This window comes from Heyndrickxia acidicola (assembly GCF_001636425.1).
GTDB lineage: Bacteria > Bacillota > Bacilli > Bacillales > Bacillaceae_C > Bacillus_AE > Bacillus_AE acidicola.
The window spans coordinates 3317476-3548161 of record NZ_KV440953.1 but is presented as its reverse complement, the minus strand read 5'-3'; the positions used below and the strand labels follow the sequence as shown (position 1 = coordinate 3548161).

General features: G+C 40.7%; 207 protein-coding genes, 15 tRNA genes, 12 rRNA genes, 1 other RNA gene, 2 pseudogenes and 3 other annotated features (1 of these 240 cut by a window edge). Of the genes and pseudogenes, 65 read left to right on the top strand and 172 right to left on the bottom strand.

Annotated elements, in window-relative coordinates; genetic code table 11:
- Nucleotides 1-400: 400 nt before the first annotated feature.
- Entirely contained in the window at nucleotides 401-730 is a 330-nt protein-coding gene (locus A5N88_RS16595) for a hypothetical protein (protein WP_066268017.1), read from the top strand.
- Between the two features lie 1379 nt (nucleotides 731-2109).
- Here the strand turns inward: A5N88_RS16595 and A5N88_RS16590 are convergent.
- The 98 genes from A5N88_RS16590 to spoIIE all read right to left on the bottom strand — a co-directional run bounded on the left by A5N88_RS16590 (nucleotide 2110) and on the right by spoIIE (nucleotide 87430).
- Nucleotides 2110-2826 (bottom strand): hypothetical protein, encoded by a 717-nt coding sequence (locus A5N88_RS16590; protein ID WP_066268015.1) that lies wholly within the window; start codon nucleotides 2824-2826, stop codon nucleotides 2110-2112.
- A gap of 1485 nt (nucleotides 2827-4311) precedes the next feature.
- Nucleotides 4312-4704, bottom strand: a complete 393-nt coding sequence (gene rpsI, locus A5N88_RS16585) for a 30S ribosomal protein S9 (RefSeq protein ID WP_066268013.1) — start codon at nucleotides 4702-4704, stop codon at nucleotides 4312-4314.
- A 21-nt stretch (nucleotides 4705-4725) separates the two neighbouring features.
- Nucleotides 4726-5163 (bottom strand): 50S ribosomal protein L13, encoded by a 438-nt coding sequence (rplM, locus tag A5N88_RS16580; protein ID WP_066268011.1) that lies wholly within the window; start codon nucleotides 5161-5163, stop codon nucleotides 4726-4728.
- 289 nt (nucleotides 5164-5452) lie between these two features.
- The gene (gene truA / locus A5N88_RS16575; RefSeq protein WP_066268009.1) at nucleotides 5453-6220 is read right to left on the bottom strand and encodes a tRNA pseudouridine(38-40) synthase TruA; all 768 of its coding nucleotides are present in this window, start codon (nucleotides 6218-6220) and stop codon (nucleotides 5453-5455) included.
- An 11-nt stretch (nucleotides 6221-6231) separates the two neighbouring features.
- Nucleotides 6232-7029, bottom strand: coding sequence for an energy-coupling factor transporter transmembrane component T family protein (locus A5N88_RS16570; protein ID WP_066268007.1), 798 nt, complete (start codon nucleotides 7027-7029; stop codon nucleotides 6232-6234).
- On the bottom strand, nucleotides 7026-7895 hold the full coding sequence (locus tag A5N88_RS16565) for an energy-coupling factor ABC transporter ATP-binding protein (protein ID WP_066268005.1): 870 nt from the start codon (nucleotides 7893-7895) through the stop codon (nucleotides 7026-7028). The genes A5N88_RS16570 and A5N88_RS16565 overlap by 4 nt, the downstream gene beginning before the upstream one ends.
- Nucleotides 7871-8713: an energy-coupling factor ABC transporter ATP-binding protein gene (locus tag A5N88_RS16560; protein ID WP_066268002.1), complete on the bottom strand. Its 843-nt coding sequence runs from the start codon at nucleotides 8711-8713 to the stop codon at nucleotides 7871-7873. The genes A5N88_RS16565 and A5N88_RS16560 overlap by 25 nt, the downstream gene beginning before the upstream one ends.
- Before the next feature lie 295 nt (nucleotides 8714-9008).
- Nucleotides 9009-9371: a 50S ribosomal protein L17 gene (rplQ, locus tag A5N88_RS16555; RefSeq protein WP_066268000.1), complete on the bottom strand. Its 363-nt coding sequence runs from the start codon at nucleotides 9369-9371 to the stop codon at nucleotides 9009-9011.
- 40 nt (nucleotides 9372-9411) lie between these two features.
- Nucleotides 9412-10356, bottom strand: a complete 945-nt coding sequence (locus A5N88_RS16550; RefSeq protein ID WP_066267998.1) for a DNA-directed RNA polymerase subunit alpha — start codon at nucleotides 10354-10356, stop codon at nucleotides 9412-9414.
- Nucleotides 10357-10526: 170 nt separating this feature from the next.
- Nucleotides 10527-10916 (bottom strand): 30S ribosomal protein S11, encoded by a 390-nt coding sequence (rpsK, locus tag A5N88_RS16545; RefSeq protein ID WP_066267994.1) that lies wholly within the window; start codon nucleotides 10914-10916, stop codon nucleotides 10527-10529.
- 24 nt (nucleotides 10917-10940) lie between these two features.
- A complete protein-coding gene (gene rpsM / locus A5N88_RS16540; protein WP_066267992.1) occupies nucleotides 10941-11306 on the bottom strand; it encodes a 30S ribosomal protein S13 in 366 nt (121 codons plus the stop codon).
- Nucleotides 11307-11329: 23 nt separating this feature from the next.
- Nucleotides 11330-11443, bottom strand: a complete 114-nt coding sequence (rpmJ, locus tag A5N88_RS16535; RefSeq protein ID WP_003156543.1) for a 50S ribosomal protein L36 — start codon at nucleotides 11441-11443, stop codon at nucleotides 11330-11332.
- A 38-nt stretch (nucleotides 11444-11481) separates the two neighbouring features.
- On the bottom strand, nucleotides 11482-11700 hold the full coding sequence (gene infA, locus A5N88_RS16530; protein ID WP_055741079.1) for a translation initiation factor IF-1: 219 nt from the start codon (nucleotides 11698-11700) through the stop codon (nucleotides 11482-11484).
- Nucleotides 11701-11900: 200 nt separating this feature from the next.
- Nucleotides 11901-12647, bottom strand: a complete 747-nt coding sequence (map, locus tag A5N88_RS16525) for a type I methionyl aminopeptidase (RefSeq protein WP_066267990.1) — start codon at nucleotides 12645-12647, stop codon at nucleotides 11901-11903.
- Nucleotides 12644-13297: an adenylate kinase gene (locus A5N88_RS16520; protein WP_066267988.1), complete on the bottom strand. Its 654-nt coding sequence runs from the start codon at nucleotides 13295-13297 to the stop codon at nucleotides 12644-12646. The genes map and A5N88_RS16520 overlap by 4 nt, the downstream gene beginning before the upstream one ends.
- A gap of 68 nt (nucleotides 13298-13365) precedes the next feature.
- Entirely contained in the window at nucleotides 13366-14661 is a 1296-nt protein-coding gene (gene secY, locus A5N88_RS16515; protein ID WP_066267986.1) for a preprotein translocase subunit SecY, read from the bottom strand.
- Nucleotides 14661-15101: a 50S ribosomal protein L15 gene (gene rplO / locus A5N88_RS16510; RefSeq protein WP_066267982.1), complete on the bottom strand. Its 441-nt coding sequence runs from the start codon at nucleotides 15099-15101 to the stop codon at nucleotides 14661-14663. The genes secY and rplO overlap by 1 nt, the downstream gene beginning before the upstream one ends.
- A 34-nt stretch (nucleotides 15102-15135) precedes the next feature.
- Nucleotides 15136-15318: a 50S ribosomal protein L30 gene (gene rpmD, locus A5N88_RS16505; protein WP_066267981.1), complete on the bottom strand. Its 183-nt coding sequence runs from the start codon at nucleotides 15316-15318 to the stop codon at nucleotides 15136-15138.
- A gap of 13 nt (nucleotides 15319-15331) precedes the next feature.
- Entirely contained in the window at nucleotides 15332-15832 is a 501-nt protein-coding gene (rpsE, locus tag A5N88_RS16500) for a 30S ribosomal protein S5 (RefSeq protein WP_066267979.1), read from the bottom strand.
- A gap of 21 nt (nucleotides 15833-15853) precedes the next feature.
- On the bottom strand, nucleotides 15854-16216 hold the full coding sequence (gene rplR / locus A5N88_RS16495) for a 50S ribosomal protein L18 (RefSeq protein WP_066267977.1): 363 nt from the start codon (nucleotides 16214-16216) through the stop codon (nucleotides 15854-15856).
- A 32-nt stretch (nucleotides 16217-16248) separates the two neighbouring features.
- Nucleotides 16249-16785: a 50S ribosomal protein L6 gene (gene rplF / locus A5N88_RS16490; protein WP_066267975.1), complete on the bottom strand. Its 537-nt coding sequence runs from the start codon at nucleotides 16783-16785 to the stop codon at nucleotides 16249-16251.
- Between the two features lie 28 nt (nucleotides 16786-16813).
- Nucleotides 16814-17212 carry a 30S ribosomal protein S8 gene (rpsH, locus tag A5N88_RS16485; protein ID WP_066267974.1) on the bottom strand — a complete coding sequence of 133 codons (399 nt, stop codon included), beginning with the start codon at nucleotides 17210-17212 and terminating at the stop codon, nucleotides 16814-16816.
- Nucleotides 17213-17240: 28 nt separating this feature from the next.
- Nucleotides 17241-17426, bottom strand: coding sequence for a type Z 30S ribosomal protein S14 (locus tag A5N88_RS16480; protein WP_066267973.1), 186 nt, complete (start codon nucleotides 17424-17426; stop codon nucleotides 17241-17243).
- Between the two features lie 15 nt (nucleotides 17427-17441).
- Nucleotides 17442-17981 (bottom strand): 50S ribosomal protein L5, encoded by a 540-nt coding sequence (gene rplE, locus A5N88_RS16475; protein ID WP_066267972.1) that lies wholly within the window; start codon nucleotides 17979-17981, stop codon nucleotides 17442-17444.
- A 26-nt stretch (nucleotides 17982-18007) separates the two neighbouring features.
- Entirely contained in the window at nucleotides 18008-18319 is a 312-nt protein-coding gene (rplX, locus tag A5N88_RS16470) for a 50S ribosomal protein L24 (RefSeq protein ID WP_066267970.1), read from the bottom strand.
- Nucleotides 18320-18356: 37 nt separating this feature from the next.
- Nucleotides 18357-18725 (bottom strand): 50S ribosomal protein L14, encoded by a 369-nt coding sequence (gene rplN, locus A5N88_RS16465; RefSeq protein ID WP_066267969.1) that lies wholly within the window; start codon nucleotides 18723-18725, stop codon nucleotides 18357-18359.
- A gap of 44 nt (nucleotides 18726-18769) precedes the next feature.
- Entirely contained in the window at nucleotides 18770-19033 is a 264-nt protein-coding gene (gene rpsQ / locus A5N88_RS16460; RefSeq protein WP_066267966.1) for a 30S ribosomal protein S17, read from the bottom strand.
- Nucleotides 19034-19051: 18 nt separating this feature from the next.
- Entirely contained in the window at nucleotides 19052-19255 is a 204-nt protein-coding gene (gene rpmC, locus A5N88_RS16455) for a 50S ribosomal protein L29 (RefSeq protein ID WP_003351417.1), read from the bottom strand.
- Nucleotides 19245-19679, bottom strand: coding sequence for a 50S ribosomal protein L16 (rplP, locus tag A5N88_RS16450; protein ID WP_066267964.1), 435 nt, complete (start codon nucleotides 19677-19679; stop codon nucleotides 19245-19247). The genes rpmC and rplP overlap by 11 nt, the downstream gene beginning before the upstream one ends.
- Nucleotides 19680-19681: 2 nt before the next feature.
- Entirely contained in the window at nucleotides 19682-20338 is a 657-nt protein-coding gene (rpsC, locus tag A5N88_RS16445; RefSeq protein ID WP_066267963.1) for a 30S ribosomal protein S3, read from the bottom strand.
- A gap of 3 nt (nucleotides 20339-20341) precedes the next feature.
- Nucleotides 20342-20683, bottom strand: coding sequence for a 50S ribosomal protein L22 (rplV, locus tag A5N88_RS16440; protein WP_066267962.1), 342 nt, complete (start codon nucleotides 20681-20683; stop codon nucleotides 20342-20344).
- Between the two features lie 18 nt (nucleotides 20684-20701).
- Nucleotides 20702-20980 carry a 30S ribosomal protein S19 gene (gene rpsS / locus A5N88_RS16435; protein ID WP_066267959.1) on the bottom strand — a complete coding sequence of 93 codons (279 nt, stop codon included), beginning with the start codon at nucleotides 20978-20980 and terminating at the stop codon, nucleotides 20702-20704.
- A 60-nt stretch (nucleotides 20981-21040) separates the two neighbouring features.
- Complete coding sequence (rplB, locus tag A5N88_RS16430) at nucleotides 21041-21871, bottom strand: 50S ribosomal protein L2 (protein WP_066267956.1); 831 nt, start codon at nucleotides 21869-21871, stop codon at nucleotides 21041-21043.
- Between the two features lie 36 nt (nucleotides 21872-21907).
- Nucleotides 21908-22192 (bottom strand): 50S ribosomal protein L23, encoded by a 285-nt coding sequence (gene rplW / locus A5N88_RS16425; RefSeq protein ID WP_066267953.1) that lies wholly within the window; start codon nucleotides 22190-22192, stop codon nucleotides 21908-21910.
- Nucleotides 22192-22815, bottom strand: a complete 624-nt coding sequence (rplD, locus tag A5N88_RS16420) for a 50S ribosomal protein L4 (RefSeq protein ID WP_066267952.1) — start codon at nucleotides 22813-22815, stop codon at nucleotides 22192-22194. Before rplD ends, rplW begins: the two co-directional genes overlap by 1 nt.
- 28 nt (nucleotides 22816-22843) lie before the next feature.
- The gene (gene rplC / locus A5N88_RS16415; protein WP_066267950.1) at nucleotides 22844-23473 is read right to left on the bottom strand and encodes a 50S ribosomal protein L3; all 630 of its coding nucleotides are present in this window, start codon (nucleotides 23471-23473) and stop codon (nucleotides 22844-22846) included.
- Nucleotides 23474-23506: 33 nt separating this feature from the next.
- The gene (gene rpsJ, locus A5N88_RS16410) at nucleotides 23507-23815 is read right to left on the bottom strand and encodes a 30S ribosomal protein S10 (RefSeq protein WP_003354783.1); all 309 of its coding nucleotides are present in this window, start codon (nucleotides 23813-23815) and stop codon (nucleotides 23507-23509) included.
- A 449-nt stretch (nucleotides 23816-24264) separates the two neighbouring features.
- On the bottom strand, nucleotides 24265-25452 hold the full coding sequence (tuf, locus tag A5N88_RS16405) for an elongation factor Tu (RefSeq protein WP_066267948.1): 1188 nt from the start codon (nucleotides 25450-25452) through the stop codon (nucleotides 24265-24267).
- A 123-nt stretch (nucleotides 25453-25575) separates the two neighbouring features.
- On the bottom strand, nucleotides 25576-27654 hold the full coding sequence (gene fusA, locus A5N88_RS16400; RefSeq protein WP_066267946.1) for an elongation factor G: 2079 nt from the start codon (nucleotides 27652-27654) through the stop codon (nucleotides 25576-25578).
- A gap of 51 nt (nucleotides 27655-27705) precedes the next feature.
- Nucleotides 27706-28176, bottom strand: a complete 471-nt coding sequence (rpsG, locus tag A5N88_RS16395) for a 30S ribosomal protein S7 (protein ID WP_066267944.1) — start codon at nucleotides 28174-28176, stop codon at nucleotides 27706-27708.
- 49 nt (nucleotides 28177-28225) lie between these two features.
- On the bottom strand, nucleotides 28226-28645 hold the full coding sequence (rpsL, locus tag A5N88_RS16390) for a 30S ribosomal protein S12 (RefSeq protein WP_066267942.1): 420 nt from the start codon (nucleotides 28643-28645) through the stop codon (nucleotides 28226-28228).
- Between the two features lie 100 nt (nucleotides 28646-28745).
- On the bottom strand, nucleotides 28746-28994 hold the full coding sequence (locus A5N88_RS16385; protein WP_066267940.1) for a 50S ribosomal protein L7ae-like protein: 249 nt from the start codon (nucleotides 28992-28994) through the stop codon (nucleotides 28746-28748).
- 146 nt (nucleotides 28995-29140) lie between these two features.
- Complete coding sequence (gene rpoC, locus A5N88_RS16380) at nucleotides 29141-32731, bottom strand: DNA-directed RNA polymerase subunit beta' (protein WP_066267938.1); 3591 nt, start codon at nucleotides 32729-32731, stop codon at nucleotides 29141-29143.
- Nucleotides 32732-32880: 149 nt separating this feature from the next.
- Entirely contained in the window at nucleotides 32881-36438 is a 3558-nt protein-coding gene (gene rpoB, locus A5N88_RS16375) for a DNA-directed RNA polymerase subunit beta (RefSeq protein WP_066267936.1), read from the bottom strand.
- A 250-nt stretch (nucleotides 36439-36688) separates the two neighbouring features.
- On the bottom strand, nucleotides 36689-37291 hold the full coding sequence (locus A5N88_RS16370) for a class I SAM-dependent methyltransferase (protein WP_066267935.1): 603 nt from the start codon (nucleotides 37289-37291) through the stop codon (nucleotides 36689-36691).
- A gap of 264 nt (nucleotides 37292-37555) precedes the next feature.
- Nucleotides 37556-37921 carry a 50S ribosomal protein L7/L12 gene (gene rplL, locus A5N88_RS16365; RefSeq protein WP_066267934.1) on the bottom strand — a complete coding sequence of 122 codons (366 nt, stop codon included), beginning with the start codon at nucleotides 37919-37921 and terminating at the stop codon, nucleotides 37556-37558.
- A 62-nt stretch (nucleotides 37922-37983) separates the two neighbouring features.
- The gene (gene rplJ, locus A5N88_RS16360) at nucleotides 37984-38484 is read right to left on the bottom strand and encodes a 50S ribosomal protein L10 (RefSeq protein WP_066267932.1); all 501 of its coding nucleotides are present in this window, start codon (nucleotides 38482-38484) and stop codon (nucleotides 37984-37986) included.
- A 34-nt stretch (nucleotides 38485-38518) separates the two neighbouring features.
- Nucleotides 38519-38664: a sequence feature (ribosomal protein L10 leader region), on the bottom strand.
- Nucleotides 38665-38712: 48 nt separating this feature from the next.
- Complete coding sequence (gene rplA / locus A5N88_RS16355) at nucleotides 38713-39411, bottom strand: 50S ribosomal protein L1 (RefSeq protein WP_066267930.1); 699 nt, start codon at nucleotides 39409-39411, stop codon at nucleotides 38713-38715.
- A 118-nt stretch (nucleotides 39412-39529) separates the two neighbouring features.
- Nucleotides 39530-39955, bottom strand: a complete 426-nt coding sequence (rplK, locus tag A5N88_RS16350) for a 50S ribosomal protein L11 (protein ID WP_066267928.1) — start codon at nucleotides 39953-39955, stop codon at nucleotides 39530-39532.
- Between the two features lie 176 nt (nucleotides 39956-40131).
- Nucleotides 40132-40665, bottom strand: a complete 534-nt coding sequence (gene nusG, locus A5N88_RS16345) for a transcription termination/antitermination protein NusG (protein WP_066267926.1) — start codon at nucleotides 40663-40665, stop codon at nucleotides 40132-40134.
- A 251-nt stretch (nucleotides 40666-40916) separates the two neighbouring features.
- Nucleotides 40917-41105, bottom strand: coding sequence for a preprotein translocase subunit SecE (secE, locus tag A5N88_RS16340; RefSeq protein WP_066267922.1), 189 nt, complete (start codon nucleotides 41103-41105; stop codon nucleotides 40917-40919).
- A gap of 42 nt (nucleotides 41106-41147) precedes the next feature.
- The gene (rpmG, locus tag A5N88_RS24445) at nucleotides 41148-41297 is read right to left on the bottom strand and encodes a 50S ribosomal protein L33 (protein WP_083953177.1); all 150 of its coding nucleotides are present in this window, start codon (nucleotides 41295-41297) and stop codon (nucleotides 41148-41150) included.
- 125 nt (nucleotides 41298-41422) lie between these two features.
- On the bottom strand, nucleotides 41423-42073 hold the full coding sequence (sigH, locus tag A5N88_RS16335) for an RNA polymerase sporulation sigma factor SigH (protein WP_260525566.1): 651 nt from the start codon (nucleotides 42071-42073) through the stop codon (nucleotides 41423-41425).
- Nucleotides 42074-42146: 73 nt separating this feature from the next.
- The gene (locus tag A5N88_RS16330; RefSeq protein ID WP_066267918.1) at nucleotides 42147-42656 is read right to left on the bottom strand and encodes an NYN domain-containing protein; all 510 of its coding nucleotides are present in this window, start codon (nucleotides 42654-42656) and stop codon (nucleotides 42147-42149) included.
- 2 nt (nucleotides 42657-42658) lie between these two features.
- Nucleotides 42659-43408: a 23S rRNA (guanosine(2251)-2'-O)-methyltransferase RlmB gene (rlmB, locus tag A5N88_RS16325; RefSeq protein ID WP_066267917.1), complete on the bottom strand. Its 750-nt coding sequence runs from the start codon at nucleotides 43406-43408 to the stop codon at nucleotides 42659-42661.
- Nucleotides 43405-43827 carry a Mini-ribonuclease 3 gene (locus A5N88_RS16320; RefSeq protein ID WP_066267915.1) on the bottom strand — a complete coding sequence of 141 codons (423 nt, stop codon included), beginning with the start codon at nucleotides 43825-43827 and terminating at the stop codon, nucleotides 43405-43407. The genes rlmB and A5N88_RS16320 overlap by 4 nt, the downstream gene beginning before the upstream one ends.
- 3 nt (nucleotides 43828-43830) lie before the next feature.
- Entirely contained in the window at nucleotides 43831-45228 is a 1398-nt protein-coding gene (cysS, locus tag A5N88_RS16315; protein ID WP_066267914.1) for a cysteine--tRNA ligase, read from the bottom strand.
- Complete coding sequence (gene cysE / locus A5N88_RS16310) at nucleotides 45209-45880, bottom strand: serine O-acetyltransferase (protein WP_066267912.1); 672 nt, start codon at nucleotides 45878-45880, stop codon at nucleotides 45209-45211. Before cysE ends, cysS begins: the two co-directional genes overlap by 20 nt.
- A 364-nt stretch (nucleotides 45881-46244) precedes the next feature.
- Nucleotides 46245-46482 (bottom strand) — a binding site (T-box leader).
- A gap of 62 nt (nucleotides 46483-46544) precedes the next feature.
- Nucleotides 46545-48002, bottom strand: coding sequence for a glutamate--tRNA ligase (gltX, locus tag A5N88_RS16305; protein WP_066267909.1), 1458 nt, complete (start codon nucleotides 48000-48002; stop codon nucleotides 46545-46547).
- A gap of 98 nt (nucleotides 48003-48100) precedes the next feature.
- Nucleotides 48101-48577: a 2-C-methyl-D-erythritol 2,4-cyclodiphosphate synthase gene (gene ispF / locus A5N88_RS16300; RefSeq protein WP_066267907.1), complete on the bottom strand. Its 477-nt coding sequence runs from the start codon at nucleotides 48575-48577 to the stop codon at nucleotides 48101-48103.
- A gap of 25 nt (nucleotides 48578-48602) precedes the next feature.
- Entirely contained in the window at nucleotides 48603-49295 is a 693-nt protein-coding gene (gene ispD / locus A5N88_RS16295) for a 2-C-methyl-D-erythritol 4-phosphate cytidylyltransferase (RefSeq protein ID WP_066267905.1), read from the bottom strand.
- Between the two features lie 133 nt (nucleotides 49296-49428).
- Nucleotides 49429-50526, bottom strand: a complete 1098-nt coding sequence (locus A5N88_RS16290) for a PIN/TRAM domain-containing protein (protein WP_066267903.1) — start codon at nucleotides 50524-50526, stop codon at nucleotides 49429-49431.
- 142 nt (nucleotides 50527-50668) lie between these two features.
- A complete protein-coding gene (gene disA / locus A5N88_RS16285) occupies nucleotides 50669-51742 on the bottom strand; it encodes a DNA integrity scanning diadenylate cyclase DisA (RefSeq protein WP_066267901.1) in 1074 nt (357 codons plus the stop codon).
- A gap of 4 nt (nucleotides 51743-51746) precedes the next feature.
- A complete protein-coding gene (gene radA, locus A5N88_RS16280; RefSeq protein ID WP_066267899.1) occupies nucleotides 51747-53117 on the bottom strand; it encodes a DNA repair protein RadA in 1371 nt (456 codons plus the stop codon).
- A gap of 395 nt (nucleotides 53118-53512) precedes the next feature.
- The gene (clpC, locus tag A5N88_RS16275; protein WP_066267897.1) at nucleotides 53513-55954 is read right to left on the bottom strand and encodes an ATP-dependent protease ATP-binding subunit ClpC; all 2442 of its coding nucleotides are present in this window, start codon (nucleotides 55952-55954) and stop codon (nucleotides 53513-53515) included.
- Nucleotides 55955-55966: 12 nt separating this feature from the next.
- On the bottom strand, nucleotides 55967-57040 hold the full coding sequence (gene mcsB, locus A5N88_RS16270) for a protein-arginine kinase McsB (RefSeq protein ID WP_066267895.1): 1074 nt from the start codon (nucleotides 57038-57040) through the stop codon (nucleotides 55967-55969).
- Nucleotides 57037-57585, bottom strand: coding sequence for a protein-arginine kinase activator protein McsA (gene mcsA, locus A5N88_RS16265; RefSeq protein ID WP_066267893.1), 549 nt, complete (start codon nucleotides 57583-57585; stop codon nucleotides 57037-57039). Before mcsA ends, mcsB begins: the two co-directional genes overlap by 4 nt.
- Before the next feature lie 15 nt (nucleotides 57586-57600).
- Nucleotides 57601-58062, bottom strand: a complete 462-nt coding sequence (locus A5N88_RS16260) for a CtsR family transcriptional regulator (protein WP_066270615.1) — start codon at nucleotides 58060-58062, stop codon at nucleotides 57601-57603.
- Nucleotides 58063-58310: 248 nt separating this feature from the next.
- Nucleotides 58311-58427: ribosomal RNA gene (rrf, locus tag A5N88_RS16255) — 5S ribosomal RNA — on the bottom strand.
- Nucleotides 58428-58495: 68 nt separating this feature from the next.
- Nucleotides 58496-61433, bottom strand: a 23S ribosomal RNA gene (locus tag A5N88_RS16250).
- A 303-nt stretch (nucleotides 61434-61736) separates the two neighbouring features.
- A 16S ribosomal RNA gene (locus tag A5N88_RS16245) occupies nucleotides 61737-63289 on the bottom strand.
- A 99-nt stretch (nucleotides 63290-63388) separates the two neighbouring features.
- Nucleotides 63389-63464 (bottom strand) — tRNA-Ala (locus A5N88_RS16240).
- Between the two features lie 7 nt (nucleotides 63465-63471).
- A tRNA-Pro gene (locus A5N88_RS16235) sits at nucleotides 63472-63548 on the bottom strand.
- 30 nt (nucleotides 63549-63578) lie between these two features.
- Nucleotides 63579-63655: transfer RNA gene (locus A5N88_RS16230), tRNA-Arg, on the bottom strand.
- 35 nt (nucleotides 63656-63690) lie between these two features.
- Nucleotides 63691-63779 (bottom strand) — tRNA-Leu (locus A5N88_RS16225).
- A gap of 9 nt (nucleotides 63780-63788) precedes the next feature.
- Nucleotides 63789-63863 (bottom strand) — tRNA-Gly (locus A5N88_RS16220).
- Nucleotides 63864-63878: 15 nt separating this feature from the next.
- Nucleotides 63879-63960: transfer RNA gene (locus A5N88_RS16215), tRNA-Leu, on the bottom strand.
- A 9-nt stretch (nucleotides 63961-63969) separates the two neighbouring features.
- A tRNA-Lys gene (locus tag A5N88_RS16210) sits at nucleotides 63970-64045 on the bottom strand.
- A 177-nt stretch (nucleotides 64046-64222) separates the two neighbouring features.
- Nucleotides 64223-64298: transfer RNA gene (locus A5N88_RS16205), tRNA-Thr, on the bottom strand.
- Nucleotides 64299-64304: 6 nt separating this feature from the next.
- Nucleotides 64305-64380: transfer RNA gene (locus A5N88_RS16200), tRNA-Val, on the bottom strand.
- Between the two features lie 8 nt (nucleotides 64381-64388).
- Nucleotides 64389-64505 (bottom strand): 5S ribosomal RNA (gene rrf / locus A5N88_RS16195).
- Between the two features lie 74 nt (nucleotides 64506-64579).
- Nucleotides 64580-67517 (bottom strand): 23S ribosomal RNA (locus A5N88_RS16190).
- A gap of 176 nt (nucleotides 67518-67693) precedes the next feature.
- Nucleotides 67694-69246 (bottom strand): 16S ribosomal RNA (locus A5N88_RS16185).
- The 16S, 23S and 5S rRNA genes sit together here with 9 tRNA genes alongside, the layout of an rRNA operon.
- A gap of 513 nt (nucleotides 69247-69759) precedes the next feature.
- On the bottom strand, nucleotides 69760-71244 hold the full coding sequence (gene lysS / locus A5N88_RS16180; RefSeq protein WP_066267891.1) for a lysine--tRNA ligase: 1485 nt from the start codon (nucleotides 71242-71244) through the stop codon (nucleotides 69760-69762).
- A 411-nt stretch (nucleotides 71245-71655) separates the two neighbouring features.
- Nucleotides 71656-72654, bottom strand: coding sequence for a tRNA dihydrouridine synthase DusB (gene dusB / locus A5N88_RS16175; protein WP_066267889.1), 999 nt, complete (start codon nucleotides 72652-72654; stop codon nucleotides 71656-71658).
- A gap of 40 nt (nucleotides 72655-72694) precedes the next feature.
- On the bottom strand, nucleotides 72695-72904 hold the full coding sequence (locus tag A5N88_RS16170; protein WP_066267886.1) for a helix-turn-helix domain-containing protein: 210 nt from the start codon (nucleotides 72902-72904) through the stop codon (nucleotides 72695-72697).
- The gene (gene folK / locus A5N88_RS16165; protein ID WP_066267884.1) at nucleotides 72856-73380 is read right to left on the bottom strand and encodes a 2-amino-4-hydroxy-6-hydroxymethyldihydropteridine diphosphokinase; all 525 of its coding nucleotides are present in this window, start codon (nucleotides 73378-73380) and stop codon (nucleotides 72856-72858) included. Before folK ends, A5N88_RS16170 begins: the two co-directional genes overlap by 49 nt.
- A complete protein-coding gene (gene folB, locus A5N88_RS16160) occupies nucleotides 73373-73741 on the bottom strand; it encodes a dihydroneopterin aldolase (RefSeq protein WP_066267882.1) in 369 nt (122 codons plus the stop codon). The genes folK and folB overlap by 8 nt, the downstream gene beginning before the upstream one ends.
- A complete protein-coding gene (folP, locus tag A5N88_RS16155) occupies nucleotides 73734-74561 on the bottom strand; it encodes a dihydropteroate synthase (protein ID WP_066267880.1) in 828 nt (275 codons plus the stop codon). The genes folB and folP overlap by 8 nt, the downstream gene beginning before the upstream one ends.
- Nucleotides 74562-75074: 513 nt before the next feature.
- Nucleotides 75075-76001 (bottom strand): cysteine synthase A, encoded by a 927-nt coding sequence (gene cysK / locus A5N88_RS16145; protein ID WP_066267876.1) that lies wholly within the window; start codon nucleotides 75999-76001, stop codon nucleotides 75075-75077.
- A 296-nt stretch (nucleotides 76002-76297) separates the two neighbouring features.
- Nucleotides 76298-77176, bottom strand: coding sequence for an Hsp33 family molecular chaperone HslO (gene hslO, locus A5N88_RS16140; RefSeq protein WP_066267875.1), 879 nt, complete (start codon nucleotides 77174-77176; stop codon nucleotides 76298-76300).
- Nucleotides 77157-77957, bottom strand: coding sequence for a type III pantothenate kinase (locus A5N88_RS16135; protein ID WP_066267873.1), 801 nt, complete (start codon nucleotides 77955-77957; stop codon nucleotides 77157-77159). The genes hslO and A5N88_RS16135 overlap by 20 nt, the downstream gene beginning before the upstream one ends.
- 365 nt (nucleotides 77958-78322) lie before the next feature.
- A complete protein-coding gene (gene ftsH / locus A5N88_RS16130; RefSeq protein ID WP_066267871.1) occupies nucleotides 78323-80356 on the bottom strand; it encodes an ATP-dependent zinc metalloprotease FtsH in 2034 nt (677 codons plus the stop codon).
- A gap of 122 nt (nucleotides 80357-80478) precedes the next feature.
- Entirely contained in the window at nucleotides 80479-81024 is a 546-nt protein-coding gene (gene hpt, locus A5N88_RS16125) for a hypoxanthine phosphoribosyltransferase (RefSeq protein ID WP_066267869.1), read from the bottom strand.
- The gene (gene tilS, locus A5N88_RS16120) at nucleotides 81021-82439 is read right to left on the bottom strand and encodes a tRNA lysidine(34) synthetase TilS (RefSeq protein ID WP_066267866.1); all 1419 of its coding nucleotides are present in this window, start codon (nucleotides 82437-82439) and stop codon (nucleotides 81021-81023) included. Before tilS ends, hpt begins: the two co-directional genes overlap by 4 nt.
- Before the next feature lie 382 nt (nucleotides 82440-82821).
- Nucleotides 82822-83832 (bottom strand): serine/threonine protein kinase PrkT, encoded by a 1011-nt coding sequence (gene prkT, locus A5N88_RS16115; protein WP_066267864.1) that lies wholly within the window; start codon nucleotides 83830-83832, stop codon nucleotides 82822-82824.
- Nucleotides 83801-84538 carry a vWA domain-containing protein gene (locus A5N88_RS16110; RefSeq protein WP_066267862.1) on the bottom strand — a complete coding sequence of 246 codons (738 nt, stop codon included), beginning with the start codon at nucleotides 84536-84538 and terminating at the stop codon, nucleotides 83801-83803. The genes prkT and A5N88_RS16110 overlap by 32 nt, the downstream gene beginning before the upstream one ends.
- Before the next feature lie 414 nt (nucleotides 84539-84952).
- Entirely contained in the window at nucleotides 84953-87430 is a 2478-nt protein-coding gene (gene spoIIE, locus A5N88_RS16105; RefSeq protein ID WP_066270613.1) for a stage II sporulation protein E, read from the bottom strand.
- 216 nt (nucleotides 87431-87646) lie between these two features.
- On the opposite strand from spoIIE, the gene A5N88_RS16100 reads away from it, so the two are divergent.
- Both A5N88_RS16100 and A5N88_RS16095 read left to right on the top strand, forming a co-directional pair.
- A tRNA-Met gene (locus A5N88_RS16100) sits at nucleotides 87647-87723 on the top strand.
- A 20-nt stretch (nucleotides 87724-87743) separates the two neighbouring features.
- Nucleotides 87744-87815: transfer RNA gene (locus A5N88_RS16095), tRNA-Glu, on the top strand.
- A gap of 399 nt (nucleotides 87816-88214) precedes the next feature.
- On the opposite strand, the gene A5N88_RS16090 is transcribed toward A5N88_RS16095, so the two are convergent.
- The 26 genes and pseudogenes from A5N88_RS16090 to metG form a co-directional block, all read right to left on the bottom strand.
- On the bottom strand, nucleotides 88215-88658 hold the full coding sequence (locus A5N88_RS16090) for a S1 domain-containing RNA-binding protein (RefSeq protein WP_066267861.1): 444 nt from the start codon (nucleotides 88656-88658) through the stop codon (nucleotides 88215-88217).
- A gap of 73 nt (nucleotides 88659-88731) precedes the next feature.
- Nucleotides 88732-89136 carry an FtsB family cell division protein gene (locus A5N88_RS16085; RefSeq protein ID WP_066267860.1) on the bottom strand — a complete coding sequence of 135 codons (405 nt, stop codon included), beginning with the start codon at nucleotides 89134-89136 and terminating at the stop codon, nucleotides 88732-88734.
- Between the two features lie 48 nt (nucleotides 89137-89184).
- Nucleotides 89185-89826 carry a spore cortex biosynthesis protein YabQ gene (yabQ, locus tag A5N88_RS16080; protein WP_066267859.1) on the bottom strand — a complete coding sequence of 214 codons (642 nt, stop codon included), beginning with the start codon at nucleotides 89824-89826 and terminating at the stop codon, nucleotides 89185-89187.
- Nucleotides 89823-90128, bottom strand: a complete 306-nt coding sequence (yabP, locus tag A5N88_RS16075) for a sporulation protein YabP (RefSeq protein ID WP_066267858.1) — start codon at nucleotides 90126-90128, stop codon at nucleotides 89823-89825. Before yabP ends, yabQ begins: the two co-directional genes overlap by 4 nt.
- Nucleotides 90129-90948: 820 nt before the next feature.
- Nucleotides 90949-91215 (bottom strand): RNA-binding S4 domain-containing protein, encoded by a 267-nt coding sequence (locus A5N88_RS16070; protein ID WP_066270610.1) that lies wholly within the window; start codon nucleotides 91213-91215, stop codon nucleotides 90949-90951.
- Nucleotides 91216-91237: 22 nt separating this feature from the next.
- On the bottom strand, nucleotides 91238-92701 hold the full coding sequence (gene yabN, locus A5N88_RS16065) for a bifunctional methyltransferase/pyrophosphohydrolase YabN (RefSeq protein WP_066267856.1): 1464 nt from the start codon (nucleotides 92699-92701) through the stop codon (nucleotides 91238-91240).
- An 8-nt stretch (nucleotides 92702-92709) separates the two neighbouring features.
- The gene (locus A5N88_RS16060) at nucleotides 92710-94299 is read right to left on the bottom strand and encodes a putative polysaccharide biosynthesis protein (RefSeq protein ID WP_157090698.1); all 1590 of its coding nucleotides are present in this window, start codon (nucleotides 94297-94299) and stop codon (nucleotides 92710-92712) included.
- 560 nt (nucleotides 94300-94859) lie between these two features.
- Complete coding sequence (spoVT, locus tag A5N88_RS16055) at nucleotides 94860-95396, bottom strand: stage V sporulation protein T (protein ID WP_066267853.1); 537 nt, start codon at nucleotides 95394-95396, stop codon at nucleotides 94860-94862.
- Nucleotides 95397-95652: 256 nt separating this feature from the next.
- A complete protein-coding gene (mfd, locus tag A5N88_RS16050; RefSeq protein ID WP_066267850.1) occupies nucleotides 95653-99183 on the bottom strand; it encodes a transcription-repair coupling factor in 3531 nt (1176 codons plus the stop codon).
- Between the two features lie 132 nt (nucleotides 99184-99315).
- A complete protein-coding gene (gene fin, locus A5N88_RS16045; RefSeq protein ID WP_066267846.1) occupies nucleotides 99316-99546 on the bottom strand; it encodes an anti-sigma-F factor Fin in 231 nt (76 codons plus the stop codon).
- A gap of 70 nt (nucleotides 99547-99616) precedes the next feature.
- Nucleotides 99617-100174 (bottom strand): aminoacyl-tRNA hydrolase, encoded by a 558-nt coding sequence (gene pth / locus A5N88_RS16040; protein ID WP_066267844.1) that lies wholly within the window; start codon nucleotides 100172-100174, stop codon nucleotides 99617-99619.
- 658 nt (nucleotides 100175-100832) lie between these two features.
- The gene (locus A5N88_RS16035; RefSeq protein WP_066267842.1) at nucleotides 100833-101477 is read right to left on the bottom strand and encodes a 50S ribosomal protein L25/general stress protein Ctc; all 645 of its coding nucleotides are present in this window, start codon (nucleotides 101475-101477) and stop codon (nucleotides 100833-100835) included.
- Between the two features lie 241 nt (nucleotides 101478-101718).
- The gene (locus A5N88_RS16030) at nucleotides 101719-102675 is read right to left on the bottom strand and encodes a ribose-phosphate diphosphokinase (protein ID WP_066267838.1); all 957 of its coding nucleotides are present in this window, start codon (nucleotides 102673-102675) and stop codon (nucleotides 101719-101721) included.
- Between the two features lie 13 nt (nucleotides 102676-102688).
- Nucleotides 102689-104062, bottom strand: a complete 1374-nt coding sequence (gene glmU, locus A5N88_RS16025) for a bifunctional UDP-N-acetylglucosamine diphosphorylase/glucosamine-1-phosphate N-acetyltransferase GlmU (RefSeq protein ID WP_066267836.1) — start codon at nucleotides 104060-104062, stop codon at nucleotides 102689-102691.
- A 349-nt stretch (nucleotides 104063-104411) separates the two neighbouring features.
- Entirely contained in the window at nucleotides 104412-104708 is a 297-nt protein-coding gene (spoVG, locus tag A5N88_RS16020; protein WP_066267834.1) for a septation regulator SpoVG, read from the bottom strand.
- A gap of 253 nt (nucleotides 104709-104961) precedes the next feature.
- Nucleotides 104962-105336: a RidA family protein gene (locus tag A5N88_RS16015; RefSeq protein ID WP_066267832.1), complete on the bottom strand. Its 375-nt coding sequence runs from the start codon at nucleotides 105334-105336 to the stop codon at nucleotides 104962-104964.
- Nucleotides 105333-106181, bottom strand: a complete 849-nt coding sequence (purR, locus tag A5N88_RS16010; RefSeq protein ID WP_066267831.1) for a pur operon repressor — start codon at nucleotides 106179-106181, stop codon at nucleotides 105333-105335. Before purR ends, A5N88_RS16015 begins: the two co-directional genes overlap by 4 nt.
- 286 nt (nucleotides 106182-106467) lie before the next feature.
- A complete protein-coding gene (gene ispE, locus A5N88_RS16005; RefSeq protein ID WP_066267829.1) occupies nucleotides 106468-107334 on the bottom strand; it encodes a 4-(cytidine 5'-diphospho)-2-C-methyl-D-erythritol kinase in 867 nt (288 codons plus the stop codon).
- A 369-nt stretch (nucleotides 107335-107703) separates the two neighbouring features.
- Nucleotides 107704-107886, bottom strand: coding sequence for a small, acid-soluble spore protein, alpha/beta type (locus A5N88_RS16000; protein WP_066267827.1), 183 nt, complete (start codon nucleotides 107884-107886; stop codon nucleotides 107704-107706).
- 211 nt (nucleotides 107887-108097) lie between these two features.
- Nucleotides 108098-108349: a biofilm formation stimulator Veg gene (gene veg, locus A5N88_RS15995; RefSeq protein WP_066267825.1), complete on the bottom strand. Its 252-nt coding sequence runs from the start codon at nucleotides 108347-108349 to the stop codon at nucleotides 108098-108100.
- A gap of 424 nt (nucleotides 108350-108773) precedes the next feature.
- Complete coding sequence (yabG, locus tag A5N88_RS15990) at nucleotides 108774-109667, bottom strand: sporulation peptidase YabG (protein WP_066267824.1); 894 nt, start codon at nucleotides 109665-109667, stop codon at nucleotides 108774-108776.
- A gap of 247 nt (nucleotides 109668-109914) precedes the next feature.
- Nucleotides 109915-110799 carry a 16S rRNA (adenine(1518)-N(6)/adenine(1519)-N(6))-dimethyltransferase RsmA gene (gene rsmA, locus A5N88_RS15985; RefSeq protein ID WP_066267823.1) on the bottom strand — a complete coding sequence of 295 codons (885 nt, stop codon included), beginning with the start codon at nucleotides 110797-110799 and terminating at the stop codon, nucleotides 109915-109917.
- Nucleotides 110792-111352, bottom strand: coding sequence for a ribonuclease M5 (gene rnmV / locus A5N88_RS15980; protein ID WP_066267821.1), 561 nt, complete (start codon nucleotides 111350-111352; stop codon nucleotides 110792-110794). The genes rsmA and rnmV overlap by 8 nt, the downstream gene beginning before the upstream one ends.
- 482 nt (nucleotides 111353-111834) lie before the next feature.
- Nucleotides 111835-113022, bottom strand: a complete 1188-nt coding sequence (locus A5N88_RS26295) for a G5 and 3D domain-containing protein (RefSeq protein WP_066267819.1) — start codon at nucleotides 113020-113022, stop codon at nucleotides 111835-111837.
- A gap of 127 nt (nucleotides 113023-113149) precedes the next feature.
- The gene (locus A5N88_RS15970; protein WP_066267817.1) at nucleotides 113150-113920 is read right to left on the bottom strand and encodes a TatD family hydrolase; all 771 of its coding nucleotides are present in this window, start codon (nucleotides 113918-113920) and stop codon (nucleotides 113150-113152) included.
- 277 nt (nucleotides 113921-114197) lie between these two features.
- A pseudogene (metG, locus tag A5N88_RS15965) lies at nucleotides 114198-116177 on the bottom strand (methionine--tRNA ligase); the annotation flags it as partial.
- A 493-nt stretch (nucleotides 116178-116670) separates the two neighbouring features.
- Here metG and abrB point away from each other — a divergent pair.
- Complete coding sequence (abrB, locus tag A5N88_RS15960) at nucleotides 116671-116955, top strand: transition state genes transcriptional regulator AbrB (protein WP_066267814.1); 285 nt, start codon at nucleotides 116671-116673, stop codon at nucleotides 116953-116955.
- A gap of 44 nt (nucleotides 116956-116999) precedes the next feature.
- Here abrB and rsmI read toward each other — a convergent pair whose 3' ends face one another.
- From rsmI to tadA, 21 genes are all read right to left on the bottom strand, one after another.
- Nucleotides 117000-117884, bottom strand: a complete 885-nt coding sequence (gene rsmI, locus A5N88_RS15955) for a 16S rRNA (cytidine(1402)-2'-O)-methyltransferase (RefSeq protein WP_198160303.1) — start codon at nucleotides 117882-117884, stop codon at nucleotides 117000-117002.
- A 28-nt stretch (nucleotides 117885-117912) separates the two neighbouring features.
- Complete coding sequence (locus A5N88_RS15950) at nucleotides 117913-118659, bottom strand: tRNA1(Val) (adenine(37)-N6)-methyltransferase (RefSeq protein WP_066267813.1); 747 nt, start codon at nucleotides 118657-118659, stop codon at nucleotides 117913-117915.
- A gap of 277 nt (nucleotides 118660-118936) precedes the next feature.
- Nucleotides 118937-119314, bottom strand: a complete 378-nt coding sequence (gene yabA, locus A5N88_RS15945) for a DNA replication initiation control protein YabA (RefSeq protein ID WP_066267812.1) — start codon at nucleotides 119312-119314, stop codon at nucleotides 118937-118939.
- A 13-nt stretch (nucleotides 119315-119327) separates the two neighbouring features.
- A complete protein-coding gene (locus tag A5N88_RS15940) occupies nucleotides 119328-120155 on the bottom strand; it encodes a PSP1 domain-containing protein (RefSeq protein WP_066267811.1) in 828 nt (275 codons plus the stop codon).
- Complete coding sequence (gene holB, locus A5N88_RS15935; protein ID WP_066267809.1) at nucleotides 120148-121161, bottom strand: DNA polymerase III subunit delta'; 1014 nt, start codon at nucleotides 121159-121161, stop codon at nucleotides 120148-120150. Before holB ends, A5N88_RS15940 begins: the two co-directional genes overlap by 8 nt.
- Before the next feature lie 7 nt (nucleotides 121162-121168).
- A complete protein-coding gene (locus A5N88_RS15930; protein ID WP_066267804.1) occupies nucleotides 121169-121609 on the bottom strand; it encodes a YaaR family protein in 441 nt (146 codons plus the stop codon).
- 11 nt (nucleotides 121610-121620) lie between these two features.
- On the bottom strand, nucleotides 121621-121950 hold the full coding sequence (darA, locus tag A5N88_RS15925; protein ID WP_066267803.1) for a cyclic di-AMP receptor DarA: 330 nt from the start codon (nucleotides 121948-121950) through the stop codon (nucleotides 121621-121623).
- Nucleotides 121947-122078, bottom strand: coding sequence for a hypothetical protein (locus A5N88_RS26190; protein ID WP_260525565.1), 132 nt, complete (start codon nucleotides 122076-122078; stop codon nucleotides 121947-121949). The genes darA and A5N88_RS26190 overlap by 4 nt, the downstream gene beginning before the upstream one ends.
- A gap of 201 nt (nucleotides 122079-122279) precedes the next feature.
- Entirely contained in the window at nucleotides 122280-122924 is a 645-nt protein-coding gene (gene tmk / locus A5N88_RS15920) for a dTMP kinase (protein ID WP_066267802.1), read from the bottom strand.
- Nucleotides 122925-122994: 70 nt separating this feature from the next.
- A complete protein-coding gene (locus A5N88_RS15915) occupies nucleotides 122995-124431 on the bottom strand; it encodes an aminotransferase class I/II-fold pyridoxal phosphate-dependent enzyme (protein WP_066267799.1) in 1437 nt (478 codons plus the stop codon).
- A gap of 750 nt (nucleotides 124432-125181) precedes the next feature.
- Complete coding sequence (locus A5N88_RS15905; protein WP_066267795.1) at nucleotides 125182-125373, bottom strand: sigma factor G inhibitor Gin; 192 nt, start codon at nucleotides 125371-125373, stop codon at nucleotides 125182-125184.
- Nucleotides 125374-125936: 563 nt separating this feature from the next.
- A 5S ribosomal RNA gene (gene rrf / locus A5N88_RS15900) occupies nucleotides 125937-126053 on the bottom strand.
- A gap of 68 nt (nucleotides 126054-126121) precedes the next feature.
- Nucleotides 126122-129059, bottom strand: a 23S ribosomal RNA gene (locus A5N88_RS15895).
- Nucleotides 129060-129362: 303 nt separating this feature from the next.
- Nucleotides 129363-130915 (bottom strand): 16S ribosomal RNA (locus A5N88_RS15890).
- A gap of 297 nt (nucleotides 130916-131212) precedes the next feature.
- On the bottom strand, nucleotides 131213-131482 hold the full coding sequence (locus A5N88_RS15885) for a pro-sigmaK processing inhibitor BofA family protein (RefSeq protein WP_066270607.1): 270 nt from the start codon (nucleotides 131480-131482) through the stop codon (nucleotides 131213-131215).
- Nucleotides 131483-131565: 83 nt separating this feature from the next.
- Nucleotides 131566-131781 carry a YaaL family protein gene (locus A5N88_RS15880; RefSeq protein ID WP_066267793.1) on the bottom strand — a complete coding sequence of 72 codons (216 nt, stop codon included), beginning with the start codon at nucleotides 131779-131781 and terminating at the stop codon, nucleotides 131566-131568.
- Nucleotides 131782-131800: 19 nt separating this feature from the next.
- Nucleotides 131801-132397, bottom strand: a complete 597-nt coding sequence (recR, locus tag A5N88_RS15875) for a recombination mediator RecR (RefSeq protein WP_066267786.1) — start codon at nucleotides 132395-132397, stop codon at nucleotides 131801-131803.
- A 12-nt stretch (nucleotides 132398-132409) separates the two neighbouring features.
- Nucleotides 132410-132727: a YbaB/EbfC family nucleoid-associated protein gene (locus A5N88_RS15870; RefSeq protein ID WP_066267785.1), complete on the bottom strand. Its 318-nt coding sequence runs from the start codon at nucleotides 132725-132727 to the stop codon at nucleotides 132410-132412.
- 20 nt (nucleotides 132728-132747) lie between these two features.
- Nucleotides 132748-134436, bottom strand: a complete 1689-nt coding sequence (dnaX, locus tag A5N88_RS15865) for a DNA polymerase III subunit gamma/tau (protein ID WP_066267784.1) — start codon at nucleotides 134434-134436, stop codon at nucleotides 132748-132750.
- A 547-nt stretch (nucleotides 134437-134983) separates the two neighbouring features.
- Nucleotides 134984-135248, bottom strand: an RNA gene (gene ffs, locus A5N88_RS15860) — signal recognition particle sRNA large type.
- Nucleotides 135249-135350: 102 nt separating this feature from the next.
- Nucleotides 135351-135848, bottom strand: coding sequence for a tRNA adenosine(34) deaminase TadA (gene tadA / locus A5N88_RS15855; RefSeq protein WP_157090697.1), 498 nt, complete (start codon nucleotides 135846-135848; stop codon nucleotides 135351-135353).
- Between the two features lie 218 nt (nucleotides 135849-136066).
- On the opposite strand from tadA, the gene A5N88_RS15850 reads away from it, so the two are divergent.
- From A5N88_RS15850 to A5N88_RS15840, 3 genes are all read left to right on the top strand, one after another.
- Nucleotides 136067-137353: a glycosyl hydrolase family 18 protein gene (locus A5N88_RS15850; RefSeq protein ID WP_066267780.1), complete on the top strand. Its 1287-nt coding sequence runs from the start codon at nucleotides 136067-136069 to the stop codon at nucleotides 137351-137353.
- 170 nt (nucleotides 137354-137523) lie between these two features.
- On the top strand, nucleotides 137524-138183 hold the full coding sequence (locus A5N88_RS15845) for a deoxynucleoside kinase (protein ID WP_066267778.1): 660 nt from the start codon (nucleotides 137524-137526) through the stop codon (nucleotides 138181-138183).
- Nucleotides 138161-138829: a deoxynucleoside kinase gene (locus A5N88_RS15840; protein WP_066267776.1), complete on the top strand. Its 669-nt coding sequence runs from the start codon at nucleotides 138161-138163 to the stop codon at nucleotides 138827-138829. Before A5N88_RS15845 ends, A5N88_RS15840 begins: the two co-directional genes overlap by 23 nt.
- A gap of 231 nt (nucleotides 138830-139060) precedes the next feature.
- Here the strand turns inward: A5N88_RS15840 and A5N88_RS15835 are convergent.
- From A5N88_RS15835 to guaB, 6 genes are all read right to left on the bottom strand, one after another.
- Nucleotides 139061-139153: transfer RNA gene (locus tag A5N88_RS15835), tRNA-Ser, on the bottom strand.
- A 257-nt stretch (nucleotides 139154-139410) separates the two neighbouring features.
- Nucleotides 139411-140691, bottom strand: a complete 1281-nt coding sequence (gene serS, locus A5N88_RS15830) for a serine--tRNA ligase (RefSeq protein WP_066267774.1) — start codon at nucleotides 140689-140691, stop codon at nucleotides 139411-139413.
- Between the two features lie 86 nt (nucleotides 140692-140777).
- Nucleotides 140778-140991: a binding site (T-box leader), on the bottom strand.
- Between the two features lie 43 nt (nucleotides 140992-141034).
- Nucleotides 141035-141628 (bottom strand): pyridoxal 5'-phosphate synthase glutaminase subunit PdxT, encoded by a 594-nt coding sequence (gene pdxT, locus A5N88_RS15825; protein ID WP_066267773.1) that lies wholly within the window; start codon nucleotides 141626-141628, stop codon nucleotides 141035-141037.
- Nucleotides 141629-141640: 12 nt separating this feature from the next.
- On the bottom strand, nucleotides 141641-142522 hold the full coding sequence (gene pdxS, locus A5N88_RS15820; RefSeq protein WP_066267771.1) for a pyridoxal 5'-phosphate synthase lyase subunit PdxS: 882 nt from the start codon (nucleotides 142520-142522) through the stop codon (nucleotides 141641-141643).
- A 135-nt stretch (nucleotides 142523-142657) separates the two neighbouring features.
- Nucleotides 142658-143941 (bottom strand): serine hydrolase, encoded by a 1284-nt coding sequence (locus tag A5N88_RS15815; protein ID WP_083953320.1) that lies wholly within the window; start codon nucleotides 143939-143941, stop codon nucleotides 142658-142660.
- Nucleotides 143942-144313: 372 nt separating this feature from the next.
- Nucleotides 144314-145780 (bottom strand): IMP dehydrogenase, encoded by a 1467-nt coding sequence (gene guaB / locus A5N88_RS15810; protein WP_066267768.1) that lies wholly within the window; start codon nucleotides 145778-145780, stop codon nucleotides 144314-144316.
- Nucleotides 145781-145887: 107 nt separating this feature from the next.
- Between guaB and A5N88_RS15805 the strand changes: the two genes are divergently transcribed.
- On the top strand, nucleotides 145888-146847 hold the full coding sequence (locus tag A5N88_RS15805) for a YaaC family protein (RefSeq protein WP_066267767.1): 960 nt from the start codon (nucleotides 145888-145890) through the stop codon (nucleotides 146845-146847).
- 66 nt (nucleotides 146848-146913) lie between these two features.
- Here the strand turns inward: A5N88_RS15805 and rrf (A5N88_RS15800) are convergent.
- The 11 genes from rrf (A5N88_RS15800) to dnaA form a co-directional block, all read right to left on the bottom strand.
- A 5S ribosomal RNA gene (rrf, locus tag A5N88_RS15800) occupies nucleotides 146914-147030 on the bottom strand.
- Between the two features lie 68 nt (nucleotides 147031-147098).
- A 23S ribosomal RNA gene (locus A5N88_RS15795) occupies nucleotides 147099-150036 on the bottom strand.
- A gap of 303 nt (nucleotides 150037-150339) precedes the next feature.
- Nucleotides 150340-151892: ribosomal RNA gene (locus A5N88_RS15790) — 16S ribosomal RNA — on the bottom strand.
- Between the two features lie 269 nt (nucleotides 151893-152161).
- On the bottom strand, nucleotides 152162-153247 hold the full coding sequence (locus A5N88_RS15785; protein WP_198160301.1) for an HD-GYP domain-containing protein: 1086 nt from the start codon (nucleotides 153245-153247) through the stop codon (nucleotides 152162-152164).
- 297 nt (nucleotides 153248-153544) lie between these two features.
- Nucleotides 153545-156016: a DNA gyrase subunit A gene (gyrA, locus tag A5N88_RS15780; protein ID WP_232317636.1), complete on the bottom strand. Its 2472-nt coding sequence runs from the start codon at nucleotides 156014-156016 to the stop codon at nucleotides 153545-153547.
- Between the two features lie 190 nt (nucleotides 156017-156206).
- The gene (gyrB, locus tag A5N88_RS15775) at nucleotides 156207-158132 is read right to left on the bottom strand and encodes a DNA topoisomerase (ATP-hydrolyzing) subunit B (protein WP_066270603.1); all 1926 of its coding nucleotides are present in this window, start codon (nucleotides 158130-158132) and stop codon (nucleotides 156207-156209) included.
- 107 nt (nucleotides 158133-158239) lie between these two features.
- Nucleotides 158240-158494, bottom strand: coding sequence for an extracellular matrix regulator RemB (remB, locus tag A5N88_RS15770; protein ID WP_066267762.1), 255 nt, complete (start codon nucleotides 158492-158494; stop codon nucleotides 158240-158242).
- An 8-nt stretch (nucleotides 158495-158502) separates the two neighbouring features.
- On the bottom strand, nucleotides 158503-159621 hold the full coding sequence (recF, locus tag A5N88_RS15765; protein ID WP_066267760.1) for a DNA replication/repair protein RecF: 1119 nt from the start codon (nucleotides 159619-159621) through the stop codon (nucleotides 158503-158505).
- Between the two features lie 75 nt (nucleotides 159622-159696).
- Nucleotides 159697-159918, bottom strand: a complete 222-nt coding sequence (yaaA, locus tag A5N88_RS15760; RefSeq protein ID WP_066267759.1) for a S4 domain-containing protein YaaA — start codon at nucleotides 159916-159918, stop codon at nucleotides 159697-159699.
- Nucleotides 159919-160097: 179 nt separating this feature from the next.
- Nucleotides 160098-161237, bottom strand: coding sequence for a DNA polymerase III subunit beta (gene dnaN, locus A5N88_RS15755; protein WP_066267758.1), 1140 nt, complete (start codon nucleotides 161235-161237; stop codon nucleotides 160098-160100).
- 239 nt (nucleotides 161238-161476) lie between these two features.
- A complete protein-coding gene (dnaA, locus tag A5N88_RS15750) occupies nucleotides 161477-162823 on the bottom strand; it encodes a chromosomal replication initiator protein DnaA (protein WP_066267756.1) in 1347 nt (448 codons plus the stop codon).
- 1029 nt (nucleotides 162824-163852) lie between these two features.
- Here dnaA and rpmH point away from each other — a divergent pair.
- From rpmH to A5N88_RS15695, 12 genes are all read left to right on the top strand, one after another.
- Complete coding sequence (gene rpmH / locus A5N88_RS15745; RefSeq protein WP_058005146.1) at nucleotides 163853-163987, top strand: 50S ribosomal protein L34; 135 nt, start codon at nucleotides 163853-163855, stop codon at nucleotides 163985-163987.
- A gap of 404 nt (nucleotides 163988-164391) precedes the next feature.
- Entirely contained in the window at nucleotides 164392-164751 is a 360-nt protein-coding gene (rnpA, locus tag A5N88_RS15740; protein ID WP_066267753.1) for a ribonuclease P protein component, read from the top strand.
- Between the two features lie 76 nt (nucleotides 164752-164827).
- A complete protein-coding gene (gene yidC, locus A5N88_RS15735; RefSeq protein ID WP_412733818.1) occupies nucleotides 164828-165604 on the top strand; it encodes a membrane protein insertase YidC in 777 nt (258 codons plus the stop codon).
- Nucleotides 165601-165987, top strand: coding sequence for a Jag N-terminal domain-containing protein (locus A5N88_RS26410; RefSeq protein ID WP_328006735.1), 387 nt, complete (start codon nucleotides 165601-165603; stop codon nucleotides 165985-165987). The genes yidC and A5N88_RS26410 overlap by 4 nt, the downstream gene beginning before the upstream one ends.
- The gene (locus tag A5N88_RS26405) at nucleotides 165984-166220 is read left to right on the top strand and encodes a R3H domain-containing nucleic acid-binding protein (RefSeq protein WP_328006737.1); all 237 of its coding nucleotides are present in this window, start codon (nucleotides 165984-165986) and stop codon (nucleotides 166218-166220) included. The genes A5N88_RS26410 and A5N88_RS26405 overlap by 4 nt, the downstream gene beginning before the upstream one ends.
- A gap of 373 nt (nucleotides 166221-166593) precedes the next feature.
- Nucleotides 166594-167979 (top strand): tRNA uridine-5-carboxymethylaminomethyl(34) synthesis GTPase MnmE, encoded by a 1386-nt coding sequence (gene mnmE, locus A5N88_RS15725; RefSeq protein ID WP_066267751.1) that lies wholly within the window; start codon nucleotides 166594-166596, stop codon nucleotides 167977-167979.
- Nucleotides 167980-168015: 36 nt separating this feature from the next.
- A complete protein-coding gene (gene mnmG / locus A5N88_RS15720; RefSeq protein WP_066267750.1) occupies nucleotides 168016-169908 on the top strand; it encodes a tRNA uridine-5-carboxymethylaminomethyl(34) synthesis enzyme MnmG in 1893 nt (630 codons plus the stop codon).
- Between the two features lie 27 nt (nucleotides 169909-169935).
- Complete coding sequence (rsmG, locus tag A5N88_RS15715) at nucleotides 169936-170652, top strand: 16S rRNA (guanine(527)-N(7))-methyltransferase RsmG (RefSeq protein WP_066267748.1); 717 nt, start codon at nucleotides 169936-169938, stop codon at nucleotides 170650-170652.
- A 123-nt stretch (nucleotides 170653-170775) separates the two neighbouring features.
- The gene (gene noc / locus A5N88_RS15710; RefSeq protein ID WP_066267746.1) at nucleotides 170776-171660 is read left to right on the top strand and encodes a nucleoid occlusion protein; all 885 of its coding nucleotides are present in this window, start codon (nucleotides 170776-170778) and stop codon (nucleotides 171658-171660) included.
- Between the two features lie 295 nt (nucleotides 171661-171955).
- Nucleotides 171956-172717, top strand: a complete 762-nt coding sequence (locus A5N88_RS15705; protein ID WP_066270598.1) for a ParA family protein — start codon at nucleotides 171956-171958, stop codon at nucleotides 172715-172717.
- On the top strand, nucleotides 172710-173564 hold the full coding sequence (locus A5N88_RS15700; protein WP_066267745.1) for a ParB/RepB/Spo0J family partition protein: 855 nt from the start codon (nucleotides 172710-172712) through the stop codon (nucleotides 173562-173564). The genes A5N88_RS15705 and A5N88_RS15700 overlap by 8 nt, the downstream gene beginning before the upstream one ends.
- A 39-nt stretch (nucleotides 173565-173603) precedes the next feature.
- On the top strand, nucleotides 173604-174311 hold the full coding sequence (locus A5N88_RS15695) for a DUF554 domain-containing protein (RefSeq protein ID WP_066267744.1): 708 nt from the start codon (nucleotides 173604-173606) through the stop codon (nucleotides 174309-174311).
- Between the two features lie 77 nt (nucleotides 174312-174388).
- Here A5N88_RS15695 and yyaC read toward each other — a convergent pair whose 3' ends face one another.
- Nucleotides 174389-175018 carry a spore protease YyaC gene (gene yyaC / locus A5N88_RS15690; protein WP_066267742.1) on the bottom strand — a complete coding sequence of 210 codons (630 nt, stop codon included), beginning with the start codon at nucleotides 175016-175018 and terminating at the stop codon, nucleotides 174389-174391.
- A gap of 321 nt (nucleotides 175019-175339) precedes the next feature.
- Between yyaC and A5N88_RS15685 the strand changes: the two genes are divergently transcribed.
- The 3 genes from A5N88_RS15685 (at nucleotide 175340) to ychF (ending at nucleotide 177859) form a co-directional block, all read left to right on the top strand.
- Nucleotides 175340-176179, top strand: a complete 840-nt coding sequence (locus A5N88_RS15685; RefSeq protein ID WP_083953319.1) for a mechanosensitive ion channel family protein — start codon at nucleotides 175340-175342, stop codon at nucleotides 176177-176179.
- A gap of 2 nt (nucleotides 176180-176181) precedes the next feature.
- On the top strand, nucleotides 176182-176379 hold the full coding sequence (locus A5N88_RS15680) for a DUF951 domain-containing protein (protein ID WP_066267739.1): 198 nt from the start codon (nucleotides 176182-176184) through the stop codon (nucleotides 176377-176379).
- A gap of 379 nt (nucleotides 176380-176758) precedes the next feature.
- Nucleotides 176759-177859 (top strand): redox-regulated ATPase YchF, encoded by a 1101-nt coding sequence (gene ychF, locus A5N88_RS15675; protein WP_066267738.1) that lies wholly within the window; start codon nucleotides 176759-176761, stop codon nucleotides 177857-177859.
- 257 nt (nucleotides 177860-178116) lie between these two features.
- Here ychF and A5N88_RS15670 read toward each other — a convergent pair whose 3' ends face one another.
- A complete protein-coding gene (locus A5N88_RS15670; protein WP_066267737.1) occupies nucleotides 178117-178353 on the bottom strand; it encodes a hypothetical protein in 237 nt (78 codons plus the stop codon).
- Nucleotides 178354-178705: 352 nt separating this feature from the next.
- On the opposite strand from A5N88_RS15670, the gene rpsF reads away from it, so the two are divergent.
- From rpsF to rlmH, 18 genes are all read left to right on the top strand, one after another.
- The gene (gene rpsF / locus A5N88_RS15665) at nucleotides 178706-178996 is read left to right on the top strand and encodes a 30S ribosomal protein S6 (RefSeq protein WP_066267735.1); all 291 of its coding nucleotides are present in this window, start codon (nucleotides 178706-178708) and stop codon (nucleotides 178994-178996) included.
- Between the two features lie 62 nt (nucleotides 178997-179058).
- Nucleotides 179059-179571 (top strand): single-stranded DNA-binding protein, encoded by a 513-nt coding sequence (ssb, locus tag A5N88_RS15660; RefSeq protein WP_066267733.1) that lies wholly within the window; start codon nucleotides 179059-179061, stop codon nucleotides 179569-179571.
- A 19-nt stretch (nucleotides 179572-179590) separates the two neighbouring features.
- On the top strand, nucleotides 179591-179827 hold the full coding sequence (rpsR, locus tag A5N88_RS15655; protein ID WP_066267732.1) for a 30S ribosomal protein S18: 237 nt from the start codon (nucleotides 179591-179593) through the stop codon (nucleotides 179825-179827).
- Nucleotides 179828-180347: 520 nt separating this feature from the next.
- Nucleotides 180348-181289, top strand: coding sequence for a YybS family protein (locus A5N88_RS15650; RefSeq protein ID WP_083953176.1), 942 nt, complete (start codon nucleotides 180348-180350; stop codon nucleotides 181287-181289).
- A gap of 64 nt (nucleotides 181290-181353) precedes the next feature.
- Nucleotides 181354-183327 carry a DHH family phosphoesterase gene (locus tag A5N88_RS15645; protein ID WP_066267729.1) on the top strand — a complete coding sequence of 658 codons (1974 nt, stop codon included), beginning with the start codon at nucleotides 181354-181356 and terminating at the stop codon, nucleotides 183325-183327.
- Nucleotides 183324-183773 (top strand): 50S ribosomal protein L9, encoded by a 450-nt coding sequence (gene rplI / locus A5N88_RS15640; protein WP_066267727.1) that lies wholly within the window; start codon nucleotides 183324-183326, stop codon nucleotides 183771-183773. Before A5N88_RS15645 ends, rplI begins: the two co-directional genes overlap by 4 nt.
- Nucleotides 183774-183912: 139 nt before the next feature.
- Nucleotides 183913-185277, top strand: a complete 1365-nt coding sequence (dnaB, locus tag A5N88_RS15635; protein WP_066267725.1) for a replicative DNA helicase — start codon at nucleotides 183913-183915, stop codon at nucleotides 185275-185277.
- Between the two features lie 522 nt (nucleotides 185278-185799).
- On the top strand, nucleotides 185800-187086 hold the full coding sequence (locus A5N88_RS15630) for an adenylosuccinate synthase (RefSeq protein WP_066267723.1): 1287 nt from the start codon (nucleotides 185800-185802) through the stop codon (nucleotides 187084-187086).
- A 404-nt stretch (nucleotides 187087-187490) separates the two neighbouring features.
- Nucleotides 187491-187566 (top strand) — tRNA-Lys (locus A5N88_RS15625).
- A 15-nt stretch (nucleotides 187567-187581) separates the two neighbouring features.
- Nucleotides 187582-187657, top strand: a tRNA-Asp gene (locus tag A5N88_RS15620).
- Between the two features lie 99 nt (nucleotides 187658-187756).
- Nucleotides 187757-187829: transfer RNA gene (locus A5N88_RS15615), tRNA-Phe, on the top strand.
- 394 nt (nucleotides 187830-188223) lie between these two features.
- A complete protein-coding gene (yycF, locus tag A5N88_RS15610) occupies nucleotides 188224-188934 on the top strand; it encodes a response regulator YycF (protein WP_066267721.1) in 711 nt (236 codons plus the stop codon).
- A 3-nt stretch (nucleotides 188935-188937) separates the two neighbouring features.
- Nucleotides 188938-190758: a cell wall metabolism sensor histidine kinase WalK gene (gene walK, locus A5N88_RS15605; protein ID WP_066267719.1), complete on the top strand. Its 1821-nt coding sequence runs from the start codon at nucleotides 188938-188940 to the stop codon at nucleotides 190756-190758.
- Nucleotides 190755-192089, top strand: coding sequence for a YycH family regulatory protein (locus A5N88_RS15600; protein ID WP_066267717.1), 1335 nt, complete (start codon nucleotides 190755-190757; stop codon nucleotides 192087-192089). The genes walK and A5N88_RS15600 overlap by 4 nt, the downstream gene beginning before the upstream one ends.
- Nucleotides 192076-192897, top strand: a complete 822-nt coding sequence (locus A5N88_RS15595) for a two-component system regulatory protein YycI (RefSeq protein ID WP_066267715.1) — start codon at nucleotides 192076-192078, stop codon at nucleotides 192895-192897. The genes A5N88_RS15600 and A5N88_RS15595 overlap by 14 nt, the downstream gene beginning before the upstream one ends.
- 6 nt (nucleotides 192898-192903) lie before the next feature.
- A complete protein-coding gene (locus A5N88_RS15590; protein ID WP_066267713.1) occupies nucleotides 192904-193698 on the top strand; it encodes an MBL fold metallo-hydrolase in 795 nt (264 codons plus the stop codon).
- Nucleotides 193699-193951: 253 nt separating this feature from the next.
- Nucleotides 193952-195262 carry a S1C family serine protease gene (locus A5N88_RS15585; protein WP_066267711.1) on the top strand — a complete coding sequence of 437 codons (1311 nt, stop codon included), beginning with the start codon at nucleotides 193952-193954 and terminating at the stop codon, nucleotides 195260-195262.
- 691 nt (nucleotides 195263-195953) lie between these two features.
- Nucleotides 195954-196433: a 23S rRNA (pseudouridine(1915)-N(3))-methyltransferase RlmH gene (gene rlmH, locus A5N88_RS15580; RefSeq protein ID WP_066267709.1), complete on the top strand. Its 480-nt coding sequence runs from the start codon at nucleotides 195954-195956 to the stop codon at nucleotides 196431-196433.
- A gap of 568 nt (nucleotides 196434-197001) precedes the next feature.
- On the opposite strand, the gene A5N88_RS15570 is transcribed toward rlmH, so the two are convergent.
- Nucleotides 197002-198030, bottom strand: coding sequence for a zinc-binding alcohol dehydrogenase family protein (locus tag A5N88_RS15570; protein ID WP_066267708.1), 1029 nt, complete (start codon nucleotides 198028-198030; stop codon nucleotides 197002-197004).
- Between the two features lie 130 nt (nucleotides 198031-198160).
- On the opposite strand from A5N88_RS15570, the pseudogene A5N88_RS15565 reads away from it, so the two are divergent.
- A pseudogene (locus A5N88_RS15565) lies at nucleotides 198161-198457 on the top strand (LytTR family transcriptional regulator); the annotation flags it as partial.
- A gap of 202 nt (nucleotides 198458-198659) precedes the next feature.
- Here A5N88_RS15565 and A5N88_RS15560 read toward each other — a convergent pair.
- Complete coding sequence (locus tag A5N88_RS15560) at nucleotides 198660-199049, bottom strand: winged helix-turn-helix transcriptional regulator (RefSeq protein WP_066267706.1); 390 nt, start codon at nucleotides 199047-199049, stop codon at nucleotides 198660-198662.
- Between the two features lie 148 nt (nucleotides 199050-199197).
- On the opposite strand from A5N88_RS15560, the gene A5N88_RS15555 reads away from it, so the two are divergent.
- The 13 genes from A5N88_RS15555 to A5N88_RS15500 all read left to right on the top strand — a co-directional run bounded on the left by A5N88_RS15555 (nucleotide 199198) and on the right by A5N88_RS15500 (nucleotide 210320).
- The gene (locus A5N88_RS15555; protein ID WP_066267705.1) at nucleotides 199198-199716 is read left to right on the top strand and encodes a DJ-1/PfpI family protein; all 519 of its coding nucleotides are present in this window, start codon (nucleotides 199198-199200) and stop codon (nucleotides 199714-199716) included.
- Between the two features lie 148 nt (nucleotides 199717-199864).
- Nucleotides 199865-200044: a hypothetical protein gene (locus A5N88_RS25005; protein WP_157090696.1), complete on the top strand. Its 180-nt coding sequence runs from the start codon at nucleotides 199865-199867 to the stop codon at nucleotides 200042-200044.
- Between the two features lie 75 nt (nucleotides 200045-200119).
- Nucleotides 200120-200557, top strand: a complete 438-nt coding sequence (locus A5N88_RS15550) for a hypothetical protein (protein WP_066267703.1) — start codon at nucleotides 200120-200122, stop codon at nucleotides 200555-200557.
- 17 nt (nucleotides 200558-200574) lie between these two features.
- A complete protein-coding gene (locus A5N88_RS25880; protein WP_232317585.1) occupies nucleotides 200575-200712 on the top strand; it encodes a hypothetical protein in 138 nt (45 codons plus the stop codon).
- A 256-nt stretch (nucleotides 200713-200968) separates the two neighbouring features.
- Nucleotides 200969-201148, top strand: coding sequence for a hypothetical protein (locus A5N88_RS15540; protein ID WP_066267700.1), 180 nt, complete (start codon nucleotides 200969-200971; stop codon nucleotides 201146-201148).
- Nucleotides 201149-201786: 638 nt separating this feature from the next.
- Nucleotides 201787-202233, top strand: coding sequence for an Lrp/AsnC family transcriptional regulator (locus A5N88_RS15535; RefSeq protein WP_066267695.1), 447 nt, complete (start codon nucleotides 201787-201789; stop codon nucleotides 202231-202233).
- Between the two features lie 42 nt (nucleotides 202234-202275).
- Nucleotides 202276-203886 (top strand): gamma-glutamyltransferase family protein, encoded by a 1611-nt coding sequence (locus A5N88_RS15530; RefSeq protein ID WP_066267693.1) that lies wholly within the window; start codon nucleotides 202276-202278, stop codon nucleotides 203884-203886.
- A gap of 184 nt (nucleotides 203887-204070) precedes the next feature.
- Nucleotides 204071-205012 carry an ABC transporter permease gene (locus A5N88_RS15525; protein ID WP_157090695.1) on the top strand — a complete coding sequence of 314 codons (942 nt, stop codon included), beginning with the start codon at nucleotides 204071-204073 and terminating at the stop codon, nucleotides 205010-205012.
- Nucleotides 205013-205031: 19 nt separating this feature from the next.
- Complete coding sequence (locus A5N88_RS15520; protein WP_066267689.1) at nucleotides 205032-205943, top strand: ABC transporter permease; 912 nt, start codon at nucleotides 205032-205034, stop codon at nucleotides 205941-205943.
- A 31-nt stretch (nucleotides 205944-205974) separates the two neighbouring features.
- Nucleotides 205975-207528, top strand: a complete 1554-nt coding sequence (locus A5N88_RS15515) for a glutathione ABC transporter substrate-binding protein (RefSeq protein WP_066267688.1) — start codon at nucleotides 205975-205977, stop codon at nucleotides 207526-207528.
- A 7-nt stretch (nucleotides 207529-207535) separates the two neighbouring features.
- Complete coding sequence (locus A5N88_RS15510) at nucleotides 207536-208552, top strand: ABC transporter ATP-binding protein (protein ID WP_066267687.1); 1017 nt, start codon at nucleotides 207536-207538, stop codon at nucleotides 208550-208552.
- Nucleotides 208509-209489, top strand: a complete 981-nt coding sequence (locus A5N88_RS15505; RefSeq protein ID WP_066267684.1) for an ABC transporter ATP-binding protein — start codon at nucleotides 208509-208511, stop codon at nucleotides 209487-209489. Before A5N88_RS15510 ends, A5N88_RS15505 begins: the two co-directional genes overlap by 44 nt.
- Before the next feature lie 81 nt (nucleotides 209490-209570).
- The gene (locus tag A5N88_RS15500; protein WP_066267682.1) at nucleotides 209571-210320 is read left to right on the top strand and encodes a YoaK family protein; all 750 of its coding nucleotides are present in this window, start codon (nucleotides 209571-209573) and stop codon (nucleotides 210318-210320) included.
- 443 nt (nucleotides 210321-210763) lie between these two features.
- Here A5N88_RS15500 and A5N88_RS15495 read toward each other — a convergent pair whose 3' ends face one another.
- Entirely contained in the window at nucleotides 210764-211954 is a 1191-nt protein-coding gene (locus A5N88_RS15495; RefSeq protein WP_066267680.1) for an MFS transporter, read from the bottom strand.
- Between the two features lie 333 nt (nucleotides 211955-212287).
- Between A5N88_RS15495 and A5N88_RS25000 the strand changes: the two genes are divergently transcribed.
- Nucleotides 212288-212449 carry a hypothetical protein gene (locus A5N88_RS25000; protein WP_157090694.1) on the top strand — a complete coding sequence of 54 codons (162 nt, stop codon included), beginning with the start codon at nucleotides 212288-212290 and terminating at the stop codon, nucleotides 212447-212449.
- 297 nt (nucleotides 212450-212746) lie between these two features.
- Here A5N88_RS25000 and A5N88_RS15490 read toward each other — a convergent pair whose 3' ends face one another.
- Nucleotides 212747-213499, bottom strand: a complete 753-nt coding sequence (locus A5N88_RS15490; RefSeq protein WP_066267677.1) for a LysM peptidoglycan-binding and 3D domain-containing protein — start codon at nucleotides 213497-213499, stop codon at nucleotides 212747-212749.
- Nucleotides 213500-214624: 1125 nt separating this feature from the next.
- On the opposite strand from A5N88_RS15490, the gene A5N88_RS15485 reads away from it, so the two are divergent.
- From A5N88_RS15485 to A5N88_RS15470, 4 genes are all read left to right on the top strand, one after another.
- On the top strand, nucleotides 214625-216817 hold the full coding sequence (locus tag A5N88_RS15485) for a glycosyltransferase family 39 protein (protein ID WP_198160299.1): 2193 nt from the start codon (nucleotides 214625-214627) through the stop codon (nucleotides 216815-216817).
- A 389-nt stretch (nucleotides 216818-217206) separates the two neighbouring features.
- Nucleotides 217207-217773: a biotin transporter BioY gene (locus A5N88_RS15480; RefSeq protein WP_066267674.1), complete on the top strand. Its 567-nt coding sequence runs from the start codon at nucleotides 217207-217209 to the stop codon at nucleotides 217771-217773.
- A 47-nt stretch (nucleotides 217774-217820) separates the two neighbouring features.
- A complete protein-coding gene (locus A5N88_RS15475) occupies nucleotides 217821-219287 on the top strand; it encodes an AMP-binding protein (RefSeq protein WP_066267672.1) in 1467 nt (488 codons plus the stop codon).
- A complete protein-coding gene (locus A5N88_RS15470; RefSeq protein WP_066270593.1) occupies nucleotides 219283-220374 on the top strand; it encodes an acetyl-CoA C-acyltransferase in 1092 nt (363 codons plus the stop codon). The genes A5N88_RS15475 and A5N88_RS15470 overlap by 5 nt, the downstream gene beginning before the upstream one ends.
- Nucleotides 220375-220433: 59 nt before the next feature.
- Here the strand turns inward: A5N88_RS15470 and A5N88_RS15465 are convergent, their stop codons facing one another.
- From A5N88_RS15465 to A5N88_RS15455, 3 genes are all read right to left on the bottom strand, one after another.
- A complete protein-coding gene (locus A5N88_RS15465; protein WP_066267670.1) occupies nucleotides 220434-221972 on the bottom strand; it encodes a peptide MFS transporter in 1539 nt (512 codons plus the stop codon).
- 558 nt (nucleotides 221973-222530) lie between these two features.
- Nucleotides 222531-223574, bottom strand: a complete 1044-nt coding sequence (locus A5N88_RS15460) for a P-loop NTPase family protein (RefSeq protein WP_066267667.1) — start codon at nucleotides 223572-223574, stop codon at nucleotides 222531-222533.
- Nucleotides 223575-223884: 310 nt separating this feature from the next.
- Entirely contained in the window at nucleotides 223885-225078 is a 1194-nt protein-coding gene (locus A5N88_RS15455; RefSeq protein ID WP_066267664.1) for an MFS transporter, read from the bottom strand.
- Nucleotides 225079-225158: 80 nt separating this feature from the next.
- Between A5N88_RS15455 and yeiL the strand changes: the two genes are divergently transcribed.
- Complete coding sequence (yeiL, locus tag A5N88_RS15450) at nucleotides 225159-225830, top strand: transcriptional regulator YeiL (protein WP_066270592.1); 672 nt, start codon at nucleotides 225159-225161, stop codon at nucleotides 225828-225830.
- A gap of 340 nt (nucleotides 225831-226170) precedes the next feature.
- Here the strand turns inward: yeiL and A5N88_RS15440 are convergent, their stop codons facing one another.
- Entirely contained in the window at nucleotides 226171-226350 is a 180-nt protein-coding gene (locus A5N88_RS15440) for a hypothetical protein (RefSeq protein ID WP_066267660.1), read from the bottom strand.
- Nucleotides 226351-227279: 929 nt separating this feature from the next.
- Here A5N88_RS15440 and A5N88_RS15430 point away from each other — a divergent pair.
- The 4 genes in view from A5N88_RS15430 to A5N88_RS15415 are tightly spaced (at most 37 nt apart) and all read left to right on the top strand, a layout consistent with a single transcriptional unit that may run on beyond the window.
- The gene (locus A5N88_RS15430; protein ID WP_066267656.1) at nucleotides 227280-228236 is read left to right on the top strand and encodes an ABC transporter ATP-binding protein; all 957 of its coding nucleotides are present in this window, start codon (nucleotides 227280-227282) and stop codon (nucleotides 228234-228236) included.
- A 15-nt stretch (nucleotides 228237-228251) separates the two neighbouring features.
- Nucleotides 228252-229220 carry an ABC transporter ATP-binding protein gene (locus A5N88_RS15425; protein ID WP_066267654.1) on the top strand — a complete coding sequence of 323 codons (969 nt, stop codon included), beginning with the start codon at nucleotides 228252-228254 and terminating at the stop codon, nucleotides 229218-229220.
- Between the two features lie 21 nt (nucleotides 229221-229241).
- The gene (locus tag A5N88_RS15420) at nucleotides 229242-230147 is read left to right on the top strand and encodes an ABC transporter permease (protein ID WP_066270591.1); all 906 of its coding nucleotides are present in this window, start codon (nucleotides 229242-229244) and stop codon (nucleotides 230145-230147) included.
- 37 nt (nucleotides 230148-230184) lie between these two features.
- Nucleotides 230185-230686: the 5' portion of an ABC transporter permease gene (locus A5N88_RS15415; RefSeq protein ID WP_066267652.1), read on the top strand. 419 nt of this gene lie beyond the right edge of the window; the window shows 502 of its 921 coding nt (coding positions 1-502); the start codon lies at nucleotides 230185-230187; the stop codon falls past the right edge of the window.

The following is a 230686-nucleotide window of genomic DNA, read 5'->3' as shown; positions in this document are numbered from 1 at the left end:
CTTCCCAAACCTATTTTCCTTTATCAGCATAAAAATACCTCACTTATGTGTTCAGGATTTTTTTGTAAGGCCCCTTCCGTAAAATGAACCGAATAATGAATGTTAGAATCACCATAGATCTCCTTTAGTTATTTTAAAAAACTGGTTTAGCCATTAATGAAAAAAAGCCTTCCAGAAAGCCTTATTATGCGAAAGTATATCGGACCCGTTTGTAAATGATATAAAGATTTCATTAAGTTTTCCTATATCTTGAGAAAGAACTCAGCCCTAGATTGCACTTTTTAAAGCAGGATTATTTGTTCAAAACCTTCGTTACCCCCAAAAAAGAAGATATCTTTTGAAATAGTTTATTGAGTACATAAAATAAGGGAACAGAATGGACAGTTAAAGGAGGCTAAAAATGGAGCCATATGTAAAGGATGCTCTGCTTGAATGGAAGGAAGAAATTGAAAACCAAAAAAAAGAGATTGATGAAGAATACAAAAAGGTTAAGCTTGAACTACAGCTTTATTCATTCAAATACGGAATCACCAAACAAGTCATTCAATCAACAATTAATGAAGAAATGATTAATAATATTAAAAGCACTTATCAAAAACCATTTGAAGAGAAATATAACAAGCTTAAGCAGCAGCTAAAGAAGCTGGAAGACAAAAGAAGTGTCTTTAATATGTTTGTAGAAAAAATTGAGAATGCCAGCGAAAAAGAACAGAATCATGATAAAGCGTAGCTCCTGCTGCGTTTTTTTATTTGAAGTTCAAAGAATAAGCTCTCCCTCTCAATAAAAAAGACCCTCAAACTAATAGGTCTGAGCGACTTTAAATGACAAGACACCTTTATTATCTTTATAAAATTTCTTTCCTTTAAAAGTTTATTTCCGTAATTGAATAAAGAATGGGCAGAGTTTGAACTCTATAGTATGTCTGCTTTGTTATCAGTAATCTATAGGGATATTTAAAAGCTTCTAATTTTGTCGATAATGACTCGGAAATTGTAGATATTTCCCGGGAATTATTGAAATTTGAAAAATAATACATCCGAAAACAAATTTACCCACTTATTATCAAAGGTTTTAATTTCTTGAAAATTGCTGCAATAAGGCTAGTTGATTAGGCTTTTGAAATCACTTAAATCAGGCATTGCAATCTCTATTTCATTGACCCATTAATTTCTAGTCCTTTAGCTGTATCGCCTTGCGCTTGACCGTATCGTACAACGCTATATAAGCGATTCTGGATTGAACAATAGCATTGCCATCTGTTGTGAGCCCCATCATCTACTAATAAAGATAACGGTTTGAATTCGTATATCGCCCAGCGATACGATTTCTAGGTAATTAAATTCTTAACAATTGCTGCAATAAGGTTAGTTGGTTGGGCTTTTGGGATCATTTAAATCAGGTATTGCAACCTCTATTTCATTGACCCATTTATTTCTTGGCCTTTAGCTGTATCGCCTAGCGCTTGGCCGTATCGTACAACACTATTTAAGCGATACTGAATTGAACAATAGCATTGCCATCTGTTGTGAGCCCCACCTTCTATTATTAAAGATAACGGCTTCAATTCGTATCGCCCCGCGATACGAGTTCTAAGATATCGGTCCCCAGTATATTAAGGAACATATTCAAATGCTCTTTAGTATCCTCAACTCTCACCTTATCAAACATGCCTTTTTTACTTACTTCGATTAGTGTATTTAGTCTTGATGTGTACTTGCTTAGACCTTCATTGAATTACATTGGGAAATCGTGTGTTTCTGGTAAATCGTTCGGCCCATTGGATATACTGCCAAGTTTTTTACAAAAAAGTTATTTAACCCTAGTAAGAGATGACAGGAGGATTTTACAGTATCCTCAGGTTTCCCTTGTTTTTTAAACATTCATTCTTTCAAAAGTCTTTGATTTGTTGTGAATCAAATATGGCACAATCATTTTATTGAAGTTTGTTGGATTTGCTTTATGGCCAGTCATCGAGTATCTTTTCGTACACTATTCAAAGGTTTGTATATTGAACCTTTTGTTTATTTATTTTTCAGCACAAATAGCAACAAAAGCAATACTCCACAAATCTTTGTACTGTTTAGGAGAAAAATCCTTATAGTAGCATCTTATTTTCTGAATAAGGAGAAAAGCCCTCCCCATTTTTCTTTAGGTTTTTGTATCGCTTCTTCTAACCGTTTATTAAAATCGTTTTGTGTACGCCATTCTATTTTCTGCTCATCCCGCATTTCTTGTATTTCTTGTTGTAATAATTCACTTTTTTGTTTTTCTTGTTGCAGCAATGTTTCGTAATGCACTTTTTGTTGTTCCGTTAATTTTTCAATTTTAGCATTTGTTTTTTGAGCCGAATTCCCAATACTGGAGCTTATAACATGATGTTCTTGCTGCAGGCGAGAAACCTTAGTATTAAGATCAGACATATCGTTCTTCAGCTGGATATTCATTTCGCGTGTGGCTGCAACCTCATTGACCAAAAACATTAGGATTTCTTTTAATTGATTGGGGTCGTGGGGTAAATTTTCATATGTATCGGTTGTATCGGTTATCGTTATCTCTGTTTCGGTGGGTACTTCTAATCTTTCTTTTTGTTGATGCACAAGTTCTTTAGCTGTATCGTCCAGAGGCTTTTCCGTATCGCGTAACGCTATAAGCGCTCCGATGTCAGATTGGACAAAGATACGCCGATCACCATCTTTTAAAAATTCATATCCATTACGCTCTAGGATTTGGCCATACTTTCGAACAGTAGGCGATGCAATCCCTACTTCTTCTGCCACTTCTTTGGTAGAAAATGCTCGTTCATTTGGTTGTATATCGCGTCGCATATCGGACCTCCTTTTCTATTAATATGAAGGTTTTTAGATGAATTGGCAAGTTATATCGCCAAGCGATACGGAATAAAAAATCTGCTTGGATTCTTGAGGAATTAAATTATGGAATCATGGCAAGCTTTTTTATTCAGATTCCCCATTGCCTAACTCCAGATTTTTTTCTGCAAATTAATGATTTCAATTCACTTATGCAACTCTTATGTAAATAATATATAAGTTTCAGCAAACAGTTAATATAAAGAACATAATGGCTCTTCCATCATGATCTCTATGCATAATAAAGACTTTATTTTAGCAGTAATGAAAATAATTTTAAACACAGAAAGAGATATTCCACTCACTTTTTAGCGCAAATCAGCAAAAAAAACGATTAAATTTCAGTTCCAGTATAAATGTGAACAACTTACGAAAAGATGCCACAAAGACTGACAGATTACGGATTTAACCATTGTTCGAAAAGCAAATTAAGATCTGTTAATGAACTCTGTTGTTTTTAGGCTCTTATTCATGTAGAAGCGAATGTTTTACGTGCCTTACAATACATTAGAAGGCTTACCGAAAAGAAAGAACAGCTTCAAACGCCTAAAACAAAAGAATACAAGCGTTTAATCCACTATTATACCCAAACCTCTATCTTATCTATAATATGGCATATAGGTCAAATAGAAGCGAAATTAGCCAGTGTTAATATGAACGATAACATAACAAGGAAAGGAGTATTTTATCATGCCCACGCTTCACTGTTATTTGAAGTCAGGGGCAAGCATAAAAGAAGTATAAGAGTGATTAGGCCACTCTGACATCAAAGGACAACGAATAGATAGACACATATTACAAACCATCTAAAAGAAACATATACACAAAAATTTTAAAGGTACACTGATCCATAATTGTGATCAGGTGTGGCGAATAAGTTTTCCTTACTAAAATTATATATGTTTTGTGGTCACAATGTAGTCAAACAGAGGGAATTATTGCCACCGCCCATAGCCCCTAAACCCTTTCATTACTAAAAAAGTGGCTATAAACCCAAAAGAAGAGTTCTTAGCTTGTGGATTAGATAATGATAATAACTTTGTTTTTACAAGACATGATGAAACACATATTGCGATTAGCATATTTTGATTAAAAGCTAAATATTTTAATGAAAGGCTTTGTTAAAGGACAATGTTGTTTTTTAGCTCATTCGTGTGAAACAACCGTTTCACACGAATGAGCTAAAAAACGAGTAGATATCAACATTTAAATTTAACAGATAAAAGAGGTACAAGTTAGTACGGTTAGGGCACACCGATATTTAAATGACCATGAATATCTACACCCACGTAATAAACACCTTAAAAGAACAAACAGCGGCTAAATTTCAAAAGTATATTGAGCTTTAATTTTGTCATACATGGTCAAAATATGGCTACAAACGACTTTTTAAATCAAAAAAGACCCCCAAACCAAAAGGTCTGAGAGCCTTGAAACGTAAAATTAACGTTTTGAGAACTGAGGTGCACGACGAGCGCCTTTAAGACCGTATTTTTTACGTTCTTTCATACGAGCGTCACGAGTTAATAATCCAGCGCGCTTAAGTGTTCCACGGTATTCAGGATCAGCTTGCAATAACGCACGAGCGATACCGTGACGAATTGCTCCAGCTTGGCCAGTGAAACCGCCGCCGTTAACATTTACTAATACATCATAGTTACCAAGAGTTTCCGTTGCATTTAACGGTTGTTTGATAACTTCGATTAATGCTGCAAATGGAATGTAGTTGTCTACTTCACGATCGTTGATAACGATACGACCGTTACCTGGTACTAAGCGAACACGTGCAACAGAACTTTTACGACGTCCTGTTCCGTAATATTGTACTTGTGCCAAAATAAAACCCTCCCTTATAAATTATCCGCGAAGTTCGTACACTTCTGGTTGTTGTGCTTGGTGTGGATGCTCTGCTCCAGCATATACATGTAATTTCTTGAACTGTTGGCGACCAAGAGAGCCTTTTGGAAGCATGCCTTTGATAGCAAGTTCAAGCATTTTTTCTGGATAGTTTGTACGCATTTCGTTAGCAGTACGAGTTTTAAGACCACCCGCAAATTGTGTATGACGGTAGTAGATCTTATCAGTCAATTTTTTACCTGTTAATTCAATACCAGAAGCATTGATGATGATTACATGGTCACCAGTGTCAACGTGAGGTGTGAATGTAGGTTTATGTTTACCGCGTAAAATAGACGCAACTTCAGTTGCAAGGCGACCTAAAGTCTTGCCTTGTGCATCTACTACATACCATTTACGCTCGATATTATTTGCATTAGCCATATACGTAGTACGCATTCGATACCCTCCTAAAAAATTAAAAATTTCATAAAATCATGTATTTATTCACAATAAGTTTCCGGGGCTTATCGTGGGGTTAAAAACAATACCATAGGTTATAATATCTTTTTATAACGTCAATGTCAAGACAATGTTACACCTGGATTAGTTGTTATGGCAAATTTTTTTATTTCTGCTGTCCTGTTTGTTGAATCTCGCTCTTTAGCAGGCCATTTGGCACTCCTCGCAGCTTCTCAACCAGCAGAGTCTCGCTCCTTACGCCTCGCTTTAACAGATCCTTATTATTTTAAATTACTTCCTCTTCCTCATTACTTGAAGAATAGTATACCTTCCATAAATATAGACCTTCTGCTGGCGCCGTTTTTCCTGCATGGATGCGATTTTTTTGAGAGAGAATCCACCCCATATCACTTGCACTCTTTTTCCCTGTTCCTACCTCAAGCAATGTTCCCATCAAAATGCGGACCATGTTATAAAGAAATCCATTTCCTTTAAAAATGAATTCCAGCTCGTCGTGCTTTTGAATAAGCTCAATGCTGTGTATCGTTCTTACCTTATCTTCTACTTCGGTTTTTGCAGAGCAAAAGCTTGTATAATCATGTGTACCGAGTAAGGATGGAATAGCCGCCTTGATAGCATCTAAATCCAATGCATACGGATAGTGGCATTCATACATGTGCTTGAATGGGCTGCGATAGGAGGATGTATAAATTTTATAGCGATACTCCTTCCCTACAGCAGAAAATCTCGCATGGAAATCAGGGTGAACTTTTTCGGTTTTCTGCAGAGAAATGTCATTCGGCAGCAATCCGTTGAGCGCAGTGGGCCATTTATCCTCCGGTATTTCAAGAGGAGAATCAAAATGTATAACCTGCCCGATGGCATGCACACCCGCGTCGGTTCTGCCTGAAGCTGCGACTTTCACATTAGCTCCTTTATGAAGCTTTTGAAGAGCGGCTTCGAGCTCCCCCTGAACAGTTCGTCCATTTGGCTGTATTTGATAACCGGAAAAACTAGACCCATCATAGGCAATCACACTTTTGTAACGATTCATCGGTAAACCTCTTACTTTCTAAAAAAGATTAATAACACCGTCAGAATCACTAAAATAACGAGAGAAAACGTATCAGAAAACCTCCAGGAAAGCAGACGGTATTTCGTTCTTCCTTCTCCGCCCTGATAACCCCTCGCCTCCATAGCAATGGCCAATTCCTCTGCACGCTTAAAAGAGCTCACAAACAAAGGGATTAACAGTGGAATAATTGCTTGAACCCTTTCTTTTATCGGTCCGCTGGAAAAATCCACTCCTCTTGCCATCTGTGCCTTCATAATCTTTTCGGTCTCGTCCATTAATGTAGGAATAAACCTTAAGGAAATGGACATCATCAGTGCTAATTCATGGATAGGAAGACGAAGCTTCTTAAAAGGATTCAATAAAGATTCCAGGCCGTCTGTCAACGAAATCGGTGTTGTTGTAAGAGTCAGCAAAGAAGTTAAAAATATCAGCAGCATAAACCGGATGGATATAAAGATCCCTTGGCGGACCCCCTCATCATAAATAGAAATAAATTTATAATGAAAAACCACATGCCCTTGCCGTGTAAGGAATAACTGCAGCACAAGGGTAAACAGGATCAGCCATAAGATAGGCTTTAATCCATTAAAAAAGAAGCGGAAGGATATTCCCGATATCAAAATTAAAGCAAGTGTAAATATAATCAGAATACCGTATGTGACAGCATTGTCGGCCAAAAATACAATACAGATATAGAGAAAAACAAAAAGAAGCTTTGCACGGGGATCCAATCGATGAATCATAGAATCACCGGGGATATAACGACCGATAATCAATTTATCCATCATGATAGATCACCTCGCATAGCTGTCATTTTCAGTTCATCTGCTAATTCTTCAATGCTGAGGCACGTTTTCCCAAGCTTCCTTCCAAGCTTTTGTTCTACCATGTATTGAAAATGAACAACATCCGGAACATTTAATCCTAAAGCAACCAGTTCCTTTGCAGAAGAAAAAATCTCCCGTGGCTTACCCTTGCGTTTAATTTGGCCTTGATGCATGATCACAATCTCATCTGCGTAATGTGCAGCATCTTCCATGCTATGTGTCACAAGAACGGTGGACAGACCTTTTTCCTTATGGATACGGTAAAACATATCCATGATTTCCCGTCTTCCACGGGGATCTAAACCAGCAGTCGGTTCATCCAGGACAAGGACTTCCGGCTCCATTGCCAATACCCCGGCAATGGCAACCCTTCTCATTTGTCCTCCAGACAGGTCAAACGGGGATTTGGACAGAACTTCTTCAGGGAGTCCTACCTGATGAATTAATGTCTTTGCCCTTTCAATGGCTTCTTCTTTTGGTACACCATAGTTCATAGGGCCAAAACAAATATCCTTTTCTACTGTTTCTTCAAATAACTGGTGCTCTGGAAACTGGAATACAATGCCTACCTTTTGGCGGATAGGACGTAAATGCTTCTCTTTTCGCTTTGCTTCCACCACACGGTCACCAATTTGGACAGTGCCATTGGTTGGCTTAACTAAAGCATTAAGATGCTGAAGCAAGGTTGACTTTCCTGAACCTGTATGTCCAATGACGGCTAAAAAGGTTCCAGATGGGATCTCAAGGTTAATATCTTGCAGGGCTAATCGTTCAAAAGGTGTATTGGGTTGATATTTGTATTCTACTTGTTTGAGTGTAATGTCCATAATGCATCCACCAATTCATGATCTGTCAAATAAATTGAAGAGAAGCCAAAGCCCCTCACATTTAATGCTTTCGTCATTTTAATAGAAAAAGGAATATCCAGCCCCAATTCAACCAATTCCTTATCCATTTGAAAAATATCCTTTGGAACACCTTCTTTATAAACCTGCCCTTGATTCATCACCACAATCCGGTCAGCTTTAGCTGCCTCTTCAAGATCATGAGTGATGGATATAACCGAGAGTCCTGCTTCTTCTTTCAGTTCTCTAATCGTTTCGAGAACCTCAGCACGCCCAAGAGGATCTAACATAGAAGTGGCTTCATCCAGTATAATCACTTTTGGTTGTAGAGCAATGACACCTGCTATAGCCACTCTTTGCTTTTGCCCTCCGGAAAGATGGTGCGGCTCTTGATCAAGAAAACTGGACATATGAACTTTCTCCAACGATTCTATTACCCGTTTTGCCATAACGGCCTGTGGCACACCGTTGTTTTCCAAACCAAAAGCCACATCATCCTGTACTGTTGTACCGACAAATTGATTATCGGGATTTTGAAATACCATACCAATCCGTTTACGAATATCCCATATCGTCTCTTCTGATAACGGAATGTCATCCACGAAAACAGAGCCTTCTTCCGGGAATTGAAGCCCATTTAAAATTTTTGCCAGCGTGGATTTTCCTGAACCATTATGGCCGACAATCGCTAACCATTCACCTTCATATACTGAAATATTTACATCCTTCAGTGCATATGACTCTTGGTCAGGATAACGAAAAGATATCCCTTTAAGAGAAATTAACGGCTTCACCTTCATGATTCCTCCTCTCATCTATCGAACTCATATCGCTAGTCTCGTCTCTTTTTATCCTATTATGCAGACATAATAAAAAAGCCTGCATCCCTCTCCAGGGCTTTTAAACGTACCCTGATCATCATATCTCTATCGAATATAGAGGCGGAGAGGGATGCAAGGAGCTAGACGGGTCATCTGAAAGTGCCCATCATTACACTCTATAGCTTCATTACATCGTCGTATTCATTTATACAAAAAGGGCATAGAAGCAGTTATCATTCATTTCTAACTGTCCTGCCCTTAATGTGTACAAACGTTAAACTAATTCAATAATTACTACAGGAGCACCGTCACCACGACGAGGTCCAAGTTTCATGATACGAGTGTATCCACCTTGGCGCTCTGCATAACGTGGAGCAATGTCAGCAAATAATTTTTGAACAGCATCTTGATTTGTTTCTGCATTTGCTACCTCGTGGCGGATGTATGCAGAAGCTTGACGGCGGGCATGTAAATCTCCGCGTTTGCCAAGAGTAATCATTTTTTCAACAACTGAACGTAATTCTTTCGCACGAGCTTCAGTTGTTTCGATGCGTTCGTTGATGATTAGATCTGTTGCTAAGTCACGAAGCAACGCTTTACGTTGGGCACTAGTACGTCCTAACTTTCTGTAAGACATGAAGTTTCCCTCCCTTGTTGAAGTAATGTATATATTAATGTCAGTCGTCTTTTCTTAAGCCTAGACCAAGTTCTTCTAACTTAGCTTTAACCTCTTCTAAAGACTTACGACCTAGGTTGCGCACTTTCATCATATCTTCTTCAGTTTTATTAGCTAATTCCTGAACAGTATTGATTCCAGCACGTTTTAAGCAATTGTAAGAACGAACGGAAAGATCTAATTCTTCAATCGTCATTTCAAGAACTTTTTCTTTCTGATCTTCTTCTTTTTCAACCATGATTTCGGCATTTTGAGCTTCATCGGTAAGACCAACGAATATATTTAAATGCTCAGTTAAGATTTTTGCTCCTAGAGAAATAGCTTCCTTAGGTCCAATGCTTCCATCTGTCCAAACATCAAGCGAAAGCTTGTCATAGTTTGTCATTTGGCCAACACGTGTATTCTCAATCTGATAGTTTACACGTTGAACCGGTGTGAAAATGGAGTCAATTGGAATAACCCCAATTGGATGGTCTTCACGTTTATTTTGGTCAGCCGGTGTATAACCGCGGCCTCTCACTGCTGACATACGCATACGGAAGTGTGCGTTTTTACCTAATGTAGCAATATATAAATCAGGGTTTAAGATTTCAACATCACTATCATGGGTAATATCAGCGGCTGTAACGACTCCTTCTCCCTGCACATCAATTTCAAGCGTCTTTTCTTCGTCGGAGTAAATTTTTAAAGCTAGCTTCTTAATGTTAAGAATGATGGACGTAACATCTTCTACGACGCCTTCAATTGTTGAGAATTCATGCATGACACTATCTATTTGAATAGACGTGACAGCTGCACCTGGGAGTGAGGATAATAGGATACGACGTAAGGAGTTACCCAAAGTAGTACCATATCCACGCTCAAGCGGCTCTACGACGAACTTGCCATATTTGGCATCATCGTTGACCTCAACCGTTTCAATTTTTGGTTTTTCAATTTCAATCATTCAAATTTACCCTCCTTCAAAACGTCGAAACCCCGGAGACAAGTCATCATCCACCGAAATTCCTCATGTTAACTTCCCGTTTGTGCACAACAACTGGATTAATCATTTCTGTCAATAAAATACATATCATATCCCATTATAGACAGGGATACAAATTCTATACAGAAAAATTAAACACGACGACGTTTTGGTGGGCGGCATCCATTATGAGGAACAGGTGTAACGTCTTTGATAGCAGTTACTTCTAGTCCTGCAGCTTGAAGTGCACGGATAGCAGCTTCACGGCCTGCACCAGGTCCTTTAACAGTAACTTCAAGAGTTTTCATGCCATGTTCCATAGATGTTTTAGCTGCTGTTTCAGCTGCCATTTGTGCTGCGAATGGAGTAGATTTACGAGAACCTTTAAATCCAAGAGCACCAGCACTAGACCAAGAAATAGCATTACCATGAGAATCTGTGATTGTTACGATTGTATTGTTGAATGTAGAACGAATGTGTGCAATACCTGTTTCAATATTCTTTTTCACACGACGTTTACGAGTTTGTGTTTTACGTGCCATAACTTAATGAACCTCCTTTACTAATTATTTCTTTTTGCCTGCTACAGTTTTACGAGGACCCTTACGAGTACGTGCATTGTTCTTCGTATTTTGTCCACGAACTGGTAAGCCTCTACGGTGGCGAAGACCACGGAAAGATCCAATTTCCATTAAGCGTTTAATGTTAAGAGAGATCTCACGGCGAAGGTCACCTTCAACTTTTAATTTGTCGATGATATCACGGATTTTGTTCAATTCATCTTCTGTAAGGTCGCGAACGCGAGTATCTTCAGAAACGCCTGCCTCTGCAAGTACCTTTTGAGCTGTTTGTTTACCAATACCATAAATATAAGTTAATGAAATCACAATACGTTTGTCACGTGGGATATCAACACCAGCAATACGTGCCATCTATTAGCGCACCTCCTTTAATATTATCCTTGTTTTTGTTTATGTTTTGGGTTTTCACAAATAACCATAACTTTGCCTTTTCTGCGAATAACTTTACATTTCTCACAGATTGGCTTAACTGATGGTCTGACTTTCATCTGATTTACCTCCTTAATAGTACGGAGTGCATATTGGTTTATTTATAACGATACGTAATTCTTCCGCGTGTTAGATCGTACGGAGAAAGTTCAACTGTCACTTTGTCTCCTGGCAAGATACGAATAAAATGCATTCTGATTTTACCTGAAACATGAGCTAACACAGTATGACCATTCTCTAATTCTACCTTAAACATGGCATTTGGCAAAGTTTCACTAACAGTGCCTTCTACCTCGATAACGTCATCTTTCGCCATCGAACCATTCTCCCTTCTAATATCATTTATGGACTCTTATGAAGTGCCCATCAGGTTTATCTTGTAAGAACGCAGGTCTAATGCTGGATATAAAAGATTATGGCCAACGCCCCATATATTTTACACATATGGCAAACAGAATAATTATATCAGTTTTCAACCAATATAACCACCATAAAATATGGTAGAAGGAAAAATACCTACTCTACCGTTAATATCTCATATCCAGTGTCAGTTATTGCGATTGTATGCTCGAAATGCGCACACATCCTGCCATCAACAGTCACTACTGTCCATTGATCCTCCAGTGTACGAACAAAACGGCTACCCGCATTTACCATTGGTTCAATACAGAGCACCATTCCGGGCTGAAGACGTGGGCCTTTATTAGGCGGTCCATAATGAGGTATTATTGGTTCTTCATGTAATTCTTGACCAATCCCATGCCCGGCATACTCGCGAACAATAGAAAAGCCTTTTGTTTCAACAAAACTTTGAATCGCATGAGAGATGTTCGATAAACGCTCACCAGGTTTTGCTTCATTCAACCCCTGGTAGAGAGACTCTTCAGTCACATCTAATAGCTTTCGTTTTTCACTATCTATTGAACCCACAGGATATGTCCAAGCAGAATCACTATGGTATCCAAGATATTTCGCACCAATATCTATTGTAACGATGTCTCCTTCTGCTAACACACGGTCGCCCGGAATTCCATGAACCAACTCATCATTTACTGATATGCAAATCGTGTCACGAAATCCATTATAACCTTTAAAAGAAGGAAATGCATCATGATCAAGTATATATTTTTCAGCAATTACATCCAATTCTCTGGTTGTAATTCCCGGAGCGGTTTGTTGTTTCAATTTTTTATGAGTCAAAGCAACAATCTTACCTGCTGTTCTCATAATCTCAATTTCTTGAGGAGACTTACATTGAATCATGCATGCAAGATCCCAAGCAAATGGTCAATATCAGCAAATACCTTATTAATGGCCTGTTCTCCATCTATATTGCGCAAGTAGCCTTTCGCATTATAGAAATCAAGAAGAGGTTTCGTTTGTTTAATATTGACATTCAAACGATTTTGAACCGTTTCTGCATTATCATCTGCGCGTTGATATAGCTCTCCGCCGCAACGATCACAAACGCCTGGCTTACTAGGAGGATTAAATACAAGATGATACGTCGCACCGCAGCTTTTACATATGCGTCGGCCGGTTAAACGTTCCATTAAGCTATCAAGATCAACCTGAATATTAATGCAGTAATCAATCTTTTTATTTAATCCGTGTAAAATGTCTTCAAGTGCTTCAGCCTGTGCAACAGTTCTTGGGAAACCATCAAGCAAGAAGCCTTTCTGACAGTCCTCTTTGCTTAAGCGTTCCTGGACAATACCGATTGTCACTTCATCAGGTACAAGTTCGCCTTTATCCATAAACGATTTAGCCTTTAGACCAAGCTCTGTTTCGTCTTTCATGGCAGCACGGAACATATCGCCAGTTGAGATATGAGGGATTTTATATTTTTCTACGATTCTTTCGGCTTGAGTACCTTTTCCAGCTCCTGGAAGGCCCATCAATACTAAATTCACTCGTAATCCCCCTAAACTCTGTTAAAGATTTTGGGTATATCAGCTATACCCAAAACCCAACATATTATTTATTTAATAAAGCCTTTATAGTGGCGCTTAACCAGTTGAGATTCCAATTGCTTCATTACTTCAAGCGCTACTCCTATTACTACAAGCAAGCTTGTTCCGCCAATTCTGGCAGACGTCGGCAGGCCTGCAAGCTGAGTGAATAGAACTGGAAGTATAGCAATAACTGCAAGGAAGATTGAACCCACGAATGTTAATCGGTATAGAACGCGATTAAGATATTCATGTGTGTTTTTTCCCGGACGAATGCCCGGAATATATCCGCCTTGCTTTTTAAGGTTCTCTGCAACCTGCTCTGGATTGACTTGAACAAATGCATAAAAATAACTAAATGCGATGATCAAGGCAATATAGATTGCGGCACCAAGAGGCTTCGTATAATCGAAGATCCATTGGATGGTGGATGTTACGTTGTTGGAACCAAAGAACGAAGCAATGGTTTGCGGCGCAAAAACAAACGATACCGCAAAGATTACTGGGATAACTCCTGCAGCATTCACTTTAAGCGGTAAATGTGTCGTTTGGCCTCCAACAGGGCTGCGTCCAGCTTGACGCTGTGCATATTGGATCGGTATTTTCCGCAACGCCTGCTGCACAAAAATAACTCCAACAGTGATCGCTATCACAACAACTAAAATAAGCAAGAGAATGATAAGCTTAATGAAAAGCTGCTGTCCTGCATTTTGAAGCTGCTGCTGATAAATTTGAGTAATTGCATTAGGGATTGCAGCAATTATTCCAGCCATGATAATGATTGAAATACCATTGCCTACTCCTTTTGCCGTGATCTGTTCACCAAGCCACATTAAAAATGCAGTTCCGGCAGTTAAAACCAAAGCAATTGTAATATAAGTGCCAATTCCAGGATTTATAACTAGTTGTCCGCCCGACAGGTTATTAAAGCCGTAAGACATACCAAGAGCTTCGATAAAGCCAAGGATAACAGTGAAATAGCGCGTAAACTGTGCCAGCTTGCGTCTGCCTACTTCACCTTGTTTAGACCACTCTGTAAATTTAGGAATGACATCCATTTGCAAGAGTTGAACAATGATAGATGCAGTGATGTATGGCATGATCCCCATTGCAAAGATAGAGAATCTGCTCATAGCACCACCGCCAAATGTATTGAGAAGTCCGAGCAACCCAGATGATTGACTCGTAGACATCAATACACTTGCATCAACACCCGGAACGGGAATATGTGCGCCAATCCGGAATACAATTAACATTAATAGCGTGAAAAAAATTTTATTTCTTATATCACGTACGCGCATAAAATTGGAGATTGTGCGAAACATTAGATCACCTCAGTTTGTCCGCCAGCAGCTTCGATCGCTTCTTTAGCAGCAGAGGAGAATTTATGAGCTTTAACTGTTAACTTAGTTTCAAGCTTACCATTGCCAAGAATTTTTATTCCTGACTTCTCTTTGCTTACTAATCCTGTTTCGATTAGAAGAGCTGGAGTAACTTCAGTTCCATCTTCAAAACGATTTAATGCTTCAAGATTTACGATTGCATAATCTTTACGATTAATGTTCGTGAAACCGCGTTTTGGTAAACGACGGAATAAAGGAGTTTGTCCCCCTTCAAATCCAAGACGAACGCCACCGCCAGAACGGGCTTTTTGACCTTTATGGCCTTTACCGGCAGTTTTACCGTTACCAGATCCAATACCACGACCTAAACGATTACGCTCTTTACGTGAACCTTGAGCAGGTTTTAATTCATGAAGATTCATTTTGTCGGCACCTCCTTATATAAGTAAGATTTTATTACTGTTCTTTAACTGTTACAAGATGTGATACCTTGTTGATCATGCCGCGAATAGCTGCATTATCAGCTTGCTCAACTGTTTGATTTACTTTTCGCAAACCAAGAGCTTGAACAGTATCGCGCTGATCTTGAGGACGACCGATCAAGCTGCGAGTGAGGGTAATTGCTAATTTGTTCGCCATTATAAGTCCCTCCTTATCCTAACAGTTCTTCTACTGATTTATTACGTAATTTAGCAACATCTTCAGCACGTTTTAATTGCTTAATGCCTTCCATAGTTGCACGAATCATATTGATTGGTGTGTTTGAACCTAGAGATTTAGAGGTAATATCTGCTACACCAGCTAATTCTAGAATCGCACGGACAGGACCGCCGGCGATAACACCTGTACCAGGAGAACCTGGTTTCATTAAGATTTGACCAGCACCGAAGCGTCCAATTACTTGGTGTGGGATTGTTGTACCAACCGTTGGCACTTCAATCAGGTTTTTCTTAGCATCTTCAACCGCTTTACGAATCGCATCAGGTACTTCCTGTGCTTTTCCTGTTCCAAAGCCTACATGGCCATTTCTGTCACCAACTACAACAAGTGCAGAGAAACGGAAACGACGGCCACCTTTAACAACCTTTGCAACACGGTTTACAGTAACAACGCGTTCTTCTAACTCAAGTTTGTTAGCATCTATTTGACGCATCTATTTGTCCCTCCTTTTTTATTAGAATTGTAATCCATTTTCACGAGCTGCATCAGCAAGAGCTTGAATTCGTCCGTGATATAAGTAACCGCCGCGGTCGAATACAACTTCTTTCACGCCTTGTTCTACAGCACGTTTTGCTATTATTTCGCCGACTTTTTTAGCTGCGTCAACATTACTTGTTGATTCAAGATTTACATCTTTATCAAGCGTGGAAGCGCTGGCTAAAGTAATACCCTTTAAATCGTCGATCAACTGAGCATAGATATGCTTATTAGAGCGGTAAACGTTCAAACGCGGACGAGCAGTTGTTCCGCTTAACTTAGAACGTACACGAGCATGTCTTTTTTTGCGCACCTGATTTTTATCTGGCTTAGTGATCATCGAAGTCACTCCTTTCTTCTGACTAGGAAGCTTTATTTACCTGTTTTACCTTCTTTTCTACGTACAAATTCGCCTTCATAACGAATACCTTTGCCTTTGTATGGCTCTGGCGGACGAACGTCACGGATCTTAGCAGCTAGAGCACCAACGCGTTCTTTGCTAATTCCTTTAACGATAATTTTTGTATTAGATGGAACTTCGATTTCAAGACCATTTTCAGCTTCGAATTCAACCGGATGTGAATAACCAACATTCAAAACAAGTTTAGCACCTTGTTTTTGAGCACGGTAACCTACACCGATAAGTTCCAATGATTTTTGGTATCCATTAGATACACCCTCAACCATGTTAGCAAGTAGCGCACGAGTTGTACCATGCAATGCACGGTGTGCTTTTGCTTCAGATGGACGAGATATGTTAATGATATTCTCTTCAACACTGATTGTGATATCCGGGTTAAAGCTGCGAGTAAGCTCACCCTTTGCACCTTTAACAGTGACAGTATTACCATCTAAAGTTACAGTAACTCCAGATGGGATTTCGATAGGCTTTTTACCTACACGTGACATTCCTTTGCACCTCCATTCATAATACGTTTTACCAAACGTATGCTAATACTTCTCCGCCAACTTGTTGGTTGCGCGCTTCTTTGTCTGTTAAGACACCTTGTGATGTAGAAACGATCGCAATACCAAGACCGTTAAGTACCTTAGGTACTTCAGTTGATTTTGCATAAACACGAAGACCTGGTTTACTGATACGCTTAATACCAGTGATAACGCGTTCGTTGTTAGCACCATACTTCAAGAAAATACGGATGATGCCTTGTTTGTTATCTTCAACATATTCTACATCACGAACGAAACCTTCACGTTTTAAGATTTCAGCGATGTCTCTTTTGATTTTAGAAGCAGGAACTTCTAATTTCTCGTGACGTACCATATTTGCATTACGAATACGTGTAAGCAAATCTGCAATTGGATCTGTCATAACCATAATATTAACCTCCTTCCCAATTTCGGGTTTACCAACTAGCTTTCTTAACGCCAGGAATTTGACCTTTATAAGCAAGTTCACGGAAACAAATACGGCAAAGCTTGAATTTACGGATTACTGAATGTGGACGTCCGCAACGTTCACAGCGTGTATAGCCTTGAACTTTAAACTTTGGTTCGCGCTTTTGTTTCACGATCATAGATTTTTTAGCCACGTTCTCGCCTCCCTTTTACTTTTGGAATGGCATTCCGAGTTGTGTTAATAGCTCACGAGCTTCTTCATCAGTTTTAGCAGTAGTTACGATTACGATGTCCATACCGCGGACTTTGCTTACTTTATCATAATCGATTTCAGGGAAGATAAGTTGTTCTCTAACACCTAGTGTGTAGTTTCCACGGCCATCAAAAGATTTTTTTGAGATACCACGGAAGTCACGTACACGTGGAAGAGAAACAGAAATTAACTTATCAAGAAATTCATACATACGTTCACCGCGAAGTGTAACTTTCGCACCGATAGGCATACCTTCACGAAGGCGGAATCCCGCAATAGAGTTTTTCGCTTTTGTAACAACAGGTTTTTGACCAGTAATCAAAGCTAGTTCTTCAACAGCATTGTCAAGAACTTTAGCGTTTTGAACAGCGTCACCTACACCCATGTTGATAACGATTTTTTCGACTTTTGGTACTTGCATTACTGATTTATAGTTAAACTTGCTCACTAGAGCAGGGCTTAATTCTTTTTCAAATTTTTCCTTTAGGCGGTTCATTTAGTGTACCTCCCTTCATCTTGAGACTATTTATCGATTTGTTCACCAGATTTTACTGCTACACGTACTTTTTTGCCATTAACATCTTTGTAACCAACACGAGTAGGCTCGTTTGATTTTGGGTCTAATAGCATAACGTTTGATACGTGAATTGATGCTTCTTTATTAATGATTCCACCTTGTGGATTAACTTGTGAAGGTTTTGAGTGTTTCTTTACGATGTTAACACCTTCAACGATCACACGGTCTTTTTTTGGAAAAGCAGCTAAGACTACGCCAGTCTTGCCTTTGTCTTTGCCAGTAATGACCATTACTTTATCGCCTTTTTTTACATGCATCCTAATCGCACCTCCTTGATTTTCAAATCGTTTTATATTAAAGAACTTCCGGAGCTAAGGATACGATTTTCATGAAATTGTTGTTACGTAGTTCACGTGCAACCGGTCCGAAAATACGTGTTCCACGAGGACTCTTATCGTCACGGATGATTACACATGCGTTTTCATCAAAACGGATATATGAACCATCTGTACGGCGTACTCCACTCTTCGTACGAACGACTACTGCTTTAACAACGTCACTTTTTTTAACAACGCCTCCTGGTGTTGCTTGTTTCACAGTACAAACGATGACATCACCAATATTAGCTGTTTTACGGCCGGAACCGCCTAGTACTTTGATTGTTAAAACTTCTCTAGCACCAGAATTGTCAGCAACTTTTAAACGAGTTTCCTGTTGAATCATTTTTGTTTACCTCCCTTCGGAATAAACACGAATCCGAACTTATATTAGATAATAACAGCTTTTTCTACGATTTCTACAAGACGGAAACGCTTTGTCGCTGATAGCGGACGAGTTTCCATGATGCGTACGATATCGCCAGTTTTAGCTTCATTATTTTCATCATGCGCTTTAAACTTCTTAGAGTATTTCACGCGTTTGCCATAAAGTGAATGTTTTTTATAAGTTTCTACAAGAACCGTAACAGTTTTATCCATTTTATCTGAAACTACACGGCCAGTATAAACTTTACGTTGGTTGCGCTCACTCATTCTGCAAACCTCCTCTCATTATCGATTGTTAACACCGATCTCTCTCTCACGGATCACTGTCTTCATACGAGCAATCGCTTTTCTAACTTCACGAATGCGAGCAGTATTTTCAAGTTGACCAGTTGCGAGCTGGAAACGAAGATTAAACAATTCTTCTTTTAAAGATTTTACTTTTTGTTCTATTTCTGCAGTGGTTAAGTCACGAATTTCATTAGCTTTCACTTGATTCACCACCAATTTCTTCTCGTTTTACAAACTTACACTTAACTGGAAGTTTGTGCATTGCAAGACGTAAAGCTTCACGAGCTACTTCCTCAGAAACACCAGCGATTTCAAACATCACTTTTCCAGGTTTAACTACTGCTACCCAGCCTTCAGGAGCACCTTTACCGGAACCCATCCGCACTTCAAGAGGTTTTGCAGTATATGGCTTGTGAGGGAAGATTTTAATCCAAACTTTACCGCCACGTTTCATGTAACGAGTCATTGCAATACGAGCAGCTTCGATTTGACGGTTAGTGATCCAAGAAGCTTCAAGAGCTTGTAATCCATATTCGCCAAATGATACTTCTGTACCGCCTTTTGCACGACCGCGCATTTTACCACGATGTTCACGACGATATTTCACACGTTTAGGTAATAACATGATTATTTTCCTCCTTCCTCAGATTTTTTCTTCGTAGGAAGAACCTCTCCACGATAAATCCATACTTTAACTCCAAGTTTACCGTATGTTGTGTCAGCTTCTGCATGAGCATAATCGATATCAGCACGAAGTGTATGAAGTGGAACAGTTCCTTCGCTGTAATGTTCAGCACGAGCAATGTCAGCTCCGCCAAGACGTCCAGATACTTGTGTTTTAATTCCTTTTGCTCCTGCGCGCAATGCACGTTGGATTGCTTGCTTTTGGGCACGACGGAAAGATACACGGTTTTCTAATTGACGAGCAATATTTTCAGCAACTAATTTCGCATCAAGATCAGCTTTTTTGATTTCAACGATGTTGATGTGTACGCGTTTGCCAGTTAGTTCGTTAAGGGCTTTACGAAGTGCTTCGACTTCAGTACCACCTTTACCGATTACCATACCAGGCTTCGCTGTACGGATTGTAATATTCACTCTGTTCGCAGCACGTTCAATTTCAACACCAGAAACAGATGCATCAGATAATCTTTTGCTGATGTATTCACGAATTTTGATGTCTTCGTGTAGAAGGTCTGCGTAGTCTTTTTCTGCGTACCATTTTGATTCCCAGTCACGAATCACGCCGATTCGAAGACCTATTGGATGTACTTTTTGACCCACGAATTATCCCTCCTTCTTTTCTGATACTATAATTGTAATGTGGCTAGTACGTTTGTTGATTTGGCTTGCGCGGCCCATAGCACGTGGACGGAAACGTTTCAGTGTTGGTCCTTCATTTACATAAGCCTCAGTAACAACTAGGTTATTAATATCCATATCATAGTTATGCTCTGCGTTAGCAATAGCAGACTTTAGTACTTTTTCTACAACCGGTGAAGCAGCTTTAGGTGTTAGCTTTAAGATAGCTACCGCTTCTCCTGCTTGCTTTCCTCGTATTAGATCGACTACTAGGCGTACTTTACGAGGAGCAATACGAATTGTATTCGCAACAGCTTTAGCTTGCATCAGGATGCCCTCCTCTCATTAACGTCTTGTTTTCTTGTCATCACTAGCGTGACCTTTATAAGTACGAGTTGGTGCAAATTCACCAAGCTTATGCCCTACCATATCTTCAGTCACGTATACAGGTACGTGTTTACGACCGTCATAAACAGCGATAGTGTGTCCGATAAATGCTGGGAAAATTGTTGAACGGCGAGACCAAGTTTTAACAACTTGCTTCTTGTCTGATTCATTAAGTTTTTCAACTTTTACCATTAAATGATCATCAACAAATGGACCTTTTTTTAAGCTGCGACCCATGGTTGAACCTCCCTTCGTGATTGTGCTACGGTCCCTCTTATGAACCGTAGATCAACCGCGTTATTTTTTACCACGACGTACGATAAACTTGTCGGATTTGTTTTTCTTCTTTCGAGTTTTGTAACCAAGAGTTGGTTTACCCCATGGAGACATTGGGGACTTACGTCCGATTGGCGCGCGTCCTTCACCACCACCGTGTGGATGGTCATTAGGGTTCATTACAGATCCACGTACAGTTGGGCGCTTGCCTAACCAGCGATTACGACCTGCTTTACCAATATTGATTAATTCGTGTTGTTCATTACCTACTTGACCAACAGTAGCGCGGCAAGTAGCAAGAATCATACGTACTTCACCAGAATTAAGACGTACAAGAACATATTTACCTTCTTTACCAAGAACTTGAGCAGAAGTACCTGCAGAACGAACTAATTGTCCGCCTTTGCCAGGTTTTAATTCGATATTGTGGATAACTGTACCCACTGGAATATCGCTTAACGGCAATGCATTTCCTACTTTAATATCTGCATCAGTACCAGACATGATTTCCATGCCCACTATAAGGTTCTTAGGTGCAAGAATGTAACGCTTTTCACCATCAACGTAGTTGATTAGTGCAATGTTAGATGAACGGTTTGGATCATACTCGATTGTAGCAACGCGTCCTGGTATACCATCTTTATCACGTTTAAAGTCGATAATACGGTATTGACGCTTATGGCCGCCACCTTGATGACGAACTGTTAACTTACCTTGGTTGTTACGGCCGCCTTTTCTTTTAAGAGGCGCTAGTAATGATTTTTCTGGTTTGTCAGTAGTAATCTCTGCAAAGTCAGAAGCAGTCATGCCGCGACGTCCGTTAGAGGTAGGTTTGTATTTTTTGATCGCCATGTTATTCCCTCCTCTTCAATAGCTAAATTTTAGTTTTTACGCTTCGAATAGTTCGATTTCTTTGCTTTCAGCAGTTAAAGTAACAATTGCTTTACGGCGCTTGTTAGTATAACCGGCATATTTACCCATGCGTTTGAATTTACCTTTGTAGTTCATTACGTTCACTTTAGAAACTTTAACTCCAAAGATTTCTTCAATAGCATCTTTAACTTGAGTTTTATTAGCTTTCACATCTACGTCAAAAACGTACTTTTTATCAGCCATTAATTCCATAGATTGTTCAGTAATAACGGGGCGCTTAATGATTCGTTGTGCATCCATTAACCAAGCACCTCCTCTATCTTTTCAACAGCGGCTTTAGTCACGATTAATTTATCATGAGAAACCACGTCTAAAACGTTAATTCCGTTTGCTTCAACTACAGTAATACCAGGGATATTACGTGCTGATAGAGCAACATTTGGGTTAGATCCGTCAGTTACTACAAGGGCTTTTTTGCCAACTGATAGATTTTTTAGAACAGCTGCAAATTCTTTTGTTTTAGGCGCATCGAATGAAAGAGATTCTAACACTAGAATATTTTCACCTAATACTTTTGAAGAAAGTGCAGATTTGATAGCTAGGCGACGTACCTTTTTAGGTAATTTGTAGCTGTAGCTGCGTGGAACTGGACCAAATACAGTACCACCACCACGCCATTGTGGTGAACGAATTGAACCTTGGCGAGCACGGCCAGTACCTTTTTGACGCCATGGTTTGCGGCCACCGCCGCTAACTTCAGAGCGATTTTTTACTTTATGAGTTCCTTGACGTAAGGAAGCTCTTTGCATAATGATTGCTTCGAACAATACATGTTCATTTGGTTCTATTCCAAATACGGAGTCATTTAATTCTACTTCTCCAACTTGTGATCCGCTTTGGTTATATAGAGCTACTTTTGGCATTCCTGTTTCCTCCTTTCCTATCTATTAATTACTTTGCTTTAATCGCTGTTTTGATTGTAAGCAATGCTTTTTTCGGACCAGGAACATTTCCTTTTACAAGGATAAGATTGCGTTCTGCGTCAACTTTTACAATTTGAAGGTTTTGAACTGTAATACGCTCTCCACCAGTACGTCCAGGCAAAGCTTTTTGCTTGAATACACGGTTTGGAGCAACAGGTCCCATTGAACCAGGGCGACGGTGATAACGAGATCCGTGAGCCATAGGTCCGCGTGATTGTCCGTGGCGTTTAATTACACCTTGGAAACCTTTACCTTTAGAAATTCCAGTTACATCTACGATGTCACCTTCTGCAAATATATCAACTTTGACTTCTTGACCAACTTCATATTCATTAACATTTACTGCATCAAATTCGCGAACGAAGCGCTTAGGGGCAGTATTTGCTTTTGAAACATGACCTTTTTCCGGTTTGTTGGACAGCTTTTCTCTTTTATCGTCGAATCCAAGCTGAATCGCTTCGTATCCGTCCGTATCAATTGTTTTCTTTTGAAGAACAACGTTTGGAGTTGCTTGAACAACAGTTACAGGTACAAGGTCACCATTTTCAGCAAATACTTGCGTCATACCGATCTTTCTTCCTAAGATTCCTTTGGTCATGAGTCACACCTCCTAGATTTTATCATTTTATCATTAAAGTTTAATTTCGATGTCTACACCTGATGGCAAGTCTAAACGCATTAATGAATCAACAGTTTGTGGAGTTGGATTCACAATATCAATTAGACGTTTATGTGTGCGCATTTCGAACTGTTCACGAGAATCTTTGTACTTGTGCACCGCACGAAGAATTGTATAAACAGATTTTTCAGTTGGAAGCGGAATCGGACCAGATACAGCTGCACCAGATCTTTTTGCTGTCTCAACGATTTTTTCTGCTGATTGATCAAGAATTCTGTGATCATACGCTTTTAAACGTATACGAATTTTTTGTTTTGCCATTATTTTCCCTCCTTTATCGCCTATTTTCAAATAGACATTCTCCATGGAAATTTCCCACACACTCGCCATGGCAAAGCGGCCGGGTGTGTCAGCAACCTTCCACTTCATCGCAGTCAAAGACCAACATTGTCTATTATACATAAAACATAGCTGATATGCAACTGTATAATAAAATTTTATGGGCTCAACTACACTTTATTTATTATACATAGATATCAACTCACATTCAAGAAAATCTTTAAAAGATACAGCTTGTTAAATATGTTAATTTATCGAAGTAATATTTATAGAAGAAACTAAAAGAAGATTTGGTTATGCAGATATCTTTTGAAAAAATATGAAACTGGGAGTTTAAACAGGAGCATGGCTTTTATTACAAATCCCCCCCTAAATAATAATATAAAAATAGAAAAAGCAGATGGTGGCCATCCATCTGCTTTTCTACTCAATTATTTAGAGATTGAAGCTACAACGCCTGCGCCTACAGTACGTCCACCTTCGCGGATTGAGAATTTAGTTCCTTCTTCGATAGCGATTGGGGAAATAAGTTCTACAGTCATTTCGATGTTGTCGCCAGGCATAACCATTTCAACGCCTTCTGGAAGTTGAACGATACCAGTTACATCAGTTGTACGGAAGTAGAACTGTGGGCGGTAGTTTGTGAAGAATGGAGTGTGACGTCCACCTTCTTCTTTTGATAATACATAAACTTCAGCTTTGAAGTTAGTGTGTGGAGTGATTGTTCCTGGCTTAGCAAGAACTTGTCCACGTTGTACTTCTTCACGTGCAACACCACGTAGAAGAGCACCGATGTTGTCCCCAGCTTCTGCATAGTCAAGAAGCTTACGGAACATTTCAACACCTGTTACAGTTGTTGATTTTGGTTCTTCAGTTAAACCGATGATTTCGATAACGTCACCAACTTTAACTTGTCCACGTTCTACACGGCCTGTAGCAACAGTACCACGACCTGTGATTGAGAATACATCCTCAACAGGCATCATGAATGGTTTGTCAGTGTCACGTTCTGGAGTTGGGATATACTCATCAACTGCGTTCATTAATTCAATGATTTTTTCTTCCCAAGCTGCATCGCCTTCAAGCGCTCTAAGAGCAGAACCTTTGATTACTGGTACATCGTCACCAGGGAAATCATATTCAGAAAGAAGGTCGCGAACTTCCATTTCTACTAATTCTAATAATTCTTCATCGTCAACCATGTCGCATTTGTTTAAGAATACTACAAGGTAAGGTACACCTACTTGACGAGAAAGAAGGATATGTTCACGAGTTTGTGGCATTGGGCCATCAGCAGCAGATACTACTAGGATACCGCCGTCCATTTGAGCAGCACCAGTGATCATGTTTTTAACATAGTCAGCATGTCCTGGGCAGTCAACGTGCGCATAGTGGCGTTTTTCAGTTTCATACTCTACGTGTGCAGTATTGATAGTAATACCACGCTCACGTTCTTCTGGTGCACCGTCGATTTGATCGTATGCACGAGCTTCAGCTTTACCTGATTTAGCAAGAACAGTAGTGATTGCAGCTGTTAAAGTAGTTTTACCATGGTCAACGTGACCGATTGTTCCAATGTTAGTATGTTCTTTAGAACGGTCGAATTTAGCTTTACCCATTTGAATTTCCTCCTTAATATTAAATGAAATGTAAGTATATATGGTGCCTCAAAGACGTAGAACGTTCTCTAAGGCAATCATAGCTTATAAAGTAGTTATACTTTAATAAAAGGAATAAATCAATTATTCACCTTTATTTTTTTTAATAATTTCTTCTGAAATAGATTTAGGAACTTCTTCGTAGTGATCAAAGTGCATAGAGAATACTCCGCGACCTTGAGTACTTGAACGTAATGAAGTTGCATAACCGAACATTTCAGAAAGTGGAACCATTGCACGTACAACTTGTGCATTTCCGCGTGCTTCCATACCTTCAACGCGTCCACGACGAGCTGTAATGCTTCCCATGATATCCCCAAGGTATTCTTCAGGAATAACTACTTCGACTCTCATAACTGGCTCAAGGATTACCGGATTACATTTAGATGCAGCATTTTTCAATGCCATTGATGCAGCAATTTTGAACGCCATTTCAGAGGAGTCTACGTCATGGTATGATCCATCGTATAGTCTAGCTTTAATATCTACTAATGGGTAACCAGCAAGAACACCGCGGTCTAACGCATCTTCTAAGCCAGCTTGAACAGCAGGGATGTATTCACGAGGTACCACACCACCTACGATGCCATTTTCGAATTCAAAGCCTTTACCTTCTTCATTTGGAGAGAATTCAATCCAAACGTGTCCGTATTGTCCACGTCCACCAGATTGACGGGCAAATTTACCCTCAACTTGTGCTGCACTGCGGAATGTTTCGCGGTATGCAACCTGAGGTGCACCCACATTTGCTTCTACTTTAAACTCACGTTTCATACGGTCAACAATGATATCTAAGTGAAGCTCACCCATACCAGCAATGATAACTTGTCCAGTTTCCTGGTCAGTATGCGCACGGAAAGTTGGATCTTCTTCTTGAAGTTTTTGAAGCGCCGTAGACATTTTGTCTTGGTCAGCTTTTGATTTTGGTTCTACAGACAATTGGATAACTGGTTCAGGGAATTCCATTGATTCTAAGATTACAAGGCTCTTTTCATCACATAGAGTATCACCTGTAGTAGTATCCTTTAAACCAACAGCCGCAGCGATATCTCCTGCATATACTTCAGAGATTTCAGCACGGTGGTTCGCATGCATTTGCAGGATACGTCCTACACGTTCACGCTTGCCTTTTGTTGAGTTTTGTACGTAAGAACCAGATTGAAGTGTTCCAGAGTATACACGGAAGAATGTCAACTTACCTACATATGGATCCGTCATAACTTTGAATGCAAGAGCAGAGAATGGCTCTTCGTCGCTAGAAGGACGTAGAACTTCTTCATCTGTATCAGGAGTTGTACCTTTGATAGCAGGTACATCTACTGGAGATGGAAGATAGTCAATAACTGCATCAAGCATTAATTGAACACCTTTGTTTTTGAAAGCAGATCCACAGATTACTGGATAGAATTCTACATTAACAGTACCTTTACGAATAGCTGCTTTAAGTTCAGCATTTGTAATTTCTTCTCCGCCTAGGTATTTTTCCATTAATTCTTCATCAAGCTCTGCTACAGCTTCAATTAACTTTTCACGATATTCATCAGCTTGGTCTTGATATTCAGCTGGAATTTCGCGCTCTTCAATATCAGTTCCAAGGTCATTCCCGTAAAAAATAGCTTTCATTTCTACAAGGTCAATGATGCCTTCGAATTGGTCTTCTGCACCGATAGGCAATTGGATTGCTTGAGCGTTAGCTTGAAGGCGATCATGCAATGTGCCTACAGAATATAAGAAGTCAGCACCGATTTTATCCATTTTATTAACGAATACTACACGGGGAACACCGTATGTTGTAGCTTGGCGCCAAACTGTTTCAGTTTGTGGCTCAACACCAGATTGAGCATCAAGAACAGCAACCGCACCATCAAGTACACGCAAAGAACGTTCAACTTCAACAGTGAAGTCTACGTGTCCTGGAGTATCGATGATGTTTACGCGGTGACCTTTCCATTGCGCAGTTGTTGCAGCAGATGTAATGGTGATACCACGCTCTTGTTCCTGCTCCATCCAGTCCATTTGAGATGCACCTTCATGAGTCTCACCGATCTTGTGGATACGGCCAGTATAATAAAGTACACGCTCAGTAGTTGTTGTTTTACCAGCATCGATGTGAGCCATGATACCAATATTACGAGTATTATTTAAGGAGAACTCTCTTGCCATCTACTTTTTCTCCTTCCTAGTTTTAGGATGAATTTTAGTGTGTTTGTTAGATTACCAACGGTAGTGAGCGAATGCTTTGTTAGCTTCAGCCATTTTGTGAGTGTCTTCACGTTTCTTAACTGCAGCACCAGTATTGTTAGCAGCATCAAGAATTTCGTTAGCAAGGCGCTCTTCCATAGTTTTTTCACCGCGAAGGCGAGAATAGTTTACTAACCAGCGAAGTCCAAGAGTTGTACGTCTTTCTGGGCGTACCTCTACTGGTACTTGATAGTTTGCACCACCTACACGGCGCGCTCTAACTTCAAGTACTGGCATAATATTTTTAAGTGCTTGATCAAACACTTCGATTGGATCTTTGCCTGAACGTTCACGAATTAAATCAAATGATGAGTAAAGAATAGTTTGAGATTTACCTCTCTTGCCGTCTACCATCATTTTGTTGATTAAACGTGTAACTAATTTTGAGTTATAAATAGGATCTGGTAATACGTCTCTTTTTGAAACAGGTCCTTTACGTGGCATTGTTTTTCCTCCTTTCAGAAAATCTATCTTTTAACTAATTAATTTAAGATTATTTTTTTTCTTTTGGTCTCTTAGTACCGTATTTAGAACGTCCTTGTCTACGTCCGTCAACACCCGCAGTATCTAATGCACCGCGAACGATGTGGTAACGTACTCCCGGTAAGTCCTTAACACGTCCGCCACGGATAAGAACAACACTGTGCTCTTGAAGGTTGTGGCCGATACCAGGAATATAAGCAGTAACCTCGATACCATTTGTTAAACGAACACGAGCGTATTTACGTAAAGCTGAGTTCGGTTTTTTTGGTGTCATAGTACCAACACGAGTACATACTCCACGTTTTTGAGGTGAAGATAAGTCTGTGTTTACTTTCTTGAAACTGTTATATCCCTTGTTAAGTGCTGGTGATTTTGATTTAGTCAATTTTGATTGACGTGGTTTGCGCACTAACTGATTAATAGTAGGCATGTTTTGTTTCCTCCCTTCGCTTTTGTTGAAGCCCACACATCCAGGTGGTTCATTTTAAAGTAAAAACAAAGTTCTTGCAAATAGAGTTGCAAAAACAGTTTTAATAAATAACAGCAACAGCTGAAGCACCAACATGAATACCGCATGCCTTACCAAGCTTTTTCATAGAATCCACATGGTGTACTGGTATATCATTTTCCAGAGCAATCTCCACTACTTTAACTGTAATGTTTGGATCAGCATCATCCGCCACAATTAGTTCGTTTGCTTTGCCTGACTTTAATGCCTTGACTGTTTGTTTCGTTCCTACAATGAATTCTTTGGCCTGCAATACTTTTTCATAAGACATTTATGATATCCTCCAAAGCTACAGGTTATTGATAGGAGCACCTTGAATATAGTATCATTTTCATTTTTTAATGTCAACATTAAAAATAAAATATTAATAAAGAGCAGTACTGGTTATTAAAACCAGCACTGCAATCTGTATTTATTCTACTGTTCAACCGTTACTTCTTCTTCAACAATTTCAGCAGTAGCTTTACGGTAACGCTGCATTCCTGTTCCAGCTGGAACGAGTTTACCAATAATTACATTCTCTTTCAGACCAAGAAGTTCATCGCGTTTTCCTTTAATAGCAGCATCAGTTAGGACTCTTGTTGTTTCCTGGAATGATGCAGCAGATAAGAAGGAATCCGTTTCAAGAGATGCTTTCGTAATACCCAGCAATACCGGACGTCCAGTAGCAGGTGTTCCTCCTGAAAGAAGCGCTTTTTGGTTTGCATCTGTAAATTGGTGAATATCCAGCAGCGATCCTGGCAATACGTCTGTTTCTCCAGCATCCGCAACACGGATCTTACCAAGCATTTGACGAACCATAACCTCAATATGCTTATCGCCGATTTCCACTCCTTGCATACGATATACCTTCTGTACTTCGTGCAGGAGATATTCTTGAACCGTTGTGGTGTCTCGGACTCTAAGTAGTTCTTTTGGATCAATAGATCCTTCTGTTAATACTTGGCCTCTTGATACTTGATCGTTTACTCCGACCTTTAATCTTGAAGTATATGGAGCAGTATAAGTCCTTGACTCTACATCTCCCTGAATCACGATTTCGTATTGGCGGTCACGGCCTTCATTGATGGCTGTAACAACACCTGAAATTTCTGTAATGACAGCTTGCCCTTTAGGGTTACGTGCTTCAAATAGCTCTTGGATACGCGGTAAACCTTGTGTAATATCGTCTCCTGCAACACCGCCTGTATGGAACGTACGCATTGTCAACTGAGTTCCTGGTTCACCGATCGATTGTGCAGCAATGATACCGACTGCTTCACCGACTTCAACCTCTTGACCTGTTGCAAGGTTACGGCCATAGCATTTTTTACAAACGCCATGTCGTGTATTACAAGTAAACGCAGAACGGATCCAAACCTCTTCATTACCAGCAGTGACAACTTCTTTTGCAAGGTCCTCGGTAATTAAGTCATTTTCAGCTACAATGACTTCACCAGTTTGAGGGTTTTTAATTGTCTTTCTAGCATATCTACCGATCAATCGTTCTTCAAGGCTTTCAATAACTTCAGTTCCTTCTTTTAACGAGCTGACAAGGAGACCGCGGTCTGTTCCACAGTCATCATCGCGAACAATGACATCCTGGGCAACGTCAACTAAACGGCGTGTAAGGTATCCAGAGTCAGCTGTTTTAAGGGCTGTATCAGCAAGACCTTTACGCGCACCATGGGTAGAGATGAAGTACTCAAGTACCGTTAAGCCTTCACGGAAACTTGATTTGATCGGCAATTCAATAATACGTCCAGCCGGGTTGGCCATCAGACCACGCATACCAGCTAACTGTGTAAAGTTAGAGGCGTTACCACGGGCACCAGAATCACTCATCATAAAGATTGGATTTCGGCGGTCCAAGGATGCCATCAGCTTGCCTTGAATTGTATCTTTGGCAGCACTCCAAATCGAAATAACACGGTCATAACGTTCTTCTTCAGTAATCAAACCACGTCTGAATTGTTTAAGAACATTATCCACTTTCGTCTGAGCTTCAGATAAAATGGCTTCTTTTTCACCAAGTACGACGATATCGGCAACACCAACAGTAATACCTGCTTTTGTTGAGTACTTAAAGCCTAGATCCTTCATACGGTCAAGCATCTTGGAAGTTTCTGTAATCTTAAAGCGTTTAAAGACTTCAGCAATAATGTTTCCTAAGAACTTTTTAATGAACGGCTTAATTTCCGGCTGACTTTGAATGTGTTCTTTGACATTTACATCTGTATCTACAAAGTAGTGATCTGGTGTTTTTTCTTCCAGATTTGTTTTTGTAGGTTCATTCATATACGGGAACGTGTCAGGCAAGATTTCATTGAAAATCAACTTACCTACAGTTGTAATAAGCAATTTGCTCTTTTGTTCTGCAGTAAAGGTTTGATTATTAATGGATCGTGCGTGAACTGCTACACGTGTATGCAAGTGCACATAGCCATTTTGGTAAGCTAACAGTGCTTCATTTATATCATTAAAGATTGAGCCTTCACCAACAGCACCTTCACGCTCTAGAGTCAGGTAGTAGTTACCTAATACCATATCCTGTGATGGTGTAACAACTGGTTTGCCGTCTTTAGGATTCAAGATGTTTTGGGCTGCGAGCATCAATAATCGCGCTTCAGCCTGTGCCTCTGCAGATAGAGGTACGTGAACTGCCATTTGGTCTCCGTCGAAGTCAGCGTTATATGCTGTACATACAAGCGGATGAAGACGAATAGCACGGCCTTCTACCAATGTAGGTTCAAAAGCTTGAATTCCCAATCTGTGAAGCGTCGGGGCACGGTTAAGCAGAACTGGATGCTCCTTAATAACCTCTTCTAATACATCCCATACTTCAGGCTGAAGACGTTCAATTTTACGCTTGGCACTCTTGATATTATGAGCAAGACCGCGCTCAACAAGCTCCTTCATGACAAACGGCTTAAATAATTCAATTGCCATTTCTTTCGGAAGACCACATTGATACATTTTCAAGTTAGGTCCAACAACGATAACGGAACGGCCTGAATAGTCAACACGTTTACCAAGAAGGTTTTGACGGAAACGCCCTTGTTTACCTTTAAGCATATGCGATAAAGATTTAAGCGGACGGTTACCAGGTCCAGTAACCGGACGGCCGCGGCGGCCATTGTCAATCAGTGCATCGACTGCTTCTTGAAGCATACGCTTTTCGTTTTGAACGATAATGCTTGGAGCACCTAAATCCAATAGACGCTTTAAGCGGTTGTTTCTGTTAATTACACGGCGATACAAATCGTTTAAATCAGACGTAGCAAAACGTCCGCCTTCCAGCTGAACCATAGGCCTTAATTCTGGAGGGATAACCGGAAGCACATCAAGGATCATCCAATCAGGGGCATTTCCTGAATTACGGAATGCTTCAAGTACTTCAAGACGCTTGATTGCCCGTGTACGTCTTTGTCCTTGAGCCGTTTTAAGTTCTTCTTTAAGGAAGTCTACTTCCTTGTTTACATCGACGTCCTGAAGAAGCTTTTTAATCGCTTCAGCACCCATCGCTGCTTGGAACTTTTTCCCGTACTTTTCACGGTATGCACGATATTCCTTTTCAGAAAGCAGCTGTTTCTTTTCAAGTGCTGTGTCTCCAGATTCAGTCACAACATAAGAAGCAAAATAAATAACTTCTTCCAAGGCACGCGGGGACATGTCCAGAACAAGACCCATACGGCTAGGAATGCCTTTAAAATACCAAATGTGGGATACTGGAGCAGCAAGCTCAATATGGCCCATACGTTCACGGCGAACTTTAGATCTTGTAACCTCTACACCACATCGGTCACAGACAACACCTTTATAACGGACGCGCTTATATTTACCGCAATGGCATTCCCAGTCTTTTTGAGGTCCAAAAATACGTTCGCAAAATAAGCCGTCTTTTTCAGGTTTTAGTGTTCTATAGTTGATTGTTTCTGGCTTTTTAACTTCACCAAAAGACCATGAACGAATCTTATCCGGTGAAGCAAGACCAATTTTCATATACTCAAAATTATTAACATCTAGCAAGGGGCCTACCTCCCTTTCAGTCTACAGGTTCTACCCTCAAACAGATTTATGAACAAAGTCAAGATGTCAGAAAAACTCCTAGAGGGATGAATGATATTCGTTTCCCCTTATCCAAGGCCTTTCCGACATCTGACTTCAAACTAAAAGCTTTATTCTTTAGTTGCTACAGTTTCTGTTTCTTCTTTTGATTCCGGAGCTATATTTAACGTGTCAGCTTGATTCAGATCTTCTTCATCTTCAAGATCACGCATTTCAATCTCTTGATCATCACTTGAAAGGATCTTAACATCCAGACCCAAACTTTGAAGTTCCTTAATTAATACCTTGAATGATTCAGGAACCCCTGGTTCAGGAACATTTTCACCTTTAACAATCGCTTCGTATGTTTTCACACGTCCCACTACGTCATCGGATTTAACAGTTAAGATTTCCTGTAATGTATAAGCTGCACCGTATGCTTCCAGTGCCCAAACTTCCATTTCCCCAAAGCGCTGACCGCCGAACTGGGCTTTACCGCCAAGAGGCTGCTGAGTAACTAGAGAATAAGGACCCGTAGAACGAGCATGAAGTTTGTCATCAACCATGTGGGCAAGCTTAATCATGTACATAATTCCGACAGATACACGGTTATCGAATGGCTCACCTGTACGTCCATCATAAAGAACCGTTTTAGCATCACGTGCCATTCCTGCCTCTTCAATGGTAGACCATACATCTTCTTCCCTCGCACCGTCAAATACCGGAGTAGCAATATGGATGCCTAAATATCTTGCTGCCATTCCTAAGTGTAATTCAAGTACCTGACCGATGTTCATACGAGAAGGTACACCCAGAGGGTTTAACATGATATCAACAGGTGTTCCATCAGGTAAGTAAGGCATATCTTCTTCCGGAAGAATCCGAGAGATAACCCCTTTGTTACCGTGACGTCCAGCCATTTTATCACCTTGGTGAATTTTACGTTTTTGAACGATATATACACGAACAAGCTGGTTCACACCTGGTGGAAGTTCATCTCCATCCTCACGGTTAAAGACTTTCACATCTAGGACAATGCCGCCGCCGCCATGAGGCACACGAAGGGATGTATCACGAACCTCACGTGCTTTTTCACCGAATATTGCATGCAATAGACGTTCTTCAGCAGTCAGTTCTGTCACACCTTTTGGCGTTACTTTACCAACAAGAAGGTCACCGTCATTAACTTCTGCCCCTACACGGATAATTCCACGTTCATCAAGGTTGCGAAGCGCATCCTCACCGACATTCGGAATATCACGTGTCATTTCTTCTGGTCCAAGCTTAGTATCGCGCGCTTCTGACTCATACTCTTCAATATGAATAGAAGTATAGACATCGTCTTTAACGAGTCTTTCACTCATGATAATGGCATCCTCGTAGTTATAGCCATCCCATGTCATGAAGGCAACCATAACATTTCGCCCTAAAGCAAGCTCACCTTTTTCCATGGATGGACCGTCACCAAGGATTTCTCCTTTTGTTACACGGTTGCCGACACTTACAATTGGACGCTGGTTGTAGCAAGTTCCCTGGTTGGAACGAATGAATTTTTGGAACCTGTATTTATCGAGGTCTCCCTGCACTTCCTGGCCATCAACTTCTTGTATACGGCGAACCCAGACTTCTCTGGCTTCAACATGTTCAACAATCCCGTCATGCTTACAAATAACCGCAGCACCAGAGTCTTTCGCTGAAACATATTCCATTCCGGTTCCGACAATTGGAGCTTCAGGCTGCATAAGCGGAACAGCTTGACGCTGCATGTTCGCTCCCATCAGGGCACGGTTGGAGTCATCGTTTTCCAAGAAAGGAATACAAGCTGTCGCAGCCGAAACTACCTGTTTAGGAGATACATCCATATAGTCAACACGGTCATGTTTTACAACAGTGTTTTCACCGCGGAAACGTGCGTATACTTCATCGTCAATAAATGAGCCATCTTCAGCAAGACGGGCATTTGCTTGTGCAACAACATAGTTGTCTTCTTCGTCTGCTGTTAAATAGTCAATGCGTCCAGTTACTTTTCCAGTCTCAGGATCAACACGGCGGTATGGTGTTTCAATAAAGCCAAACCGATTTACTTTCGCAAAAGTAGATAGCGAGTTGATAAGCCCGATGTTTGGACCCTCAGGTGTTTCAATCGGACACATACGGCCATAGTGAGAATAGTGAACGTCACGTACTTCGAAGCCGGCACGCTCACGAGTCAAACCGCCAGGTCCTAATGCAGATAATCTGCGTTTATGTGTTAATTCAGCAAGCGGATTCGTTTGATCCATAAATTGCGATAACTGGGAGCTTCCGAAGAATTCCTTAATTGCTGCAATTACCGGGCGGATGTTAATAAGCTGCTGAGGTGTAATTGTATTAATATCCTGAATAGACATTCTTTCACGAACAACCCGTTCCATCCTGGACAAACCGATACGGAATTGGTTTTGAAGCAATTCCCCTACTGAACGCAGACGTCTATTGCCCAAATGATCAATATCATCGGTATTGCCTACTCCGTGAAGGAGATTAAAGAAGTAGCTGATGGATGAAATAATGTCTGCAGGCGTAATGTTTTTAATAGCCTCTTCTACATTTGCATTTCCAATAATGCTGATTTCTTTTTCACCATCATCGATTGGAGCATAAATTTTGATGGATTGCAGTACGATGTCGTCTTCAACCACTCCGCCAACTTGGGAAAACACTTTGAAACCAGTACCATTTTCCAGGTTCGGCAAAATTTTATCCAATGTTCTGCGGTCAAGGGTAGTGCCTTTTTCAGCAATAACTTCACCTGTTTCAGCATCAGCAAGTGTTTCAGCAAGACGCTGTCCAAACAAACGGTTTTTTAGATGAAGCTTTTTGTTAATTTTATAACGACCTACATTGGCTAAGTCATAACGCTTTGGATCAAAGAAACGTGAAACAAGCAAGCTCTTAGCATTTTCTACTGTAGGCGGTTCTCCCGGGCGAAGACGCTCATATATTTCTAAAAGCGCCTTTTCGGTACTTTCCGTATTGTCCTTTTCAAGCGTGTTGCGAATGTACTCATTATCACCAATCAAATCGATGATTTCCTGATCAGAGCCAAACCCAAGCGCACGCAAAAGAACCGTAACGGGTAGCTTTCTTGTTCTATCAATACGAACATATACAACATCTTTTGCATCTGTTTCGTATTCGAGCCAAGCCCCACGGTTAGGAATAACTGTTGCAGCAAAACCTCTTTTACCGTTTTTATCTACTTTTCCATTAAAGTAAACGCTAGGTGAACGTACGAGCTGTGATACAATAACACGTTCCGCACCGTTAATAACGAACGTTCCTGTTTCTGTCATCAACGGGAAATCACCCATAAATACATCCTGATCTTTCACTTCACCTGTCTCTTTATTAACGAGACGCACCTTTACGCGAAGAGGAGCAGAATATGTAACATCACGCTCTTTACACTCTTCTACAGAGTATTTTGGTTCACCAAGACTATAATCGATAAATTCCAATGATAAATTCCCGGCAAAATCCTCAATCGGGGAGATATCTTGGAACATTTCTCTCAAACCTTCATCTAGAAACCATTGATAAGATGATGTTTGAATTTCGATAAGATTTGGTAATTCTAAAACTTCGCTAATACGCGCAAAACTTCTGCGTTGGCGGTGTCGTCCATACTGAACTAGTTGACCTGTCAACTGATTCACCCCTCAAATCAAGCGTTTTAGTTGCATCTATTCACATCTTACAACAGGACAACCACCCTGCTGTAAGACAAAAAGAAAAAGGGTTTTTCTATTAAAAACCACATTTCCTGCATAACGTGCTATTATTTTATAAGTATTTTCCATATTAACCAAAATTTATACTTGACATACATCAATTAAATATAAATAGTGAAAATATGATATTGGCATTTTATAATGCTATCACATAACGAAATACCCGTCAATGTTTTTTTGCCCTAATTATAAAATAGCCTTTATCTTTTTTCACAATATCCACATCTTCAAATAATTCTTCTAACTTAGCTTTAGCTGATGGAGCACCTTGTTTCTTTTGAATAACCACCCAGAGCTCTCCGCTTGGAGCAAGATGCTGAAAGCTTTGCGTGAGAATATCATGAACAATCTGTTTTCCTGCACGGATTGGCGGATTCGTCACAATAAGAGCAAAATTTTCTTCAGCAACCGAATGAAGCCTGTCGCTCTCATAAATGTTAACATTCTCTATCCCGTTATGCTTTGCGTTTTCTGAAGCAAGCTCAAGAGCGCGAAGGTTCACATCTACCATATGGACCAATCTTTTCGAAAAAGATTTTGCCAAAGACAAACCAACAGGACCATAACCACATCCTACATCCAAGAGCGGCCCAGCAACATTTGGCAGTTCAACAGATTCCACAAGAAGTCTTGAACCATAATCTACTTCATTCTTAGAAAAAACGCCCTGGTCTGTTTTGAAATGAAATGTGTTGTCTCTTAAAGTAAAATCCCAAAAGATTGGTTTGCTTTCAACACCTGGGTTCCGCGAATAATAATGATCAGGCATGCCAACACTCCTTTTTCTGCCTTCGCAGCTATAGATTTCATTTTTGAGTTTGCCATATATCCGTTGATTCATCACATTTTTTGGCTCATTCGGGTAGAACGGACGTTTTGCACAAATGAGCCAAAATCAACAGAGAATAAAATTTATCATTCCCATAGCTCTGCTGGCGTATCCCGTCGCAGAATGACAAACATACCAGTATTTATTTTTAGACAAAAAAAGCTCGCTATAAACAGCGAGCTTCTTCATCCACTAGAAGAAAAATTACTTAACTTCTACGCCAGCTCCAACTTCTTCAAGCTTAGCTTTGATTTCTTCAGCTTCTTCTTTAGAAACGCCTTCTTTAAGCGCTTTTGGAGCGTTATCAACAAGTTCTTTCGCTTCTTTAAGACCTAGGCCAGTTACTTCACGAACAACTTTGATAACTTTGATTTTTTGTGCACCAGCGTTAGCAAGTACTACATCAAATTCAGTTTTTTCTGCAGCAGCTTCGCCACCAGCAGCTCCGCCTACCATAGCAACTGGAGCAGCAGCAGTTACGCCAAACTCTTCTTCGATAGCTTTAACAAGATCGTTTAATTCAAGAACTGTCATTTCTTTGACAGCTTCAATGATTTGTTCTTTAGTCATTTTAATATCCTCCTAGATTTTCATTATATAAAGAATTTTGTATGGTTAAATCCTCAAAAAACTTACGCGCCTTGTTCTTCTTTTTGCTCAGCAACTGCTTTAGTAGCAAGAGCAAGGTTACGGATTGGTGCTTGAAGTACGCTAAGCAACATAGAAAGTAAACCTTCGCGTGAAGGAAGTTCAGCAAGAGCTTTAATTTCTTCAACAGTCGCTACATTACCTTCAATTACACCTGCTTTGATTTCAAGTGCTTCGTGCTTTTTAGCAAAGTCGTTTAACACTTTTGCTGGAGAAACTACGTCTTCAGTACTGAATGCAATCGCATTCGGTCCAACCAACGCTTCGTTTAAGCCAGCTAAATCAGCAGCTTCCGCTGCACGGCGTGTCATTGTGTTTTTGTAAACTTTAAATTCAACACCTGCTTCGCGAAGTTGTTTACGAAGTTCAGTTACTTCAGCAACGTTCAAGCCGCGGTAGTCAACTACGATAGTAGAAACACTCGCTTTAAATTTACCAGCGATTTCTTCTACTATTTGTTTCTTTTGATCAACTGCACTGCTCATCTTTACACCTCCTGTGGATTCGATGAACATTTATACCGAAAAACAAAAACCTCCAAAGCGCTACAGCATGGAGGTTTAATGCAAACAGCCCAATCGGCTGTAATATATCGCATTACCTCGGCTGGATATTAAGCTTATCAGATAAGCACCTGCTGTCTACGGTACAAATGTTTAATTTATAACAACATCATTTACTATAATTCAATTGACTTAATAAGTCAATAATAATTATTTTACAGCGAAAGAAGATGGGTCAACTTTAACGCCAGGTCCCATTGTAGAAGTTACAGAAACATTTTTCATGTAAGTTCCTTTTGCTGCAGATGGTTTAACTTTAAGAAGAGTTTCATAAATAGTAGAGAAGTTTTCAACTAGCTTTTCAGCATCAAAAGATACTTTTCCGATAGGAGCGTGGATAATACCAGCTTTGTCAGCACGGTATTCAACTTTACCGGCTTTGATTTCGTTAACAGCTTTCGTTACATCAAATGTAACAGTACCAGTTTTAGGGTTTGGCATTAAACCTTTTGGTCCAAGTGTACGACCTAGTTTACCAACTTCACCCATCATATCTGGAGTTGCCACGATAACATCGAAATCAAACCAGCCTTGGCTGATTTTATTAATATAATCAGTATCGCCAACAAAGTCAGCGCCTGCAGCTTCTGCTTCTTTTGCTTTTTCGCCTTTAGCGAATACTAATACACGTTGAGTTTTACCAGTTCCGTTTGGAAGAACTACCGCACCGCGAATTTGTTGGTCAGCTTTCTTAACATCGATACCAAGACGGAAAGCAACTTCAACAGTTGCATCAAATTTTGCGTAGCTAGTTTCTTTCACTAGTTCTACTGCTTCTGTAACTGAGTAAGCTTTTGCACGATCTACAAGCTTAACAGCTTCTGCATACTTTTTGCCTTTTTTAGCCATAATTAAATTTCCTCCTCGAATGTGGTTTTAACGGAATATCCTCCCACGAATAAAGGTTGCGAGTGAAGAGTTTCAGCATCGCAACCCCGTCGGACAGAACCAATTGTTAATGCATGGATTAATCTTCGATTACAATACCCATGCTGCGTGCAGTACCTTCAACCATACGCATAGCTGCTTCTACGCTTGCAGCGTTAAGGTCAGGCATTTTTGACTCAGCGATTTCACGTACTTTGTCACGCTTAACAGTCGCAACTTTGTTACGGTTCGGTTCACCAGAACCTGACTCGATACCAGCTGCTTTTTTAAGTAAAACTGCAGCAGGTGGAGTTTTTGTGATGAATGTAAATGAACGGTCTTCAAAAACCGTAATTTCAACAGGAATAATCAATCCAGCTTGGTCTGCTGTACGAGCGTTAAATTCTTTACAGAATCCCATAATGTTAACACCAGCTTGACCTAATGCAGGACCTACCGGTGGAGCAGGATTTGCTTTACCTGCAGGAATTTGCAATTTAACAATTTTCACTACTTTTTTAGCCACGAGACACACCTCCTTAAGTCCGTGATGTGGTAATAGGGGATCGCCCCTCCCACTCATCATGTAAAAGAATCTTTTATTTAAAAAGATAAATTATAATTGTTCAGTGCCTGTTCAGAAGAACATACTGACTTAAAGAATATTACCATTTCTATTTCAAGATTTCAAGTTCTTTCAAATTATATTTTATCAATTTGATCAAAAACAAGGTCAACCGGGGTTTCACGGCCGAACATGCTAACCATAACCTTCGCTCTTCCCTTGTCTTTATCAATCTCTTCAATTTTCCCGGTAAAGTTAGCAAACGGCCCTTCTTTTACGGTAACCGTTTCCCCCAATTCAAACTTAACATCGATGCGTTTTTCATCCATGCCCATATGCTTAAGAATAACGACTACTTCTTCAGGCAGCAATGGAGTTGGTTTAGATCCAGATCCAGAAGAACCTACAAAGCCTGTTACCCCAGGTGTATTTCGCACTACGTACCATGAATCGTCTGTCATGATGATTTCCACTAGCACATAACCAGGGAACACCTTGCGCTTTGTTACTTTCTTTTTACCGTTTTTAATATCTGTTTCTTCTTCTTCCGGCACAACCACACGGAAGATTTTATCCTGCATACCCATTGATTCCACACGTTTTTCAAGATTCGCTTTTACTTTGTTTTCATAACCTGAATACGTATGAACTACATACCAATTCTTTTCCATTTTTGAGGACCTAAATGTCCGTCCCTCCCCGTACGTAATAGAAATATATTACTAAATTATTCTTTCAAGCTAATGTTGAATGGCCAGCATTCTATAGGCTAAAAACCCTTCAGCTGACAAACAGTTATCTTTAACAGAGCTTAATTTTTTTAATGCAAATGAAAAAACCCGTTAACCGGGCTCGAGATAAATGTTATTACTTACATTATACCATGCATGAATAGTTGTTATTCAAGATAAAGATTGAAATTCTATTGTTTTAAATCTAAAAACCATCGTACTAGAGAAGATAAGCCTAAGTCAACTAGAAAGAAGAAAACACCTAAAAAGACAACCGTTACAATTACCGTTACCGAATAACTGGTCAGCTCTTTCCGTTTTGGCCAACTAACCTTCCTCATTTCTGATGTAACATTACGGAAGAACTTCGTTATGGACATGGTTTTAACCCCCAAAAAATTTGAAAAATAAGTTATGATGCCTTACTTGGTCTCTCGATGAATGCTGTGCGCGTTGCAACGTTTACAAAACTTATTCATTTCAAGTCTGACTGTTTGAGATTGCTTAGTAGCTGCCGTGGAATAATTGCGTGTTCCACATTGAGAACAAGCCAGTACAATCTTTTTTTGCATGGATAACACCCGCTATCTATATATAAACCTCTTAGGTATATGGACCTGTTAAGAAACCTCTTTTCACTACGGTTTCTTCTTAAAAAAGTACCATGCAAAATCAGGGTTTGTCAATAAAAGGTTTATTACATGCTTATTTCTCGCACCTCTAAATAACGTTCGAGCTTCCTTTTTACACGTTGAAGAGCATTGTCTATCGACTTCACATGCCTGTTCAGTTCTTCAGAAATTTCCTGATAGGATTGTCCGTCCAAGTATAACGCCAATACTTTTCTTTCTAAATCGCTTAATAGCTCAGTTATCTTCCCCTCTATATTGACATATTTCTCTCTGTTAATAATAAGTTCTTCTGGATTCAATATTTTCGCACCAGTTAGAACATCCATGAGAGTCCGGTCCGATTCTTCATCATAAATAGGCTTATCTAATGAGATATAGGAGTTCAGCGGAATATGTTTTTGGCGGGTGGCAGTCTTAATAGCCGTAATAATCTGTCTTGTAATACAAAGCTCTGCAAAAGCTTTAAAGGAGGTAAGCTTGTCCTCTTTGTAATCCCGAATTGCTTTATAAAGACCAATCATGCCTTCCTGGACAATATCCTCCCTGTCGGCACCGATAAGAAAATAAGAACGTGCTTTGGCCCGGACAAAATTCCGGTATTTTTGAATCAAATAATCAAGTGCTTCACTTTCACCGCAATGAACCAGCTCAATAATATTTTCATCTTCCAGCATTGCATATTCTTCGTGTTCCAGGATTTCAACACTTGGTGTCACAATTCATCCCTCCGCCCGTACAAAGCAATAGATAGAAATATTATACAGTACTGAATTTTCAAGCGTCAATAGCTCACAGCTTACCCCTCCGCAATTTTTCGAACATTTCCGCTACTTCCTTACTCAAAGGGATTCTAGATGCCGGCTTATAATCCCGGGATTTCTTTAAATCTTTTTCTATACTGCTGTCCACAGATCCAACTTCTGTCAATAATTCTCTGGCAGAAATTCTCAATGCCCCCTGGCCAAATATTTGCCACTGCTCCGTATAATCGGAAGTGGCAACATGAATTTGGGTTTTTAAATTATTCATTTCGATGGCCATCTTTTCAATTAATTCATCCGCAGATTCGTTTTCTTTTGTAAAAATGACCTCTACTTTATAGTGATTGTATTTCTTTTGAATCCCTTTTACAAAATGGGCATCAAACACAATAATTACTTTATAACCTGTGTATCCCTGATATTCAGCCATAATTTCTATCAAACGGTCACGTGCTGCACTAAGATTCGTTTGCTTGAGCTTCCTAAGCTCCGGCCATGCCCCAATGATGTTATACCCATCAACTAGAAGGACATTCATCGTTATTCACCTATAGGAGAACGTTTGCGGTAAACCTCATAAATTAATAGGCTGGCTGCAACCGATGCATTCAATGAGGTTACATGCCCTACCATCGGTAAATGGACAAGAAAATCACAATTATCCCTTATCAATCTGCTCATTCCCTTTCCTTCACTGCCAATTACAATGGCTAAAGGCATGGATGCATCCATCTTGCGATAATCTTCGCTTCCTTTTGCATCTGTACCGAAAATCCAAATACCACGCTCTTTAAGCTCTGCGATCGTCCTCGTCAAATTGGTTACACGGGCTACAGGCACATGTTCGATTGCTCCTGTCGAAGCCTTTGCTACAGTGGCGGTTAAGCCTACTGCCCTTCTTTTAGGAATGATAATGCCATGGACTCCTGCTGCATCAGCCGTTCTGAGAATCGACCCTAAATTATGGGGATCTTCCAGCTCGTCCAATATTAAGAAAAAGGGCGTTTCATTTTTCTTTTGGGCATTTTCAAAAAGATCATCCAGGTCTGCATATTCGTATGCCGCTACTTGTGCGACTACCCCCTGGTGAACCTCATTTGTCATTTGGTCAATTTTTTGCTTTGGAACAAACTGCACAAGTATGCGTGCTTCCTTTGCAAGATGGATTACCTGCTGCATTTGCCCTTTCTGAGATCCTTCTGCTATCCAAATTTTATTGATTTCCCTCTCTGATCTTAACGCTTCTAAAACAGGGTTTCTTCCTGCAATTAAGTCCTGCTCCTGATTCATACGGGGTCTCCTCCTTTCTTGTTTTCAACAATATTAATAGCCACTTCTACTAATTCCTTTAGCCTCTCATGCTCTTCCTGCAAGTAAAGATGGCCAAACAGCGCTTCAAATGCAGTGCTGTAGCGGTATGTTTGTACATCTGTATTCTTTGGAATACTCCCTGACTTTGCATTTCTTCCCCTTCGGACAACGGAAAGCTCTTCCTCTGTCAAAAGGTTTCTATCGAAAAAAACCTTCAAAATAGCAGCCTGGGCCTTTGCAGAGACATACCGTGTTGCAATCCTATGGAGATCATTAGGTTTTGTTTTGCCGGTTAAAAGAAGGTGATGCCGAATAAATTGTTCGTACACTGCATCACCCATATAAGCAATCGCAAGGCTGTTAATCTGTTTTAAATCTGCATTACTTTTGTTTACCATATTCTATCCACGTCTCCATCTAATACCCTGCGGTGTGTCCTCTAAAATAATGTTCATTTCCTTTAATTGATCGCGAATTTCATCGGCCAGCTGAAAATTGCGTTCCTTTCTCGCTGTGTTCCTTTTTTCAATCAGTTCTTCCACTTCGCTGTCCAGAAGCTCTTCTCCACCAAGCTTTAACCCTAAGGCTCCGAATAATTCTTCAAAGCCATTTAGGAATGCATCAATCACATGTACGGAGGTGTTCTTTTCACGCAAGTACAGGTTTGCCTGCTTTGAAAGCTCAAATAATACTGCGATGCCATTCGCTGTATTGAAATCGTCGTCCATTTCCTTTACGAAATCTGCTTGGATCCCTTTAATGGTTTCCAGCCACTCCTGATCATTATCCGTAAGGCTGGTACTGGCTTGTTTCCGGTGCTTTAAGTTATCATAAGAAGTTTTTAGCCTTTCTAAACCAGCTCCTGCATTCTCCAACAATTCTTCATTGTAGTTAATTGGATGGCGATAATGGACAGAAAGCATAAAAAATCTCAGTACCTGTGGGTCATGATGCTTGATAATATCATGTACTAATACAAAGTTCCCAAGGGATTTGGACATTTTTTCATTATCAATATTTATATACCCATTATGCATCCAATAACGTGCAAAGGGTTCTCCTGTCAATGCCTCTGATTGAGCTATTTCATTCTCATGGTGCGGAAAAGCTAAATCCTGTCCGCCAGCATGAATATCTATTGTATTTCCAAGGTATTTTCGTGCCATGGCTGAGCATTCTATATGCCATCCTGGTCTTCCTTGCCCCCATGGGCTTTCCCAATATATTTCACCTGGTTTGGTGGCTTTCCATAATACGAAGTCCAATGCATCTTCCTTTTTTTCACCGACTTCAATTCTTGCCCCTGACTTCAGTTCATCAATGGATTGGTGAGAAAGCTTGCCGTACTCTTCAAAACTCCTTGTGCGATAATAAACATCCCCGGCTGATTCATAGGCATATCCTTTTTCAATCAGCTTCTCGATAAATTCGATAATGATATCCATACTTTCTGTTACCCTTGGATGTACATCCGCTCTTTCGCAGCCTAATGCTGTAACATCCTCAAAATAAGCATCAATGAACCTATCAGCAATTGTAGGCACATCCTCGCCCAACTCTCTTGCTGCACGAATCAGCTTATCATCGACGTCGGTAAAATTGGAAATATAGTTGACATCAAATCCCCGATATTCCAAGTAACGACGAACCGTATCAAAAACAATTGCGGGACGTGCATTCCCTATATGAATATAATTATATACAGTAGGACCGCATACATACATCTTTACTTTTCCCTCTTCAAGCGGGATGAATGGCTCTTTTTTACGTGACATTGTGTTATATATTTGTATGGTCATATTGCTTTTTAGCCCCTTCCTTTTTCAGCAGCTCTATTTCTGCCTTTAACATGTTAATCTGGTTCTCTATATCAACACAGCGATCTGAGACAGGATCCGGAAGATCACTATGATTTAAGTCCCTATTTATTCGAACACCATCCTGAATGACTACACGACCTGGAATTCCCACTACCGTTGAATTGGGGGGCACTTCTTTAAGAACGACTGATCCCGCTCCTATTTTTGAATTTTCCCCAACTGTAATGGATCCCAATACTTTGGCACCGGTGGCAATTAATGCATTGTTTTCAATAGTAGGATGGCGTTTTCCTTTTTCTTTTCCTGTTCCTCCAAGGGTGACTCCTTGAAAAACTGTTACATTATCCCCGATTTCGCAGGTCTCTCCTATGACTATTCCCATCCCGTGGTCTATAAAAAACCGCCTGCCAATTTTGGCTCCCGGATGAATCTCAATGCCGGTGAAGAATCTGCTTATCTGAGAGATAGACCGGGCAATGAAGAAAAACTTTTTTTTGTAGAAAGCATGAGCAATGCGGTGTGCCCAAATAGCGTGTAAGCCTGAATACGTTAGAATAACTTCGAAATAACTTCTGGCAGCCGGGTCTTGGTCAAACACAACCTCGATATCTTCCTTTATCCGTTTAAACATCTCCGCCGCTCCTTTCTCATAAATAGGCTGCGTTTTTGCATCTTACGCTAAGGCTCTTTTCGTAAACTTTGAAGCTGCGTGTGTAAATTAAATCTAGGATACACAAGGCTAAGCGCCTGTAAACTAAAGGACTAAGAAGAAAAGATGCCACGATGGCTCACTCGATATTGATTTAACACGTTTGCGAAAAACAACAATCTATGCGAATACAGCCTAAGCTACACTAAAGACAGACAAGTCTTACAGGAATGGCCTTTAAATAGTTCTGTTCAACTTGCCGGTTGAATTCCGCTCTAATCTCCTCTAGAGCCATATCCATATTGAACTTTAACAGAGAAAAAAATAGAAAAAGCGTCTCTGTATAGACAGAGACGCTTTTTCCTGCGCGGTTCCACTCTGTTTGAACACACAACAAGAAGCCGTGTATTCCAACTCTTCCATTTTAACGGGTGGCAGCCGCTCAATCCTACTGATACTGCTTTTGTTCGGACTAAGACTCAAAGGGGCACTTCATAAAGCAAGGGGCCTAAACCACTTTCAGCCGGTGGTGGTTTTCTCTAAAAAGGCATAGCTTTATTACTTTTCCTTATCAACACTTTCTTATATAGAAAATTGTCTTTATTTATTATTTATAAAGATACTATATTACAATTTCCCTCAAATGTTAACCAATAATGTTTTCAATGCGCTTCTTTATTTTGGCTTTTCCCAATAACTCAATGGAATTTGGCAACTCTGGTCCATGTGCCTGTCCCGTAACCGCTACACGGATCGGCATAAACAATTTTTTCCCTTTGATGCCGGTGCTTTTTTGAACATTTTTAATAGCCGCTTTAATTTCTGCAGCTTCAAAAACGTCAAGAGCTTCCACTTCTTCCAAGAAAGCTTTGAGCACCTCAGGCACTTGCTCTTCACTTATTATTTCTTTCGCTTCTTCATTGTATTCGATGTCTTCTTTAAAAAACAACTCAGACAGCTCAACAATTTCTGCGCCATAGCTCATTTGTTCTTGATATAAAGCAATAAGATTTCTAACCCATTCCATATCAGCAGGGGAAAGATCCTTGTCTACACGTCCTGCTTTTACAAGATGCGGCAATGAAAGCTCAACCACTTTGTCCAGATCAAGCTTCTTCATGTATTGATTATTCATCCACATTAATTTTTGTTTATCAAATAGCGCCGGTGACTTGGATAAGCGGCTTGCATCAAAAATTTCAATAAATTCCTCTTTTGAGAAGATCTCTTCTTCCCCTTTTGGAGACCATCCAAGCATAGTAATAAAGTTGAAAAGCGCTTCTGGCAGATAGCCGAGCTCTTCATATTGCTCAATGAATTGAATAATACTTTCATCACGCTTGCTCAGTTTTTTGCGGCTTTCGTTTACAATAAGAGTCATATGTCCAAATACAGGAGGCTCCCAATTAAATGCTTCATAAACCATCAGCTGTTTTGGCGTATTGGAAATATGATCATCTCCGCGCAATACATGAGAGATCTCCATCAAGTGGTCATCAAGTGCCACTGCAAAGTTGTAGGTTGGGATTCCATCCTTTTTTACAATGACAAAGTCGCCAATTCCATCAGCTTCAAAGGAAACTTCATCTTTTACGATATCATTCCATGAATAGACTCTACCTGGCTGTACCTTAAACCGAATGCTTGGCTTCCTGCCTTCACTTTCTAGCTTTTCACGGCCCTCGTCTGTTAAGTGGCGGCACTTGCCGGAATAACGCGGCATTTCACCTCGGGCAATTTGCGCCTCCCTGTCAGCTTCCAGTTCTTCCTCGGTGCAATAACACTTATAGGCTAATTCCTTTTCAAGCAGTTCATTATAGTAGACTGAATAGATGTCGTTCCTTTCAGACTGGCGATACGGGCCATATTCACCGCCGATATCCACACTCTCATCCCAGTTCATTCCAAGCCACTTTAAATACTTGAGCTGGCTTTCTTCACCACCGGCAATATTACGTTTTTGGTCAGTATCCTCAATACGGATAATAAATTTACCGCCTTGGCTTCTTGCAAAAAGATAATTAAATAGGGCTGTACGAGCATTACCTATATGTAAATGTCCAGTTGGACTCGGTGCGTATCGAACCCGAATATCATTTGACATGGTTGTATTCCTCCTATGATAAGAATTCACTTTTTAAACTGATGTACATTGATTTATTCTATCACCAATCAACGCATGTTGAAAGGTTACAACATGAACTAAAGCTTCTGTAAAAGAATAACGGCCTGTGCAGCGATTCCTTCGCCACGTCCTGTAAAACCGAGCTTTTCAGTAGTCGTTGCTTTTACATTTACTTGATCAATGCTTCCTTCCAAAAGCTCGGCAATCCGCTCTCTCATCTTTTCGATATACGGAGCCATTTTAGGCTTTTGGGCTATTATGGTGCAGTCCACATTGCTTAGTGAATAGCCTTTTGTTTTAACTACCTCCCATACATGAGACAATAGTTTTGCTGAATCCGCATCCTTAAATGCCGGATCCGTATCCGGGAAGTGCTTTCCAATATCTCCTTCCCCTACTGCTCCTAAACAAGCATCCGCAACTGTATGTAAAAGAACATCTGCATCTGAATGCCCAAGAAGGCCTTTTTCATAAGGAATTTCAATTCCCCCTATAATTAACGGGCGTCCTTCTGTTAGTTGATGTACATCAAAACCTTGTCCGATACGAAACATTGCTATACTCCTTTATAGATACATTTTAACTAAATGCTCTTTTTTTTATTATTGCCTCTGCGAAGTAAAGATCTTCAGGCGTTGTAAGTTTTATATTATCATAATCACTTTCTACTATCTGTACCGGGTACTCAAGCCTTTCAACTAAAGAGGACTCGTCAGTACCCAGAAAATCCTCTTCAATCGCCCTTTTATGGGCTTTCCACAGGACATTGTATTGAAATGCCTGGGGTGTCTGTACCTGCCAAAGATTGGACCGCTCAACGGTCTCCTTAACTTGTAAGCAGTCCGCTTTTTTTATCGTATCCTTAACGGGAACAGCAGCAATAGCCGCTCCTGTCTCTTCTGCGGTTTTTACTAATTGGCGGATTACCTCTTTCTTAATAAACGGCCTTGCACCATCATGAACGAGTACAACAGAACACTCTTCATTGCCTAAAGCTTTCATCCCATTATAAACACTGTGCTGGCGTTCCTGTCCACCATTCACAAAAAAGACCTTCGCATTATTTTTCAGTTTATTAATAAAACCGGAAAAAACATCTGCCTCTTCCTTTTGAGTGATAACAGCAACCTTTTCACAATCAGCATCCTGCAGAAAAATGTTTAATGTATGCAGGATAATGGGTTCATTGTCCAACTCCAGCAATAATTTATTTTTGCCTGCCCCCATGCGTTTTCCCTGTCCTGCAGCCGGTATAATAACATGATACTTCATAAGCCCCTGTTCCCCTATTCATTTATATTCCTTTATAAAAGGAAAGAAGGGAAATTAAGAGAATGAGTTACATAAACCCACGGTCTACATAACGATTTCCCTAACTTCCCATCTTTATATTCAATCGTTTATCTTACAATGCTTTTTCAAGCAGCTTCGGTTTGGCAAAAATCATTCTGCCGGCAGAAGTCTGAAGAACACTCGTAACCAGTACGTCAATTCTTTTCCCTATATAATTTCTGCCTTCCTCCACTACGATCATTGTACCATCATCTAAATAGGCAATGCCCTGATGGTGCTCTTTTCCATCTTTTATTAATTGGACATTCAGCTCTTCTCCAGGAAGAACGACCGGCTTAACAGCATTCGCCAAATCGTTGATATTGAGTACTTGTACACTCTGAAGCTCGCAAACCTTATTTAAATTAAAATCATTCGTTACGACAATCCCATTTGTTATCTTTGCAAGCTTGACTAGCTTGCTGTCAACCTCCTGTATTTCCTCAAAGTCTCCCTCATAAATTTGGACTTCAACCGGAAGCTCTTTTTGTATGCGATTAAGAATATCAAGCCCTCTTCTGCCTCTGTTTCTTTTAAGCACATCAGATGAATCTGCAATATGCTGCAATTCTTCTAAAACAAATTGAGGAATCACGATGATGCCATCCAAAAATCCGGTCTGGCAGATATCTGCAATCCGCCCATCAATAATAACACTGGTATCAAGAAGCTTTAAAACCTTTGAGCGGTCTTTTTCCTCTTCCCCGTCAAGAGACCCTCTTTTCTTCTGGCCCTTAGAGGAGATGGAAAATAAACTGGTTAATTCTTCACGTTTTTTAAAGCCGATTTGAAATCCAAGATAGCCAAGAAGCAAAGTTAAAAGGATAGGAATAACTGTATTGACAATCGGTATTTTCGTTGTATTAAAGGAGATGCCTGCTAAATAAGCAACAATTAAACCAAAGATTAACCCCAGGCTTCCGGAAAGTATTTCAGAAATAGGTGCTTTTACAATTGAATCTTCAAACCATTTCACAAAACCCACAATATAATCAACAGCCCAAAAAGTTATAATATAAAAGATAATGGCGCCTAAAATAGCTGTGCTATAAGGGTTATTAAGCAATACTAATTTTGATAGATCCACTAGCTTCAGTAAATCTGGTATTAAAAAAACACCAAGCGTTCCTCCGATTATAATAAAACACGCTTGAACAATTTTCTTTAACATTTGCTCACCTCCTTTAATCATTATAAACAATTATCTAGGTTTAAAACGTGGAAATCAGGAAATTTTTTATACTGTAAATAAAAAGACATATTTATTTGATTTATCGTCTTCTCTCTCTCCATTTTTCTATCAAAACTCCTTATTAAAGCTGACGATCTGTATAGATCTGCTCTTTAATATGTTTTAAACCATCTCTAATTTTCCTGGCTCTGACTTCTCCAATGCCATCGACTTCATCCAGTTCAGCAACACTTGCTTTTACAATTTTCGTTAATCTCCCAAACTTGCCGATTAGATTGTCGACTATTGCTACGGGAAGACGCGGAATTTTATTTAAAATACGATAGCCTCTTGGATAGACAGCTTCATCCAAATGGATATAATTGCTATACCCCAGCAATTTCATAAGAATATGATCATCGCTCACTTCGGGACCAACCAAGTCCTGAAGCCTCAAAAGCAGATCCAATGGTTTTACCTGCTGATCAAAGCTGTAGTCCTTTAAGAGCAATAGGACTTCTTTTTCAATATCAGCAATTAACTCATTCATTTGCAACCTTACCAATCTTCCTTCTGTTCCCAGTTCATTCAGATAGGTAACAAGCTCCTTTTTAATCCGCATTACCATCTCCACCCGATGAAGAATTTGAAGGAAATCGTTATATGTAACCAGATCTTCAAATTCCAGCACGGATAAATTGGCTGTACTTTGATCCAGAATCAGCTTATATTTTTCCAATGTTTGGAGCGCCTGGTTTGCTTTTGTTAAAATAACCGAAATATCTTTTAAGGCGTAGCGAAAGCTTCCCTGATATAAGGTAATAACATGGCGCCTTTGTGAAATGGCAATAACCAGTGATTTCGTCTGCTTGGCGACCCGTTCAGCTGTCCTATGCCGCATTCCTGTCTCAGAGGATGAAAGCGAGGGGTCAGGTGCCAGCTGTGCATTAGCAATGAGAATTTTATTCCCCGTTTCATTTAAAATAATGGCTCCATCCATTTTTGCCAATTCATATAAGTAACTTGGGCTGAACGTGCTATTGATGGAAAAACCGCCGTCAACAAGCGATTTTACTGCCTCATTAAAGCCAAGAACAATTAATCCTCCCGTATTGGCTCTCAGTACATTGTCAATTCCTTCACGAATAGGTGTTCCAGGTGCGATTAACTGCAAAATTTCAGCCATGGATTTTTGCTGGGGCTTTTTTTCTTCCATTCACTCATCCCCCTAAAACTTGTTGTAACGCTTCACTAACAGATGACACTCCAATCACTTCTATTTCATCGGGAATTTTCCAGCCGCCAATGTTGTTTGCTGGAATGACAGCCCGTTTAAAACCTAACTTTGCTGCTTCAGAAACACGTTGTTCAATACGTGATACGCGCCTTACTTCACCCGTTAATCCAACCTCGCCAATGATACAGTCATCTGGCCTTGTAGGCTGGTCTCTAAAGCTCGAAGCAATACTGACGGCAACAGCCAGATCAACTGCCGGCTCATCAATTTTTACTCCGCCAGCTACTTTTAAATAGGCATCATGATTGGCAAGCAGCATTCCGACTCTTTTCTCCAATACTGCCATTAACAGCGGAACCCTATTATGATCAATACCTGTAGCCATTCTCCTTGGAACCCCAAACATAGAAGGCGATATGAGTGCCTGTATTTCCACCAATACAGGACGTGTCCCTTCCATAGATGCAACGACGGTAGAGCCCGCAGCTCCCTTTGAACGTTCCTCTAAAAAGATTTCTGAAGGGTTTTCTACTTCTTCTAAGCCAAATTCCTTCATTTCCAATATTGCTAGCTCATTGGTTGAGCCAAAACGATTTTTGACAGCACGTAAAATACGATACGTGTGATGCCTTTCTCCTTCAAAATAAAGAACCGTATCCACCATATGTTCTAGCATTCTTGGTCCAGCAATGGATCCTTCTTTTGTCACATGGCCGACAATGAAAATCGCAATTCCTTTTGTTTTGGCAATTCTCATCAGCTGGCCGGTCGACTCCCTTACCTGAGAAACACTTCCCGGAGCCGAGGTTACCTCAGGGTGATAGACGGTTTGAATAGAGTCAATGATGACAAAACGGGGATTAATATCCTCAATGGTTTGATGGATCAATTCCAAATTGGTTTCAGCGTATACATAAAGATTTTCAGAGGAAATATGAAGACGGTCTGCTCTGAGTTTCGTTTGTTTCACAGATTCCTCACCCGATATATATAGAACCTTATGTTCAGAAGAAAGCTGTGAGGAAACCTGTAACAGTAAAGTTGATTTTCCTATACCTGGATCGCCGCCAATCAAAACAAGTGATCCTGGTACCACTCCACCGCCTAGTACTCTGTTGAGCTCCTGCATTTTGGTTTCTACTCTATCTTCTTGCTCTGAATATATAGACGTAATAGGGGCTGCCTTGGTTTCACTTCCGACTGCCGTGTGTAAAAAAACCCCTTTAGGCTTGCTTGTAATTTCTACTTCTTCAACCATCTTGTTCCATTCGCCGCAACCTGGACACCGTCCCATCCACTTGGGTGATTCGTACCCGCATGACTGGCAAATGAACTTGGTTGTTTTTTTGGCCATAAAAGACTCCCTTTCTCCCTCTAACAGCTTCCTTCAGCCTTTTTATCTTGGATGTTTTTGTTTAATTTGTTGCGTTCCCCATAGTCAGTCCCTCACAGGCTGTTTTATGTGGGCTTTTTAAGATGACTGCTCGTTTTTCAGCTCAGTTTACAGTAAAGAAAGGAAATAAGAGCTAACTTGTTTGCTTTTGTTTCCTTTTTTTACTGTAAGGAGCTAAAAAACAACAGTTCTCCCTAGCCGATAGGCGCTGGAGCTGAAGCTAGACAAAAACTGATTAGTTTAATCCTTTATTTAATTTAAGATTTTATGCTTAACCTTTAAAAAAGGGGGCACAAGCTTATCACTCATGTACCCCTTTTGTTATACCAAGCAAATCTTAAAATATTCTTAGAATGTTAGGAAACAGTTCCAGATACCGCTGCAGGATTTACTACAAATTCCCCATCTTGCACATCAATTGTCACCTGCTGGCCATCTTTAATATTTCCTTTAAGCAGTTCTTCTGATAACCGGTCTTCTATATGCTTTTGAATTGCCCTGCGCAGCGGCCTTGCTCCGTATTCAGGATCATATCCTTCTTCAGTAAGCTTTACTTTTGCTGCTTCTGTTAATTCAAGATCAATATCTTTTTCTCTTAACCTCTTCACTAATTGATCTGACATAAGCGTAATAATATTGCTTAAATGTTCTTTTTCCAATGCATGGAATACGATCATTTCATCAATACGGTTAAGGAACTCAGGACGGAAAGCTTTTTTAAGCTCCTCAAGCATTTTTCCTTTCATATCCTTATAGTCCTGTTTCCCATCTTGAAGATTGAATCCAACATATTTATTTCGTCTTAAAGCCTCAGCTCCAACATTGGAAGTCATAATCAGCACAGTGTTGCGGAAATCAACAGTACGGCCTTTTGAATCCGTTAATCGTCCATCTTCAAGCACCTGCAGCAAGATATTAAAAACATCCGGGTGAGCTTTTTCAATTTCATCAAGAAGAATAACAGAATATGGTTTGCGGCGGACTTTTTCCGTTAATTGGCCGCCTTCTTCAAAACCTACATAACCAGGAGGTGAACCCACTAGCCGTGAAGTAGAGTGCTTCTCCATATACTCAGACATGTCGATACGAATCATAGCATCTTCATCACCAAACATGGCTTCAGCTAGTGCTCTTGCTAATTCCGTTTTACCAACACCTGTAGGACCAAGGAAGATAAATGAACCAATTGGACGTTTAGGATCCTTTAAGCCTGCTCTTGCGCGGCGCACAGCCTTAGAAATTGCATTAACAGCTTCTTCCTGGCCAATGACACGGGCATGCAGTATTTTTTCCAAATTAAGAAGCTTTTCAGTCTCTGTTTGAGCTAATCTTGAAACGGGAATTCCAGTCCAGGTTGAAACTACACTTGCAATATCCTCTACAGTGACAGCACTGTTTTCCTGCCCTTGTTTTTCTTTCCAAGATTTCTTCGTTTCTTCCAGCTGCTCACGAAGCTTTTGCTCTGCGTCCCGCAAAGAAGCCGCTTTTTCAAATTCCTGGCTCTGTACAGAGGCATCTTTTTCTTTGCGTATCTCGTCTAATCTCACTTCCAGCTCTTTTAAATTAGGCGGTGTTGTATAAGAACGGAGGCGGACCTTCGAACCTGCTTCATCAATAAGGTCAATCGCCTTATCCGGTAAGAAGCGGTCAGAAATATAACGATCAGATAATTTAACCGCTGCATCAATTGCATCATCTGAAATAGAGACACGGTGGTGGGCTTCATAACGATCGCGCAAACCTTTTAAGATTTGAATGGATTCATCAATAGAAGGTTCATCCACTTGTATAGGCTGGAAGCGCCTTTCTAAAGCCGCATCTTTTTCAATATATTTACGATACTCATCCAATGTGGTCGCACCAATGCACTGAAGTTCACCGCGCGCTAGAGATGGCTTCAATATATTGGATGCATCAATTGCACCCTCTGCTCCGCCGGCACCGATCAGCGTATGAAGTTCATCAATAAACAAGATGATATTGCCTGCCTGGCGTATTTCATCCATCACCTTTTTCAGGCGGTCCTCAAATTCCCCACGGTATTTCGTACCAGCCACAACCGTACCCATGTCAAGAGTCATAACCCGTTTATCCCTCAGGGTTTCAGGTACTTCGTTATTTACGATTTGCTGGGCCAGCCCTTCCGCAATGGCTGTCTTACCTACCCCGGGCTCTCCAATTAAAACCGGGTTATTTTTAGTTCTTCGGCTTAAAACCTCTATAACCCTTTGAATCTCCTTGCTTCTCCCTATCACAGGATCTAACGTATCCTCGCGGGCAATTGCAGTTAAATCTCTTGCCAGACTATCGAGTGTAGGTGTGCTTGCATTTGATGCATTGCTGCCCTGTACTCCTCCTGCTTCATTGCTGCCCAACAATTGAAGAACCTGTTGTCTCGCTTTATTTAAGCTGACTCCAAGGTTATTAAGAACTCTCGCAGCTACACCTTCTCCTTCACGAATTAGTCCCAGAAGGATATGTTCTGTGCCTACATATGAATGACCCAGCTTGCGTGCCTCATCCATTGAAAGTTCAATGACTTTTTTAGCCCTAGGAGTATAGTGAATATTCTGGCCGGAGTCCTGCCCTTTGCCTATTAGGTTTTCAACTTCAGATTGAATTTTATCCGGGCTTAATCCAAGGCCAAACAGTGCTTTGGCAGCTATTCCTTCACCTTCTCGTACTAAGCCAAGTAAAATATGTTCTGTTCCAATATTGTTATGTCTTAAACGAATTGCTTCCTCTTGGGATAAAGCAAGTACTTTTTGTGCCCTTTCAGTAAAACGACCAAACATCATAAAGGTTTCCTCCTAACCATTCATTTTCTCTAATTTTAATCTTTCTCTTATGAGTGTAGCCCTTCTGATGTCCCGCTCATACGGACGGAGCGGACCTCCAGCATACTGCTGTAAAAAACCTGGCTGTGTTATAATCATTAATTCATTTAAAATACTTTTAGATACATTTTTAATATATCCTGTATCTATACCCAAACGGACATCTGATAAACATCTTGCTGCTTCTTTGGATTCAATGATCCTGCTGTTAGTAAGGACACCATATGATCGGTAAACCCTATCTTCTAATTGTATGTTTGATGATTTTATCAATGCTTCCCTGGCATGTCTTTCCTGAGATATTATTTGGTGTACAACACTTACTAAGTCTGTAACAATATCATGCTCTGACTTTCCTAAAGTGATTTGATTGGATATTTGAAATATATTCCCCTGCGCTTCACTGCCTTCTCCATATATTCCTCTTACCACTAATCCCAGTTGACTAATAGCAGGAATAATTCGATTCATTTGTTGTGTAAGCACAAGTCCCGGTAAATGGACCATAACAGAAGCCCTTAAGCCAGTTCCCACATTTGTAGGGCAGCTTGTCAAATACCCAAGCTTTTCATCGTATGCATAATCAATTTTGCTTTCAATCAGATCATCCAGCATTTCTGCCCTAGCCAACGCCTCTGTTAACTGCAAACCGGGAAAAAGGCATTGAATGCGAATATGATCTTCCTCATTCAGCATAATACTTACATCCTCTTCCTCTGATAAAAGAACGGCGCCATGAGAAGAATCATCTGCTAAATGGGGACTAATCAAGTGTTTTTCTACTAACACCCTTTTTTGGAGGGGCTGCAGATCATCCATCCTTAATAATTCAAGCATTCCTGCATTTTTTTCAAATTCCTCTATCAGCGGCTGATCAAGCTTCAGGATAATATCACGGGCATCCTCGCTGCTGAAAAGAGCAGGAAACTTATAATCCTTTAAGTTTCTGGCTAACCTTACCCTGGAACTAAGTACAATATCAGATTCAGGTCCATTTTGGCACATCCATGAACTCACAGCCTTATTTAAGAAGTTCTCTAATGTCACGATGATTCACCTCTTTGATCATGAAGCGACCCTTCCAGCGCACGGACCTTATCACGAATTTCAGCAGCCCTTTCAAATTCCTCTTGATGAATCGCAGTCTGCAGCGTTTGTTTTAGTTCCTGAATCTGTTTTTTAATATGAATGGATCCGCCAATCCTTTTCGGAACTTTTCCCCGATGCTCAACATTTCCGCTATGCAGCCTCTTTAATAAAGGAGTTAGTTGATTTTTAAAAGAATCATAACAATTTGCACAGCCAAAACGGCCCACATTTAGAAATTGATTAATTGTCATATGGCAATGATCACATTGCAAAACGTCGTGCTTAGGAAGAGCTTCCTTCTTGACCTGCTGAAAGCTGGGATCAAAATTGAATAAACCTGCCAGCAAATGATTGATGGAGAAATCAGGCTCATCACCAAACATAAAGGCTTCCCCCTTTTCTTGGGCACAGCTCTCACAATAGTGATAATCATTTTTTTCGCCATTTACAATTTTAGTGAAATGCAAAGTGGCCGGCCGTTTATGGCACTCTTGACAGATCATTCTCCTCACCTCTTGCTATTTGTACTTTAGTGAAATTAACATGGCCTTTAACATTCTTGCTCTTAATTCATCTCTTTCCGGGAGATTAATATATAAAACGGAACGATCCATTACGCTTAACATAATCTTAGCCTCCCGTTCTGAAATGACATCCTCTTCTACAAGGCGAAAAACAACATCAGCAGCATTGGATTGCGAGATGCGTTCCTGTATTAAAATAAGCAGATGCTCGATCAGGTGAGCCTGATCATGAGGTTTTACCTTCATAATCCTTATATACCCGCCTCCGCCTCTCTTACTTTCAACTAAATAGCCTTTTTCTATTGTGAAACGTGTATTAATGACATAATTTATTTGAGAGGGCACGCATTGAAATTTATCGGCAATCTCACTTCTTTTTATTTCAATTAGTTCGCTGTCGTTCAATTCCAATACCCGTTTGAGGTAGTTTTCTATAATATCGGAAATATTTCTCATCATAGTACCACCTCCTCACCCAACTGACTTTGACTATATTTGACTTTAATTATACATGAAATAGATCTAAAAAGGCAATCGGATAATTCTTATTTTAGTTTTGCCACCTTGGATGAAAATAAAACCACTTGGAATAGAAAAAATACTTAGACCAGCACTGATGGCTGCCAAAGCGGTATAGTTTTAGTTATAAATAATTAATTCAATAGTAAAAAACCCACAGATTTTCATCTGTGGGTTTTAATAATGCCCGGCAATGTCCTACTCTCACAGGGGGACAGCCCCCAACTACCATCGGCGCTGAGAAGCTTAACTTCCGTGTTCGGGATGGGAACGGGTGTGACCTTCTCGCCATAATTACCGGACTATGAAACTGTTGAGGTATTGTTCCCTCAAAACTAGATAAAGAAGTAAGTAAAACGTTGAATCGTTATTGGTTAAGTCCTCGATCGATTAGTATTCGTCAGCTCCATGTGTCGCCACACTTCCACCTCGAACCTATCAACCTGATCATCTTTCAGGGATCTTACTAGCTTGCGCTATGGGAAATCTCATCTTGAGGGGGGCTTCATGCTTAGATGCTTTCAGCACTTATCCCTTCCGCACATAGCTACCCAGCGATGCCTTTGGCAAGACAACTGGTACACCAGCGGTGCGTCCATCCCGGTCCTCTCGTACTAAGGACAGCTCCTCTCAAATTTCCTACGCCCACGACGGATAGGGACCGAACTGTCTCACGACGTTCTGAACCCAGCTCGCGTACCGCTTTAATGGGCGAACAGCCCAACCCTTGGGACCGACTACAGCCCCAGGATGCGATGAGCCGACATCGAGGTGCCAAACCTCCCCGTCGATGTGGACTCTTGGGGGAGATAAGCCTGTTATCCCCGGGGTAGCTTTTATCCGTTGAGCGATGGCCCTTCCATGCGGAACCACCGGATCACTAAGCCCGACTTTCGTCCCTGCTCGACTTGTAGGTCTCGCAGTCAAGCTCCCTTGTGCCTTTACACTCTGCGAATGATTTCCAACCATTCTGAGGGAACCTTTGGGCGCCTCCGTTACTCTTTAGGAGGCGACCGCCCCAGTCAAACTGCCTGCCTGACACTGTCTCCCACCCCGATCAGGGGTGCGGGTTAGAATTTCAATACAACCAGGGTAGTATCCCACCGACGCCTCCACCGAAGCTGGCGCTCCGGCTTCAAAGGCTCCTACCTATCCTGTACAAGTTGTACCAAAATTCAATATCAAGCTGCAGTAAAGCTCCACGGGGTCTTTCCGTCCTGTCGCGGGTAACCTGCATCTTCACAGGTACTATAATTTCACCGAGTCTCTCGTTGAGACAGTGCCCAGATCGTTACGCCTTTCGTGCGGGTCAGAACTTACCTGACAAGGAATTTCGCTACCTTAGGACCGTTATAGTTACGGCCGCCGTTTACTGGGGCTTCAGTTCAGAGCTTCGCTTGCGCTAACCCCTCTCCTTAACCTTCCAGCACCGGGCAGGCGTCAGCCCCTATACTTCGCCTTGCGGCTTCGCAGAGACCTGTGTTTTTGCTAAACAGTCGCCTGGGCCTATTCACTGCGGCTCTCTCGGGCTTGCACCCTACCAGAGCACCCCTTCTCCCGAAGTTACGGGGTCATTTTGCCGAGTTCCTTAACGAGAGTTCTCTCGCTCACCTTAGGATTCTCTCCTCGCCTACCTGTGTCGGTTTGCGGTACGGGCACCTTTTTCCTCGCTAGAGGCTTTTCTTGGCAGTGTGGAATCAGGAACTTCGGTACTATATTTCCCTCGCCATCACAGCTCCGCTTTAATGATAAGGATTTGCCTCATCATCAGCCTAACTGCTTGGACACGGCAATCCAGCGCCGTGCTTACCCTATCCTCCTGCGTCCCCCCATCACTCAAACGGAAAAGAGGTGGTACAGGAATATCAACCTGTTGTCCATCGCCTACGCCTTTCGGCCTCGGCTTAGGTCCCGACTAACCCTGAGCGGACGAGCCTTCCTCAGGAAACCTTAGGCATTCGGTGGAAGGGATTCTCACCCTTCTTTCGCTACTCATACCGGCATTCTCACTTCTAAGCGCTCCACCAGTCCTTACGGTCTAGCTTCAACGCCCTTAGAACGCTCTCCTACCACTGACACCTACGGTGTCAATCCACAGCTTCGGTGATACGTTTAGCCCCGGTACATTTTCGGCGCAGAGTCACTCGACCAGTGAGCTATTACGCACTCTTTAAATGGTGGCTGCTTCTAAGCCAACATCCTGGTTGTCTAAGCAACTCCACATCCTTTTCCACTTAACGTATACTTTGGGACCTTAGCTGGTGGTCTGGGCTGTTTCCCTTTTGACCATGGATCTTATCACTCACAGTCTGACTCCCAAGAATAAGTATTTGGCATTCGGAGTTTGTCTGAATTCGGTAACCCGATGAGGGCCCCTAGTCCAAACAGTGCTCTACCTCCAATACTCTTCTCTTGAGGCTAGCCCTAAAGCTATTTCGGAGAGAACCAGCTATCTCCAGGTTCGATTGGAATTTCTCCGCTACCCACACCTCATCCCCGCACTTTTCAACGTGCGTGGGTTCGGGCCTCCAGTAAGTGTTACCTTACCTTCACCCTGGACATGGGTAGATCACCTGGTTTCGGGTCTACGACCTCATACTCATTCGCCCTATTCAGACTCGCTTTCGCTGCGGCTCCGCCTTATCAGCTTAACCTTGCATGAAATCGTAACTCGCCGGTTCATTCTACAAAAGGCACGCCATTACCCTGCATAAATGCATAGGGCTTTGACTACTTGTAGGCACACGGTTTCAGGATCTCTTTCACTCCCCTTCCGGGGTGCTTTTCACCTTTCCCTCACGGTACTGGTTCACTATCGGTCACTAGGGAGTATTTAGCCTTGGGAGATGGTCCTCCCAGCTTCCGACGGGATTTCACGTGTCCCGCCGTACTCAGGATACACTCAAGAGGGAACGAAGTTTCAACTACAGGGTTGTTACCTTCTTTGACGGGCCTTTCCAGACCTCTTCATTTACCTCGTTCCTTTGTAACTCCGTATAGAGTGTCCTACAACCCCAAGAGGCAAGCCTCTTGGTTTGGGCTAATTCCGTTTCGCTCGCCGCTACTCAGGAAATCGCAATTGCTTTCTCTTCCTCCGGGTACTTAGATGTTTCAGTTCCCCGGGTCTGCCTTCAGTACCCTATGTATTCAGGTAAAGATACTACCCCATTACGGGCAGTGGGTTTCCCCATTCGGAAATCTCCGGATCAAAGCTTACTTACAGCTCCCCGAAGCATATCGGTGTTAGTACCGTCCTTCATCGGCTCCTAGTGCCAAGGCATCCACCGTGCGCCCTTACTAACTTAACCTATAAAAGGTTTTTACTACTAAAATGGAAAAAATCCATAAAGTGGCGATTCTCGGTTATTTGCTTGGTTATTCTCAATATCTAGTTTTCAAGGAACAATACTCAAACGAATGATCAACTTCGAATCTCTTCGTCAGCTTCACTCACTCTCATCCTCACGTATTGTCATACGTTCCGGTGATCGCTCGTTCGCTTCCTCGACCTTCTTGCTGCTGATTCGTTTGATGGTTTTGAGAGATAGTTCCCTCAAAACTAAACAAAAACAGAAACGTCTTTTTATGAAGCGAAGCTTCATTTTCCTTAGAAAGGAGGTGATCCAGCCGCACCTTCCGATACGGCTACCTTGTTACGACTTCACCCCAATCATCTGTCCCACCTTCGGCGGCTGGCTCCAAAAGGTTACCTCACCGACTTCGGGTGTTACAAACTCTCGTGGTGTGACGGGCGGTGTGTACAAGGCCCGGGAACGTATTCACCGCGGCATGCTGATCCGCGATTACTAGCGATTCCGGCTTCATGTAGGCGAGTTGCAGCCTACAATCCGAACTGAGAATGGTTTTATGGGATTGGCTAAACCTCGCGGTCTTGCAGCCCTTTGTACCATCCATTGTAGCACGTGTGTAGCCCAGGTCATAAGGGGCATGATGATTTGACGTCATCCCCACCTTCCTCCGGTTTGTCACCGGCAGTCACCCTAGAGTGCCCAACTGAATGCTGGCAACTAAGGTCAAGGGTTGCGCTCGTTGCGGGACTTAACCCAACATCTCACGACACGAGCTGACGACAACCATGCACCACCTGTCACTCTGTCCCCCGAAGGGGAAAGCCCTATCTCTAGGGTTGTCAGAGGATGTCAAGACCTGGTAAGGTTCTTCGCGTTGCTTCGAATTAAACCACATGCTCCACCGCTTGTGCGGGCCCCCGTCAATTCCTTTGAGTTTCAGCCTTGCGGCCGTACTCCCCAGGCGGAGTGCTTAATGCGTTAGCTGCAGCACTAAAGGGCGGAAACCCTCTAACACTTAGCACTCATCGTTTACGGCGTGGACTACCAGGGTATCTAATCCTGTTCGCTCCCCACGCTTTCGCGCCTCAGCGTCAGTTACAGACCAGAGAGTCGCCTTCGCCACTGGTGTTCCTCCACATATCTACGCATTTCACCGCTACACGTGGAATTCCACTCTCCTCTTCTGCACTCAAGTCTCCCAGTTTCCAATGACCCTCCACGGTTGAGCCGTGGGCTTTCACATCAGACTTAAGAAACCGCCTGCGCGCGCTTTACGCCCAATAATTCCGGACAACGCTTGCCACCTACGTATTACCGCGGCTGCTGGCACGTAGTTAGCCGTGGCTTTCTGGTTAGGTACCGTCAAGGTACCGCCCTATTCGAACGGTACTTGTTCTTCCCTAACAACAGAGTTTTACGATCCGAAAACCTTCATCACTCACGCGGCGTTGCTCCGTCAGACTTTCGTCCATTGCGGAAGATTCCCTACTGCTGCCTCCCGTAGGAGTCTGGGCCGTGTCTCAGTCCCAGTGTGGCCGATCACCCTCTCAGGTCGGCTACGCATCGTTGCCTTGGTGAGCCGTTACCTCACCAACTAGCTAATGCGCCGCGGGTCCATCTGTAAGTGATAGCCGAAGCCATCTTTCAATATTCCCCCATGCGGAGGAAGAAGTTATCCGGTATTAGCCCCGGTTTCCCGGAGTTATCCCAGTCTTACAGGCAGGTTACCCACGTGTTACTCACCCGTCCGCCGCTAACCAAAAGGGAGCAAGCTCCCAATTGATTCGCTCGACTTGCATGTATTAGGCACGCCGCCAGCGTTCGTCCTGAGCCAGGATCAAACTCTCCAAAAAAGAGTTGATTTAGCTCTTAAAGTTGTTGTCTATATAAGACAAAGAATTAACGTTGACGTTTCTGTTTCGTTCAGTTTTCAAGGAACAATTCATTCTTATTGGTGGAGCCTAGCGGGATCGAACCGCTGACCTCCTGCGTGCAAAGCAGGCGCTCTCCCAGCTGAGCTAAGGCCCCATATTAGTGGTCGGGAAGACAGGATTCGAACCTGCGACCCCATGGTCCCAAACCATGTGCTCTACCAAGCTGAGCTACTTCCCGTTTGTAACCATATAATATAAAAATATTTAATGGCGCGCCCGAGAGGAGTCGAACCCCTAACCTTTTGATCCGTAGTCAAACGCTCTATCCAATTGAGCTACGGGCGCTTAAAGAAAAGTTATTTTGCTGCCGCAAAAAACTTTGGTGCCGAGGACCGGAATCGAACCGGTACGGTAGTCACCTACCGCAGGATTTTAAGTCCTGTGCGTCTGCCAGTTCCGCCACCCCGGCAAGGGTGTTTGGAGCGGAAGACGGGATTCGAACCCGCGACCCCCACCTTGGCAAGGTGGTGTTCTACCACTGAACTACTTCCGCAAAATTTCAAATAAGTGCGGGTGAAGGGAGTCGAACCCCCACGCCTTGCGGCGCCAGATCCTAAGTCTGGTGCGTCTGCCAATTCCGCCACACCCGCATATTTAAATGGTGAGCCATGAAGGACTCGAACCTTCGACCCTCTGATTAAAAGTCAGATGCTCTACCGACTGAGCTAATGGCTCAAACAATGAAAACCTTGATTTATAGTATACAGCCTAAACCTTGTGGCATCTACGACGTCCCAATCTCAGGATGTCTTGCAAGATGCAGCTCGATTGGTACGCTGATGATAATTCAGTGAAGATTATTCATCGTGCTCTACCGACTGAGCTAATGGCTCGTACTAATTTCCATAAAAGTGGTGCCGGCCAGAGGACTTGAACCCCCAACCTACTGATTACAAGTCAGTTGCTCTACCAATTGAGCTAGGCCGGCTAATAATGGTGGAGGATGACGGGTTCGAACCGCCGACCCCCTGCTTGTAAGGCAGGTGCTCTCCCAGCTGAGCTAATCCTCCAATATAATGCCTGGCAATGTCCTACTCTCACAGGGGGACAGCCCCCAACTACCATCGGCGCTGAGAAGCTTAACTTCCGTGTTCGGGATGGGAACGGGTGTGACCTTCTCGCCATAATTACCAGACCGTATTTAATTAAGGATTGCTCCTTCAAAACTAGATATGAGAAACCAAGCATAACCTTGAATCGTTTTATTTATTGGTTAAGTCCTCGATCGATTAGTATCCGTCAGCTCCATGTGTCACCACACTTCCACCTCGAACCTATCAACCTGATCATCTTTCAGGGATCTTACTAGCTTGCGCTATGGGAAATCTCATCTTGAGGGGGGCTTCATGCTTAGATGCTTTCAGCACTTATCCCTTCCGCACATAGCTACCCAGCGATGCCTTTGGCAAGACAACTGGTACACCAGCGGTGCGTCCATCCCGGTCCTCTCGTACTAAGGACAGCTCCTCTCAAATTTCCTACGCCCACGACGGATAGGGACCGAACTGTCTCACGACGTTCTGAACCCAGCTCGCGTACCGCTTTAATGGGCGAACAGCCCAACCCTTGGGACCGACTACAGCCCCAGGATGCGATGAGCCGACATCGAGGTGCCAAACCTCCCCGTCGATGTGGACTCTTGGGGGAGATAAGCCTGTTATCCCCGGGGTAGCTTTTATCCGTTGAGCGATGGCCCTTCCATGCGGAACCACCGGATCACTAAGCCCGACTTTCGTCCCTGCTCGACTTGTAGGTCTCGCAGTCAAGCTCCCTTGTGCCTTTACACTCTGCGAATGATTTCCAACCATTCTGAGGGAACCTTTGGGCGCCTCCGTTACTCTTTAGGAGGCGACCGCCCCAGTCAAACTGCCTGCCTGACACTGTCTCCCACCCCGATCAGGGGTGCGGGTTAGAATTTCAATACAACCAGGGTAGTATCCCACCGACGCCTCCACCGAAGCTGGCGCTCCGGCTTCAAAGGCTCCTACCTATCCTGTACAAGTTGTACCAAAATTCAATATCAAGCTGCAGTAAAGCTCCACGGGGTCTTTCCGTCCTGTCGCGGGTAACCTGCATCTTCACAGGTACTATAATTTCACCGAGTCTCTCGTTGAGACAGTGCCCAGATCGTTACGCCTTTCGTGCGGGTCAGAACTTACCTGACAAGGAATTTCGCTACCTTAGGACCGTTATAGTTACGGCCGCCGTTTACTGGGGCTTCAGTTCAGAGCTTCGCTTGCGCTAACCCCTCTCCTTAACCTTCCAGCACCGGGCAGGCGTCAGCCCCTATACTTCGCCTTGCGGCTTCGCAGAGACCTGTGTTTTTGCTAAACAGTCGCCTGGGCCTATTCACTGCGGCTCTCTCGGGCTTGCACCCTACCAGAGCACCCCTTCTCCCGAAGTTACGGGGTCATTTTGCCGAGTTCCTTAACGAGAGTTCTCTCGCTCACCTTAGGATTCTCTCCTCGCCTACCTGTGTCGGTTTGCGGTACGGGCACCTTTTTCCTCGCTAGAGGCTTTTCTTGGCAGTGTGGAATCAGGAACTTCGGTACTATATTTCCCTCGCCATCACAGCTCCGCTTTAATGATAAGGATTTGCCTCATCATCAGCCTAACTGCTTGGACACGGCAATCCAGCGCCGTGCTTACCCTATCCTCCTGCGTCCCCCCATCACTCAAACGGAAAAGAGGTGGTACAGGAATATCAACCTGTTGTCCATCGCCTACGCCTTTCGGCCTCGGCTTAGGTCCCGACTAACCCTGAGCGGACGAGCCTTCCTCAGGAAACCTTAGGCATTCGGTGGAAGGGATTCTCACCCTTCTTTCGCTACTCATACCGGCATTCTCACTTCTAAGCGCTCCACCAGTCCTTACGGTCTAGCTTCAACGCCCTTAGAACGCTCTCCTACCACTGACACCTACGGTGTCAATCCACAGCTTCGGTGATACGTTTAGCCCCGGTACATTTTCGGCGCAGAGTCACTCGACCAGTGAGCTATTACGCACTCTTTAAATGGTGGCTGCTTCTAAGCCAACATCCTGGTTGTCTAAGCAACTCCACATCCTTTTCCACTTAACGTATACTTTGGGACCTTAGCTGGTGGTCTGGGCTGTTTCCCTTTTGACCATGGATCTTATCACTCACAGTCTGACTCCCAAGAATAAGTATTTGGCATTCGGAGTTTGTCTGAATTCGGTAACCCGATGAGGGCCCCTAGTCCAAACAGTGCTCTACCTCCAATACTCTTCTCTTGAGGCTAGCCCTAAAGCTATTTCGGAGAGAACCAGCTATCTCCAGGTTCGATTGGAATTTCTCCGCTACCCACACCTCATCCCCGCACTTTTCAACGTGCGTGGGTTCGGGCCTCCAGTAAGTGTTACCTTACCTTCACCCTGGACATGGGTAGATCACCTGGTTTCGGGTCTACGACCTCATACTCATTCGCCCTATTCAGACTCGCTTTCGCTGCGGCTCCGCCTTATCAGCTTAACCTTGCATGAAATCGTAACTCGCCGGTTCATTCTACAAAAGGCACGCCATTACCCTGCATAAATGCATAGGGCTTTGACTACTTGTAGGCACACGGTTTCAGGATCTCTTTCACTCCCCTTCCGGGGTGCTTTTCACCTTTCCCTCACGGTACTGGTTCACTATCGGTCACTAGGGAGTATTTAGCCTTGGGAGATGGTCCTCCCAGCTTCCGACGGGATTTCACGTGTCCCGCCGTACTCAGGATACACTCAAGAGGGAACGAAGTTTCAACTACAGGGTTGTTACCTTCTTTGACGGGCCTTTCCAGACCTCTTCATTTACCTCGTTCCTTTGTAACTCCGTATAGAGTGTCCTACAACCCCAAGAGGCAAGCCTCTTGGTTTGGGCTAATTCCGTTTCGCTCGCCGCTACTCAGGAAATCGCAATTGCTTTCTCTTCCTCCGGGTACTTAGATGTTTCAGTTCCCCGGGTCTGCCTTCAGTACCCTATGTATTCAGGTAAAGATACTACCCCATTACGGGCAGTGGGTTTCCCCATTCGGAAATCTCCGGATCAAAGCTTACTTACAGCTCCCCGAAGCATATCGGTGTTAGTACCGTCCTTCATCGGCTCCTAGTGCCAAGGCATCCACCGTGCGCCCTTACTAACTTAACCTAAAAGGTTTTTATTACTACTAAAATGGATTGAAATCCATAAAGTGGCGATTCTCGGTTTTACTTGGTTACTTCTTTTATCTAGTTTTCAAAGAACAATGTTTTGAAGGATTGAACCTTCAAAACTGAACGAAACGAAAAACGTCTTTTTATGAAGCGAAGCTTCATTTTCCTTAGAAAGGAGGTGATCCAGCCGCACCTTCCGATACGGCTACCTTGTTACGACTTCACCCCAATCATCTGTCCCACCTTCGGCGGCTGGCTCCAAAAGGTTACCTCACCGACTTCGGGTGTTACAAACTCTCGTGGTGTGACGGGCGGTGTGTACAAGGCCCGGGAACGTATTCACCGCGGCATGCTGATCCGCGATTACTAGCGATTCCGGCTTCATGTAGGCGAGTTGCAGCCTACAATCCGAACTGAGAATGGTTTTATGGGATTGGCTAAACCTCGCGGTCTTGCAGCCCTTTGTACCATCCATTGTAGCACGTGTGTAGCCCAGGTCATAAGGGGCATGATGATTTGACGTCATCCCCACCTTCCTCCGGTTTGTCACCGGCAGTCACCCTAGAGTGCCCAACTGAATGCTGGCAACTAAGGTCAAGGGTTGCGCTCGTTGCGGGACTTAACCCAACATCTCACGACACGAGCTGACGACAACCATGCACCACCTGTCACTCTGTCCCCCGAAGGGGAAAGCCCTATCTCTAGGGTTGTCAGAGGATGTCAAGACCTGGTAAGGTTCTTCGCGTTGCTTCGAATTAAACCACATGCTCCACCGCTTGTGCGGGCCCCCGTCAATTCCTTTGAGTTTCAGCCTTGCGGCCGTACTCCCCAGGCGGAGTGCTTAATGCGTTAGCTGCAGCACTAAAGGGCGGAAACCCTCTAACACTTAGCACTCATCGTTTACGGCGTGGACTACCAGGGTATCTAATCCTGTTCGCTCCCCACGCTTTCGCGCCTCAGCGTCAGTTACAGACCAGAGAGTCGCCTTCGCCACTGGTGTTCCTCCACATATCTACGCATTTCACCGCTACACGTGGAATTCCACTCTCCTCTTCTGCACTCAAGTCTCCCAGTTTCCAATGACCCTCCACGGTTGAGCCGTGGGCTTTCACATCAGACTTAAGAAACCGCCTGCGCGCGCTTTACGCCCAATAATTCCGGACAACGCTTGCCACCTACGTATTACCGCGGCTGCTGGCACGTAGTTAGCCGTGGCTTTCTGGTTAGGTACCGTCAAGGTACCGCCCTATTCGAACGGTACTTGTTCTTCCCTAACAACAGAGTTTTACGATCCGAAAACCTTCATCACTCACGCGGCGTTGCTCCGTCAGACTTTCGTCCATTGCGGAAGATTCCCTACTGCTGCCTCCCGTAGGAGTCTGGGCCGTGTCTCAGTCCCAGTGTGGCCGATCACCCTCTCAGGTCGGCTACGCATCGTTGCCTTGGTGAGCCGTTACCTCACCAACTAGCTAATGCGCCGCGGGTCCATCTGTAAGTGATAGCCGAAGCCATCTTTCAATATTCCCCCATGCGGAGGAAGAAGTTATCCGGTATTAGCCCCGGTTTCCCGGAGTTATCCCAGTCTTACAGGCAGGTTACCCACGTGTTACTCACCCGTCCGCCGCTAACCAAAAGGGAGCAAGCTCCCAATTGATTCGCTCGACTTGCATGTATTAGGCACGCCGCCAGCGTTCGTCCTGAGCCAGGATCAAACTCTCCAAAAAAGAGTTGATTTAGCTCTTAAAGTTGTTGTCTATATAAGACAAAGAATTAACGTTGACGTTTCTGTTTCGTTCAGTTTTCAAAGATCAATCATTTTCGTCGTTTTCTCAGCGACCTTTATATCTTACTACTTTCAAATGTTACTGTCAACAACTTTTTTAATTTATTTTATTGCGTTGTTAGCCCGTATTTGGCAACGAATAATAATATACCACCTTAAAATTATTTACGCAATAGATTTTTTAAAAATTAATGAATAAATACGCAAGAAAATTGAAAAGCGCACAGCTTTAGGCGGAAAGCATAGGACTAGCCGGCTTGAAGTTTTGCCTTTTTACCTTCTAGACAGCTGGGCTTATGACCTCGAGCCGAGGGTTAGGAAGGCTGGTTTGTAACCATCCAGCCTGTGCTAGACAGAGACTATATTGATTAAATACTCTATTTACTATAACCTTTTACACTTTCTTATCCTGTTAAAAAGCCCCTGCTTACGCAGAGGCTTTTCTGAATTGTGATTAATCTCTATTTTTCATTAAAGGGAATAATAGAACATCACGAATAGAAGGAGCGTTAGTTAACAACATAACTAACCGGTCGATACCGATACCCAATCCGCCTGTTGGAGGCATACCGTACTCAAGGGATTCAACAAAGTCATCATCCATCATGTGAGCTTCATCATTTCCGTGTTCGCGCTCTTTCAATTGCTTCTCAAATCTTTCACGTTGGTCAATAGGATCATTAAGCTCCGTAAATGCATTTGCATGTTCACGGCCAACAATAAACAACTCAAAACGGTCTGTAAACCTTGGATCCTCGTCATTCTTCTTAGCAAGAGGAGAAATTTCAACCGGATGCCCATAAATGAACGTAGGCTGAATAAGCTTGTCCTCTACTCTTTGCTCAAAAAACTCATTTACAATATGCCCAAACTCCATATGTGCCGTGATTTCTATATTGTGTTCTTTTGCTAGCGCGCGGGCTTCTTCTATAGACATTTCAGGCCAGAAATCCACTCCAGTGTATTCCTTAACTGCATCTACCATATGAAGTCTGCGCCATTCAGGCTCTAGATTTACTTCATGTTCACCATATTGAATAGAAGTAGTTCCAAGAACCTCTTTAGAAATATGGGCTACCATATTTTCAGTTAAATTCATAATATCATTATAGTCTGCATATGCTTCATACAATTCAAGCATTGTAAATTCAGGATTATGTCTTGTAGATACGCCTTCATTACGGAAAACACGCCCAATTTCATATACCTTTTCAAGACCGCCGACAATAAGGCGTTTTAAATGCAATTCGATGGCAATACGCATAAATAAAGGAATGTCCAAAGCATTATGATGCGTAATGAACGGACGCGCTGCCGCTCCCCCTGCAATAGCATGCATCATTGGTGTTTCCACTTCAAGATAACCGTTATTATCAAGATAGCGCCTCATAGATTGAATGATTAAGCTTCTTGTAACAAAAGTAGTTTTGCTGTCATTGCTCATAATGAGATCTAAATAACGCTGACGGTAACGCTGTTCAACATCTTTCAAACCGTGGAATTTATCAGGAAGCGGACGTAAAGACTTTGTCAGTAATACAAAATCTTTCACTTTTATTGATAATTCTCCTACCTTTGTTTTAAAAACAGTACCAGTAACACCCACAATATCTCCTAAATCAACAGAGTCAAAGATTTCGTATTGCTCTTCTCCGACTGCATCCTTACGAACATATAATTGAATTTGTCCCTGTAAATCCTGGACATGGGCAAAGCCCGCTTTCCCTTTACCCCTTTTAGTCATAATACGGCCGGCTATCGTTGCCGTAATATCTTTTTCTTCCAATTCTTCTTTAGTAAGGTTTTCATAAAGGTCTTTAATACTTTGGGTAGTATGGGTACGATCAAAACGCTTTCCAAATGGATCTAAACCCTTTTCTCTTAATGCCGCCAGTTTTTCTCTTCTAACTTGTAAGAGGTCATTTAATTCCTCACTCATTCTTCCCACTCCAATCTATTGTTTAAGGTCTTGACCGAAATTCATTCATTTATACGTAATATTATATAATGATCGGTAAAATCTTTTTTTGCTCATCCTATTATTTTACACAAAATTATATATTCAAGCATCCCCTAAGATATTGTTTTTCTTTACAATACAAAAAACTTTTAATTTAATCAATTAAATAGACCCTCCAACGAACACAACCCCATAAAGCTAACGTCTTTTTAATGGTCCGACTATGCTCATGGTGAATGACCCAGCAAGCAAGGCCTTTATTCATCAAATTGAATCAATCATAGTTGGGCAACTGCTATTCAGCTTCACCATTTTATTTTCAAGAGGACCGTTTTGTTCCCTACGCTAAAAAACTGCCAGTGTGCCCTGGCAGTTCAATCTACTAGTTCATTATCCTACTTTAACATCGCTGTCTTCAGATTCTACTTCTTCCACATAGTTCGTCAGAAGTGTTACCAGGTCATTGCGCGTATTGCAGGCATTGATGCCGTTTCTTACTTTTGCATTTCCTCGCAAGCCCTTCAAGTACCATGCTGCATGTTTTCTCATTTCTCTTACAGCAATATGCTCATTCTTCAGTGCAATCAATCGGTCTAAATGAAGAAGGCAGACATCAATTTTTTCACGAATAGATGGATCGCTAACAAGTTCACCTGTTTCCAGGTATTTAACCGTACTGTAAATCATCCATGGATTTCCCAGGGCAGCTCTTCCAATCATAACTCCGTCTACACCCGTCTCATCAAGCATCCGTTTCGCATCTTCAGGCGTATTTACATCCCCATTCCCAATCAGCGGAATGTTAAGAGATTGTTTTACCTCACGGATAATATCCCAGTTTGCCGTTCCTTCGTACATTTGAACCCTTGTACGGCCATGCATAGAAACAGCAGCACCGCCTGCGCGTTCAACAGCCTTAGCGTTTTCTATGGCAAAGATATGATCATCGTCCCAGCCAATTCTCATTTTGACTGTTACAGGTTTATCAACTGCGTCCACAACTGCTGATACCATTTCATAGATCTTATTCGGATCAAGCAGCCATTTTGCACCTGCTTCGCATTTAATGATTTTGTTCACCGGACATCCCATATTAATATCAATAATATCTGCATTTGTATTTTTATCCACGAATTTAGCCGCTTCGACAAGTGTTTCTTTCTCACCGCCAAAGATTTGAAGGCTTAACGGATTTTCACGCTCATCAATGTAAAGCATGTTCATTGTTTTCTCGTTTTGAAAGACAATCCCTTTATCGCTGATCATTTCAGCGCAAACGAGCCCTGCACCAAATTCTTTTACCGTAAGGCGAAATGCAGAATTACATATCCCGGCCATAGGTGCAAGTACGACAGGGTTTTTCATTTCAACATTCCCTATTTTGAGCATTATGGTTCCTCCTTTTGTATTTACATTCCAAGCATATATATTAATGTTGAGCAGGCTTTAACTCCTCGAGGGTTATGTTAAAAAGCGCGGTAACTTTCATTAAGAACTCTTCTGAAGGCTGTCTGCTCCCTCTTTCAATTTCACCGAGCACCGATACAGATACATTTAATTCTTTAGCTAGGCTTTCCTGAGTAAAGCCTTTTAATTTTCGAAAAGCGCGGATGCGTCTTCCCCATTTATCTGTCTCCATAACCGAACTCCCTCTTTATCATCGATTTCATCTAGGACGCGAGTTAACGGAGCATCCATCAAAGGATGCCATAAAGTACGGTTTATTTCCAGTAATGGAATTAAAACAAAAGCTCTTTCATGCATCCTCGGATGAGGAATTATAAGGTTATCTGCTTCAATATTTTCGTTATTATACAGTAAAATGTCAAGGTCTAATGTCCTCGGCCCCCACTTAATTTCCCTTTTTCTTCCTGATTCACTTTCAATTTTTAAACACGCATCCAGCAAATCGTTTGTCGTTAAGGATGTCTCTAACTCAACAGCCATATTTAAAAAAGGGGCTTGGTCTGTATAGCCTACGGGATCTGTTTCATAAATGGATGACAGCGCTGTTACTTTAATTTCCTTTATTTTTACTAATTCTTCTATTGCCCGTTCCAGGAATTCATTTCTATTTCCAATATTTGAACCAAGTGACAAATAGGCTTTATTCAATTTCTCTCCCTCTTTCAATCTCCACCGCTACGGAATTATAATGGCCTGGAATAGGAGGGTCAGGCTTGATAATCTTTATTTTAGCGGAATGTACCTTTGAATATTTAGATAAAATGACCGCAGCAATGGATTCTGCCACTGCTTCCAATAGTTTAAATGGTCTTCCCTCAACAATCCCCTTTACATCTTCAAATATATCAGCATAGCTGACGGTGTCATGCAAATCGTCAGACATGCCCGCATTTTTCAAATCCAGAGATAGGACAATCGATACCCAAAATCGCTGTCCAAGCCTGTTTTCCTCCGGTAGTACTCCGTGATAGCCATAAAATTTCATTTCATTAAGGTAGATCTTATCCATTTGTATCCCCCTTGCCAATGAGAACATCCATCATTTTTGCCATTCTGCTCATTTCCTTCACATCATGAACCCTGACCATATGGCACCCTTTTTCAATGCCATAACATACCGTCGCACCTGTACCTTCCATTCTTTGATCCACAGGCAAATCAAGAGCATGTCCAATCATTCTTTTCCTGGAGGTCGCCAGCAGTACAGGGTATCCTAGTCCAACAAGCTTATCCAGATTCCTCATCATTAATAAGTTTTCCTTAAAATCTTTTGCAAATCCTATTCCTGGATCCAGAATAATTTGATGGTCTTTGACTCCAGCCTTTTTAGCTATTGATATACTTTCGTACAAGTCTTGTAAAACATCACGGACAAAGCTCTCATAATTTCTTTCTTCCCTATTATGCATCAAAATAATGGGAACATTATAATCGGCAGCTACCGACGCAATTTCAGGATCTTTTTTTGCTCCCCAAATATCATTAATCATTACTGCACCCGCTTCAATCGTCCTTTTAGCTGTTTCAGCCTTATATGTATCAATGGAAATCGGGATTGTAACATCCTTTGCAATGGCTTCAATAACAGGAATAACCCTTGCAATTTCTTCATGGGCTGACAAAGGATCATGCCCCGGCCTGGTAGATTCTCCTCCAATATCAAGAATATCTGCCCCATCCTTCTCCAATTGCTTTGCATGGTCTATAGCTTCTTCCGTTTTAAAGAAATGTCCTCCGTCAGAAAAAGAGTCAGGTGTTATATTCAAAATTCCCATGATTAATGTCTTATTATGATAATCAAGATTGTAAGGTCCACATTTAATTGTCATATTTGCTGCTTGTCTCCTTTTTATATCGTTTTTCTTTTATTAAAGAATAACGATATGGGGGTTTTCGAGCAATTGAATCATGTACTTTTCTTTATGAAAAAAAGAAAAGTACAAAGCTTCTTGCTCATTTGCCTACTGATTTCATAGTCTTGGTCTTTAGAAAGCACAGCTTGGCAGTTCACGAGGTGTTATGAATTTACGTAGAGAGGAGACGTAAAATCTTCCGAGAGTTAAGCATGGGAGCTATGCAAGAACTGCTTTGGTTAGATAATTTATGTATCAAGGCTCTTTTCGTAAACTTCGTTGCTATTGGACAAAAAAACATCATTTTAAATATATGTTCAGTATTAAAACTTTTGAAGAGCTTACGAAAAGATAGCACAAAGACAGACAACGCACGGAGTATTCCTTTGTACGTAAAGCAACAATCTATGCGAAAACAGCCTTTATCAAAAACAAAGGCAACCGGGGCATTTAAATCCCGATTGCCTCATTCTTTATCCTAATTACTGATTAATCTTCAAATTGGTATAAAGGTGTACTTAAATAACGTTCTCCATTATCAGGAATAATCGCTACTACCTTTTTCCCTTTTCCAAGCTCTTTCGCCACTTTTAAAGCTGCATGGATAGCTGCTCCAGAGGAGATTCCTGCAAGAATGCCTTCCTTCTTAGCGGCTTCGCGCGCTGCCTCAAAAGCCTCCTCTGTGCTAACATGAATGATCTCGTCAAAGATTTCCCGATTCAACGTAGCAGGAACAAAGTTTGCTCCGAGCCCCTGTAATTTATGCGGACCCGGTTTTCCCCCGTCTAATATCGGAGAATCCTTCGGCTCTACTGCATAAATTTTAATGGAAGGATAGGCTTTTCTTAAAACCTCGCCAGCTCCGGATATCGTTCCACCTGTACCAATTCCGGCTACAAAAGCATCCAATTGGCTGCCCATCGATTCAACGATTTCCTTACCAGTTGTCTGGCGGTGTACTTCTGGATTTGCTTCATTCTGAAATTGCTGAGGCATAAAATAGCCTTTTTCCCTAACAAGTTCTTCAGCTTTTGCTACGGCACCCTTCATCCCCTCAGCTCCAGGTGTAAGCACGAGCTCGGCACCATAGGCACGAAGTAAATTCCGTCTCTCCAAGCTCATAGTATCCGGCATCACCAATACCGAGCTGTATCCTTTTACTGCAGCAATCATAGCAAGGCCAATGCCTGTGTTTCCGCTTGTCGGCTCCACAATGGTATCTCCTGCATTAAGTTTCCCCGCTTTTTCTGCAGCTTCTATCATAGCCAGCGCAATACGATCCTTTACGCTACTCCCGGGATTAAAGTATTCAAGCTTCAAATAAACATCCGCACTATTTTCGTCCGCTAAACGATTCACCTTTACAATTGGAGTATTCCCCACTAACTCTGCAATGGAATTTACTAAACGTGCCATATTCTCAGCCCCTTATTCCGACAATTTTTGTAGGTATTAATACTTAGAATTTAGCACTCTCATACAGGAAAGTCAAACAATCTGCAATACTGTAAAAGCAGCACTTTTACTAATACCCTGCTATACTCCTGCACTTTTTCCTGAGGTGTTTCAAATGGGATAGAAAAATATATGAAGCGGTTTCAAATATTATGTGATGATACTAGGTTTATTTTCCCAGTCTCCTTCTTTGTTTCAAAATGAAAAAACCCTAATGTGAAAAGAGTAATCCTTCACATTAGAGATAGTTTAAATGTTTATTTCGCTTCTTCCAAAAGTTCTTCGAGTTCTACTTTAGAGAATTTATACTTATTATTGCAGAAATGGCACTGGGCTTCAGCTTGTCCATCCTCTTCAATCATGTCGCGAATTTCTTCTTTGCCCAAGCTAATAATGGCCGCTCCGAATCTTTCCTTTGAGCAATTGCACTTAAATTGAATGGGCATTTTTTCTAAAATCTTTACATTTCCTTCACCAAGCAGGCTTGTCAAAATCTCTTCAGGCGTTAATCCTTGTTGAATCAGTTTAGAAATAGGAGGAGTGGTTTGAATTCTTTTTTCCAGTTCCTCAATAACACTTTCGTCCGTTCCCGGAAGAAGTTGAATAATAAATCCTCCAGATGCAAGAATCGAATTGTCCGGATTCACTAATACCCCTACACCAACAGATGACGGAACTTGCTCAGATGCAACAAAATAGTATGTGAAATCCTCTCCCAGTTCGCCTGACACAATCGGGACCTGACCAGAAAAGTTCTCTCTAAGACCCAAATCCTTTACTACAGTCAGCGTACCTTCCGTACCCACTGCTCTGCGAACATCCAGTTTTCCATGCTCATTTAGATCAAAATGGGTTTGCGGATTTGTAACATACCCTCGTACATCTCCCCTAGCATTGCTGTCAACGATAATTACTCCGATTGGGCCGCCGCCCTCAACCTTAACAGTAATTTTATCATCGCCTTTTAACATGGCACCCATCATGACCCCAGCAGTCATTGCACGGCCAAGGGCTGCAGAAGCAGTAGGCCATGTATAATGGCGTTTTTGAGCTTCTCCAACTGTTTCAGTACTGTTAACTGCGTAAGCCCGTACCTGGCCATTATATGCAAGTGCTTTAATTAGATAATCGCTCACTAACTTCCATCCTTTCATTTGTATTCCGTTTATAAATTAACCGCAGACCTTTTAATGTCAGGAATGGGTCCACTATGTCAATAATTTTAGATTCTTTCGCAATAAGGTTCGCATGCCCGCCTGTAGCAATAACAACCGGATCCTTTTTACTTTTTGCTTTCATACGGGATACAATACCCTCTACTTGTCCAACATAACCATACACAATTCCTGCCTGCATAGCTAAAACCGTATTTCTTCCAACGATATCATCCGTTGGAGCAATTTCAATCCTTGGGAGCTTGGCAGCTTTTGAATAAAGCGCCTCTGCTGAGATGCCAATACCTGGCGCTATCGCTCCACCCATGTATTGCTTTTCTTCGTTAATATAGCAGTAAGTTGTTGCTGTTCCAAAATCCACGATAATAAGCGGACTGCCATATTCATAAATACCCGCAACAGCATTTACAATTCTGTCAGCACCCACTTCTCTTGGATTTTCATACTTAATATCCAGGCCGGTTTTAATTCCAGGACCTACGACCAAAGGCTTCACATGGAAATATTTGTTGCACATTCTTTCTAGTGTATACATGATTGGTGGAACTACCGAGGAAATGATGATTCCGTTTATATCTGGAAAGTCAATTCCAACATGCAGAAATAATGATTTGACAATCATTCCATACTCATCTTCTGTTTTAAAACGATTCGTTTCGACACGCCAATGATATTTTAATGAATCATGATCATAAACACCCAATACAATGTTTGTATTTCCGACATCCAATACAAATAGCATATTCTCACCACTTTGTTTATTTTCTAAATCACATGCAAACATCATACCACAAATATTTTATATCACCATATTGACTTATCATTCGTTACCCGCACTTCAAGAAAAGCAAGCAATAGGTACCTGCAGCGGGATATAAGAAAATTGCGAGCGCAGTTAATTTTCGCTGCAGACTCCTAATTTCTTTAAATTTGGCTTTGTTAGAGGACTCTGTGGTTTTTCAGCTCATTCGTGTGAAACAGCTGTTTCAAATAAATGAGCTGAAAAACGAGCAGTTATCAACATAGAAATTGAACAGAGCAAAAATTTTAATCCAAAGAAAAAGGACATCGTTATTATATACTAACGATGTCCTTTAAAGGAAATGATTATTCTTGAGAATCTTTGTTATCTTCCTTAGGATCTTTTAATGGATCCGAAACCTTCGTTGGACCTAGCTTTTCAGGGCGATTTTCAACCGGCCTTACTTCACTTTCATCCTTTTGATGATCAGTTGCTTCCTCATGTTTCTTTTGGATATTCACTTTAAGATCCGCATTATCCTCTGTTAAAACATTGGATTTGCCAGCACCTCTTTTAGGAAGTGTCCCGTGATCATACAAATGTTTAATTTGTTCTGCATCCAGTGTTTCCACTTCTAAGAGCGTTTTAGCAATTACTTCAAGCTTATCACGGTTTTCCATGATAATCTTCTTCGCTCTTTCGTAACTTTCTTTTATGATACGCTGAATTTCGGTATCGATATCGTAAGCGATTTTATCCGAATAATTTTGTTCGTTGTTTAAATCCCGGCCCAGGAATACTTGACCTCCCTGTGATTGGCCAAATTGCAGCGGTCCAAGCTTATCGCTCATTCCAAATTCAGTAACCATTTTCCGCGCAATGCTTGTTGCACGCTGGAAGTCATTATGGGCACCTGTTGAAACTTCGCCAAACGTTATTTCCTCTGCAACACGGCCGCCTAAAAGACCTGTGATTTTGTCAAGAAGCTCAGGTTTCGTCATAAAGTAGCGATCCTCTTTAGGAAGCATTACGGCATAACCGCCAGCCTGCCCGCGAGGAACAATTGTTACTTTGTGAACCATTTCTGCTTCATCCAAAACTAAACCAATAACAGTATGGCCGCTTTCATGATAAGCAACAATATTACGTTCTTTTTTAGAGATGACCCGTGTCTTTTTAGCAGGACCCGCAATCACTCTGTCTGTTGCTTCATCGATATCGGTCATATCAATTTTTTTCTTGTCCTGTCTTGCTGCTACAAGCGCTGCTTCATTTAAAAGATTTTCTAAGTCAGCACCTGAGAATCCAGGAGTCCTTTGGGCAATAGCCTTTAAGTTAACGTCTCCATCCAGCGGCTTATTGCGGGCATGAACGCGAAGCACTGCCTCACGTCCATTAACATCCGGACGGTCAACAGTAATTTGTCTGTCAAAACGCCCTGGACGCAATAACGCGGGATCCAGAATGTCCGGACGGTTGGTAGCTGCGATGATGATAATTCCCTCATTCGCTCCAAATCCATCCATTTCAACGAGCAATTGGTTGAGTGTTTGTTCACGCTCATCATGTCCGCCGCCTAGTCCTGCACCACGCTGACGTCCAACTGCGTCGATCTCGTCAATGAAAATAATACAAGGCGCATTCTTTTTCGCATTTTCGAAAAGATCACGGACACGAGATGCACCGACACCAACAAACATTTCTACAAAGTCAGATCCGCTGATAGAAAAGAATGGTACACCCGCTTCGCCTGCAACTGCACGTGCAAGTAATGTTTTACCCGTTCCTGGAGGTCCGACAAGCAAGACACCCTTTGGAATACGTGCACCAAGCTCAGCAAATTTCCGAGGATCCTTTAAAAATTCAACGACTTCAACAAGCTCTTGTTTTTCTTCATCTGCACCGGCTACATCACGGAAACGAACTTTTTTCTTATCATCGTTGTAGAGCTTTGCTTTGCTTTTTCCAAAGTTCATCACTCTTCCGCCGCCGCCTTGGGCCTGATTTAACAGGAAGAAAAAGAGAATGAAGATAATAACAAATGGAATGATGGACGTAAAGAAGGATACCCAACCACTTGTTTCTTTTGCCATCATGACATTAACTTTTGTGTTTGCAGCAGCTTTGTCTATACGGTTAAGGGAGGACTGGCTATCCATAACATAAGTCAGGAAATATTCATCCTTTTTATACCCTTTGAGCTGCCCTCTTACCTCATATACCCCTCTTTCAGGCTGCATGGAGAAATTGTCCACATCACCCTTATTCAAGTAGGATACAAACTGATCGTATGATATATTCCTGGTGGGCTGATTGTTATTATTAAAATAACTTACAATTCCAATCAGAACGAGGAATAACAGTACATAAAATATTGTATTTCTAAAAATCCGGCTCATTCCTTACCTCCTCCCACGTTCAAAAAACTAACTTAAATAGTATCATAGTAAATTTTAACTTTTCAACTATTAGCATCGCTTCGTCACCTTTTTTCAACAAATAGACACAGTTATTTTGCTGTTTATTCACTCTTACTATACACTTCTGGTTTTAATACTCCGATATAAGGAAGATTTCGATATCTTTCTGCATAATCCAGCCCATATCCAACTACAAACGCGTCGGGAACATTAAAGCCAACATAGTCAGCTTCTATATCAGCTTTTCTTCCGGTAGGCTTATCCAGAAGTGTCACTATTTTAATGGATTTTGCCTTTCTATAACGGAATAGCTCCACCAGATAGCTTAATGTTAAACCACTGTCAATAATATCCTCAATGATTAAAATATCCCGGCCTTCAACAGAAGTATCCAGATCCTTTATAATTTTAACTTCTCCGGAAGATACAGTTGATCTGCCATAGCTTGATACATCCATAAAATCCATTTCCAAGTATGTATCAATTTGTTTAACCAAATCACCCATGAATAGCATGGCCCCTTTTAAAACGCCAATTGCCAAAGGAAAGCGGCCATCATATTCCCTGGTGAGTTGTTCCGCAAGTTCCGTTGTTTTCTTTTTGATTTCCTCTTCTGTAATTAAAACCTTTTCAATATCCTGTTTCATTCCTTCGCTTTCCCCCTAGAAGATGATTGCTTGCAATATTGTATATAGTAGTAGTCATGGTTAGCCTCGGGTAATTTGTCAAAAGAGGATTTCCTTAACTCAGGCACCCATAGCACCTTACCCGTTTGATCTGTCACAATAGGCCAAAATAATCTTTCCTTTACGGGAACCTTCTCATTAATAAATATATCTTTCACTTTTTTAGTGCCGTTTAATCCTTTTACTTTAAGGCGGTCTCCATCTCTACGGTTTCGAATGATGATCGGCAGCTCAACATCCTTTTTAGAAAGGCATATTGTTTCACCTTCTGGCGGTTTGCTCCCAGAGCTGGCAAATAACTTGATTTTGCAGCCGTTTGGAAGATCCGCTTCCTCATTCTCATACAGTTCATAATAAAAGTCTGATGAAATTTCATCCTTATAAAAAGAAAAAAAGCACTTTTGGTAAGACCTTTTGACCTTTAATCCTAATGGGAGATCCAACGCTCCAGAAGGCTGGTTACTTGATAGCAATCGAAAAATAGCATCTGTATGTAACGCGTTTAAAGATGATGTCTTACTTTTGTAAAGATAGTTTAATATTAGATGAATCCCTCTTCTTTGTAAAGGTATAGGCATTGCAAGAAAAGCAGGAATATTTAAGGATATTTCGCTGCGGTTTTTATTCCATACTTTATTCATTTCTTTTAACGTTAATTCCTGCAAAAAGGTTTCATCTTCTGTTAATTGTTCACTAAATCGTTGAAAATGCTCATGGATATGAGGATTTTCCTTTTTTAAAAATGGCAGGACTTTCAAGCGGAATCTGTTCCTTGTAAAATCCAGTTTACTGTTACTGGCATCATGTCTGGGATTCAGTTTATAGAATTGGCAATAGTCTTCTATTTCACTCTTCGTTAAGCATAAAAGCGGCCGTATCAGCTCACCTGAATGGAAGACTCTTTTGATAGGAATACCGGCTCTTCCTTTTCCAGAGCTCCCTCTAGTCAACTTCATTAATATGGTTTCAATTTGATCATCGCCATGGTGGCCCAAAGCAAGTTTGTTCATTTTGTTTTGTTCCATCACTTTTTGGTAGAATTCGTAACGAAATAATCTTGCTGTTTCCTCTTCTCCCTTTTTAAGTTTAACCCGTTCTTTTGCAATATTGATTCGGGTTGCGAAAAGGGGAATTCCGTATGAGTTACAGAATTTCTGAACAAAAAGCAAATCTTGATACGATTCCTCCCCTCTTAGCATATGGTCAACATGAGCAGCGAAAACGCTAATGCTGTACTTTTTTTGATGCTCAATTAAATAATGAAGAAGCGCCAGCGAATCCGGTCCTCCGGATACACCCACTAAAACAGAATCACCTTTTGCAATTAGTTCATTCTGATTAATGAAGTTTGCTATTTTTAATTCAAATGGAATCATTTTCTCTTATCCTTTACCAAAACAATCTTTTCCTTATAGTAACATTGAAAGGAAAAAACGAGTATTGATTCCTTCCTTAAATGTACCAATTATTATGCTTAACTAAACGTAAAATAGACAAAAAGACAAGAGGAATTTGAATAGTAAGGAAAGCGCAAGCGCCTTGTTTATCGGTGTACGGAATTTGCATTCTTCGACTGAAATGTAATTTGGTTAATTACTTAAATAAAAGCCCCGGTTAAATTTCTATGTTGATAACTGCTCGTTTTTCAGCTCATTTTACAGCTGTTTTACACGAATGAGCTGAAAAAACAACAGCGTCCTCTAACAAATTGCATACTTTCTTATCCTAGTACTAAGAAATTCAGAATAAAATACTGCTTTATAATACTTGCCTATAGATATAAAGTGCATAGAGAATAGAGACAACCACAATAATCATGAGCGTTTCAACTAAACCAATCATCTTTTTTCTTTTCCGTTTCTTTTGCCTGACAGCATCCGATCTGCTAGCCATGCCAGTACTTACGGACGCTCGGGGTTTTGGGGGCTGCACTACTTTGTTTAACGTTCGTGAATCAGATATTCCGCTTTTCGTTAAAATTCCAAGGAGATCTTTTTTCATTTCCATAGCACTTGAATATCGGCCCATTATCGCTTTCATAAGGACTGGCTCCAAATGCTTTATCTCAGAATGCTGCTTAATGGCGTTGCTAATTTGCACCTTATAATCCCCGCTTTTTGTCAATCTTTTTGGATATGCCAGATTCACGACAACCATTGAAACCGCAAACAAATCATACTGAGGATCTGCTTTTCGAGTACCAGCTCCCCAATATCCCCTATCGAAAAATTCGGTAAACTCCTTTATGGCCCTTCCTTGCTTTGTTGTACCCCCTACATCAATATATCGGATTTTAGCGGGAGGGCCAGTCACAATTAAATTTTCTGGCTTTAAATCCCCAAACACCCAGCCTTCTTTATGCAGCAAGTGAAGATCATTCAGCAGCTGAACAATCAAAACTCCAGTCCAAGATTGCCCTTTTTTCCTAATAAAGGATAATAAGTCAAGCCCATGAATGTATTCCATTATGTAGAACGGCACAATCTTATTTCCTGCTTCCCAATCATCCATCTCAAGCAAGGAAGGCCCAAGGGATTTTCCCTGGACCTTTGAGAATGCCTTCAGTACGTTCACTTCTGAAGTGACAGAAGCAGAATTATCGCTCATCTTTAAGGCAACATATCCCTTAGAACCTTCTGCAAGATAAACAATGCCGTTCGCTCCTGCCCCCAGCTCTTTTATCAATTTATAACGATTTTTATGCCATTTCCCGTTTACGATTGTGCCAGGAGAAAAGTTAAATTGAGTCCTCAAAGTATTGTTCATCATCACGTGATAGCAATCCCCTTAAAGATCGTTTTTTGTTGAAATAACCGAGTGCTTCTTTGATAGCAGGAGCAGTAGGTGTTATGCCGCCCACCTGAAGCTTTGGAAAAATACTTGTTAATGCTTCTAATTTTGGAGTCCAGTCCATTAATTTTTCGACATCGTTCCTTTTCCCGGGAAATACAAAAACAGCAAACTGATTTCCTCCCATTCTTGCATTTAAGCTTAAAGACAAGTCCAGCAAGGCTTCCTTCACAGTTGGAAGCTTTTCCTTCATGCTTGCACTTGTATCGACAAGAATCAAGATTTCTAGATCTACCGTTTCACCTAATTCATCCACAACTTCCATAACTTCACCCCGCTGTTCAGGAGGCAATTCTTCCATTGTCACTTTATTCCCAAGAATGTGTTTCAACTCACGATTAACTACTCCTTGAAGAGTTTGAGTCATTGCTTTTCTTGTTACCATTTGAACGGTTTGAGATAGTGCCTGGGAGTATACGACCTGGTGAACACCTCCCCCTGACAACGCTATCCCTTCAATTTCCTTCATGCCCTTATCATCAATAATGTCATTTTCCATAACGCCAATTACGTTTACTGTTATTCCCTGTTCATTTGCTAAAGCTGCCATGGCAACAGGATCTCCGCCCTGATTTGAACACCCATCCGTGATTAATAAAATTTGCTTCAACGTGCCTGTTTTCAAAAGGCTCTCCTCCTCATTCATCCATTACTATGGCGCTGAAAGGGAACGTAATTGCCTTGATGTTTGCCGTCCTAACAGCTATCCTACTGTCCATCATCGACGAATGAAAAGAATTTTATACCATAAAAGCGTAAGGTGCCTGCTTAACGGCGACCAGCATAAGACGAATCGGCTGTGAGGTTTGCCCTTTAACCTCATAGACGGTTTGGCTTATGACCTCGAGCCGTTGGCACCTGGAGCTGGATATACACGAAATGCGGAGGGCGACGTTCAGCATCGTACGGACTGGACACTTTGGCTGAGATAAAGGAAACCTTTATCAGCACAGGAAAGACAAGAAATAGCCCTCCTCCCAGTGCGAAATAAACCTTGAGAAAAAGGGCATACCATAAAAGTATCCAATTGGTCCATTTTTCAAGAAATAAGAGCCTTTTTTCCAAAAGGAATGGCAGACCATTTTGGTGTATTATGTTTAATATTGGCAACAACAATGGTCATATCATCTTCTATTGAACCAGACCGTGTACGAATAACCTCCTCCATAATTAGGTCTGCAATTTGCTGTGGATCCTCTGTTTCTAATTCTTTAATTTTTCTCTTCATCCACAAATCATAATTTTCAACATGCTTAGGACCTTCAAAAATCCCATCGCTCATCATGATTAACAGATCTCCTGCCTTCAACTGTGTGGACACAACATCTACATCAAATTCCTGAAGGATTCCCATTGGCAGATTGCTGGACTCAATCTTTAATACCTGGTCTCCTCGTTTAACAAAGCTTGGGGTCGACCCGATTTTCAGAAACTTGGCACTTGCATCCTGCAAGTCGATCATGGCCAAATCAAGAGTCGAAAAAATCTCATCAGGTGTCCTTAAAGAAAGAATAGAATTAATAGATTTAATCGCTACTTTTTCTTCTATGCCGGATTGAAGAATTTTTTGAAGTAATCGGAGAGTTTCATTGCTTTCATGATGTGCCCTTTCCCCGTTCCCCATTCCATCACTGATGGCAATAGCATACTTCCTTGCTCCCAGTTCAATGGTTGAAAAGCTATCTCCTGATATTAATCCTCCTCCTTTGGCTGCATGGGCAATACCGGTATCAATTGTAAAAGCTTTAGCTGACCGGAAAGTAACATAATTAAATCCATTAGGGAAAGGGGATTGCTCTTCCATTTGGACTATGATGGTTTCTCCTAATATATCTGAAAGCAACGGAGCGATAATCTTCTCACTTTCTCCATGGCCATTTACAGTTGGGAGTGTCATATCTATATCTACATTTCCTTCCTCAAGACTATAAATTTCTACTTGTTCAATATCAAGGCCAAAATCCTGCAGAGCGTCTAAGATCATCTCCTCCTGTTTTTGGTGATTCTCACGTTCCCTTTGTATTTCTTTTGCAAAATTCCCCATTACTTCAGAAACACCTAGCAATTGCTCTGCAACGAGCTTTCTGCTTTCCTGTACCTGCTGCTTAAGTTTTTTATTTGCATGGAGAAAACTTACCTCCTGAAAAATAGCCTCTTCTACTTTTTGTACCCTTGAACAATGCTTATCAAGGTCTCTCCGCAATTTAGGTGATAGATTACCGTTTCCGTCTTCCATTTCCTGCATGGCAGTTTTCATTATTTCGTAGGTTTTATCAAAATTTGCAGTCCAGCACTTCTCCTTCTTAAAGCATGTTTGGCATGTTTTTTCAGTAACATTGCTTAGAATATAGTCAAAATCACTTTCTTCATGGTCACCTTCCCGCCATTGGTCATATTGAGAAAAACTATTTGATAATGCTTGAAAAACAGAAGAGAATTGCTCCACTCTATGCACCGTGATATCCCTTATCTTTCGCATATATTGCTGCTGCTCCTGGGTATGCTCATTCGTTCCTGGTATATGCTTCGCAAGCTGTGAGATTAAATTGATGGGAGTTAAAAACAAAAGAACAATAGCAATAGCTGTTTCATATATATTCACGTCCAAAGGGGTGTTGGTTTCTCCATACATCCCAATTAATAAAGTCGCAATAAATAAACCGATAGCGGTTCCTGCCCGCTTCCCTTCTTTTAAAAGTCCACCTAAAAGACCTGAAAAGGCAAGCAAACTCATTTGATAGAAGCTCGATACGTTTGCCAGACTAAAGATTAGTCCTGTAACCACACCCACTGTCGATCCCACCGTTGCCCCTCCCACAAAAGAAAAGACCAATACTAAATACCTTGAAAGCACATGCTCTGCTGATAATCCATAGAATTTCCATCCAATGGTTCCGGTCAAAACCGATGCCAGCATAATAATTAAGCTCACGACTTCTTCTATTTTTAGAGACCTTTTTCTTTTTTTAAGTGATAATAAAGGAATACTTTGCATAAATATGAGGGTAAGAATGAAGGTTAAGCTCGCCTCAACTCCTGCCATCAAACCATTGTAGATGGTAAATTGAAAGCTCTGCTGTATATATAGGAAAGCACATTTTGAAAAAAAAGAGGTGGCAAGTACAAAATACGGAAGGGATTTGATCTCATCTTTTTGGAATCTGCTTAATAATTTAAATGAAACAAGAAAGACTAAGCTTGAAATAAATATAAGAACAGCATTCCCGAGTGAAACGGTTAACCCGCCTGCAGTCAATCCAATTAGAACTATTGGAGCCTTCCTTCTTCTTAATAAGTAAACAGAAGCAAAGAAAGGAAGTGCAAAAGGAGTTAAGTGAGATAGTATAAGTGCTCGTCCCAGTAAAAATCCTATAAGGAGCAGAACGATCCCTTTCTGAAGAAAAATTGTTTCAAGCTTTTGTTGAAGACGTTCCAACCCTTTTGAAACCTCTACTTTTGTATCTTCAAAATCCACATTGCTTCCAGGTGCAATAATACTTTGTTCTACCTTCTCCATCATTAAAAAACACTCCCCATCTGTTATCTTTGTTGTCATTATAAACAGGACAAGCCTAAAAGTTTGTCAAAATGAAGAATGAAATTGAAAGAAAAGTTCGACTTCTTTCATGTGAATCTCTACTATATCTTACAAAATTCTTTTAAAAAAATAATTGACATTAGTAGAATATCGCTGTATTATAGAAAATGTGCTTTCAAGAAACGAAATGATTATGGCGGTGTAGCTCAGCTGGCTAGAGCGTACGGTTCATACCCGTGAGGTCGGGGGTTCGATCCCCTCCGCCGCTACCATAATAATAAAATAATAAAATGGCCCGTTGGTCAAGCGGTTAAGACACCGCCCTTTCACGGCGGTAACACGGGTTCGAATCCCGTACGGGTCATCATAAAGTAAACAAAAAAACAGATGCATATGCATCTGTTTTTTTGTTGGTTTTTATCGCATATTAAAGCTAAAAGGCTCAAGACGACAAGCCTTCGGAAATAATTTCATAACAATCCTGCATTCTAAGGGAGAGATTAATCAAATAGTCTCCAGAATGTTTAAGGAAAGTGCACCCGACTTGCTCATGACCGTACGTATTTTGTAGTCTTTGACTTATGAAACACACCATGAGGTCTTTCACGAGCTGTTGTGAACTTATCGCAAGGAGGAGACATAGAAATCCGATAGGCGCTAGAGCTTGACACTTTCTTATCCTCGCACAAAAAGGGATGGCGTAATGCCATCCCACATTTAGATCTTTAACATAAAACCTGCTATATTTTAAATAGACAGCAAGCTAACCTCTTCTAGCTCCACGACCACCGCGCTTGGATTCAGTATTTCTTTTTAATGAAGACAAACGATCTTCACTGTCCTTTAAGAAACGAGACATTTTAGATTCAAAATCCTCTTTGTTACGCGGGCTGTTTCCTCTGTTATTATGACGCGGGCGCTGCTGGTGCAAGTGTGATTGAGATTTTGAATGAGATTGGGATTGCGGAGGCTGATCCTTTGCTTTACGAATGGACAAACCAATTTTTCCATTCTTTTCCACATTAATAACCTTTACTTCAACTTGGTCGCCGACTTTTAAGTGTTCATTAATGTCTTTAACATAATTATCAGCGACCTCACTAATATGGACGAGTCCTGTTATACCTTCCGGCAATTCAACAAATGCTCCAAAGTGGGTAATGCCAGTGACCTTTCCCTGTAACTTGCTGCCTACTTCGATCGACATAAAAAAATAGTTCCTCCTTAGAAAGATAAAAAATAAACCTTCTTTATATTATAGCGAAGGTCAAAAAAAAGTGTCAATAAGACGCGTCTTCATCTGACCCTTTCTTATCCGATTGGGGAATATTAAAGATGATTTCTCCCTTTTTAGAAAGAAAATATTCCGTTCTGGCAAGCTTCGCTATATAGTTATTGTCATTCAGTTTATTAATTTGATCTTTTAGCATCGTTTTTTCCGACTTCAGGTCAGCCACTTGGTTTTCAAGCTGAGACTTGTTGACCTTTTGTGCAGCAAGCTCGCTGTTCTTAGAAATTAGTGTAGAGACAAGTAAATAAGTGATAGCACCCGCAATAATTGCGAATAAAGTTAAACGTCGAAGTAATAATTTACGTTTTCTGGCTGTTACTTTATCTTTCATTTGCTGCTGTTTTGTAAAAGCATTGTCCAATGGTGCTATATTGCGTTCCGGCCTTCCACTCATTTGCATACCTCCTCGCTCTCTTCGTTTCTTCGTTATTATATATATTTTTTATGGTTTACGTTTAAACCTTGTATATAACCATTTCATTCCATTAATTAGTTTATTCTTACTGTGTTTTAATTTCCCTGCAAAAGAAGTCCAAAACCTTTCGACGGCAAATTTTACTTTTTTAGGGAATAAACGCCACAGCCCTTTCCCTATCCATTTAATGGGTGTAATGATGACCTTTACAATCCATAATAGCACTTTTAATCCAATTTGGACAAGACCTAATAATACCTTCCCAATGCCAATAAAAATGGAGACTACTAAGATCACAATCCATTTCAGAGGTGAAATAATCAGTCCGTTAAGAAAGCGGATGAAAAATATCCAAACCGTCGCAACTACTTGAATGATGGCTTCCAGAAGCTTTGCATAAATGCCCTTTAATAGTGCCTGATAAAAGGAAAATCCGCAAACTAATGCTATAAAAATGTAAAAACGGACTTCCCCTTGATTCACAAGAAATAAAATATAAAAAATGACCAGTCCCTGAAGCATCCAAAAAAGAATGTCATTTAAAAAGATGATCCATCTTTTTCTTTTTCCGCGTTTGAGAAATCTGTTATATGTGTCAAGGGATGCACCAAAAAAGCTTCCCATGGCAATCATGGCAAGCATTGTATAGAATTGCACAGTCAAACTCATCGAAACAGCTTGCTAAAGAAACCTTTAGCTTTCTCCCCATGTTGCTCATCTAAATAAACTAAATCGAATACCTTCCCTTTTATAGATACAATCCCTTTATCCACATCTAAGTTTTTTACTTGTAAATTTTGCCCGCGGATGGACAAAAAACCCATGACGGTTTCTAATAAAAACTCTTCATTATCGAAACTCTCTACTTGCTTAACACCTGTTATATCCAGTAATTTACGCCCTCTCATTATCACATCATGCTCCTGCATCGGCGCCTTGCCATTCGATGAATGATCATAATACTGGCTCATACTTTATCCCCCACTTTACATAATTTGCTTGAGTGCAATGAGAAAGCATCCCCCTTCTCACCAGACTGATATCACCTCTGCTATTGGTCCAAGCTTTGTATTATATGTATGAGTAGCAAGGAAAAAAAAGAACAAGCTGACAAGAAAAGCGCAAGCGCCTTGCTCATCGGCGTACAGATTTCATAGTCTTCGACTGAGATAAAGGAAACACAGCGAGGAACGAGCTGATGTTAACTTATCGTAGGGAGAAGACGGAGAAATCTGCTAGCCGATAGGCGCTGGAGCTGGACAAGAAAAGCGCAAGCGCCTTGCTTATCGGCGTACAGATTTCATAGTCTTCGACTGAGATAAAGGAAACACAGCAACTTTTTTTCTTGTTGGTTCCTACTGCAGGCATTTTTTTCGCTTCAATTAACGTTTAAGTTAAATCCAAATGGGGATTGTACATAGACATAGGCTGCTTTCTGATCATCCTGCTGGGTTGATTTCCGCTGCAGGGTCACTTTCCGCGGGCAGTAGTGGAACCATATCGTTGTATTCTTTTGCTGGATCCCCCTAATAACTTGCTTAACTTGCAGGAGTCATTTGCCTTCCACTCTAATCAACGTTGAATCCAAACGATTATTGGGTATTACTAGATATGTTCAGCACTATTCGTCCTGCCTGTTCTTTTCTGCTCAAATCAATTTTCAACAGAGACACCATGGTATTATTCACACCAAATGTTCTCCCCTTTTCCTTTTTCTGTCCAAAAATAAAAAAGAGGTGACTCAAATGGCCGCTTATCACCACCTTTTGAGTCATCTTCTTTTACTTTCATTTATTCCTCATCTTTTAAACGTTCTTCCTTAACTGTTGTATACATACCTGCTGCATCTTCTTTTCTGGTATTCTCCTGCAGCTGCTCTATTCTAACCGTAGTAACCCTCGTTCCAAAGCGGATGGTTAGCTCATCACCCACTTTTACCGTAGAGCTTGCTTTTGCCTGCTGCCCATTGATCGCTATTCTCCCCTGGTCAGCAACTTCCTTTGCAAGTGTTCTTCTTTTAATAATTCTTGAAACCTTTAAAAATTTATCTAAGCGCATGGCAGTCATATTTTCTCACCTCTTATAAACCTTTTCGTTTCGCTTCATCCCAGAATTGATCCAGATCTTTTAAATCAAAGCTTTCTATAGGCTTTCCGCTTTTGTGAACTTGTTGTTCGATATATGAAAAACGTCTTATGAACTTTTGATTTGCTCGTTCAAGAGCTTCCTCCGGATGAATAGACAGGAGTCTTGCCGTATTAATAATGGCAAATAATAAGTCCCCTAATTCGTAAATTTGCTTTTCCTTATCTTCTTTCGATAACTCAGTTTGAAATTCCTCTATTTCTTCTTTGACTTTTAGCCAGGCATCCTCTGCTTTTTCCCAATCAAATCCTGTTTTAGCCGCTTTCTTTTGTATTTCAAATGCTCGAATCACAGATGGAAGGCCTTTTCCAATGCCATCCAAAGCAGAAACAGAAGCAGAATTTGTATCCTTTTTTTCTTCAGCCTTAATTTCTTTCCAATTGGCAATTACATCTTCAGCACTCTGTACTTCCACGTTTCCAAATACATGCGGATGGCGCCTGATCATTTTTGAGGAAACACCCTCAATTACATCCTCAATTGTAAACATTCCTTCATCTTCTCCAATTTGTGAATGAAGCATGACCTGAAGGAGAACGTCACCAAGCTCTTCTATCATGTGATCAATATCATCCACATCAATTGCTTCCAACAATTCATATGCTTCTTCAATTAAGTACTTCTTTAAAGATAGATGAGTTTGTTTAATATCCCACGGACACCCATTCGGTCCCCGCAAGATTTTAATAATAGACCGCAGACTGGTAAATTCGCGTAGGTTCTCTTCTGCCAATGGAGGTACATAAACGCTGGTAAGGTTATTCAACGTCATTACCCGATCAAGTTCATATAGCAAAATTTCTTTCACAGACGCTTGCTGGCTTCCTGCAGCGGTTACAATGCTTACACTATGGTCATCCGGATACTTTTCCATTAAAGTAAGCTTCACATCTGATGCAACAAAAGCATCATATACCTGCCCAATAATAAGATGCTGATTTGAATGGATATCCTTTGCATGAAAATCCGTCCCGTCAAGCAATTGAAAGCCTTCAATAGGATCCACTTTAACAGTTGTGAACAAAGCGTCCAAAAAGCTTTGGCCTCCGCTGATTTCTATTTCAATGTTTCTTTTAGGGCCTTCATTCAATAAGAGCTGAACGGTCCTTTCTGCAACAAGAGGATGTCCAGGAACAGCATACACCACGTCTTCATCCAAAGCAGCTGTGAGAAGCCTTTCGGTAATTTGTTTATAAACATCTTCAAATTGGTCGTTTTCTTCATAGACCGCATCAAAGGAAGTGAATTGTATTCCTTCCTGTTGGAAGGAATCTACAGCTGGATGTTCTTTCGTTCTGAGAAACAGCTTATTAGCAGACTTCAATATGTGATAAACCCCTAATGTAAGCTGATTCCAATCCCCGGCACCTAACCCGATAACTTTTATTGTATGACTCATAAAAGACCTCATTCCATTATCTTTTTTATTTTAAGCAATTGTTCTCCAAACGGAAGTAAAGAAAGATCTTTATCGTCCAGGAGGTTAAAGCGGATAACACTCCAAATAAAGACAAATCCGCCTGCTGCTACTCCTGCTAAAGCTATTCCCGCATTCATGCCCCGCCCTGTTAAATGCATAGTCCTGGTAATGAAGAGCAATGTCTGCAAAACAAGAGTCATAAGGCAAACAGCAGCTGCAAGCTTAGCATAAAATCCAGCTGGAAGCATGGAAATCCCCAGCTTCTTTATTCTCATAATGAAAAAAACTGCTATGATTCCTAATGATACATCAGTAGCCATTGCTGCTCCCATTGTCCCATACTTTGGAACAAAATATTCATTTCCAAAGAATTTCACAAAAATCCCAAACAGAATGTATACCGCTGGCGAATAAACTTTTCTCATCCCCTGCAAAGCACCCGTTATCGTAAGAATTATTGAGCTTAAAAAAATAGAAATAGAGAAGACAGCGAGCACAGCAGAACCCTTATCATTTTCAAAAAGCATAATATTTGCAGGCCTTATAAGATTAATTAAACCTGCCGCTGCTCCGAGTCCAATAATAATGCTCAGTTTAAAAGCAATGCGCAGCTTCTCGCTCAATGCTGCGTTATTTCTAAGCCGGTATTCCCTCGTAATCATAGGAACCAATGCGAGGGATATAGAGGTTGCAGCAACTGTACCTAACTGGATAAAGGGCTGACCGCGATCATATACGCCTTTAACGGCCTTTGCCTCATTGGCAGCCATTCCAGAATGGACAAGCAAAGAGAACAGGTTTAATGAATCAATAAATTGAATTAATACAAGCAGTGCACCACTGATGCATACGGCAAATCCTTCTATAAATAACGCCATTGCCACCCTTTTATATACCGTTCCTGACACACTGAAAAACGCCAAACGGTGGTGATTTGACCCCTTAAAATAAAGAATGCACAGAACAATTAATGCGCAGGATCCCCCTGTAATGGAGCCTGCAATTGCACCCGTACCAACACGATACAAAGAAAATCCTTTGCTCACTAGGTAAGCCGAAAGAATAATAATGGTCATTACTCTGACAAATTGTTCTATTACTTGGGATACAGCTGTCGGCAGCATTTTATTGTTGCCTTGGAAATAACCCCTGAATGTAGAGATAAAAGGTAAAAGCAAAAATGAAAAAGCAATTGTCTGAATTAGCGGCCTTAACTTTAAATCGCCCATCCAATCTGCTAAATCATAAGAACCCCAAAAAACAAATAAAAAAAGAATCAGCCCTCCTGCTGATAGCAACATAAAGGAGGCACTTATTATTTCTTTTTCCAATTCCGCTTTTCCGTGTATCCTATTCTCTGCTATAAGCCTAGAAATAATAACAGGAAATCCATATGTCGCCAAAGCAATCACTATTCCATAAATGGGGTAAACCTGCTGGTAAATGTAAAAACCTATGTCCCCGACAATATTTTGAAAGGGAACCCTGTAAACAGCACTTAAAATTTTTGTAATGAAGGAACCTAAAGAAAGAATAAAGGCACCCTTTAAAAACGTTTTTGATTCTTCGTGAGGCAATGTATTCCCTCGACCTTCCACTTATATTGGCTTACTCAGGAGTCATTTTTAGCTGCTCCTATAGTTAAAATCTTTTGTATTATAGCATACGCACATAGCTCATGTACGAATAAATGGGTCCCATAGAGTTTCTTACGAGCAATTGTCAGGTTTTTTAGCATGCAGCATCCCTGGCAGATTAAGCTGATGATATAGGAAGGTCTATTGCTAATTTACATAAAAATGATCAATTCACACGTTTTGTATCCAAAAAGAGCCTTATGAAAAATTCATTTAACAAACAGGCTTTGTTAAAGAACACCGTTGTTTTTAGCTCATTCGTGTGAAACGGGCTTTTCACACGCCTTTCAGCTATGCTGAAAGGTTACAGTAAAGAAGGAACCAAAAGCAAACAAGTTTGCTTTTGGTTCCTTCTTTACTGTAAAATGAGCTAAAAAACGAGCAGTTACCAACATTAATATTTAACACAGCATCTAGAAAAAGCGGGTCTGCCTATCTCAGGCGGACTCCGCTTTTTCTAGTCATTATAGAAAGTACCACCCGTAAAACAAGGCTGGTTATTACTGTTCCATTTGTCTTGCTAAGAAACCTGCTGCCGTTTCAGCAGCCTTTTGTTCTACTTCGCCAATTTGCTTCTCTTTAGAAAAAATAATGACTGAGCCAATCGGATCACCATTAGCCACAATAGGAGAAATCGTATAAGATGAGAGTTCTTCATCATACCCGTCTACAAGCGGTACCTCACCCTGCTGAGTAACAAGAACAGGATTTCTTTCTTCCATCGCTTTTTCGATTCTCTCTCCAACGCTTTTGTTTAAATAATCTTTTTTTGAAACACCTGCAACAGCTATCACAGCATCCCTGTCACAAATTAATATAGGGCTGCCCAGGCTGTCGAATAAAGCCTCCGCGTATTCCTTAGCAAAATCGCCCAATTCACTAATTGGAGAATATTTCTTTAGAATAACTTCTCCATCCCGATCCACAAAAATTTCCAGTGGATCCCCTTCGCGAATTCGCAAGGTTCTACGGATTTCCTTTGGAATGACTACTCTTCCTAAATCATCAATTCGACGAACAATACCCGTTGCTTTCACTTATGTTGCCTCACTTTCATCAGATGATTTTTTTAGGTAAAGATTCATATAATGAAATGAATCTTTTACCTGTGTTGAGATTAGTATCTTTCATCTGGGAAGTTATATACATATTGATTAATTTTTCTACTTTTACTCGCCATAATCTGGAGTTAATTCCATTATTAATCTCTGTATCAACTCTTTTCCCCAAATTCCAGTAAAGGAAACATGAAAATTTCCATTTTTATCTTTCTCACCTGATGAAAGGAGGGATTTAGTTCACACGCTCCATTGGTTTAATCGCCTGCTGAAGCTCTTTAATGATATTATAAGCAGTCGCAAGCCAATCGCTCTCTTGCTGACCTTTTGTGTTCAATGTAATTTTCAGCCTTGCCCCATCCATTCCAAAACCAACCGAACGGCCAAATTGATTGCACACTTCCACTACTTTTGGACCATCAACATTTTTTGTGCCTTTCTCAGACATTAAAATGGTAATAACCTGTTTAGATTGTTTCATCGATTCCAAATAGGCATTTGCTGCATAGATCTTCATTTCTGCTACAGTAAATAAATATTCGACTTCCTTAGGATATTCGCTGTAACGGTCTACCATTTCTTCTTTTAGTTCCTCAATGTCCTCAAAAGATGTTATTCCTCTGAACCGCTTATACATTTCAATTTTCTGATGGCCGTCCGCAATATAGGAGTCTGGAATATACGCATCTAGTTCAAGCTCTATTTCAAAACCAGGAGTTTCCTTTTCAACATCAGTGCCTTTTCTTTCTTCTATAGCCTCTTTTAGCATTTGGGAGTAAAGATCAAACCCGACCGAATCAATAAAACCGTGCTGCTGAGCACCGAGAAGATTTCCGGCTCCCCGTATAGATAAATCTCTCATGGCAATCTTGAAACCTGATCCCAGCTCCGTAAATTCCTTGATGGCCTGAAGCCTTTTTTCAGAAACCTCTGTGAGCACTTTGTCTTTTCGGTATGTAAAATAGGCATAGGCTACACGATTAGATCTTCCTACACGTCCCCTCAGCTGATAGAGCTGGGATAATCCCATACGGTCTGCATCATAAACAATTAGCGTATTAACATTCGGGATATCTACTCCCGTTTCAATAATGGTAGTGGTGACCAGAACATCAAACTCACCTTCTAAAAATCCAAGGATTACACTTTCAAGCTGGGACTCTGTCATTTGTCCATGTGCGTATGCTACACGCGCATCTGGTACAAGCATAGATATTTCTTCTGCTTTTCTTTCAATATCCTCCACCCTGTTGTATAGAAAATAAACCTGGCCATCTCTCGAAAGCTCGCGTTCAATCGCCTCTCTTACAAGATTGCCATTATACTCCATTACATAGGTTTGGACTGGAAAACGATTTTCCGGCGGCGTTTCAATGACCGATAAATCACGGACTCCAAGCATGGACATATGAAGAGTTCTAGGAATTGGCGTAGCCGTTAAAGTTAAGACATCGACATTCGTTTTCATTTGCTTAATCTTCTCTTTATGCGTAACACCGAATCTTTGTTCTTCATCTATAATCAGGAGGCCCAAATTATGAAATTGAATATCTTTGGATAAAAGCCGGTGCGTTCCCACAACAAGATCGACCGTCCCAGCCTTTAAGCCTTTTGTCGTTTCCAACTGTTCTTTTCTGGAGCGGAAACGGCTTAGCTGTCCAATTTTAATCGGGTAATCCTGGAATCTCTCTTTAATGGTTTCATAATGCTGCTGGGCAAGGATAGTGGTCGGGACAAGAAGAGCCACTTGTTTTCCATCCATAATCGCTTTAAACGCAGCCCTGATTGCCACCTCTGTTTTCCCATATCCAACATCTCCGCATAAAAGGCGGTCCATCGGTCTTTCTTTTTCCATATCCCGCTTTATTTCCTCGATAGAGCGAAGCTGGTCTTCCGTCTCTTCATAAGGAAAGGAAAACTCAAACTCTCTCTGTAAATCACCATCCGGAGCAAATGCATGCCCTTTCGCCGCCTCGCGTTCTGCATAAAGCTTAATTAAATCGTCCGCAATATCCTGTACGGAGGACTGAACCTTTTTCTTAACCCGTTTCCATTCACTTCCGCCAAGCTTATACAGCTTCGGCTCTTTTCCTTCAGAACCAACGTATTTTTGGACAAGCTCGATCTGTTCTACCGGAACATAAAGCTTATCTGTCCCTTGATATTTAATATGGAGATAATCTTTATGGACTCCATTGATAATAAGGGTTTCAATGCCTAAATATTTACCTATTCCATGGTTAACATGGACAACATAATCTCCAACCTTAAGCTCTGAATAGTTCTTTATTCTTTCAGCATTCGAAATCTTTTGTTTCCTCGGCGTTTTCTTAACTTGCTTGTTAAAGAGCTCTTCTTCTGTAATAACAGCAAGCTTGGACATAGGCAGTTCGAAACCGGTCGATAAGCTTCCCGTTAAGATTTGGGTTCCTTTTGATAAAGGACCTAACGTCCTCCCTGGAGAAGCTTCAATTTCATAATCCTCCAATACTGCGTGCAGCTTTTTCAAACGGCTTTCATTCGCAGCAAGAAATACAATTGTATACTGGCCCTTTTTCCACCTGTCCACTTCTGCTTTTAGAAGATTCATCTGTCCATGAAAGTTCTGCATAGGTTTGCAGGTAATATTAATAATATTTTGAGGGCTCGTGTTTGGAATATGCCTTAAAAACAATGATAAATAGATGCGGGATAGATGAGATTGCGCCAGTAGCTTTGATAAGGAATGAGCAACCTCAAGGTCATGAATTATTTGGCCTTCTTCGAGCAGGGCTGTATACCACTCTGCTTCCTCTTTTTCTAAGCGGTCATTAATTTCCATCACTCGGCTAAGCTCATCTATAAGCAGGATGCCGCTGCTAGATACATAGTCTAGCAAACTAGCAGGCTCCTCATATGCGAGGGACAAATATTTAAAAAGTTGTTCAGGCTTTTGGCCATTTTTCAGCCTTTCAATATCATAGCCAATATTCTGGGAAAGAAGTTCCTTGGTTTTTTCTTTTTTAACTTTTTTGAGTGTAGAGGATAAGCCTGTTTTCAGTTTGTCAGCTATTGTGAGCATTTGCTCTTCGTTTATTGGCGATTCGGTGGCAGGTCCTATAAGAACAGAATCCAGTTTCTCAATAGAACGTTGATCGTCTGCAGAAAATGTTCGAATGGAGTCTACTTCTGTATCAAAAAGCTCTATTCTGATAGGATTTCCCTCTGTCAGCGGATAGATATCCATAATGCCGCCTCTTAAGCTGAAATCGCCAGGTGCATCGACCATATCGACACGGTTATAGCCCATAGTGACAAGCGTATTTAATGTTTCTGTGACATGAATGTCTTTCCCCAGTTCAAACACAAGCTGATACCCGCTCCAGGAAGCAGGGGAGGGAAGAATTTTTCTTAAGCCTGCCATAGGGACGATTAAAATACCTGTACGCTTTGAGCTAAGGAAATTCAAGGCTTCAATGCGCTGTGCTCTGAGTTCAGGGCTTGCTATCCCTATCTCTGCTGCAATGAGTTCATTGGCAGGATACAAATAAAGTGCCGGTATGTCAGACATCTGGCTTAGATCATCAAATAATTTCTGAGCCTGAAGCAAATTATAGGTAATAATGACAATTGGTTTCTTTGTCTTTTCAAAAAGGGAAGAAGTGAAGACGGATCTTGCTGAACCCGAAAGGCCGGCAACAAGCTGTTCCCTCAAGCCTTCTTCTATGCCGGTTATGACCGACTGTGTTTCATCTTGATTCAATATGAGGTCTTGTAATCCTTTCATTAAAGCCCCTCCTCTCTTTGTAGTGATGAAAGCTGCGAAAAAATACGGTTACTCTTTTACGCCCCTTCAACCTTTTTTCTTAATCACACATGTATAACAACAGAAAAATGCTTTGGAATATCTCCAAAGCGATTATTGAATTAAATAATCCTGCTCATGAAACTGAGGATTTCTTTCTAGCGCTTCCTGGCAATCCTCGCAAATTGCTTTTATATAAATATTTCCATCCGGCAGATAGGAAATCATCTCCTGCCGTTCCTGACTGGATAAAATATTCAATCCAATTTGTTCTGAATGCACGGAAAAGCGGTCAAGTACTCCGATACTGGTACCGCAGTGGCGGCAATGATAATGAATGGCCATGTTGAAACCCCTCATAAACAATTTTTTACTAGTATGGACTTGTTTATAAAGAGATATTCATAATAATGGATTAGTTATAATGATTCATAACCTCTAAAAACGGCTTCCCAAGCCACTCTTCGCATGCCTCTGTACAATTTTTAATAACATCTGACAAAAGCGCCCACTCATCCTTGTGGAACCTGCTTAACACATAATCCGGCACTGCCATTCCGGCTGGAGGACGGCCGACTCCGATTCGAATTCGATTAAAATTTTGTGTGCCTGTATGGGCAATAATCGATTTTATACCATTGTGGCCTCCAGCACTGCCCTTTTGCCTAAGCCTAATTTTTCCTACCGGCAAGTCCATGTCATCATAAATGACCAGGAGATCCTCCAGCGGGATATCGTAGTAGTCCATAATGGCTTTAACAGACTCTCCGGACAAATTCATATATGTAAGCGGCTTAAGTAATATAAGTTTTTCACCGTTTCTATGTATAACAGTGTAGACACCTTTAAATTTCGTTTGATTCAAATCAGCTTGAAAATGCTTCGCCAGCTCGTCTATAACCTCAAAGCCAATATTATGTCTTGTTTGGTTATAGGGAGTTCCCGGATTTCCGAGGCCAACAATTAGTTTCATTCAGTACACCCCAACTTTTACTATATCATATCATGAAAAAACCATAGATAGGATGTGCAGATCTTCCCACTCTCTTGCTTTTTCAAACGATATATTATTATTATACATACGTTTTGACTCCATGAAAAATTCGTTGTTCTGCTATCATAAAGAAAAGCGGAAGTGCCTTGCTTATCGGCGTACGGATTCCGCAGTCTTTGACTGAGATAAAGGAAACACAGCAAGGCACGAGCTGATGTTGACTTATCGTAGGGAGAAGACGGAGAAATCCGCTAGCCGATAGGCACTGGAGCTAGACAATGAAAAGCGGAAGTGCCTTGCTTATCGGCGTACGGATTCCGCAGTCTTTGACTGAGATAAAGGAAACACAGCAAGGCACGAGCTGATGTTGACTTATCGTAGGGAGAAGACGGAGAAATCCGCTAGCCGATAATCACAATAATGTTTTGAATTTCTCTGCAGATGTCTGCTCGTTTTTTAGCTCATTCGTGTGAAACACCTGTTTCACACGAATGAGCTAAAAAACAACAGAGTCCTCTCATTATGGAAGGTCTTTAACACACATTTTTGGCTCATCCGCATGAAAGCAATTGCTTAATGCAGATGAGCCAAAAACTCTAAACATATGGAAGCTTTACTGTAGAGAATAAGTTCTCTCCTATTCCGCTGTTTCACCTTCTGGTTTTGTTTCTCGCCCTTCAACATTTTCAGGAGTTCCAGGTTCCTGCTGTTCTCCTGTGCTGATTTCTTCTTCTTGGCGAGGAGGAAGGACAGAAGCAACCGTTTCACTGTCCTCATGGTTAATCGTGAAAGAATACTGGCTGCGAATATCTCCAACCGTTAAAGCTTCACCCACTTGAAGGCTGGACACATCTACTTGTACCGACTCAGGGATATCACTAGGCTTTGCCGAAACAGATAGCTCATGAATTGGCTGCTGCAGGACGCCTCCATCCTTAACACCGGCACTGTCTCCCAATAGCTCTATTCGTACGCTTGTCTCAATTTCGGAATTCATATTGACTGCAAGAAAATCAATATGAGTAATTTCGTTTTTAATTTCGTCTTTTTGGAATTCTGTTAAAACGACATTTTGTTGATTTCCCTCGATATTTAATGAGATAACCCCATGTCTTCCACCTGAACGGATCGTTTTTATTAATTCAGGTCCATCTACATAAATAGATGTATTTTCCACCTGATATCCGTATAACACAGCGGGAACTTTTCCTGCTTTACGCAAGCTGTTAACCTCTGACCTTTTTGCAGTATTTCGTTTCTTTGCTTCAAGAATTTCTGCCATGAAAAATCATCCTCCTACAGCTTTCTTTTAAACATCATCAAAAATTTTTCACTTTATGTAGCATCTCTATATATCCATGCCCCAAATGAAAAGAGGTTAAACACTAAATTTGTTTTCTCCTGCTTTAGAGCATCCATAATAATGTCTTTGCAGAGTAATATGTGTACAAAAAAAGAAGCCTTAAAAATAAACAGGCTTCTTACAAGGCAACAGTACCTTGCCAAATTATTTGCTATCTGAATCAATCAAACAATGTGCTGACCGATTGATCTTCATGCACACGAATAATAGCTTCCCCGATTAAAGGTGCTACAGAAAGTTCCACAATCTTCTCTATTTTCTTCTCTTCCGGAAGTAAAATGGTATTTGTCACAACGAGTTCTTTAATATTTGAATTATCGATACGTTCAATGGCAGGACCTGACAAAACAGGGTGTGTACAGCTGGCATATACTTCACGGGCGCCGTTTTCAATTAAAGCGTTAGCTGCCAATGTAATTGTTCCGGCTGTATCAATGATATCATCAATTAACACTGCAGTTTTCCCTTCAATATTCCCCACAATATTCATGACTTCTGCAACATTTGGCCTTGGCCGCCTTTTATCAATAATCGCAATCGGCGCTTTCAGCCTTTCTGCAAGCTTACGGGCACGGGTAACTCCTCCGTGGTCTGGGGATACAATGACAACATCCTCACCCTTTAGCTTTTTCTTGAAGTATTCTGCAAGGATCGGAACACCCATTAAGTGGTCAATCGGAATATCAAAGAAGCCTTGGATTTGAGGAGCATGCAAGTCAAGTGTAATGACCCTGGTAGCTCCTGCTGTTTCAAGAAGGTTTGCGACCAATTTGGCAGTAATAGGTTCACGGGCACGGGCTTTTCGATCCTGACGTGCGTAGCCATAGTATGGCATAACAATGTTAATAGTCCGTGCTGACGCGCGTTTTAAAGCATCGACCATAATTAGAAGTTCCATCAAATGTTCATTTACAGGCAGGCTGGTGGATTGAATAATATACACATCGCAGCCCCTGATGCTCTCTTCAATATTTATTTGGATTTCCCCATCACTGAATTGGGCAACAGAACATTTTCCTAATTCTACACCGACAACCTTTGCAATTTCTTCTGCGAGCGGGCGATTCGAATTTAATGTAAAGATTTTTAGATTTGGGTCTAAATATTGGTTAGACATGATGGACCTCCAATTATTGATTGTGTTTTAATTTTTTTACGTAGTCTTCCTTATTTACCTGCCGTGCCCTTGCAATAGATAATGCTTCTTCTGGTACATCTTCTGTGATGGTAGACCCTGCTGCAATATAAGCATTTTTTCCGATTTTAACAGGTGCAACAAGATTTGAGTTGCAGCCAACAAACACTCCATCCTCAATCTTGGTCAAGAACTTATTTTTACCATCATAATTAACCGTAATTGTACCGCATCCGATATTTACATCTGACCCGACTTCCGCATCGCCAATGTAACTAAGGTGGGAGGCCTTGCTCCCTTTGCCGAAGCTTGCCTTTTTAATTTCTACAAAGTTGCCAATTTTAACTTCATCTGCAATGTCCGATTGTGGACGAATGTGAGCAAATGGCCCAATGTTAACCTTGTTTCCGATAGAACTGTTATGCGCCACAGATTGACGAATCACCGTATTGTTTCCTACCGCACAATCCTTCAATTCAGAATGAGGGCCAATGATGCAGTCTTCTCCGACAGCTGTTTCCCCTGTTAACATTGTTCCAGGGTAAATGATCGTGTCTCTTCCAATTGTTACACTTTGTTCAATATACGTATTAGCTGGATCAATAATTGTCACACCATTCCTCATATGATCCATATTAATGCGTTCTTTCATAATTTTTTCAGCCTGTGACAATGCTATACGGTCATTTACTCCCAATGTTTCATCAATATCGTCTGTTTGAAAGGCAGAAACCGTTTCTCCCTTTGCTACAAGTATGGAAATGACATCAGGCAAGTAATATTCGCCTTGAGCATTGTCATTTGAAACCTCTTTAAGCGCCTGGAAAAGATGCTTATTATCGAAACAGAAAACACCTGTGTTAATTTCTTTCACTTTTTGTTCGTCTGCAGAGGCATCCTTCTGTTCAACAATTCTTTCAACATTTCCTTCACTGCTTCTAATCACTCGACCATAGCCAAAAGGATTTTCAGCATAAGCTGTTAAAATTGTTGCCTTAGCTTCCTGATCAATATGGTGCTGTAAAAGGTCCTCCATTGTTTTAGCTGTAATAAGAGGAGTATCTCCGCATACTACAATGGTAGTGCCGTCTTCTGAACCTATCAGCTCCTCCGCTTGCATAACGGCATGGCCCGTTCCTAATTGCTCCTCTTGCAAAGCAAAGGAAGACTTACCTTTCAACTGTGATTCTACAGCTTCTGCACCATGTCCGATAATCGTAACTGCTTTATTTATATTCAGCTTTGAAACCTGGTCAATTACATGTTCAACCATTGGCTTCCCGCATACAGGGTGCAACACTTTATAAAGCTTAGATTTCATGCGTGTTCCTTGGCCTGCAGCTAAAACAACAGCAAATCTATTTGTCATAGTAGGTCCCCCAATAAACCTTATTATCCATAAAAAAATATATCTCAAATACGCGATGATTTCAAGGAAACATGAAGAAGTACAAATTTTTGTCAAGAAGGGATATTTTATTTTTATATGAATGGCTTGTAAAATTTCTTTGGATAGCATTAAAAATAGAAGTGAATATTAGTAAATGAGGAATTATAAGGAAAGACAGTTACCCGGTTGAAGAAAAAATGATAGACGCTTACAAAAACGATGTGTTCCCCTACAGTGGACTTTCACCACCTAGATAGTTGTCATGCCTGGCACACAGAAAAAAGGCCTTACTTTTGAAGTAGGCCTCCTGGTGTTTATATTCTATCTTTTAAGAAGCTCCCGCTTCTTCAAATGCTACTTCTTCAACCTCTTCACCTAAACGATGATATTCAGCTAGGACAGCTTCTTGTATTTTGCTGCGTGTACCTGAATTGATAGGATGAGCAATATCTCTAAATTCTCCATCCGGAGTACGCTTGCTAGGCATTGCTACAAATAAGCCATTATTTCCGTCTATCACACGAATATCATGAATCACAAACTCATTATCTAATGTAATAGAAGCAATAGCTCTCATTCTTCCTTCAGTGTTTACACGGCGTAATCTTACGTCAGTTACTTCCATCCTGTTCACCACCTTTTCCCCTAGATAGACTCCTAGTTTAATTATTCCACAGAGCCCCTGAAACTCCTTCTTTATTTCGAAAAAATTTTAAGGAATATTCAGAACTAAGGAAAAGGTTATTAAAAAAACAGCCTTATTTTAAAGGCTTTGTTAAAAGACTCTGTTGTTTTTCAGCTCATTCATGTGAAACGGCCGTTTTACACGCCTTTCAGCACAGCTGAGAGGTTACAAGTAAAGCAAGGAAAAGGCTTGATTATTTAACTAAGGCAGTTACTTCGATCTCAATGGATACATCTTTGGGAAGCCTTGATACTTCAACGCAGGAACGAGCCGGCCGGTGAGAAGAAAAATATTCTGCATATACTTCGTTAACAGCAGAAAACTCATCCATATCCTTTATAAATACTGTTGCCTTAACAACGGTTTCAAGAGAAGCTCCTGCTTCTTTCAGCACCGCTTGAAGATTTTTGAATACTTGATGCGTTTGATCTTTTATATCACCTGTAACAAGAGTGCCCTCTGCAGTAAGAGGAATCTGACCTGAACTATAAAACAAATTATTTACAATTATTCCTTGTGAGTATGGTCCAATAGCTGCCGGTGCTTCCTTTGTAGAAACAGTCTTCATGATTCTTCCTCCTTTAAAAATGATTGATTAGACGAGAAATAGTTTCCTTCCACCACTTCAATCTGCTTAATTTTATAATCTACGTTTGTGAGCTTCACTAAGGAAACATAGTTGTCTACTAATCGTTCCTCAGCATCTTCCGACTCTACCAAAACCCCAATTCCTGCTACAGTGGCATTGAATTCCTCTAAAAGGCTGATCATTCCATTAATGGTGCCTCCGGCCTTCATAAAATCATCCACTATTAATACTTTTGCGCCTTCTCTGAGACTTCTTTTGGAAAGCACCATGGTTTGTATCCTCTTGGATGAACCGGATACATAATTAATGCTGACAGTAGAACCCTCTGTAACCTTGCTGTCCCCTCTTACAATGACAACAGGAACGTTTAAGAAGGATGCCGCTGCATGGGCAATCGGAATTCCTTTTGTGGCAACCGTCATAATTAAATCAATTTCAAGGCCTGCAAAAGCCGATGCAAGCAATCTCCCTACCTCATTTACAATGTGGGGATTCCCGATTAAATCAGTCATGTATAAATAACCACCGGGTAATAAGCGATCCGGCTCGGCCATAAGCTTGCAAAGGTGTTCAATAAATTCCTGGGCTTCTTCCTGCTTTACCTTGGAGATAAACTTCACTCCGCCGGCGGCGCCCGGCACGGTTTGCAGAGTCCCAATTCCCTGTTTTTCAAAGGTTTCTTTTATAATGCCAAGGTCCTCACTGATGGAAGACTTTGCCGAACCATAACGCTCAGCAAAAACAGTTAAAGGAACAAGTTCCTTAGGCCGTATTAATAAATAATGTGTCATGTCGATAAGGCGCTCACTGCGACGAAACTTCATACTGCAAACCTCCGTTAAATCCATTCATATACTAAATATTATCACCGCCAGCTTTAGATTTAAAAGCTGTCCCATTCCTTTTCTAGGGCTTTTACGTAAATGTTCCTGCTTTTAAGTTCTAACTCTGTAAAGGGGCAATGCTGATAAAGACCAAATGATGATTGGATTGGAAATCATCAGGTAATTTTTACAGAGTCTAATCTATAAAGATAAGCATTGCTCTTAGATTCTGTATTTAAGAGTATTTATAGTTTGAAAAATCACTTTTAAATCGAGTCAGCTTTTCTTAGCAAGTAAACCGATCTCCAAGCATTCTGACAACAAAGACTTGATCACAAAAGCCCCTAAGACCATTATAGATTCTTTGAAGACGAGACTCATATTGGACAAGCCCGAAAACGGTCGGGCCGCTTCCGCTCATTAGAACTGCATCTGCGCCAAAGCGTTCCATCTGTTCCTTAATTTGCAGCACCTCAGGGTTCGTTTTCAAGGTAACGCTTTCCAATACATTCCCCGTATACTTGCAAATGCCTTCGTAACTGCTCTGTTCAAGTGCCTCAATCATTCCTTTGGTATTTGGGTGCTGTATTCTGGTAAGATCTAAATTCCGATAAACATCCGCAGTAGAGACCCCAACGGATGGCTTCGCTAATATTACCCAGCAGTTTGGAGGGGCTGGCAAATGTGTAATCTTTTCTCCTCTTCCTTTTGCAAGAGCTGTGCCTCCATATACGCAAAAAGAAACATCCGATCCAATTTCTGCTCCCAATTCTGCCAGTTCATCAATAGACAATCCCAAATCCCACATTCTGTTCAACCCTCTTAAGGTTGCTGCAGCGTCACTGCTGCCCCCTGCAAGTCCGGCAGCCACGGGAATCATCTTATCAATCCCAATTGATACCCCTCTTTGGATGCCATAACGATTTTTCACAAGATGCGCGGCCTGGTACGCAAGGTTTCTTTGATCGTCAGGAACAAAACGATTTTGAGACACTACCTGAATCTCGTTCTCCCTTATGTCCGACAATTCTATTCGATCCGACAGATCTACTGTTGTCATGACCATTTCTACCTCATGGTAACCATCTTCACGTTTATGTAGAACATCCAATGTTAAGTTTATTTTTGCCGGTGCCTTTATTAATAGCTTCAACTAATCCACCTACTCTAATCAATCCATATATTTTCCGGTCGTGGCTACACCACATGTTGTTTGTCCTATTTTACCACAAAACGTTTAATACTTGGCAATGTCTCAAGGATTGTATTTTTTATTGATTTCCCTGATGGGTTCTTCTCTGCGTTTGCCTCTTTAGGAAAGGGAAGAGTAGAAGGTAGCTGAAGAATTGAATCTGCATATAATCCAAAAACAACCTTTAAGGAAGGCACAAGCGCCTTGCTCATCCGATAGGGTATGGAGTTAGGAGGCTATTTTTTAAAATTTTATTCTTTCCTTAAAAAAAGGCCGGGTGTCACCCGGCCTTGCGGCATATCGATGTTATTCGTTATATATAAAGGATTTTTATTCTCTGGCGCTGTTAGCTAATTGCATTTCAGCAATTTCAATTGCTCTTTTCACCATATTTCCGGCATCTCTTGCTTTAATGCCGCCCCATCCCTCATTTTGGACGACATCATAAAACCCCAGTTCCTTGGCTAACTCTTCCTTTAATTGATCAGACATAATGCCTCTTCGTCTGCCCATTACGAATTCCCCCTTAGTTATGCCGCATTTGTAGTATGCGTCACCTTTTCACTCTCTATTTTCGGGGATGATATCCATTTGAAGAAATATCTATTCGATAAGAAATGGCAAGCGGACACATTCATTTTTCAAGTAAATAACAACAAAGTTTACCAAAAGACCTAATCAAAAGAAAAAAAGCAGCAAACACGGTGTCTACTGCTTCTAAATATTAAATTTCCTGTTGTTTTTCAAAGAAGGTAAGTTGTACCGTTTCTGTTAATACATCTGCATAGCTATAGGAAACACGTTCAAACGCATTTTCCTCTTGATCTAATTCGACGACAAAAACTGATGGATAAGTTTCTGCCAAAACGCCAGAACGTTCAATCGTTTTTCTTCGACCACCATTCGCTTTTAACATTAATCGTTTACCCAGATTTGAGTCCAGTGATTTTTTAATGTCAGTTAATGTTTTTGGCATTTCGCTCCACCTCACTGTGAATAGTATAACATATTATGTAGCTTCGGTCAAACAAATAAATTATTTTATCAATGAAACAAATATCCTGTCAATACATTTTGCTCTACAAAATAATGCTTTTTTTTACAATGTTAGTATTCCCGCTTTATTGCCAATTATTTATTTATTTTAAACTCATTTTATCTTGACTGTTGATTTCCATTTCAGGCGCTCAATTAAGTTTACGAAAAGAGCCTCAAACAATCATTACCCAACTAAGAAATGGAAATAACCTCAATAGGAACATAAGAAAATCGTAAGCCCCTTGATCATTCGCTAGCTGATAGGCGCTGGAGCTGGACAGAGAAAAATATTCACAGGTTTAGCATTTTATCCTTTCCGAAACGATCAAAAAACACTAATGTAATCCATTAGTGTTTTTTTCTTACTCTTCGGTGATCGGTTTATACGGCATCCCTGTTCTTAGAACACCTTTTGTTTCAATGCCTCCCAGACCCTTTTCCCCAGTCAGTGTATTTCGTAAAACATCCCACACATTGATCTGCTCCATAAAGGAGGTATAGCTAATTTTCGCTACAATATAGACAGGATCTAATGCATGGATATTCACCCGCTGGGGAGAACTTGCAAAGTTAGCTCCCGCATGAATAAGGGACTCAAAATGTGATTGGCATGCTCCCGCAAAAATAACCAGCTGGTCTAAATGAGGAACTTTCCTTCTGGCCTCTCTGACCGTTTTTACAAAGTATTTAGAATGCCGATATGCATTTAAATCTGATTTCAATCCCTTGGACTTTGTATAGGCATCATGCCCCGTAATGACCAAAATATCCGGCCGATACTTTTCAATTAATGGTACAACCTGGCTGGGCATATCTTTTTCATAGCAATGCACTCCATAAACAGTCAATCCAACTTTCTCGTATAGATCAAGGCATTTTTTTAAATAATTGGGGTCTCCATCAAGGTGGAGTACTCGTCCGGGGATCTGAAATATGCTCATTTCCTGGTTATATCCATGGGTCGCCTGATATTCCTGTTTTTGTCGAAGGAGGTGGATATCCTGTTGAAACAGCTCGAAGGATTGTTCCTCTAATGACCGATACTCCTCGGAAATTCTAGAACGTTGATCAGGATCAATAGGTACCAGGTCTTCAAATGGAGAATCTGCCATTAAGCGGAGATCCTCCCCATATAATACTGCTATTTTTTTCCCATCCTTCATTTTTATATCAATGACTCTAAATAAAAGATCACAATGATACGACATTCTTCCAACAATTGAATTGATTTGTACATTCACAATGGTCAACTCCATCACAAAAATGGATAAGTATCAATAACTGTTCCTACCCATAGGCTATGCATCCCCTTGAAATTGGTGCAGAGGGGATAAACACTATGATTAATCAAGGCGGCTGCAAAAAACAATGCTTATTGTTCATTCGTGTGAAACAGCCGTTTCACACGCCTTTCAGCACAGCTGAAAGGCTATAGTAATAAAAGGAGCAAAAAAAATCACAAAAATCCCCACTGCCAGAATAGAGCGGGGATTACATTCCAGATTATTTACTTTTAAATAAAGGGTACAGCTCATTGCTTAAATCAGCAAACTCTTGAATACTCAATGTCTCGCCTCTGCGGGAAGGTTCAATATTTACCTCTTCTAAAATATCAATGATTTGCTGTTTTTTCTCTTTTCCATCCGGCAGCTGGCTTGTGAGATTATTTAAAATCGTCTTCCTTCGCTGAGCAAATGCCGCACGTGTAACAGAAAAGAAAAATTCTTCGTTGGTAACCTGCGCTGCGGGCTGTTCTCTCTTGGTTAAACGAATAACAGCTGAATCTACATTTGGCTGGGGCATAAATACTGTCTTTGGTACAATCATAACGGCTTCTGCTTTTGTATAATATTGAATAGCAATAGATAAAGAGCCGTAATCCTTTGTTCCCGGCTTAGCAGAAATCCGATCAGCGACCTCTTTTTGAAGCATAACCACAATTCCCCTAATTGGAAGCCTTTCTTCCAGCAGTTTCATAATAATCGGCGTTGTAACATAATATGGCAAATTAGCCACAACCATTAAATCCTTCACTTGCTGGAACTCTTCCTGAATCATTTCGCTTACATCGGCTTTTAAAACGTCCTGGTGAATAATTTTAACATTACCATACGGGGATAATGTATCGTCTAATATGGGCAGCAGGCGCTGGTCAATTTCAAATGCTACTACCTTCTTGCTCGCCCTTGCAAGATGCTCCGTTAATGCTCCAATTCCGGGACCAATTTCGATAGCTCCAGATTGATCCGTCAGCTCAGCAAATTCCGTAATTTTCTTTAAAATATTGGGATCTACCAAAAAATTTTGTCCTAAGCTTTTCTTAAAGGAAAATCCGTATTTATTTAAAATCTCTTTCGTTCTAATCGGGGTGGCAATATCCTTATTCATGTTCTTCCTCCTGTAGCACTCTAGCTAGAGCTTCAGCAAATGCCTCTTTACTTATTTGGAACATTAAAAGGCGTTTGTGAAGCTGTTTTCCATTTGTATACCCAATTTTCAATAAATCGCCTAACCGTTCCCTCCTGGATCTCGCTTTACTCCCTCCAACTAACCCTGCTGTAATTAAATCCTCCTGAGTAATCATTTCTTCTATTTCCGATTCCATTAGGTGAGCATTTTTCAAAGCAGCTCTAATGGCTTCAGGCTGTGCATGCTCCACACCAATTCCTCTTCCGGAAGCTGGCTTCGCCTCTTTTTTTTCCAGAAATGCATGTTTGCACCCTGGGACCTCATCACTAATCGTCTTACGAATTTTTTCGCCAGGAAAATCAGGATCTGTAAAAATGATGACTCCTCTTTTTTCCTGGGCTAATTTTATTTTCTCTATCGTTTCTTTTGAAACAGCGGAGCCGTTTGTTTCGATTGTATCTGCATCTACGGCTCTTCTAATGGCCGTTGTATCGTCTTTTCCTTCTACCACAATAATTTCTCTTAACTTCATTCCAACCTCCAGGCAGAACTCTTGGATTCAATTCAAGTTCCATTTGCACTTTCTCTATTATAGTATTGCTTATTGTAAAAGAAAAACAAATCTCCCAGTAAAATAAACTTTATCGAAGGCACTGTGAAAAAAATTCTATATTGATACTGCTCGTTTTTTACCATGGCTTTTTCGTAAACTTTGTTGCTATTTGACACAAAAAACGATTAAAAGTTTAGATTAAAACTTGTGAATGGCTTATTAAAATAGGCAGGTAGACAAAGATATATCCATACAAATCTATGCAAAAAAAGCCTTTAACGAGTCTTTATTGAAAATAATACGCCACTGGCATGCATAAGCAAAGGGTCAGCTGAAATAAACTGACCCCAAGAGAAAAAGATTTCTTTCTATTATGAGCGGGTAGTGCTGCTTTTTTGCCTCTGTTCTTTATTTTTTGCTCTTTTTCATAAACTCAGTTACGATTTGACATAAAAATGATCTTATTTGACGATTTGCACTTTTAGTCTTTTGACACCCCACTGGCAGGCTGAAGAATTCGAATTAAAGAAGACGTCAATCCTATTCCCTTTTATTCCTCCGCCAGTATCTCCAGCGAGAGCATATCCGTATCCTTCTACATACACTTTGGATCCCAGAGGAATGACACTGGGGTCAACGGCTATAAGCTTCATGTTCGGATTATCCCTCAGATTAATCCCGGTTGCTGTATATCCTGAACAACCGCTGCAGTCCCCTGTATAGGCGGTTGCTATCACGTAGATTTCTTCTCCCCCTGTGTTAACAGAAGACAGTGCTTGGCTCTCAGTCTTTCTTGCCCCCATTCTAGGCTTAGACCTGTTCCTTTTGTCTATACTTGTTCCGGTTAATGAACGCTTTATTTCTTTTACATTTTCAATCATTACTTCATATGTATTTTGTGCTGCAGTATTTTCCCTATACTGAACCATTTCTTTTATGCCCTGCGTAATTTCTGCGTTACTGCTTCCTACAGCAGTAAAATAAACAGGCTCTTCCACAACATCGCTGACTTTTGGAACCTTTTTGATTGTTACAGTCTGATACTCTTTTAAAGGCTGAAATAACCCAGGCTCTACCTCATTTAGCTGATTTAATTGAATACCTTGTTGCTCTAAAAAGTCAGCGACAGTTGCCGAAGCGGACCATACGATTTTCTTTTTACTTCCGTTAACTAAAAGAAACGGAAAATCTTGTTTAACCTCAATCTTCATATTAGAGGAAATGGAATGGCTACCGTCTGGATAAATACTATTATGTATACCCGGTTTTATATTAACCATATTTAAAGCCTCGTTGACTGTACGGGCTAACGTATAAAAGGTCTGTTCCTTCCCCTTTATAATGACGGTAATCTTATGGGCGGTTTGAACTTCAAAGGCTAAATCCTTATTAATTCTTGTATTCAAGGATAGTGAAAGACGATCATTTGGACTAATCTTCATATTAAGTTCATTTAACATGTCTCTGATTGTCTGAGCATTTGTTTTAATTAACTTTTTTTGGCCATTTAAAGACATCGCCACTGTCTTTTCGCTTCCCTGATAACAGAAGAATCCATAAGTAATAAAAAAAGCGAGGAAACTAGTGAACAAAATAGCGAAACTTCGTCTGCTTAATAAACTTGAAATACGGACATTCGTGCTTTCCATGACAAAAACGCCTCCTTCTAGCAGTCAGATTCAAAGTATATCGTTTTTCATTCCTCATTGTAGAAAACGACATGAACACGCAGGAAAGTGTATGTTCATGCCGCGGTATTTCGGAGTGCTTCTTTCTTTATCCCTGAATTCCAAAAAGTTTTTTTGCATTTTCTGTTGTTTGTTTTGCTACCTCTTCAAGCGTTACTCCTCTTAACTCAGCAATTTGTTCAGCAACTAATTTGACATACCCCGGTTCATTGCGCTTTCCTCTATAAGGATGAGGCGCTAAATAGGGGCAGTCAGTCTCAATTAAAAGACGATCGAATGGTACCTCAACAGCTACTTCTTTAGGTTTTTTAGCATTTTTAAAGGTAACAGGACCGCCTAAAGAAATATAAAAATTCATATCAACACATACTTTGGCTGTTTCTGCACTGCCGCTGAAACAATGCATAATGCCGCCAACCTCCTGGGCATGCTCTTCTTTCAAAATATCAATAATATCTTGTGTCGCCTCCCGATTATGAATAATAATTGGAAGCTTAACTTTTCTTGCTAATTGAATTTGTTTGCGGAAAACTTCTTTTTGAATATCCTTTGGTGATTTGTCCCAGTGATAATCCAATCCCATTTCACCCAATGCCACAACCTTAGGATGACTGCACAGCTCCTCTATCCACTTAAGATCGTCTTCTTTCATATCAATCGCATCCACTGGATGCCAGCCAATACTTGCATATAAAAAATCGTATTGCTCTATCAATTCCATCGCCCTCGTAATAGTAGGCCTGTCAAATCCTACTACCACCATCTTTTCAACCCCATGCTCCTTAGCACGTTGAATCACTTCTGCCAGATCCTCTTTAAATTGTTCATCATTCAAGTGGACATGCGTATCGAATAACATAGTAAAAACTCTCCTTAATAGGTATATTTTATAATATAATTCCTCTATTTAGCTTTTCAGTTCAATAACAAATGTTTCGCTAGGTGAGCGTCTCTTTTATTTTCCCTATTTCTCCATTCTTCGTCAGCATAGTCTGCCATAACATTTATAAAGCCTTAAGGAAAAAAGAAAAAACATAGAGGTTCACGTCGACATTTGTTCCACGTGAAACACCCCTATGTTGTTTTCATTTATTCAATTTCCCAGTTATGTTACATCTAATTACCAATTATTACATTTACTTTACAATTGAACCATTAGGAAGGGACTGATCAACACTGGCAACAGATAAAACCCCATCTTTTTCACCGGCTAAAATCATACCCTGTGATAGTTCACCACGGAGTTTGACTGGTTTAAGATTCGCTATGCATATTACTTTACGGCCAACAAGCTCTTCAGGTTTATAGAATTGAGCAATACCAGATACAACCTGCCTTTTTTCATATCCTAAGTCCAATTGAAGCTTAAGCAATTTATCCGCTTTTTTTACCGGATCTGCTTGAATGACTTCTGCTACGCGCAGTTCAATTTTCATAAAATCATCAATGGATATTTCAGCAAATGACTGGCTTTCTTCTTTTTTCTCTTCTTTCTTTTCTTCAGCGGGAGCAGAAGGACCTGCCATTTGCTCTTTAATATAATCTACTTCAACTTGGAGGTCTAAACGAGGGAATATCGGTTCTCCTTTCTCAACAACCTTTGTTCCTGCAGGAATGGCTCCAAATTCTTCAAGGCTTTCCCAAGATTTTAATGCATCGTCGTGAATGTTCAGCTGTTCAAAGATTTTCTTTGGTGTTGAAGTTAAGAATGGCTGTAATAGCACGGCTACATAACGTAAGGATTCAGCTAAATGGGCCATCACTTCAGCCAATTCATCTCTTCTTGCTTCCTCCCTTGCCAATACCCAAGGCTGCGTCTCGTCAATGTATTTATTAGAGCGGCTGATCAGTTCCCATATAGAGGAGAGTGCCACTGAAAACTCCATGTTTTCCAGAGAATCTTCATACTTTTTAACAACATTTACTTGTGCGTCTATTAATTGTTTTGAGTATTCACTTTGTGATCCGTTAAACGCAGGAATCTCACCATTAAAATATTTATTTATCATTGCGACCGTTCTGTTTAGTAGATTTCCTAAATCATTCGCAAGGTCAAAATTAATTCTTTCTACAAATCCTTCCGGAGTAAATACGCCGTCTGCTCCAAATGGAACCTCACGTAATAAGTAATAGCGCAATGCATCTAAACCATATCGGTTAATAAGAGTAACCGGATCAATGACATTTCCTTTTGATTTTGACATTTTTCCATCTTTCATTAATAGCCAGCCATGAGCAAAAACCTTTTTAGGAAGCGGCAAATCTAATGCCATTAGCATGATAGGCCAATAGATGGTATGGAATCGCACAATTTCCTTTCCCACTAAATGAACATCTGCAGGCCAGTATTTTAGATAATTGGAATCATCGTCACTTCCATATCCAAGTGCTGTAATATAATTGGATAAAGCATCTATCCAGACATAAATAACGTGCTTAGGATTTCCCGGTACTTTAATTCCCCAGTCAAAGGTTGTACGCGAAACAGCTAAGTCCTCAAGACCTGGCTTAAGGAAGTTATTAATCATTTCGTTCTTCCTTGATTCAGGCTGAATAAAATCAGGATTTTCTTCATAATATTTTAAAAGCCTGTCTACATATTTGCCCATTCTAAAGAAGTAGGATTCCTCTTTTACTTTTTCCACAGGACGTCCGCAATCCGGGCAATTGCCATTGACTAGCTGTCTTTCTGTAAAAAAGGATTCACACGGTGTACAGTACCAGCCTTCATACTGATCAAGGTAAATATCCCCTTTTTCCATCAACTTTTGAAAGATCTTCTCTACTGCTTTTTTATGGCGGTCTTCAGTTGTTCGAATAAAATCATCATTTGAGATATCAAGCTTTTTCCATAGATCTTGAATACCAGAAACAATTTCATCAACATATTGCTGTGGTGTAATTCCTTTTTCTTCAGCTTTCCGCTGGATCTTTTGACCATGTTCATCTGTTCCTGTCAGATACATAACATCATATCCGCGCATTCTTTTATATCGAGCCATAGCATCACCGGCTACAGTTGTATAGGCATGTCCAATATGCAGATTGCCGCTTGGATAATATATAGGTGTTGTAATATAAAATGTTTTAAGCTTTTCCTTCAATGTAATCCCACCTTTTTTAAAGTAACTGCTTCATAAGAAACCAAGTCTGTCTTTTAATCCTTATCTTTATACAGAAAAACTCTCGCCCAACGGAAGAGAGTTTTCTAATGCCAGTTTGGGCATGACCTTAATTTGTACACTATTATTCCATCATAACCTCTTATACCACCAAAATATACCTAACTTTTATTCTTTTTGCAACTATGACAACCTTTTTCCTGTTAATCGACAACCGTTTACAGTCCTGCCCAGTTTTGTCGAAAAAGTAAGTAGTAATTTTTACAGTTACTTTACAATTCTATATCAGATATAGTAATTTCAGCTTTACCCTTCCGCTCAAAACCTTGATACAGCAAGGTTTTGAGCTTATATTCCTACTAATTAACACTCCAAATTAATTATTGACGAATATGGGAATCGTTGGTATGATAAGTACAGCCCTGAAAAAAATGTCGAAAATTGACGACTTATAAATAGAGAAACATGTTGAGAGGAGAATCATTTTATGAAATCTACAGGTATCGTTCGTAAAGTTGATGAATTAGGCCGTGTGGTAATTCCAATTGAACTGCGCCGTACATTAGGTATTGCTGAAAAAGATGCTCTTGAAATTTACGTTGATGATGAAAAAATTATCTTAAAAAAATATAAGCCAAGCATGACTTGCCATATCACTGGTGAAGTTTCTGATAACAACGTACAGCTTGCTGGCGGAAAATTAGTGCTTAGCCGTGAAGGTGCTGAACAGCTTTTACAAGAAATTCAACATCTTTTCACAGCTGCAAAATAATCGTTCTACAGAAATAAGCATCTCTGATATCAGAGATGCTTATTTTATTCCACATGGTATAGCTGATAGACTTCACGCTTTGGCATATTCCTGTCAATCGCTGTTTGTTTTATCGCTTCTTTTGAAGTGAGCTGCTGCTTCTCCATATACATATTCACTTGTTCTAGAATAGTAAGTCCTGTCCACCATTCTTCACTGCTAGACTCTGCTTCATTTTTATTCCCCTCGACAATTAAACAAAACTCGCCTCGAACCTCATTGTCACTTGCCCAATTCAAGGCAGTTTCAATATCTCCTCTTAAAAACTCTTCATACCTTTTGGTTAATTCTCTGCAAAGGACAATCTGGCGGTTCCCCACAATTTCAAGCATAAGTTTTAGCGTCTCTTTTAGTCGGTGCGGTGATTCATACAGAATGAAGGTAGCTTTCTGATTCTTCAGTTCTTCTAGCTGCTCCTTCTTTTCTCTTTTTCCTCGATGTAAAAAACCATAAAAATAAAAGGGCTGAGGAGGAAGTCCAGAAGCTATCAGTGCAGTTAGTGCAGCATTCGCTCCCGGCAAAGGAACAACGGTCAGCCCCTCATTTATAGCCTCTACAACAAGTTCATAACCTGGGTCGGAGATGGATGGCATACCTGCATCACTTACAAGTGCAACCTTTTCACCTTTTTGCAGCCTGGCAAGGATAGAAGATGCACTTTGCTCTTTATTATGTTCATGATAGCTGACGATAGGAGTATGAATTTCAAAATAATTACAAAGCTTTTTCGTATTTCTGGTATCCTCCGCTGCAATCACATCGGCTTCCTTCATGAGCCTGATTGCCCTGAATGTCATGTCTTCCAGATTCCCTATCGGAGTAGGGACTAAATATAAAATGCCTTTATCCTCTTCGCCTTCAAAGCTTTTTTGCTGTTCGATCATGTTCATCTACCTCTTTCGAATTTATCCTGGTCCCTTACTCATTTGTACCGAATAGCATTTCTTTTACCTCATCGGTATACTCATTTTCCTTAGTATAAACGAATAGCGGCGGCAATATTTTCAAATCACGGCTTCCGTCCTTTGTTCCTTCAACCAGAATCGTATTGGCCTCCTTTCCTTCACGAGGATAGACAAAACGAAGTCTTTTAGGCTCAAGCCGATATTGTCTCATTAAAGAGAGAATATCCATTAGTCTGCCTGGCCGATGTACAAAGGCTGCTTTTCCTCCCTGATGAAGAAGTTGGCTGCTGACACGAATGACATCCTCCAATGTACATAAGATTTCATGCCGGGCTATAGCAAAGTGTTCATTCTCATTAATAATGCTATTTTCCGGTGTTAAAAAATAAGGAGGATTACAGGTTAGAGCATCAAATTTCCCATAGCCGATTGCGCCAGGCAAATCCTTGATATCCCCGTGAATCATATTAATTTGATTTTCCAAATGGTTATATTCTATACTCCTAACAGCCATATCATAAAGTCTTTCCTGTATTTCGACGCCTGTTATAGTACCTTTTGTTCTTTTACTGACCAATAGAGGAACAACACCATTTCCTGTACATAAATCAATTATGTTCCCTCTCTGAATAGGCAAATAAGCAAATCGGGCGAGTAAAACAGCATCAAGAGAAAAGGAAAAGACGGTTGGGCTTTGAATAATTCTTAAATTTTCGGCTAACAAATAATCCAGCCTCTCATCACCTTTTAGTTCAACCATATATACCTCCAAAAACAATCCTTACATTTTGATAGCAAAAGGAAAATTCTATTTGTGATGCTTTGTTGCATCCGTTAAAAACAGCCTTCCCAACTGTAAGGAAGGCTGTTTTACCTTATATATAGGCTCTGTTCATCTTGCCTGTTGGTTTCCGCGCATGCTGCGAGATCTCCCCTAACACACTATTCTAAGCAAGAGTCTCGCGTATCCGTTCCAGTCAACATAGGACTAAAATCAACTTCAATTTTATACAGAGCCCCTATGAAAAAAGAAGCAGTTATTTTTTATTTAAAAAGGAAAGACAAAATAAACAATCCTCATCTTTTCTTGGACTGCCAAAATGTACATTGCAAATATGAAATCCTTCCTGATAAAGCCTCGCCAGATTATCATATCCCTCACCAATGTCCATTTCTTTTTCTAATTCTGACGCTTTCCTTCCGCCTTTTCCCTTCGACTCATTGTCTGCTTGGTTTATGGTTTTCTTTTCTTTAAATTCCAGCCGGCGTCTTAAATGTTCATTCTCTAGCTTTAATGAATTATTCTCTTCAAGTATTTCGGCTAGATATTCCTTTAATTCACCCAGCTTTTGATAAAGAGCGCCAATTTGAGCTTCCATATTGCTGACTGAATCGAAAAATTCTTTCCTATCCATAAACCCCACCCCATTAATCCATGGCCTGGAATGATACTGTACCTTTATTGGATAATTCACTCAAAGTGAATTCAATCACCCGCTGAGGATCTGATAATTCTATTTGTAATATTCTTTCTAAAATATTCAACCCAACTACCTTTCCAGATCCATGAGGTGTTCCTATAATCTCACCAATATCCGGAAGTTCTTCTTTCGCTGCTTCGTATTCATCATTCTCATACTTTAAGCAGCACATTAAACGTCCACAAAGACCAGAAATTTTTGTTGGATTAAGGGATAAGTTTTGATCCTTGGCCATCTTTATGGATACAGGCTCAAAATCCCCCAGAAAAGTGGAGCAGCAAAGCATCCTTCCACAAGGTCCTATTCCGCCTAGCATTTTTGCTTCATCCCTGACACCAATTTGACGAAGCTCGATTCTCGTTCTAAAAATAGCAGCCAAATCCTTAACTAGCTCACGAAAATCGACCCTTCCATCCGCGGTAAAATAAAAAATAACTTTATTCCGGTCAAATGTATATTCAACATCTACCAGTTTCATATCAAGATGGTGTTCAATAATTTTCTCACTACAAACTCTATAGGCTTCTTTAGCAGCAATTTTATTTTCGTCCACGACCATATGATCCTTCTGGTCCGCAAGCCGGATCACTTTTTTTAGAGGCAGTACTACATCATTTTCACCAACTGTTTTGCAGTCAGTAACGACCTTTCCGTACTCTATTCCCCTGGCTGTTTCGACTATGACTGAGTCATTTTTTTGAATCGAGAGGTCATCTGGATCAAAATAATAAACCTTGCCCGCCTTTTTAAAGCGTACACCTACAACATTAAACAACGGTTGATCCCTCCTGCAATTTTAACACGAGCTGTTCCATCAATAGCTGAGGATTCATATTCGCGTTTAATTTCCGTTTTGCCTCTAAAATCGCTGTCATTTTTTCGGATAAGGAACGGGGCGATAATTGGAGTGAATCCGCTTCAAATTCACTTTGTCTGTCAGGATATAAAAGCTGTTCCTCGTCTCCAATTTGATGGGAGAGAAGATCTTTATAAATGTAAAGCAATAAATCTAGTCCAAGATCTAGTTGCTGTTTTTCACTAAAATGGCTTATCCAGTCCTCCTGTAACGATACCATCGCATACAAAGAGTCCTTTTTCAAGGCCTCATACAATTTTAACACTAAAATTCGAGCTTGTGCAAACCACTCATCATTATTTAATAGAATCGCTTCCTGTTTATTATTGGTAATAGTGGAAAGTAATAGGGAAATATTTGGGTTGACTCCACTTTCTAAAAGCTTTGTCTTTAAATAGTGTGAGGGAAATGGTTTAAAAGATACAACTTGGCACCTTGAAAGGATGGTGGGCAGAATTCTCTGTATCTGCTCCGTTATTAAAATAGCAATCGTCTCTGAATTGGGTTCCTCTAAGAATTTCAGCAAACTGTTTGCTGCATTTATAGTCATTTTATCAGCATGGACAACCATATATAATTTCTTTTTCGATTCCACTCCGGATTTGGCAAATTCCTGCTGCAGGTTTCGTATCTGCTCTTTTTTAATAGAAAGGCCGTCGGGCTCAACAAAATGGACATCAGGATGATTTCCATTCTCTATTCTCCTGCAATTTGTACATCCTCCGCATGGATTGATGCTATCCTGCGGTTCGAGACAAAAAAGGCTTTTCGCCAATAGGACGCCAGCCTCCTGTTTCCCGGTGCCTCTTTCTCCTTCAAAAAGATAAGCGTGGGCAAGGCGTTTTTTTAGTATCCCATTCTTCAGGACCTTTGCCGCAAGTGGCTGAACATTTTTCAGTTCATCCCATGTAACTGTCAATTCCATCACTCTCTTACGTATATAAATTAATTAGTAGTCCTTTAATTTCTCCTACCTTCCCCAGTAAATCAATAGACGGCTTATCCTTTTTAAGAAACTCATCCGTTAGATCCACCAGATGCTGGTCAATGGTTTCAACGAGCTTTAATTTTCTGCCCTCTCCAAACTGGTTCCATGAATGAGACTGCTTTAAATTCATTCCAAAATCCACAGTTTCTTTCATAAATTTTTTAACCATCGTTTTATACTTTGCCAAATCTTTAAATGTACGGGAGCGTACTAAGCGCTCCCCTGCATGATCTATTTCCACCAGCATATCTTGCAGCTGGTTATATTGCATCTTTTGCCGCTGAGTTTCAACAAGTGATGTAAAGGTGGAGGCTTTGGCTCCGATGTTTTTTTGATCAGGCTGTTTATTATTAATTCCTATCCTAGTCTCTTGTTCGATTTTCATATTTAGCACCCTTAAAATTGATGGAATTGCTCAACAGGAAGAACAAAAACGGTTGCACCGCCCACTTCAATTTCCACTGGATATGGTATATAGGAATCAGCAGCACCGCCCATAGGAGAAACAGGAGTAACAAGCTGGTCTCTCGATTTGCAATTATCACGAATAACCTGTAAAGCTTTATCCACTCTTATATCTTCTGTACCAATCATGAAGGTTGTATTTCCGGATTTAAGAAATCCACCTGTCGTAGCAAGCTTGGTCACCCTAAAATTATGTTCCACTAATGCACTCATTAAATGCTGGCTATCCTGGTCTTGTACAACTGCTAATATTAACTTCATACTGATCCCCCCTGAATAATTCTCCATGTTCTTTTCATTTTTTGCTCTGTTAATCCTGCCTGTTGATTCACTCGCTTTCCGTGGGCGCCATGAGTCTCGCGCCTTACGCTCCAATCAACATTGATCATTAACAGAGTCCTCATTTTTAAATATTCGGGATTTGTTATTAGTTCTCTTATTATAACATTGATTTTTTATAGTATATATGTATTTCTTTTTACAATCTACTCCAATTAATAGACCTTTATAAAATGGAAATGATCATTTCCATTTTATAATCGACATAATAACAAAAACCTTGAAGAATATATTCCCTCAAGGTCTTATTTTCAAACTAGTATTCCTTTTTCATTCAACTTCTGCGTAATCTTTTCCATCACTTCGGTACAAACTTCTTCAAAGGATTTGTTTGCATCTACTCTTTGAATTCGATCTGAAAATGTTTCTATTATGTTTTCAAATCCAGCTTTCACCCTGGAATGAAAATCAATGGCCTCTAAATCAAGCCGATTAATTTCTCTTTTATTATTTTGTTCAATTCTTTTTAAACCCAGTTCAATATCTACGTCAAAGTAAAGGGTTAAATCAGGCATGATTCCCTGAGTGGCAAACTGATTAATGGCATATACCTCTTGTATGCCTAATCCCCGGGCAAAGCCCTGATACGCCAGCGAGCTATCAATAAATCGGTCACAAAGAACAATAGCACCTCTATCCAATGCAGGTATAACCTTTTCTACAAGATGCTGTCTGCGTGCAGCTGCATACAAGAGAGCTTCCGTCCTGCCATCCATTTCAGTATTTTCCGTATTCAAAATGACTTGACGTATTTGTTCAGCAATCCGAATGCCTCCTGGCTCCCTCGTTAGAACAATGTCCAAGCCCTTATTCTGCAGCTGCGTTGCTGCTTCTGCTAAAACTGTAGTCTTTCCTGCACCTTCCGGACCTTCAACTGTAATAAATATACCCTGCATGCCAAACCTCCGCCGTTCCATTCATTCATTGTTTTAGTATACTATAAAGATGTCTGTGTTTCATAAAGAATCAACAAAAAACTTGAATGGCTCCCTTTTTAAGCTGCTGGGAATCCCCTTGGAAGTTTGCGTTGACTTCCAAAAGCCTGCAAATCTCTTGAATATGCTTATTTGTTATTTCTTCCCCCGGCATTAGAATTGGAATTCCTGGCGGATAAGGAATAACCGTTTCAGCTGCTATGCGGTCTATCGAATGCAGCAGTGGAATGGTTTCCTTAGGTGTTGATTCCATTTCTTTATAAGTTAATGCCATTGGTTTGATAGAACGTATAAAAGAAGAGTCGATTTCATTTTTAACCGTTATGCCTTTTGTTACAGGCATGTTCTTTTCTACTGCAGCTTGAATACGAAGAAGGGCATCCGCATAAGGATAGGCTGTCCCTTTTTTTAACAGTGGTAATATGTACAGCACTTGATAAGGATCGGCCAGTTCTCCGTACACTCCCTGCTCCTCCAGCATCCTTTGCAATTCAAATCCGGAAACCCCCTCCATATAGATAGAGACTTTTAATGGATCACCTTTTTTATCTTGTTTTATTTTTAAAGGACTTAATCTTTTTACTCCATCAACAAATCTTTGAATAGTTTGGAGGGTGTATTCGATATCTTCCCCGCTGAAGTTTGCTAAAAAATATCGTGAAAAATCAAGGGATAGCATTATCGGATAGGATGGGCTGCTTGACTGCAATATCCCTAAATACTCTTCTACCTTTGGAATCGATATTCTGCCGCTATTTACATGCAAATAAGAGCCCATAGTCATAGCCGGCAGTGTTTTATGTGCAGAATGCACCACCATGTCTGCCCCAAGCTCCACCGCAGATGGAGGAAATGGGTCTCCTAAACGAAAATGAGCTCCGTGTGCTTCGTCTACAAGCACAGGAATCTCATAATGGTGAGCAAGATCTATTATTTCCTTTAAGTCATAGGTTTTTCCGTAATAGTTAGGATATGTAGCAATAATTGCTTTTATTTCTTTATATTTTTCAAATGTATTCTTGAGTAATTGAGGGTCTATTCCTCCTGCCATTCCCAGCACATCATCAATTTCCGGATAAATAAAAAGAGGTTGAACCTTTGCCAGTTTAAGAGCATTTAAAATCGACTTATGGCAATTACGCTGAACCATCACATAATCTCCTTCACGGCATACAGAAAGTATCATCGCCAGGTTCCCGACGGTACTTCCGTTAACGAGAAAATAACTTTTTACAGTACCATAATAATCCGTTAAAAGCTCCATCGCTTCTTTTATAGCACCCTCAGGAGAATGAAGGTCATCCAATCCTGTCAACTCAGTTATATCGTTTTCAAGGAATGGCTTTATATTTTTAAATTTCTCATCAATTAAGAAGCCATTTTTATGCCCCGGCACATGAAAGGATATCGGAGATTTCTGTTTAAACTTGTTTATTGCATTATATATTGGCAGAATTTCTTGATTCATTACGCTAATCCCTCACATTTTTTAATCTTTTTTTATATTACTATAGCGGAGATTGCGCTGAAAGGCGGATGAACTTTTAGATAAAAAATAATCGTCCTGCTTTGTTAAATTAAATCCGTCATTAGTACGGATAAACTCCTTTAGGCTCTGATAATGCTGCCTGTGTTAATATCCGCTGCAGGCATGCGAATTCCGCGGGTTTGCAGGGTTATCAGCTCGTGAAATTACCACCCTATGTTTCATTTATCTCAGGCAAAAACTCGAAATCCGTAAAACTAATGAGCAAAGCACTTGCTCTTCTCTTCTCTTCTCTTCTCTTCTCTTCTCTTCTCTTCTCTTCTCTTCTCTTCTCTTCTCTTCTTTAGATTATTTGTTTGAAACAAGTTATCAATATATAAATTCAAATTATATATGTTGAATTTAAGATTTTACTCTGATGATTGGAGCGGAAGACACGAGACTCCTGCGGGACAAACAGGCAAAAGGAGACCCCACAGGCGCAAATTGCGCCGAGGAGGCTCCCTGTCTGCCCCGCGGAAAGCGAGTGCCTGCAGCGGAAATCAATAGCCGATTTATAAGAAAGGCTCTTTTCGTAAACATTGTTGCTACGGGATACAGAAATATCATTTTAAATATATATTCAATATTAAAACTTGTGAAGAGCATTCGAATACAGCCATAAGTACAAACTAATTTCAATTTAAATAGCAAAAAAAACAAGCTTATCTTTATAGCTTGATTAAGAAAAGTTTACGACCGTTTTACACTTTTTAGCCGATCGATATAATATTTATATTTAGGATCACTAGTATCGGTATTCACCATATCCCTTTCACAATCCGAGCAAATAAACGAAGTAAAAAGATGAATTCCTGTTAATTTCTTTTCATCACAAACAATGCATTTTTCTAATGTTGTTTTTTGAACTGCCACCGTATCCATTTCTACACCTCCACAGTCACCAGTTTCCCCAAAAACATCGATTGTATACAAATTTCTAAATTTTTTGTTCTAAACTAGTTAGGACTAGCTCTATATAGGCGGTCTTTATTAGAACAGTTCTTTTTATTCAGAATAACTTTAATGGGGAAAAAAATTCTCTTCATACAGCTGAAAACATAATCCATATAATATACAATATGATTTTTTCTTTAACTGGGTGTATGTCTTTATTAAATTCTTGGCACTGTTAATTTTGCTTGTTGATATTGACTGCAGGCATCCGCTTTCCGCGGGCGGTAGAGGTGCCCTCCTTACACACATTTCTAAGCAGGAATCTCGTGCCTTTCGTTGCAATCAACGCTGTATTCAACTTTCTCCCATAGCGATAAGACAATAACTATTACCAGAGAATGGTTTAGCTTTATGCTTTGAACTCGTAATGAAGTTATTTTGGGGATAGCCAACTTCTTAAGTAAAGTATAATGTCCAAACCTGGAGTAGCTTTCCAGTGAAAATAAGAAATACAAAAACACCACAGAATTTCATCTATGGTGTTTAAAAGTGCCCGGCAATGTCCTACTCTCACAGGGGGACAGCCCCCAACTACCATCGGCGCTGAGAAGCTTAACTTCCGTGTTCGGGATGGGAACGGGTGTGACCTTCTCGCCATAATTACCGGACTATGAAACTGTTGAGGTATTGTTCCCTCAAAACTAGATAAAGAAGTAAGTAAAACGTTGAATCGTTATTGGTTAAGTCCTCGATCGATTAGTATTCGTCAGCTCCATGTGTCGCCACACTTCCACCTCGAACCTATCAACCTGATCATCTTTCAGGGATCTTACTAGCTTGCGCTATGGGAAATCTCATCTTGAGGGGGGCTTCATGCTTAGATGCTTTCAGCACTTATCCCTTCCGCACATAGCTACCCAGCGATGCCTTTGGCAAGACAACTGGTACACCAGCGGTGCGTCCATCCCGGTCCTCTCGTACTAAGGACAGCTCCTCTCAAATTTCCTACGCCCACGACGGATAGGGACCGAACTGTCTCACGACGTTCTGAACCCAGCTCGCGTACCGCTTTAATGGGCGAACAGCCCAACCCTTGGGACCGACTACAGCCCCAGGATGCGATGAGCCGACATCGAGGTGCCAAACCTCCCCGTCGATGTGGACTCTTGGGGGAGATAAGCCTGTTATCCCCGGGGTAGCTTTTATCCGTTGAGCGATGGCCCTTCCATGCGGAACCACCGGATCACTAAGCCCGACTTTCGTCCCTGCTCGACTTGTAGGTCTCGCAGTCAAGCTCCCTTGTGCCTTTACACTCTGCGAATGATTTCCAACCATTCTGAGGGAACCTTTGGGCGCCTCCGTTACTCTTTAGGAGGCGACCGCCCCAGTCAAACTGCCTGCCTGACACTGTCTCCCACCCCGATCAGGGGTGCGGGTTAGAATTTCAATACAACCAGGGTAGTATCCCACCGACGCCTCCACCGAAGCTGGCGCTCCGGCTTCAAAGGCTCCTACCTATCCTGTACAAGTTGTACCAAAATTCAATATCAAGCTGCAGTAAAGCTCCACGGGGTCTTTCCGTCCTGTCGCGGGTAACCTGCATCTTCACAGGTACTATAATTTCACCGAGTCTCTCGTTGAGACAGTGCCCAGATCGTTACGCCTTTCGTGCGGGTCAGAACTTACCTGACAAGGAATTTCGCTACCTTAGGACCGTTATAGTTACGGCCGCCGTTTACTGGGGCTTCAGTTCAGAGCTTCGCTTGCGCTAACCCCTCTCCTTAACCTTCCAGCACCGGGCAGGCGTCAGCCCCTATACTTCGCCTTGCGGCTTCGCAGAGACCTGTGTTTTTGCTAAACAGTCGCCTGGGCCTATTCACTGCGGCTCTCTCGGGCTTGCACCCTACCAGAGCACCCCTTCTCCCGAAGTTACGGGGTCATTTTGCCGAGTTCCTTAACGAGAGTTCTCTCGCTCACCTTAGGATTCTCTCCTCGCCTACCTGTGTCGGTTTGCGGTACGGGCACCTTTTTCCTCGCTAGAGGCTTTTCTTGGCAGTGTGGAATCAGGAACTTCGGTACTATATTTCCCTCGCCATCACAGCTCCGCTTTAATGATAAGGATTTGCCTCATCATCAGCCTAACTGCTTGGACACGGCAATCCAGCGCCGTGCTTACCCTATCCTCCTGCGTCCCCCCATCACTCAAACGGAAAAGAGGTGGTACAGGAATATCAACCTGTTGTCCATCGCCTACGCCTTTCGGCCTCGGCTTAGGTCCCGACTAACCCTGAGCGGACGAGCCTTCCTCAGGAAACCTTAGGCATTCGGTGGAAGGGATTCTCACCCTTCTTTCGCTACTCATACCGGCATTCTCACTTCTAAGCGCTCCACCAGTCCTTACGGTCTAGCTTCAACGCCCTTAGAACGCTCTCCTACCACTGACACCTACGGTGTCAATCCACAGCTTCGGTGATACGTTTAGCCCCGGTACATTTTCGGCGCAGAGTCACTCGACCAGTGAGCTATTACGCACTCTTTAAATGGTGGCTGCTTCTAAGCCAACATCCTGGTTGTCTAAGCAACTCCACATCCTTTTCCACTTAACGTATACTTTGGGACCTTAGCTGGTGGTCTGGGCTGTTTCCCTTTTGACCATGGATCTTATCACTCACAGTCTGACTCCCAAGAATAAGTATTTGGCATTCGGAGTTTGTCTGAATTCGGTAACCCGATGAGGGCCCCTAGTCCAAACAGTGCTCTACCTCCAATACTCTTCTCTTGAGGCTAGCCCTAAAGCTATTTCGGAGAGAACCAGCTATCTCCAGGTTCGATTGGAATTTCTCCGCTACCCACACCTCATCCCCGCACTTTTCAACGTGCGTGGGTTCGGGCCTCCAGTAAGTGTTACCTTACCTTCACCCTGGACATGGGTAGATCACCTGGTTTCGGGTCTACGACCTCATACTCATTCGCCCTATTCAGACTCGCTTTCGCTGCGGCTCCGCCTTATCAGCTTAACCTTGCATGAAATCGTAACTCGCCGGTTCATTCTACAAAAGGCACGCCATTACCCTGCATAAATGCATAGGGCTTTGACTACTTGTAGGCACACGGTTTCAGGATCTCTTTCACTCCCCTTCCGGGGTGCTTTTCACCTTTCCCTCACGGTACTGGTTCACTATCGGTCACTAGGGAGTATTTAGCCTTGGGAGATGGTCCTCCCAGCTTCCGACGGGATTTCACGTGTCCCGCCGTACTCAGGATACACTCAAGAGGGAACGAAGTTTCAACTACAGGGTTGTTACCTTCTTTGACGGGCCTTTCCAGACCTCTTCATTTACCTCGTTCCTTTGTAACTCCGTATAGAGTGTCCTACAACCCCAAGAGGCAAGCCTCTTGGTTTGGGCTAATTCCGTTTCGCTCGCCGCTACTCAGGAAATCGCAATTGCTTTCTCTTCCTCCGGGTACTTAGATGTTTCAGTTCCCCGGGTCTGCCTTCAGTACCCTATGTATTCAGGTAAAGATACTACCCCATTACGGGCAGTGGGTTTCCCCATTCGGAAATCTCCGGATCAAAGCTTACTTACAGCTCCCCGAAGCATATCGGTGTTAGTACCGTCCTTCATCGGCTCCTAGTGCCAAGGCATCCACCGTGCGCCCTTACTAACTTAACCTATAAAAGGTTTTTACTACTAAAATGGAAAAAATCCATAAAGTGGCGATTCTCGGTTATTTGCTTGGTTATTCTCAATATCTAGTTTTCAAGGAACAATACTCAAACGAATGATCAACTTCGAATCTCTTCGTCAGCTTCACTCACTCTCATCCTCACGTATTGTCATACGTTCCGGTGATCGCTCGTTCGCTTCCTCGACCTTCTTGCTGCTGATTCGTTTGATGGTTTTGAGAGATAGTTCCCTCAAAACTAAACAAAAACAGAAACGTCTTTTTATGAAGCGAAGCTTCATTTTCCTTAGAAAGGAGGTGATCCAGCCGCACCTTCCGATACGGCTACCTTGTTACGACTTCACCCCAATCATCTGTCCCACCTTCGGCGGCTGGCTCCAAAAGGTTACCTCACCGACTTCGGGTGTTACAAACTCTCGTGGTGTGACGGGCGGTGTGTACAAGGCCCGGGAACGTATTCACCGCGGCATGCTGATCCGCGATTACTAGCGATTCCGGCTTCATGTAGGCGAGTTGCAGCCTACAATCCGAACTGAGAATGGTTTTATGGGATTGGCTAAACCTCGCGGTCTTGCAGCCCTTTGTACCATCCATTGTAGCACGTGTGTAGCCCAGGTCATAAGGGGCATGATGATTTGACGTCATCCCCACCTTCCTCCGGTTTGTCACCGGCAGTCACCCTAGAGTGCCCAACTGAATGCTGGCAACTAAGGTCAAGGGTTGCGCTCGTTGCGGGACTTAACCCAACATCTCACGACACGAGCTGACGACAACCATGCACCACCTGTCACTCTGTCCCCCGAAGGGGAAAGCCCTATCTCTAGGGTTGTCAGAGGATGTCAAGACCTGGTAAGGTTCTTCGCGTTGCTTCGAATTAAACCACATGCTCCACCGCTTGTGCGGGCCCCCGTCAATTCCTTTGAGTTTCAGCCTTGCGGCCGTACTCCCCAGGCGGAGTGCTTAATGCGTTAGCTGCAGCACTAAAGGGCGGAAACCCTCTAACACTTAGCACTCATCGTTTACGGCGTGGACTACCAGGGTATCTAATCCTGTTCGCTCCCCACGCTTTCGCGCCTCAGCGTCAGTTACAGACCAGAGAGTCGCCTTCGCCACTGGTGTTCCTCCACATATCTACGCATTTCACCGCTACACGTGGAATTCCACTCTCCTCTTCTGCACTCAAGTCTCCCAGTTTCCAATGACCCTCCACGGTTGAGCCGTGGGCTTTCACATCAGACTTAAGAAACCGCCTGCGCGCGCTTTACGCCCAATAATTCCGGACAACGCTTGCCACCTACGTATTACCGCGGCTGCTGGCACGTAGTTAGCCGTGGCTTTCTGGTTAGGTACCGTCAAGGTACCGCCCTATTCGAACGGTACTTGTTCTTCCCTAACAACAGAGTTTTACGATCCGAAAACCTTCATCACTCACGCGGCGTTGCTCCGTCAGACTTTCGTCCATTGCGGAAGATTCCCTACTGCTGCCTCCCGTAGGAGTCTGGGCCGTGTCTCAGTCCCAGTGTGGCCGATCACCCTCTCAGGTCGGCTACGCATCGTTGCCTTGGTGAGCCGTTACCTCACCAACTAGCTAATGCGCCGCGGGTCCATCTGTAAGTGATAGCCGAAGCCATCTTTCAATATTCCCCCATGCGGAGGAAGAAGTTATCCGGTATTAGCCCCGGTTTCCCGGAGTTATCCCAGTCTTACAGGCAGGTTACCCACGTGTTACTCACCCGTCCGCCGCTAACCAAAAGGGAGCAAGCTCCCAATTGATTCGCTCGACTTGCATGTATTAGGCACGCCGCCAGCGTTCGTCCTGAGCCAGGATCAAACTCTCCAAAAAAGAGTTGATTTAGCTCTTAAAGCTGTTGTCTATATAAGACAAAAAATTAACGTTGACGTTTCTGTTTCGTTCAGTTTTCAAAGATCAATTCTCGAATCGCTTAACTCAGCGACTTTTATATATTATCACGTCATATGTACGAGGTCAATACTTTTTTTGCAAAAAAACAATTTAGCATTTACTTCCCTCTATTACAGCGACGTTTATAATAATACCAACTAAAATGACCAATGTCAATACAAGTTACATAATTTTAGCCCATCCTAAGCTTTAAATATGGATGAGCCTTAATTTCACCTAATTATTCAGGATCCATGTTTGGATTATTGTCAGGCCGATTACACCAGGTATACCTAAAAACCCTGAGATACAGGTAGTAACTCCATTAATAGGTACATGTATTCCGAACTGCCCCCCCAATTGGTTTAAAAAAAATAAAAAAATCGCTCCAATTATTAATCGAATAGAGATTTGCCCTACAAGCTTCAGCGGCTTCCCTTTTGATCCTGCTAGAAGCAGAATTAATATCAGCCCAATTATACCTGCAATTACTACAGTAGGATTCAATAAAAAACACCCCTTATTTCCTCTTTTTGTACTATCCATTCTATGAAGGGATTGTCCAAAAAGAACAGAAATAAGGGGAGCAATCATAATTTGATTCTTATATTTCTATGCTTTGCCTCTTTAAATAAAAAGAAGTATTTTGCTTCAGCAGACAATTTATAATAATTTAGCTCATCATTATAATCAAAACTGATTTCAGATAAAGACTTTTGTTGAATCCAATCGTCCTTCGCTGTTGACATTAAATCAATCAATTTCCGATCAAATTCCTCTCGCAATTTCTTTCTTTTGCCAAACAAACGACTCCACTCCGTTCGCTTATACTTCTCTTCTTCCCTCTAGCGCTTTAGATAAGGTGACCTCATCCGCGTATTCCAGGTCTCCTCCAACTGGAAGGCCATGGGCAATCCGCGTTACTTTAATTCCAGATGGCTTAAGCAGTCTAGAGATATACATAGCGGTAGCTTCACCTTCGATATTGGGATTTGTAGCTAAGATTACTTCCTGAACAGTCTCATCCTGGAGCCTTTTTAATAAGTCAGGGACATTAATGTCTTCCGGACCGATTCCATCCATAGGAGAGATTGCTCCGTGCAGCACATGATACAAGCCATTGAATTCCTTCATCTTTTCCATCGCAATTACGTCTTTCGGATCCTGTACGACACATATTACACTGCGGTCCCTTCTTGGGTCTTCACAAATATAACAAGGATCCTGGTCCGTAATATGGCCGCAGACAGAACAATATCCAAGGTTTCTTTTCGCATTAACAAGTGCCTTGGCGAAGTCCAATACCGTATCCTCTTTCATACTCAGTACAAAAAATGCCAGTCGGGCAGCTGTTTTCGGCCCGATCCCTGGCAACTTCATAAAGCTATCTATCAGCCTTGTTATCGGTTCAGGATAATGCATATCTTTTTCCCCTTAGAAGCCTGGGATGTTTAGCCCTTTCGTAAACTGTCCCATTGTTTGATTTGTCAACTCATCCGCTTTCTTTAATGCATCATTGGTAGCAGCCAATACTAAATCCTGCAGCATTTCAATATCTTCAGGGTCTACTACTTCTTCTTTTATATTAACTTCTACGATTTCCTTATGTCCTGAAACAATAACTGTAACCATACCGCCGCCTGCAGTTCCTTCAATTCTTTTATCTCCCAGTTCTTCCTGAGCTTCTGCCATCTTTTTTTGCATTTTTTGCATTTGTTTCATCATATTTTGCATATTTCCCATTCCACGCATTTTCCATTACCTCCAATAAATTAATTATCTTCAATCTCAATTAACTCTGCGCCTACCAGTTTTTTAGCTTCAAGGATAAGGGGATCTTCTTCGGTTGTATCTTCCGAAGAACCTTCACCCTTTTGATTTTGAATAAAATCTTCGCGTATAATGTTCCACTGGTCTTCAGGCACACCAACCAAATGGTAACGAATACCGGTTATTTCGCTTAAAATAATCGATACCGCTTCTAAAAATTTAGCATTTTCCATTGCCATTTTACAATGAATCTCATACTTGAATTTTAAAACAAAAGAAGTCGAAGAGGCCGCTACAGGTTCAGCTTCATTTAAGAGGGCTGCCTGCGAGCGCATTTGTCTGCTGTTTAGCGTTTCCAGCATATCTCCCCAACGGCTTTTGATGAGATTTAAATCTTGCTTTGTTGCATCTTTCAGTATCTCTTGAATTTTGCCAGTTTGCGCTTTGTAGCCTTTGTTAGAGATCCGGGCTGTCTTTTTCGGCGATGCACTTTTTTCTTCCTGCAATTGAGGGATACCATTTGCTTTAAGGATATTTAATTCCTGTTTAAGCATTTCAAGCTCTCTCATTAACTGCTTGATATCCTCACCGCCTGCTTGCTGGACTGCCTTTACCTCACACAGCTTGATTAAAGCAACCTCTAAATAAATACGGGCAAGATTCGATAACTTCATCTCTTGCTGAGTTTTATTTAGTATATCAATGAACTCATATATTTGCTCCGGTGAAATAACTTCAGACAACTGACGGAATTCTTCATCCAGCATTACTCGTTCTATAGCCTCTTCAAGCCCAGGAGCTGTTTTATATAAGAGCATATCACGAAAATACAAAATAAAGTCTTCAATAAAACGCGAAGGATCTTTTCCTTGCTGAATAAGCTTTTCAAGTGTTTGAAGCGCGTTTGATATATCCCTTTGATAAATGGCTTCTGCCAACTGGTTTAAGTAAGATTGGGATATAGAGCCAGTTACAGCCAGTGCATCTTCTACTGTTACCTTCTCATCGCTAAAGGATACTGCTTGATCCAGCAGACTAAGTGCATCCCTCATTCCGCCTTCTGCCGCTCTCGCGATAACAGACAGTGCTTTTTCATCAAAGTCGATCCCTGATTGGCTGGCAATATAGCCCATGCGTTTCACAATATCATTAGCGGTTATTCTTTTGAAATCAAAGCGCTGGCAGCGGGATATAATCGTCAGCGGTATTTTATGGGGCTCAGTTGTTGCGAGTATGAAAATAACATGTTTTGGCGGTTCCTCTAATGTTTTTAACAACGCATTAAAAGCTCCGATGGAGAGCATGTGGACCTCATCGATAATATAAACCTTGTAGGGCACGATACTCGGAGCAAATTTCACTTTGTCCCGGATGTCTCTTATCTCTTCCACACCATTATTGGATGCTGCGTCAATTTCAATTACGTCGGGTATCGTTCCGTCTGTTATTCCCCTGCAGGAAGCACATTCATTGCAAGGCTCCGAAACCGGAGAATTTTCACAGTTTACCGTTTTTGCCAGTATTTTTGCCGCACTCGTTTTCCCCGTTCCTCTGGGGCCGGAAAACAGATAGGCATGAGAGATTTTTTGTTGTAAGAGGGCATGCTGCAGTGTTCTTGTTACGTGTTCTTGTCCGACAACATCCTCGAAGGCCTGTGGTCGCCATACGCGATATAATGCTTGATAACTCATTGCCCCTCTCCTTCTTCCTCTCTAATAAAACGCTTTTCTTTTATTTTACTTCTGTTAAGCTTCTATGTTGATAACTGCTAGTTTTTCAGCTCATGTTCAGCTAAGCTGAAGGCGTGTGAATCTGGTGTTACACACGAATAAGCTACAAAACAACAGAGTCCTTAAACAAAATCCTTATTTTTATATTATACCGTATTTGCTTATAATTTTACATCTAGAAACAGGTATGTTGGAAACAAAGTTACTTTTTAACTGTCTGCCTAATTTTTTAATGTAAACAGCCAAGTAGAAAATCTAAACAAGAAAAGTGTAAGCGCCTTGCTCATCGGCGTACGGATTCCGGAGTCTTCGACTGAGATAATGGAAACACAGCAAGGCAATTCACGAGCGGATGTTAACTTCCACAGGGAGAAGACGGAGAAATCCGGTAGCCGATAGGCGCTGGAGCTGGACAAGAAAAATATCCACAGGTTTAGCAATTTATAATTTCCTAAGCAATAAAAAAACTCATCCTGATGGATGAGTTTTTAATATGCAATATAAACTGCCGCGCACCTTCCCTCGACTAGTTCCCATAAGCGTTACTTAAGCAGTTAGCTCGGCTCAGGCTGCCCTGCGGCACATGGAAGCGTCCACTTAATGCTGCTTCCTTCCGGACCTGACATGGTTCATGGATTTCCATTGCGCAGGACCCAAGCGTCAACACCACTTACTTAAGGCAGGCCCTACAGGAGACTAGCCTCAAGAAGGAATTCAGTCTCGCTAGAGCGGGTTGCGAGTACAGGGCACCGCTACCTCCCCACCTAGCGCGGCAAAGTTGATACCATTTATTAATGCGTTATAACCAACGCAATACTTAGTATACTAGCCTATCAATAAAAATGCAACTGTTAGAATCTTACATGTCTAAAGACTCATATATTCTTATCTAAAACAGCTTTTCTTTCTTGTTTTTTTCTCACTCTTATTTCCTTGAAAAAGGCACTGAGCATATAACTGCATTCTCGCTCCAAGACTCCGCTTACTAATTCACATTGATGGTTAAATCGGCTATCCTGCAGCAAATTCATTAGGGTGCCCGCACAACCTGCTTTCGGATCCACAGCCCCGTACACCACTTTGTTTATTCGCGATAAAATAATTGCACCGCTGCACATAGGGCAAGGCTCTAATGTAACATAAAGAACAGCTTCTTCCAGGCGCCACGATCCGACACGCTGACATGCTTCTTGAATAGCAATCATTTCTGCATGGGTAACAGCATTTTGAGTGGTCTCCCGAAGATTATGCCCTCTACCTACAATTTCATCCTTCAATACCACAATTGCTCCGATTGGAACCTCATTCTTAGCTTTAGCCTTCTCTGCTTCTTTCATTGCCTCTCTCATAAAATGTTCATCAGAAAAGCTCACATTTATTGCCCCTTTACCTTCGTTTATGCGTTTTTACTTATACTTTTCGATCATTCCTCCAATCATATCATATTGCAGCCTTTTAAACATTTACATGAATACACCTAAAAAATCCCCTGACTTTTTCTCTCCATAGGATACAGGGAAAAATATAACATTTCTTTTGACATGTACTCATAAAATAGATTTTAAAAGTGCCTCTTGGGGAGGGAATGAGATTGCAAATACATGTTGTTGAAGCAGGCCAAACCATACAAAGTATTGCTCAGGAGTATAGGATTTCTGCCAGTGAAATAATAAAGGCAAATGATGTACCAAACCCAGACCATTTAGTGCCTGGTCAAACATTGGTGGTTCCTATCCTAGGAAGTTTTTATACAGTAAAAAAAGGGGATAGTTTGTGGGCTATCGCACATGAATTTTCCATTTCCATTGTAGAGCTTGCCCATATAAATCACATTACCGCTAATCAGCCTCTTTTTATAGGAATGCGTTTATATATACCCGAGCAGAAAAAAACAGATGCTGAGTTTAATGCTTATGCAGAATCATTTGGTGCTATGGTAACCCAAGCAATAGAAGACAGTGCAAGGAAGGCTGCTCCATATCTCACATACCTTTCCCCATTTGCTTTTAATGTAAGAAGAGATGGTACTTTGAAGCCTCCGCCTCTTGGCAACTTAAGAGAAATTGCAAGTGCAAATCAAAATATTTTAGTCATGGTCATTAACAATCAGGAAGAAAGCAAGTTTAGCGATGAGCTGGGGAAAATACTCCTGACAGATTCCGCTGTTCAGTCGAGATTTTTAAATAATATTGTAAATACGGCAAAACAATATGGTTTTAGAGATATTCATTTTGACTTTGAATACCTGCGCCCGCAGGATCGTGAAGCATATAATGCTTTTTTGAGAAAAGCCAGAGAAAGATTTAAACAAGAAGGCTGGTTTTTATCTACAGCACTCGCCCCAAAAACCAGTGCAAACCAAAAAGGAAAGTGGTACGAAGCACACGACTATAAAGCACACGGAGAAATTGTGGATTTTGTGGTGATTATGACTTACGAGTGGGGGTACAGTGGAGGGCCGCCAATGGCAGTCTCTCCAATCGGCCCGGTTAAGGATGTTTTAGATTTTGCCGTTTCAGTTATCCCTTCTAATAAAATATTAATGGGGCAAAATTTATACGGTTATGACTGGACTCTTCCGTTTACCCCTGGAAAGGATACTGCGAAGGCAATCAGCCCTCAAGCGGCCATCCAGCTTGCTGAACAGTACAATGTTCCTATTAAGTATGATGATAAATCCGAAGCCCCTTATATTGATTATGTAGACAAAGATAACAAAAAACACAAAGTTTGGTTTGAGGATGCGAGATCTATCCAAGCGAAATTTGAATTGTTAAAAAAATTAAAACTTAAAGGAATGAGCTACTGGAAGCTGGGACTCTCCTTCCCACAAAATTGGCTTTTAATCACTGAAAACTTCCATGTTATAAAAAAATAACCTTGCGCTTGCAGATACCCAATCCAGGGTATCTTTTTTTTGCTTCCTTTGGACGCTTCTAAATCATACCAAGTATTTATTGTCTATTCCTCATCCCGCTATGTATGCTAAAATATCAATTGTCATGTTTTTATACAGTTTTAAGAAGCACAACCTTAGGAGGACAATTCATGGAGATTTTACCGTTTATTACGGTTGAAGGTCCGATAGGTATTGGAAAAACCTCTCTTGCAAAAGCCATCGCTAATCACTTTCATTATCATTTATTAAAGGAAATCGTTGACGAAAACCCTTTTCTAGGGAAATTCTACGAGAATATAGATGAGTGGAGCTTTCAAACAGAGATGTTTTTTCTCTGCAATCGATATAAACAGCTTGAAGACATAGAGAAACATTATCTTCAAAAGACCAAACCCGTTGTGGCCGATTATCATATCTTTAAAAATCTTATTTTTGCCAAACGAACGCTGCAAGAAAAAGAATATCAGAAATATTTAAAAATTTATAATATCCTCACCTCTGATGTCCCTCACCCTAACATTGTCATTTATCTATCAGCTAGTCTCGAGACTGTAATGAAAAGAATTGAAATGCGAGGAAGAGACATTGAACGAAATATTAGCGAGGACTATCTCGGAAGGCTTTCCAAGGATTACGAGGAATTTATGACCAGCTTTGAAGACACTCACCCCCATGTGCCCGTCTTGCGTTTTAACGGAGACCAACTAGATTTTGTAAAAAATAAAGCTGATCTTGAATTTATATTAGAAGCTTTGTCTTCAACCATAACAGAAGGAGTACAGTATCATGGAACTTCGCAAAAAATATAATATTCCAAACAACGCTGTCATCACCATTGCGGGAACAGTAGGTGTTGGAAAATCCACGATGACCAAAACACTGGCAGAGGCTTTAGGATTCAGAACATCTTTTGAAAAAGTCGACAGCAATCCTTATCTAGATAAATTCTACCAGGATTTCAATCGTTGGAGCTTTCATTTGCAGATTTATTTTCTAGCTGAACGTTTCAAAGAACAGAAAAGAATCTTTGAGTATGGCGGCGGTTTTATCCAGGATCGTTCCATTTATGAAGATACCGGCATTTTTGCCAGAATGCATTTTGAAAAAGGAACCATGTCAAAGGTTGATTACGAAACATACAAAAATCTGTTTGATGCCATGGTGATGACACCTTACTTCCCTCATCCCAACCTGTTAATCTACTTGGAAGGTTCAATCGATGAAGTTATCGAAAGAATTCAAAGAAGGGGAAGACCCATGGAACAAAGTACTCCAGTTGAATACTGGATTGAGATGCACAAGCGTTACGAGGATTGGATTAATTCTTTCAATGCATGCCCAGTACTCAGGTTGAATATAAATGAATACGACCTAGTAAGTGATCAGGCATCCATTGATCCTATCGTTGAAAAAATTGGTTTCTTTATTAAACAAACACAATTATTAAAAGGGTAAGTCTCCCGGCTGTATGGCCGGTTTTTTTATTTCTCTCAGCATTCTTGCAATAAAAATTTTTCACTTTTCCTATAGCTTTGTTAAAGGCTACGTTTTTCACATAAAAAAACCGCCGGCTTTAAAGCCAGCGGTTAAACAGTATGCACTCTTATAGTCATTATAGCACAAAAATTCGTCACAAGTAGCAACGAATTTTAAAATCTCCAAACTATGCGCGTTAATATAATTCAATGGCGGAGGAAGAGGGATTCGAACCCCCGCGCGGTGTAACCCGCCTGTCGGTTTTCAAGACCGATCCCTTCAGCCGGACTTGGGTATTCCTCCGTATCGACGAATATAAATATATCACATATATTTCAATGAGTCAACGCATTAAATGAAAAAAATTCATTTAAAAACTCTGTTAAATTTCTTCGTTAAAAACTGCTCGTTTTTTAGCTGAATTGAAAGGCGTTTGTAATGACTATTTAAATCAAATCTATGTTCTGATAGCCGCCATGTGATTAAATAACCTTTTTACTCTTTGAAAAATCAAAGCTTCCCTCCAGACAAATCTGGAAGGAAGCCCTTTATCCCAAAAACTATTCTGGTTTAATAACTTCCTTATTTCTCATATAAGGACGGAGTGCCTTTGGAATAATGACACTTCCATCTTCCTGCTGGTAGTTTTCCAGGATGGCTGCGACCGTTCTTCCAATGGCAAGGCCTGAACCATTTAAAGTATGAACATGTTCTGGTTTAGCATTTGGTTCACGGCGGAAACGTATATTGGCCCTGCGAGCTTGAAAGGCTTCAAAGTTACTGCAAGAAGAGATTTCACGATAGCTGTTGTAGCTTGGAATCCAAACCTCAATATCGTACTTCTTTGCAGCAGTAAAGCCAAGATCGGCAGTACACATGCTTAGCACCCGATAAGGAAGCTCTAAAAGCTGCAGCACCTTTTCTGCATGCCCAGTGAGCTTTTCAAGTTCACCATAAGAATCCTCCGGCTTTACAAACTTAACTAACTCTACTTTATTAAATTGGTGCTGGCGGATTAAGCCTCTTGTATCACGCCCGGCAGATCCTGCCTCGGAACGGAAGCACGCACTATAGGCTGCATAGCTGATTGGCAGCTTATCCCCGTTTAAAATTTCATCGCGGTGATAGTTCGTAACAGGCACTTCCGCTGTAGGAATAAGGAAATAATCTTCACTTTCGATTAAAAAAGCATCTTCTTCAAACTTTGGCAGCTGCCCTGTCCCGGTCATGCTTGTTCTATTTACCATATAGGGAGGAAGAATTTCCTTGTACCCATGATCCTCTACATGCAGATCAAGCATAAAGTTTATCAATGCTCTCTCAAGACGGGCACCCAGTCCTTTATAAAATACAAAACGGCTGCCAGTAACCTTTGCGGCTCTCTCAAAGTCTAAAATTTCAAGATTCGTTGCAATATCCCAATGTGGTTTTGGTTCAAATTCAAATTCACGAACATCTCCCCACTTGCGGATTTCTTTATTATCGTCCTCACTAGTACCTACAGGAACACTCTCATGAGGAATATTTGGAATGGAAAGGAGTAAATGCTCCAATGCTCCTTCTACTTCGCGCAGCTCATCATCCAGCTGCTTAACTTTGTCTCCAACTTCGCGCATTTCAGTAATTAAGTGATCTGCATTTTGTTTTTCCCTCTTCATTTGAGCAATTTGTTGAGACACTTCATTGCGCTTGCTTTTCAACTGCTCTGTTTCCACAATTAATTCACGTCTTCTTGAATCAAGCTCTTCAAACTTTTCAAAGTCAGCAAGATCCTCTCCTCTATTTTGCAGCTTTTGCTTCACTTCTTCAAAGTTTGCTCTTAAAAATTTAATATCCAGCATTGTTTTGCTCCTCCTTTAGATTTACACATATTAATACTTTTCGTGTGATGGTAACCGATAGGAAAATAAAAAACTCCCGTCCCTAAAACAGGGACGAGAGTTACCCGCGTTGCCACCCAGATTGAAGGCTTTAATAAACCTTCCTCTTAATTAGATAACGGTTTTTAACCGAAGATACCTACTAATGCTTTCAGTACCTCACTCAAGGATGGATTCACAAGATCTCTTCATCGATTTCCACCAGCCATCGACTCTCTATAGAAGGAAATACTTGTTACTGCTTCCTCTCATTGATTTAACAGATTTTAACTCATAATTTACTATATAATTTACCTGAAAGCAACTATTTATTCAATACCTTTTCTTTGGTCTCTTGAACCATTTTTAAAAAGTATTCCGTCATTCTGTTGTCTTCCGTTAATTCAGGATGGAATGAACATCCCAGAAACTGACCTTCCCGTGCAGCCACAATCCTGCCATCATGCTTAGCTAAAATTTCAACATTTTCACCGGCAGACACAATATGCGGTGCCCTTATGAAGACTGCCGGGAATTCTTCACCCACTTCTGCAATCGAAAGCTCAGCTTCAAAACTCTCACGCTGTCTTCCAAAAGAGTTCCTTTGTACTGTAACATCCATTACTCCTAGGTGAGGCTGGTCATATCCCTCTAACTTTTTAGCTAATAAAATAAGGCCTGCACAGGTACCAAACATTGGTTTCCCAGACTTAGCGAAGCTTTTTAGCTCGTCCATCAGATCATAACGGTCAATTAAACGGCGCATAGTCGTACTTTCACCGCCAGGAAGAATTAAACCGTCAACGTTCTCCAATTCTTCTTTTTTCTTAATAACAATAGCTTGAGCTCCGCACTGTTCAATTGCCTTCACATGCTCTCTCACAGCGCCCTGCAAGCCTAAAACACCTAATTTCAACATAATAGTTCCACCTTATCTTGAACGGTTTTGCATGAATTGTTCCGGAGTTAATGTAGACATTTCAATACCAGCCATTGCTGTGCCTAAATCCTTTGAAAGGTGAGCAATCAATTCATAATCCTGGTAATGAGTTGTTGCTTCTACGATGGCCTTAGCATACTTTTCAGGGCTGCCTGATTTAAAGATACCAGAACCAACAAACACACCGTCAGCACCTAGTGCCATCATAAGAGCTGCATCTGCAGGAGTAGCTACTCCGCCTGCAGCAAAGTTTACTACCGGCAAACGGCCGAGTCTTTTAATTTCAAGTAAAATTTCGTATGGTGCGCCTAAAAGCTTAGCTTCTGTCATTAATTCATCTTCATTCATTGCTACGACCTTACGAACCTGTGCATTTACTTTGCGCATATGGCGAACAGCCTCTACAATGTTTCCTGTCCCAGGCTCTCCCTTTGTACGAAGCATGGAAGCACCCTCACCAATACGGCGTGCAGCTTCTCCAAGATCACGGCAGCCGCATACAAAAGGAACAGTGTAATCCTTTTTATTTAAATGAAATTCATCATCTGCTGGAGTCAAAACTTCACTTTCATCGATATAGTCAACACCCATCGCTTCAAGAACACGTGCTTCAACAATATGGCCAATACGAGCTTTAGCCATAACAGGGATACTTACAGCATTTAGTACTTCTTCGACAATTCTCGGATCCGCCATACGGGCAACCCCGCCAGCTTTACGGATATCAGATGGTACCCTTTCAAGAGCCATTACAGCAACTGCGCCAGCCTCTTCAGCAATTTTAGCTTGTTCAGCATTTATTACGTCCATAATAACGCCGCCTTTTTGCATTTCTGCCATGCCGCGTTTAACTCGATCTGTTCCTTGTCTCATTGTGCATTCCCCTTTGGTAGATTTTTTTTTTGAATTGTTAGGGTTTATAACTTTCTTCTTTTTAATAAACATGAAAAAGGATACCTTGTCAAGTCAGGTATCCTTTTTTATGTTGGTATTATTTAGTATAAGTCTTTAGAACCAGCCTTTTACGGTTTTTGCAGCGCCGTGAAATAGATTGGAGAAAAAGCCTCCAACGCCTCTCATAGATAACACAAACCAGTTTGCCTTATCCACGCTCTTGGACGTAACAATATCTGCTTTGGCATTGTTGGTTCCATATAAGTACCCATAATTCTGGCCGCCGGTATAATTTGCAATAAGACTTCCGACAACTTCACCTTTTTTCACAGGTGCAGATAGTCTTCCTGACTTGTCCAGCTTTGAATTATCGAATTGAAATACTGGTTTATATAGATTGTCTTCACCATTTTTCACAGCAACCGTCAAGGGAGCATTGGTGTTAATAGATACTTGCTTGTCCTTACCATTTACAACTGGCAACGAAGAATGATTTTTAACTGTATAATTTGCAGGATATAACTGCTTTTCTGAGAAATTATTAAAAGCATAATCCATCAGCTTGCTTGTTTCACTAAAACGCGCTTTATAACCGCCCTGTCCACTAGCATCTGTAGCATGCATCACAACCGTTATAACACGCATACCGTTTCTCTGAGCCGTTCCTGTAAAGCAATACCCAGCATAATCAGTTGTTCCCGTTTTTAATCCATCTACACCCTGTTTTCCGAATATTAAAGATGGTAGCATCCAGTTCCAGTTCTCCATCGTTACAGTCTTGTTAGGATCTGATTGGAAGTTAAGCTTTGGTATGCTTGCCGTTTGTAAAATTTCAGGATAGTCCTTAAGCAGGCGGTACGCTAATTTAGCTACAGACCTTGCAGACATCTGGTTTTCGTCGTTAGGTCCTCCTATCTTAGGATACATACCTTTTAAGTCGCTGTTATTCAATCCTGTCGAATTAACAAACTTATAATCAGTTAACCCTAATTCTTTTGCTTTATCATTCATCATTTTAATAAAATTGGTTTCAGATCCTGCAAGTGTTTCAGCAATGGCTATATTCGCAGCATCTGCTGAGTAAATAGCAACTGCCTGATACAACTGGCGAATCGTATATTGGCCGTCTCTTCTTAGCGGTACGTTTGAAAGACTTTTATCCTGGGATACCTTATAAACATAGTCATCAACAGAGTATTTTTGATCCCAGCTTACTTTTCCCTTATGAATGGCTTCCAAGAGCAAATATTCCGTCATCATTTTTGTCATGGATGCAATTCCTAAAGGTGTATCTATGTTTTTTCCATATAGGATTTGTCCTGTTTTTGCGTCGACTAAAATGGCTGCTTTGGCGTAAACATTCAACGGATCTTCACTTGCATGAGATTTCTCAGGCATTTGAAAGAGTCCAATCAGTAACAAAAATGCCAAAATCCCAGCACTGTACCTTTTAAACCACTTCTTTTTCAATGTAAACCCTCCATCACTTTATGTATGCACTTTCGTTATTTTATCATAGTTACTAATTGAATAGTAGACGGAGAATGTTTCTGAAAGATGACAAAAAAATGACAGGAACATCTCGACATAAGACAATGTTCCTGCCATTCAGTTAAATCCAGTATAGATTTACATTGATTTCCTGTTTTTTTATAAGCCTGTTAAAATTCTAGCGGTGAAAACTGCTCGTTTTTCGACTTTACGAAAGCAGTTATTTCCCGTTTGTCAGTTTAGTTAAAAGGAGAAATGAGCTGACATTTTACAAGGCTATCAAGAAAGTGAATAGTTTGGTGCTTCTTTCGTAATTTGAATATCATGCGGGTGGCTTTCTCGAAGTCCTGCTCCCGTCATGCGAATAAATTGTGCTGATTCTCGTAATGATTCTAAATTTGGTGAACCGCAATAGCCCATTCCAGAACGAATGCCGCCTATCAGCTGATATAATACATCACTAAGTGTTCCTTTGTATGGTACTCTTCCTTCTATGCCTTCAGGTACAAATTTCTTAGCGTCCTCTTGGAAATAACGGTCTTTTGAACCATGTTCCATGGAGGTAACTGAACCCATTCCACGGTAAACCTTAAATTGTCTGCCCTGGAATATTTCCGTTTCACCAGGGCTTTCCGCTGTACCAGCTAAAAGGCCTCCGAGCATAACTGCATGGCCTCCGGCAGCCAGTGCCTTCACGATATCGCCGGAATACTTAATTCCTCCATCTGCAATGATTGCCTTCCCATGCTTCCTTGCCTCTGTCGCGCAATCATAAACAGCCGTTATTTGAGGTACTCCTACACCAGCTACCACTCGGGTAGTACAAATTGAACCAGGTCCAATTCCCACTTTTACTACATCAGCACCCGCCTCTATTAATGCCTTTGTAGCCTCAGCCGTTGCGACATTTCCAGCGATAATGTTTAAATCAGGGTAATGTGTGCGGATTTCTTTTATTGTGTTTAAAACTCCTTGTGAGTGGCCGTGGGCTGTATCAATGACAATAGCATCTACATTGGCTTTCACAAGCATTTCTACGCGCTTTAATGTATCTTTTGTGACACCAACACCTGCGCCTACTAATAATCTGCCTTGGCTGTCTTTTGCCGCATTTGGAAACTCGATGACTTTTTCTATATCCTTAATCGTAATCAAGCCCTTTAGCACATTGTTCTCATCTACTAGAGGCAGCTTTTCAATTTTATATTTTTGAAGTATTTTTTCTGCTTCTTTTAAAGTGGTTCCAACAGGTGCCGTGATTAAGTGCTCTTTTGTCATAACATCTGAAATCGGAATAGAGAAATCTTGAATAAATCTCAGGTCACGATTTGTAATAATGCCAATTAACTTTTGTTCCTGCTCATTGTTAACTATTGGAACACCGGAAATACGGTATTTGCCCATTAAATGCTCTGCAGCAAATACCTGGTTTTCTGGGGTAAGAAAAAATGGATCTGTAATAACTCCACTTTCAGATCTTTTTACCTTATCAACTTGTTCAGCCTGCTGTTCAATGCTCATATTTTTATGAATAATGCCCAGCCCGCCTTGCCTTGCAATTGCAATAGCCATTTCTGCTTCTGTTACAGTGTCCATACCTGCACTAAGAATCGGTATATTTAAAGTAAGTGAATCTGTTAGTGAAACCTTAATATTAACATCCTTTGGCAAAATGTCAGATTGTGCCGGAATTAAAAGCACATCATCAAAAGTTAAACCTTCTTTAGCAAATTTAGTTTCCCACATTTTTTCTCCCCCTACCCGAAAATATTATTAGTAGGTTAACAATTGGTTAAAATACTGTCAAGACATCTTTTAAATATCATATTTTTCAAATAATTCAGGAGGTGATAATGTTGAATGAAATACATATATGGGAAAGGCTAAATTACTACCAATCGGCTACTACCTCCCAAAAATATCTTAAAAAAAATTACAAATGTAATTCAGGAATAAACGCTGATCAAAAAGGCTATGAAAACGCTTTAACCTTTATGTATTATTTAGAACACGGTGAGCTGTATTATAAACAGGCAGAAGCAGCACCCCTTGCTTTAAAGCCGGTATTATTATTTTATGGTCTTGTACACTTAATTAAAGCCTGTATATTAGCTGTAGATCCAGAATATCCTGCTTCTACTTCCGTGCTTGCTCACGGTGTTACCACTCGTAAACGCAAAAAACAGCAGTATCGGTTTCTTGAAGATGAGGTGAGAATTCAGAAGTCCGGTCTTTGTACACACTTTGCAGATATGCTGTTCCACGTGAAACAGCTTGAAGGCACCAAAGCATCTATGAATGAGCTTTTGCTGCAAATTCCAGAACTTGATGATTTATTTATTTTTCATTCTAAGGCGAATATGTATGCCATTCCTAAAATGGATAACCGCTATTGCATTCCTCTCTCAATACTTGATGAGTATCAAATGACGCAGCAGAGATTTGAGTATTTCTTAAAAGAGAAGTCTACTGTTGACCTAAATTGGGAAACACATAATAATAACTTTTTAATGTTTTCTATTTCACCTGAAGAAAAACTCACCCTGCCCTTTCATTTTCATGTTTATAAAGAGTTATATACTTTGCCAAAAGGAAAGCATAGGATGCTGCTGATGCCCGAGCTTATTGTTCATTATCTGTTGCTTTACAATTTGAGTATGATCGCACGTTATGAGACAGAGTGGTGGTGTGAGCTATTAAAAACCAGTCCCAATAGTGATTATCCTTTTATAAAAACTTTTTTAGAAATAACCGCTACAAAGGGACCTTATTTAGCATGGGGATTTTTAGAAGAAAAGCGTTTGAAGTCATAATGTAATGATGCTTAAAATATTGAGATACAAAAACACCACAGAATTTCATCTGTGGTGTTTAAAAGTGCCCGGCAATGTCCTACTCTCACAGGGGGACAGCCCCCAACTACCATCGGCGCTGAGAAGCTTAACTTCCGTGTTCGGGATGGGAACGGGTGTGACCTTCTCGCCATAATTACCGGACTATGAAACTGTTGAGGTATTGTTCCCTCAAAACTAGATAAAGAAGTAAGTAAAACGTTGAATCGTTATTGGTTAAGTCCTCGATCGATTAGTATTCGTCAGCTCCATGTGTCGCCACACTTCCACCTCGAACCTATCAACCTGATCATCTTTCAGGGATCTTACTAGCTTGCGCTATGGGAAATCTCATCTTGAGGGGGGCTTCATGCTTAGATGCTTTCAGCACTTATCCCTTCCGCACATAGCTACCCAGCGATGCCTTTGGCAAGACAACTGGTACACCAGCGGTGCGTCCATCCCGGTCCTCTCGTACTAAGGACAGCTCCTCTCAAATTTCCTACGCCCACGACGGATAGGGACCGAACTGTCTCACGACGTTCTGAACCCAGCTCGCGTACCGCTTTAATGGGCGAACAGCCCAACCCTTGGGACCGACTACAGCCCCAGGATGCGATGAGCCGACATCGAGGTGCCAAACCTCCCCGTCGATGTGGACTCTTGGGGGAGATAAGCCTGTTATCCCCGGGGTAGCTTTTATCCGTTGAGCGATGGCCCTTCCATGCGGAACCACCGGATCACTAAGCCCGACTTTCGTCCCTGCTCGACTTGTAGGTCTCGCAGTCAAGCTCCCTTGTGCCTTTACACTCTGCGAATGATTTCCAACCATTCTGAGGGAACCTTTGGGCGCCTCCGTTACTCTTTAGGAGGCGACCGCCCCAGTCAAACTGCCTGCCTGACACTGTCTCCCACCCCGATCAGGGGTGCGGGTTAGAATTTCAATACAACCAGGGTAGTATCCCACCGACGCCTCCACCGAAGCTGGCGCTCCGGCTTCAAAGGCTCCTACCTATCCTGTACAAGTTGTACCAAAATTCAATATCAAGCTGCAGTAAAGCTCCACGGGGTCTTTCCGTCCTGTCGCGGGTAACCTGCATCTTCACAGGTACTATAATTTCACCGAGTCTCTCGTTGAGACAGTGCCCAGATCGTTACGCCTTTCGTGCGGGTCAGAACTTACCTGACAAGGAATTTCGCTACCTTAGGACCGTTATAGTTACGGCCGCCGTTTACTGGGGCTTCAGTTCAGAGCTTCGCTTGCGCTAACCCCTCTCCTTAACCTTCCAGCACCGGGCAGGCGTCAGCCCCTATACTTCGCCTTGCGGCTTCGCAGAGACCTGTGTTTTTGCTAAACAGTCGCCTGGGCCTATTCACTGCGGCTCTCTCGGGCTTGCACCCTACCAGAGCACCCCTTCTCCCGAAGTTACGGGGTCATTTTGCCGAGTTCCTTAACGAGAGTTCTCTCGCTCACCTTAGGATTCTCTCCTCGCCTACCTGTGTCGGTTTGCGGTACGGGCACCTTTTTCCTCGCTAGAGGCTTTTCTTGGCAGTGTGGAATCAGGAACTTCGGTACTATATTTCCCTCGCCATCACAGCTCCGCTTTAATGATAAGGATTTGCCTCATCATCAGCCTAACTGCTTGGACACGGCAATCCAGCGCCGTGCTTACCCTATCCTCCTGCGTCCCCCCATCACTCAAACGGAAAAGAGGTGGTACAGGAATATCAACCTGTTGTCCATCGCCTACGCCTTTCGGCCTCGGCTTAGGTCCCGACTAACCCTGAGCGGACGAGCCTTCCTCAGGAAACCTTAGGCATTCGGTGGAAGGGATTCTCACCCTTCTTTCGCTACTCATACCGGCATTCTCACTTCTAAGCGCTCCACCAGTCCTTACGGTCTAGCTTCAACGCCCTTAGAACGCTCTCCTACCACTGACACCTACGGTGTCAATCCACAGCTTCGGTGATACGTTTAGCCCCGGTACATTTTCGGCGCAGAGTCACTCGACCAGTGAGCTATTACGCACTCTTTAAATGGTGGCTGCTTCTAAGCCAACATCCTGGTTGTCTAAGCAACTCCACATCCTTTTCCACTTAACGTATACTTTGGGACCTTAGCTGGTGGTCTGGGCTGTTTCCCTTTTGACCATGGATCTTATCACTCACAGTCTGACTCCCAAGAATAAGTATTTGGCATTCGGAGTTTGTCTGAATTCGGTAACCCGATGAGGGCCCCTAGTCCAAACAGTGCTCTACCTCCAATACTCTTCTCTTGAGGCTAGCCCTAAAGCTATTTCGGAGAGAACCAGCTATCTCCAGGTTCGATTGGAATTTCTCCGCTACCCACACCTCATCCCCGCACTTTTCAACGTGCGTGGGTTCGGGCCTCCAGTAAGTGTTACCTTACCTTCACCCTGGACATGGGTAGATCACCTGGTTTCGGGTCTACGACCTCATACTCATTCGCCCTATTCAGACTCGCTTTCGCTGCGGCTCCGCCTTATCAGCTTAACCTTGCATGAAATCGTAACTCGCCGGTTCATTCTACAAAAGGCACGCCATTACCCTGCATAAATGCATAGGGCTTTGACTACTTGTAGGCACACGGTTTCAGGATCTCTTTCACTCCCCTTCCGGGGTGCTTTTCACCTTTCCCTCACGGTACTGGTTCACTATCGGTCACTAGGGAGTATTTAGCCTTGGGAGATGGTCCTCCCAGCTTCCGACGGGATTTCACGTGTCCCGCCGTACTCAGGATACACTCAAGAGGGAACGAAGTTTCAACTACAGGGTTGTTACCTTCTTTGACGGGCCTTTCCAGACCTCTTCATTTACCTCGTTCCTTTGTAACTCCGTATAGAGTGTCCTACAACCCCAAGAGGCAAGCCTCTTGGTTTGGGCTAATTCCGTTTCGCTCGCCGCTACTCAGGAAATCGCAATTGCTTTCTCTTCCTCCGGGTACTTAGATGTTTCAGTTCCCCGGGTCTGCCTTCAGTACCCTATGTATTCAGGTAAAGATACTACCCCATTACGGGCAGTGGGTTTCCCCATTCGGAAATCTCCGGATCAAAGCTTACTTACAGCTCCCCGAAGCATATCGGTGTTAGTACCGTCCTTCATCGGCTCCTAGTGCCAAGGCATCCACCGTGCGCCCTTACTAACTTAACCTATAAAAGGTTTTTACTACTAAAATGGAAAAAATCCATAAAGTGGCGATTCTCGGTTATTTGCTTGGTTATTCTCAATATCTAGTTTTCAAGGAACAATACTCAAACGAATGATCAACTTCGAATCTCTTCGTCAGCTTCACTCACTCTCATCCTCACGTATTGTCATACGTTCCGGTGATCGCTCGTTCGCTTCCTCGACCTTCTTGCTGCTGATTCGTTTGATGGTTTTGAGAGATAGTTCCCTCAAAACTAAACAAAAACAGAAACGTCTTTTTATGAAGCGAAGCTTCATTTTCCTTAGAAAGGAGGTGATCCAGCCGCACCTTCCGATACGGCTACCTTGTTACGACTTCACCCCAATCATCTGTCCCACCTTCGGCGGCTGGCTCCAAAAGGTTACCTCACCGACTTCGGGTGTTACAAACTCTCGTGGTGTGACGGGCGGTGTGTACAAGGCCCGGGAACGTATTCACCGCGGCATGCTGATCCGCGATTACTAGCGATTCCGGCTTCATGTAGGCGAGTTGCAGCCTACAATCCGAACTGAGAATGGTTTTATGGGATTGGCTAAACCTCGCGGTCTTGCAGCCCTTTGTACCATCCATTGTAGCACGTGTGTAGCCCAGGTCATAAGGGGCATGATGATTTGACGTCATCCCCACCTTCCTCCGGTTTGTCACCGGCAGTCACCCTAGAGTGCCCAACTGAATGCTGGCAACTAAGGTCAAGGGTTGCGCTCGTTGCGGGACTTAACCCAACATCTCACGACACGAGCTGACGACAACCATGCACCACCTGTCACTCTGTCCCCCGAAGGGGAAAGCCCTATCTCTAGGGTTGTCAGAGGATGTCAAGACCTGGTAAGGTTCTTCGCGTTGCTTCGAATTAAACCACATGCTCCACCGCTTGTGCGGGCCCCCGTCAATTCCTTTGAGTTTCAGCCTTGCGGCCGTACTCCCCAGGCGGAGTGCTTAATGCGTTAGCTGCAGCACTAAAGGGCGGAAACCCTCTAACACTTAGCACTCATCGTTTACGGCGTGGACTACCAGGGTATCTAATCCTGTTCGCTCCCCACGCTTTCGCGCCTCAGCGTCAGTTACAGACCAGAGAGTCGCCTTCGCCACTGGTGTTCCTCCACATATCTACGCATTTCACCGCTACACGTGGAATTCCACTCTCCTCTTCTGCACTCAAGTCTCCCAGTTTCCAATGACCCTCCACGGTTGAGCCGTGGGCTTTCACATCAGACTTAAGAAACCGCCTGCGCGCGCTTTACGCCCAATAATTCCGGACAACGCTTGCCACCTACGTATTACCGCGGCTGCTGGCACGTAGTTAGCCGTGGCTTTCTGGTTAGGTACCGTCAAGGTACCGCCCTATTCGAACGGTACTTGTTCTTCCCTAACAACAGAGTTTTACGATCCGAAAACCTTCATCACTCACGCGGCGTTGCTCCGTCAGACTTTCGTCCATTGCGGAAGATTCCCTACTGCTGCCTCCCGTAGGAGTCTGGGCCGTGTCTCAGTCCCAGTGTGGCCGATCACCCTCTCAGGTCGGCTACGCATCGTTGCCTTGGTGAGCCGTTACCTCACCAACTAGCTAATGCGCCGCGGGTCCATCTGTAAGTGATAGCCGAAGCCATCTTTCAATATTCCTCCATGCGGAGGAAGAAGTTATCCGGTATTAGCCCCGGTTTCCCGGAGTTATCCCAGTCTTACAGGCAGGTTACCCACGTGTTACTCACCCGTCCGCCGCTAACCAAAAGGGAGCAAGCTCCCAATTGATTCGCTCGACTTGCATGTATTAGGCACGCCGCCAGCGTTCGTCCTGAGCCAGGATCAAACTCTCCAAAAAAGAGTTGATTTAGCTCTTAAAGTTGTTGTCTATATAAGACAAAGAATTAACGTTGACGTTTCTGTTTCGTTCAGTTTTCAAAGATCAATTCATCTTAACGACTTATATATAATATCAAACTATTTTATATAAGTCAACAAGTTTTTTCCTTTGTTATCAATATTAACTCCTTAAAGTCAACGGAATTTATTATATCAAGTGATAAAGCCAAAATCAATAGATTTCCAAAAAAAATAGGACCTATTTCTAATTTAGGTCCCTTAATGGCTTTAGTCCATTATCTCTGATATATATATACTTCTATTTTTCTCTAAGTCTATAATTTCATTTGTTAAAATCACCTTTATTAATGGGCGTGTTAAAGCTGATGGTTTTTTAAATAAGAGCTCTCCCGTTTTCCCATTTGACAATTTTACCTTCGTTCCAATGGGAAGATCAGCAATTAATGAAAACAGCGCATTGATTACACCCATATCAAATTGCCCAAAATGATCCACTCTGATAACTTCAAGCGCTTGAAATGGAGACCTTTTTTTTCTGTAGGGCCTATCCGTTGTCAGCGCATGATAAACATCTGAAATGGCAATAATCATTGCATTTGTATGTATTCTTTTTCCTTTTTCTCCAAGGGGATATCCGCTCCCGTCAAGCCTTTCATGATGCTGGAAGACTCCGAGCTTTCCCTCCGCTTTCAAAAGGGGAGAATTCTGCACCATTTTTAAACTGCTTATCGGATGATTTCTAATCTCTTTCAGTTCTTCTTCTGTTAAATCAGCCGTTTTGTTAATAAGTCTTGGAGAAATCCTTGCCATACCCGCATTAGCAACACAGCCTGCCAGGGCAGACTGAAGGTACTGCCCTTTTGTATATCCCATTTTTTTAGCAAGCATCCCACTTAAAACACCTACAGAAATGGCATGATGATAAATATATTCTTGTTTAGTAGAAAATGAATGAAGGTTCCGAAGAACGGAATCATCCTTTTCCAGAAATTCGATGATTGGGTATAAATATTCTCTTATACTCTCGACTTTTAGAGGGGCACCTGATTGCCATTGAATAAAATGGTTTTTATATTGTCTTATAGCATAATCATATAAATCACTAAATACATGATTATAAGAATGATTAAAAGGCTCCGCCTGCAGGTCTAGCCCTTTCTCATTACTATCTGCCGGATTAAGAGATGCAGTACTAAGTTCAATATCAATTGTTTGAATTTTAAATTCCTTTAAAACGTTAATGTGTTCATGCGTTAGGACAGTCCCTTTTTTAACAATAGGATACTGAGTCCTTCCCATAATATCTTCTAAAACAATCGTACCTTCACTCACCTGATCCACCTGTTTTTTCACATTTTCACCCCATATATAGATTAAGTGCAGGAACATTTATGCAGCTTAGGCAGGCTAACTCTTGAAAATTTTTAATTTTCAAGTGATATGGAAACCTTCATTTCACCATCCCAGACAAAAACATGAAATATGTAGTATCAACAAAAATGAATAAAAAAACCGTTTTCTATAATCGTTTTCTATAATAAATCCGCTAGTCGATAGGCGCTCGACCTAGACATAATTAGATTGGCTAAAAATATTTAATAACCTTTTTATACTTATATCTTAAAAAAAGAGGCATCCATTGGATGCCTCTTATTCTTCCTCCCCAGAGTCTTCCTCAGTCACTGCATTACTTTCTATAGAATCCTCTCGGCTATCGGATTCTTCTGGCTCTTCGCTGGTTTCTTCTTCTTTTTCAACCTTAGCTACTGTGGCAACAAAAGCTTCATCACTTAATCGGATTAGCTTTACGCCCTGTGTATTCCGGCCCAATTGAGAAATATCTGTCACAGCCATACGGATAAGAATTCCATCGGCTGTTATTAACATAATATCTTCGTCGCCGGTTACGGTTTTTACTGAAATGAGAGTTCCGTTTTTCTCCGTGATATTACATGTTTTTATTCCTTTACCGCCACGGCTTTGAATACGATACTCAGCAGCAGGAGTGCGTTTTCCATAGCCGTTCATGGTAACAATTAAAACATCATGGTGGTCTTCGAGAATTTCCATTCCTACCACTTCATCATTTTCACTTAAGGTAATCCCTTTAACCCCTGTTGCTGTACGTCCCATAGATCGTACGTCTGTTTCAGGGAAACGGATTAACATACCTTGTTTTGTTCCAATAATAATTTCTTTATGGCCATCTGTGAGCCTCACAGAAATCAGTTCGTCTTCATCCCTCAAAGATATGGAAATCAAGCCATTGGTTCGAATGTTGGCAAACTCCGTTAAAGGAGTCCGTTTCGACACGCCTCTTTTTGTTGTAAAGAAAAGGAACCAGTTCTCAAGAAATTCCTCAACAGGAATAATAGCGTTAACCCATTCATCTTTATCAATTCCTAAAAGATTGATAATCGGAATCCCTTTCGCCGTCCTGCTGTACTCTGGAATTTCATAGCCTTTTGATTTGTATACTTTTCCTTTATTTGTAAAAAATAGAATCGTATCGTGTGTTGATGTAGTCAGCAATTGCTCAACAAAGTCATCTTCATTTGTACCCATTCCCTGAACACCGCGTCCGCCTCGCTTCTGGCTGCGGTAGGTGGAGATAGGCAAACGTTTAATATAGCCATTGTGAGTCAAGGAAACAACAATATTTTCACGAGGAATCAGATCTTCATCTTCAATTTGTTCAATCCCGCCAGCTACGATTTCCGTGCGTCTTCCGTCGTTAAACCGCTCTTTAATTTCAAGCAGTTCCTCGCGGATGATGTCCAGAATCTTATCTTCATCTGCAAGGATTGCTTTTAGCTCAGCAATCAATTGAACCAGAGCCTGATATTCTTCTTCAATCTTTTCCCGCTCTAATCCTGTTAAACGCTGCAGACGCATATCCAGAATAGCCTGTGCCTGCTTCTCTGATAATGCAAATTGCTCCATCAAACCGGTACGTGCGATATCTGTGGTTTGGGATGATCGAATCAAGTGAATAATTTCATCAATATGGTCTAAGGCAATGCGCAGACCTTCTAAAATGTGTGCACGCGCTTCTGCCTTTCTCAGTTCAAACTCAGTTCTTCTGCGTATAATAACCTTTTGATGTTCAAGGTAATAATATAAGCATTGTTTTAGGTTTAGGACCTTAGGCTGTCCATCTACAAGCGATAAAAGATTAATTCCAAAGCTTGTTTGCAAGGCTGTATGTTTATACAGATTGTTTAAAATGACATTGGCATTTGCATCTCTTCTAACCTCAATGACAACGCGCATTCCCCGACGGTCTGACTCATCGCGAAGATCTGTAATTCCTTCAATTTTCTTTTCATTCACAAGTTCTGCAATTCGCTCGATAAGCTTAGCCTTATTTACCTGATAAGGAATTTCGTGAACGAGAATGGTTTCTTTTCCATTAGGCTTCTGCTCAATTTCAACACGCGCTCTTTGAATAATGGAACCTCTGCCTGTTTCATAAGCACGCCTTATACCGCTCCTGCCTACAATTAAACCGGCAGTTGGAAAATCAGGACCTGGTATGTATTCCATTAATTCTTGAATCGTAATGTCAGGATCTTTGGATAAAGCAAGAATTCCATCAATGACTTCGCCTAAATGATGAGGAGGAATATTCGTTGCCATCCCAACAGCAATACCAGATGAACCATTTACTAGAAGATTTGGGAATCTAGAAGGCAGAACAACCGGCTCTCTTTCAGAACCATCATAGTTGTCCTGATAATCAATGGTGTCCTTGTTAATATCGCGCAAAAGCTCCATCGAAATTTTAGACATACGCGCTTCTGTATAACGCATAGCCGCAGCAGAGTCTCCATCAACCGAACCAAAGTTTCCGTGTCCATCTACCAGCATGTAGCGATAGCTAAAATCCTGAGCCATCCTAACCATGGTATCGTAAACAGCAGAATCACCGTGGGGGTGGTACTTACCGATAACTTCCCCTACGATACGGGCTGATTTCTTATATGCCTTATCTGAGGTCATCCCGAGATCGTTCATTGCATACAAAATACGTCTGTGGACAGGTTTCAAACCATCCCTTACATCCGGCAGGGCCCTCGATACAATGACGCTCATTGCATAATCGAGGAAGGAAGTGCGCATTTCATGGCTTATATTAATTTCTTTTACATTAGAATTAGGTGTTTCAGACAATCAGGTAACCTCCTTTTCAAAAAAACAAAATAACCCCATATATTTGGACAGAATCCTATTGGAGTATACTCCAATAGGATCCGTATATTTATCTTGTCATTCCGGGTTTAACAGTAAGGCCCGTTCATTACACAGGTCCTTATATATCTAAATTCTTAACATAAAGGGCATTCTCTTCAATGAATAGACGGCGTGGTTCCACCTTATCCCCCATTAAAATTTCAAACGTTTCATCTGCTTCAATGGCATCTTCCAAATTAACCTGAAGAAGTGTTCGGTTTTCAGGATCCATTGTCGTCTCCCAAAGCTGTTCAGGGTTCATCTCACCAAGACCTTTATACCGCTGAATTCCCGGCTTAGGCTGTTGCGGCATATCCTTCAAGGCAGCTTCCAGTTCTTTATCACTGTACGCGTATTCCACACGTTTCCCTTGCTGAATTTTATATAAAGGAGGCTGTGCTATATAGACATAGCCGGCTTCAATAATCGGTCTCATATAACGATAAAAGAACGTTAGCAGGAGTGTGCGGATATGTGCTCCATCGACATCCGCATCTGTCATAATGACAATTTTATGGTACCGGGTTTTGGAAATATCGAATTCTTCTCCAATTCCTGTACCAAGAGCCGTTATAATGGTTCGAATTTCCATATTTGATAAAATTTTATCCAAACGGGCCTTTTCTACGTTGATAATTTTACCTTTTAGAGGCAAAATCGCCTGGAAATGGCGGTCCCGGCCTTGCTTGGCAGAACCTCCCGCTGAGTCACCCTCAACAACATACAATTCACTGATGAAAGGATCGCGTGAAGAACAATCCGCAAGCTTACCTGGCAAGCTTGAAATCTCCAAGGCACTTTTCCTTCGAGTTAGTTCTCTTGCTTTTTTAGCGGCCAGTCTAGCACGGGCAGCCATTAATCCTTTTTCAACAATTTTTTTGGCAACCTGTGGATTTTCCAGCATGAATTTCTCAAAATGCTCTGAGAAAACAGCATCAGTAATCGTTCTTGCTTCTGAGTTCCCAAGCTTGGTCTTTGTTTGCCCTTCAAATTGTGGTTCAGGATGTTTGATGGAAACAATGGCTGTTAATCCTTCACGCACATCTTCACCTGATAAGTTAGCATCATTCTCTTTAATAATGTTGTTTTTTCTTGCGTAGTCATTAATAACCCTTGTAAGGGCAGTTTTAAATCCAAATTCGTGCGTGCCGCCTTCATACGTGTGGATATTATTTGCAAATGAGTATAGACTGCTTGCATATCCATCATTGTATTGAAGGGATATTTCAACAGAGATTCCATCTTTTTCACCTTCTACATAGATAGGCTCTTCATGGACCACTTCTTTCGTACGGTTTAAATGCTCCACATATGATTTAATCCCGCCTTCATAGTGGTATTCATTTTTTTTAGGAGTCTCTTCCCGTTTATCCTCAATCGTAATTTTGATTCCTCTATTAAGGAATGCCAATTCTCTAATCCTGGTTGCTAAAATGTCATACTCATAAACGGTGGTTTCTGTAAATATTTCAGGATCAGGTTTGAAATGGATAGTTGTCCCTGTTCGATCTGTTTCGCCAATTACCTTCAAATCAAAACAAGGAACACCGCGTTCATATTTTTGATAGTGGATTTTGCCATAAAGATGGACATATACTTCCAATTCTGTGGATAGGGCATTAACAACAGACGCACCTACACCATGCAATCCACCTGATACCTTATATCCTCCGCCGCCAAACTTACCACCGGCATGAAGCACAGTAAGGATGACCTCAACCGCTGGACGTCCCATTTTTTCTTGAATACCGACGGGAATTCCCCGGCCGTTATCCTTGACGGTAATGCTATTATCTTTTTCTATTGATACATTGATTTCATCACAGTAACCAGCCAATGCTTCATCAATACTGTTGTCAACAATTTCCCATACGAGGTGATGCAGTCCTTTTGAGCTTGTGGACCCAATATACATTCCCGGACGTTTACGTACAGCTTCAAGTCCCTCAAGTACTTGGATCTGACTCTCGTCATATGCTTGGCCTTGTGCTTGTTCTTGTTCCATCGGCACTCATAACCACCTACACTTTCAAAATGATAATGTTTTATTCAAAAATAAATGCTAATCTCAACAGAAACTAGCTACTTAGCTTTTAAAAAATGAGATATAAATCATGTATATAAATCAGGCTGATGTTCAGTCATTGAACGCTTGTTAAGCGTAATAGAGGCGAGTGGTGAGAGATAAATGCGATGATCCGTTATAACAAGAGATTTGAAATCACCTTTGGCAAGATTTATGATTTTTTTGTCTTTAGAATTTAAAAATCCATCCATAATTGCTGATACCTGGATAGATTTTTTGTCCAAAATGGCAACTATTTCATCCGTACGAACCATTACATCTTCCCCTAAATGAATATACATCCCATTCCTCATTTCCTCTGCAGCATATGACCTGCTTCAACAGAATAAGTCGAAGCTTCCTTTAAGGTTTGATGGTCTATGCCGTCTATACTGGTTGTTGTAACAAACGTTTGAACTTTTCCCTGTATTGTATTTAATAAATGAGATTGCCTGTAATCATCCAATTCCGAGAGTACATCGTCAAGAAGAAGGATGGGATATTCCCCAATTTCAGAATGGATTAATTCGATTTCGGCAAGTTTAACGGACAGGGCAGTTGTCCTTTGCTGGCCCTGCGATCCAAAAGTATGAATATCACGATCATTAACAAGAAATTGCAGGTCATCCCGATGAGGACCTACTAACGTAACACCGCGCTCTATTTCTCTTTTTTTTATTAGGGCGAATTTCTCTTCAAATCTATTTATCATCGTTGACCAATCAAGCTCATCTGATACATCAAGCGACGGTTTATAGACAATTTTTAAGGTTTCAAGACCTCTTGAGATTCCTGTATGAATCGGTTTTGCCCATTCTTCCAGCATTTTAATAAATTCGAACCTCTTTTGGATGATTTTCACAGATACCTGTGTGAATTGTTCTGTTAAAACCTCCAGCATGGTTTGATCCGCGGCCTTCCGAAGCTGCAGCTGCTTTAAATAATGATTTCTTTGCTGCAATATTTTTTGATACTGGCCAATATCATATAAATAAACAGGGGATACCTGGCCTATTTCCATATCAATAAACCGTCTCCTGACCTGCGGACTTCCTTTTACAAGATGAAGATCCTCCGGAGCGAACATGACAACGTTCATATTTCCAACATATTGGCTTAATTTCCGCTGCTCAATATGATTAAATTTTGCCTTCTTCCCTTTTTTGGATATCACGAGCTCCATAGGAACAGAACTATTGTATTTTTGTATCCTTCCTTTTATTTTAGCATATTCTTCATCCCAACGGATTAAATCTTTATCGTTAGACGTTCGATGGGATTTTGCCATTGCTAAAACAAAGATGGATTCCATCACATTTGTTTTACCCTGAGCATTTTCTCCAAGTATAACATTCACTTTATTTTCAAAGGTCATGTTCAAGCTATCATAATTGCGATAATTTCTAAGTTCTAATTCTGTAATATACATTTGGGACACCCTTTATATTTAATGCCATAGAGGAGATAGGAGTCTCCAAAATCGGGACGACTGGCTGTATTGCGGTTAGGCCTCGCTTGAAATCTCAAAAACGCCGAATCCGTCAATCTCAATTTTATCACCGATTGTAAGCTTTCTGCCCCTTCTTTGGTCTTGCTCCCCGTTTACGTAAACCTCATATTCACTAAGGAACCATTTTGCCATTCCGCCGCTTTGGATTAAATCTGCCAGTTTTAGGAATTGGCCCAATGTTATAATCTCTGAATTAATCTTTATTTTTTTTTCCATCAAATCACTCTTTCCCGAGTTTTCATACTTCTGATTTTACTAAAATAATTCAATTAACACAAAGGTTCTAATCTCCATCGATTCTATAGAAAAAACCTGCCGACCATTTATATTTCGGCAGGTAAATTTTTAACGTTAGCTTTGTTGACTAATAACTAGCACTCAAAAAAGGCATTTCACTAGTATGTTCTTACTGGCAGAATCAGTTGCAAAATGGACTCGTCATTTACCGGGTGTATAACAAATGGCCTCATCGCGCCGCTGAAGTTCACACGTATTTCCAAACCTTCCAGCGCTTTTAGTGCATCCATCATGTATTTTGCACTGAAGGAAATTTTTAATTCCTCCCCGTCAATCGCTTGGCTCTGTACTTGTTCTACTACCTTTCCGACTTCCGGGGTATTGGAAGAGATTTCCACAAGACCGGATCCAATTGTTGTAAGCTTAACCACATTTGGATTGCGGCCTTCTCTTGCTAATAGTGATGCACGATCAATTGCCTGAAGAAATTCCTTGGTATTAATAGTAATCTCCGTTTTGCTTTCATTAGGAATCAGCCTTGAAGTATCAGGATAGCTGCCTTCTAGTAAGCGAGATAAGAACAATAGATGCTTTGTTCTGAATAGAACCTGATTTTCCGTTATTACGATTTCCACCGGCTCATTTGTATCATCCAGAATTTTATTTAATTCGTTTAAACTTTTCCCAGGTATGACAATATTGTAGGTTTCTTCGCTTTGTGTATCAATGGCAGCCGTCCTCATAGCCAGTCTGTGACTATCTGTTGCAATACAGTAGAGCTTGCCGTTTTCCACCTTACAGTTTACACCTGTCAAGATAGGGCGTGTTTCTAGGGTGGACACTGCAAAAACCGTTTGTCTTATCAGTGTTTTAAGTATATCGGTAGGAATCTTAAGAATGTTATCCTCAGAAATTTGCGGCAGATGAGGATATTCATCTGGATCCAGCCCGATTAAGTTAAATTCGGATTTACCTGAGCGGATAACCGTTTGAAACTGGTTTAATACCTCGATTTCCACTGTATCCATTGGCAGTTTCTTGACAATTTCGCTAAAGAATTTGGCTTGTAGGACAATGCTGCCTAATTCTTTTATTTCAACTAGTTCGTCTCCGTCTTCTTCTTTTGGAATAAAAGACTCTATAGAGACATCTGAATCACTGCCGGTAAAGGTTACCCCATCATTTGCAGCAACAATTTTAATTCCAGTCAGAATAGGTATCGTTGTTCTGGAGCTTACGGCTCTCATTACATCCTGCACACTCTGAATGAGACGATCACGTTGAATTAAGAACTTCATTTTTTAACCCCCAATATAATATATGAGCTATTTAATTAGCAGTACCCTTCATACATTCTTGTATTACTAACAAAGCATTTATTTAATAATATTTTTTTAAAAATATAGTAGTAATAGTAGTAGGCACTGTGGATTTGTGGATAACTAAGAAAAATAACGGAAAGACAGCCTATCCACATGTGGACAGACTGTGCATAAGGTAAGACCACTTATTCACAATATCCCCTGGTTACAATCAGCTAGCTTTTTAACAGACTTTGAATTTCGGTTAACTTTTTTTCCAGCTGTGTATCAATTTGAAGCATTTTTGAAATTTTTTCATGGGCATGAATGACCGTTGTATGGTCTCTGCCGCCAAATTCTTCGCCAATTTTCGGAAGTGAGAAATCTGTTAGCTCTCTGGATAGATACATAGCAATTTGACGAGGAAATGCTACTGACTTTGTTCTCTTTTTTGCTTTAAAATCTTCCAGTTTTACGTTATATTCTTCTCCAACTGTCTTTTGAATATCATGTATCGTAATAACTCTCGGCTTAGAGCTTGGAATAATATCTTTTAGTGCCTCAGCGGCTAAGTCGGCATTTATATCTTTATTTATGAGAGATGAATACGCAACAACTCTTATGAGAGCCCCTTCTAATTCCCTGATATTGGAGTCGATTTGATTCGCAATATACAGCATGACTTCGTTAGGGATATCAAGTCCGTCTGCTTTGGCTTTCTTTCGAAGAATGGCAATCCTTGTCTCCAAATCAGGAGGAGTAATATCCGTAATTAAGCCCCATTCAAAGCGGGAACGCAAACGGTCTTCAAGTGTAGGGATTTCCTTTGGCGGCCGATCACTGGAAATAACAATTTGCTTGCTTTCCTCATGCAATGCATTAAAAGTATGGAAAAATTCTTCCTGTGTTTGTTCTTTTCCGGCAAGAAATTGAATATCATCTATCAAAAGAATGTCTACATTTCTGTATTTATTGCGAAAGTCCCCTGCCCTATTATCACGAATCGAATTAATAAATTCATTTGTGAACTTTTCGGAAGACAGGTACACGACCTTGGCCTGGGGGTTATGCTCTAGCACATAATGTCCAATAGCATGCATTAAATGGGTTTTACCCAATCCAACTCCTCCATAAATAAAAAGAGGATTATATGCTTTTGCAGGAGCTTCTGCCACCGCCAGTGATGCTGCATGAGCAAAGCGATTCCCAGAACCAATAACAAAAGTATCAAAGGTATATTTGGGAATTAGCATATTTTGAAATAACTCAACCGGCTCATCTATTTTAGGTCTTTTTTGCTGAGGAACATTGGCTGCGTAATCTTCTTCTTCTTGATTTTGGGGAATAATAAATTTAATGGACAGCTCTTCGCCAGTAATTTCATAAAGTACACCGGAAATAAGATTTACATATCTTCCTTCAAGCCAATCCCGGGCGAAATCATTGGGAACTGTAATAATAAACGTATCCCCTTTTAAGGAATGTGCCTTTGTGGACTTAAGCCAAGTTTCGAAGCTGGGCTTACTGATCTTTTTTTCTATAATTGAAAGAGCCTTGTCCCAAAGATCAGCTATATTCTCCAACACTATGCCCTCCTTCATTTGATTATTTTTTTACATCTGAAAATAGAGATTCAGCTTTTTGTGAATCCCCGCATATAAAGTATTCTTTTACCCCTATTTACAACCACGTTGTGTAACAGTGTTTCGTTAAAAAGAATAGGAATTTATAAATATACATCTCTATGATTGTGGAAAAATATATAATAAGGAAAGATAAGAGATTTCGACATAATCCACCATCTGTGGACAAATTTATTAAAAGGGTATGGATAACCTATCCACAGGATATCCACAATCTGTGGATAAGATAGTTATGCACAACGTTTGTTAAGAGTGAAAACACAATAATCATATCAAATAATTATAGGTGTTGCAATGCTATTTGAAAACTATCCACAACGCGAAGAGTTTGTGGGAAAAAATAATCCACAGGCTGCTAGCTTGTGCAAAACTTGTCTATAAATGCTGTGGATAGAAAAAGTGGTGTCGAAAATTATCCACAAATCATTTTTTGTGTGCTAATAGACTGAAAAAATAGAGCTGGAACGAAACAATCCTGAATTTGTTTTGTTTTTTGAGATGATTAAAAAAGTGAGGAAATAAAATGAAAGATTCCGATTGGCTGCTTAAAATCACGATTTTTGTTGAAGTGTTGCTTTTTAGCTCATTCGTTTGAAACTTTCTTTACTGTGAAATGAGCTAAAAAAGCGAGACAACATAGAAATTTGAAGAGCTAGGAGAAAAAAAGAGTTATTCTATGTGATCTGCTTTCGCTTAATGTTGCTGCCAATTAAGCAAAAAAATATAATGAAGACGAATGAAAGCTGCACATCTCTTGCAGTTGAAAGATCAGCCATTGACATATAAACTTCTTCGATAGATAATAGCTCTGCTCCAGAAGATACGGATTTCGGAGATAGAAGGAAGAGAATAGGAAAGAAAATTATGGTATAGTTTCTTATTGAGTTGACAATTATCAGTTCACCTCTTTATAATTATAAGGACTGTCTTTTATTGAAATTATTTGTACCCTCAGGGAGGTGTCATAGAATGAAAAGAACGTATCAACCAAATGCTCGTAAAAGAAGTAAGGTTCATGGCTTCCGTGCACGTATGAGCACTAAAAACGGACGTAAGGTTTTAGCTAACCGCCGTCGTAAAGGAAGAAAAGTATTATCAGCATAGACCACTGAAACCTCTCAGTGGTTTTTTTTATTCCAGCTGAAAAAACTATATTTTCAGCTTAATAATTGGGATATTTGTGGTGATTTCTCTGATGACAGGAGCGAAAGATACGAGACTCCTGCGGGACAAGCGGGCAAAGGGATATATATATTCAGTATTAAAACTTGTGAATAGCATATGAAAAGATGCCATGAAGACAAGCAATACACGGAATAATCCTTTGTACGTTAAGCAACAATCTATGCGAAAACAGCCATAAGAAAAAACTAATTTCAATTTATATAGCAGGAAATAAAACAATTAATTTTGGTTTTATTGAATGAATTGAAGTGAATTTACCGTATAATTGAACAAAGCCATGCTAGAAAAAGAGTTATTGACCCGTAAGGATTGCAGGTGAAAAGATGAAAAAGGCGTTTCGGATAAAAAAGAATACTGATTTTCAATTTGTTTTTAAAAAGGGAAAATCATACGCAAACCGTCAATTTATAATTTATGTTTTAAAGAAGGAAAATCAAGATAAATTTCGAATAGGTTTATCTGTAAGCAAGAAAATTGGAAAAGCAGTAAAAAGAAATGAAATAAAAAGATATATTCGTCAATCATTTCATGAATTTAAGGAATTTGTTGATTCAGGTAATGATTATGTTATCATCGCTAGGAAACCAGCGGCCGAAATGAATTTCCATGAAGTAAAAAAAAGCTTGGAGCATGTATTAAAGGTAGCGAAAGTCTTTAAGCGTTTAAAAGAATCACATTTATAAGGCAGATGCTGAAATAGAGCTGTTTAAAAGGAAACGGTAATGATAGCTGGCTGAAAGAAGCAAGGAGGAAGGACCGTTGAATAAAGCAACCACTTTATTGGGAGTCTTCATAGGCATGTTATTGATGCTGTCTGGATGTGCACAGATTAATCATTCATCAATTGTGGACGGCAGCGGGGTCTGGTACCAATTTGTCGTTTATCCATTGGCATGTATTATTATTTGTACAGCAAAACTATTTGGAAACAGCTATGGGCTTTCTATTATAATGATTACGATTTTTGTTCGCTTACTTATATTGCCGCTTATGCTTAAACAAATAACTACTTCGAAAAAAATGAAAAGCATTGAAAGCCAGCTGAAAATAATACAGCAGAAATACACAGCAAAAGATGCTCAATCCCAGCAAAAAATGCAGCAGGAAACGATGCAGCTTTTTCGGAGCCACCATATTAATCCTCTTGCGGGCTGTTTTCCGCTTATCATTCAAATCCCGATTTTATTAGGTTTTTACCAAGCGATGAATGATATTCCCGTGTTGCAGGAAGCACAATTTCTGTGGTTCAGGCTTGGATCACCGGATTTTATTTTAGCAATCGCTTCAGGAGTGACAACGTTCTTTCAACAAAAAACGATGATGTCAGACACTTACAGTCAAAATCCACAAATGGCTATGATGCTCTGGGTGATGCCGCTTATGGTTGGATTTATTTCTATTGGGGTGCCAGCAGCGCTTCCACTATATTGGATTATAGGAAATATTTTTGTTTTATTACAAACGTATTTTATTAAATTCCCATATATGCAAAAGGAAATGATAAATAGAGGGAACCTGGAGGGAGCAGAAAAGTGAAAGAAGTTACTGCTGCAGGACAAAGTGTTGAGGAAGCAGTCATTTCAGCCCTTAGCGAATTAAACGCATCAAGGGATGAAGTGGATATTGAGGTAGTAAATGAAGGGAAAAGAGGGATTTTTGGTTTTTTTGGCACCAAGCCGGCTGTTGTAAAGGTTAAGGTAAAGTCTGATCCCATTGAGGAAACAAAGCAATATCTTTCAGAGATATTAAAAAATATGGACATTGATTCTGAGATACAAGTGAAACAAGACGGCAGACAGGTCGAATTTAACATGACAGGCGAAAAAATGGCGTCAATCATCGGGAAAAGGGGACAAACCCTTAATTCACTCCAATATTTAACCAATTGGCCCTTAACCGCAAAACGAATCAATTTATGACGATTGTCCTTGACGCTGGGAATTATCGCAGCCGGCGGGAGGAAGCGCTTATACAGCTTGCCGGTAGATTGGCTGTGCGGGCAGTTCAAAGCAGTGAATCTGTTACCCTCGAGCCGATGCCCTCATTTGAAAGAAAAATCATACACAATGCATTGTCGAAAAATAAAAAGATAAAAACTCATTCTGAAGGAGAAGAACCAAACCGATATCTGGTAATTGATCCTTTGAAGTAAGCTCTGGGCATCGTTGGCTTGGAGTTTTTTTGTTGAATTGGAAGGACAAAGGAAGCTTTCAACATTTTTCGTTGGAAACCTCCTGGATTTATTGTTATTCACATGTGGATAAGTTAAAATAGGACTCATTGAATATTTTTTTGTGGATAACGCCAAACGTTTGCTAATTGGATAATCTGGCCTTAAAATAAGGACTTTAATCTGTATAGAATATTAATTTATATTTCTCGAGGGAGATTCCTTTTAAATAAAGGCTCTGTTAATTTTTTGTGCTGAAAGGCGTGTGAAACAGCCATTTCTCACGAATGAGCTAAAAAACAACAGAGTCCTCTAACAAAACCTATATAAAAAAATAGTGAAAGTAGGTGAAGAGATGGATTTTGATACAATTGCAGCCATTTCCACCCCTATGGGGGAAGGCGCCATTTCCATTGTTCGACTAAGCGGAGATGATGCGATTAAAATTGGAGGCAAAATATTTAAGGGAGTGGCAGGCAAGGATTTGGAAACCGTGCAGTCCCACACTATTCATTATGGGCATATTATCGATCCGGATACTGATCAGACAGTGGAGGAAGTAATGGTTAGTGTGATGAAAGGGCCAAAAACCTTTACAAGGGAAGATGTGATTGAAATCAATTGCCACGGTGGCCTCGTATCGGTTAATCGTGTTCTGCAGCTTGCATTAAGACAAGGAGCAAGACTAGCTGAACCAGGGGAATTTACGAAAAGAGCCTTTTTAAATGGACGTATTGATTTATCACAGGCTGAAGCTGTAATGGATTTAATCCGTGCCAAAACAGATAGAGCGATGAATGTAGCTTTAGGACAGATGGAAGGAAGGTTGTCCAAGCTCATTAAAAGGCTAAGGCAAGAGATATTAGAGGTCGTAGCACATGTGGAAGTAAACATAGATTATCCGGAATACGACGATGTGGAAGAAATGACCCATCGAATGTTAGATGAGAAAGCACGGATGATTAGACAGGAATTGCAGAAACTGCTGCAAACCTCCCAGCAGGGCAAAATATTACGTGAAGGGCTGTCTACGGCTATTATTGGAAGGCCGAATGTAGGGAAGTCCTCTTTGCTAAATAGCCTTGTCCAAGAAAATAAAGCCATCGTAACGGATATACCTGGTACGACCCGTGATGTAATTGAAGAGTATGTCAATGTACGGGGAGTTCCTCTGCGCCTTATTGATACAGCGGGCATTCGTGAAACTGAGGACATTGTTGAGCGGATTGGTGTAGAGCGTTCCCGCCAGGTACTGAAGGAAGCTGATTTAATTTTACTTGTCCTTAACTCTGCTGATTCCTTAACAAAAGAAGACGAACAGCTTTTTAAAGCAGTAGAGGGGATGGACGTTATTGTCATCATTAATAAAACCGATCTTCCTCAAAAAGTGAATATGGACCGTGTGAGGGAACTGGCTAAAGAGCATAAAATGGTCACCACCTCTTTATTGGAAGACAAGGGGATTGATACGTTAGAGGAATCCATCGCATCCATGTTCTTTGAAGGATCATTAGAAGCCGGAGATATGACTTATGTATCTAACAGCAGGCATATTGCTCTTATTAGCCAGGCTCTTCATTCAATAGAGGAGGTTCTTTCAGGAATAGAATTCGGAACGCCTATTGATATTATTCAAATCGATTTAACCCGTACCTGGGAGCTGCTCGGTGAGATTATTGGAGATACTGTTCAAGAAAGCCTTTTGAACCAGTTATTCTCCCAGTTCTGTTTAGGAAAATAAATGTTTTTGGAAATATATTAAAAGGAGATACCTTTCATGCAAACATATGAAGCAGGTCAATTTGATGTGATTGTTGTCGGTGCTGGCCATGCTGGTTGTGAAGCGGGTCTGGCAGCAGCAAGAATGGGTGCCCGGACCTTAATGGTAACCATAAATTTGGATATGGTAGCTTTCATGCCATGTAACCCATCCGTCGGCGGTCCAGCCAAAGGAGTAGTCGTTAGAGAAATAGACGCACTTGGCGGAGAAATGGGCAGAAATATTGATAAGACGTATATACAAATGAGAATGTTGAATACAGGAAAAGGTCCTGCGGTACAGGCACTGCGTGCACAAGCGGATAAATTTCAATACCAGCATGAAATGAAGAGGACGTTGGAAAATGAGCCTAACCTGACCCTTCTGCAGGGAATGGCAGAAAAACTTGTGGTTGAAGAGGGTGTTTGTAAGGGGATTATTACAAAAACCGGGGCGGTATATCGTTCCGCGACCGTAGTTATCACAACAGGAACCTTTTTGCGCGGAGAAATCATCATTGGAGATTTGAAATATTCCAGTGGACCGAATAATCAGCAGCCGTCTATTAAGCTTTCTGAGCATCTGGAAGAACTGGGATTTGAATTAGTCCGCTTTAAAACTGGCACGCCTCCACGGGTAAACAGCAAAACGATCGATTATTCAAAAACGGAAATACAGCCTGGAGACGAAGAGCCTCGTGCTTTCAGTTATGAAACCACGAAGTATATTACAGACCAGCTTCCTTGCTGGCTGACTTATACAAATGAAACAACCCATCAGCTCATTGATGAGAATCTTCATAGAGCGCCAATGTTTTCAGGTATGGTAAAAGGAACGGGTGCCCGTTATTGTCCTTCTATAGAAGATAAAGTGGTGCGTTTCCATGATAAGCCCCGCCACCAAATATTCCTTGAACCAGAAGGAAGAAATACGGAAGAGGTATATGTACAGGGACTTTCAACCAGTATGCCTGAAGAAGTACAGCAAAAAATACTTGCCACCATCCCTGGCCTTGAGAAAGCTCAGATGATGAGAGCGGGATATGCAATTGAATATGATGCCATTGTTCCTACGCAGCTATGGCCAACTTTAGAAACCAAAACAGTTGAGAGTCTGTATACAGCCGGCCAGATTAATGGAACCTCCGGCTATGAGGAAGCAGCAGGACAAGGGCTTATGGCTGGAATTAATGCAGCAAGAAAAGCATTGGGTAAAGATGAAGTCATTTTAAGCCGATCTGATGCTTATATTGGAGTTCTTCTAGATGACCTTGTCACAAAAGGAACGAATGAACCGTATCGTTTATTGACATCCCGTGCCGAATACCGTTTGCTTCTCCGCCATGACAATGCTGATTTACGTTTAACTGAAATTGGCCATTCTATTGGCTTGATTTCAGAAGAAAGATACGAGCAATTTTCAGCAAAAAGGGATGCCATTGAAGCAGAGAAAAAACGTCTGCGTTCAATCATTATAAAACCAAATGAACAAACACAAGCACTTATTCGCAGAACCGGCGGAAGTGAATTAAAAGATGGAGTAAGGGCATCTGATTTATTGAAGCGCCCAGAGATTTCTTATGCGCATATTCAGGAATTAGTGCCTGCTGATGCAGCTCTTCCTTCTGATGTAGTAGAGCAGGTTGAAATTCAAATTAAGTATGAAGGCTATATTGATAAATCTCTTCAGCAGGTTGAAAGGCTTAAAAAGCTTGAAGACAAAAAGATTCCTGAAGACATCGATTATGATGCCATTATCGGTATTGCTACTGAAGCGCGCCAAAAATTAAGCAAGGTACGTCCGCTCTCTATTGCTCAGGCTTCAAGAATTTCCGGGGTAAATCCGGCAGATATATCTATTCTTCTTGTCTATATTGAGCAAGGAAAAATAGCAAAGATTTCCCAGGGCTAATCAGCTGGAATCAGGAAGGAAGATCCAATGAATATTGATCAGTTTGCCGGCATGCTTGAGGAAAAGGGAATCTCCCTTTCCTCAACGCAGCTGCATCAGTTTGAACGTTATTATGAAATTTTGGTAGAATGGAATCAAAAAATGAATTTAACTGCGATCACCGACAAAGAAGATGTCTATTTAAAACATTTTTTTGATTCTATATCTGCTGCTTTTTTTATCAACCTTCGAGAGCCGCTGCACATTTGCGATGTAGGTGCAGGTGCAGGTTTTCCAAGTCTGCCGCTAAAAATATGTTTTCCGGAACTAAGGGTAACAATTGTTGATTCTTTACAGAAGAGGATCGGTTTTTTAGAACATCTTTCTAAAGAATTGGGATTAAAAAATACTTCTTTCTTTCATGACCGGGCTGAAACATTTGGCAGCAAAAAAGAACATCGCGAGCAGTATGATGTGGTAATAGCACGTGCCGTTGCAAGGCTATCGGTTCTAAGTGAGCTGTGCATCCCTCTTGTAAAAACAGGAGGACAATTTATTGCGATGAAGGCAGCTAGTGCCCAGGAAGAGATTGCTTTAGGAGAAAAGGCAATTTCCCAGCTCGGTGGCGAGCTTGAAAAAGTATATTCCTTCACTTTGCCGGAAGAAGAGAGTGAACGCAATATTGTTCAAATTAAAAAAATCAAGCCGACTCCAAAGAAGTTCCCGCGTAAACCAGGCACCCCTAACAAAATGCCGATTGAGTAACAATTGAAAAATTTGTCATATAAATAGGGGGAAAGTGCGAAAATTATCCGGTGAAATTGCAGGAACTTGTCCTATAATAGAGAATAAGTAGGTAGGGAGTTACGTAAAGGTGGTGTAAGGAACTTGAAGCATCCTTTCTCTCGTTTTTTTAGTGTGGGCGAAAAGGTACAAGAGACTGAGAAGGAACTTTCAGTAGAAGAAACTGAAGAGGATCTTTCGAATGACAATGAGGAAGTAAAAAAGATTCCTGTTTCTAATATTGTTCCAAATCGGTTCCAACCAAGGACTGTATTTGACGATGAGAAAATAGAAGAGCTAGCACGTACCATTCATACGCATGGAATCATTCAGCCGATCGTAGTACGAGAGTTTGAGGATCAGCAGTATGAGATCATAGCAGGTGAGCGCCGTTTCAGAGCGGTGTCAAAGCTGGGCTGGGAGACCGTTCCCGCGATCATAAAGAACTTAAGTGACAAAGAAACAGCGTCTGTAGCCTTAATAGAAAATTTACAACGCGAAGAGCTTTCTCCCATTGAGGAAGCCGTTGCATACGGCAAATTATTGGAGCTCCATAATCTGACGCAGGAAGCATTGGCGCAGCGCTTAGGAAAAGGCCAGTCAACGGTTGCTAACAAGCTTCGTCTTTTAAAGCTCCCTCAAGAGGTCCAGGACGCATTGTTAAAAAAGCAGATTACGGAACGGCATGCAAGAGCCTTGATTCCTTTAAAGGTTCCTGAAAAACAGATTCTTTTATTAAAGGATATCGTTGAAAAGAATTTGAATGTAAAGCAAACTGAGGATCAGGTTGTTAAGATGCTCAATACCACTGTAAAAAAGCCAAAGCCAAGAAGGCAGGCTTTCAGTAAGGATATGAGAATAGCGGTAAATACAATACGGCAGTCCCTATCCATGGTTAGTGATAATGGCATAAAACTGGATTCTGAAGAAGAAGACTTTGGTGAATACTATCAAATTACCATTAAGATCCCTAAAAAAGGATCTAACTAATATACTAGATTAATGGGAAGCTGGGACATGCTTCTCTTTTTTTGCAATAGAATCCGGATGTTTTTTAGCTCATTCGTGTGAAACGGTTGTTTCACACGCCTTTTAGCTGAGCTGAAAGGTTCCTTTCTTTCCTGTAAAATGAGCTAAAAAACGAGCAGTTGCTAATGTTGAAATTCAATAACTCAAAAGAATAAAAGCGCTTTTTTTATGAAAAGAACAAACTATTAATTGAATTTTTGTTAAAATAGATTATATAACTGAAATTTTACTAGGAAGTTGAAGGTAGGTGACATCGGTGGGCAAAATCCTTGCTATTGCCAACCAAAAGGGTGGCGTCGGAAAAACGACTACCTCTGTCAACTTGGGTGCCTGCTTAGCATACATCGGAAAAAAGGTATTAATTGTCGATACAGATCCACAAGGGAATGCAACAAGTGGCGCTGGTATCGATAAAGGCGATGTCCAGCAGTGTATTTATGATGTGCTTGTAGATGATGTTGACATAAAAGAAGTCATTAAAGCTACAGCTGTAGAGGGGCTTCATTCTGTTCCAGCAACCATTCAGCTTGCAGGAGCGGAAATAGAGCTTGTTCCGACCATTTCAAGAGAAGTAAGGTTAAAAAGGGCACTCGCTTCTGTAAAAGACGAGTACGACTATATCATTATTGACTGTCCCCCATCTCTGGGACTCCTGACGCTTAATGCATTAACGGCATCTGATGCAGTCCTTATTCCCGTTCAGTGTGAGTATTATGCTTTGGAAGGGCTAAGCCAGCTGCTGAGTACAGTAAGGCTTGTCCAGAAGCATCTAAATCATGATCTTACCATTGAGGGTGTCCTGCTAACGATGCTGGATGCAAGGACCAACTTGGGGATTCAAGTAATAGAAGAGGTAAAAAAATATTTCCAGAATAAAGTGTACAGGACGATCATCCCTCGGAATGTTCGTTTGAGTGAAGCACCCAGCCATGGACAACCTATTATCATTTATGATCCAAAATCCCGGGGAGCAGAAGTCTATTTAGATTTAGCAAAGGAAGTGGCAGCAAATGGCTAAAGGACTTGGAAAAGGGATCAATGCACTATTTTCAAATGTAGAAATAAAAAAAGAAGATGCCGTTCAGGAGCTTAGGTTAAAAGAACTGAGACCGAATCCTTATCAGCCGCGCAAGGTATTTCTTCCAGAAGCTATTGCAGAGCTGAAAGAATCCATTCTCCAGCATGGTATCCTGCAGCCCATCATTGTAAGAAAGAGTATTAAGGGCTATGAAATTGTAGTGGGGGAAAGACGGTACAGGGCAGCAAAAGAAGCTGAACTGGAAAAAGTCCCTGTTGTTGTCCGTGAGTTAACGGATCAGCAAATGATGGAGCTGGCCGTTTTGGAAAATCTACAACGGGAAGATCTCACCCCTATCGAGGAAGCAAGTGCCTATCAGCTGTTAATGGAACGGATGAATCTGACCCAGGAGGAGCTGGCAAAAAGGTTGGGCAAAAGCCGGCCGCATATTGCCAATCATATCAGACTCCTTGCACTGCCGGCCGCTGTTCAGGATGCTATAACAATGGGGAAAATTTCTATGGGCCATGGCAGAGCTCTTCTCGGCCTGAAGAAAAAAGAAAAAATGTCTCAATTAGTTGAGAAAATTGCAAAAGAGGGATTGAACGTCCGTCAGCTGGAAAAACTGGTCCAACAATTAAATGAAAGTGTTTCACGTGAAACGAGAAAGCCTGCTGTCCAAAAAAATATTTTTATCAAAGAACAGGAAAGCAGCTTGCGTGAAAAATTTGGAACCCCTGTCTCCATCACTCAAACGAAGAAAAAAGGTAAAATTGAAATTGAGTTTTATTCAGATAAAGATTTAGAACGGATTTTGGAACTGCTGGATGTAACGCAGGAATCCTAATCCACCATCATAGATTGCAGCAGAAAAAAGGTGAGAGGCATGGTTTTGTTAGGCACAATTGTAAATGGGGCCTGCATCGCAGCAGGGTCCTTTCTCGGAAAGCTTCTTCATCGGATTCCAGAGAGAATGAAGGCGACCGTAATGTACGCCATCGGTTTATCCGTCATTGTCCTTGGTTTGCAGATGGGACTTAAAAGCAATAATTTTTTGATTGTTATTGTCAGTCTTGTATTTGGCGCAGTCATTGGAGAGGCCTTGGCTATAGAAGATAAGTTGAATTTACTTGGAAACTGGCTGGAGCGGAAGGTCGGATCTGAAGAAAAGGGAAGCATTGCAGAAGGCTTTATAACGGCTACACTTGTTTTTGTTATTGGCGCTATGGCTATATTAGGTGCGTTGGACAGCGGAATCAGGGGAAATAATAATATCTTGTTCACAAAATCAATTATTGATGGTTTCACTGCTCTTATCTTAACGACAACGTTAGGGTTCGGAGTTGTTTTTTCAGCAATCCCTGTCATTCTTTATGAAGGCATCATTGCTTTATGTGCAACGCAAATTAATCATTTCGTGCCAAAAGAACTGATGAATTCTTTTATAACTGAAATGACTGCAACGGGAGGCATCATGATATTTGCCATTGGATTAAATATAGCCGGAATAACAAAAATCCGTGTAGCAAATTTTTTGCCGGGTATAGCTGTTGTTACAGCCATTGTTACAATTCTCTACTTTGTCCATTTTTAAGCTGCGAAAAATTGGCTAACGTAAAGACGGCCGTCAGGAAGAAAGAAACGGTTCATTCCGGTTTCTTTCTTTCCTGCTTATAATGTGTTTTCTTGCTCTTTTTCATATTCTAAAATCATGGAGGTTCTGGAATGCCTGTGAGGATCGGATAAGCTTGCTCTGAAAATGCCCCCTGCAATAATGCGAGCCATATTTACAACAAGATTAAGCCGGGTGTTTTGCAGAACAAAAAACTCCATAAAACCGCTGACATTGACGATTCCGGTTATATGCATGTCTCCTACAAATGGGAGATCCTTTTTTACACCTGCACCTGGCTTAACAGGCCCATCACCAATCTGAATCATGCCTACACTTTTCAATTTTCCTAAACATGCATCAATTCCAATTACAAATGGCTGATTGTATTTCTGGTAAATTTCATTCATTTTCTCTTCTAAATTGACTGCGTGTATAGGATCATCTAATGTCCCGTATACATGATAGGCAGAGGAGCCTTTCTCCTTTAAAAAAGTCCCAGTGAGAGGGCCGAGTGAATCACCTGTTGAACGATCTGTGCCAATGCAGACAACGACGATAGGCTGATTGCGATTAGATGGGAGCATGGATAGCAATTGAGTAGAGATTATTTCCTTTGCAAGAATATCTTCATGGGCTATCTTCAAGTGTTCCAATTTCCGCTCAAAAATCCCTTTACCTAGATTCATCCGCTCCACTCCTCTTAAATTTAGTATTAACAGTATACGGAAAAAAGTATTTTTCTATACATAAACGGTCCGGAAATGCAGAAAATAAAAAGTTCCTTGACTGTGCAAATTGTTAACTTGTGTTACTATACCCTTTTTTCTATCATTAAGAAGAATTTATTGATAAAATAGGATTACTTTTAGGGAGAATGATGCTCAATACAGCATTTAAATATATATGATAAGCATCAGGCTCTCCAAATTAACAAAAGCATAAGTTAGGTGATTAAGTTGAAACAGGATGAAAATCTCCTTCATAAGTGGTTTAATGAAACGGTTTGGATGAATATTGGAGAAACAGCCTTAAAGGTTTTCATTGTAATTGCTCTTACATCCGTTGTGGTGAAAATCGGAAAAGCTGCTTTGCATAATATTTTTAAAATCCGCTCCAAAGCTCCTCTCCAGCTTTCTGAGAGAAGGGAAAAAACACTTTTAAGATTATTGGAAAATGTTCTAACGTATGTCGTTTATTTCATTTCACTGGTTACCATCCTCTCCCTTATGTCCATTGACGTAAAAGGCCTGTTGGCAGGTGCAGGAATTATTGGATTAGCTGTCGGGTTTGGTGCACAGAGTTTAGTGAAAGATATCATTTCCGGCTTTTTCATTATTTTTGAAGATCAATTTTCAGTCGGTGATTATGTTGGAATTGGTAACTTTTTAGGAACGGTGGAGCAAATTGGACTTCGTACAACGAAAATTTTATCCTGGACTGGTGAAGTTCATATTATCCCGAATGGACATATAACAGAAGTGACCAACTATTCCATGCATAACAGTGTCGGTGTAGTGGATATCCATATCCCATACGAAGAAGATATTAAAAAGGCGGAGGCGGTCATTCAAGAAATGCTCATTCCTTACGCCGAGGAATATGAGGAAATTACAAAAGCACCGGAATTGCTTGGTGTAAATGAACTTGGTACATCCTATATTACCCTTAGAGTCGTTGTAGAAACCCTTCCAATGAGCCATTGGAGTATTGCGCGTAAATTAAGGAAAAGCATTAAAATGGCCTTGGATGAGAATGGAATTAAAGCACCTTATCCTAAACTGGTAATGTACTCCAGAAACGGTGAAAAGCAAATGGAAGAAGAGAAAGAGTTCCAAAGGGGGGTCTAAACTTGGAGGAAAAAGTTTTTGGTTTACATGATGTAGTAGAAATGAAAAAGCCTCATCCCTGTGGCACAAACCGCTGGAAAATCATCAGAATGGGCATGGATATAAGAATTAAGTGTGAAGGCTGTGACCATAGTGTGATGATTCCGCGAAGAGAGTTTTCAAGGAAATTAAAAAAAATTCTGGTAAAGCATGAAGAATAACGTCTTCGTGCTTTTTTCTATATTTAAATTCAGCTCCATGCGCTCTCATGAAGACGGAAGACATACGAATTTATTTGTATACAGGATCAATGCTGCAGAGCCTTAAAAAGACATGATTATCTAATTTGCAAACCCTTTTTCTGAAACGGCAGCAAAGTATGATAAACTTGTTTTTTTTGTATAGAATCCCTATAATTGAAAAGGTTTAAAAGTTTTTTTGAAAGTACAAATTCGTAATAACAAACTCACAGTAAGATAGATTCTTTATTAATGACTTTGTTAAACTTTGATGATGTTCTTTTTACACAAATGAGCTAAAAAGCAGAGTCCTTTAACAAAAACTTATTTATAAATAGATCAGGTAAGAGGAGTGACGAAAATGGCATTAACAGCCGGGATTGTAGGGTTGCCAAACGTTGGTAAGTCTACCCTATTCAATGCAATTACAAAGGCAGGAGCAGAGTCTGCCAATTATCCATTCTGTACGATTGATCCCAATGTGGGGATTGTGGAGGTTCCGGATGACCGATTAAATAAGTTAACGGAGCTTGTCCAGCCGAAAAAAACAATTCCAACAGCTTTTGAATTCACAGATATTGCTGGGATTGTAAAAGGTGCCAGCAAAGGCGAAGGATTGGGCAATAAGTTCTTGTCCCATATCCGCCAGGTGGATGCCATTTGCCATGTTGTCCGTTGTTTTGCTGATGGCAATATTACTCACGTTTCCGGGAAAGTTGACCCCATTGATGATATTGAAACAATTAATCTTGAGCTAATCCTTGCAGACCTTGAATCGGTTGACAAGCGAATTGGCCGTGTTGAAAAGCTTGCAAAACAAAAGGACAAGGATGCAGTAGCTGAATACGAAGTACTGTCCAAGCTGAAAGAAGCCTTTGAATCCGAGCAGCCTGCCCGTTCACTGGAATTCACAGAAGAGCAAATGAAGCTTGTCAAAGGCCTTCATCTTCTAACAAGCAAGCCTGTATTATATGTATCGAATGTAGGTGAGGAGGATGTAGCGGATCCTTCTGAAAATGAATATATACAAAGAGTACGGGATTATGCCCACAAAGAAGGCGCTGAAGTCATTGTTGTGTGTGCGAAGATTGAAGAAGAAATAGCAGAGCTGGATGATGATGAAAAAGCAATGTTCCTTTCTGAACTTGGTATAGAAGAATCAGGACTGGATCAATTGATAAAAGCCGCTTACAGCCTGCTTGGTCTTGCAACTTATTTTACTGCGGGTGTACAAGAAGTACGTGCATGGACTTTCCGAAAAGGAATGAAGGCTCCTCAATGTGCGGGAATTATCCACTCTGATTTTGAAAAAGGCTTTATCCGTGCAGAAACAGTTTCTTATGATGACTTGATGACAAATGGTTCCATGGCTGCGGCAAAAGAAGCTGGAAAAGTCCGTTTGGAAGGCAAAGAGTACGTTGTTCAGGACGGAGATGTTATGCACTTTAGATTTAATGTATAAAATTCTTTTTTGAGGGCTATGTTGTCTTTAGCTCATTCGTGTGAAGCAGCTGGTTTCTGTAAAATGAGCTAAAAAACAAGCAGTTATTAACATAAAAATTTAATACAGCCTTCTTAAAAAAATAAAAGAAGAGAAGAGGGTGACTCAAAAGGCTTTTATAAGCGGCCTTGTGAGTCACTTCTTTTATATTTTGGACAGAAAAAAAGGGAGAAGGATACTTATTTCGAATAATAGCATGGTGTCCTGTCTGTGAAAATTTATTTGAGAAGAAAAGAAGAGGCAGGACCAATAGCGCTGAGCATATTGAGTAATACCCAAAGATCGTTTGGATTCTGTTCTGATCGTCCTGCTGGGTTGATTTCAGCTGCAGGCACTCGCTTTCCGCGAGCGGCCGGGAGCCTCCTCGTCGCAAGCTCCTGTAGGGTCTCCCTAAGACCGGTTGATCCCGCAGGAGTCTCATACCTTCCTCTCCAATTAACCTTTGTTTGTTGCATGCTTATAGGGATTTCCCAATAACGTGCTTAACCTGCAGAAATCTTTTGCCTTCTACTCTAATCAACGCTGCAGCTTATACCTATGTACAATCCCAATTTAGATTTAACTTAAAGGTTGATCGAAGCGAAAAGAAATGCTTGCAGTGGAAACCAACAAGCAAAAAAAGTTGCTGTCGCCAAGGTCACTTAATATCAGGGAGCCATTTGGGGCAGCCTCTTTTTGTTGCAGAGGCGGTTGCAGTTCAGCACAACTTGTGATATACTTACGACTTGTGAGTAATGAACGAACATATACATTGCTCCTTGCCCTTTTCAGAAAGGGCCGCATAGTCCATAAGGAGGTGACAGAAAGATGAATAAGTACGAAATTATGTACATCATCCGTCCAAACATTGAAGATGAAGCAAAAAAGGCACTAGTTGAGCGTTTTGACAACGTGTTAACTGGCGAAGGTGCTGAAATCGTTGAATCTAAAGACTGGGGTAAACGCCGTCTTGCATACGAGATTGCAGACTTCCGTGATGGTTTATACCGTCTGGTAACTGTAAATGGCAGCCCTGAAGCGGTACAAGAATTTGACCGTCTTGCTAAGATCAACGGCGATATCATTCGTCACATTGTTATCAGAGAAGAAGAGAAATAAGACTGACACGAAGCTGAGGGCTTCGAGATATAGATGATAAATAGGGAAAGGGGTTGATTCTGATGATGAATAGGGTCGTTCTAGTAGGTCGTTTAACCAAAGATCCTGAATTGCGTTACACTCCAGCCGGAGTCCCGGTAGCCACTTTTACTCTTGCTGTGAACAGGGCATTTTCCAATCAGCAGGGAGAAAGAGAAGCCGATTTTATAAACTGCGTTGTTTGGCGCCGTCCAGCTGAAAACGTTGCTAATTTCTTGAAAAAAGGAAGCTTAGCAGGTGTTGATGGACGTCTGCAAACACGTAATTATGAAGGGCAGGATGGAAAACGCGTATATGTTACTGAAGTGGTAGCAGAAAGCGTCCAATTCCTTGAACCAAAAAATCCAAACTCTGAACGTGGCGGGAACAATGATTTTAATGGTGGATACCAGAAAAATCAAAATTCCTACGGGCAAAATCAGAATCAACGTAACCAGAACCAAAACCAAAACCAAGGCTACACTCGAGTTGACGATGATCCATTTTCAAATAATGGACAACCAATCGATATCTCGGATGATGACCTTCCATTCTAAATAAAAAGGAGTGAATATCATGGCAGGTGGACGCAGAGGCGGACGTAAACGCCGTAAAGTTTGTTACTTTACATCCAACCATATCACACACATCGATTACAAAGATGTAGATTTGTTGAAAAAATTCATCTCTGAACGCGGAAAAATTCTTCCACGTCGTGTAACTGGAACAAGCGCTAAGTACCAACGTAAATTAACGATTGCGATTAAACGCGCTCGTACTATGGCATTACTTCCATACGTTTCAGGTGAGTAATAAATGAAGAAAAAAGACAGTGAGGGTTTTCTCACTGTCTTTTTTCTTGGATTCGGTTAATGCTCTATGGTGATATACCCCTTGTTGATGGGCATAGACTCCTGTACAGAAAAGCGGGTTATGGTGAGACTCTGCAGACTTAGAAACGATGAAGAAGCTTACCAACCGCCAGTTAAAAAGCGAGAGTCTCGAGCCGAAATTAACAGGCTAATTGAACAGATCCTTTCATCTCCAAGCAGTGCAGGTTTATAAAGTCACTTATTTTGGGCATTCTGTTCTTTTAAAAGGGTATAGTAATAAAAGTTGAAGCTGCCTAAGGGATTATGCTTTCAAACGTTCTGGAGGCAATATGGAGCTAGCACAGCATGATGACTGCAATATGAAAATTGAGGATGAGAAGGCTAGCGCGTGTATCTCTATATCCATAACGATGCTCCTAAATGGGACATCGTTTTTATGTTCCCTTTTGAATGTGTTAAAATAGAGGCAATTGGTAAAAGAACAATAAAGAGGTGAAAAGGTGAATTCAAGGAGGATAACGGATGGAGCATTGATGCTCGCCATTTATATCGTCTTGCTGCTAATAACGGTTTATATACCATTCATATCACTTATATCTATGTTTTTTATGGTATTTCCGTTTCTATATTACAGTTCAAAATACTCCCTAAAATATTCGGTTATTCTTTTTATAGGGAGTTGTATCATTACAGCCATTTTTTCTAATGTAACATTTATTACCTTTACAGTTGTGTATGGGACAGTGGGAATAGCAATGGGCTACTGTATTTCAAAAAAGAAAAGCTTTTTTACTGTGTATGTAGTTTCGAGTCTTGTTTTTTTAGTAGACATTGTCGTGTATTACGTTGTTTCAATTGTCTTCTTCCATTTCAACTTTATAAAGGATTCTGAAAATCTGACACTCCAATCCATTCATCAATATGCAAGAGTCTACAATGCTCTTGGGCAAAAAGATGCTTACACAAAATTGGAAGAGACGGTTACTGCAGCTATAAAGATGCTTGACACTGTTTTCCCTAGCGCTTTACTTATTATGTCTTTTGCAACCGTACTTCTTTTTATGGCGGTCAGTTTTCCAATCGCCCGACGGCTCGGAGTAAGTATACCCCAATGGAAGCCCTTTCGAGAATTTCAACTGCCGCGTAATATTATATGGTATTATTTATTTACATATATATTATTATGGGTGCTAAAGCCGTCACCAGGGACGTTTTTATACATGGCCATCGTTAACCTTGTGTTTCTTTCCCAGCTTTTAATGATTCTACAAGGGTTGTCCTTCATCTTTTTTATTGCCTATCGCCAAAAATGGCCCAAAGCAGTTCCTGTTATGATTACCATTTTTTCATTTTGGTTATCTCCTGTGAGTGAGCTAGTCAGTTTATTGGGAGTAGCTGATTTAGGACTCAATTTAAGAAAGCTGATTGAGAAAAAATTATGAATGAAAAATGGGCACTCACCATGAATGTTTTTGACATGATGAATACTATTTAGGAGCTGAAATTATGCCATCATATTACAACAAACGGATGATTCGTTATCCGTTGTATGGGTTAATTGCGGTATCTTTAGCACTGCTTGCTATCATAGCCTTTTATTATTGGTGGATTACAGCAATTGGCCTTGTTTTTTTAGGTGCCTTATTTTATATGGCCTTTTATTTAGAACAAAAGACAAACGAAGAGATTGAAAACTATATTTCCACCCTTTCCTACAGGGTAAAAAAAGTAGGGGAAGAAGCCCTGATGGAAATGCCAATAGGAATTATGCTCATCAATGATGATTATATAATTGAATGGACCAATTCCTTTATGGCATCCTGCTTTAATGAGGATACTCTTGTGGGCAGAAGCTTATACGATGTAGCGGATACACTTGTTCCATTTATTAAGCAGGAGCTGAATACGGAAATTGTCACGCTCAATGACCGAAAATATCGTGTCATCCTTAAACTGGAGGAGCGCCTGCTTTATTTCTTTGATGTTACGGAGCAAACACAGGTCGAAAAGCTGTACGAAGAAGAAAGAAGTGTCCTTGCCATTATCTATTTGGATAATTATGATGAAATGACACAGGGGATGGATGACCAGACCAAAAGCAGCTTAAACAGCCTTGTGACGTCCATTCTAAATAACTGGGCAATGGAGCATGGCATTTTTCTAAAAAGGGTATCCTCTGAACGTTTCTTTGCTGTTTTTAATGAAAAAATTCTGCATGATTTGGAAAAGGAAAAGTTTTCAATCCTGGACGAAGTAAGAGAAACCACCACCAAGAAAAATGTTCCCCTTACATTAAGTGTGGGTGTAGGTTCTGGCGTCCCTTCCCTTCCTGATCTGGGAACACTGGCACAATCAAGCCTAGATATTGCACTTGGCCGCGGAGGGGACCAGGTCGCGATGAAACAAACCAACGGCAAAGTGAAATTCTATGGAGGCAAAACCAACCCTATGGAAAAACGGACTAGAGTCCGTGCAAGGGTCATTTCCCATGCTTTAAAGGAATTAATGCTTGAAAGCGATAAAGTCATCATTATGGGGCATAAGTTTCCGGATATGGATGCTGTAGGAGCAGCTATCGGAATTCGGAAAGTCGCACAAATGAACCAAAAAGAAGCTTATGTTGTGATCAATTTCAATGAGCTTGATACAGGTGTTAAACGTTTAATCAATGAAATCAAACAGTATCCTGACATCTATTCCCGTTTCATTACACCCGAGGAAGCAATCGAAATGGCAACCGAGGATACATTGCTTGTGGTAGTGGATACCCATAAGCCATCTTTTGTTATTGAAGAAAAGCTGTTGAAAAAAATTGATGATGTGGTGGTCATCGATCATCACCGCCGAAGTGAAGATTTCATCAAAAATCCTATGCTCGTGTATATGGAGCCTTACGCATCATCTACTGCAGAACTGGTCACTGAGCTGTTAGAGTATCAGCCAAAGAATGAAAAGATTAATTCATTAGAAGCAACTGCACTGCTTGCCGGTATTATTGTGGATACAAAAAGCTTTACACTTAGAACGGGTTCGCGTACATTTGATGCAGCTTCATATTTAAGGGCATTGGGAGCTGACACTGTACTTGTTCAAAAATTCTTAAAAGAAGATGTAGATACCTATCTGCAGCGATCTAAAATAATAGAAAAGGTAAAATTCTATTTTGATGGGATAGCCGTTGCCTGCGCCCCTGAAAATGTGATATGTACACCAGTACTAACTGCACAATCTGCCGACACGCTGCTGACAATGGACGGTGTGCAAGCGTCTTTTGTTATTGCCAAAAGGGGCGAAAATGAAGTGGGGATCAGTGCCCGATCATTGGGGAATGTCAATGTTCAGGTTGTTATGGAAAGTCTGGATGGAGGCGGGCATTTGTCAAATGCCGCTACCCAGCTGAAAGATGTTACAATTAAAGAAGCCGAGAACCTATTGCTAAAAGCAATTGAAGATTACTTGGAAGGGAGTCAAAAATCATGAAAGTAATATTTCTAAAAGATGTTAAAGGAAAAGGCAAAAAGGGAGAAACAAAGAATGTGGCAGACGGATATGCACACAACTTTTTGCTAAAGCAGGGCCTTGCTGTTGAAGCAACAACGGGAAATCTTAAGGGACTTGAAGCACAAAAGAAAAAAGAGGCGCAAGCCGCTGCCAATGAGCTCAGCGAAGCGAAACAACTAAAAGAGCAAATTGAAAAATTAACGGTAGAATTAAAAGCAAAATCAGGAAAAGACGGTCGTCTATTTGGATCTATTACGAGCAAGCAGATTGCTGAGGAATTAAATAAAGTCCATAAAATAAAAGTTGATAAGCGCAAAATAGAGTTAAATGATGCCATCAGAACACTTGGATACACCAAAGTTCCATTGAAATTGCATTCTGACGTAACAGCAACCTTAAATGTACACATTACGGAAGAAAGCTAAAATTGCCAGAGCTATTGAAACCACGTTCATGTTACAATAGAATGACAGTATGAAAAATGTGGTCATATTTTAGATCACATTTTTTATATGGATAAAATGTAAGCAGACTGCCCATAAAGAAAGTGGGAGGTTAAAATAGATGAGTGATTTATTTGCAGATCGTATTCCGCCACAGAATATTGAGGCGGAGCAGGCGGTACTTGGTGCAATTTTCCTTGAGCCGGCTTCCTTAATCATGGCGACGGAGATTTTGATTCCGGATGATTTTTACCGGAGTGCGCATCAAAAGATTTTTGATATATTCCTTGAGTTAAATGATCAGGGAAAAGCGGTAGATTTAATTACTGTGGCAGAGGAGCTCGGCGCTAAGAAATTGCTCGAGGACGTAGGCGGCATTTCGTATTTAAGCGAACTTGCCGCTTCGGTTCCGACTGCAGCCAACATAGAGTATTACGCAAGAATAGTAGAAGAGAAGTCGCTATTAAGACGGTTGATCCGGACGGCAACGACCATTGCTCAGGATGGATATGCCCGCGAAGATGAAGTAGACGAACTCCTGAATGAAGCAGAAAAAAGTATTATGGAGGTTGCCCAGCGAAAGAATGCAGGTGCTTTCCATGATATTAAGGATGTTCTGGTAAGAACCTACGACAATATCGAACTCCTTCATAATCGTAAAGGGGATATTACTGGGATTCCTACTGGGTTTGTGGAGCTGGACGGGATGACAGCAGGCTTCCAGCGTAACGATCTAATCATTGTAGGGGCGCGTCCTTCAGTGGGGAAAACGGCATTTGCCTTGAACATTGCCCAAAATGTTGCAACAAAGACGGAGGAAAACGTAGCGATCTTCAGTTTGGAGATGGGGGCAGAGCAGCTGGTTATGCGTATGCTTTGTGCAGAGGGAAACATCAATGCCCAAAACCTTCGTACAGGCTCCTTAACTGATGAGGATTGGCGAAAGCTGACGATGGCTATGGGAAGCTTATCAGATTCAGGTATTTACATTGATGATACTCCAGGTATTAGGATCAGTGAAATCCGTTCAAAATGCCGCCGCTTAAAGCAGGAACATGGGCTGGGCATGATCTTAATTGACTATCTTCAGCTTATCCAAGGGAATGGCAGATCCTCTGATAACCGTCAGCAGGAGGTTTCCGAGATTTCCCGTTCTTTAAAAGCATTGGCCCGTGAGCTTCAGGTTCCTGTAATTGCCCTGTCACAGTTATCCCGTGGTGTGGAACAAAGACAGGACAAGCGTCCAATGATGTCAGATATCCGTGAATCAGGAAGTATAGAGCAGGATGCAGATATTGTAGCCTTTTTATACCGTGATGACTATTACGATAAAGAATCCGAGAATAAAAATATTATTGAAATCATTATAGCCAAACAGCGTAATGGCCCGGTAGGCACTGTTCAGCTGGCATTTGTGAAGGAGTACAATAAGTTTGTTAATTTAGAAAGACGCTTTGATGATTCACAGGTCCCAGCAGGAGCGTAAAAAAACAGCCTTTTTGGCTGTTTTTTTTATATAGGAGAGAAAAAGTTAGTCTCTGTCCAGTTCCAGCGCCTTTCGGCTAGTGGTTTTCTCCATCCTCTCTGTCAGATAAGTCAACCTCAGCTCGCGAAAGGCCTCACTGTGTCTCCTTTTTCCTTTATCTCCCTCTGAGACGCCGATGAGCAAGGTCTTGCGCTATACCCGTTAGTATGATTAGAGTGGGAAAAGAGAATATATTTTTTCCTTTTTAGAAAAATAAAGAAAAACAGTACAAAAATCTGTACGTGGTTTCTTTTCCCTTTTGCAGCAGCTGCCAAATGCTCAATTAAAACTCAAAGTAAAAAACAACAGAGCCCTTTTAAAAAAGCGATATTAAAAAGAAGCATTCAGCTGCTGCACTTATTACATACGAACAAAAAAGCTTTGTATTTTGTTAATGTTCGTGTTTTGGTTGACTTTTTCAAATAAATACTGTTAGAATGAAATTATCAAATGTAAAAAAACTTTTTTACGGAGGTACGGTATATGTCTTCAGTTGTTGTGGTGGGAACTCAGTGGGGAGATGAAGGTAAAGGAAAAATAACAGATTTCCTTTCTGAAAATGCAGAAGTAATTGCGCGTTATCAAGGCGGGAATAATGCGGGACATACCATTCGTTTTGATGGTGAAACTTATAAGCTTCACTTAATTCCGTCGGGGATTTTCTATAAAGAAAAGAAAAGTGTTATTGGAAACGGTATGGTTGTAGATCCTAAAGCTCTTGTTCAGGAACTTAAATACTTGCACGACCGCAATATTACAACAGATAATCTGCGCATCAGCAATCGTGCCCATGTCATTCTTCCATATCATTTGAAAATTGATGAAGTAGATGAAGCGCGTAAAGGTGTAAATAAAATTGGCACAACTAAAAAAGGAATTGGGCCTGCCTATATGGATAAAGCAGCAAGGATCGGTATTCGTATTGCTGATTTATTGGACCGTGAAGTATTTGAAGAAAAACTTACAAGAAACCTTGAAGAAAAGAACCGCTTACTGGAACGTTTCTATGAGACAGAAGGATTTAAGCTTGAAGACATTTTAGATGAGTATTATGAATATGGACAGCAGATCAAAGACTATGTTTGTGATACTTCTGTCGTTCTTAACGATGCCCTTGATGACGGAAAACGGGTATTATTTGAAGGGGCACAAGGTGTTATGCTGGACATCGACCAAGGGACATACCCGTTTGTTACTTCTTCAAATCCAATTGCGGGCGGTGTGACAATTGGTTCAGGTGTCGGACCTTCAAAAATCAATCATGTAGTAGGAATTGCAAAAGCCTATACAACAAGAGTCGGAGACGGGCCATTTCCAACAGAGCTGAATAATGAAATAGGTGATCGAATCCGTGAAGTAGGACGCGAGTATGGAACAACTACAGGAAGACCGAGACGTGTAGGCTGGTTTGACAGTGTTGTAGTCCGCCATGCACGCAGAGTGAGCGGCTTAACAGATCTTGCCATTACTTTGCTGGATGTATTAACAGGCATTGATACATTAAAAATTTGTGTAGCTTACCGTTACAAAGATCAAATCATTGAAGAATTTCCTGCAAATTTAAAAATACTTGCCCAATGTGAACCGGTATATGAAGAACTGCCAGGCTGGACAGAAGATATTACAGGAGTTCAATCCCTGGATGAACTGCCTGTTAATGCCCGCCATTATATCGAGCGTATTTCTCAATTAACAGGTGTGCCATTATCAATCTTTTCAGTAGGACCGGATCGTAAACAAACGAACGTTGTACAAAGTGTGTGGCGTTAAAATAAAATAGCAATCTTAGAACAGGTTTAATTACGGGAATACAGTTTTTGGTATTCTGGTGGTTAAACCTGTTTTTTAATTTTTTTTTAAGAAATTTGACGAAAGTTGTTGCAAAAGCGTAAATGGCTGTGATAAGATAATAAACGTTGCTGGACGAGATAATCTTTAAAAGAACAGATCAAAAGACATCAATGATGCCAAAGGTTCAAAATAGATTTTCATCCATGGACACATCTCATTATGAGCCATTAGCTCAGTCGGTAGAGCACGTCAGAATAAGCTTCATTCGAAATGACATCAGCATACCAATCGAGCCGCATCTTGCAAAACATCCTGAGATTGGGACGTCGTAGATGCTTACAAGGTTCAAATTAGATTCTACATCTAAGAACACATCTCATTATGAGCCATTAGCTCAGTCGGTAGAGCATCTGACTTTTAATCAGAGGGTCGAAGGTTCGAGTCCTTCATGGCTCACCATTTACATAAAAAAATGGTCCCGTAGTGTAGCGGTTATCACGCCTGCCTGTCACGCAGGAGATCGCGGGTTCGATTCCCGTCGGGACCGCCATTTTTTTATTTTGTCAGATAGATTTTTATTAAATAAATTGTCTTTCTGAAATCGGGACGAAGGATAGGCACAATTTTTTATAGGAAACATTATTATTATGGCTCGGTAGCTCAGTCGGTAGAGCAAAGGACTGAAAATCCTTGTGTCGGCGGTTCGATTCCGTCCCGAGCCATTGACCAAAAAGCACTGCGATGACAAAGACTCTCGCAGTGCTTTTTTAACATGATTGATATAATGGCCGATTAAAGTTTATACATCATTTGAGCATGCCTCTAAAAATGTTTCACTTCACTAAATACCTCTGGTTGCTCTAGAGGTATTTTTGTGTCGCCTATAGAATGGAATAGTTGGAAACAGCTAATATTATGAAAAAGATGAATTAAAGGTCAGAAAATGGTACAGTAAGATAGAGTACGTGTACTCATATTTTTTGTGAGCTTTTTTGCCTTTATGCTCTTAAATGGTAAATGAAATAATGTTAATAACACGGCTTTAGCCTATAAAAAATAGCCAGCTGCTGTATAAAATGGCAGGTTGAATGCATGAAAGAAACAGGAGGTTTTAAAATGGATAAGAAGATATTAGTAGTTGACGATGAAAAGCCAATTGCAGATATATTACAGTTTAATTTATCTAAGGAAGGCTTTACGGTTTATTGTGCCTACGATGGAGACGAAGCGATTCGCATGGTGGAAGAGGTTCAGCCTGAGCTAATCGTTTTAGATATTATGCTGCCGAACAGAGATGGCATGGAAGTATGCCGTGAAGTACGGAAAAAGTATGATATGCCGATTATTATGGTGACGGCTAAGGATTCTGAGATTGATAAAGTGCTCGGATTGGAACTAGGGGCTGATGATTATGTTACAAAGCCTTTTAGTACAAGAGAGCTGATTGCACGCGTTAAAGCAAACCTAAGGCGCCAGCAGCATGTCGCAAATGCAGCGGATGAAGAAGAGGAGAGCAATGAAATTGCCATTGGATCCCTTGTGATTCATCCTGACGCATATGTTGTGACAAAGCGCGGGGAGACCATTGAGCTTACACATCGTGAATTTGAGTTGCTATACTACCTTGCTAAGCATATCGGACAGGTTATGACCCGTGAACATTTGCTTCAAACCGTATGGGGATATGATTATTATGGAGATGTCCGTACTGTTGACGTTACAGTAAGGCGTTTACGTGAAAAGGTTGAGGATAATCCAAGCCATCCAAGCTGGATTGTAACCCGAAGAGGAGTCGGTTATTATCTTCGCAATCCTGAACAGGAGTAAGATATGAAAAAGGTTAGCATCTTTCAGTCCATTCATCTTAAGTTTGTTTTAATCTATGTGCTGCTTATTTTAGTAGCAATGGAGATTATTGGCGTATATTTTGTAAACAAGTTAGAATTCCGCCTTGAAAATAATTTCAAAGATTCCATTCTTGTTCAGGTAAAAACACTTGAATATAATCTTCGGGAACTGATGCTTGAAAGTGAAAAGAGCGGCCAGGACCAATCCAGTGAGATTCGAAAAGTTTTATCCGATTTTGCTGGAGAAGATATTTATGAGGCACGCCTCATTAACAGTCATGGACTCATATTGGGAACGTCAAATTCAAACAATCAAGGAATCGTTGGCCAAAAATCCACAGAAAAAATAGTGAATCAGGCTATTGCTTCTCAAAGCCAGCAGGACAATATTTTTTTAGACCAGCACACAGGAAACCGGCTATGGGTGGTAACATCGCCGATTAGCTCTAATGGCCAGGTCATTGGATATGTTTATTTAGTTTCCAAAATAGAAACCGTTTATCAGAACATGCAGGAAATTAATAATATCTTTGCAACCGGGACGGGTATAGCCCTTTTAATTACAGCCATCCTGGGAATTGTTCTCGCCCGAACCATATCGCGGCCTATTTCTGATATGAGAAAGCAGGCCATGGCCATGGCGAGGGGGAATTTTTCACGTAAAGTAAAGGTATATGGGAACGATGAAATTGGCCAATTAGCCTATTCTTTTAATCATATGACGAAAAAGCTTCAGGAAGCCCAGGCGACAACAGAGGGTGAGCGCAGAAAGCTTGCATCAATCCTTGCTTATATGACCGATGGAGTGATTGCAACAGATCGCAGAGGAAGAGTCATCCTGATTAATGACCCGGCGTCAGAGCTTCTGGATGTTTCACGTGAAACAGTACTTTCTCAGCCGCTAATCTCTCTATTAAAAATAGAAGATACGTATACCTTTGAAGATCTTTTGGTAGAGCAGGACTCTGTTCTTCTTGATTTCAGCACTAAGGAAAATACGTATATACTAAGAGCCAACTTTTCAATCATCCAGAGTGAAACAGGTTTTGTCAGCGGCTTAATTACCGTACTTCATGATGTAACGGAGCAGGAGAAAATTGATGCCGAACGCCGTGAGTTTGTTGCAAACGTATCCCATGAATTAAGGACGCCGTTAACAACAATGAGGAGTTATTTAGAGGCGTTGGCAAATGGCGCGATGCAGGATGAGGAAATTGGTCCGCGCTTTCTCAAAGTTACTCAAAATGAAACAGAGCGGATGATTCGTCTTGTAAACGACCTATTAAAGCTGTCGAAAATGGATAGCAAAGATGATCAGTTAACAAGAGAGTACGTTAACTTTATTGGGTTCTTCCATCATATTATTGATCGTTTTGAAATGACGAAAGAACAGCATGTTACTTTTAAAAGGAAGCTTCCAAATACAGAAATATTCGTAGAAATAGATGAAGATAAACTGACACAGGTATTGGATAATATTATTTCAAATGCCTTGAAATATTCTCCTGAAGGCGGACAGGTTAAATTTAAAGTAAAAGAGCTGGAGAATATGATTGAAGTAAGCATTTCGGACCAGGGAATGGGCATTCCAAAGGATAATATAAAGAAAATCTTTGAGCGTTTTTACCGTGTAGATAAGGCAAGAAGCAGACAAATGGGAGGGACAGGCCTCGGTCTTGCCATTGCAAAAGAAGTAGTTGAAGCACATGGTGGGCGTATCTGGGCGAGCAGTATTGAAGGGAAAGGAACAACTATTTACTTCACTCTTCCATATGAACGCTCACAAGAGGATGAGTGGTCATGAGATACGAAACAATTAAAACGATGATCCTAGCCGTATTTGTCGCGGCAAGTATCTTTTTAACATGGATGATTTGGAATTTCCAGCCGCATTACGATACGATTGACCGCAGAGATATTCATCAAGTCTCCATTGCTGAGGAAAGAGATACAGGAAGTCTTATAAAGCCTGGGAAAATTATGGTTAACCAGGTAAACAGGCATTATGGAACAACGGATGAATCTGAAATAAACGATATTTTAAAGGAGATGAAAGGCTGGAGCTTTTACGGCAGCCAAGGAATAAAAACGCTCTCCGTTAAGGATATTAACTCTCTGGAGATAGGGAACAACCATGTTGATATTGTTTTTCCTGAAAATGTTCCTGTAAAGGTCTATAAGGACGTAGTTCAATTTAATGATAAGAGCCTGCCGGATACCTCTTTTAATCGAATTGTGATTGATTTTACAGATGGCGGACACAGGGATAATAATCTCTACTTTCTTTCAACCACATCACAAAAGGCATACGTCTGCTCAGTAAACTATCAATATATTAGTTCCTTAATGAAGGACATTAATAAAACACTTTATGATTCTTACAAACTGTATGATGTTTATAATCTTTCTAAAGGGAAAACCATTTTGCTGCCTAAAGATCAAACAAATATGAACACGTACCGTTATATAACGGATGAAGTCCCCCCAGAAAAGTTTGAGAGAGCCCTCTTTCCAGATCCTAACTTTGTTAAAAAGGGAGAGGTTGGTGATTCCCAGGAGTATACCAATGGGACAAGTATGATGAGGACGAATGATTCAAGCAAAATGCTTTATTATATAAATCCTTCAGAAGATTCCAATTATCAAACCAATGCAGATGATTTATTAAAAAGAAGCCTGGAGTTTATGAATCACCCTGGAATGTGGACGGATACCTATCACTATTTCCAAATGAACCTGAAAAAGCATCAAGTGATATTTAGAATGTATTTACACGGAACCCCTGTCTTTGAAAACTCTAAAATGGCTGAAATAATGCTCCAATGGGGAGAAAATGAAATCTATCAATATAATCGTCCGTTCTATAGATTGGCGATTCTTGTACCTCAGAAGGTTTCGGAAAGCATGCTTCCTGGCGGCGCTGAAGTGATTCAGGAAATAAGCAAGATTTCAGGCATCAGTCTTGATAGAGTAGACGATTTGCAGATAGGGTACCAGCTTATCAATGATACAGACTATGATTCTAAGCAGAATAACGTTCTTATTTTTGAACCTGAATGGTATTACTTATACAATGGTGACTGGATTCCCGTCTCACAGGATCAGTTAGGAGGTAAACAGGGTGGATTGGAGTAAGACCAAAACAATGTTTATTCTCGTCTTTCTTGTTCTGGATGTGTACCTTTTAACCCAGTTTTGTTATAAGTACTCTAAAAGCAAGCTGGAATTTATCCCAGATTACTCTTTGGAGCAAAGATTGAAGGCGGATGATATCAATTATGACCATTTGCCTCAAACGAAGGAAAAAAGCCAATTTATCAGTGCAAATACAAGGTCATTTACAAGTAAGGATATTCAAAATTTAACAGACCAAAAAGTTACGATAAATGATAGCAATAATTCCACCATTTCTTCCATTATTAAGAGTCCCCTTGCTTTAAAGGGGAAAATGAGTGGAGATTCCATTGAAAGACAGCTTGACCCTTATGTAAAAACGAATTTAGTGGATGGCAATAAGTATAGTTTTTGTAATTATGATAAAAACAAAAAGCAGATTGAATACTGTGAACAATATAATTTTAAAACCATTTACAATAATATGAGCGGACATATCATTTTTTACCTTAATAATAAAAACCAAGTGACCTCATACGACCAAACACTATTAAACGATATTAAAGTATTAAATGAAGAACAGGATGTACTTCCTGCTATTCAAGCAGTCGAAGCATTGCATACAAATGGGATGCTGCAGCCAAACAGTAAAGTAACAGAGGCTGAGCTGGGCTATTATACAATGGTACAATTGACTGAGGTTCAAGTATTGGTTCCTACCTGGCACCTTGTCGTAGAACATAATCATAAGCAGCAAAACTTCTTTGTAAATGCTTTCGAGGGACAGGTATTCCAGGCGGATAATAATCAGAATAAAATATTGGAGTGAATAGGAATGTCAATGCATTTTAGTGTACTTGCGAGCGGCAGTACAGGAAATGCCATATACGTTGAAACAGAAAGCCACTCTTTTTTAGTTGATGCAGGATTCAGCGGCAAACAGATGGAGTCTTTATTTCAAGAAGTTGACCGGAAAATTGATAGCTTAAGCGGAATTTTAGTAACTCATGAACATAGTGACCATATTAAGGGTGTGGGAGTTCTCGCTCGAAAATATAATCTGCCTGTTTATGCGAATGACAAAACGTGGAAGGCCATGGAAGGGCTAATAGGCGAGGTGCCAGTGGATTTGAAGTTCACTTTTGATATGGAAACGACTAAGTCCTTTGGTTCGTTGCAAATCGAATCCTTTGGAGTTTCGCATGATGCAGCTGAGCCCATGTTTTATTCCTTCCATTATGGACAGAGCAAAATTGTGGTCATTACTGATACAGGCTATGTAAGCGATCGAATGAAAGGCATTATATCGAATGCGGATGTATATGTTTTTGAAAGTAACCATGATGTCCAGATGCTCAGAATGGGAAGATATCCATGGAATATTAAAAGAAGAATTTTAAGTGATGTAGGACATGTGTCCAATGAGGATGCAGCTTTGGCAATGGGAGATGTCATTGGGGATAGGACGCGCCGCATATATTTAGCTCATTTAAGCCAAGATAATAATATGAAAGACCTTGCAAGGATGAGCGTTGAGCAAACCCTTGAAACAAGGGGGATTAAGGCAGGAGAACAATTCTCTTTATATGATACGGACCCCAAGGTACCAACACCGCTTATAGCCATTTAACAGGAGGCAGAAGGATCATTATTTTATTGGTAGGATAATGATTTTATAGCGGTTTTAAATGAGTTTAAAAAGAAGAATTTGATGGAATATAAGAGGGAGGTTTTAAATATAAGGCCTCTCTTTTTTTCTATATACATATTAGTAAATTTGGTAATTCTTATGGTGTATTCATGAAAAATTAAGAAAAGCTGATTATAATAACAATAACAATAGGAAAAATAACATTATCACTTGGATGGAAAGGAATGGTTTTATGGGCTACTATGATAATGATGAACAGAATCGTTCTTATAGGCAGAGGGGAAGTAAGCGCGGTTATTTCTTTACAGGACTAATTGGCGTTATTGTTGGTGCACTTATCGTTCTTATTGCTTTTCCAATGCTTTCAGGTAATGTTGAAGGAAATCAGCCAGTCCAGGATGCCACTCAGACAGTACCTTCTAAAACGCAAAACCTTTCATTAAATGTTAATACGGATGTAACAAGAGCAGTCGCCTCCTCGGAAAAGACGGTTGTGGGTATTACAAACATTCAAAAAGAAAGCTTTTGGGGTAATCTGGGCCAGGGAGGGGGCTCAGACCAATACAATCAGGGCCAAGGCGACCAGAGCCAGGGCGGCGATCAAAGCCAAGGTGGTGACCAGAGCCAAGGCGGCCAGAGCAGCCAAGGGCAGGAGGAGCCAGCAGCAACAGGATCCGGAATTATTTATAAAAAAGCAGGCGGCAAGGCGTATATTGTAACAAACTACCATGTTGTCAGCGGTGCCGATCAATTAGAGGTTACACTTTCAGACGGAACAAAACTTCCAGCTAAGCTAAGAGGCGGAGATATGTGGTCAGACCTTGCTGTACTGGAAGTAGACGGCTCTAAGATTAACCAGGTGGCACAGTTCGGAAATTCTGATGCTTTAAAATTGGGCGAACCGGTTATTGCTATAGGAAATCCGCTTGGCGAAGAGTTTTCAGGCTCCGTTACCCAAGGGGTTGTATCAGGCCTAAATCGTACAGTACCGATTGATTTAAATGATGATGGTGTAGAGGACTATCAGGAAGAGGTTATTCAAACAGATGCTGCCATTAACCCAGGCAACAGCGGCGGTGCTTTAATCAACATTGCTGGACAGGTTATAGGGATCAACTCAATGAAGATTGCCCAAAGTGCTGTAGAAGGTATTGGTTTCTCTATTCCGATTAATACAGCAAGACCGATCATTCAAGACATAGAGGAGTATGGAAAGGTAAAACGCCCTGCAATGGGAGTCCAATTACAAAATGTCAGTGATATTTCTCAGTACCATCAGCAAGAAACATTAAAGCTTCCTAGCAGTGTGACAGATGGTGTTATGATTCAAAAGGTCACAAATAACTCCCCTGCACAAGCAGCCGGATTAAAGGAGCTCGATGTCATTACAGCCTTGGATGGCCATAAGGTGACAGACATCATTTCATTGAGAAAATATTTATATGATAAGAAAAAACCCGGTGACAGCGTGACGGTTCAATACTACCGCAACGGTGTACAAAAAGAAGTGACACTGAAGCTAGTGGATGAATCGAATATGTAGCATTAAGAGAGAAGAGCGGAAAGCGGATGAGGCTTTCCGCTTTTTTTTATGCTTAGGAAATTAGAAAATGCTGAGCCGGCGGATATTTTTCTTGTCTAGCTTCAGCGCCTATCGGCTAGCAGATTTCTATATCCCCTCACTAAGATAAGTCAACATCGGCACGTGAAAAACCTCGCTGTGTTTCCTTTATCTCAGTCAAAGACTCCGGAATCCGTACGCCGAAGAGCAAGGCGCTTGTGCTTTTCATTGTCCAGCTCCAGCGCCTATCGGCTAGCGGATTTCTCCGTCTTCTCCCTGCGATAAGTCAACATCAGCTCGTGAAGAACCTCGCTGTGTTTCCTTTATCTCAGTCAAAGACTCCGGAATCCGTACGCCGATGAGCAAGGCGCTTGCGCTTTTCTTGTGCAATAGAAGAATAAAAACAATCCCAGTGCAAGCTTTGTGGATAAAAAGAGAATGGATTTATGGTATGATAGCCTGTGGATAGATGGGGAAACTAAAAAAATTAGAGTTAATACTAATATAAAAATAAAGAATTGATGCGGTTTAAGGATTATCCACAGCTTGTGAACAAGGATTAGCCATTTATATATCTAGTAGGGAACAAGTATTCCTATACAAAATGTGGATACTTTTTGTGGATATGTGGATAACATCTGTGGATAACGTGTTTGTAAAAGGAGGGCGACCTGTGAATATCTCTATCATTACAGTAGGAAAATTAAAAGAAAAATATTTAAAGCAAGGAATTGAAGAATACCTAAAACGTTTATCTGCTTATGCAAAAGTGGAAGTGATTGAAGTGCCGGACGAAAAAGCTCCGGAGGTTCTGAGTCATTCTGAAATGGAGCAGGTAAAGAAAAAAGAAGGGGAGCGGATCCTTGCAAAAATTAGCCAGGATACACATGTCATTGCTCTCGCGATAAAAGGAAAAATGATGACATCAGAAGATCTGGCTGATTCGCTGGACAAGCTTGCTACATACGGAAAAAGCAAAATCGCATTTATTATCGGCGGCTCCCTGGGACTAAGCAACGAGGTCTTAAAAAGGGCAGATGATGACCTTTCTTTTTCAAAAATGACCTTCCCACATCAGCTCATGAGACTGATTTTGGTGGAGCAGGTGTATCGGGCTTTTAGGATTAATAGGGGTGAACCGTATCATAAGTAAATGAGGTTTTTGAGGGAATATAAGAATCTAAACATTGAAAAAAATTTAATCTATTTAATCCAGTTTTTAAATTGACTAGCACTGTGAAAGGATGTTGACAGGCTAATAAAGCAAAAAGGCTGTCTAAATAAACAGAAATTTCATTTAGCCAGCCTTTTGGATTATGCAGTTTTGGAAATGATTTGGTTATTTTCTAATAAGGCCCTTGATTCATCATTAGCGGGCTGGTAACCTTTTCAATTAGTTCTTTTATGTATAATTTATTTTAAATAAAAGAAAACACAATCCCCGTTACAGTTGAACCAATCCACAGCGTAAATGATTCAAATACTCCGCAATTAAGCATTATAATAGCCCATTTTAAATCTCCGCGGAATAGCCGTTAGAAAACCAAAGAAGAAAGTAGCCCAACTTAAACCATTTTTAACTTGCTTTGTTAATCCTCCAGAGTTTTTTAGTTCAGCTTTCAAAAACCCCCATGTTAATGTGAAAAATCCAGTAAATTATTATCGAATCACCGATTTATCGGGAAACCTCATTGTTTTTTATACTCTGTGCAAACAGGTTTTTAAACAAAACCTTCTAGTACAATTTTACCAATCGTCCTATTGCTCTCCAAAAATTTGTGGGCTTGACGGACATTTTCTGCTGAGATCGGTCCAAGGACTTCGGCCAGTGTTGTCTTTAATTTTTGATGGTCCACAGCATCAGCAATACGATTAAGCAATAGATGCTGCTCAATCATATCATCTGTTTCGTAAACAGGGCGAGTAAACATAAACTCCCACACGAAGGTGACGCTTTTTTGCTTAAGCAATTTGAGGTCCAGCGGAGAGGTTGGATCATCAATTGCGCACACAACTCCTTGCGGAGAGATAGCTTCGCTAATACCGGCCCAGTGTTTTTCCAAAGCATTCAGGCAAAAAATGTACGGAACGTTTGTAAATCCAATTGCTTCAAGTTGTGGAAGGAGCGGGTCATGGTGATTAATGGTATAGTCCGCTCCCATTGATTTAACCCAGCTAACAGTTTCCGATCGGGAAGCAGTCCCGATTACGGTAAGCCCCGCTTGTTTTGCAAGCTGAGTGGCAATGGAACCTACACCCCCGGCTGCACCAATGATCAGCAGAGCCTTTCCTTTGTTAGGGCCCGGATCTTGGGAAATAGACATTCGGGTAAATAACGCTTCCCAAGCTGTAATGGAGGTTAGAGGAAGAGCTGCGGCTTCCACAAAACTTAAGGAAACAGGTTTGCGCCCAACGATTCGTTCATCGACCAGATGGTATTCACTGTTTCCGCCTTGTCGTGCAATACTGCCAGCATAAAAAACTTCATCTCCCGGACGAAACAATGAACAATCCGGGCCTGTCTCTTCGACGACTCCTGCTACATCCCAACCTAGAATTTTAGGAACTTCCTCAACTCTTTCCTTAGGAGCTCGTACCTTTGTATCAACAGGATTGACCGATATGGCCGCAACTTTGACCAAAATGTCACGACCCGTTGCTTTTGGTTTTTCTACAACTACGTCCACCAGGCTTTGGGGATTGTCAATTGGAAGGTAACGAGTTAATCCTACCGCCTTCATTGTATTCATGATAAACCACATCCTTTCCTTATTAGTATACCTGTTATTAGTATGGCTTAAAATAATTACTATTAGCCTATAGTTTCTAAGCATCAGTGAAATTAAGTGTTAATATAGATGTGAATGAGGTGTTAATAGTATGGAAGATATAACCTTAAGTTCACTGCTGGACGTCATTGGTGAATTATTTTCGGATGAAAGTTCGATTGCTGTTTCTAATACAAAAGAATATATCTACTATCGGCCAAGTAAACGAATTTATTTGAAAATTAGCGCCGGAGATCCTATAAAGGAAGGAACGATTGCCCATAAAGCAATGGTGACGAAGCAAAAGGTCTCAGAGTTTATTAACAGGGATATTTTTGATATTCCTTATCTTGGAACGGCCGTTCCATTTTTATATAATGAAAATCTTGAGGGTTACTTGGTTGGTCTGTGTTATAGTTAATGAACATAAGAAAATCGTTCCTTTCTTGGTTTATGTTTGTTGTGGTGACAGCATTATACTAAAGAGAACGGTTTTCTTGTTTTTTTATGCACAAAAAGAGGGTCGACTCCAAAAAGCCGTTAGGCTTTTGGGACACCCTCTTCTTTTCTAATAGGTTTTGTAAAGCAACATTGTAAATGTAAGCTTATGCTTAATTGTTTAATTCCGAAATATCCATTTCTTTTATGATTTCTGCTATCCGATTTTTTCCCCATACATACATCATTTCAACGATAGGAAGCAAAGTCATCCCCAATTCAGTCATGGAATATTCCACTTTCGGTGGAACTTCTGGATAAACCTCGCGATGAACGATTCCATCTTCCATCAGTTCTCTTAATTGATTCGTTAATATTTTATGAGATATTTTTGGAAAAAGCCTTTGGAGATCACTGAATCGATGTGGTCCTTCTACCCCTAAATGCCATAAAATAACAATTTTCCATTTACCACTTATAATTGATAAGGTAAGTTCTTTTTCACAATTATAATCACCATTTATGATCTTTTCTTTAACTTCATCTCTAAATGTATCTGGCATAAATTCTTACCTCCTTATTTGTATCAATTGTAACCTGTCGGTAACCTCCTTACAAAAAAGTGCATTCTTCACAGTGAAGAAAACAAGTAGTAGAATGAACTGGTCGTCTTACCGGCAAATCTTTTTCATTAATGAGGAGGAACTACAAATGAGTAAAAAAGCACTTTTAATTATACCACCAGAACGTTTCAATGAAGACGAATTATTTCAACCAAAAGCGGAATTGGAAAGCAACGGAATTGATGTGACAATTGCAAGTACAAAAACAGGTGAAATCATTGGGGATTATGAAGGTAAAGCAACTGCTGAGGTCATTTTCTCAGACGTTTTTGCTTCTGACTATGATGTTGTATCTGTTATTGGTGGATCTGGTACGAACGATCATCTATGGGAAAATCAAGAATTACAAGACTACTTGAAACGAGCGTATACTAATAAAGTTCTTGTAACAGGAATTTGTGCAGGTGCGGTTACAGTAGCTAAAACGGGTTTACTTACTGGAAGAGAAGCAACTTGCTATCCAGTAGATGTACAAAAAGACCAATTAAAAGCGAATAAAGTAACATATGTTGAAAAACATGTTGTTGCTCATGATGATATTATCACTGGTGATGGTCCAGATGGCGCTAAAGAATTTGGAGAAGCTTTAGTAAAAGCATTAAGCTAATTCTACAGTCTCTTCGCTGAATTTTCATATAATCGAAAGCCTACGGAATTAATTCCGTAGGCTTTTGGCTTTCCAAATGTAAGAAAAATACACCAGAAAATTAACCCATTTAATAGATAGAGTTGGTGCTGTCCTATGGAATTTGCTGGTGTTACAGTTGGAGCTTGTGGCCAACAAGAAGTCAGAGCTTGTCCCTTGTTCAGACAGAGTAAGGCAAGAAAATGAGAACCGTGTGGATTCAAGCACCAATGAATTATCCCAGTTAATTTTTACCTGGAGCGGGACAAAAGGCTGTGATAACCTTACTGCTATTTTAAAATTTGGTTAACCAGCAGATATAGTTGGTAAAATTAATGAAAGCAATCGTACGATTTCAGAACCGCTCCATAGGGAATATCGAATCTTGAAAAATTCATTGGAAGCTATTCAATCTAAGAAAGATAAGGCAATAGGTCTGTACGAAGATGGAATATTAAACAAGACCGATTTAAAGGACCGATTGGAAAAGTTAGATGAAGAAACTAGGCTATTGGATGACCGAATTGTGCCGATTGAGCAAAAATTGGGGCAAGCCAGCAAGCAAGAAATATCATTTAAAATGGTCAAACGGGTAATGAATCATTTTGAGGATTGTTATAAGAATTCCATTACAGACGAACAGAGAAAACAGCTTTTGCATTTGCTAATCAATAAAATTACGATAGTTAATGACCGCAAAATTGAATCGATACAAATTCAAATGAATAATGAAGTGGTTAGGCACTTTACAACGCAGGGAGAAGATAAATCATCCAGAGACGATGATTTATCTTCTCCTTTTTCCATTTTTATCAACCTATAAGGGGAGCGAGCAATAACATGAGCGTTATTAAAGTATTTAGACACTATATGGAGGAACAGCATCCACATTTGGCATATAAAGACTGGAAAGTAGATGTTAAAGCCATATCAGCGGACGACATAAGGAACGGGGAGCTAGGCAAGTATTCCGGTTGAATTTAAGAAAGAACTAACGTGTTGGGTATTCTTCTATGATGGCGATGCATCGAATGTGGTTTACTTATTACAGGATAAACAGGGGCCCTTGGCCTATTGAAAGATGGTGAACTTATTAAGCCTATAAGCTTTGTATGAAGTCACTGGCGGGTGAATATATAGGACAATTTATTATGATAAAGGGTCGGAGAGGTTTGCTCTTAAAGAGTTATCGTCTCTTTTTCGTGCGTGATTTAACAGTAAAGGAGGTGAGCGTATGTCACCGAATGATTTGTTTAAAACGGGAGTGGTATTTGGATTATCTATTTATGCACTTGCTAAAAAAGGCTTTAAGGATACTAAATTACGAGAAGGTATGATAAGGAAGGTTATGAATCCTTTTGTATTTATCATATGTTCCCTAACCATGAACATCTTAAAACAAAAGAAAGCATAATTCAAATTACAAAGGGGAAAATTGCAAAGTTGTATTCCCTGTATAAATTAATGACTTGGAGGATAACTGACAGATAAATCGATGGGAAGAGGGAAAAAACCACTTCTCTTTTTAATACAATAAAAAAACCTCATTTAGATTCGTTATGGTGAACCGTACCATAAGTAAATGAGGTTTTTTAGTTGAAATTTTGGTTGGTAATTAGATAATATGTTTCCGCTCTCTACACGCATCAATTGGTCCGCAATTCGTCTCCAAACGAATAATATTGAAATTTATATGAAAAACAGAAAGACAAATATCCTAATGCAAAGTTACAACTCATGCATTACGGTCTGAAGGAAGTTTCTGTAGCTAACCCACGTGGGTGCTGAGATTGCTAAAATTAAATTGAATAACAGCAGATGGTAACGAGAATCTATAGAAGATCCTCGTCGTACCGTCTGCTTTTATTTTAATATTTTAGTTAATTTTTTAAAAAAAAATTGATTTCTGAAAATTCTTTTACTATAATTACTTTAAATTCCTTATTCAGATATTAAAATGAACTTTTAGTATTGTAATTAGTTATCATATTTTAGTTTCAGTACTCACATTAGGAATCAAACTAAAAACTATAGACGAAAGGAGGTACTCCGTTGGATTATAATCTGGATGAATGGGACAAAGGCATTATTCAATGTCTTTCTAAGGATGGAAGAATTTCATTTACGGAAATTGCTTCAACCTTAAATGTCACCGAAAAAACAATACGGCTGCGTTATAAAAACCTTGTGGATAATGGGATTATTAGCGTTGTTGGAGTGGTAAATCCGGTTTCAATCGGTATAAAGGCTGGGGCCATCCTCCAATTAAAGGTAATTCCTCAAGGGATGGATCAGGCAATTGAGGCATTAAAATCCTTTCGGGAGATTCGTTTTATCACAATGACTTCCGGACCATATCCCCTGCTCGCTCAAATTGCGGTTCCCGGACAAGATGATATTACCCAGCTTATTCACAGAATTAATAAACTCCCATTTATCACTGAAATTAATACTATTATTCAGCACGAGGTTTATAAAACCTCATACGATTACTTTTAGGGAGTAGTCAATAAAAAGCGATTACGAAAGGTTGTTTGCTGTATGTCATTTAATTACTTAAATAATCCTTACGCTTCAAAACGAATGGCAACTATTTCAAGAAAAGGGATGGTAGCAACGGGACAGCCACTTGCAGCACAAGCAGGTCTCGATATTTTAAAGAAAGGTGGAAATGCGATCGACGCTGCAATAGCAACGGCTGCCTGCTTAACAGTTGTTGAGCCAACTGCCAATGGTATTGGCGGAGATGCATTTGCGCTTGTTTGGACAAAAGGAGAGCTTCACGGTTTAAATGCGAGCGGTCCAGCCCCAAAGGGTATATCCATTGAAGCAGTCAAAGAAAGAGGCTTCGAGGAAATGCCAAAACATGGACTTATTCCAGTAACAGTTCCCGGCGCTCCATCCGCTTGGGCTGCATTGTCAAAACGTTTCGGCAGGCTGCCGCTTTCAGAAGTGCTGAAACCGGCAATTGATTATGCTGAAAATGGTTACCCACTCTCTCCGATATTAGGGAAATATTGGGGATATGCCTATAAGATATTTAAAAGGAAATTTACAGGTGATGAATATAAAGGCTGGTTTGATACATTTGCTCCACAAGGGCGGGCACCTGAAATCGGTGAAATGTGGAGCTCAAAAAATCATGCCAGCACGCTTCGCTCGATTGGTGAAACAAATTCAGAAAGCTTTTACCGTGGAGAATTAGCCGAAAAAATCGGTAGCTACTCCAAACAGTATAATGGATTTTTGTCTGCAGATGACTTAGCTGAATATGCTCCTGAATGGGTCCAGCCTATTTCCGTTAATTATCGAGGTTATGATGTTTGGGAAATTCCGCCAAACGGTCAAGGGCTCGTGGCATTATTGGCCCTTAATACATTAAAAGGATTTGAATTCAATCAAAAAGAATCCGTTGAAACCTATCATAGACAAATTGAAGCTATGAAACTCGCATTTGCTGATGGCAAAAAATATATTACCGATCCGAGGGAAATGTCAGCTTCTGTTGAGGGTCTACTTTCTGAGGAATTTGCAAGTACACGCAGCCGCTTCATAGGAGAGGAAGCTATTCTTCCTGAACCAGGAACACCTCCAAAAGGGGGAACTGTTTACTTGGCAACGGCTGATGAAGAAGGCAATATGGTTTCTTATATTCAAAGCAACTATATGGGATTTGGGTCATGTATCGTAGTTCCCGGTACAGGAATTGCCTTGCAAAATCGCGGTGCTGACTTCTCATTAGATTCAACTCATGAAAATTCACTCAAGCCGGGCAAAAAGACATACCACACCATTATACCAGGCTTTTTAACCAAAGGTGGTGAGGCAGTCGGGCCATTTGGAGTGATGGGCGGATATATGCAGCCCCAAGGACATTTACAGGTTGTTATGAATACGATTGATTTCCATTTAAATCCACAAGCAGCATTAGACGCTCCAAGGTGGCAGTGGATTGAGGGCAAAAAAGTCCTGGTTGAGCATAGTTTTCCACAGCATATTGCCCAGGCGCTTGCATCAAAAGGCCATGACATTGAAGTCGCACTAGACTCAGGGGGTTTTGGACGCGGCCAGATCATTTGGCGTAATCCGATAACAGGCGTTCTCATGGGTGGAACGGAACAACGAACAGATGGGGCTGTTGCAGCATGGTAGATTCCTTTTAACAATAAAAAGATAATAGAATACTACTCTATGAGTATCCGAATAAGCATTAATCTATTATAAATTTTCATAATTTTATGCCCAAAGCGAAATTCAGCCCTAATTTAATAGCTAACTGTCTTAGTTAAACAAAGATAGTGCTTTTATTTAATTTAAAATGGAATGGGGGAGACTATTGTTTGGTTTAATTATCAGGCGTTTATTTCAGCTAGTGTTATTGCTCTTGGGAATTTCATTCTTAGTATTTATGAGTATGCATCTTGCCCCAGGCGACCCTGCTGCTATTATTGGAGGGCCTACCGCAACTAAATCGGATTTGGAGGCTATTCGGGCAAGTTTGGGTTTGAATGATCCTATACTTGTTCAATATTGGCATTATCTTGTTGGACTGCTTCATGGAAATTTAGGGTATTCCTTTCAAACAAAACAGTCTGTAGCGTCAGCTATTGCAATCCGTTTTCCGAATACTCTGAGTTTGGCAGTTGCCAGTATAATCGTTGCAGTTATTATCGGAGTAGGTGCAGGCATTATTTCTGCTATCAAACAAAATTCATGGTTTGACTTTTCAAGTACTGTCGTTTCTTTAGCAGGGATATCTATTCCAAGCTTCTGGCTTGGCACCCTTTTAATTCTATTGTTTGCTGTAACTCTAAAATGGCTTCCTGTTGGAGGGCTTGATTCTCCATTTGGGTCCATTGATTGGTTTAAACAAATAACACTCCCGGCCATTACATTGGGAACCGGCTCTGCAGCGATGATTGCAAGGATGAGCAGATCAACAATGCTCGAGGTTATTCGGGCAGATTATGTTCGCACTGCCCGTGCCAAAGGTGTAAAAGAAAAAGCGGTTATCGGCATTCATGCTCTCAGAAACGCCATGATCCCTGTTATTACTGTTATTGGTTTAAATTTTGGCGCCCTGTTAGGCGGAACGATTATAACTGAACAGGTATTTGCTGTAAATGGTGTTGGCAGATTAATGATTAATGCCATTTCATCAAGGGACTTTCCGATGGTTCAAGGATCCGTTCTTTTAGTTGCCACTATATTTGTAGTTGTTAACTTGGTTGTCGATATCATTTATACATTCGTTGATCCTAGAATCAGTTACGATTAATAGAAAGGAGGACTTATGGATGTCTGTAGAAACAACGACAGCAGGTGCTGTACAACCAACCGTCAGCAGTAAACAAAAAAAGAAAAATAATGGTTTCATATCTGTCTTGAAACGTTTAGTATCACATCGGCTTGCCGTTATCGGTCTTATAATTGTTATTGCGCAGGCATTGATGGCCATTTTCGCCCCATTGTTAACCCATTATGACCCAACACATCAAGATCTTGCGAATGCCCTGCTTCCGGCCGGTTCCCATGGTCACTGGCTTGGAACGGATAATTACGGGAGAGATGAGTGGGGCCGAATTGTTTTTGGGGCAAGGATCTCATTGGTTGTCGGGATTGTCTCCGTTGTCTTTGGTTTAATTGGCGGCATCACTTTAGGTTTACTCTCCGGTTATTATAAGAAACTTGACGGAATTATTATGAGAATAGTAGATTTAATGTTTGCTTTTCCCGGAATTCTGCTGGCCATGTTAATCATTGCGATTTTAGGGACAAGCTTAATGAATGTTATTATCGCAATTAGTATTTGGTCTGTTCCTTCTTGTGCAAGAATCGTAAGGGGAAGCGTATTATCCGTAAAAAAACAAGAGTACGTAATGGCGATGAAATCCCTTGGCGCCAGTGACGCCCGAATTATTACCAAACATATTTTACCGAATTGCATGGCGCCTATAATTGTTGATGCAACAATGAGAATGTCAACGGCCATTCTCTCAACAGCGTCGCTCAGCTTCCTAGGGCTGGGGGCCCAGCCTCCAACGCCAGAGTGGGGAGCGATGATCTCTGAAGGACAAGCATACATGTGGCAAGCCCCTCACTTGACAGTGATTCCAGGTATCGCCATCATGCTGGTTGTTTTTGGTTTCAATGTTTTGGGAGATGGATTGCGTGATGCTCTTGATCCTAGCATGAAGATTAATAATTAAATCTATTAAAATTCTTTTAGGGGGAAGAAAAATGAGAAATAAATGGCTTCTTGGTACTTTGTCAGCAATTACTATTTCGTCAATGGCTCTAGCAGGATGCAGCAGCAGTACTTCATCAAGTGCAAGTGGAAATACCAATTCTGCAAGCACTGTCCCGCAAGAAATTACCTATGCTACGACAACTGATGCGGTGGGACTTTCTCCTATCCAAACCAATGATAATGCTTCCGCACATGTCATAGACCAGGTTTATGAAACATTATTTAAACGCAACCCGCAAACAATGGCAATTGAACCGGATTTAGCTGTATCTTATACAAATCCGGACCCATTAACATGGATAATCAAGCTTAGAAAAGGAGTTAAATTCCAGGATGGGACTCCATTTAACGCTGACGCTGTAAAATACGATTTTGATAAATTCAGAGATCCAAAGACGGCTGCACCTCGTGCATCACTATTGGCTTCAATTGATACCGTTACCGTACAGGATCCTTATACGGTGGTCATTAAAACAAAAAAACCTTACGGTGCCCTATTAGCCGCATTGTCCCATGATAATGCTTCCATTGTAAGCCCAAAAGCAGATAAAGCAGGAAATTTAAACAAACAACCGGTAGGAACAGGACCATTTAAATTTGTTGAATGGGTACCAGGAGATCACATCACCTTAGCAGCCAATAAAGACTATTGGGGAGGTACTCCAAAACTGCAAAAAGTAACGTTTAAAGTAGTTCCGGATGTTAATACGGAAGTATCTATGCTTCAAAGTGGACAAGTACAATTCATTGATAATCTAGCAGCAGAAACTCTTCCAAGGCTCCAATCAATGAGCAATGTAAGCATTACTAAAAAAGACGGAACACCTATGTATTACTTTGGTTTTAATATGGATAAGGCCCCAATGAATAATTTAAAATTCCGCCAGGCCGCTGCCTATGCAATCGATCGTTCTGCTTATGTTAAACAACTTGGTGGCCTTGGAATCCAATCCAATAGTATAATCGGTCCAAAAGTATTCGGTTATGATCCATCTGCTGAAAAAGAAGGATATAACTTCGATCCGGCAAAGGCAAAACAATTGCTTAAAGAAAGCGGCTATAACGGCGCTCCGCTAAAAATGCTGGTTGCAAACACACCTGGATATGTAAAAATGGCACAAATTGTTCAGGCTCAGTTAAAACAGGTTGGTATTAATGCCCAAATTTCACTTCTTGAATGGGGAACCTTCCTGGATGTAAGCAAAAAGGGCGATTTTGATTTGACTTTCCTTGCTTGGACAAACAGCACTGCAGACGGAAGTGAGCTTCTGTATCCAAACCTTGACTCTAAAAATATTAATGCAAGCAATGTAGTTCGTTACAATAATCCGGCATTTGATAAGCTGGTAGAAGCATCCCGCGAAACAGTTGACCAAAATCAGCGCAAGACACTATTGGATGAAGCAAATAAAATGGCGATTAACGATGCACCGATGATTGTTATGAACCACGCAATGGTATCAGCTGCAGTTGATAAATCTGTAAAAGGCTTTAAACTCGATCCTACAGGTCAATGGTTCTTAAATAACGTTACTAGAGAGTAGGGTTTATATGGCACAAAAATTATTGCAGGTAGAAAACCTCGTTACAAAATTTAAGACGGCTGATGGGAAACTTTCAGCCGTCCGCGGGGTTTCCTTTTCAGTAGATCGGAAGGAAACATTATGTATTGTCGGTGAGTCAGGCTGCGGCAAAAGTATTACGTCGCTCACCATTATGGGACTTCTTCCAAGCAATGGTGAAATTGCCGAAGGCAGTATTAATTTTGAAGGAACCGAGCTGACTAACCTTAAAAAAGAAGAACTTAGAAAACTGCGCGGAAATAAAATGGCGATGATTTTTCAGGAGCCAATGACGGCTTTGAACCCTGTTTTTACTGTGGGGTACCAGCTTCGTGAATCGCTTATGATTCATAAAGGCCTATCGAAGAGTGAAGCCAACAAAGAGGGAATTGAGTTATTAAAACAGGTTGGAATCCCATATCCGGAAAAAAGAATGAAACAATATCCCCATGAACTTAGCGGCGGGATGCGGCAAAGGGTGATGATTGCCATTGCCCTGGCCTGCAAACCTTCACTTTTAATTGCCGATGAGCCAACAACAGCTTTAGATGTAACGATTCAAGCACAAATATTAGATCTCATAAAAGAATTAAAAGACCAGCTTGGTATGGGGGTTATTCTGGTTACACATGACATGGGTGTCGTAGCAGAGGTAGCGGATCGTGTTATGGTTATGTATGCGGGTGAAAAGGTCGAAGAAGCGGATGTTGAAACCATTTTTAACAACCCGCAGCACCCATATACAAGAGGGCTGCTTAAATCGGTACCTAACGTGGATGACAAAGAACATAATCTTGAACCTATTCCGGGTACATTACCCAATATGAATGAACAAATTAATGGCTGCCGCTTCCATCCGCGTTGTGAATTTGCAACCGACAAATGCCGGAGCCAAGAACCGAAGACGTTTGATTTAAACAATGGACATCTAGTAAAATGCTGGCTTCAGGAGGTGGCACAAGATGACGAAGTTGCTGCAGCAAAAGCCTCTGCTCCAACTGCGTAATATAAAAAAGTACTATCCTATTAAGGGCGGTATTTTGCAGCGGGTTCAAGGGCATGTCAAAGCGGTGGAAAATGTCACTGTCGATGTGTACGAAGGTGAGACTCTTGGTGTTGTTGGGGAATCCGGTTGTGGAAAGTCTACCTTCGGAAGAACCGTTCTCGGACTTGAATCTTTGACAGAGGGCTCCATTAATTTTAAAGGCCAGGAAATTGGCGGCTTGCCACACCGAAAGCTAAAAGCGTTGAAAAAGGAAATGCAGATGATTTTTCAGGATCCCTTTGCCTCGCTAAATCCGAAGCAATGCATTGGGCAAGCCATTGAAGAAGCATTTATTATTCATACAAACCTGCCGCACAATGAGCGTAAAGAAATAGTCATTCAACTGTTACAAGAGGTAGGATTAAAACCGGAACATTATGACCGCTATCCCCATGAATTTAGCGGCGGGCAAAGGCAGCGGATCGGAATTGCCAGGGCGATTGCCCTGAATCCTTCCCTAGTCGTTTGTGATGAAGCAGTATCTGCATTGGATGTCTCTGTTCAGGCTCAAGTAATTAAACTTTTAAAAGATATCCAAAACAAGCATAACTTAACTTATATGTTTATTTCCCATGATCTTGGTGTCGTACGCCATATCAGTGATCGGGTCCTGGTTATGTATCTGGGAAACACCGTTGAACTGGCACCAGTGGAGCAGTTATTTGATAATCCATTGCATCCATATACAAAAGCGTTATTGTCTGCAATCCCTCGTCCTGTACCAGGTGCTAAAAGGGAAAGAATCAGATTGCAAGGTGAAATGCCAAACCCGGCAAATCCGCCAAAGGGCTGCGCCTTCCATACAAGATGCCCAATTGCAACAGACCGGTGCAAAGAGGCACGCCCTGAATGGCGTGAAGTTGAGAACAACCATTTTGTAGCCTGTCATGAAGTTTAATTTTACTTTACAAAAAACAAAATGTATTGGAAGGCAACTCTCCCCTAAGGTTAGTTGCCTTCTTTTAAGAAGGGGAAATTTATGAATTCATCTAAAACAGCTGCAAATTTACTGGTAATATTACTAACTATGACTTCGGGGTGTGCGGATGCAATCAGCTTCCTTGCACTTGGACAAGTTTTAACAGCAGCTATGACCGGGAATACAGTTTTTCTTGGTTTGTCAATTGTACATGCAAATGGATTGAAACCATTAGGTTATGTGGTGGCACTATCCGGGTTTATTCTGGGCGTTGCCTTTGGAGCAATAATAGTAAGGAAAAAACGAAATGTCACTGGATTGAATCCTATCGTAACGGTCGCTCTTAGTGTTGAGTTAGCTGCATTTGTTTTATTTGGTCTTCTTATTTCTTTTGTAAATTCCCCTGACCAACTTTTATTAGTCATCATTCTTTCTTTCGGTATGGGTGTACAAGGCGTTGTGGCAAGAAGAATTGGCGTAAATGGTGTCCCGACAACTGTTATCACAAGTACGACTACCGGCCTCATCGAATCTTTAGTTTGGAATATCTATACACGTAATGCAAAAATGGTAAACAAGAACTTGAAGAGCCCATCTGCCCCATATAGCTCTATTTTTATTTGGGTGGCTGATATAGTTATTTATGGTGTCGGGGCTGCAATTTGTGGTGCGTTCGAATTGAAATGGAATTTACAGGCAATTTGGCTACCTGCTGCAATTATCTTTGCCGTGGTCCTATCATCTGTTTATTTTCAACTTCAAGTCCAGCAAAAAAATAGATTAAAATCTGAAAATACAATAAGTGGCTGAAGAATAGCATACAAATTCAGGTTTAATTAATTCTGCAAAGTAATCCCTTGAAAAGCGATGTCTAGGGTTTATTTTTTGGAGAAAAGGCTGCAAGAATGGTAAAGGCTGTGAACCTTTCTCAAAAATAAAAACCTCATTTAGATGCGTTACGGGGAACCGTACCATAAGTAAATAAAATTTTTTGAAAATTAAATTACTAAGTTAAAAAGAGGAAGGCAATTCACTAATTTTATTTGTGCTTGCCTCTCTCTTTTTTTACATGGTTATTATTATATCTGAGGTTCAAAAAGTATATTATTTGTAATTGTTTCTCTCTATTAAAAGATTCTTCGCTTTACCACTTAAAATCTTTCCATGGATAATAAATGTCCTGGGGGGAACCGTATCACAAGTACTTCTAGAGATACCATAGGAAGCATGCCAATGCGTTCGTAGTTTCCCTTTTATGACGGTTTCTTTTGTTTTTGGTCTAGATGATGACTAAAGAAAGTTAGCAGACTTGCACAGACTGCAACAACCCCACCGACCCAAGTTATATTCATTAAATTCTCTTGTTGGTATACAATTCCGCCTAATGCTGATCCAAATGCGATACCTACGTTGCTTGCTACTGGCATAAGTGAAGCAGCGAGTCCTGTCGCTTTTGGCTGATAAATTCTGGCAAGGTCTATTAAATAAAGCTGGGTAGATGTTGTTAAGAGGATGGCCATTAACGACATCAATCCAATGTTAGCCAGTCCTAAAATAAAATGATTTGTCGTCCAAAATAAACTTGTCAGAACAATTGCCTGCACGAGAAAAACAAACCGAAGGCGTCCGATAGCATTGTGGCTGGCAATTTTACCGGCGAGGATGTTGCTGAAAATCGAGATAAATCCGTATCCAAACAAAATCCAACTGATTAAATGATTTGGTGCTTCCATCTCCTTCAAGATCGGAACAAGATACGTGAAAATGGCATAAGTTGCGCCAAATCCGAGAGCAGGAATGAAAAAAGCCATCAAGATTCGTGGCTGGATCAATAAAGAAAACTGATCCCGCATCGAACTGCGTATTTGGCTGAGCTTATTAGGCAAAACGAAAAATGATGTCAAAAACGCCAATCCACCCAGGAAAGTAGTTAGCGCGAAAGTGGCATGCCAGCCGTAACTTTCGGCGATGACAGTGCCAATGGGGACTCCGACCACATTGGCAAGTGTGAAACCACCGAAAACAAATGATATCGCAAGTCCACGTTTTGAGATCGGCATGGTTTCACTTGCAACAATCATGGCTAGAGAGATTAAAACTCCTGTTACAATCGCCGTCATCATCCGAAGTGCAAGGAGCATGATGTAACTCGTCGAAATCACACACAAAGCATTCAGGATGATGAACAATCCTATCAAAAACAACATCCATTTGCGCTTTGGAAAATGACTTGTTGCTGACATCACGAGTGGTGTGGCAATGGCGAATGTAATCGCAAACGCAGAAACGAGTGTACCTGCTTTTGCATTTGTCATATGAAGACTTGAGGAAATATCGGTTAAGATCCCGACGATAACAAATTCGCTAGTCCCGAGAACAAATGTTAATAGGGTAAGTGTTAAGATGAGTAACCAATGTCGTTTGGATAATTCTGTGGTGTGCATATATACCTCTTTTCTTAGATGAATATAAAATATAACACTTGGTAGATACACAATCTAATTATCATACCATAAAACATTTTTACGAGGAAAACCTCCGCTTATAAAAAAACATTTTCTCTAAAATTTAGTTAGTTACCCTTCATTATTTCTATTTATGGTTAGTAGTAAATCGTTGGGTCTAAATTTTTTCTTATTTCTTCTTTAATATTGGGGAACTTCCGGTTTTATGATAAGTCAAGTCGACGTAATAATGGAAACGGTCTGTGACCAATCTTTTAATTATCTTTGCTTTACCAATGAATCTTCGTATAAGTTCAAATAGATGGATTTAATATGTGTATTGATTATGTACTTTTAGACACAAGATATTTTACAGCCATTTACGATACGGACGAAGTAGAGGAAGTTGGGCTTTTTATAGATCTTACAAATGGGAGACAAAGAAGAAGGGCAGGAGTCGATGGAGAAAGTGAACTCTATTATAAGCAAAACTAGCCTAATAATTGTTTATCAGGAAGTAATAGTGAAGCAGAAATAAGAACATATATTAACCTCTAAGTTGTAAATAAAAGATTTTAACCTCATTTAGATTAGTGACGGTGAACCGTACCATATGTAATAAGTTTTTTGGGGGTGAATTTATTTGAAATATGAATTTTTCTAGCACTATTCATAAATATGTGGAGTGCAGTTGCACTAATCATAATAGAAATAATTTAGAGGTGGCCTCAATATATAAAAAAATCTCCCTGCTTTGCAGAGAGATTTTTTATCATTGTTCGGTCTTGCTTTTTAGTTCAATATGGTTACATTTACATGTTTTACTCCAAAATTAAGAGCAGCTTGTTCAGTAGGAATAAAGACATCAATTCGATTTCCTTTAATAGCTCCGCCAGTATCTGCGGCAGTTGCTTCACCATAGCCCGGTACATAAACTTTACTGCCGAGCGGTATGACAGATGGGTCAACGGCGATGACCTTTTCATTCGGGTTTGCTTTAATGTTAATTCCTGTAGCCGTAGTGCCGGAACATCCAGCACATGAAGCAGTATATGCTGTAGCTTTCACTGTAACAACCCTTGAGCTTGGAATTGTTGTTGAGGCAGCTTCTACCTTAGTTGCTGAAGCAGTTGGTGCATTCGTATCTTTGTTCATAGTATATTGAGCAGTTGTTAATCCGCCAAAAATGTCAAGGTTTAATCCAGGATGGATGAGATCGCTAGTAAGTTTGTTCCATTTCATCAGTTCTGAAACGCTCACATGATAATTTCTAGCAATTCCCCATAATGTGTCACCATGTTTAACGGTATACTGTTTTTGTTGGTGTAATGAATTAGGTGAAATCGTTAGGGATCTTCCAGGGTGAATGAGGTCGGTGTTAAGATGATTCCACTCTTTAATATTTTTAACAGTTGTCTTATGTAAGCGTGATAATCCCCAAAGGGTATCGCCTCTTTTTACTGTAATAGTTGCGGCTTGTACATTAGCACTTACAGTTCCTGAGAGTACAGCAACTGCTATAATCATTATAATTTTTTTAAGCATTCTTTTACCCTCCATGTTCCTTAATTGCTAAGTTTTCCTAATGGTAACATAAAATTTTCTGAGAAAAAGAACAGGGGGATGTTAATTTGTTAACATAAATGGTATTAATGTTGCAATATTACTTCTTGGTTTCGAAAAAATCAGACGAATGACATTTCTAAAGCTCCGTTTCAAACAAAAAGCCCATAACTATGCCTTTTATGTGCCCTTTTTTATTTATTACACTCATGTTACGGAATAAGGAAATACAAGCCATTGATTTCCAATAATTACTACTGATTTTTATAATAGTTTCTATTAGATACGTTACGGTGATCCTTATCATAAGTAAATGATGGTTTTTACATTTACTAAGGTAAAAGAAATTTTTCTTTTTGCAAAGACATTATAATTGACATACCATTACCACTTTTACAGATTTAGCCGTATTGGCTAACAAAAAGGAGAAGTACTCAAGGCATTTTCTGATGTCAGGTACTTCTCCTTTTTTATTAAGGCTCTTTTCGTAAACTTTGTTGCTATTGGACACAAAACTATCATTTTAAATATATGTTCAGCATTAAAACTTGTGAAGTGCTTACGAAAAGATGCCACGAAGACAGACAACACACGTAATAATCCTTTGTGCGTAAGGCAACAATCTATGCGAAAACAGTCTTTATTTATTTTCATTTTCAGGAAACCTTCAGAAAACACTCAAGTTTGTTTCAGCTTGGAGGTTTATCCTAAACAATAGTAATTATAAAAAATCTTATTATTCTATGATCGGAAAAAGCGAAGCAAAGACATGGAATGTAGTAAAGGTTAAAAGGTAGAGGAGGAATGGATATCCGCTTTATATCGTTAGGGATGATGTTTATAAGTAAAAGCCTGAACCAAAAAAAATATACAGATGATTTGGTGATGACATTATGGTCGCAGAACAACCTACTTTAAAGCAAATGATTGTTGCATATGCGAGAGGATTTAACTAATTCGTTCCTTTCCTGCCTTGAAGAAAATGTAAAATATGAACGGATAGAAAAACTTAGTTCAAAAAATACAGTACTCCAAAAATATATAAATCTGAGTTAGCAAAAATGGCAGGACGGTTATATGGCTGCCAAAAGAAAGGAATGTAATAAAATGGAGAATACAAATATCTCACATAAATCAGAGCCATTACAGACGAGTGAAGGTTCATTTGTTCGGATCAGACCTTTGGCTCCGTCATGGGAAAAGCCGGTGCTGTTAACCTTATTGGTGTTGACCGCAGTCGCTTATATATGGGGGCTAGGCCAATCGGGTTGGGCCAATTCATTTTACAGTGCCGCTGTTCAGGCGGGAACGAAGAGCTGGAAGGCGTTCTTCTTCGGTTCTATTGATGCATCAAACTTTATTACAGTAGATAAGCCTCCTGCTTCTTTGTGGATTATGGAGCTGTCGGCTCGAATTTTCGGCTTTAGTTCCTGGAGCATGCTTATTCCGGAAGCACTTATGGGTGTTGCTTGTGTATGGGTCTTATACATGACAATCCGCTGCTGGTTTAGCGCCAGTGCAGCACTTATTGCGGGTGCGGTGCTTGCTGTGACACCAGTGGCAGCGCTCATGTTTCGTTTTAATAACCCTGATGCGCTTTTGATTCTTTTGCTTACGGGGAGTGCCTATTTCTTTACTCGGGCACTTGAGGAAGGCAAGACAAAGTGGCTCGTGTGGGCATCTGTCCTCATTGGTTTTGGATTTTTGACCAAGATGCTGGCCGCATTCTTTGTCATCCCGGTGTTTGTAGTGGTCTATCTGTTGTTTGCACCAGTATCGGTAAGCCGGCGTGTACTGCAAATGGTGATCAGTGCGATTTCTGTAGTGGTATCGGCAGGCTGGTGGGTGGCAATTGTCCAGCTTATCCCGGCTGCAAATCGTCCGTATATCGGCAGTTCCCAGAAAAACAGCATTCTTGATTTAATCTTTGGATACAATGGTTTGGGCAGGCTTACAGGGAATGAATCCGGCATGAGCGGCCAAAAAGGTGCCATGGGAGCACCGAGTGGAGCCATGGGAACACCAAACGGCGGCATGGAACACCATGCTGGCGGTATGGGCGGGAATTTCGGAGGCAGTACCGGGCTCACAAGGCTGTTGAACTCCGAAATGGGCGGTCAGATTTCTTGGCTGATTCCCGGTGTACTGATTCTTTTGGTTGCTGCTGTTTGGCTTGTACGCCGTCACTGGAGAAGTGATCGCACAGTTCCTGCTCTGCTTTTGTGGGCTGGTACGTTCTTTGTCACCGGTGTTGTGTTCAGCTTTGGCCAAGGTACCATTCATCCGTACTATACGATTGCACTGGCTCCTTCAATCGGTGCCATCATCGGTATTGGTGTCGAAGTTCTCTGGAGTCGACGTGAGCAATTGGCAGCACGTTTGGGCTTAGGAGCTGCAATTTTCGTAACGGTGGTTTGGTCTTTTGTTTTACTCGATCGCACACCAACATGGACCCCATGGCTGCGTGTAGCAATCGTGATAATCGGCGGGGTGGCAGCCATTTCGATCACTGTTGGACCACGGATTGGCCAACGTATCATGCTTTATGGTGCCGCAGCCGGGTTGGCAGCAAGTCTGGCAGGTCCCTTTGCGTACACAATAGAGACAATTTCTACTCCACATACCGGTTCGATGCCTTCTGCGGGACCTGCAACAAGTGGCGGTGGTTTCCCTGGCAGCTTTGTGGGCGGTAAAATGCCGTCAGGATTCAATGTAGCGAAGTCATCTAATACGAAGTTCGGGAATCCTGGTTTTGGAGGAGGTCAAATGCCGCCTGGGAACAATTCAAGCAATCCGTCCATCGGGCAATCCGTCAGCAAGAGCGCTGACAATTTTAAAGGGAATAGCCCTGACAACGTCAAACAGGGTGGTTTTGGAGAGGCAGACGAAACACCTGGCAGCGCAATTGTGAAATTGCTGCAGCAGAATGCCTCGAAATATACCTGGGTTGCTGCGACGGTAGGTTCACAGTCTTCTGCTCCATATCAGCTTGCAACAGGTGAACCAATCATGGACATCGGCGGCTTTACTGGGAGTGACCCAACACCAACACTTGTCCAGTTTAAAAAATACGTGAGTGAAGGAAAGATTCATTATTTTATTAGCATGGGCAGAGGCTTTGATAAAATGGGCGGCAGCTCTGCAAGTGGAAAAAATGATGGAAGTATTTCCGGAGCTAATTTCCAAAATGGCCCAATGGGTGGAGGATCTAATTCAGCCATCTCCACGTGGGTTCAAAACAGCTTTAAATCAACCACAGTGGATGGAGTCACTGTCTATGATTTGACACAGCCAAAATAAACCTCAATATAACTAAATTAGGTAATATTTAATAGATAGTAAAAACACTTAAAGCTGTCTAAAAAATCATTTTAAATATGATCTTTTAGACAGTTTTTTCTATCTAATAAATGAGGATTTCTAACTCTAACACTACTCGGTTTCCAGCCTGGCAGCATAAAAATCGTTTTAAAAATTAGAGAAACGCTTGCAGCTAACTCCAGCGTAATAAGCTTGCAGATGAGCAAGACATTTGCGCTTTTTCTTGTATATGCATACGGTTACTTCTTACAGAAACAATAAACAATAGACGCTAATTGTTAACCTAAACAAAAAATAAGTTGACATATTTTAAATCTCTTTATTATGATAGACGTAAATAATACATATTGGTTATTAGGAGAATTAAAATGAAAATTAGAGAAATTACTTTTGTAGCAGTGTTCGCGGCTGTCATGGGCGCGCTTGGATTGGTACCGCCTATCACGCTTTCTTTTACACCTGTTCCTATTACATTACAAACACTAGGCGTCCTTCTTGCTGGGGGAGTATTGGGAGCAAGATTAGGGGCGATGAGCCAGACAATCTTTTTATTACTAGTAGCTGCTGGAATGCCTCTTTTATCTGGAGGACGAGGCGGTCTAAGTGTATTTGTCGGACCAAGCGTTGGTTATTTAATTTCGTGGCCTATTACTGCTTTCTGTATTGGGTATCTACTATCACGTTTTCAAGCTTTAAAAATACAACATGTTTTATTGATTAATCTAACAGTTGGAATCCTATTAGTCTATTTAATCGGAATTCCTGTCCAAGCATTTATGATGAAAATCCCTGTTTTAAATGCTGTAAAGTTAAGTTTAATTTATATCCCAGGGGACATCTTAAAAGCCATACTAGCTTCTATTTTAGTCTTCAGATTAAGAAAACACCCAGTTATTTCACGTTCATTTGCAGCAGTTTATACTAAACACATCTAAATTTTAAGAGGCACCTAGATGTGTCTCTTTTTAATAGAGGAGATTTTATGGGAAATATTACAGGAATGTATAAGACTTTTGCTAAAGTATGCCCCGACAAAATCGCAATTCAAACGAATCATCAACAAATTAGTTATCAAAAATGGGATGAATTAATCAACCAAACCGCAAACTGGCTGCATTCTCTCCGTTCAGAAAATAAAACAATTGGAATCCTTTTGCCAAACGACATCCCTTTTCTGCAGTTCTTTGCAGGAGCCTCTAGGGCAGGCTGGATTGCTGTTCCATATGATTTAAAATGGAAAATAAACGAATTAGAAAAAAGGGTGATGCTTTCTCAGCCTTCGATTATTATCTCAACTAGAGAAATTCACTCTCAAATCCAACAAAGGATTCCTAATGTCATGATTTTGGAAGATAGTTTAAAGGAAATGTCTCAGTTCAATCCTGCAACTGTAGTGGAAACGGAAGAAAATCTGCCTTTTTACATTGGATTTACTTCTGGTACGACGGGAAAGCCAAAAGCGTTTGTTCGCTCACAAGATTCATGGGTGGCGAGCTTTAATTGCAGCCGTTTTGATTTTGAATTAGATGAATCCGAGCAGGCTCTTATTTTGGGTGCCTTATTTCATTCTCATTTTTTGTATGGAGCCATAAGTACTTTGTATTTAGGTGGAACCGTATTTCTTTTAGAAAAATTCTCTCCTATTGAAGCAATATCGTCGATCACAATGTTTCCAGTTACAACGGTCTATGTCGTTCCGACCATGGTAGAAGCACTCCTGAAACAAGAAGTCCAAGTTGATAAGTCCATAAAAATAATTTCAAGTGGTGCTAAATGGTCAGAAAGGTCAAAAATAAAAATCCGAATTATGTTTCCGAATATGACCATGTATGAGTTTTATGGGGCTAGTGAATTGAGCTTCATTACTGTACTCTCTGACAGAGATGGCATTAAGAAAGCTGTAACAGTCGGAAAGCCGTGCCATGGTGTAGAGGTTCAAATACGCCGTTCAAATCAGGAATTAGCCCAGCAAAATGAGACCGGAAAAATATATGTAAGAAGCAAATTAATGATAAATGGATACTTTGACCGCCATGAAAGGGCCATCCATCCTATTCAAGATAATGAGGGGTGGGCTACAGTCCATGATATGGGCTATTTTGATGAAGATGGGTTTTTGTATATTGTTGGCCGTGAACAAAATATGATCTTATATGGAGGAATAAATATTTTCCCTGAGGAAATAGAAAATGTGCTCTCCTTGCATCCAGATGTCGAGGAAGTTGCTGTGATAGGTTTATTCGATTCATATTGGGGTCAGATTGTGACTGCGGCAGTGAAGGGAAAGGCCAGTCAATTAGAGTTAAAAAGGTATTGTAAAATGCATTTATCTTCTTATAAAATCCCTCGTAAGTGGTTTTTTCTAAATGAAATGCCCTATACGACGAGCGGCAAGATAGCACGTGCTGAACTAATCAATCAAATAGAAAGTGAGGTGGCCAGTGATTAAAAGAGCGGTAATTGTCAAAGCGAAACGAACACCCGTTGGAAAAAAGGGGGGAATCTTACGTGACTTTCCTCCACATGAGCTTGCAGCTCCTCTCCTCCAACAATTAGCAAATGGATTGGAAGAAAAGATAGATGACGTCATTTTAGGAAATGTAGTTGGACCAGGGGGAAATGTAGCTCGAGTTGCTGCATTAGAAGCAGAACTTCCTCTTTCTGTAACGGGAATGACAATTGACCGTCAATGCAGTGCAGGGTTAGAAGCCATCAGAATGGCGTGTTACTACATACAAGGCGGAGCAGGCGCTTGTTATATTGCTGGTGGAGTAGAAAGCACGAGTACCTCGCCATTTCCGTCTAGAGCAAGATTCTCTCCTGAAAAAATGGGAGACCCGGATATGGGTGTTGCAGCAGAATATGTAGCTGAAAAGTATGCAATTTCAAAGAAAATGCAGGATGAATACTCTCTATTAAGTTATAAACGCAGCTGGGAAGCTTATGAAAAAGGATATTTAAGTCAGGAAATGATTCCGATAGGGGAATTCCGCCAAGATGAAGAATTTTCTAGGAAAAGAAGGATGGAGGTTCTTTTAAATAGAGCGAAACCAATATTTAAAAAGAATGGGACCGTTACCGCAGCGAACAGCTGCGGCATTCATGATGGGGCCGCGGCTGTCCTTATTATGGAAGAAAACATGGCACTAAAACATGGATTACAGCCCATTTTAAGATTTTTGGATAGTGAAGTCGCAGGTTTATCTCCTCATTATCCAGGAGCAGCGCCTATTCCGGCTATTCAAGCTTTATTAAAAAGAAACCTCCTAACGATTGCGGACATTGACCTCTTTGAAATAAATGAAGCTTTCTCTTCCAAAATGGTCGCCTGTACAAAAGAACTTTCTATTCCTTATGAAAAGGTAAATGTATGTGGAGGAGCTTTAACGCTGGGACATCCTTATGGAGCTTCAGGAAGTATCATGGTTGCGAGGCTTTTTTATGAAGTACAAAGACGAAAGAATTTAAAATATGTACTGGCCGCAATTGGAAGTGGAGGAGGAATAGGAGTAGCGGTTCTATTCGAGGTAATATAAGTCCTTTAACAAAGCCATTCACACAAAAAACCCGAGTTCATGACCCGGGTTTTTGTGAATTATTTAATTCCCTTCATAAACTTCTGCATTTTTGGTGAAAGTGCAAAAAGAATAAGGGATAGTACAATGGATGCTATACCAATGACAGCAAAGTAAGACATTTCATTTTGTGGTGTGTAGAACCTAACAAGCTGAGCATTCAGTGCCTGTGCTGCAGCGTCTGTTAGGAACCATAGACTTAGCATTTGAGCTGAGAAAGCTGCAGGTGCCAATTTGGTTGTTGCAGATAGTCCCACAGGTGATAAAGACAGCTCACCAATTGCACATAGGAAGTAACTAAGCACAAGCCATAATGGGTTTACAAGTGCATGGGAACCGCCAATTAAAGCTGGAACTAAAATAACAATGAATGATAAACCTGCTAGTAATAGTCCGTAAGAGAATTTTTGAGTATATGTCGGCTGCCTTTTGCCTAGCTTTACCCAAATCGCACCAATAATTGGCGCGAATACTATAATAAATAATGGATTTAAAGACTGGAACCATGCTGGCGAAATATGCATACCGGCAAAGTTTAATTGAGTCTTTTGGTCAGCAAAGTCTGCCAGGATGGTTGAACCTTGCTCTTCAATAGACCAGAACAAAACAGCTCCAAGGAAAAGCGGAATATAGGCAATTAAGCGAGAGCGCTCTTCTTTTGTCACTTTCGGGTTGCGGTACATAAAGATGAAATAAATGATCGGAATAACAAATCCTAAAATACCTACAATGTTAATAAAGGAATCGATCGTTAAGTTTCCAGTTGAAACAAGTGCGATAATTAATACGGCGAGAATAACAACTCCAATGCCGATTTGAGTGAAAGCTTTTTTCTTTTCTTCCGGTTTCATTGGGTTTGTTACAAATGAACCAGCAAGACCCAGATTCTTTTTCTTTGTTAAGAAGTAAACCACTAATGCAAGGAACATACCGATTGCAGCCAATCCGAACCCTAAGTGGAAATTGTATTTCATTCCGATTGTTCCTACAACCAACGGAGCAACGAATGCTCCAAGGTTAACACCCATATAGAAGATACTGAAGCCGGCATCGCGACGAGCATCATTAATATCGTACATTTCTCCTAGAACGGTTGAAATATTTGGTTTTAGCAATCCTGTACCCACTACGATTAAAATCATTGAAACGAAAAACATGGAGATGTTTCCAGGAACGGCTAATGCCAGGTGGCCAAACATAATTAATATTCCGCCGTAGAATACGGATTTTGTAGCACCTGTGAGTCGGTCAGATATCCAGCCTCCGATGATTCCTGACATGTATACGAGCGCGCCGTATACGGATGCAATGGATAGTGCTGTCTGCTGATCGAAGCCTAAGCCGCCTTTTGAAACGGAATAATACATATAGTAGACCAGGATAGCCTTCATACCATAGTAAGAAAAGCGCTCCCAGAATTCTGTGAAGAATAAAGTGAATAAACCTTTAGGATGGCCAAAAAAACCTTTTTGAGGAACACTATCCACAATTTTCTGTCTATTTATCGACGTTTGTGGCGTGCTTTGCGGAATTTTCTGTTTATTTGCAGTTGACGACATATTCATACCTCCTTGTATATTAAAATAATATTTTAATAGTCGAATTTTGTCAATAACTATTGAAAATTAGAAGAATTTACTTTAATTACACTCTATATTTTCTGATATTTTCGATATTTGGGATAGCTCTTATTTGTTTTTTTGATATAATAATTCTTTTTTGTATAAGCAAAGTACTGCTACTATGTTTTTTTATGATGAATATTGACCGTTTGCTCTAAGAATGATTGATTCTAGCACTTTAGTTGGATTCAACTGGCTTTTTTAATATACATTCCTCCATGAGAGAGAAATCAAATATGTTATTCTTAAAAACTTTGAAAACCGAAATATTAAGCGCTTACATCTTAGGGGATGGGCGTATTCCTTGAGAAAAAAACTTTTTTGAGTATCCAGAAATAGAGGCGGGAGAGTACCTTTAGGCATGGTGAAGCGGGATAAAGGGGAAGTCTTTTAGAAAGAAGAAAAGGCTGAAAAATAGGAGATACTCTCTCATTTTTCAGCCCGGAAAATGATCATTCATTCAGCATGGGATGCAGGCTGCTGCCGAAACATTCATTACATCTTTCCAATAAAAATAAAGGAGTCTATATCCTTTGAATCGGCTGCCCCATCTAATATTTTCCGTACATCATTTAGGGTATCCTTTAGATCGACTGATTCTCCTTTTTTTCCTGTAAACTCCTCTGCAATATAAAATGGCTGGGTGAGGTAGGCTTCTAGTCGTTCTCCCCGATTATACGTTTCTAATTCAGACGAAGGAATTCCGTTTAATCCTTTAACATTCACTATTGAGCGCAGCTCTCTATATCGGCGTAATAGTTTTTGGGCTCTTTGTTGAATCACTAAGTGGTTTTGGTCTAGGTGCGCACCTTCTAATACAGAAGATGTAGAAAAAATGGGGTTAATGGCAGGATATTTATGGCGTACTGCCAGGTCAGCATCGAAGTACAGGGCTGTTTCGAGCGGCCCATAAGGAAGGTCTTCGTCCACACTTGTTCCTTTTAAATCAAGAAGGAAGGTCGTAACCGTTTGGATATTTACATTTTGAAACTGTTCCTGCAGTTTAAAAATATCTCCCGTAAGAACATGAGAGCGATCGGCTGTAAAGATGACATCGTTTTTAGTGCCAAGGGAAACGGTTTGTTCGTAGGCTTCTTCGATAGAGTCAACCACCACATCGGCAAAGTCAATAATATCGTTAATTTCCGGATGATTTTCCTCTGGCTTTAACAAAATAATCGAATATCCTTCTTTTTTAAGCCTATAAAACAATTCACCAAGGACTACAAGCTGCCCCAATCCAGGCCGGGCGATTAAACCGACTGTTCCGCCTTTTGCAATGGGTGAGAACAAATCTAACGTTTTTATTTTTGTTTCAATCATCTCAACCGAATCCCCCTTAAGAATTAATTCATCTAAACTGCATTGAGCTAATGAAGCCAAGGCCACTAAAGTACGCACCTCTGAGCGTCCTACTGGGATTTTTCCAGTACATAAATTAGACACTGTTGCAGGACGTAAACCAATCGACTTAGCTGCAGTAGTAAGGTTTGGAACCCTCCTGCGAAGAAGTGATACATTTAATCTTAAATTTTCCAATATTTACACCTCCTGATTATATAGTAAAATTAATTACGCTAAAAAGCAATAATAAATTACTTTGAAAAGTAATTATTTTTAGAATCTTATCTTCTGTTTTTAAATATAGGCTTTGTTAAAGGACTTTGTTTTTTTCTTTACTGTAAAATGGGCTAAAAAACGAGCAGTAAAAAGAGCCTAAATAAAAAAATGCCGCATTCCTAATTCTTAAATAGTGGATTCGGCATCTTTTGTACATTTGTCCAGGGTTGCCAATGATTTTTATTTTATATCATTGGGCCTGGCAGTTGCACAGTAGTTTATCTTGAAATTAAGCTTCATTTTGTATATAGCTGATTGATTGAACAGATTTCTTTTTTAATTCCAGTTTCCGGTACAAAAGTGCAAGAAGCATTGATGGTATGGTACAAACAATCATCCCTAAAAAGGCGTATCTTGGTTCGATTTGGTATAAGTAGCCGCCGAAAATTGTAAATACCGCCGTGCTCCAGCTAAGTGCCAGGGCTGAATAGATACCTTGTGCTTTTGGGATTTGTGCGTGCGGAATATTTCGAATTAAATATTTCATAAACGCATAATGGCCCATCGCAAAGGAAAATGCATGCAGGGTTTGTGCAAGGCAAAAAACAATAACATTTGGGAATGCAAAGACTAAAATCCAACGCACTGATGAACCCAGTGCTGCCAGTGCCAGCAAGGCACCTGCTGAATATTTATGAAATTTTTTATCTGCAATGGAAAAGAAAATGATTTCTGCCATTACAGCAATATTGATAATCACACCAATTAAGTATTTAGGTGCATGGATTGCCTGTAAAAAAATATAGCCATAGTTGTAATAGGAGGCATGTGCTGCTTGCAATAAAATAACAATGATCAGCACCAAACCAAAGTGCTTAATGCGAAATAAAGCCAGCAATCCGCCTTTTTGGATTTGGGTGGCTGCAGGCTTTTCTGATAAAACATCGGGCGCCCGCATAAATGTAAGACAGACAAATACCAGTGTGGCCAGTAACAGCCCCCATAAAATCAATGTGTCTTCAAAAGCTCCTGTAAATGCGGTTAATATCATCCCGGATGCAACAAACCCGATGGATCCCCACAAGCGGCTTTTTCCATAATGTCTTAACTGATTACTTTGGACAAGGACACCCGCTGCACTATCTAAGGCAGGCATCAGTGTTGGATAAAAAAAGTGTAAAAGGATGGTGGCGGCAAGTAAGCTGGAAAAGGAGCCTGCCGGAATACAACAAGCAATGGCAATAAGTGTTCCGATTGCCGCAACCTTTAATAAGGTTTTACTGCTGAATTTTCCTGATAATACAGGAAAGGCAACTAAAGTAGAAAGACCTCTTGCAGTAAGGCCTAAGCTCATAATTAAACTCGCTTGTTCCACCGTGATGCCTTTTACATGAATCATCCATCCTGTCCAATAAGGCAGAAAGATTCCCCACGTCATATAAAAGCTGAAAAATCGACTGCTCATCCAGCGTTGTGTGTTCATTTTGTTTCCCCTCCATGTTTAGCATGATACCATGGGGATATAGACAATAATAGGAGATATCTCATATTTTGAGGTGAATGATGGATATTTATAAAAATGAAAAAAGGCAGTGTTTTTTGGAGAAAAACTCTATAGAGCATTTGTTTTCCTTCCCGATTAAGGAATTTATTGAAGTGCACGAGTATAAGCGTGATGAATGGATCATTCGAGAGGGCATGCGCCCAAATTTTTTATTTTATGTCGTCGAAGGAAAAGCGAAAATTTATGTGACCCATCAAAATGGGAAGGTTTCCCTTATAAATTTTATTAACACGAAGGATTATATTGGGGAAATGGAATTATTAAATGAGGTTTATTATACAAAAGGGATTCAAACATCTGCTAAAACGATTTGCTTTGCTATTCCTTTTAATCGCTGTCGCGAAAAAATGCTGGAAGACCCGAAATTCCTGCGGGAACTGACCAAATTTTTAAGTGAAAAGGCTACACAAATTGCTGCAAAATATACGCAAAGCCTTGCCTTTCCACTTGAAAATCGGCTCGCGGATTTTATTCTTCAGACGGCAGATGAAAGGATCTATAAGGAAAAGCATGTAACGGTTTGTGATTTTTTAGGCGTTTCCTACCGCCACCTATTGCATGTATTTGCTCAATTTTGCGATAAGGGATATTTGAAAAAGGAAGGACGCTATTATCTCATTCAGCAATATGACAAACTAAATGAACTTGCTTTAATGTTGAGAAATAGTTGACTTACGAAGAAGCTCTCTCTGATGATGGAAGGGCATTTTCAATGATTCTTATTTAACTGCTTCACAAATGCAAGTAGAATACTTTGGGTGACTAGGTAAATGCAAAAGGAATAAAAAATATTAAAGCCATTTTTATAGGTAAAAACGTGCAAGGATGTTAATACCTTTTCATATAAGATAGCCAGAAGAGAGCAGATGATGATGTACATTGCCGTTCCATTTTCTTTTAAATGTAAGAGTTGATAGCCATAGACAAAAAAATAAGCAAATGGCGGATAAAGAAAATAAACAAAACTATCCATCACATCATAGGCAGGGCCGTCCATAATATCATAAAAATCTAATGTTTTGTACCGAAGGAATTATCCCAAATGCTTGCAACGGTTACTCCGTATAGCATAATTAAGATAGTATCAGCACGATTTATTTTTTTAGGAAGAAAAAATATAATCAACCAAAGGATGGCACCGCTCGATAGAACAACCCAATCATTTACATCAAATGCTTTTTCAGCAATCATATTCTTTTGTGTCCTCCAGTCTGCCAAACATCAGTAATAAACATAGTGTTAGAGAGGAGATACCTCCAAAATAAAAGAAGGACCAGTAAAAATTCCACCAATTATACTGAAATACCTTTAATAAATGGCTTAATAAATCCATCAAAGACATAATGACAGCAAAGATGAAGGAGGAAAGAAAGACTAATTTGGCGCCCTCCAGTTTTTTGCTTGTTTCTTTATAGATAATGACTAAAGAACAAGGAACAATTATGGTTTTATATAATAGAAAAGCCCAATACAAATTTACTTTATTGCTTAGGGTAAAGCCTTTCCAATTCTCAGGTATGAGAATATAGAGATGGTTATGAATTAAAAGCAGCACGAGAAATAAAAAAGACAAATGCTTAAAAGAGGAAATACACTTTATAAATGCCATTAAGTACAATATGAGCCATGAAAGAAAAAAATAAAGTGAGAAAATCATTTAAAAACTCCTCATATTGTTGACCTGGTATTTTAGGGTATCTGCTAATTTTTAGCATTTGCTTTCTTTGAACCTAGCTACTATAGAGTGAATAACAGTAGTATCAACTCACCTTATTTTTTTATTCACAGCCGAGCAAGAACCTATGATAAAACAAACAATCTTCTGTGCGAAAACAGCTAATAATAATGATGTTACGAAGCATTCCTATCATAGGAATGTTTTTTTATGGAGTCCAATATAATCATTACAAATTAGAACTATAAAGGGAAAAGTCCCTTTAACAGTATGAAATGAAAGAAATGAAATTTAATTTCTAATGAATTTTTAATATATTTAGAATTTTCTAATGCTATAATAGCCACACAAGCAGGTGGTGATAAGGATAGAGGACAAAAGATACAGGGTAGGAAAGAAGTAAGGTAATCACATAAAAAATGGGATTGATTAAGGAGGTGAAGGAATGGAGACGTTGCTTGATGTTAACAACCTTCAAATTGAATTTGAAATTGATGAAACCTATTATCGGGCTGTTCAAAACGTTTCTTTTCAAATTAAACAAGGGCAGACGCTGGGACTTGTGGGGGAGTCAGGGTGTGGAAAAAGTGTTACATCGCTTTCTATTATGAGACTGCTGCAGCAAAGTGCTAAGATAACAGGCCAAGTAAAGCTCCATGGAACAGATCTGGTTTCATTACCGGAAGGAGAGATGCGCAAAATTCGCGGGGATGATATCAGTATGATCTTTCAGGAACCCATGACATCATTAAACCCTGTTCATAAAATTGGTGTTCAGATCATGGAGAGTTTGATACTACATAGCAAAACAACTCCAAAACAAGCCAGAAATAAAGCGATTGAACTGCTGAAGCTCGTTGGGATTCCACGGGCAGAACAGATTGTGGATGACTTTCCGCACCAGCTTTCCGGGGGAATGCGCCAAAGAGTCATGATTGCGATGGCGATGGCCTGCAATCCAAAGCTTTTAATCGCGGATGAACCAACTACCGCTTTGGATGTGACAATTCAAGCGCAAATATTGGATTTGATGCGAAAACTGGCAAAAGAAAATGATATGTCCATTTTACTTATAACGCATGATTTAGGCGTTGTTGCGGAGATGTGTGACTATGTTGCCGTCATGTATGCAGGAGAGATAGTGGAACAAGGAACTGTGAGGCAGATATTCAAGAATCCTAAACATCCCTACACCATTGGCCTGCTGAATTCCATTCCGCGAATGGCCGGTCCAAAAGAACGGTTAACACCAATCCAAGGAAACGTACCCGCACTTCGTAATATGCCGGAAGGATGCAGGTTTGCACCACGCTGCCCGCATGCAACAAACGTTTGTAAACAGCAGCCAAGTCACGTTCAAATTGAACCTGAACATTCAGCAAAATGCTGGTTACACGTTTAGGGAGGAGAAGCTTAAATGCCAGAGACATTACTTAGAGTAAACCAACTAAAAAAATCGTTTCCCATCCGGCGTGGTATTTTGCAGCGGGTGGTGGGCCATGTTCAGGCGGTAAATGGCGTTTCATTTACCCTTAATAAAGGGGAGACACTGGGAGTAGTCGGGGAGTCCGGGTGCGGAAAGTCCACGATGGGGCGAAGTATTCTGCGCCTGATTGAACCAACCAGCGGTTCTATTGAATTTGATCAGAAGGATATTTTAAAGCTGCCTAAGCAGCAGCTGCAATCCATACGAAGACAAATGCAAATTGTATTCCAGGATCCATATGCCTCGCTAAATCCTCGTTTCTCTGTTGAGCAAATTTTATCGAGTCCGCTGGAGATTCATAAGCTTTACTCGCCAAAAGAACGAAGTATGCGAGCCCGGCAGCTTCTCGAACGGGTTGGGCTTGATGCCGATTATGCCGTTCGTTACCCGCATGAATTTTCAGGGGGACAACGACAGCGAATTGGCATTGCCAGGGCACTTGCTCTACAACCTAAGCTGATGATCTTGGATGAACCAGTAGCAGCGCTTGATGTTTCAGTTCAATCACAAGTATTGAATTTGCTGATTGATCTGCAAACAGAATTTGATCTTACGTACATTTTCATTGCACATGATCTAAGTGTTGTTCGCCATATTAGCGATCGCGTTCTGGTATTGTATCTGGGGAAAATGGCGGAAATGGCAGATGTAGATTCTCTTTTCAATGAACCGCTACATCCGTATACCCAGGCACTTATGTCGGCAGTGCCTATCCCGGATCCGGATGCTAGAAGAGAACGGATTCTTTTGCAGGGAGATATTCCAAGTCCCGCAAATCCCCCTTCAGGTTGTCCGTTCCATACCCGCTGTCCGCACGCAATGTCTAAATGTTCAGAGGCAGTACCGGAATGGAAGGAAGTAAAACAAAATCATTATGTAGCATGCCATTTGTATGAATAAGAGAGGAGTGTGTACAAGGTGATGGAGGTTCAACCCGCATCGTCGGCAGCAGTATATCCTAAAGTAAAGCCATCGCTGGGAAAGAGAGCGTGGAAATCATTTCGAACGTTTCCGATGATATACATAGGATCGGCTATTGTTCTCATATTACTTATTTTTGCAGTATTTGCCCCCTTGATTGCACCGCATCCATATGCGAAGCAGTTCGCAGATGGAATTACAAGCAATGGAATGCCAACTTCTCCTAACCATAAGTTTTTATGGGGAGCAGATGCTTTAGGGCGGGATGTATTATCCAGAGTTATATATGGAAGCAGAGTCTCTTTAGAAGTCGGAATTTTCGCATCACTAATCAACTTATTGATAGGCGTGACCCTTGGACTCATTTCAGGTTATTTCGGAGGAATCGTCGATACAATCATTATGCGAATAACAGATACTGTGCTTGCATTTCCCTTTTTAATTTTTAACATGGCTTTGGTTGCTATCCTAAGCCCAAGCATCACGAATGTCTTTATTGCGATTGGAATATTAGGGTGGGGAGTCATGACACGGGTGGTTCGCGGTCAGGTTCTTTCTTTAAAAGAATTTGATTATGTCCAGGCAGAACGTGCTTTGGGAGCGTCCGCTAATAGGATTCTTTTTAAAGTCATCCTGCCCAATGTAATCGGTCCCGTCATTGTCCTTTCCATGCTCAATGTAGGCCTGAACATATTAACCGAAGCGGGTCTTAGTTATCTTGGTATCGGAATTCAGCCCCCGACTCCGAGCTGGGGAAATATGATTAACGAAGGGCTGCAGGCTTACCAGTATGCCCCGTGGATTTTATGGTATCCGGGTATTGCACTTTTGCTTTCTGTACTTGGCTTTAACTTATTAGGGGATGGACTGCGTGATATTTTAGACCCTCATAATGTTACACATTAAGTTTCCGTTTGTATTTTGCTAAAAAGGAGGAATAAGCGTGGCTTCCTATATTGTCCGCCGTTTGGGCGGTGCCCTAATTGTTGTATTTGGTATTTCAGTCGTAACATTCCTGCTGGTCTATGCCATTCCCTCTGATCCAGCCCGCATGATTGCCGGACAGAAGGCTACCCCTCAAGTAATCGCACAAATAAGGCATAATCTTGGCTTGGATCAGCCTTTAATTATTCAATATATTCATTATTTATGGAAGCTTGTGCAAGGCAATCTTGGCACGTCTTATATCTATAACCAGCCGGTTGGGACCCTGATTGGACAGCGGCTTGGGCCTACACTATTATTAGCGCTTGGCTGCTGGATTGCAGAGCTTATCATTGGAATACCGCTGGGGATTTACACAGCAAGGAGAGCTAGGAAGAAAAGCGACTATTTTGTCAGTTCCCTTGCACTTGTCGGAATTTCTTTGCCGGTTTTCTGGCTGGGATTGTTGTTATTGTATTGGCTGGGTTACAAGCTTCCGATCTTCCCGCTTGGCGGCAGCA

Excerpts from the sequence above, each read along its gene's own strand:
- tuf (WP_066267948.1), bottom strand. The coding sequence starts at position 25,452 with ATGGGTAAAGCTAAATTCGACCGTTCTAAAGAACATACTAACATTGGA.
- A5N88_RS15440 (WP_066267660.1), bottom strand. The coding sequence starts at position 226,350 with ATGATTGCTGAAAAAGCATTTGATGTAAATGATTGGGTTGTTCTATCG.
- rpsH (WP_066267974.1), bottom strand. The coding sequence starts at position 17,212 with ATGGTTATGACAGATCCAATTGCAGATTTGCTTACACGTATTCGTAAT.
- rpsE (WP_066267979.1), bottom strand. The coding sequence starts at position 15,832 with ATGCGTCAAATAGATGCTAACAAACTTGAGTTAGAAGAACGCGTTGTT.
- A5N88_RS15590 (WP_066267713.1), top strand. The coding sequence starts at position 192,904 with ATGTCAATGCATTTTAGTGTACTTGCGAGCGGCAGTACAGGAAATGCC.
- cysE (WP_066267912.1), bottom strand. The coding sequence starts at position 45,880 with ATGTTTAAACGGATAAAGGAAGATATCGAGGTTGTGTTTGACCAAGAC.
- A5N88_RS26190 (WP_260525565.1), bottom strand. The coding sequence starts at position 122,078 with ATGATCAATGTTGATTGGAGCGTAAGGCGCGAGACTCATGGCGCCCAC.
- A5N88_RS15600 (WP_066267717.1), top strand. The coding sequence starts at position 190,755 with ATGAGATACGAAACAATTAAAACGATGATCCTAGCCGTATTTGTCGCG.
- mnmG (WP_066267750.1), top strand. The coding sequence starts at position 168,016 with ATGCAAACATATGAAGCAGGTCAATTTGATGTGATTGTTGTCGGTGCT.
- A5N88_RS15970 (WP_066267817.1), bottom strand. The coding sequence starts at position 113,920 with ATGTTATTCGATACGCATGTCCACTTGAATGATGAACAATTTAAAGAG.
- pth (WP_066267844.1), bottom strand. The coding sequence starts at position 100,174 with ATGAAACTAATTGTTGGCCTCGGAAATCCGGGAACTCCCTATAACCAA.
- A5N88_RS15950 (WP_066267813.1), bottom strand. The coding sequence starts at position 118,659 with ATGGTTGAACTAAAAGGTGATGAGAGGCTGGATTATTTGTTAGCCGAA.
- gyrB (WP_066270603.1), bottom strand. The coding sequence starts at position 158,132 with ATGGAACAAGAACAAGCACAAGGCCAAGCATATGACGAGAGTCAGATC.
- map (WP_066267990.1), bottom strand. The coding sequence starts at position 12,647 with ATGATTCAATGTAAGTCTCCTCAAGAAATTGAGATTATGAGAACAGCA.
- dnaB (WP_066267725.1), top strand. The coding sequence starts at position 183,913 with ATGAGTGATTTATTTGCAGATCGTATTCCGCCACAGAATATTGAGGCG.
- A5N88_RS16290 (WP_066267903.1), bottom strand. The coding sequence starts at position 50,526 with ATGTTAAAGAAAATTGTTCAAGCGTGTTTTATTATAATCGGAGGAACG.
- rpsL (WP_066267942.1), bottom strand. The coding sequence starts at position 28,645 with ATGCCTACTATTAATCAGTTAGTGCGCAAACCACGTCAATCAAAATTG.
- spoVG (WP_066267834.1), bottom strand. The coding sequence starts at position 104,708 with ATGGAAGTAACTGACGTAAGATTACGCCGTGTAAACACTGAAGGAAGA.
- rpsS (WP_066267959.1), bottom strand. The coding sequence starts at position 20,980 with ATGGGTCGCAGCTTAAAAAAAGGTCCATTTGTTGATGATCATTTAATG.
- A5N88_RS16370 (WP_066267935.1), bottom strand. The coding sequence starts at position 37,291 with ATGCCTGATCATTATTATTCGCGGAACCCAGGTGTTGAAAGCAAACCA.
- nusG (WP_066267926.1), bottom strand. The coding sequence starts at position 40,665 with ATGGAAAAGAATTGGTATGTAGTTCATACGTATTCAGGTTATGAAAAC.
- gyrA (WP_232317636.1), bottom strand. The coding sequence starts at position 156,016 with ATGCGCACTTCCTTCCTCGATTATGCAATGAGCGTCATTGTATCGAGG.
- A5N88_RS15520 (WP_066267689.1), top strand. The coding sequence starts at position 205,032 with ATGTCTGTAGAAACAACGACAGCAGGTGCTGTACAACCAACCGTCAGC.
- rpsG (WP_066267944.1), bottom strand. The coding sequence starts at position 28,176 with ATGCCACGTAAAGGACCTGTTTCAAAAAGAGACGTATTACCAGATCCT.
- guaB (WP_066267768.1), bottom strand. The coding sequence starts at position 145,780 with ATGTGGGAAACTAAATTTGCTAAAGAAGGTTTAACTTTTGATGATGTG.
- yabG (WP_066267824.1), bottom strand. The coding sequence starts at position 109,667 with ATGGAGTTGACCATTGTGAATGTACAAATCAATTCAATTGTTGGAAGA.
- rplD (WP_066267952.1), bottom strand. The coding sequence starts at position 22,815 with ATGCCAAAAGTAGCTCTATATAACCAAAGCGGATCACAAGTTGGAGAA.
- A5N88_RS15670 (WP_066267737.1), bottom strand. The coding sequence starts at position 178,353 with ATGCAACAAACAAAGGTTAATTGGAGAGGAAGGTATGAGACTCCTGCG.
- A5N88_RS15420 (WP_066270591.1), top strand. The coding sequence starts at position 229,242 with ATGGAGGTTCAACCCGCATCGTCGGCAGCAGTATATCCTAAAGTAAAG.
- cysK (WP_066267876.1), bottom strand. The coding sequence starts at position 76,001 with ATGGCACGTTTAGTAAATTCCATTGCAGAGTTAGTGGGGAATACTCCA.
- A5N88_RS16135 (WP_066267873.1), bottom strand. The coding sequence starts at position 77,957 with ATGCTATTTGTATTGGATGTCGGAAATACAAACATTGTATTGGGTGTT.
- A5N88_RS16260 (WP_066270615.1), bottom strand. The coding sequence starts at position 58,062 with ATGAGAAATATTTCCGATATTATAGAAAACTACCTCAAACGGGTATTG.
- rplQ (WP_066268000.1), bottom strand. The coding sequence starts at position 9,371 with ATGTCTTACAGAAAGTTAGGACGTACTAGTGCCCAACGTAAAGCGTTG.
- A5N88_RS15845 (WP_066267778.1), top strand. The coding sequence starts at position 137,524 with ATGGAGATTTTACCGTTTATTACGGTTGAAGGTCCGATAGGTATTGGA.
- rplV (WP_066267962.1), bottom strand. The coding sequence starts at position 20,683 with ATGCAAGCTAAAGCTGTTGCGAATACAATTCGTATTGCTCCTCGTAAA.
- A5N88_RS15485 (WP_198160299.1), top strand. The coding sequence starts at position 214,625 with ATGGAGAATACAAATATCTCACATAAATCAGAGCCATTACAGACGAGT.
- disA (WP_066267901.1), bottom strand. The coding sequence starts at position 51,742 with ATGGAAGAAAAAAAGCCCCAGCAAAAATCCATGGCTGAAATTTTGCAG.
- rplX (WP_066267970.1), bottom strand. The coding sequence starts at position 18,319 with ATGCATGTAAAAAAAGGCGATAAAGTAATGGTCATTACTGGCAAAGAC.
- ispD (WP_066267905.1), bottom strand. The coding sequence starts at position 49,295 with ATGAAGTATCATGTTATTATACCGGCTGCAGGACAGGGAAAACGCATG.
- mfd (WP_066267850.1), bottom strand. The coding sequence starts at position 99,183 with ATGAAAGGATTACAAGACCTCATATTGAATCAAGATGAAACACAGTCG.
- truA (WP_066268009.1), bottom strand. The coding sequence starts at position 6,220 with ATGAATCGTTACAAAAGTGTGATTGCCTATGATGGGTCTAGTTTTTCC.
- A5N88_RS16330 (WP_066267918.1), bottom strand. The coding sequence starts at position 42,656 with ATGAATGTCCTTCTAGTTGATGGGTATAACATCATTGGGGCATGGCCG.
- dusB (WP_066267889.1), bottom strand. The coding sequence starts at position 72,654 with ATGCTCAAAATAGGGAATGTTGAAATGAAAAACCCTGTCGTACTTGCA.
- A5N88_RS15585 (WP_066267711.1), top strand. The coding sequence starts at position 193,952 with ATGGGCTACTATGATAATGATGAACAGAATCGTTCTTATAGGCAGAGG.
- tmk (WP_066267802.1), bottom strand. The coding sequence starts at position 122,924 with ATGCAGGGTATATTTATTACAGTTGAAGGTCCGGAAGGTGCAGGAAAG.
- dnaX (WP_066267784.1), bottom strand. The coding sequence starts at position 134,436 with ATGAGTTATCAAGCATTATATCGCGTATGGCGACCACAGGCCTTCGAG.
- ssb (WP_066267733.1), top strand. The coding sequence starts at position 179,059 with ATGATGAATAGGGTCGTTCTAGTAGGTCGTTTAACCAAAGATCCTGAA.
- A5N88_RS15630 (WP_066267723.1), top strand. The coding sequence starts at position 185,800 with ATGTCTTCAGTTGTTGTGGTGGGAACTCAGTGGGGAGATGAAGGTAAA.
- A5N88_RS15805 (WP_066267767.1), top strand. The coding sequence starts at position 145,888 with ATGTTGAATGAAATACATATATGGGAAAGGCTAAATTACTACCAATCG.
- A5N88_RS16320 (WP_066267915.1), bottom strand. The coding sequence starts at position 43,827 with ATGGTAAACAAAAGTAATGCAGATTTAAAACAGATTAACAGCCTTGCG.
- pdxT (WP_066267773.1), bottom strand. The coding sequence starts at position 141,628 with ATGTTGAAATTAGGTGTTTTAGGCTTGCAGGGCGCTGTGAGAGAGCAT.
- A5N88_RS15560 (WP_066267706.1), bottom strand. The coding sequence starts at position 199,049 with ATGCCAGATACATTTAGAGATGAAGTTAAAGAAAAGATCATAAATGGT.
- A5N88_RS16550 (WP_066267998.1), bottom strand. The coding sequence starts at position 10,356 with ATGATTGAAATTGAAAAACCAAAAATTGAAACGGTTGAGGTCAACGAT.
- infA (WP_055741079.1), bottom strand. The coding sequence starts at position 11,700 with ATGGCGAAAGATGACGTTATCGAGGTAGAAGGCACTGTTAGTGAAACT.
- rpmD (WP_066267981.1), bottom strand. The coding sequence starts at position 15,318 with ATGGCGAACAAATTAGCAATTACCCTCACTCGCAGCTTGATCGGTCGT.
- purR (WP_066267831.1), bottom strand. The coding sequence starts at position 106,181 with ATGAAGTTTCGTCGCAGTGAGCGCCTTATCGACATGACACATTATTTA.
- A5N88_RS25000 (WP_157090694.1), top strand. The coding sequence starts at position 212,288 with ATGTGTATTGATTATGTACTTTTAGACACAAGATATTTTACAGCCATT.
- rlmB (WP_066267917.1), bottom strand. The coding sequence starts at position 43,408 with ATGAATCAGGAGCAGGACTTAATTGCAGGAAGAAACCCTGTTTTAGAA.
- lysS (WP_066267891.1), bottom strand. The coding sequence starts at position 71,244 with ATGAGTGAGGAATTAAATGACCTCTTACAAGTTAGAAGAGAAAAACTG.
- rplB (WP_066267956.1), bottom strand. The coding sequence starts at position 21,871 with ATGGCGATCAAAAAATACAAACCTACCTCTAACGGACGTCGCGGCATG.
- recF (WP_066267760.1), bottom strand. The coding sequence starts at position 159,621 with ATGTATATTACAGAATTAGAACTTAGAAATTATCGCAATTATGATAGC.
- A5N88_RS16170 (WP_066267886.1), bottom strand. The coding sequence starts at position 72,904 with ATGGAGACAGATAAATGGGGAAGACGCATCCGCGCTTTTCGAAAATTA.
- gltX (WP_066267909.1), bottom strand. The coding sequence starts at position 48,002 with ATGTCAAATGATATTCGGGTTCGATACGCACCGAGTCCAACTGGACAT.
- A5N88_RS15475 (WP_066267672.1), top strand. The coding sequence starts at position 217,821 with ATGGGAAATATTACAGGAATGTATAAGACTTTTGCTAAAGTATGCCCC.
- rnpA (WP_066267753.1), top strand. The coding sequence starts at position 164,392 with ATGAAAAAGGCGTTTCGGATAAAAAAGAATACTGATTTTCAATTTGTT.
- A5N88_RS16015 (WP_066267832.1), bottom strand. The coding sequence starts at position 105,336 with ATGAAGACTGTTTCTACAAAGGAAGCACCGGCAGCTATTGGACCATAC.
- A5N88_RS16030 (WP_066267838.1), bottom strand. The coding sequence starts at position 102,675 with ATGTCTAACCAATATTTAGACCCAAATCTAAAAATCTTTACATTAAAT.
- A5N88_RS16565 (WP_066268005.1), bottom strand. The coding sequence starts at position 7,895 with ATGGACATTACACTCAAACAAGTAGAATACAAATATCAACCCAATACA.
- rpsR (WP_066267732.1), top strand. The coding sequence starts at position 179,591 with ATGGCAGGTGGACGCAGAGGCGGACGTAAACGCCGTAAAGTTTGTTAC.
- A5N88_RS15425 (WP_066267654.1), top strand. The coding sequence starts at position 228,252 with ATGCCAGAGACATTACTTAGAGTAAACCAACTAAAAAAATCGTTTCCC.
- A5N88_RS15695 (WP_066267744.1), top strand. The coding sequence starts at position 173,604 with ATGGTTTTGTTAGGCACAATTGTAAATGGGGCCTGCATCGCAGCAGGG.
- A5N88_RS15930 (WP_066267804.1), bottom strand. The coding sequence starts at position 121,609 with ATGAAAATCGAACAAGAGACTAGGATAGGAATTAATAATAAACAGCCT.
- radA (WP_066267899.1), bottom strand. The coding sequence starts at position 53,117 with ATGGCCAAAAAAACAACCAAGTTCATTTGCCAGTCATGCGGGTACGAA.
- A5N88_RS15555 (WP_066267705.1), top strand. The coding sequence starts at position 199,198 with ATGAGTAAAAAAGCACTTTTAATTATACCACCAGAACGTTTCAATGAA.
- fusA (WP_066267946.1), bottom strand. The coding sequence starts at position 27,654 with ATGGCAAGAGAGTTCTCCTTAAATAATACTCGTAATATTGGTATCATG.
- folP (WP_066267880.1), bottom strand. The coding sequence starts at position 74,561 with ATGACAATTAAATGTGGACCTTACAATCTTGATTATCATAATAAGACA.
- A5N88_RS15515 (WP_066267688.1), top strand. The coding sequence starts at position 205,975 with ATGAGAAATAAATGGCTTCTTGGTACTTTGTCAGCAATTACTATTTCG.
- A5N88_RS15905 (WP_066267795.1), bottom strand. The coding sequence starts at position 125,373 with ATGGATACGGTGGCAGTTCAAAAAACAACATTAGAAAAATGCATTGTT.
- dnaN (WP_066267758.1), bottom strand. The coding sequence starts at position 161,237 with ATGAAGTTCTTAATTCAACGTGATCGTCTCATTCAGAGTGTGCAGGAT.
- remB (WP_066267762.1), bottom strand. The coding sequence starts at position 158,494 with ATGTATATTCATTTAGGGGAAGATGTAATGGTTCGTACGGATGAAATA.
- rplE (WP_066267972.1), bottom strand. The coding sequence starts at position 17,981 with ATGAACCGCCTAAAGGAAAAATTTGAAAAAGAATTAAGCCCTGCTCTA.
- A5N88_RS15505 (WP_066267684.1), top strand. The coding sequence starts at position 208,509 with ATGACGAAGTTGCTGCAGCAAAAGCCTCTGCTCCAACTGCGTAATATA.
- rpmJ (WP_003156543.1), bottom strand. The coding sequence starts at position 11,443 with ATGAAAGTCAGACCATCAGTTAAGCCAATCTGTGAGAAATGTAAAGTT.
- A5N88_RS16000 (WP_066267827.1), bottom strand. The coding sequence starts at position 107,886 with ATGGGCAGACGAAGAGGCATTATGTCTGATCAATTAAAGGAAGAGTTA.
- spoIIE (WP_066270613.1), bottom strand. The coding sequence starts at position 87,430 with ATGGAGAAGGTAGAACAAAGTATTATTGCACCTGGAAGCAATGTGGAT.
- A5N88_RS16595 (WP_066268017.1), top strand. The coding sequence starts at position 401 with ATGGAGCCATATGTAAAGGATGCTCTGCTTGAATGGAAGGAAGAAATT.
- fin (WP_066267846.1), bottom strand. The coding sequence starts at position 99,546 with ATGGCCATTCATTATCATTGCCGCCACTGCGGTACCAGTATCGGAGTA.
- A5N88_RS15700 (WP_066267745.1), top strand. The coding sequence starts at position 172,710 with ATGGCTAAAGGACTTGGAAAAGGGATCAATGCACTATTTTCAAATGTA.
- veg (WP_066267825.1), bottom strand. The coding sequence starts at position 108,349 with ATGCCAAAAACATTAACTGACATTAAAAAATCACTGGACTCAAATCTG.
- yabQ (WP_066267859.1), bottom strand. The coding sequence starts at position 89,826 with ATGAGTTTGACTGTGCAATTCTATACAATGCTTGCCATGATTGCCATG.
- A5N88_RS15685 (WP_083953319.1), top strand. The coding sequence starts at position 175,340 with ATGAATATTGGAGAAACAGCCTTAAAGGTTTTCATTGTAATTGCTCTT.
- mnmE (WP_066267751.1), top strand. The coding sequence starts at position 166,594 with ATGGATTTTGATACAATTGCAGCCATTTCCACCCCTATGGGGGAAGGC.
- rpsJ (WP_003354783.1), bottom strand. The coding sequence starts at position 23,815 with ATGGCAAAACAAAAAATTCGTATACGTTTAAAAGCGTATGATCACAGA.
- yaaA (WP_066267759.1), bottom strand. The coding sequence starts at position 159,918 with ATGGAAAAAAAAATAAAGATTAATTCAGAGATTATAACATTGGGCCAA.
- rpsM (WP_066267992.1), bottom strand. The coding sequence starts at position 11,306 with ATGGCACGTATTGCTGGTGTTGATATCCCACGTGACAAACGTATTGTG.
- hpt (WP_066267869.1), bottom strand. The coding sequence starts at position 81,024 with ATGAAACAGGATATTGAAAAGGTTTTAATTACAGAAGAGGAAATCAAA.
- A5N88_RS26295 (WP_066267819.1), bottom strand. The coding sequence starts at position 113,022 with ATGGAAAGCACGAATGTCCGTATTTCAAGTTTATTAAGCAGACGAAGT.
- A5N88_RS26405 (WP_328006737.1), top strand. The coding sequence starts at position 165,984 with ATGACGATTGTCCTTGACGCTGGGAATTATCGCAGCCGGCGGGAGGAA.
- rsmG (WP_066267748.1), top strand. The coding sequence starts at position 169,936 with ATGAATATTGATCAGTTTGCCGGCATGCTTGAGGAAAAGGGAATCTCC.
- serS (WP_066267774.1), bottom strand. The coding sequence starts at position 140,691 with ATGCTGGATATTAAATTTTTAAGAGCAAACTTTGAAGAAGTGAAGCAA.
- rplM (WP_066268011.1), bottom strand. The coding sequence starts at position 5,163 with ATGCGTACTACGTATATGGCTAATGCAAATAATATCGAGCGTAAATGG.
- yeiL (WP_066270592.1), top strand. The coding sequence starts at position 225,159 with ATGGATATTTATAAAAATGAAAAAAGGCAGTGTTTTTTGGAGAAAAAC.
- A5N88_RS15915 (WP_066267799.1), bottom strand. The coding sequence starts at position 124,431 with ATGAATCAAGAAATTCTGCCAATATATAATGCAATAAACAAGTTTAAA.
- A5N88_RS15530 (WP_066267693.1), top strand. The coding sequence starts at position 202,276 with ATGTCATTTAATTACTTAAATAATCCTTACGCTTCAAAACGAATGGCA.
- holB (WP_066267809.1), bottom strand. The coding sequence starts at position 121,161 with ATGGAATTGACAGTTACATGGGATGAACTGAAAAATGTTCAGCCACTT.
- rpmG (WP_083953177.1), bottom strand. The coding sequence starts at position 41,297 with ATGCAAAAAAAGATTGTACTGGCTTGTTCTCAATGTGGAACACGCAAT.
- tilS (WP_066267866.1), bottom strand. The coding sequence starts at position 82,439 with ATGATTCCATTTGAATTAAAAATAGCAAACTTCATTAATCAGAATGAA.
- A5N88_RS15480 (WP_066267674.1), top strand. The coding sequence starts at position 217,207 with ATGAAAATTAGAGAAATTACTTTTGTAGCAGTGTTCGCGGCTGTCATG.
- rpsF (WP_066267735.1), top strand. The coding sequence starts at position 178,706 with ATGAATAAGTACGAAATTATGTACATCATCCGTCCAAACATTGAAGAT.
- A5N88_RS15510 (WP_066267687.1), top strand. The coding sequence starts at position 207,536 with ATGGCACAAAAATTATTGCAGGTAGAAAACCTCGTTACAAAATTTAAG.
- ispF (WP_066267907.1), bottom strand. The coding sequence starts at position 48,577 with ATGTTTCGTATCGGACAAGGTTTTGATGTACATCAACTAACAGAAGGA.
- rsmA (WP_066267823.1), bottom strand. The coding sequence starts at position 110,799 with ATGAATAAGGATATTGCCACCCCGATTAGAACGAAAGAGATTTTAAAT.
- rpsQ (WP_066267966.1), bottom strand. The coding sequence starts at position 19,033 with ATGAGTGAGCGCAACCAACGTAAAGTTTATACTGGCCGTGTAGTTTCA.
- prkT (WP_066267864.1), bottom strand. The coding sequence starts at position 83,832 with ATGATGAACAATACTTTGAGGACTCAATTTAACTTTTCTCCTGGCACA.
- abrB (WP_066267814.1), top strand. The coding sequence starts at position 116,671 with ATGAAATCTACAGGTATCGTTCGTAAAGTTGATGAATTAGGCCGTGTG.
- folB (WP_066267882.1), bottom strand. The coding sequence starts at position 73,741 with ATGGATAAGATCTACCTTAATGAAATGAAATTTTATGGCTATCACGGA.
- rnmV (WP_066267821.1), bottom strand. The coding sequence starts at position 111,352 with ATGAAGTTAAGAGAAATTATTGTGGTAGAAGGAAAAGACGATACAACG.
- recR (WP_066267786.1), bottom strand. The coding sequence starts at position 132,397 with ATGCATTATCCTGAACCGATAACAAGGCTGATAGATAGCTTTATGAAG.
- A5N88_RS15455 (WP_066267664.1), bottom strand. The coding sequence starts at position 225,078 with ATGAACACACAACGCTGGATGAGCAGTCGATTTTTCAGCTTTTATATG.
- rplR (WP_066267977.1), bottom strand. The coding sequence starts at position 16,216 with ATGATCACTAAGCCAGATAAAAATCAGGTGCGCAAAAAAAGACATGCT.
- rplL (WP_066267934.1), bottom strand. The coding sequence starts at position 37,921 with ATGACTAAAGAACAAATCATTGAAGCTGTCAAAGAAATGACAGTTCTT.
- yycF (WP_066267721.1), top strand. The coding sequence starts at position 188,224 with ATGGATAAGAAGATATTAGTAGTTGACGATGAAAAGCCAATTGCAGAT.
- A5N88_RS15870 (WP_066267785.1), bottom strand. The coding sequence starts at position 132,727 with ATGCGTGGAATGGGAAATATGCAAAATATGATGAAACAAATGCAAAAA.
- A5N88_RS16035 (WP_066267842.1), bottom strand. The coding sequence starts at position 101,477 with ATGGCAGAAATTCTTGAAGCAAAGAAACGAAATACTGCAAAAAGGTCA.
- A5N88_RS25880 (WP_232317585.1), top strand. The coding sequence starts at position 200,575 with ATGAGCGTTATTAAAGTATTTAGACACTATATGGAGGAACAGCATCCA.
- walK (WP_066267719.1), top strand. The coding sequence starts at position 188,938 with ATGAAAAAGGTTAGCATCTTTCAGTCCATTCATCTTAAGTTTGTTTTA.
- A5N88_RS15815 (WP_083953320.1), bottom strand. The coding sequence starts at position 143,941 with ATGCCTGAGAAATCTCATGCAAGTGAAGATCCGTTGAATGTTTACGCC.
- A5N88_RS16085 (WP_066267860.1), bottom strand. The coding sequence starts at position 89,136 with ATGAGTGGAAGGCCGGAACGCAATATAGCACCATTGGACAATGCTTTT.
- A5N88_RS15465 (WP_066267670.1), bottom strand. The coding sequence starts at position 221,972 with ATGTCGTCAACTGCAAATAAACAGAAAATTCCGCAAAGCACGCCACAA.
- glmU (WP_066267836.1), bottom strand. The coding sequence starts at position 104,062 with ATGACAAATAGATTTGCTGTTGTTTTAGCTGCAGGCCAAGGAACACGC.
- yabN (WP_066267856.1), bottom strand. The coding sequence starts at position 92,701 with ATGAGTCATACAATAAAAGTTATCGGGTTAGGTGCCGGGGATTGGAAT.
- darA (WP_066267803.1), bottom strand. The coding sequence starts at position 121,950 with ATGAAGTTAATATTAGCAGTTGTACAAGACCAGGATAGCCAGCATTTA.
- rplA (WP_066267930.1), bottom strand. The coding sequence starts at position 39,411 with ATGGCTAAAAAAGGCAAAAAGTATGCAGAAGCTGTTAAGCTTGTAGAT.
- ychF (WP_066267738.1), top strand. The coding sequence starts at position 176,759 with ATGGCATTAACAGCCGGGATTGTAGGGTTGCCAAACGTTGGTAAGTCT.
- clpC (WP_066267897.1), bottom strand. The coding sequence starts at position 55,954 with ATGATGTTTGGTCGTTTTACTGAAAGGGCACAAAAAGTACTTGCTTTA.
- ftsH (WP_066267871.1), bottom strand. The coding sequence starts at position 80,356 with ATGAGCCGGATTTTTAGAAATACAATATTTTATGTACTGTTATTCCTC.
- A5N88_RS15490 (WP_066267677.1), bottom strand. The coding sequence starts at position 213,499 with ATGCTTAAAAAAATTATAATGATTATAGCAGTTGCTGTACTCTCAGGA.
- yabP (WP_066267858.1), bottom strand. The coding sequence starts at position 90,128 with ATGAGCCAGTATTATGATCATTCATCGAATGGCAAGGCGCCGATGCAG.
- secY (WP_066267986.1), bottom strand. The coding sequence starts at position 14,661 with ATGTTTCGCACAATCTCCAATTTTATGCGCGTACGTGATATAAGAAAT.
- rplJ (WP_066267932.1), bottom strand. The coding sequence starts at position 38,484 with ATGAGCAGTGCAGTTGATCAAAAGAAACAAATAGTAGAAGAAATCGCT.
- rsmI (WP_198160303.1), bottom strand. The coding sequence starts at position 117,884 with ATGAACATGATCGAACAGCAAAAAAGCTTTGAAGGCGAAGAGGATAAA.
- rplW (WP_066267953.1), bottom strand. The coding sequence starts at position 22,192 with ATGGATGCACAACGAATCATTAAGCGCCCCGTTATTACTGAACAATCT.
- A5N88_RS15500 (WP_066267682.1), top strand. The coding sequence starts at position 209,571 with ATGAATTCATCTAAAACAGCTGCAAATTTACTGGTAATATTACTAACT.
- A5N88_RS15840 (WP_066267776.1), top strand. The coding sequence starts at position 138,161 with ATGGAACTTCGCAAAAAATATAATATTCCAAACAACGCTGTCATCACC.
- yyaC (WP_066267742.1), bottom strand. The coding sequence starts at position 175,018 with ATGAATCTAGGTAAAGGGATTTTTGAGCGGAAATTGGAACACTTGAAG.
- A5N88_RS16560 (WP_066268002.1), bottom strand. The coding sequence starts at position 8,713 with ATGAAGGTGAAGCCGTTAATTTCTCTTAAAGGGATATCTTTTCGTTAT.
- pdxS (WP_066267771.1), bottom strand. The coding sequence starts at position 142,522 with ATGAGACAAGGAACAGATCGAGTTAAACGCGGCATGGCAGAAATGCAA.
- cysS (WP_066267914.1), bottom strand. The coding sequence starts at position 45,228 with ATGACCATACAAATATATAACACAATGTCACGTAAAAAAGAGCCATTC.
- A5N88_RS15540 (WP_066267700.1), top strand. The coding sequence starts at position 200,969 with ATGTCACCGAATGATTTGTTTAAAACGGGAGTGGTATTTGGATTATCT.
- A5N88_RS16090 (WP_066267861.1), bottom strand. The coding sequence starts at position 88,658 with ATGTCGATCGAAGTAGGCAGCAAGTTACAGGGAAAGGTCACTGGCATT.
- rplC (WP_066267950.1), bottom strand. The coding sequence starts at position 23,473 with ATGACCAAAGGAATCTTAGGAAGAAAGATCGGTATGACGCAAGTATTT.
- A5N88_RS15430 (WP_066267656.1), top strand. The coding sequence starts at position 227,280 with ATGGAGACGTTGCTTGATGTTAACAACCTTCAAATTGAATTTGAAATT.
- rplI (WP_066267727.1), top strand. The coding sequence starts at position 183,324 with ATGAAAGTAATATTTCTAAAAGATGTTAAAGGAAAAGGCAAAAAGGGA.
- A5N88_RS16385 (WP_066267940.1), bottom strand. The coding sequence starts at position 28,994 with ATGTCTTATGAAAAAGTATTGCAGGCCAAAGAATTCATTGTAGGAACG.
- mcsA (WP_066267893.1), bottom strand. The coding sequence starts at position 57,585 with ATGATCTGTCAAGAGTGCCATAAACGGCCGGCCACTTTGCATTTCACT.
- rpmH (WP_058005146.1), top strand. The coding sequence starts at position 163,853 with ATGAAAAGAACGTATCAACCAAATGCTCGTAAAAGAAGTAAGGTTCAT.
- A5N88_RS16070 (WP_066270610.1), bottom strand. The coding sequence starts at position 91,215 with ATGCGCTTAGATAAATTTTTAAAGGTTTCAAGAATTATTAAAAGAAGA.
- yabA (WP_066267812.1), bottom strand. The coding sequence starts at position 119,314 with ATGGATAGGAAAGAATTTTTCGATTCAGTCAGCAATATGGAAGCTCAA.
- secE (WP_066267922.1), bottom strand. The coding sequence starts at position 41,105 with ATGTCCATAACGAAGTTCTTCCGTAATGTTACATCAGAAATGAGGAAG.
- rplF (WP_066267975.1), bottom strand. The coding sequence starts at position 16,785 with ATGTCACGTGTAGGTAAAAAGCCTATCGAAATCCCATCTGGAGTTACT.
- A5N88_RS15645 (WP_066267729.1), top strand. The coding sequence starts at position 181,354 with ATGCCATCATATTACAACAAACGGATGATTCGTTATCCGTTGTATGGG.
- A5N88_RS16570 (WP_066268007.1), bottom strand. The coding sequence starts at position 7,029 with ATGATGGATAAATTGATTATCGGTCGTTATATCCCCGGTGATTCTATG.
- A5N88_RS15495 (WP_066267680.1), bottom strand. The coding sequence starts at position 211,954 with ATGCACACCACAGAATTATCCAAACGACATTGGTTACTCATCTTAACA.
- A5N88_RS15570 (WP_066267708.1), bottom strand. The coding sequence starts at position 198,030 with ATGAATACAATGAAGGCGGTAGGATTAACTCGTTACCTTCCAATTGAC.
- rplO (WP_066267982.1), bottom strand. The coding sequence starts at position 15,101 with ATGAATCTTCATGAATTAAAACCTGCTCAAGGTTCACGTAAAGAGCGT.
- A5N88_RS16590 (WP_066268015.1), bottom strand. The coding sequence starts at position 2,826 with ATGCGACGCGATATACAACCAAATGAACGAGCATTTTCTACCAAAGAA.
- rpsK (WP_066267994.1), bottom strand. The coding sequence starts at position 10,916 with ATGGCACGTAAAACACAAACTCGTAAACGTCGTGTGAAAAAGAATATT.
- rplN (WP_066267969.1), bottom strand. The coding sequence starts at position 18,725 with ATGATTCAACAGGAAACTCGTTTAAAAGTTGCTGACAATTCTGGTGCT.
- rplP (WP_066267964.1), bottom strand. The coding sequence starts at position 19,679 with ATGTTATTACCTAAACGTGTGAAATATCGTCGTGAACATCGTGGTAAA.